The sequence below is a fragment of the Sorangium sp. So ce296 genome, assembly GCF_051529605.1.
Lineage (GTDB): Bacteria > Myxococcota_A > Polyangia > Polyangiales > Polyangiaceae > Sorangium > Sorangium cellulosum_D.
Window position 1 is genome coordinate 11,687,916 of record NZ_CP150325.1, and the last position, 230,686, is coordinate 11,918,601.

General features: G+C 72.2%; 153 protein-coding genes, 1 tRNA gene and 4 pseudogenes (1 of these 158 running past the window's edge). 108 read left to right on the forward strand and 50 right to left on the reverse strand.

The window, feature by feature from the left end; translation table 11 throughout:
* Window positions 1-1,079 carry the 5' portion of a S8 family serine peptidase gene (locus WME98_RS43135; RefSeq protein WP_437947458.1) on the reverse strand. Its footprint begins 886 nt before the window's first position, so only the first 1,079 of its 1,965 coding nucleotides appear in the window; the start codon lies at window positions 1,077-1,079; its stop codon lies beyond the left edge, outside the window.
* 638 nt (window positions 1,080-1,717) lie between these two features.
* Between WME98_RS43135 and WME98_RS43140 the strand changes: the two genes are divergently transcribed.
* The gene (locus WME98_RS43140; protein ID WP_437947459.1) at window positions 1,718-2,407 is read left to right on the forward strand and encodes a hypothetical protein; all 690 of its coding nucleotides are present in this window, start codon (window positions 1,718-1,720) and stop codon (window positions 2,405-2,407) included.
* 76 nt (window positions 2,408-2,483) lie between these two features.
* On the opposite strand, the gene WME98_RS43145 is transcribed toward WME98_RS43140, so the two are convergent.
* Window positions 2,484-3,734: a DNRLRE domain-containing protein gene (locus WME98_RS43145; RefSeq protein WP_437947460.1), complete on the reverse strand. Its 1,251-nt coding sequence runs from the start codon at window positions 3,732-3,734 to the stop codon at window positions 2,484-2,486.
* 631 nt (window positions 3,735-4,365) lie between these two features.
* Here WME98_RS43145 and WME98_RS43150 point away from each other — a divergent pair.
* Entirely contained in the window at window positions 4,366-4,827 is a 462-nt protein-coding gene (locus tag WME98_RS43150; protein ID WP_437941497.1) for a macro domain-containing protein, read from the forward strand.
* A 67-nt stretch (window positions 4,828-4,894) separates the two neighbouring features.
* Here WME98_RS43150 and WME98_RS43155 read toward each other — a convergent pair whose 3' ends face one another.
* The 4 genes from WME98_RS43155 to WME98_RS43170 all read right to left on the reverse strand — a co-directional run bounded on the left by WME98_RS43155 (window position 4,895) and on the right by WME98_RS43170 (window position 9,665).
* Entirely contained in the window at window positions 4,895-5,125 is a 231-nt protein-coding gene (locus WME98_RS43155) for a VF530 family DNA-binding protein (protein WP_020735680.1), read from the reverse strand.
* A 218-nt stretch (window positions 5,126-5,343) separates the two neighbouring features.
* Window positions 5,344-6,882 (reverse strand): TolB family protein, encoded by a 1,539-nt coding sequence (locus tag WME98_RS43160; RefSeq protein WP_437947461.1) that lies wholly within the window; start codon window positions 6,880-6,882, stop codon window positions 5,344-5,346.
* Window positions 6,883-6,996: 114 nt separating this feature from the next.
* Window positions 6,997-8,511, reverse strand: coding sequence for a PLP-dependent aminotransferase family protein (locus tag WME98_RS43165; protein WP_437947462.1), 1,515 nt, complete (start codon window positions 8,509-8,511; stop codon window positions 6,997-6,999).
* A 113-nt stretch (window positions 8,512-8,624) separates the two neighbouring features.
* Window positions 8,625-9,665, reverse strand: a complete 1,041-nt coding sequence (locus tag WME98_RS43170; protein WP_437947463.1) for an MBL fold metallo-hydrolase — start codon at window positions 9,663-9,665, stop codon at window positions 8,625-8,627.
* 218 nt (window positions 9,666-9,883) lie between these two features.
* Between WME98_RS43170 and WME98_RS43175 the strand changes: the two genes are divergently transcribed.
* Window positions 9,884-10,585 (forward strand): TetR/AcrR family transcriptional regulator, encoded by a 702-nt coding sequence (locus tag WME98_RS43175; RefSeq protein ID WP_437947464.1) that lies wholly within the window; start codon window positions 9,884-9,886, stop codon window positions 10,583-10,585.
* Window positions 10,586-10,711: 126 nt separating this feature from the next.
* Window positions 10,712-10,882 carry a hypothetical protein gene (locus tag WME98_RS43180; protein ID WP_437947465.1) on the forward strand — a complete coding sequence of 57 codons (171 nt, stop codon included), beginning with the start codon at window positions 10,712-10,714 and terminating at the stop codon, window positions 10,880-10,882.
* A gap of 164 nt (window positions 10,883-11,046) precedes the next feature.
* On the opposite strand, the gene WME98_RS43185 is transcribed toward WME98_RS43180, so the two are convergent.
* Entirely contained in the window at window positions 11,047-11,868 is an 822-nt protein-coding gene (locus WME98_RS43185; RefSeq protein ID WP_437947466.1) for a metallophosphoesterase, read from the reverse strand.
* Window positions 11,869-12,046: 178 nt separating this feature from the next.
* On the opposite strand from WME98_RS43185, the gene WME98_RS43190 reads away from it, so the two are divergent.
* From WME98_RS43190 to WME98_RS43200, 3 genes are read left to right on the forward strand one after another with little or no spacing between them, the layout of a single operon-like run.
* Window positions 12,047-16,846, forward strand: a complete 4,800-nt coding sequence (locus WME98_RS43190; RefSeq protein WP_437947467.1) for an alpha-2-macroglobulin family protein — start codon at window positions 12,047-12,049, stop codon at window positions 16,844-16,846.
* Window positions 16,843-17,448 (forward strand): hypothetical protein, encoded by a 606-nt coding sequence (locus tag WME98_RS43195; protein ID WP_437947468.1) that lies wholly within the window; start codon window positions 16,843-16,845, stop codon window positions 17,446-17,448. Before WME98_RS43190 ends, WME98_RS43195 begins: the two co-directional genes overlap by 4 nt.
* A gap of 32 nt (window positions 17,449-17,480) precedes the next feature.
* Entirely contained in the window at window positions 17,481-18,026 is a 546-nt protein-coding gene (locus WME98_RS43200; RefSeq protein WP_437947469.1) for a hypothetical protein, read from the forward strand.
* A 188-nt stretch (window positions 18,027-18,214) separates the two neighbouring features.
* On the opposite strand, the gene WME98_RS43205 is transcribed toward WME98_RS43200, so the two are convergent.
* Entirely contained in the window at window positions 18,215-18,967 is a 753-nt protein-coding gene (locus WME98_RS43205; RefSeq protein WP_437947470.1) for a glucose 1-dehydrogenase, read from the reverse strand.
* Between the two features lie 124 nt (window positions 18,968-19,091).
* On the opposite strand from WME98_RS43205, the gene WME98_RS43210 reads away from it, so the two are divergent.
* Entirely contained in the window at window positions 19,092-20,006 is a 915-nt protein-coding gene (locus WME98_RS43210; RefSeq protein WP_061622508.1) for a LysR substrate-binding domain-containing protein, read from the forward strand.
* 169 nt (window positions 20,007-20,175) lie between these two features.
* Window positions 20,176-21,042, forward strand: a complete 867-nt coding sequence (locus WME98_RS43215; RefSeq protein ID WP_437947471.1) for a GNAT family N-acetyltransferase — start codon at window positions 20,176-20,178, stop codon at window positions 21,040-21,042.
* Window positions 21,043-21,073: 31 nt separating this feature from the next.
* Here WME98_RS43215 and WME98_RS43220 read toward each other — a convergent pair whose 3' ends face one another.
* The gene (locus WME98_RS43220) at window positions 21,074-22,471 is read right to left on the reverse strand and encodes a PA14 domain-containing protein (RefSeq protein WP_437947472.1); all 1,398 of its coding nucleotides are present in this window, start codon (window positions 22,469-22,471) and stop codon (window positions 21,074-21,076) included.
* 340 nt (window positions 22,472-22,811) lie between these two features.
* Window positions 22,812-23,150, reverse strand: a complete 339-nt coding sequence (locus WME98_RS43225) for a helix-turn-helix domain-containing protein (protein ID WP_437947473.1) — start codon at window positions 23,148-23,150, stop codon at window positions 22,812-22,814.
* Between the two features lie 27 nt (window positions 23,151-23,177).
* On the opposite strand from WME98_RS43225, the gene WME98_RS43230 reads away from it, so the two are divergent.
* A complete protein-coding gene (locus tag WME98_RS43230) occupies window positions 23,178-23,933 on the forward strand; it encodes an SDR family oxidoreductase (RefSeq protein WP_437947474.1) in 756 nt (251 codons plus the stop codon).
* A 294-nt stretch (window positions 23,934-24,227) separates the two neighbouring features.
* On the forward strand, window positions 24,228-24,590 hold the full coding sequence (locus WME98_RS43235; protein ID WP_437947475.1) for a DUF1330 domain-containing protein: 363 nt from the start codon (window positions 24,228-24,230) through the stop codon (window positions 24,588-24,590).
* A gap of 311 nt (window positions 24,591-24,901) precedes the next feature.
* Here the strand turns inward: WME98_RS43235 and WME98_RS43240 are convergent, their stop codons facing one another.
* Window positions 24,902-25,756 carry a helix-turn-helix transcriptional regulator gene (locus WME98_RS43240; protein ID WP_437947476.1) on the reverse strand — a complete coding sequence of 285 codons (855 nt, stop codon included), beginning with the start codon at window positions 25,754-25,756 and terminating at the stop codon, window positions 24,902-24,904.
* Between the two features lie 161 nt (window positions 25,757-25,917).
* Here WME98_RS43240 and WME98_RS43245 point away from each other — a divergent pair, with 161 nt between their 5' ends.
* The 6 genes from WME98_RS43245 to WME98_RS43270 all read left to right on the forward strand — a co-directional run bounded on the left by WME98_RS43245 (window position 25,918) and on the right by WME98_RS43270 (window position 36,307).
* Window positions 25,918-26,415, forward strand: coding sequence for a hypothetical protein (locus WME98_RS43245; RefSeq protein WP_437947477.1), 498 nt, complete (start codon window positions 25,918-25,920; stop codon window positions 26,413-26,415).
* A 250-nt stretch (window positions 26,416-26,665) separates the two neighbouring features.
* Window positions 26,666-28,891, forward strand: coding sequence for a type VI secretion system Vgr family protein (locus WME98_RS43250; RefSeq protein ID WP_437947478.1), 2,226 nt, complete (start codon window positions 26,666-26,668; stop codon window positions 28,889-28,891).
* Window positions 28,892-28,918: 27 nt separating this feature from the next.
* Window positions 28,919-31,192: a type VI secretion system Vgr family protein gene (locus tag WME98_RS43255; protein WP_437947479.1), complete on the forward strand. Its 2,274-nt coding sequence runs from the start codon at window positions 28,919-28,921 to the stop codon at window positions 31,190-31,192.
* A 16-nt stretch (window positions 31,193-31,208) separates the two neighbouring features.
* Window positions 31,209-33,968: a type VI secretion system Vgr family protein gene (locus tag WME98_RS43260; protein ID WP_437947480.1), complete on the forward strand. Its 2,760-nt coding sequence runs from the start codon at window positions 31,209-31,211 to the stop codon at window positions 33,966-33,968.
* Window positions 33,968-34,549 (forward strand): hypothetical protein, encoded by a 582-nt coding sequence (locus tag WME98_RS43265; RefSeq protein ID WP_437947481.1) that lies wholly within the window; start codon window positions 33,968-33,970, stop codon window positions 34,547-34,549. Before WME98_RS43260 ends, WME98_RS43265 begins: the two co-directional genes overlap by 1 nt.
* Before the next feature lie 444 nt (window positions 34,550-34,993).
* Window positions 34,994-36,307 (forward strand): neprosin family prolyl endopeptidase, encoded by a 1,314-nt coding sequence (locus WME98_RS43270; RefSeq protein WP_437947482.1) that lies wholly within the window; start codon window positions 34,994-34,996, stop codon window positions 36,305-36,307.
* A gap of 987 nt (window positions 36,308-37,294) precedes the next feature.
* On the opposite strand, the gene WME98_RS43275 is transcribed toward WME98_RS43270, so the two are convergent.
* Both WME98_RS43275 and WME98_RS43280 read right to left on the reverse strand, forming a co-directional pair.
* Window positions 37,295-38,743, reverse strand: a complete 1,449-nt coding sequence (locus WME98_RS43275) for a hypothetical protein (protein WP_437947483.1) — start codon at window positions 38,741-38,743, stop codon at window positions 37,295-37,297.
* A gap of 79 nt (window positions 38,744-38,822) precedes the next feature.
* On the reverse strand, window positions 38,823-39,257 hold the full coding sequence (locus WME98_RS43280; RefSeq protein WP_437947484.1) for a hypothetical protein: 435 nt from the start codon (window positions 39,255-39,257) through the stop codon (window positions 38,823-38,825).
* 64 nt (window positions 39,258-39,321) lie between these two features.
* Between WME98_RS43280 and WME98_RS43285 the strand changes: the two genes are divergently transcribed.
* Together WME98_RS43285 and WME98_RS43290 are read left to right on the forward strand one after the other, a co-directional pair.
* Window positions 39,322-41,427, forward strand: a complete 2,106-nt coding sequence (locus WME98_RS43285; RefSeq protein ID WP_437947485.1) for a hypothetical protein — start codon at window positions 39,322-39,324, stop codon at window positions 41,425-41,427.
* Between the two features lie 145 nt (window positions 41,428-41,572).
* Window positions 41,573-42,721 carry a hypothetical protein gene (locus tag WME98_RS43290; RefSeq protein ID WP_437947486.1) on the forward strand — a complete coding sequence of 383 codons (1,149 nt, stop codon included), beginning with the start codon at window positions 41,573-41,575 and terminating at the stop codon, window positions 42,719-42,721.
* 67 nt (window positions 42,722-42,788) lie between these two features.
* Here the strand turns inward: WME98_RS43290 and WME98_RS43295 are convergent, their stop codons facing one another.
* The 5 genes from WME98_RS43295 to WME98_RS43315 form a co-directional block, all read right to left on the reverse strand.
* Complete coding sequence (locus WME98_RS43295; protein WP_437947487.1) at window positions 42,789-43,964, reverse strand: hypothetical protein; 1,176 nt, start codon at window positions 43,962-43,964, stop codon at window positions 42,789-42,791.
* A 56-nt stretch (window positions 43,965-44,020) separates the two neighbouring features.
* On the reverse strand, window positions 44,021-44,701 hold the full coding sequence (locus WME98_RS43300) for an OmpH family outer membrane protein (RefSeq protein WP_437947488.1): 681 nt from the start codon (window positions 44,699-44,701) through the stop codon (window positions 44,021-44,023).
* 90 nt (window positions 44,702-44,791) lie between these two features.
* Window positions 44,792-48,862, reverse strand: coding sequence for a serine/threonine-protein kinase (locus tag WME98_RS43305; RefSeq protein ID WP_437947489.1), 4,071 nt, complete (start codon window positions 48,860-48,862; stop codon window positions 44,792-44,794).
* Window positions 48,863-49,210: 348 nt separating this feature from the next.
* Complete coding sequence (locus WME98_RS43310) at window positions 49,211-50,254, reverse strand: hypothetical protein (protein WP_437947490.1); 1,044 nt, start codon at window positions 50,252-50,254, stop codon at window positions 49,211-49,213.
* A gap of 456 nt (window positions 50,255-50,710) precedes the next feature.
* The gene (locus tag WME98_RS43315) at window positions 50,711-52,018 is read right to left on the reverse strand and encodes a PP2C family protein-serine/threonine phosphatase (RefSeq protein ID WP_437947491.1); all 1,308 of its coding nucleotides are present in this window, start codon (window positions 52,016-52,018) and stop codon (window positions 50,711-50,713) included.
* A 668-nt stretch (window positions 52,019-52,686) separates the two neighbouring features.
* On the opposite strand from WME98_RS43315, the gene WME98_RS43320 reads away from it, so the two are divergent.
* The 3 genes from WME98_RS43320 to mutS all read left to right on the forward strand — a co-directional run bounded on the left by WME98_RS43320 (window position 52,687) and on the right by mutS (window position 60,135).
* On the forward strand, window positions 52,687-54,420 hold the full coding sequence (locus WME98_RS43320) for a hypothetical protein (RefSeq protein ID WP_437947492.1): 1,734 nt from the start codon (window positions 52,687-52,689) through the stop codon (window positions 54,418-54,420).
* Window positions 54,417-57,302 carry a hypothetical protein gene (locus WME98_RS43325; protein ID WP_437947493.1) on the forward strand — a complete coding sequence of 962 codons (2,886 nt, stop codon included), beginning with the start codon at window positions 54,417-54,419 and terminating at the stop codon, window positions 57,300-57,302. Before WME98_RS43320 ends, WME98_RS43325 begins: the two co-directional genes overlap by 4 nt.
* Before the next feature lie 130 nt (window positions 57,303-57,432).
* Window positions 57,433-60,135 carry a DNA mismatch repair protein MutS gene (gene mutS / locus WME98_RS43330; protein ID WP_437947494.1) on the forward strand — a complete coding sequence of 901 codons (2,703 nt, stop codon included), beginning with the start codon at window positions 57,433-57,435 and terminating at the stop codon, window positions 60,133-60,135.
* A 36-nt stretch (window positions 60,136-60,171) separates the two neighbouring features.
* Here mutS and WME98_RS43335 read toward each other — a convergent pair whose 3' ends face one another.
* Window positions 60,172-62,214, reverse strand: coding sequence for an IgGFc-binding protein (locus WME98_RS43335; RefSeq protein WP_437947495.1), 2,043 nt, complete (start codon window positions 62,212-62,214; stop codon window positions 60,172-60,174).
* Window positions 62,214-64,325 (reverse strand): IPT/TIG domain-containing protein, encoded by a 2,112-nt coding sequence (locus tag WME98_RS43340; RefSeq protein ID WP_437947496.1) that lies wholly within the window; start codon window positions 64,323-64,325, stop codon window positions 62,214-62,216. Before WME98_RS43340 ends, WME98_RS43335 begins: the two co-directional genes overlap by 1 nt.
* Window positions 64,326-64,838: 513 nt before the next feature.
* On the opposite strand from WME98_RS43340, the gene rpsB reads away from it, so the two are divergent.
* From rpsB to WME98_RS43370, 6 genes are all read left to right on the forward strand, one after another.
* Window positions 64,839-65,723 carry a 30S ribosomal protein S2 gene (rpsB, locus tag WME98_RS43345; protein WP_020735719.1) on the forward strand — a complete coding sequence of 295 codons (885 nt, stop codon included), beginning with the start codon at window positions 64,839-64,841 and terminating at the stop codon, window positions 65,721-65,723.
* 259 nt (window positions 65,724-65,982) lie between these two features.
* Window positions 65,983-66,933, forward strand: coding sequence for a translation elongation factor Ts (tsf, locus tag WME98_RS43350; RefSeq protein ID WP_437947497.1), 951 nt, complete (start codon window positions 65,983-65,985; stop codon window positions 66,931-66,933).
* Window positions 66,934-66,942: 9 nt separating this feature from the next.
* Entirely contained in the window at window positions 66,943-67,887 is a 945-nt protein-coding gene (locus WME98_RS43355) for a polysaccharide deacetylase family protein (RefSeq protein WP_437947498.1), read from the forward strand.
* A gap of 45 nt (window positions 67,888-67,932) precedes the next feature.
* Window positions 67,933-69,297: a hypothetical protein gene (locus WME98_RS43360; RefSeq protein ID WP_437947499.1), complete on the forward strand. Its 1,365-nt coding sequence runs from the start codon at window positions 67,933-67,935 to the stop codon at window positions 69,295-69,297.
* Window positions 69,294-71,315 (forward strand): tetratricopeptide repeat protein, encoded by a 2,022-nt coding sequence (locus tag WME98_RS43365; protein ID WP_437947500.1) that lies wholly within the window; start codon window positions 69,294-69,296, stop codon window positions 71,313-71,315. The genes WME98_RS43360 and WME98_RS43365 overlap by 4 nt, the downstream gene beginning before the upstream one ends.
* A gap of 476 nt (window positions 71,316-71,791) precedes the next feature.
* Window positions 71,792-72,781, forward strand: a complete 990-nt coding sequence (locus WME98_RS43370) for a hypothetical protein (RefSeq protein ID WP_437947501.1) — start codon at window positions 71,792-71,794, stop codon at window positions 72,779-72,781.
* Window positions 72,782-72,823: 42 nt separating this feature from the next.
* Here WME98_RS43370 and WME98_RS43375 read toward each other — a convergent pair whose 3' ends face one another.
* Window positions 72,824-73,150: a hypothetical protein gene (locus WME98_RS43375; RefSeq protein ID WP_437947502.1), complete on the reverse strand. Its 327-nt coding sequence runs from the start codon at window positions 73,148-73,150 to the stop codon at window positions 72,824-72,826.
* A gap of 60 nt (window positions 73,151-73,210) precedes the next feature.
* Window positions 73,211-73,594, reverse strand: a complete 384-nt coding sequence (gene crcB, locus WME98_RS43380; RefSeq protein WP_437947503.1) for a fluoride efflux transporter CrcB — start codon at window positions 73,592-73,594, stop codon at window positions 73,211-73,213.
* A gap of 87 nt (window positions 73,595-73,681) precedes the next feature.
* On the opposite strand from crcB, the gene WME98_RS43385 reads away from it, so the two are divergent.
* Window positions 73,682-75,256 (forward strand): AAA family ATPase, encoded by a 1,575-nt coding sequence (locus WME98_RS43385; protein WP_437947504.1) that lies wholly within the window; start codon window positions 73,682-73,684, stop codon window positions 75,254-75,256.
* Between the two features lie 55 nt (window positions 75,257-75,311).
* On the opposite strand, the gene WME98_RS43390 is transcribed toward WME98_RS43385, so the two are convergent.
* Window positions 75,312-76,235 carry an ABC transporter ATP-binding protein gene (locus tag WME98_RS43390; RefSeq protein WP_437947505.1) on the reverse strand — a complete coding sequence of 308 codons (924 nt, stop codon included), beginning with the start codon at window positions 76,233-76,235 and terminating at the stop codon, window positions 75,312-75,314.
* Between the two features lie 111 nt (window positions 76,236-76,346).
* On the opposite strand from WME98_RS43390, the gene WME98_RS43395 reads away from it, so the two are divergent.
* Genes WME98_RS43395 through WME98_RS43410 form a run of 4 tightly spaced genes read left to right on the forward strand, consistent with a single transcriptional unit; the run spans window position 76,347 to window position 81,397 of the window.
* Window positions 76,347-76,634 carry a hypothetical protein gene (locus WME98_RS43395; protein ID WP_020735730.1) on the forward strand — a complete coding sequence of 96 codons (288 nt, stop codon included), beginning with the start codon at window positions 76,347-76,349 and terminating at the stop codon, window positions 76,632-76,634.
* Window positions 76,635-76,648: 14 nt separating this feature from the next.
* The gene (locus tag WME98_RS43400) at window positions 76,649-77,482 is read left to right on the forward strand and encodes a CheR family methyltransferase (RefSeq protein WP_437947506.1); all 834 of its coding nucleotides are present in this window, start codon (window positions 76,649-76,651) and stop codon (window positions 77,480-77,482) included.
* A 19-nt stretch (window positions 77,483-77,501) separates the two neighbouring features.
* Window positions 77,502-80,342 carry a [protein-PII] uridylyltransferase gene (gene glnD, locus WME98_RS43405; RefSeq protein ID WP_437947507.1) on the forward strand — a complete coding sequence of 947 codons (2,841 nt, stop codon included), beginning with the start codon at window positions 77,502-77,504 and terminating at the stop codon, window positions 80,340-80,342.
* Window positions 80,339-81,397, forward strand: a complete 1,059-nt coding sequence (locus WME98_RS43410) for a tetratricopeptide repeat protein (RefSeq protein ID WP_437947508.1) — start codon at window positions 80,339-80,341, stop codon at window positions 81,395-81,397. The genes glnD and WME98_RS43410 overlap by 4 nt, the downstream gene beginning before the upstream one ends.
* Before the next feature lie 80 nt (window positions 81,398-81,477).
* Here WME98_RS43410 and WME98_RS43415 read toward each other — a convergent pair whose 3' ends face one another.
* Window positions 81,478-82,386, reverse strand: a complete 909-nt coding sequence (locus WME98_RS43415; protein ID WP_437947509.1) for a ParB/RepB/Spo0J family partition protein — start codon at window positions 82,384-82,386, stop codon at window positions 81,478-81,480.
* Complete coding sequence (locus WME98_RS43420; protein WP_061626657.1) at window positions 82,383-83,309, reverse strand: ParA family protein; 927 nt, start codon at window positions 83,307-83,309, stop codon at window positions 82,383-82,385. Before WME98_RS43420 ends, WME98_RS43415 begins: the two co-directional genes overlap by 4 nt.
* Window positions 83,310-83,902: 593 nt before the next feature.
* Between WME98_RS43420 and WME98_RS43425 the strand changes: the two genes are divergently transcribed.
* From WME98_RS43425 to WME98_RS43470, 10 genes are all read left to right on the forward strand, one after another.
* Complete coding sequence (locus WME98_RS43425) at window positions 83,903-84,067, forward strand: hypothetical protein (protein ID WP_020735736.1); 165 nt, start codon at window positions 83,903-83,905, stop codon at window positions 84,065-84,067.
* A gap of 261 nt (window positions 84,068-84,328) precedes the next feature.
* Window positions 84,329-85,597: a trigger factor gene (gene tig / locus WME98_RS43430; protein WP_437338380.1), complete on the forward strand. Its 1,269-nt coding sequence runs from the start codon at window positions 84,329-84,331 to the stop codon at window positions 85,595-85,597.
* A gap of 326 nt (window positions 85,598-85,923) precedes the next feature.
* Window positions 85,924-86,568, forward strand: a complete 645-nt coding sequence (locus tag WME98_RS43435) for an ATP-dependent Clp protease proteolytic subunit (RefSeq protein ID WP_061626654.1) — start codon at window positions 85,924-85,926, stop codon at window positions 86,566-86,568.
* Between the two features lie 494 nt (window positions 86,569-87,062).
* Window positions 87,063-88,319 (forward strand): ATP-dependent Clp protease ATP-binding subunit ClpX, encoded by a 1,257-nt coding sequence (clpX, locus tag WME98_RS43440; protein WP_020735740.1) that lies wholly within the window; start codon window positions 87,063-87,065, stop codon window positions 88,317-88,319.
* Between the two features lie 233 nt (window positions 88,320-88,552).
* Entirely contained in the window at window positions 88,553-91,045 is a 2,493-nt protein-coding gene (gene lon / locus WME98_RS43445) for an endopeptidase La (protein WP_437338381.1), read from the forward strand.
* 99 nt (window positions 91,046-91,144) lie between these two features.
* Window positions 91,145-92,713, forward strand: coding sequence for a bifunctional phosphoribosylaminoimidazolecarboxamide formyltransferase/IMP cyclohydrolase (gene purH, locus WME98_RS43450; RefSeq protein WP_437947510.1), 1,569 nt, complete (start codon window positions 91,145-91,147; stop codon window positions 92,711-92,713).
* A gap of 182 nt (window positions 92,714-92,895) precedes the next feature.
* Window positions 92,896-94,377, forward strand: a complete 1,482-nt coding sequence (locus WME98_RS43455; protein WP_437947511.1) for a ParA family protein — start codon at window positions 92,896-92,898, stop codon at window positions 94,375-94,377.
* Window positions 94,378-94,558: 181 nt separating this feature from the next.
* A complete protein-coding gene (locus WME98_RS43460; protein ID WP_437338384.1) occupies window positions 94,559-94,903 on the forward strand; it encodes a hypothetical protein in 345 nt (114 codons plus the stop codon).
* 392 nt (window positions 94,904-95,295) lie between these two features.
* A complete protein-coding gene (locus WME98_RS43465; protein ID WP_061624837.1) occupies window positions 95,296-96,000 on the forward strand; it encodes a Bax inhibitor-1/YccA family protein in 705 nt (234 codons plus the stop codon).
* A gap of 255 nt (window positions 96,001-96,255) precedes the next feature.
* Entirely contained in the window at window positions 96,256-97,350 is a 1,095-nt protein-coding gene (locus tag WME98_RS43470; RefSeq protein WP_437947512.1) for a glycoside hydrolase family 5 protein, read from the forward strand.
* Between the two features lie 36 nt (window positions 97,351-97,386).
* On the opposite strand, the gene WME98_RS43475 is transcribed toward WME98_RS43470, so the two are convergent.
* Window positions 97,387-97,893 carry a DUF4112 domain-containing protein gene (locus WME98_RS43475; protein ID WP_437947513.1) on the reverse strand — a complete coding sequence of 169 codons (507 nt, stop codon included), beginning with the start codon at window positions 97,891-97,893 and terminating at the stop codon, window positions 97,387-97,389.
* Between the two features lie 194 nt (window positions 97,894-98,087).
* Here WME98_RS43475 and WME98_RS43480 point away from each other — a divergent pair, with 194 nt between their 5' ends.
* Window positions 98,088-98,516, forward strand: a complete 429-nt coding sequence (locus WME98_RS43480; protein WP_437947514.1) for a DUF4126 domain-containing protein — start codon at window positions 98,088-98,090, stop codon at window positions 98,514-98,516.
* Between the two features lie 77 nt (window positions 98,517-98,593).
* Window positions 98,594-100,195 carry a hypothetical protein gene (locus tag WME98_RS43485; RefSeq protein WP_437947515.1) on the forward strand — a complete coding sequence of 534 codons (1,602 nt, stop codon included), beginning with the start codon at window positions 98,594-98,596 and terminating at the stop codon, window positions 100,193-100,195.
* A gap of 19 nt (window positions 100,196-100,214) precedes the next feature.
* On the opposite strand, the gene WME98_RS43490 is transcribed toward WME98_RS43485, so the two are convergent.
* Both WME98_RS43490 and WME98_RS43495 read right to left on the reverse strand, forming a co-directional pair.
* On the reverse strand, window positions 100,215-100,958 hold the full coding sequence (locus WME98_RS43490; protein WP_437947516.1) for a Uma2 family endonuclease: 744 nt from the start codon (window positions 100,956-100,958) through the stop codon (window positions 100,215-100,217).
* Window positions 100,959-101,038: 80 nt separating this feature from the next.
* A complete protein-coding gene (locus WME98_RS43495) occupies window positions 101,039-102,997 on the reverse strand; it encodes a molybdopterin-dependent oxidoreductase (protein ID WP_437947517.1) in 1,959 nt (652 codons plus the stop codon).
* A gap of 319 nt (window positions 102,998-103,316) precedes the next feature.
* On the opposite strand from WME98_RS43495, the gene WME98_RS43500 reads away from it, so the two are divergent.
* Genes WME98_RS43500 through WME98_RS43535 form a run of 8 tightly spaced genes read left to right on the forward strand, consistent with a single transcriptional unit; the run spans window position 103,317 to window position 114,720 of the window.
* The gene (locus WME98_RS43500; RefSeq protein WP_437947518.1) at window positions 103,317-104,933 is read left to right on the forward strand and encodes a DUF2169 family type VI secretion system accessory protein; all 1,617 of its coding nucleotides are present in this window, start codon (window positions 103,317-103,319) and stop codon (window positions 104,931-104,933) included.
* 37 nt (window positions 104,934-104,970) lie between these two features.
* The gene (locus tag WME98_RS43505) at window positions 104,971-106,407 is read left to right on the forward strand and encodes a type VI secretion system Vgr family protein (protein WP_437947519.1); all 1,437 of its coding nucleotides are present in this window, start codon (window positions 104,971-104,973) and stop codon (window positions 106,405-106,407) included.
* A gap of 21 nt (window positions 106,408-106,428) precedes the next feature.
* A complete protein-coding gene (locus WME98_RS43510; protein ID WP_437947520.1) occupies window positions 106,429-107,094 on the forward strand; it encodes a COMM domain-containing protein in 666 nt (221 codons plus the stop codon).
* Window positions 107,095-107,132: 38 nt separating this feature from the next.
* Entirely contained in the window at window positions 107,133-108,959 is a 1,827-nt protein-coding gene (locus WME98_RS43515; protein ID WP_437947521.1) for a hypothetical protein, read from the forward strand.
* 7 nt (window positions 108,960-108,966) lie between these two features.
* The gene (locus tag WME98_RS43520) at window positions 108,967-111,405 is read left to right on the forward strand and encodes a DUF2169 family type VI secretion system accessory protein (RefSeq protein ID WP_437947522.1); all 2,439 of its coding nucleotides are present in this window, start codon (window positions 108,967-108,969) and stop codon (window positions 111,403-111,405) included.
* On the forward strand, window positions 111,402-113,396 hold the full coding sequence (locus WME98_RS43525) for a pentapeptide repeat-containing protein (protein WP_437947523.1): 1,995 nt from the start codon (window positions 111,402-111,404) through the stop codon (window positions 113,394-113,396). The genes WME98_RS43520 and WME98_RS43525 overlap by 4 nt, the downstream gene beginning before the upstream one ends.
* A 20-nt stretch (window positions 113,397-113,416) precedes the next feature.
* The gene (locus WME98_RS43530) at window positions 113,417-114,292 is read left to right on the forward strand and encodes a DUF3540 domain-containing protein (protein ID WP_437947524.1); all 876 of its coding nucleotides are present in this window, start codon (window positions 113,417-113,419) and stop codon (window positions 114,290-114,292) included.
* Between the two features lie 14 nt (window positions 114,293-114,306).
* Entirely contained in the window at window positions 114,307-114,720 is a 414-nt protein-coding gene (locus WME98_RS43535; protein ID WP_061624628.1) for a PAAR-like domain-containing protein, read from the forward strand.
* A gap of 64 nt (window positions 114,721-114,784) precedes the next feature.
* Here WME98_RS43535 and WME98_RS43540 read toward each other — a convergent pair whose 3' ends face one another.
* From WME98_RS43540 to WME98_RS43550, 3 genes are all read right to left on the reverse strand, one after another.
* Window positions 114,785-115,777, reverse strand: coding sequence for a hypothetical protein (locus WME98_RS43540; protein ID WP_437947525.1), 993 nt, complete (start codon window positions 115,775-115,777; stop codon window positions 114,785-114,787).
* Between the two features lie 199 nt (window positions 115,778-115,976).
* Window positions 115,977-117,029 carry an RluA family pseudouridine synthase gene (locus tag WME98_RS43545; protein ID WP_437947526.1) on the reverse strand — a complete coding sequence of 351 codons (1,053 nt, stop codon included), beginning with the start codon at window positions 117,027-117,029 and terminating at the stop codon, window positions 115,977-115,979.
* Between the two features lie 108 nt (window positions 117,030-117,137).
* Window positions 117,138-118,328 (reverse strand): vWA domain-containing protein, encoded by a 1,191-nt coding sequence (locus WME98_RS43550; RefSeq protein ID WP_437947527.1) that lies wholly within the window; start codon window positions 118,326-118,328, stop codon window positions 117,138-117,140.
* 540 nt (window positions 118,329-118,868) lie between these two features.
* Here WME98_RS43550 and WME98_RS43555 point away from each other — a divergent pair.
* Window positions 118,869-119,759 (forward strand): hypothetical protein, encoded by an 891-nt coding sequence (locus tag WME98_RS43555; RefSeq protein ID WP_437947528.1) that lies wholly within the window; start codon window positions 118,869-118,871, stop codon window positions 119,757-119,759.
* A 313-nt stretch (window positions 119,760-120,072) separates the two neighbouring features.
* Complete coding sequence (locus tag WME98_RS43560) at window positions 120,073-121,191, forward strand: type I restriction-modification system subunit M (protein ID WP_437947529.1); 1,119 nt, start codon at window positions 120,073-120,075, stop codon at window positions 121,189-121,191.
* 208 nt (window positions 121,192-121,399) lie between these two features.
* Here WME98_RS43560 and WME98_RS43565 read toward each other — a convergent pair whose 3' ends face one another.
* A complete protein-coding gene (locus WME98_RS43565) occupies window positions 121,400-122,215 on the reverse strand; it encodes an ExeA family protein (RefSeq protein WP_437945293.1) in 816 nt (271 codons plus the stop codon).
* Window positions 122,212-122,925 (reverse strand): annotated as a pseudogene (locus tag WME98_RS43570) (integrase core domain-containing protein); the annotation flags it as partial. The pseudogene WME98_RS43570 and the gene WME98_RS43565, both read right to left, overlap by 4 nt.
* A 247-nt stretch (window positions 122,926-123,172) precedes the next feature.
* On the opposite strand from WME98_RS43570, the pseudogene istA reads away from it, so the two are divergent.
* Window positions 123,173-124,705, forward strand: a pseudogene (gene istA, locus WME98_RS43575) (IS21 family transposase); the annotation flags it as partial.
* Between the two features lie 19 nt (window positions 124,706-124,724).
* Complete coding sequence (gene istB / locus WME98_RS43580; protein WP_437945317.1) at window positions 124,725-125,477, forward strand: IS21-like element helper ATPase IstB; 753 nt, start codon at window positions 124,725-124,727, stop codon at window positions 125,475-125,477.
* An 83-nt stretch (window positions 125,478-125,560) separates the two neighbouring features.
* On the opposite strand, the pseudogene WME98_RS43585 reads toward istB, so the two are convergent.
* Together WME98_RS43585 and WME98_RS43590 are read right to left on the reverse strand one after the other, a co-directional pair.
* Window positions 125,561-126,215, reverse strand: a pseudogene (locus tag WME98_RS43585) (helix-turn-helix domain-containing protein); the annotation flags it as partial.
* A 119-nt stretch (window positions 126,216-126,334) separates the two neighbouring features.
* Window positions 126,335-126,739 (reverse strand): hypothetical protein, encoded by a 405-nt coding sequence (locus WME98_RS43590; RefSeq protein WP_437954008.1) that lies wholly within the window; start codon window positions 126,737-126,739, stop codon window positions 126,335-126,337.
* A 730-nt stretch (window positions 126,740-127,469) separates the two neighbouring features.
* Between WME98_RS43590 and WME98_RS43595 the strand changes: the two genes are divergently transcribed.
* The 11 genes from WME98_RS43595 to hflX all read left to right on the forward strand — a co-directional run bounded on the left by WME98_RS43595 (window position 127,470) and on the right by hflX (window position 146,105).
* Entirely contained in the window at window positions 127,470-128,756 is a 1,287-nt protein-coding gene (locus tag WME98_RS43595) for an ATP-binding protein (RefSeq protein WP_437947530.1), read from the forward strand.
* Window positions 128,746-131,760, forward strand: a complete 3,015-nt coding sequence (locus WME98_RS43600) for a type I restriction endonuclease subunit R (protein ID WP_437947531.1) — start codon at window positions 128,746-128,748, stop codon at window positions 131,758-131,760. Before WME98_RS43595 ends, WME98_RS43600 begins: the two co-directional genes overlap by 11 nt.
* Before the next feature lie 593 nt (window positions 131,761-132,353).
* Window positions 132,354-133,103, forward strand: a complete 750-nt coding sequence (locus tag WME98_RS43605; RefSeq protein WP_437947532.1) for an RHS repeat domain-containing protein — start codon at window positions 132,354-132,356, stop codon at window positions 133,101-133,103.
* A 67-nt stretch (window positions 133,104-133,170) separates the two neighbouring features.
* The gene (locus WME98_RS43610) at window positions 133,171-136,002 is read left to right on the forward strand and encodes an RHS repeat-associated core domain-containing protein (protein WP_437947533.1); all 2,832 of its coding nucleotides are present in this window, start codon (window positions 133,171-133,173) and stop codon (window positions 136,000-136,002) included.
* Window positions 135,999-137,441 carry a hypothetical protein gene (locus WME98_RS43615; protein WP_437947534.1) on the forward strand — a complete coding sequence of 481 codons (1,443 nt, stop codon included), beginning with the start codon at window positions 135,999-136,001 and terminating at the stop codon, window positions 137,439-137,441. Before WME98_RS43610 ends, WME98_RS43615 begins: the two co-directional genes overlap by 4 nt.
* A gap of 96 nt (window positions 137,442-137,537) precedes the next feature.
* Window positions 137,538-138,992 carry a glycogen synthase GlgA gene (gene glgA / locus WME98_RS43620; protein WP_061624622.1) on the forward strand — a complete coding sequence of 485 codons (1,455 nt, stop codon included), beginning with the start codon at window positions 137,538-137,540 and terminating at the stop codon, window positions 138,990-138,992.
* 257 nt (window positions 138,993-139,249) lie between these two features.
* Window positions 139,250-140,236, forward strand: coding sequence for a hypothetical protein (locus WME98_RS43625; RefSeq protein ID WP_437947535.1), 987 nt, complete (start codon window positions 139,250-139,252; stop codon window positions 140,234-140,236).
* The gene (locus WME98_RS43630; protein WP_437947536.1) at window positions 140,229-140,699 is read left to right on the forward strand and encodes a FixH family protein; all 471 of its coding nucleotides are present in this window, start codon (window positions 140,229-140,231) and stop codon (window positions 140,697-140,699) included. The genes WME98_RS43625 and WME98_RS43630 overlap by 8 nt, the downstream gene beginning before the upstream one ends.
* An 11-nt stretch (window positions 140,700-140,710) precedes the next feature.
* The gene (locus WME98_RS43635) at window positions 140,711-142,159 is read left to right on the forward strand and encodes a WD40/YVTN/BNR-like repeat-containing protein (RefSeq protein ID WP_437947537.1); all 1,449 of its coding nucleotides are present in this window, start codon (window positions 140,711-140,713) and stop codon (window positions 142,157-142,159) included.
* A 265-nt stretch (window positions 142,160-142,424) separates the two neighbouring features.
* Window positions 142,425-144,344: a GAF domain-containing protein gene (locus tag WME98_RS43640; RefSeq protein WP_437947538.1), complete on the forward strand. Its 1,920-nt coding sequence runs from the start codon at window positions 142,425-142,427 to the stop codon at window positions 144,342-144,344.
* 336 nt (window positions 144,345-144,680) lie between these two features.
* Window positions 144,681-146,105 carry a GTPase HflX gene (gene hflX / locus WME98_RS43645; protein ID WP_061624278.1) on the forward strand — a complete coding sequence of 475 codons (1,425 nt, stop codon included), beginning with the start codon at window positions 144,681-144,683 and terminating at the stop codon, window positions 146,103-146,105.
* Between the two features lie 50 nt (window positions 146,106-146,155).
* On the opposite strand, the gene WME98_RS43650 is transcribed toward hflX, so the two are convergent.
* Window positions 146,156-146,332, reverse strand: coding sequence for a hypothetical protein (locus WME98_RS43650; protein ID WP_020735772.1), 177 nt, complete (start codon window positions 146,330-146,332; stop codon window positions 146,156-146,158).
* Between the two features lie 106 nt (window positions 146,333-146,438).
* Between WME98_RS43650 and WME98_RS43655 the strand changes: the two genes are divergently transcribed.
* Complete coding sequence (locus WME98_RS43655) at window positions 146,439-146,870, forward strand: DUF309 domain-containing protein (protein ID WP_437947539.1); 432 nt, start codon at window positions 146,439-146,441, stop codon at window positions 146,868-146,870.
* A 207-nt stretch (window positions 146,871-147,077) separates the two neighbouring features.
* Window positions 147,078-147,470, forward strand: a complete 393-nt coding sequence (locus WME98_RS43660) for a response regulator (RefSeq protein WP_061629655.1) — start codon at window positions 147,078-147,080, stop codon at window positions 147,468-147,470.
* 269 nt (window positions 147,471-147,739) lie between these two features.
* On the opposite strand, the gene WME98_RS43665 is transcribed toward WME98_RS43660, so the two are convergent.
* A complete protein-coding gene (locus WME98_RS43665; RefSeq protein WP_437947540.1) occupies window positions 147,740-148,540 on the reverse strand; it encodes a hypothetical protein in 801 nt (266 codons plus the stop codon).
* Window positions 148,541-149,023: 483 nt separating this feature from the next.
* Here WME98_RS43665 and WME98_RS43670 point away from each other — a divergent pair, with 483 nt between their 5' ends.
* Window positions 149,024-149,464: an acyltransferase gene (locus WME98_RS43670; RefSeq protein ID WP_437338412.1), complete on the forward strand. Its 441-nt coding sequence runs from the start codon at window positions 149,024-149,026 to the stop codon at window positions 149,462-149,464.
* 148 nt (window positions 149,465-149,612) lie between these two features.
* Here WME98_RS43670 and WME98_RS43675 read toward each other — a convergent pair whose 3' ends face one another.
* Both WME98_RS43675 and WME98_RS43680 read right to left on the reverse strand, forming a co-directional pair.
* A complete protein-coding gene (locus WME98_RS43675) occupies window positions 149,613-151,244 on the reverse strand; it encodes a L,D-transpeptidase family protein (protein WP_437947541.1) in 1,632 nt (543 codons plus the stop codon).
* Between the two features lie 543 nt (window positions 151,245-151,787).
* On the reverse strand, window positions 151,788-152,540 hold the full coding sequence (locus WME98_RS43680) for a S1 RNA-binding domain-containing protein (protein ID WP_437947542.1): 753 nt from the start codon (window positions 152,538-152,540) through the stop codon (window positions 151,788-151,790).
* Window positions 152,541-152,918: 378 nt separating this feature from the next.
* Here WME98_RS43680 and WME98_RS43685 point away from each other — a divergent pair.
* Window positions 152,919-152,991 (forward strand) — tRNA-Lys (locus WME98_RS43685).
* Window positions 152,992-153,105: 114 nt separating this feature from the next.
* Here WME98_RS43685 and WME98_RS43690 read toward each other — a convergent pair.
* Entirely contained in the window at window positions 153,106-153,894 is a 789-nt protein-coding gene (locus tag WME98_RS43690) for a tyrosine-type recombinase/integrase (protein WP_437947543.1), read from the reverse strand.
* 9 nt (window positions 153,895-153,903) lie between these two features.
* Here WME98_RS43690 and WME98_RS43695 point away from each other — a divergent pair, with 9 nt between their 5' ends.
* The 6 genes from WME98_RS43695 (at window position 153,904) to WME98_RS43720 (ending at window position 164,901) form a co-directional block, all read left to right on the forward strand.
* Window positions 153,904-155,451, forward strand: coding sequence for a hypothetical protein (locus WME98_RS43695; RefSeq protein ID WP_437947544.1), 1,548 nt, complete (start codon window positions 153,904-153,906; stop codon window positions 155,449-155,451).
* A 445-nt stretch (window positions 155,452-155,896) separates the two neighbouring features.
* Window positions 155,897-156,985, forward strand: a complete 1,089-nt coding sequence (locus WME98_RS43700) for a hypothetical protein (protein ID WP_437947545.1) — start codon at window positions 155,897-155,899, stop codon at window positions 156,983-156,985.
* Window positions 156,986-157,496: 511 nt separating this feature from the next.
* The gene (locus tag WME98_RS43705; protein WP_437947546.1) at window positions 157,497-161,516 is read left to right on the forward strand and encodes an RHS repeat-associated core domain-containing protein; all 4,020 of its coding nucleotides are present in this window, start codon (window positions 157,497-157,499) and stop codon (window positions 161,514-161,516) included.
* Between the two features lie 8 nt (window positions 161,517-161,524).
* On the forward strand, window positions 161,525-163,960 hold the full coding sequence (locus WME98_RS43710) for a hypothetical protein (protein WP_437947547.1): 2,436 nt from the start codon (window positions 161,525-161,527) through the stop codon (window positions 163,958-163,960).
* Between the two features lie 220 nt (window positions 163,961-164,180).
* On the forward strand, window positions 164,181-164,378 hold the full coding sequence (locus WME98_RS43715; protein ID WP_437947548.1) for a hypothetical protein: 198 nt from the start codon (window positions 164,181-164,183) through the stop codon (window positions 164,376-164,378).
* 361 nt (window positions 164,379-164,739) lie between these two features.
* Window positions 164,740-164,901, forward strand: a complete 162-nt coding sequence (locus tag WME98_RS43720; RefSeq protein WP_437947549.1) for a hypothetical protein — start codon at window positions 164,740-164,742, stop codon at window positions 164,899-164,901.
* Between the two features lie 90 nt (window positions 164,902-164,991).
* Here WME98_RS43720 and WME98_RS43725 read toward each other — a convergent pair whose 3' ends face one another.
* Window positions 164,992-165,633: a helix-turn-helix domain-containing protein gene (locus tag WME98_RS43725; protein WP_437947550.1), complete on the reverse strand. Its 642-nt coding sequence runs from the start codon at window positions 165,631-165,633 to the stop codon at window positions 164,992-164,994.
* Window positions 165,634-166,548: 915 nt separating this feature from the next.
* On the opposite strand from WME98_RS43725, the gene WME98_RS43730 reads away from it, so the two are divergent.
* The 7 genes from WME98_RS43730 to WME98_RS43760 all read left to right on the forward strand — a co-directional run bounded on the left by WME98_RS43730 (window position 166,549) and on the right by WME98_RS43760 (window position 181,702).
* Window positions 166,549-169,092 carry a HEAT repeat domain-containing protein gene (locus WME98_RS43730; protein ID WP_437947551.1) on the forward strand — a complete coding sequence of 848 codons (2,544 nt, stop codon included), beginning with the start codon at window positions 166,549-166,551 and terminating at the stop codon, window positions 169,090-169,092.
* Between the two features lie 457 nt (window positions 169,093-169,549).
* Window positions 169,550-170,419 (forward strand): hypothetical protein, encoded by an 870-nt coding sequence (locus WME98_RS43735; RefSeq protein WP_437947552.1) that lies wholly within the window; start codon window positions 169,550-169,552, stop codon window positions 170,417-170,419.
* A gap of 507 nt (window positions 170,420-170,926) precedes the next feature.
* Window positions 170,927-174,601 carry a DISARM system SNF2-like helicase DrmD gene (drmD, locus tag WME98_RS43740; RefSeq protein WP_437947553.1) on the forward strand — a complete coding sequence of 1,225 codons (3,675 nt, stop codon included), beginning with the start codon at window positions 170,927-170,929 and terminating at the stop codon, window positions 174,599-174,601.
* Between the two features lie 97 nt (window positions 174,602-174,698).
* The gene (locus tag WME98_RS43745) at window positions 174,699-176,075 is read left to right on the forward strand and encodes an AAA family ATPase (protein WP_437947554.1); all 1,377 of its coding nucleotides are present in this window, start codon (window positions 174,699-174,701) and stop codon (window positions 176,073-176,075) included.
* Window positions 176,072-176,665 (forward strand): hypothetical protein, encoded by a 594-nt coding sequence (locus tag WME98_RS43750; protein ID WP_437947555.1) that lies wholly within the window; start codon window positions 176,072-176,074, stop codon window positions 176,663-176,665. The genes WME98_RS43745 and WME98_RS43750 overlap by 4 nt, the downstream gene beginning before the upstream one ends.
* Window positions 176,662-177,471, forward strand: coding sequence for a hypothetical protein (locus WME98_RS43755; protein WP_437947556.1), 810 nt, complete (start codon window positions 176,662-176,664; stop codon window positions 177,469-177,471). Before WME98_RS43750 ends, WME98_RS43755 begins: the two co-directional genes overlap by 4 nt.
* Window positions 177,472-177,634: 163 nt before the next feature.
* Window positions 177,635-181,702, forward strand: a complete 4,068-nt coding sequence (locus tag WME98_RS43760) for a DNA methyltransferase (RefSeq protein WP_437947557.1) — start codon at window positions 177,635-177,637, stop codon at window positions 181,700-181,702.
* Window positions 181,703-181,765: 63 nt separating this feature from the next.
* Here WME98_RS43760 and WME98_RS43765 read toward each other — a convergent pair whose 3' ends face one another.
* Window positions 181,766-182,323 (reverse strand): hypothetical protein, encoded by a 558-nt coding sequence (locus WME98_RS43765; protein WP_437947558.1) that lies wholly within the window; start codon window positions 182,321-182,323, stop codon window positions 181,766-181,768.
* Window positions 182,320-183,447: a helix-turn-helix domain-containing protein gene (locus WME98_RS43770; protein ID WP_437947559.1), complete on the reverse strand. Its 1,128-nt coding sequence runs from the start codon at window positions 183,445-183,447 to the stop codon at window positions 182,320-182,322. Before WME98_RS43770 ends, WME98_RS43765 begins: the two co-directional genes overlap by 4 nt.
* A 314-nt stretch (window positions 183,448-183,761) precedes the next feature.
* On the opposite strand from WME98_RS43770, the gene WME98_RS43775 reads away from it, so the two are divergent.
* From WME98_RS43775 to WME98_RS43820, 10 genes are all read left to right on the forward strand, one after another.
* On the forward strand, window positions 183,762-185,762 hold the full coding sequence (locus WME98_RS43775) for a hypothetical protein (protein ID WP_437947560.1): 2,001 nt from the start codon (window positions 183,762-183,764) through the stop codon (window positions 185,760-185,762).
* Window positions 185,763-185,847: 85 nt separating this feature from the next.
* On the forward strand, window positions 185,848-186,837 hold the full coding sequence (locus tag WME98_RS43780; RefSeq protein WP_437947561.1) for a hypothetical protein: 990 nt from the start codon (window positions 185,848-185,850) through the stop codon (window positions 186,835-186,837).
* A 66-nt stretch (window positions 186,838-186,903) separates the two neighbouring features.
* Window positions 186,904-190,383: a DISARM system helicase DrmA gene (gene drmA, locus WME98_RS43785; protein ID WP_437947562.1), complete on the forward strand. Its 3,480-nt coding sequence runs from the start codon at window positions 186,904-186,906 to the stop codon at window positions 190,381-190,383.
* Window positions 190,383-192,248, forward strand: a complete 1,866-nt coding sequence (drmB, locus tag WME98_RS43790) for a DrmB family protein (RefSeq protein WP_437947563.1) — start codon at window positions 190,383-190,385, stop codon at window positions 192,246-192,248. The genes drmA and drmB overlap by 1 nt, the downstream gene beginning before the upstream one ends.
* Window positions 192,245-193,066, forward strand: coding sequence for a DISARM system phospholipase D-like protein DrmC (drmC, locus tag WME98_RS43795; protein WP_437947564.1), 822 nt, complete (start codon window positions 192,245-192,247; stop codon window positions 193,064-193,066). Before drmB ends, drmC begins: the two co-directional genes overlap by 4 nt.
* A 28-nt stretch (window positions 193,067-193,094) precedes the next feature.
* Window positions 193,095-194,321 carry a DUF6361 family protein gene (locus WME98_RS43800; RefSeq protein ID WP_437947565.1) on the forward strand — a complete coding sequence of 409 codons (1,227 nt, stop codon included), beginning with the start codon at window positions 193,095-193,097 and terminating at the stop codon, window positions 194,319-194,321.
* Window positions 194,314-196,233: a phospholipase D family protein gene (locus WME98_RS43805; RefSeq protein WP_437947566.1), complete on the forward strand. Its 1,920-nt coding sequence runs from the start codon at window positions 194,314-194,316 to the stop codon at window positions 196,231-196,233. The genes WME98_RS43800 and WME98_RS43805 overlap by 8 nt, the downstream gene beginning before the upstream one ends.
* Window positions 196,230-199,580: a helicase-related protein gene (locus WME98_RS43810; protein ID WP_437947567.1), complete on the forward strand. Its 3,351-nt coding sequence runs from the start codon at window positions 196,230-196,232 to the stop codon at window positions 199,578-199,580. The genes WME98_RS43805 and WME98_RS43810 overlap by 4 nt, the downstream gene beginning before the upstream one ends.
* Before the next feature lie 1,143 nt (window positions 199,581-200,723).
* Complete coding sequence (locus tag WME98_RS43815) at window positions 200,724-201,497, forward strand: hypothetical protein (protein ID WP_437947568.1); 774 nt, start codon at window positions 200,724-200,726, stop codon at window positions 201,495-201,497.
* Window positions 201,494-202,108 (forward strand): hypothetical protein, encoded by a 615-nt coding sequence (locus tag WME98_RS43820; protein ID WP_437947569.1) that lies wholly within the window; start codon window positions 201,494-201,496, stop codon window positions 202,106-202,108. The genes WME98_RS43815 and WME98_RS43820 overlap by 4 nt, the downstream gene beginning before the upstream one ends.
* A 32-nt stretch (window positions 202,109-202,140) precedes the next feature.
* On the opposite strand, the gene WME98_RS43825 is transcribed toward WME98_RS43820, so the two are convergent.
* The 4 genes from WME98_RS43825 to WME98_RS43840 are packed head-to-tail and all read right to left on the reverse strand — an operon-like array spanning window position 202,141 to window position 209,724.
* Window positions 202,141-203,133 (reverse strand): Wadjet anti-phage system protein JetD domain-containing protein, encoded by a 993-nt coding sequence (locus tag WME98_RS43825; protein ID WP_437954086.1) that lies wholly within the window; start codon window positions 203,131-203,133, stop codon window positions 202,141-202,143.
* Window positions 203,134-203,174: 41 nt separating this feature from the next.
* Window positions 203,175-207,599: a chromosome partition protein MukB gene (gene mukB, locus WME98_RS43830; protein ID WP_437947570.1), complete on the reverse strand. Its 4,425-nt coding sequence runs from the start codon at window positions 207,597-207,599 to the stop codon at window positions 203,175-203,177.
* On the reverse strand, window positions 207,596-208,294 hold the full coding sequence (locus WME98_RS43835; protein ID WP_437947571.1) for a chromosome partition protein MukE: 699 nt from the start codon (window positions 208,292-208,294) through the stop codon (window positions 207,596-207,598). Before WME98_RS43835 ends, mukB begins: the two co-directional genes overlap by 4 nt.
* Window positions 208,291-209,724, reverse strand: coding sequence for a condensin subunit MukF (locus WME98_RS43840; protein ID WP_437947572.1), 1,434 nt, complete (start codon window positions 209,722-209,724; stop codon window positions 208,291-208,293). Before WME98_RS43840 ends, WME98_RS43835 begins: the two co-directional genes overlap by 4 nt.
* A 1,072-nt stretch (window positions 209,725-210,796) precedes the next feature.
* Between WME98_RS43840 and WME98_RS43845 the strand changes: the two genes are divergently transcribed.
* The 7 genes from WME98_RS43845 to WME98_RS43875 all read left to right on the forward strand — a co-directional run bounded on the left by WME98_RS43845 (window position 210,797) and on the right by WME98_RS43875 (window position 218,683).
* The gene (locus WME98_RS43845) at window positions 210,797-212,041 is read left to right on the forward strand and encodes a flavin-dependent oxidoreductase (RefSeq protein WP_437947573.1); all 1,245 of its coding nucleotides are present in this window, start codon (window positions 210,797-210,799) and stop codon (window positions 212,039-212,041) included.
* Window positions 212,038-212,487: a DUF3237 domain-containing protein gene (locus WME98_RS43850; protein WP_437338505.1), complete on the forward strand. Its 450-nt coding sequence runs from the start codon at window positions 212,038-212,040 to the stop codon at window positions 212,485-212,487. Before WME98_RS43845 ends, WME98_RS43850 begins: the two co-directional genes overlap by 4 nt.
* Window positions 212,488-212,902: 415 nt before the next feature.
* Window positions 212,903-213,859, forward strand: a complete 957-nt coding sequence (locus tag WME98_RS43855) for a hypothetical protein (protein ID WP_437947574.1) — start codon at window positions 212,903-212,905, stop codon at window positions 213,857-213,859.
* Window positions 213,860-214,030: 171 nt separating this feature from the next.
* Window positions 214,031-215,008 (forward strand): fumarylacetoacetate hydrolase family protein, encoded by a 978-nt coding sequence (locus WME98_RS43860; protein WP_437947575.1) that lies wholly within the window; start codon window positions 214,031-214,033, stop codon window positions 215,006-215,008.
* Window positions 215,005-216,159, forward strand: a complete 1,155-nt coding sequence (locus tag WME98_RS43865; protein ID WP_437947576.1) for a 4-hydroxyphenylpyruvate dioxygenase family protein — start codon at window positions 215,005-215,007, stop codon at window positions 216,157-216,159. The genes WME98_RS43860 and WME98_RS43865 overlap by 4 nt, the downstream gene beginning before the upstream one ends.
* Window positions 216,159-217,319, forward strand: coding sequence for a homogentisate 1,2-dioxygenase (locus WME98_RS43870; protein WP_437947577.1), 1,161 nt, complete (start codon window positions 216,159-216,161; stop codon window positions 217,317-217,319). The genes WME98_RS43865 and WME98_RS43870 overlap by 1 nt, the downstream gene beginning before the upstream one ends.
* 167 nt (window positions 217,320-217,486) lie before the next feature.
* The gene (locus WME98_RS43875; RefSeq protein ID WP_437947578.1) at window positions 217,487-218,683 is read left to right on the forward strand and encodes a PAS domain-containing protein; all 1,197 of its coding nucleotides are present in this window, start codon (window positions 217,487-217,489) and stop codon (window positions 218,681-218,683) included.
* Between the two features lie 34 nt (window positions 218,684-218,717).
* On the opposite strand, the gene WME98_RS43880 is transcribed toward WME98_RS43875, so the two are convergent.
* Window positions 218,718-220,157 (reverse strand): type VI secretion system Vgr family protein, encoded by a 1,440-nt coding sequence (locus tag WME98_RS43880; RefSeq protein ID WP_061629452.1) that lies wholly within the window; start codon window positions 220,155-220,157, stop codon window positions 218,718-218,720.
* A gap of 107 nt (window positions 220,158-220,264) precedes the next feature.
* Here WME98_RS43880 and WME98_RS43885 point away from each other — a divergent pair, with 107 nt between their 5' ends.
* Genes WME98_RS43885 through WME98_RS43905 form a run of 5 tightly spaced genes read left to right on the forward strand, consistent with a single transcriptional unit; the run spans window position 220,265 to window position 227,462 of the window.
* On the forward strand, window positions 220,265-221,719 hold the full coding sequence (locus WME98_RS43885; RefSeq protein WP_437947579.1) for a hypothetical protein: 1,455 nt from the start codon (window positions 220,265-220,267) through the stop codon (window positions 221,717-221,719).
* Window positions 221,720-221,751: 32 nt separating this feature from the next.
* Entirely contained in the window at window positions 221,752-224,172 is a 2,421-nt protein-coding gene (locus WME98_RS43890; protein WP_437947580.1) for a DUF2169 family type VI secretion system accessory protein, read from the forward strand.
* The gene (locus WME98_RS43895) at window positions 224,169-225,821 is read left to right on the forward strand and encodes a pentapeptide repeat-containing protein (protein WP_437947581.1); all 1,653 of its coding nucleotides are present in this window, start codon (window positions 224,169-224,171) and stop codon (window positions 225,819-225,821) included. Before WME98_RS43890 ends, WME98_RS43895 begins: the two co-directional genes overlap by 4 nt.
* Window positions 225,818-226,375, forward strand: a complete 558-nt coding sequence (locus WME98_RS43900) for a DUF3540 domain-containing protein (RefSeq protein WP_061627032.1) — start codon at window positions 225,818-225,820, stop codon at window positions 226,373-226,375. Before WME98_RS43895 ends, WME98_RS43900 begins: the two co-directional genes overlap by 4 nt.
* 10 nt (window positions 226,376-226,385) lie before the next feature.
* Window positions 226,386-227,462 carry a S41 family peptidase gene (locus WME98_RS43905; protein WP_437947582.1) on the forward strand — a complete coding sequence of 359 codons (1,077 nt, stop codon included), beginning with the start codon at window positions 226,386-226,388 and terminating at the stop codon, window positions 227,460-227,462.
* 546 nt (window positions 227,463-228,008) lie between these two features.
* Here the strand turns inward: WME98_RS43905 and WME98_RS43910 are convergent.
* Both WME98_RS43910 and WME98_RS43915 read right to left on the reverse strand, forming a co-directional pair.
* A complete protein-coding gene (locus WME98_RS43910) occupies window positions 228,009-228,512 on the reverse strand; it encodes a hypothetical protein (protein ID WP_437947583.1) in 504 nt (167 codons plus the stop codon).
* A gap of 17 nt (window positions 228,513-228,529) precedes the next feature.
* A pseudogene (locus WME98_RS43915) lies at window positions 228,530-228,670 on the reverse strand (LysR family transcriptional regulator); the annotation flags it as partial.
* A 486-nt stretch (window positions 228,671-229,156) separates the two neighbouring features.
* Between WME98_RS43915 and WME98_RS43920 the strand changes: the two are divergent.
* A complete protein-coding gene (locus tag WME98_RS43920) occupies window positions 229,157-230,641 on the forward strand; it encodes a DUF6531 domain-containing protein (protein WP_437947584.1) in 1,485 nt (494 codons plus the stop codon).
* The last annotated feature ends 45 nt before the right edge of the window (window positions 230,642-230,686 follow it).

The window sequence follows — 230,686 nt, forward strand, 5'->3', positions numbered from 1 at the left end:
GTGCACGTGGCCGTGGCCGGGCCGCGAGCGTGCACCTCGATGAGCACGATGTCGCCGGCGTCCAGCTGCTCGGCGGCCAGCGCGATCGCGGGGCCGACGCCGTTGTTCAACCAGCTCGCGTAGCCGACGCCCGAGAGCGGCGCGACCCCGGTCACGCCGAAGCCGTTCTCCTGCCCGACCATGACGCCTGCCACGGCGGTGCCGTGATCGGCGTTCCCGGAGCTCGGCGCGGGCGCGTAGAAGAAGGGCGCCGGGAGATCCTCGTGGTCGGGGACCCAGTATTGCTCGACGTCGATGATCCGGACGTTCTCGCCACGGCCGCCCGGGAACGAACGGGCCTCGGCCACCCCCATGCCGTTTGCGTCGCTGCTCACGTAGCCTTGCAGGGACGTGAAATCCGGCGTGTTCGCGTCCAGGGCCACGAGGCCGGCGCCCGCCTCCGGGGCCGCGGTCGCGAGCTCGGGCTTCGGCTGCACATAGGCGATCTCCACGCTCGGGTGGGCGTTCAGCGCCTCCACCAGCTCGACCAGCGCGCTCCGTGGCCCTCCTGACCAGGGGGCGTCGAAGTAGAGCCCGAGATCCGAGAGCTGGATCGCGCTCCGTCGCTCGCCGCTGCTCTTGAGCGACGAGAGCCGCGCCTCCGGCAGCGGGAACAAGGGCTTGAGATCGAGCGAACGCTTCGAGAGCAGCGCGGTGATGCTGTCCAGATCATGCTGCAGCTGCTCGGGATCGAGGCCGCTTGCGGCGCTCGAGAGATCGCCGATACGATCGCTGCTCAGCAGCGAGCCGCGCAGCCGAACGCCTGTCCCTTCGTGGAACTTGATCACGACGCGAACGTCGGAGACGTCGCTCGGAATCCATGAGGACGCCAGCGACTTGTCCTGGAGCCTCCGCAGCGCTCGAGCGGGCGCGCTGGCCGGCTCGATGGCGACCACAGGCGCCGACACCTGGGCGACCGGCTCGGCGTCGCCGCAGCCCAGGGCGATGGCCGAGAGCCCCAGCAGGGCGGCAGGCAAGGCCCGACGCACAGCGACATGACGGAATACGATGTTGGAGAGCTTGGTTTGGTTGACTGGCATAGGAGCATCAAAAACAAGGGTGAACGATATCCTGTTCGAGAACGAACCAGACGACCGCCGTCGCTGTCCTCGGCCGCGCTGCGCCTCGGGCTCGACGGGGCTTCGAGCACCGAAACAGCAGTGTACGGGCGCGCGTTCATCACGGAGACCGGCGCAGCGCCCCGCTGGATGCCGCCGAGGCGCTCACAGCGTTGCGGGCAGATGTGTCATCGCGACCGAGCACCGTCAAGGACCCCAGTTTGCGCTTAATGCTTCTTGACACTGGGCAGACCCCCTCATCGGATGCGCGTTTTTGGTCGTTCGGCGCCCGAGGAGAAACGCGGACACGGACCCCCGATCTCCGTCGACGCTTGCCGGAGCGTTCGAAGCGCGCGCCGCGGCGTACGTGCAACGATCGCGAGCGTCGCGATCGTTGCTGAACCCGTGCTGGAGGTTGGCCGGGTCATGCTCCGGGGCTGCCCCCGCAGGCTGCGCCGATGGACGTCCCAGCATCGAAGGATGGCCGACCCATCATTCCGTGCTGACCACGCCATCATCGACCTCGAACCCTCCAGGACGACTCCATGGCCAGGGTCGACGTTGCGGACGACGCGTTCCCATCATGCCTAGCCGTCGCCCCCGGTGGTAACGTGGGCGACATGGGTCACGCACACCGCTTCCTCGCCGCAGCCCTGATCCCCGCGGCCGCTGCGGTCGCCGCCGCGTGCGGCGCGCCGGTCGAAGGCCCCCAGGGCTCCTCGCAGGCCGCGGGCTCGAGCGGGAGCGGCGCCGGCGGCGTGAGCGCCGGCAGCACAGGGGCCGGTGGCGCGGGCACCGAAGGTACGGGGGCTGCGGGCGCTGGGGTCGGCGGAGCTGGGGTCGGCGGAGCTGGGGTCGGCGGAGCTGGGGCCGGCGGCAGCTGCATCCCCTTCTCCGAACCGCCGGGAGCCGAGTGTTCGCCGAGCCTGCAGTGCAAGAGCACGGCGATGTCGTGCGCGTGCAGCGGCACGGACACGCTCTGCTCCTCGTCCCAGACCGGTCAGCGGAACGACGTGCACCCGCCGAAATCGCCCCCACCCGAGGGAGGCTGCTGCGACACCGAGGGCCTGGTCTGCGGCTACGAGACGTGTGGGCCGATCTGCCGGTGCACGAACGGCGCGTGGTCGTGCCAGGCGCCCGACGTATGCCCGCCGTTCGAGTGCCCGGCCGATCCCTCGCAGCTCGACGGCCAGCGCTGCGAACAGCTCCTCGGGCAGGTCTGCGCTCGATGCTCCCCGCCCTGGAGCTGCACCTGCGAGCTCCAGCCGACGGGGGCTGCCCTGTGGGAGTGCGTCGAGATCCCGTGCTGAGCGGCCGCTCCGGCGGCCGGCACCCGATGTCGTCCCGGGGGCATCCGCTGCGCGATCGCGCCCCGGCGCGGCCCCGCTACTCGGCCGGCGTGAAGCAAACCTCGAGCTTCGGCCGGAGGGCGACGTTCGCATGTTCGCTCGACCGGATGTCGGTCCGGTCGTTCACGTCCTGCAGCGCGACGCCGTAGTCCGGCTGGGATCCATCCACCCAGGCCTGGACGAGGGGCGCCACGCTGGCGCTCACGGAGGCGTCCGCCTCGGCGACCGTGGTGATCACGGCCTCCACGGTCGGGGTGTACCCGGGGAAGTTGCCGGCGTGGACGGTCGACTCCTGCCAGGGGCCGTTCACGCGGTGCACCTCGATGGTGCTGGCGGTCGCCTTCCATGGGTGGGACAGCGTGAGGACCGCGGATTCGATGTTGGATCCCGCCGGGATGAACGACAGATCGAACGCCAGCACGCCCGCCTTCACGTCCGCTGGCAGCGTCGTCGTGACGAGATACGGGTAATCGCCGTATGGCCACGAGATCCCGGGCTGGATATACGTATCCTGCACGCTCCCGTAGGTGCCGCGCTGCACGACGACGCACTGGGGCTCGACCTCGCAGGCGTCGCCGATGCCGTCGCCGTCGACGTCGGCCTGGGAGGGGTTGGGCTGCGCCGGGCAGTTGTCGCACAGGTCCGGGACCCCATCCTCGTCCGTATCGAAGTGGACGGGGACCACGGTGACGTGATCGAGGAACGTCCCAATGCCGTTCGAGAAGCCCACATCGTTGAACTGGAGGCGGGTCGTCGCGCCGGAGGCGATGACGGTGAGGGTATAATAGACCCAGTTTTGGCTGCTGGTCGTGAGGAAGGCGACCACTCCGCCGTCCCATACGACGTCGAGCGCGTGCTCGTCCGGACCGCCCCATTGCGTGGACGCGGCGAAGGCGAACCGAAGCTCGTACACCGCTCCCGGGATGGTCGTGAGATCCTGGTAGATGCCGCTCGACATCGAGGAGTCCAGCTCGATGTTCTGGTAGCCGTGCGCGGGGAGCCCGCCGACCGTGCGGTCGCGGAGCTCGATCTCGCCATAGGCAGGCCGCCAGCCGGGAACCGCGGTCGGCGAGGACGTGATCCACACGCTGCCAATCGGCAGATCCGGTAATTCGAAGCTGCCGTTCGTGACGATGTCGCCGGAGGGCAGCGCCTCGCAGGCGACGAGAGACGCTGCGCCCTCGCCGACGGCTTCATCGTTATCGTCGTGCGGCTCGGCTGCCGCCATGCAGCCGGAGATCATCCAGGCGAACGCGAACACAGAGATCGACGGATGGGCGGTTCTCATGGGAGAGCTCCTCGTTGCGGCGCCGGCATGGCAGAGCCTCGCTGTGCGGCGAGCTGCCGCCGGCTGTGGATTCACGGTCAAAAGCATTGCTTGGAGCTGCCAGCCGCAGCACCGTCTCGTCCTATCATGAAGTGCGCGCACGGAGCATCGTATCCCCAGCAATCAGCACGATGTCGCCGAAGCCCGCCCCGGGGAACCGGGCGACGATGGGTCGCAGCCCTCGGGAGCGATGGTCCGCGCCGGGGCGGCGCTCGGTCCGGTCGCGGCGGGGCTCGGGCCCGGGCCGCCATCTCATTCCCGAGGGTGACGGTGCGGGTAAGCGTCTCGGCGAGCGAGGCGACCACGGCGGCCCGAGGCGACGGATCGACCATCGCGAACGAGCAAGCTCGGGCCGAACGTCGCGCCCGCCGCTCGCGTGGACTCGCCGCCGGAGCCTTGCCGCTCGCTCCAGCGCGCCGCGCGCTGGAGCGAGCACGGCGGGCTCGTACGGGGGGGGGCGCCGGCGCGGACGTACCGGACGGGCCGGATCGGCGCGCTCGAGGTGGCGGGGGCGTAGGCGGCTCCTCGCCTCGTCTTCGCGGGCCCGTCGGCATCTCACGAAGTTGACCGCGGAAGTGCTAGGGTGCGCCGCGTGCCGACGATCTTCACCAAGGGCGACCTCCTCAACACCCCGGATCTTCACGCGTACGCGCACGGCGTGAGCTGCGTGGGCCAGATGGACACGGGGATCTCCGTGGCGTTCAAGAAGCGCTGGCCGGGCCTGCTCCCGGCGTTCGAGCAGCGGAGCGCCGAGCGGAAGCTCCAGCTCGGGGAGGCCTTCGTCTGGAGCGAGGGCGACGACACGGTGTACAGCCTCGCGATCCAGGAGAACGCGACGAAGAGGCCCTCGCTCGCCGCGCTGGAGCGCGCGCTCGCCGCGATGGTCACGCACGCCGCCGGGGCGGGGATCGCGCGGATCGGCGTACCGCGCGTGGGCGCCGGCAAGACCGGCCTCGAATGGCTGCGCGTCAAGAGCATCCTCGTGAAGGTCGCCAACGACAAGCCGGTCACGCTCGTGGTCTACGAGCAGTTCGTGCGCGCCCCGGGCGCCTGACCAGCGCGGGACGGAAGCCGACCTCCTGCGGCCTCCATGTCCAGATCGCGAGCGCCGCGCCCCTCGGTCACGGGCTGGGCTTGGCTTTATCCCGCACGTAGAGCGCCTCCACCTGCTGTCGGGCCCACGGGGTCCGTCGCAGGAATTGCAGGCTCGATTTGATGCTGGGATCGTACTTGAAGCAGCGAATGTCGATCATGCGTCCGAGCTGCTCCCAGCCGTGCTGCGCGACCAGGTGCTCGAGGATCATCTGGAGCGTGACGCCGTGAAGAGGATTGTTGGGCTGAGGCTGAGTCATATCGATGTTCGGGGGGCGACCGCCCCGGAGGGCCAGCGTGAGCCCACCGTGTAGCACGTCGCGCGGCGGGCCGACGCACCCACGCCGCCTGCGCGCCCACGCCGCCCGTGCACGCCGAGGGGCGAGGTGCTGTTCCCGGCGTTTGGCCTGCCCATGGAGCTGCCGGCGTGGGGCGCGAAGATTTTTTTCGAGCGACCGATGATTTCTCCGCGGGCGGGCTACTTGCCGACCTCGGCCGAATAGAGGCCGGCCGTCGTGCCGGGGAGGTCCGTCGTGAAGGCGAGGCGGCGGCCGCCGTGGCTGCTGAAGTAGGTCAGGTTCGCCCCCGGCGCGATGAGCCGAGGCTTTAGGGGCTCGCGCGACAGGTCGACGACCTTCAGGTCGGCCGTCGACCGCGCGAAGTCTTCCGCGTCGAAGTGGGTGTTGTCGTTGAACGACACGAGGCCGCGCACGGCCGGCAGGTAGCTCCAGCCCCCGTCGTCGCTGAACTGCCGCACGCCGCCCTCGCCCGAGGCCAAGAGGGGAGCGGTGCCGGTCGTCAGGTCGACGATGCGGGCGAACAGAACGTGCTTCGAGTCGGCGCTGAAGGGCGGGCCGCCGAGCACGTTCCGCGTCCGCGGGTCGATCGACAGGGGCGGGGCACCGCCGCGCGCGTCGGCGAGCGCCACGTCGGAGAGGCCGGTCGCAGGGTCGCGCTGGGTGAAGAAGGCCACCTTGCTGCCGTCCGGCGACGCCCACGCGTCGGTGATGACCTTCGACCCGGCCAGCACGGTGAGAATGCCCCCGACCTCATCGGCGATCGTCTCGGTCGACCGACAATCGCCCGGCGCGGCGCGGCGCAGCTCGAGGCCGGCCTCCGTTTGCGCGGTGTACACGACGGAGCCGCCTTTGGCGAAGAAGCCGATTCGCGAGCGCACCTCGTCGAGCGCGCTCACCTCGCCGTCGTCGGAGACGACGACGGGGTGCCCCGAGCCCGCCAGCGTCGTGAAGAACGACCCGCCGCCGGCGTCGCCGCTGAAGAAGGGGGGCGTCGCGACGCCGCCGAGCAGGTCGACCCTCTCGCCCCGCTCCCAGCTCGACAAGGTCGCAGAGCTCGCGCCGCCCTCGCAGTGCAGCGCGACCGGGTGCGAGCGGCCGTGGCGGCCGACGAACGCGGCGAAGGGCCGACAATACCCCAGCGGGAAGCCCATCGGCACCGCGCCGAGCAGCGTCGTGCGCTCGCTCATGTCGGTCGAGGCGAGCTCGACGTCGCCGACGCTGCCGTCGGCGTTGCCACGGGTGGGGAAGAGCACCGAACGCCCGTCGGCGCTCGCCGAGGTCGCGAAGGTCCCGATGGGCGAGGCGGCGGACGCCTCGCGCGGGCCGGACGCCGCGCTCCACACGACGAGGGGGCTGACCCCGAAGCCGGGCAAGCTCCGGTCGGGGTTGGTCCAGCAGAACGCGACCTTGCCGACGGTGTAAACGAACGCGGTGTTCCCGGGAGGCACCTGGGCGACGAGCTGCCTCGTCGCGCCCGGCTCGAGCGCGGTCGCGTACACGCGCTCTCCCTCCTGATAAAGGGCGTGATTGTCGCTGGTGACGCCGAGCAAGAGCAGGCGCGCGCCCCGCTGCACAAGCCATTTCGTGTGCGTCGTGAGCGATGCCTGGCCCTCCGATTCCGCTTCCGCCTCCGCGGGGGGCGCGCTCGGCGCGCCGGCCTGGGCGCAGCCGAGCAATGCCGCGCCGATTGTCATGCCAGCGAAGAAAGCTTTGACCATGTCCGGGTCTCCTCTTCGGTCAGACCCTAACTCGCGCAGGCACCCTGCGTTGGGGCCAGATCGTCGATGTCGCGTAGTCCAGTCGACCGCGCGCCACGGGGAGCGAGGCGCGCGTCAGGCGCGATCGCCCGCGGGCCGTGACCGCGCCTTCGGCAACGTCTGCGCGAGCCGCCGCGCCGCGTCCGCGAGCTGGGCCTCGTCGCACGCGGCGAAGCCGAAGCGGGCGAAGTCGAGCGGCCATCGACCGAGCGCGAAATGGCTCGCGGGCTGGAAGGAGACGCCCGCCGCGTGCGCGCGCCGGGCCCACGCGTCGACGTCGACGCCAGGGGCCCGCGCCCAGAGGGCCATGCCCCCGCAGGGAGGGGCGAACTCGAGCCCGGGCAGGTGGCGCGCGAGCGCCTCGCAGAGCGCGTCGCGACGGGCGCGGTAAGCGCGCCGGACCCGCTGCGTGTGCCGATCGATCTCGCCGTCTTCGAGCAGCTCGGCGACCGCGCGCTCGATCGCGTGGTCGCCCTGGTGGTCGACGAAGGCCCGGTAGGCCGCGATCCGCTCGGCGACGTCGGGGGTGGATACGACGAAGCCGAGCCGCAGCCCCGGGGCCAGGATCTTCGACAGGGTGCCCAGGTAGACGACCACCCCGTGGCGGTCGGCGGACGCGAGGGGCAGCACCGGCCGCCCCTCGTAGCGGAACTCGTGGTCGTAATCGTCTTCGAGCACGAGCAGGCGCCGGCGCCGCGCCAGCTCGAGCAGGCGCACGCGCCGCGCCGCGGTCAAGGTGACGGTCGTGGGGAGCTGGTGGTGGGGCGTCGTGTAGACCGCCTTGACCCGCCTGGCCGCGCAGAGCGCCTCGAGCGCGGCGACGTCGAGCCCCTCGCCGTCGAGCGGCACGGGCGCGAGCTCCACGCCCGCGAGCTCGAGCGCGCCGCGGGCGGCAGGGTGGCTGTACGCCTCGATCGCCACGCAGTCGCCCGGCTCGAGCAGCGCGCGCGCCGCGAGGTAGAGGCCTTGCTGGCTGCCGCGCACGATGTTGACCGACGCGACGCTCGCCCGCACGCCCCTCGCCCGGGTCAGCAGCTCGACGACCGCGCGGCGCAGGCGCGGCTCGCCCCGGGGATCGCCGTAGTCCATCAGCGCGCGCGCCCCGGCGCCGAGCAGCGCGCGGCGGTAGGCGCGGCACAGCTCCAGCCTGGGCACGAAGCCGAGCTCGGGCACCCCGCCGAGCAGGAGCAGGCCGGCGCGCGGGGTCGAGGACGGGGCCGGCAAGGGGCGTCGGGGCAGGTCGAACCCGGCCCGATCGGCGAGGGCCCGTCGGCGGAAGGGGGGCAGCTTGGCGGGCAGGTCGCTCGAGACGTAGGTCCCGGTGGCGGGCGCGCTCGTGATCCACCCCTGGCGCGCGAGCTCGAGGAACGCGGCGACCACGGTCTTGCGGTGCACGCCGAGCTGGGTGGCGAGCTTGCGGCTGGAGGGCAGCCGCTCGCCGGGGCGCAGGCGGCCACGCTCGATGTCCTCGACGACGGCCCGCGCGATCTGCAGAAAGAGCGGCCCCTGATCCGCCGCGCCGAGCTGAAGAACGAGTTCTCGGGTCACCGCCACGCCGCCCGTGCCTGCGCCGGAGGGGCGCGGCGCCATGGCGCCCGCCCCCGAGCTCTCGATGCCCCGCCGCCCGGGATCTGTCAACCGAGGCGCGGTTCGCCGCCGGCAGCGCTCGCGCGAAGGGGAGCCGCGCGGGACCGCCTCGTTCGTCAGCGCGCGCCGGCGACGGCGCGCCACCACGGGGTGGGCGCGTCGACGTGATCGGGCTCGAAGGCTGCGCCGATCTGCGGTGTCACGACGCGCGCGCCGCGCTCGGCCGCCAGGGAGAGCAACGTTTCGGCCGGCTCGTTCCAGTCGTGGAGGGCGAGGTTGAAGGTGCCCCAGTGGACCGGAAGGAGCGTGCCGCCGCCGAGCATCTGGAACGCGATCAGCGCGTTCTCGGGGCCGAGGTGGATCGCCCCCCACGCGGGGTGGTACGCGCCGACCTCGAGCATCACCAGGTCGAAGGGGCCGTGCGTACGGCCGATGTCCGCGAATTCGGGGAACAGCCCGGTGTCGCCGGAGAAGAAGACCTTGCGCCGCTCTGCCTCGATGACCCAGGAGGCCCAGAGCGTCTTGTTGCCGCTCGTCGGCCCGCGCCCCGAGAAGTGCTGCGACGGCGTCGCGGTGAAGCGAACGCCGCCCACCTCCGCGCCCTCGTGCCAGTCGAGCTCGGTGATCCGCGCCGGGTCGACGCCGAGCGCCTCGAGGTGCGCGCCCACGCCGAGCGCCGTGACGATGGGGACGCGCGTGCGGGCCAGCGCCTCGACGGTGGGGGCGCACAGGTGATCGAAGTGGTCGTGCGACAGGAGGACGGCGTCGAGCGGCGGCAGCTCGTCGAGCGCCGCCGGCACGGGGTGAAAGCGCATCGGGCCCGCGAACGCGACGGGGGAGGCGCGCTCGGCGAACACCGGATCGGTGAGGACGCGGCGGCCGTCGATCTCGAGCAGCACGGTGCTGTGGCCGAGCCACGTGACCCGCAGGCCGGTCGCGCTCCGCCGCGCCCAGGTCTCGTGAGGCCGCGCGAGGGGCAGGGGCCCGGGCGGCGTGCGCTGGCCGCGACCGAAGAAGTACTCGCCGATCACGGGCAACGCCGAGCCGTTCATGCCGGGGCCGGCGCCCGACGGGTTCTGGAACCGGCCGCCCTTGAACTGCGCGGAGGCGCGCGCTCGCTCGAGTCGGAGCCCCTTGCGACGCTGGGAATCATTCATGAAGGGATGACCTCCTGCCGGGCGTGGCGCCTGGTGAGCCAGAGTCCGACGGCGATGGTGACCAGCGCGGCGCCCACGCCGAGCCACGCAGAAGGAGGGCATCGCGCAGGGCGCCGAAGACCCGTTGACCGCACGAGGCGGACGGCCGAACGGGCGCACAGGACGATGTTTACAACTGGAGCTCAGGTTGTCAAGTTTGACATTGACGATTGAAGCGTTTGCTGGCAACTTCGATCCTCGTGAGCGAAGCGAGCTCCACCGACAGGCCCGCCGACGACGTGCGCCGCCGCAAGCTGATGGACGCGGCGCTGACGGTGTTCCTGCGCTTCGGCTTCCGGAAGACGTCGATGGACGAGGTGGCGCGGGCCGCGAACGTCTCGCGACAGGGCCTCTATCTCCACTTCGCCACGAAGGAGGAGCTCTTTCGCGCGTCGGTGGCGTACTTCCTCGACACGGCGCTCGCCGCCGCCGCGGCCGCCCTCGCCGACGCGGAGCGCCCCCTGGAGGAGCGGCTCGTGGCCGCGTTCGACACGTGGGTGGGCCAGTTCGTGGGCGCGCTCGGGTCCGACGCGGCGGATCTCCACGCCGCCACGAAGGAGCTCGTCGGCCCCACGGTCGACGAACGTGAGGGGCAGTTCGTCGAGGCCGTGGAGGAGGCCCTGCGCGCCTCCGGGCTGGTGGCCGCCTACGCGCCCGCGGGCGTCACCGCGCGGCAGCTCGCGGAGACGTTGTACGCAGCCGCGCGCGGTCTGAAGTACGGCGCCGCGACGCGCGAGACCTTCGTGGAGGGCATGTCCGTCGCCGCGCGGGTGATGTGCTTGCCGCAGCGGGACGACCGAGAGAAGGGGGCGAGGCCAAGAACGTCGAGCGTTCGCGCCGAGGGCGGCCGGCCGCGCAAGGCGCGCGGCACGACACGATGACGTGCGGCGAGGGGCATGGAGGTCCTCCTCGTCGGCGCGACGGGCATGGCAGGGCAGGGGCGATGGCCGCCCCTGCGGCGGGCAGGGCTCCGGCGTCGTGAGCTTTGCGAGAGCCTCCCCGGAGAATTGAAATTCAGGCCCGAGGCTGTCGAGAGCCTCCCCGGAGAATTGAAATTCAGGCCCGAGGCTGTCGAGAGCCTCCCCGGAGAATTGAAATTCAACCCCGAGGCTGTCGAGAGCCTCCCCGGAGAATTGAAATTCAACCCCGAGGCTGTCGAGAGCCCCCCGGAGAATTGAAATTCAACCCCGAGGTTGTCGACACCCTCCCCTCGACGTCGTCGATCCTGCCGGCGGCGTGGTCAGAGCGGCACGTCGCTCCAGCGCTCCAACGCCATCGCGTCGCCCCCGGAAAATGGCCGCGCGCGCAACATCGCCGCGCGCGGGCGCGCCGAGGCGGCCGGTCATCCGGCGATCAACCGGAAGAGGGCGAGCTCCGGCCGGCAGGTGAGCCGCGCGGGCAGGACGCTCGTGCCGACGCCGCGGCTCACGTAGACCGGGCCGCGCTCGGTGGCGTACATCCCCGAGCGAAACCGGCCCGAGCCGGGCGGCACCCACACCGGCACGCCGAGCGCCCGGATCTGCCCGCCGTGGGTGTGCCCCGCGAGGCCGAGGTCGAAGCGCGGCGCGCCGGCAGGCAGCCTGTCGAACAGGCCCGGCGCATGCGTGAGGAACAGCCGCACGGGCGAGGCCGGCGCGCGCGAGAGGGCCGATTCCACATCGTCATGACCGCTGCAGAAGTCGTCCGTCGCGACGACGGCGATCCCGCTCCGGAGCAGCGTCGACTCGTTTCCGAGCAGCCGCGCGCCGGCGCGCGCATAGGCCTCGTGGAGGCGCCGCAGGGGCACGTGCCCCCAGTGCTCCCAGTTGCCCAGGGTGGCGACCACCTCGCGCCCCGGCGCGGCGAGCCTGCGGCAGAGCTCCTCCAGCGCGCCGAGCGCGCCCTCGTCCTCGATGGAGTCGCCGGTCATCACGACGAGGTCCGCGCCGTGCGAGCGCACGGCGGACGCGGCCTTGTCGTGCACGCCGCCGAGCGCGCGCAGGTGCAGGTCGGAGAGGTGCGCGATCCGGAAGCCGTCGAGCGCGCGCGGGAGCCCGGCGACGGGGACGTCGTGCTCGGTGACCTCGAGCCACGACGGCTCGACGGCGAGCCCGTCCACCGCGCACGCGGCCGCAGCACAGCAGCCGGCGCCGAAGAAGGCACGGCGCGTGGGCTTCAGGGACATACAGGGGAGTGTACCATCGCGCCGGAGCCCATCGCCGGACGGCGCGTCGGCCCGATCACGCGCCGCGCCGGCCCCATCGCGCACCGCGCCGGCCATCCCGATCCGCCGTGCAGCGCAGGAACCTGCTCCCTCGGCCTGTGCAGGAACCTGCTCGCCTCGGCCCTGTCGAAAGCCACCGATGCCCAGGCCCCTCCTCCCGCTCGCCGGACTCCTCGTCACCGCCGCCCTCGGCGCCGCCGCGACCTCCGACGCGGCCACGGACCACCGCGACGCGGTCGCCCGCGGACTCGACCTCTTCGTCCACGCGCCCGACCGCGGCGCGCCCGGCGCCGCCCTGCCGGTCCAGGTCCTCGCGCTCGGATTCCCCACCGCGGTCACGCTCCGGCCGCTCGAGGCGGCCACCGTGGAGGCGACCTGGGATCCCGAGCACCTCGGCAAGGTCAGCGCCGTCCCGCCGCCCGTGCGGGTCACCACTGACGCGAAGGGGCGCGCTCACCTCGACGTCCCCATCCCCGACGGGCCCGAGCGCGAGCTCCGGCTGCTGCTCGGCGTGCGCGCCGGCGACCGGCAGCGGACCCGGACCCTCACCGTGCAGCGCCAGGCGCCGCTCCAGGTCGACCTGCACGTCCCCGACGCGCGCGTGGTGCCGGGCGGCGCGACGTCGGCGTGGATCACGGTGCAGAGCGAGGCCTCGGGGCAGCCGGCCCCGCGCGTCCCCGTGGAGGTCAGCCTGCTCGAGGGCGGCGTCGCGCGGCACACGGCCGTGGTCACCACCGACGCGGCCGGCGTCGCCATGGCGCGCGTGCCCGTCCCCTGGATCGACGAGCCCGGATGGCGCTGGGTCCTCCGCGCCCGCGTGCGGGGCGCGGAGGGGGCCTCGTCGAACGCCGCGCAGATCTCCCTCTCGCCGCGCGAGGAGACGCCCGGCGCCCCGCAGATGCTGGCCGAGTGGTCCGAGCAGGACCTGCGCGCCGGCGACCGCGCCGCCTACGTGATCCGGATCCGCGACGGCGCCGGCCAGCCGGTGGTCGGGTTGCCGGTGCGCGTCTGGACCGGGCCGAAGGGCACGAGCCCGCCCGAGGACAGGGCCGCGTGGGAGAAGCTCACCACGCCCGCGCGCACCGACGCGGCCGGCGAGGTCCGCGGCGCGGCCGCGGCGCCCACCACCGTGGTGCAGGGGGTAGGGACCACGCTGCGCCTCGTCGCGCGCGCCTCGCTCGAGGGGCACGAGCTCGAGCGCGAGGCCACCGTCTCCGTGGAGAGCCCCACCTCGGAGGCGGAGCTGCTCCCGGAGGCGGGCGCCATCGTCCCGGGCGCCGCGCAGCGCATGCTCCTGCGCGTCCGCGACGCGCGGCGGAAGCCGGTGCAGGGCACCTTCACCGTCGAGGGCGACCGCCTCCAGGCCACCGTGACCACCGACGCGTACGGCGAGGCCGAGGTGGCCTGGGACGCGCCCGCCGATCTCGGGGCCTTCCGCAACGTCGGGCCGTGCGCCGGCGGCGTCGCGGCGGCGGTGCGCGTGCGGCCCGCGGGCGAGCTCCCGGCGCTCGCGTCGCGGCGCGAGCCGTTCGCGCTGTGCGTCTCCGTCGATCGCGAGGCCACGGCGCTGCTCCGGCCCGAGCGGCTCCTCGCCCGCGCCGGCGACGCGCTCGCGCTCCGCGTGATCGACGCCGGCGGCGCGGACGCCCGCGCTGGCCGGCGGCCGGAGGGCGGCAGGGCGGCGGACGCCGCCGGCTGGAGCGTGATCGTCCAGTCCTCCGCCAGCGCGGCGCGCGCGGCGAGCGCCTGGATCGCCGGGGGCCCGGAGGGCGGCGCGCTCGGCCTGCCCGAGGGCGCGGCCGGCGTGTGGACGCTCAGCGCCGCCGCCCCCCGGCAGGGCGCCGCCGCGCGGCAGGCCGGCGGCGCGGTGCTCGTCGCGCCGCGCGTGCTCCCGCGGCTCGAGGCCCGCATCGCCGGCGGCCGCGCGGCCCCGCGCGGCGCCGTCGACGTCGACCTCGCGCTCACCGACGGGGGCGGCCGCGGGCTGCCCGGGACCGTCGCGGCCGTCGTCGTGGACCTGCACGGCGGGGGCAGCGTCGGCGGCCTCGCGGCGCTCGACACGCGCGCGCGGCTCTGCCAGGGCATGGTCGAGCCCGAGCGCTGCGGCGCCTTCCTGGAGGGCGATCCCGCGCTCGATCCCCTCCGCCGCGCGGAGCTCGGCGCGCGGGCGCGCGCGGCGATCGCGCCGGCGATCGATCCGGCCGGCGCCGCGAAAGCGGCGCTCGACGAGGCGTTCGGGAAGGTGCTCCGCTCGCTCGAGGGGGCGGTCTTCGAGGCCACCAGCGACCCGGAGCGGCTGCGCGACGTGCGCCGCCGCGGGCCGGACGGCGCCTATGCATGGAACCCCGAGCTGATGACCCTGGTCACGGCCGCCATGGATGCGCCGCCCGAGACGCCCGGCGGCGAGCCGCTCTCGCTCGCGGACCTCCTGTCGGTGGACCCGCAGGTCACGTTCGATCACGTCGCTCGCCGCGTCACCCGCCTCAAGCTCTTCCGCATCCTCGCCGCGGCGCGCGCGTTCCGGCGCGAGCGGCTGCTCGACCCCGACGAGCCGGCGCTCCGCGATCCGAACGCGCTGCTCCGCCGCCTGGTGCGCGACGAGCAGCTCGAGGAGTCGCTCCTGCGCGATCCCTGGGGCGGCACCATCCAGTTCACCCCGACGACGGCGCCGCCCGCGCCGTTCCTCACGGTGCGGCGCGGCTTCGCCCTGCACGCGCCCGGGCCCGACGGCCGGATCGGCACGGGCGACGACGTGCGCGATCCGTTCGAGCGCGTGCTCCGCTCGGGCACGCCGTACGCCAGGGCGGTCGGCGAGGATCGCCTTGTCGATGCGAAGTTCGACATGGAGGTCGGCGACGCCACGGTGTCGGCGTGGGAGAGCCTCCTGGAGGAGCTCACGGGCACGTCGCTGGGCGAGGGGAGCGGCCTGGGCGGCCTGGGCCTGTCCGGCGTGGGTTCGGGCTCCGGCGCGGGGTTCGGTCAAGGCCACGGCAGGCTGGGCGGCGCGGCCCGGACCTCGTACGGCGCGCCGCGGGGCGTGTTCTTCTGGTCGCCGCCCCAGCGCACGGACAGGGATGGCCGGCTGCGGATGCGCGTTCCGCTCGGCGACGTCGAGACGACCTACCGGCTCGCCTTCGTGGGCGTGCCGGACGGCGCCACGCCGGCCACGGCCACGCTCGACGTGCCCACCGCGCAGCCGCTCTCGGCGCGCGTGGAGGCGGGCGCCGCGTGGGTCGAGGGCGACGAGGTCGACGTGGAGATCTCGGTCCGGAACCGCTCGCCGAGGCCGCTCCGCGCGACCGTGGCGCTCACGGCGCGCGGCGCGGCCGCCCTCGCGGACGCGCGGAGCCGGGCGGCGGCGGTCGACGTGCCCGCGGGGGGCGCGGCGCCGGTGCGCGCGCGGGTGCGGGCGCTGCGCGCGGGGCGGGCGGAGCTCGCGGTCGCCGTGAAGGCGCAGGGGACGCCGGGCGACGCGCTCGTGCATGCGTGGGACGTGGGCCCGGCGGGCGAGCCCACCGACCTGACCCACGCCCAGGGCGTCGAGGGCGGCGCGACGGCCACGCTGCGCGTGTCGGCGGACGCGCAGCGCTACCGCCTCACCGGCCGCCCCCGGCTCGTCGTCGAGCGCGGCCTCGCGAGCGCGCTCGCCGCGGCGCTCGAGGCCATGGATCCCGATCGGCTCACGTCCGCCGGGGCGATGGCGGACGCGGTGGAGGTCGCGGCGCTCGTGGGCCGCTGGGCCGCGGCGCGCGGGGGCGAGGGCGCGCCGCTCGTCGCGCGCGCGGAGGACATCGGCCGCCGCGCCGTGGGCCGGCTGCTCGCGTACAGGGCCGGCAAGAAGGACGTGGGCTTCTGGCCCCCGGCGCTCCGGGCGCGCACCTTCGCCCCCGCGGCCGTGGTGGAGGAGCTGCCGGAGCTCGACGCGCGCTGCCCGCCCGAGCCGCTCCAGCCCACGGCGGCGCTCGACGCGCTCGAGGTGGAGCCCTCGCCGGCCGGGGGCGCGGTGAACGCGTGCTGGGACGCGCTCGTCACGGGCACGCTGGACGAGGTGATCCGGAGCGGCGATCGCGTGGCGCTCGCCCGGGTCCTGCTCGCGCTCGCGGAGCGGCCGCACCGGGCCGCGCTGGCCGCGAACGTGGCGGACCGGCTGCGCGCCTGGGTGGCGCTGGGCCCGACCGGTGGCATCTCGCTGCCGCCGGAGCAGGCCGAGGACCGGAGCGCGCGCGCGGTCGTCTACGCGGCGCTGCTCCGCGCTGCCGGGCTCGGCCGGAGCGCGGCGCCGCCCGCGAGGCTCCTCGGCTGGGTGGGCGTGCAGCGGGACGTGCGCGGCGGCTACGGCGCGCCGGCCAGCACGCTCGCGGCGGTGCGCGCGCTCCTGGCCCACGGGGGCGAGGGCCGCGAGGTCGCGCGGGTGACGGTGACGTCGGGCGGCGCGCGGCGCGACGTGGAGGTCGGTCCGTCGGGGCGGCTCGTGGTGCCGCTCGACGCGGGCGCGACCGAGGTGGCGCTCGCGGTGGCGGGGCCCGCGGTCGTGGCGCGCCTGGAGCGCCCGGCGCTCCGGCGCTGGAGCCGACCGCCGACCGCGGCGGCGAGCCCCGTGCAGGCGGAGATCTCCTGGCCGAAGCGCCCGCGCGCGGGCGCGACGGGCAAGCTCGGGGTCTCGCTGCGCCACACGCTGGGCCGTCCGATCGAGGTCGACGTGCGCATCCCGCTCCCCCCCGGGGTGTCGCTGGCCGCGCCGCTCGACGGCGTGCGGCAGGTGAACGGCGTGCTCGCGCTGCGGGCCTCCCTGGACGCGAGGCGGCTCTCGACGCTCGTGGAGATCCCGGTGCGCTTCGCGCTCGCCGGGAAGGTGACGGCGCCCGAGGCGCAGGCCCGGGTGGCGCACGAGGAGCTGCCGCGCGCGGTGGTCCCGGCGCGGCCGATCGTGATCGAGTGAGCGCCGGCGAGCTTGCCGCCGTCGCCTCCGGCCATCGTATCCTGGGCGCCGTGCGGCCTCGCCCGACCGCCTCGCCCACCCGCGCTCGCGAGCACCTCGCCATCCTCGCTGGCGCCCTGGCCGCGGGCGCCTGCGGGGCGCTCTTCGATCAGGTCACCGCCACGATCTCTCCGGAGTATTTCCTCGACGGAAAGGGCCTCGCCGCGTCGAGCTTGCCGTTCCGGCTCGCGGTCGCGTGGACGGGGTTCCGCGGAGGTCTGCCGCTCGGCGCCCTCGTCACCGGCGTGGGCCTCCTCCGCGCCGCGCGCAGCGACCGGTTCTCGTGGCGCGCCTGGCTGGCCAGGATCGTGGCGGCGCTCGCCGTGGCGCTCGCGCTCTGCCCGGCCGTCATGGCGGCGCTCGACCCGTTCGGTGTGCGCGAGGCGAGCCTCGGCGCGTGGCCCCCCGGCGCCGCCACACGGTACCTCGTCTGCTGCGGGATCCATGCGGGCGCCTACCTCGGCGTCCTCGTCGGCGTCCTCCTGGACGGCCGGCCCGCCCTCAGCCGATCGCCCCAGCCGCGAGCTGGCGGGTCCTCCGCTGACCCATCGACGGATAGCTAGGCAGACACGGCAACCCCGCAGGAGGTCCTCGCATGCCCTTCCAAATCCCACCGCCCCTGCTCGAACGCCTGCGCGCTCGACGTCTTGAGCAACGTCAGCTGCGGGCAACGCGCAGCGCTGCCGGCGCGCCGCGCGAGCAGACGGGCGGCAACTTCATCGATTCCATTCGACACCTCTTCTCTGGAGCTTCTTCCGTCGAGCAGGTGGCCGGGCGGTACGTCGCGGCCATGAGCTCCTGGCAGGACGAGGTCGAAGACAAGTACGACGCGTTCTTGCTCGACCCCGGCATGGGACCGATGACCTATCTGACCTCCGACGGCCGCGTCCTCGAAGACCTCCGTGGTTGGGACGGCGATGAGCTCGTCGAGGTTGGTGGTTTGAGCGCACACTCCGCGCTGATCGTCGGCGCCCGGAAGACGGGCATCGTCGAGCTTCTCGAGCTGATCCCGCAGCCTCCTCCGGGGTCGTCCGTCTGCTCGAAGTGCAACGGCAAACGCGTCGTTGAACCGGTGCCCGGACTCGGAGCCGAGCTCCCCTGCACCGAGTGCGACGCGCGCGGGTGGATTGATGCCGCCTAACTCCCGAATGAGCCCGCCGAGCCACTCCGTGGCCCCTTGCGGCGCCGCTCCGTGGCTCGCGGGTCCTTCGAACGTCGGCCAGGAGACAGAAGACTGGGCAAGCGGGAGAGTTGCTCGCGAGGTCGAGGCGCCTCCCGTGGGCTGCACGTCGATGCCGTGCGCGCCGGCATGAACCAGGCGCCGAGCGCTCAGACCTGTGCCATGCCGCCGTCGACGAAGAGCTCGCTTCCGTTGGTGAAGCTGCTGTCATCGGAGGCGAGGAAGACGGCGGCCTTGGCCACCTCTTCCGGCAAGCCGAGCCGCCCGAGGGGGGTGCTGGCGACGAGGCTCGCCTTGATCTGCCGCGCCTGCTCCTCGGTCGCGCCGAGCCCGCGCAGCCCTGGCGTGTCGATCGGCCCCGGGCTGAGCACGTTGACGCGGATGCCGCGGTCCTTCAGGTCGAGCGCCCAGGTGCGCGCGAAGCTCCGCACCGCGGCCTTGGTCGCGCTGTAGACGCTGAACGCAGGGGAGCCGGTGGAGGCCGCCGTCGAGCCGTTGAGGATGATCGACGCCCCGTCACGCAGCAGCGGCAGCGCCTTCTGGACCGTGAACAGCACCCCCTTGACGTTGATGGCGAAGGTCTTGTCGAAATGCTCCTCGGTGATCGCGCCGAGCGGGGCGAGCTCGCCGCCGCCGGCGTTGGCGAACAGGACGTCGATGGGGGCGCCTCGCTGCTTCACCACCTCGAAGAGGCGATCGAGATCGGCGAGGCTCGAGACGTCGCTCCGGACGCCCGTGGCCCTCTCGCCGATCTCCCTCACGGCCGCGTCGAGCTCCGCCTGCCGCCGCCCGGTGATGAAGACGCGCGCGCCCTCCGCCGCGAACCGCTTCGCCGTCGCGAGGCCGATCCCCGTGCTGCCGCCTGTGACAATCGCTACCTTCCCCTGGAGTTTGTTGCTCATGGTGTCCGTCCCTCGATCGCGGCGCTCGACGTCGCCGGCCCCCTGGGTTTAAAGCCGAAGCGGGGGGCGGCCAGCCGACGATCGTGGCACGCTGCGTTCCGCTGGCAGAACGCAGAGATCACCGATGCAGGATCTGAACGACTTCTTCTTCTTCGCCGAGGTCGTGGCGAACGGCGGGTTCGCGAAGGCGGGGCGCGCGCTGCGGCAGCCGAAATCGAAGCTCAGCCGGCGGATAGCGCAGCTCGAGGCGCGGCTCGGCGTCCGCCTCATCGAGCGCTCGTCCCGCCGCTTCAGCGTCACCGAGGTGGGCCAGGCGTTCTATGAGCGCTGCCGATCCGTCATGAGCGAGGTGGCGCTGGCGGAGGCCATCGTCGCCGAGGCGCACGGCGAGCCGCAGGGGCTCGTCCGGCTGAGCTGCCCCACGGGCATGATGGAGCTGGTCGGGCCCATCCTGCCCTCTTTCATGGAGCGCTACCCGCGTGTCGCCCTCCAGGTCATCCCCACCAATCGGCGCGTCGACTTGATCGAGGAGCGAATCGACATCGCGCTTCGGGTGCGCACGAGGCTCGACACCGACGCCACGCTCACCCGGAAGACGCTCGCGAAGAGCCGTCGGCTCCTCGTCGCGAGCCCCGCCCTCGCGCGTCGCCTGGGCGGCGCGCCGGACATCGCCGCGCTCGCCTCCGTACCGACCCTCAGCCCGAGCGAGCAGGCCGGCGAAGAGGTGTGGGAGCTCGTCGGGCCCGAAGGGCAAACGCACGTCGTGCATCACGCGCCGCGCCTCTCGTGCGGCGATTTCGCCGCCCTGCGAGCGGCGGCCATCGCGGGGCTGGGCGTGGCGTTGTTGCCCGATCACATCGCCGCGGCGGACTTGAGGGCTGGCAAGCTCGTCCGCGTCTTCCCCGAGTGGTACGTGACCGAGGGCATCGTCCACCTCGTGTTCACCTCGCGCCGCGGCTTGCCGCCCGCGGTCCGGGCGCTGATCGAGCACCTCGCGCGCCACATCCATGACGACGTGATGAAGGAGGGTATCGATTGAGGATGCCGTCGCCCCGAAGGGCTGGCCACGACGCCCACGCGAGCGTGCTCCTCGGCGCGGCCGTGCTGCTCTCGGCGCGCAGGACCGCAGCTCTCCGCGCTCGCTCCAGGGGAGCGGCCGCTCGAGACCGACCCCCTCCGAGGCCGGGGCGCGCTATCCTCGCGCTGTCGTGATCAACCTCCGCACCCTCGCGCCAGGCGACGAGGCCGCCCTCGAGGCGTTCCTCGTCCAGCACGCCGACAGCTCGATGTTCCTGCGCTCCAACGTGCGCGCCGCCGGCCTCGCTGACCGCGGCAGACCTTACGAGGCCACCTACGTGGCCGCGTTCGAGCAGGACCGCATCGTCGCCGTCGCCGCGCATTGCTGGAACGGGCTCGTGCTCGTCCAGGCGCCCGTCCACGCGGAGGCCGTCGCGCGCGCCGCCGTCGAGCGCTCCGGTCGCGCCGAGCGGCTCGGCGTCTCCGGCCCGTACGGGCAGGTCGCCCGCGCCCGCGAGGCGCTCGGCCTGCCCGAGCACGGCGCGGCCCGCGACGCCCGCGAGACGCTGTTCTCCCTGGATCTCTCGGCGCTCCGCGTGCCCGACTCGCTCGCTTCCGGCGGCGTGCTCTGCCGCCGCTCCGAGCCGGCCGACGTCGATCGGCTCGCCCGCTGGCGCGCCGCCTACTCCGTCGAGCTCTTCGGCTGGTCGCCCGGCCCCGCGCTCGACGCGTCGTCGCGCGAGCAGGTCGCGCGCCAGCACGAGGACGGCGACGCTTACGTCCTCGTGGCGGGCGAACGGCCGGTGTCGTGCACGTTCTTCAACGCGCGCCTGCCCGACATCGTGCAGGTCGGCGGTGTGTGGACTCCGCCCGAGCTGCGCGGGCGCGGCTACGCGCGCGCGGCCGTCGCCGGCTCGCTGCTCGCGGCGCGGGACGGCGGCGCGGCGCGCGCGATCCTCTTCACGGGCGCCGAGAACCGCGCGGCCATCGCCGCCTATGCGTCGCTCGGATTCACGCCCGTCGGCGATTACGGGCTCTTCTTGCTCGCCGGCGCCTGAGCGCGCCCATCCCGCCCGGCCCGGCGCGGCGCTACTGGCACGCGCCCTGGTCGATCCAGTCGGCCGGGCACCACGAGGTCGGGTTGCTGGGCGGGCAGGCCGGGTTCGACCACCAGACCTGCTGGGCAGCGACCCACAGGTGGCCGCCGTCGGTCACCCGGGTGCCGGGCGTATAGACCTGCGCCGAGGCCCACGCCGGCACACCGCTGCAGTCCGCGCCCGCCGCGTGCAGCCGGCTCTGCGGGATCACCTCCCGGACCTGGCTCGGGCTCGACCAGAAGAGCCGGATCGTCGCGTCGACGCTGTTCTCGTAATACTCGAGCTTCACGTCGTACGGCTGGCCCGCCACGAGCGAGAGGGTGGCGCTGTCCAGCGTGGAGCTGTGATCCGTCCAGTTGTCGATGAGCAGCGTGCCGTTCACCCAGAGGCGCACGCCATCGTCGGACTCGGTCGAGAGCGTGTACGTCTCCGTGTAGCGCGGCACGAGCTGTCCGGTCCAGCGCGCGGAGAAGCCGTCGGCGGGAACGGACCCTCCGGGCGAGCTGGTGCCCCAGCCGAACGCCACCATCGGGTCGGTGCGGACGAACGGAGTGCCGGTCAGGCTGGTGTTGCTGAAGTACTCGCCGCGGAGGCCGTCGCCGTTGCCGTCGGGCGGGGGCGTGCAGGCCTCCCAGGTGGCCGGCGACGTGGTGAGGCTGCGGTTCTGGTAGGCGTACGGCGTGAACTGATTGAAGGACCAGGTGCTCGCGCCCGACAGCGGCTGCCAGGTGCCCGCGGTCGTCTTCACCTCCTGGCGAAGCATCTTGATGGGCGCGTCGCAGGGGATCTCCGGCGTGACCTGGCCCTCGGACGCCCAGTGCTCGACGTCGTGCGTGTACATCTCGATGTTCCCGGGGTCGTCCTCCGCGAGGAACTGCCAGCCCTTGCCGTCGTTCACGTCGACGTAGAGGCAGATCTGAGAGCCGTTCACGTCGGCCACGCGCTCGGTCGTGCACGACTCGTACTTGAAGGCGACATGCTGCCCGGGCTGAAGCTCGATAAGGTCGCCGCCGAGCCCGCAGGTGCCCCCGATGGGGACGCCGGTCTCGAGGTTGTGCCAGTCGTAGGCGCAGCTCGGGTGATTCCCCGTGACGCCGTTGTCGTCGGCGAAGTAGTAGACGAACCAGCCGGGCGGATAATGATAGATGCCCGATTCGAGGTTGTTGTACCACTGGCCCACGGCGGTCCAGGCCGTGCTCTCGTTCAAGAGCTCGGGGACCTCCCACTCGACGATCCAGCCGCGCGTGTCGCCGACGTTGCCCGTGTAGCTGCTCGTGAGATCGTAGCTCCCCCACCTCTGGGTCGCCACGCCGAGGCTCTCCTCGCCGTCGTCGCCGGCCCAGGCGACGCACCCGGTCGGCCCGAGGGCGCCGAGGAGCAAGAGCGCCATGCCGGCGCGCCATCCGGCGGCGCGCTGACCGCGAGGAGAGGAGGTATCCGTCAACGAAGAGAGGATCTTTGTCATGGATGCCTTTCTTGAGCAGCGCCCTGCCTCCGCGCGATGCGCGAGGTGGGCGCGAGATCGCGGAGACGGACGAGGCCCGGCGCGCGGCGCGAGGGCGCCGCTCTCCGAGGTCCCCCCCCCGCGAGGGCTCAATGGGCGCTGTTTAGGTCGCCCGCCGGAGCGATTCCAATGCGTAGATCGCATCGACCTCATGCATTGAATGCATGCCAGCGCGCGAGCGGCGCTCGACTCCGATCCGGGGCGAGCCGAGCGCCGCGAGGCGCGCTCACACCACGGCGCGCGCGAACTGTCCCGGCGTGATGCCGACGATGCGCTTGAAATGCCGGTTGAGCTGGCTCTGGTCGTAGAGGCCGACGCGCGCGGCGATCTCGGACGGCGGCACGCCCCGCGTGAGGAGCGCCCGGGCGCGACCGATGCGCAGCTGCGTCACGTAGGCATACGGCGTCACGCCGAGCTGGTCGCGAAACGCGCGAATGAGCTGGAACTTGTCGAGCCCCACGTGCAGCGCGATCTCGTCGAGGGAGAGCGCGGTGACGAAGCGCTCGCGGATGAGCTCGAATGCGCGGCGCAGGCGGGCGCTGGCACGACATGGCCTGTCCTTCATCAGGCCCACAGATCCGGAGCGAATCCTATGGGACGGTTGCAAGATAAAGTCGCGCTCATCACGGGTGGAAACATGGGGATCGGCAAGGCCGCGGCGCTCTTGTTCGCCCAGGAGGGCGCCAAGGTGGTCATCGCCGCTCGCCGGGCGGCCGAGGGCGAGAGGACGGCCGCGGAGATCGTCGCCCGAGGGGGAGAAGCCATCTTCGTCCCGACGGACGTGTCGCGCGCGGCCGACTGCGCCGCCATGGTCGCTGCCGCGGTGAAGAGGTACGGGCGGCTCGACGTCGCGTTCAACAATGCAGGCGTGGAGCAGGTCGTCAAGAGCGTGCCCGAGCTCGAGGAAGACGAGTGGGATCGCGTGATCGACATCAACCTGAAGGGCGTCTTCCTGTCGATGAAGTTCCAGATCCCGGAGATGCTCAAGGCCGGCGGGGGCGCGATCGTCAACACGTCCTCCGTCGGAGGCCTCGTGGCGACGCCCGGTCTGTCCGCGTACGTGACGTCGAAGCACGGCGTCATCGGGCTGACCAAGGCCGCGGCCGTCGATCTCGCGGCTCGCAACGTGCGGGTGAACGCGATTTGCCCCGGGGGCACGCACACCGCGATGTTCGACAGGTGGATCGAGGATGAAGCCGTGGAGCAACGCGTCCTCGCGAGCCACCCGATCGGCCGGTTCGCGGACCCGATCGAGCCGGCTCGGGTGGCCCTCTTCCTGGCGAGCGACGAGGCGTCGTTCGTGACCGGGGTCGCGCTGCCCATCGATGGCGGGCTCGTCGCGGCCTGACACGGCCGCCGTGTGGACGGACCGTATCCTGTAGAATGGCTCCCAAGCGAATCGATGTGGTCAACCCCGCCATCGAGTGGAGCACGATGGTCTTCGTGCGGACCCCATCGCGGCTGCCGGTCCGCGGCGTCTCGCCCTGATCGACCGGGGCTGACGTTTCCGCGAGGGCAAGACTGCCCTTCCTCGGCCGCGTCTACAGCGCGCCGCCGCGGCCTGCCAGAGTCCGGGCGTGGGCTCCGCCGCGTCGAGAGCATCGTCATGTTCGCGGACATCCCGAAGGAAAGGCTGAAGTAGATGACCACGATCACCCCCTCCGACCTCGATCGCTTTCTCCGTGAGGACGACGGCAAGCCCGTCGTCATGCTGAACCTCCTCCGCTTCCGCCCCGACGGCGGCCGCGAGCGCTACTTCGAGTACATCGCGCTCGCGCGCCCCGTCCTCGCCCGCCACGGCGGCGAGATCCTCTACGCGGGCGACGGCAAGACGGCGCTCTCTGCCGAGTCCGGCCAGTCCTGGGACTGCGTCGCCCTCGTCCGGTATCCCTCGCGAAGGGCGTTCACGGACATGATCGCCGACCCGGAGTACCACCGCGCCGACCCCGTGCGCCTCGCCGCGCTCAGCGAGGCCGTGCTCCAGCCGACACAACCGTTCGGCTGAAGCGCTCCGCGCTCTCGAAGCGCCTCAGCGCTCCTCGTACTCGCGCTCGGCGTCCGCTTCATCGCCAGAGCAGCCGAGGGCGACCGTCCCGGCGACGCAGAAGGACACCGCGACGGCACTCCGCAACAACAACGAATTCTTCATCGTGAAACTCCTTCGTCCTCAGGTGACATCACAGGACGTCTCGGTGAGCCGTCGATTCCTGCCCTCGCTGAAGCAGGCGCTGGGGCTCCGATGACGTCCTTGGCGCTCAACGAAGCTCGTCGGCGAGCCGCCTGCCTATCGCTCGACCATCGCGAGCGGCGCGCGGCCTATCGGCCGACCACCGCGAGCGGCGCGTGGCCACGGCGGGCGACGCGGGCGAAGGCGCCGGGCGTGATCCCGAAGGCGCGCCGGAAATGGCCGTGCAGCTGGCTCTGATCGCAGAAGCCGAGCGCGCTCGCCACCTCGCTCACCGGCCTGCCCGCCGCCAGCCACGCGTACGCGCGCGCCATGCGCATGCGCAGCACGTAGGTGTACGGCGGGATCCCGTGCTCGGCGCGAAACGCACGGCACAGCTGGAAGCGATCGAGCCCCGCCGCCGCCGCAAGCTCGTCGAGCGAGAGGGCCTCGCCGAGGCGCGCGTGGACGAGCTCGACGACGCGCCCGAGGCGGCCGCGCGGCGCGCTGGCGTGCGGCCGCGCATCGGCGCCGTCGAGCTGGCGCACCAGGGCGTCGAGCGCCTCGGCCACGACGACCTGCCGCGTGAGCGGATCGGGCCGCCCGCGGTACGCACGGTGGAGGGCGAGCAGCGGCCGGCGATCGGGATGGCGCCGCTCGAGCAGCGGCACCCGCAGCGAAAGGCTCGGCCGCAGGCCGCGGCGCTCGGCCTGCTCGCGCACCAGCGCCACGTCGAAGTTCACGATCTGGAAGCGCGCCGGCCCGTCGCGCCGCAGGTCTCTGTGCACGCTCGCCGGCGCGTCGAAGTGCAGGTCGCCCGGCGCGCTGGCCACGCCGCCGCGGCGCGACCAGAACTCCGCGCGCCCGCGGTGGATCAGCGCCACCGCGTACGTCTCCTTGACCGCGCACCACAGCCGCTCGTCGGCGTCGATCAGCAGCGAGCGCACCCCGGGCACGTCGGCATAGGCGCGCAGCTCGGTGCGCACGGGCGCAGCGTCTCTCGGCATCCTCCGAGGGTAAACCGACGCCGGCGGCCGCGCTCGCCGAAGTTTTCGCGCGAGCGCTCGAGGACGACGCTCGCGGTCGCGCGCCAACGTTGGCGCAAGGAAGCCCAAGACGACGCCGCGGTCGCGCCGCATGCTCGCGCTCGATAGCGAGGAGCCCACGCATGAACGAATCGTCCGCCGCCCCCTGCTCGCCGCGCGTCGCCGCCAGCGCCGCGTTCTTGTGCTTCGCCCCCGTCATCGTCAGCTTCGCCGTCGCCCCCGGCGCGCTGTGGCCCGAGTACCCGGGCCTTGCCGTCCACCTCGCGGTCTTCGCGCTGGTCCCGAGCCTGCGCGCGCCGGAGTGGGCGCGGATGGCCGGCTACGGCTGGCTGTTCCTCGACGTGACCACCGGCGTGCTGGCGCTCAACGACGTGCCCCGCGCCGTCGCCGATCCGGTGCGGCTCGGCGCCCACATCTTCGCCGGCATCTGGATCGTGACGGCGTCGCGCGCCGGCTCGCTGCCGGTGAAGCTCGTCGGCGTCCCCGCCGGCGCCTTGCTCTTCGCCTACAGCTTCGTCTCGCCCTTCTTGCCGCCGACGGTGCTGGCGCCGGCGTCGATCTTGATGATGGTCTGGTTCGCGCTCATCGCCTGGCAGAACGGCAGCCAGCGGCGCGCGTGACGCAGCCGCGCGTCAGAGATTGGGGAGATTCGGCGCGGTATGAGTAGGGGATCCAAACGCCTTTGCGACGGCAAGTGCCCACTCGCCCCGACGTTCGGTTGACATCATCGCGTGCTCGGACCGCGCGGCGCGCACGCGAAGGTCTTAGAACCGCACGATCCGCCCCCCACGCCCCTCTCCCCGCGTCGGTCCCGTGCCCCGCCCGGCGCCGGGGCTTGGCGCCGCCCGCCGATCGCCTACCATGGCCCCGATGGCCGACACCTTCGCCACCTTCTCCCTCGAGGGCGACAAGCTCCCCGCGGACACCGCCGTGACCCGCTTCGAGGCCGTCGAGGCCATCTCCACCCCCTACACGGTCGAGGTGCGCTTCGCGACGCTGGACGCCGCCTTCCGGGTCGAGGACTGCCTGCGCAGCCGCCTCTGCCTCCGCGTCACCGACTCCTCCGGCCAGGAGCGCCTGTTCGACGGCATCGTCGACCGCGCCGGCTTCGCGCGCCTCGCCGGCGACTCCCGCCAGTTCGACGTCCGCCTGCGGCCCGCCCTCGCGGCCCTCGCGCACCGCGAGGGGTGCCGCATCTTCCAGGAGAAGACCATCGTCCAGGTGGCGCAGACGATCTTCGAGGAGGCGGGCTTCGGCGACAAGGTCGAGTGGCGGACCGCGAAGGAGTACGAGCCGCGCGAGTTCATCGTCCAGTACCGCGAGTCGCACCTCAACTTCGTCGCACGCCTCCTCGAGGACAACGGCCTCTTCTACTATTTCCGGCACGAGGCCGGCGGGCACACGATGATCATCACCGACGACCCCGCCGCCTTCGCGGTCGAGGAGGGGACGCCGGCGCTCTTCCGCATGGCGCAGGGCGGGCTCCCGGGCAGCCTGCCGCTCAAGAAGCTCGCGCGGACGCGCGCGCTGCGCACGAGCAGCGTCCACCTCCGGGACTACGATTTCGAGAGGCCCGACGTGAAGCCCGAGTCCTCGCTGCCCCGCAAGGAGGCCTTCGTCCTGCCCTATTTCGAGTACCCCGCCGGCTTCACCAAGGGGAGCGTGGGCGCCCGCCGCGCCGACGCCCGCATGCGCGAGCTCGCCGCCGACGCCGACGTGTGCGAGGGCGAGAGCCGCGCGGCCGGGCTCAAGGTGGGCGAGCCGTTCCTCGTCGAGGGCGCCGCGGAGCCGTGCCTGAACGGCGAGTTCGTGGTCACCCACCTCGTCTCGCGCGGCAACCAGACGCTCACCGGCGGAGACACCAACGTCGACGTCGAGAACCACTTCCGCGGCATCCCCAAGGGCGCCCCCTTCGCGGCCGAGCGCCGCGCGCGGCGGCCGCGCATCCGCGGCGTCCAGACCGCGGTCGTCACGGGGTCGAGCACCCAGGAGCAGGCGATCCACGTCGACAAATACGGCCGCATCAAGGTCCGCTTCTTCTGGGACCGGCAAGGCCAGCAGGACCACACCTCGAGCTGCTGGCTGCGCGTCTCGCAGATCGCGATGGGCGGCTCGATGATCCTCCCCCGCGTCGGCTGGGAGGTCTCCGTCGCCTTCCTCGACGGCGACCCGGACCGGCCCGTCGCCCTCGGGCGCACCTACAACGCCGAGAAGACGCCGCCGCAGACGCTCCCCGCCTCGAAGGCGTCCGGCTCGCTGAAGAGCATGTCGTCGCCGGGCGCGGGCGGCCACAACGAGATCGGCATGTCCGACAGCTCCGGCAGCCAGGGCTTCGGCATCCACGCCCAGAAGGACCTCAACGTCACCATCGGCAACGACAAGGTCGAGGAGGTCGCGGTCAACGAGGAGCAGCACATCAGCGTGAACGGCTCCCGGTCGGTCAAGGTCGACGAGTCGATCTCCGTGGCCGGCAATCAATCGCTCGACGTCGGCGCGGTGCTCTCGCACAAGATCTCGGGCAACCAGAGCATCTCGATCGGCGGCAACGACACGACCAACGCGATCAGCAATTACGTCGAGAAGGTCACCGGCAATCGCTCCTACACGGTGAGCGGCAACCAGATCACGATCTCGAACGGCGTCGAGCAGTCGATCACCGGCGACATGAGCCGCAAGGTCGGCGCGCTCCAGCTCTCCGGGAGCCTCGCCTCGATCAACGACAACGTCCTCGGCGGCATGACCGAGACGGTGGGCGCCGTGAAGGCGCAGATCATCAACGGCAGCCACGGAGAGCAGATCACCGCGAACAAGGACCAGACGTCGCTCGCGGCCGAGCTCCACCTCACGAAGGGCTCGCTCTCCCACGTGGCGGCCGGCGTGACCAACCTCGTGGGCGGGCTCCATTACCAGAAGCTGAACGGCGATCTCGTGGTGCAGGCGCCGCTCATCACGCTCCTCGGCGCCGTCGGCGTCTTCAAGGGCGGCGGCAGCGAGCTCAAGCTCGGCGGCGGGCCCATCGTGATCAAGGGGTCCAAGATCGCGGTCAAGGGCGCGCTGGTGGTCAAGATGGGCGCGTCGATGAAGCTCGGATCGTGAGGTCCAAGGGCGCTTGTGAGGTGAAGAGTGGCTGACCATCATGTCCTCGCGATCCCCTCCGTCAGCGTGGAGGGCAAGGTCTACCGGGTGCTGCGCTTCGAGCTCTCCGAGCAGCTCTCGGAGCTCACCCATCTCGAGTGCGAGCTGCTCGACGACGCGGCGGCGCTCCCGAGGCCGAAGGAGGTCCTCGGCAAGCGCGCGGTCTTCACGCTGTCGCGCAGCGACGACACGCAGACCCGCTCCTTCGCGGGGACCATCGTGCTCGCCGAGCTCCTGCCCGACCCGGACGACGTGCCGACCTTGCGGATCCAGGTCGCGCCGGCGCTGTGGAACCTGGCGCAGCGCGCCGACTGCCGGATCTTCCAGGACAAGAGCGCGGTCGACATCGTGAAGGAGGTCCTCGAGGGCGCGGGCGTGCCCGCGGGCCAGCAGGACTGGCGCGTGACCGAGCCGCACCCCGCGCGGGTCTACACGGTCCAGTACCGTGAGCGGGACCTCGATTTCGTCCACCGCCTCCTCGCCGAGGAGGGGATCTACTTCGCGATCCACACGAAGGGCGAGCAGGACGTGGCCGTCTTCAGCGACGCAGAGGCCGGCCTCGAGGACATCGAGGGCGCGACCTCGCTCCCGTTCTTCCAGGACTTCGGCGTCGCGGGCTCGGCGGATCGCGTCGCGCGCCTCTCCCGCGAGGTCTCGGTGCGGAGCGACAAGGTGTTCGTCCGCGATTACAACCCGGAGAAGCCCTCGCTCAAGCTGGAGGCGTCGGCCGAGAGCAGCGACCCCGGGGAGCACGCGCTGGAGATCTACGAGTACCCGGCGCGCACCGCCGACGTGAGCGTGGCGGAGCGGCTCGCCAAGGTGCTGCTCGACGCGGTGCAGGCCGAGCGCGACGTCGTGCGCGGCGAGACCGGCTCGCTCGCGCTGCTCCCGGGCCGGCGCTTCTCGGTGGAGGGCCACCCGTACGATCCGCTCAACCAGGAGTACCTCGTGGTCCGCTCGCGCATCGCCGGGAGCCGGCCGCGGAACTTCGAGCTCTCGGGCCGCGACGCCGCCGTGGAGGGCGCGCGCGACGTCCGGATGGCCTGCGAGTTCTGGGGCGTTCCGACCGGGACCACGCGCTACCGGCCCCCGCGCCGCGCCCGCGAGCAGGTCATCCCGGGCGCGCAGACCGCGATCACGACCGGGCCCTCGGGGCAGGAGATCCACACCGACGCGAGCGGGCAGGTGAAGGTGTCGTTCCACTGGGATCGCTCCGGCAAGAAGGACGACACGTCGAGCCGCTGGATCCGCACGAGCCAGGTGCCGACCGGCGGCTCCATGCTGCTGCCGCGCGTCGGCTGGGAGGTCACGGTGCGCCACGTCGAGGGCGACGCGGATCGGCCCTTCGTGATGGGCCGCATGTACAACGCGCTGACGCCGCCGCCCTACGCGCTGCCGAAGGAGGCCGGGAAGAGCTCGCTCCAGACCGCGACGACGCCGGGCGGGGGCAGCAGCAACGAGCTCCGGACGTCGGACACGAAGGGCGGCGAGGAGATGTTCATCAACGCCTCGAAGGACATGTCCACCGAGGTGAAGAACAACGCCACCGAGTCGATCGGCAACAACCACGCGAAGAAGATCGGCGCGGACCAGACGACCAACGTCACGAACAGCATGACGAGCAGCGTCGGGGCCAACCAGAAGATCTCGGTCGCGGGCAACCAGGCGATGAAGGTCGAGACCTTCCACGTGGACGACATCGGCGGCGATCACTCGCTCTCGATCGGCGGCAACCGCGACATGAAGATCGGCGGGGATCACAAGCGCGACGTCGCCGGCGACAGCGCGCTCAACGTCTCGGGCAACCAGATCGATCTCGTGGTCGGGTCGGTCACCGACCAGACCCTGGCCGGCTTCAACCACGAGGTCGGCGCGGCGCTCGTGGAGCTCGCGCTGGGCCACCGCTCCGTGACGGTCCAGGGCGACCGGAGCGAGACGGCGACCGGCGCGAAGGTGATCGCGGTCAAGGCCGGGCGCGGCGTCCAGGTCGGCGGATCGATGAACGTGAAGGTCGGCGGCGCGATCGTCAACGTTGCCAACGGGGATCGCGTGGAGAGCTCGCTCGGCGCCTACACCGAGCTCGCGGGCGGCGCGCACCTCGTCAAGGCGAACAACGTCGTCTTCGAGGCGACCGGCGCGCTCACGCTGGTGATGGGCGCGTCGATCGTGTCGCTGACGCCCGCGAGCGTCGCGATCCTCGGCGTGTCCGCGAAGCTCGACGGCGACGTCGCCGACACCGCGGCGCTCGTGATCGACAACTGAGGAGCAGGAGGCGAACGTGGCACGCGAGACCATTGCGCACTTCACGATCGACGAGGTCCCCGCCGCCCGGGTGCTCCGCTTCGAGTCGATCCACGAGGCGGGCAGGCCGCTCGTGGTCGACGTGGAGGTGATCCTCCACGTGTTCCAGGAGCTCGACGCGATGATCGGCAAGCCCGCGGCGCTCTCCTTCGGCGCGCCCGGCGAGGCGCCGCGCGTCCTCGCCGGCACGGTGGAGGCCGCGACCTCGATCGGCTCCACCGAGCTCGGCATGGAGGCGATCGGCGCGCGCTACGTCGTGCGCGTCGTGTCCTCCCTCGCGCTCCTCGCGCGCAGCGTCGACTCCCGCATCTTCCAGGACATGAGCGCCAAGGAGATCGTCGCGCAGGTCCTCGAGGCGCACGGGGTCGCCCGGGTCGAGTGGCGGCTCAGCGGCGACTGTCCGAAGCGCGAGTACTGCGTGCAGTACCAGGAGAGCGCGCTCGCGTTCATCTCGCGGCTCATGGAGCACGAGGGCATCTACAGCTTCGTCGAGGTGGACGCCGACGGGGAGCTGCTCGTCTTCGACGACGACAGCGCCATCGCCGCGCCGATCCCGGGCGACCCCGCGCTGCCGTTCCGGCGGCGCACGGGCCTGAGCGCGGCGGACGAGCGCGACGCGATCTACGCGATCCGCGAGCTCGAGCGGGTGCGCTCCGGCAAGTTCGTCCTCCGCGACTTCGACTTCGAGCGGCCGCAGCTCGACCTCACGGCGAGCGCGGCGTCGAGCGAGCACGCCGAGCTCGAGCGATACGACTACCCAGGCGGCTATTTCGAGCCGAGCGAGGGGCAGCGGCTCGCGCAGATCCGGCTCGAGGAGGAGCAGGTCGAGCGGCGCACGATCGAGATCGAGGCGGTCTGCCCGCGGCTCGCGGTCGGCCACACGCTCACGCTCACGGACGCCGGCGAGCTCGACGGCGAGTACTTCCTCTTCGCGGTGACGCACACCTTCGTCCACGACGACGGCGAGGAGCGCGAGGGCGGCGCGTCGCGCTCGAGGGCGCGGGCGCGCCTCGTGCCGGCCGACGTGAAGTACAGGCCGCGGCGCGTCACCCCGATCCCGGTCATCGAGGGGCCGCAGACCGCGACCGTGGTGGCGCCGGCCGGCGCGCAGCCCGAGGCGATCCACACCGACGAGCACGGGCGCTGCAAGGTGAAGTTCCACTGGGATCGCAGCGACGTCGCCGACGACAAGGCCTCGTGCTGGATGCGGGTCGCGCAGCTCCAGACGTCGGGCTCGATGATGCTCCCGCGCATCGGCTGGGAGATGATCGTCGAGTTCCTCGAGGGGAACCCCGATCGTCCGATCGTCACCGGCCGCCTCTACAACGGCGTGTACATGCCGCCGTACGCGCTGCCGGAGGGCAAGACCCGCACGGCGATCCGGACCGCGAGCACGCCGGGCGGCGGCGGCGCCAACGAGGTGCGCTTCGAGGACAAGGCGGGCGCCGAGGAGATCATGGTGCACGCCCAGCACGACATGAAGACGGCCGCCGCGAACAACGCCAAGAAGAACATCGGCAACAACGAGACCACGGTGGTCGGGAACAACGCGTCCCTCGAGGTCGGCGGCAACCAGACGACGAAGATCACGAAGGGCTCGTCGAACACGGTGGGCGCGGATCAGACGATCAGCGTGGGCGGCAACCGCACCCTCGAGGTGAACGCGGTGTCGGCCGTGACGGCGAAGGGCAACGCGACGACCACGGTGGGCGGCAACCAGTTCGAGATGGACGGCAACCCGCTCGAGGCGATGCTGGCGCTCGCGGCGCAGGCGGCGGTGCAGTTCGCGAGCGTGATGGCCAACAACGCGATCTCGGCGATCCAGGGGCAGGTCGACGGCGCGATCAACCAGGTGATGGGGCCGATCAACGCGCTGACGCAGCAGGCGCAGGGGGTCGCGGGCGCGATGCGGGCCGTCGCCGGCGGGGACATGGGCCGCATGCCGGCGATGATCGCGGGCGCGTCGGGCATCCCAGGCGCGAGCCAGCTCGCGGCCTCGATGGGCGGAGGCGGCGGCGGGGGCGGCGGGGGCGGCGGCGCGCCGGGCGGCTCCGGTCCTCCGAACATGCTCGCGTCGATCGCCTCGAACGCGGTGCACAGCAGCCTGGCCGGGCGGGTCTTCGTCCAGCCGGAGGCGCTCGCCTCGGCGCTCGGCATGGACGCGGCCGGCGGCGGCGGCGAGTCGATGGCGAACGCGGCCGGGCCGGAGGGCAACGTCGACGGCGTCGACGCGACCGATCGCGAGAAGGGGCCCGGGCACTCGACCGCGAAGGTGGCGGGCACCCACAAGGAGGACGTGGGCTCGATGAAGATCCTCGGCGCGATCCGGGACATCGACAACAACGTGACCGGCAAGAAGACGATCGACGTCGGCGCCGCGACGGTGCAGGTCGCGTTCGGCAGCTACGCGGAGAGCGTCACCGGCTCGAAGAGCGAGAAGGCGACGGGGCTCGTGGTCCTCAGCAACGCGGGCGAGAGCGAGACGATCACCGGCTCGCGCACGGCGATGGTGGGCGGCGCGGTCGTCGACAAGCTGAAGGGCTCGCACGTGGTGCAGGCGGTGGGGCCCGCGACGTTCATCGGGGCGTTCCACAAGGTGGAGGCGAAGGGCGCCATCGTGTTCAAGTGCGGCGCCAGCGAGGTGGTGATCAATGGCGGCGGCGTCACCATCAGCTCTCCGCTCGTGGCGCTCCTGGCGCCGAAGATCCAGCTGCCGAAGAAGGTCTCGGAGGTGTGATGGCGGCCTCGTTCGACGGGGATCCCGGGCGGTCCGGCGCGCCGGCCGCGGTGGAGGAGCTGGAGCCCGAGGGCGAGCCCGGGGGGGCGTCTGGGGCGCCGCGCGTGACCCTGGACGACGTGCTCGCCGAGCCGGCCGCGGAGGTCGCGGCGCCGCTCCCGGCGCGGGGCGCGCAGCCGCTCGGCGTCGCGATGCGGACCGCGCGCGTGGCCGCGGTCGCGGGGCGGCAGGCGCGGATCGTCGTGCGGGGCGCGGCGGGGCAGGTCGAGGCGCTGGTCGCGCCCGAGGTCGATCCCGACGTGATCGCCGACGCGCACGCCCGCGGCGACGCGGTGCTCGTCGAGCTCTGCGAGGGCGAGCCGCCGCTGATCGTCGGGGCCCTGACGACGCAGCGGCCGAAGGCGCTCCACCTCAAAGCGGGGACCATCACGATCGAAGGCGAGCAGGAGCTGCTCCTCCGCTCCGGCCGGGGCGCGGTCCGCATCCGCGAGGACGGCGACATCGAGGTGGTGGGCAGCCGGATCAGCGCCGCCTCGCGAGGGTTGTTCCGGATCGTGGGGAGGCTGCTCCGGTTGAACTGACGGGATTCGCCGGGGAGAGCTCGCGGCGGAGGGGGCGCCGTCGAGCGCGCGAGGGATTCCTAGCCACTTTGCCGGCGAGCTCCCCAGGCCCGGCGCGGCGGGCCAGCGGCCGCTCTGGGGCGCCGCCGCGATCTACCGTGACATATCACGAATGTTCCGTGACATGTCACGAGCCGAGCGGGCGCTCGACCGAGGGACTGGCGCACTGCGCGCGGTGAAAGCGCTCGATTCCGCTCCGTTTTGTCCCCTGATGGTGAACTAATCCAGTTTCATTGCTTCTGCGCAGCGAGGGACCAACGCGTCCCGATATGGCACGCGCGCTGCACCTTCATCGGGCTGGCAGCCAGCATGGCTTGCTCGATCGTGCCGGGGCTTGGAGGACGCGCGCTGGCCCCTGGACCTGCCGCCCCGGCGGCGACGCGCCCACGATGCAGAGGAGCGAACATGAGAGCCGACTCACGCGTATACCTGCCATTGTTGATTACATCTCTTCTGTCCGGATGCGCAGGGACTGATGATGACGGCTCCGCGCCGCCCGAAGGTATCGGCGTCGCGGATCTCGAGGCATCGAGTCGTTTGCCGGAGCCTGCCGTGCGGCGGGTCGATCCGCCTCAGCTCACGCCGGAGCAGCAACGGCGGCAAGCAGAGGTGGATCAGCTCCTGGCCGAGCGATACCGCGGCTATCGGATCGTCGAGACGACCCAGGCCTACTCGGGCGACATCATCGACTGGGTGGATTCGGACACGATCCCCGGCGCGCGCCTCGCGCCGCCGCCGCCGCCCTGGTCGGAGAAAGACCTCCGCCCTGCGTCCGGCGCCCAGCTCGCGCGCACCGAGCTCGAAGCTTATCCAGAGCTACGCGGACCGAAGGGGACGACGCCGATCCACAGGCCCGATTTCTCGGTGTACGTGATGGGTGAGACCGACGCCCAGTCACTTCAAGACTACATCGAAAATTATCAGGTGAGCGGGCAGCCGGCAGGTCAGAATCGGCTTTACGCCGGGCTCAGCACGACCGCTGCAAACAAGGCGATCGCCGGCGTGATCAACCAGTTCCAGGGCGACGTAGAGACGGGAACTTTGACCCTGATTGAAGCGGCGACCCTATGCCGCGGGTGGAACGAGCCTACCACGCTGGAGATGGTCGGCGCGGTGGTGTCTCGCGACAGGGCCAACTTTGGCAACTCGCAGACGCGCATTCAGGTCGAGTTCTTCACGCATGGCCCCACGACATTCGGCAATAACGTGGGTGGATGGGACACCTTCGTCACCGGCTTCGTGCCCGCGGCGGGCCGCCCGTACGGCCCCAACTCCGTGGTGCTCGCGTCGACGCCGGGGCTGGCAACACAGCAGGAGAGTCGTTTCGATATCTCTCAAGACGCAAGCAGCAACTGGTGGGTCGCGCACAACGGGAACTGGCTCGGATACTATCCAGCCAGCCTGTTCAACCTGCTGAGTATCAGCGCATGTGAAGCGGCTTGGTACGGTGAAGTCTATGATCCGACGCCTACCGATTGGACGTGGACCGACATGGGGAGCGGACAATTCGATACCGCTGGATACGCGTTTGCCTCCTATGTGAGAAATCCCACGTACCTAGACTTGCTTGGAGTCGGCTGGTATCCGGGCGTGCACTTTGCCATGGGACCCGTCGACACTGCATGTTACACCCGCAGTGCATTGACGACGGGCGCTACCCCGTGGGATCGCTTCTTCTATCTTGGAGGTCCTGGTGGTAATGCTGTGGGGTGCAACTAGCTGCGATGGATAAGGCTCCGCGCGCCCGACACCGACGCCCGTTGTTCTGGCACGCTTCCTGCTTGGTCTTCGCGGGCTTGACCGCGTGTGCGGCGGCGCAAGAGAAGCCTGAGCGCCCCGCCGGGCATCCGGTGGGGCGCGCAGACCCGCCCCTGGCGGCCTCCGCGGGGGCCGCGTCGCCCGGCCCTCCGCCGCCCGGGGCTCCGCCCGCCACGCCCGCGGCGGCGGTCGTCGAAGAGGAGCCCCGGCGGCCGCCTCAGGACGTGCCGGAGCGAGCTTGTACGAAGGACGGCGAGTGCGGTGACGGTTTTTGCGATCGGGGTCGCTGCGCCGCGACGTCGGCGTCGAGGCCGGTGTACGGGCGGACGTGCGAGCCGCTCCCCACGCTCAACCCGTGCGGGGCGTATCTCTGCTTGGAGGGCCGTTGCAGGTCGTGCGTATCTGACGCCGAGTGCACGAAGGCGATGGGCGCTCCCACGTGCGACCGCTTCGGAGCCTCGGAAGGGTTCCCGGGCCGCAGCTGCGGCCGGCATGTCCAGGGGCCACCTCCCGACCCGAACCGCAAGCCGCCCGAGCTGGTTCCGGCGCCCTCGACGCCGTGAGCCGCCTTGTCGAAGGGGGGACGACGATCTCCCGTCTCGTTGGCGTTCATGCTCTCCCGCGCCGTACGGCCCGTCTTCACCGTGCTCGCGCCGAGCTCGACGGCTTGCGCCGCCTCCAGGCCGGCGGAACGCACGATCTCGCGATAACGATCGAGGGTGACGAGCGAGATCGTCTGCAGCTCAGCGACGAGGAACGCCCATTTCTCGTCGCGCACTGGAGCGAGCGCGATCTGCCTCGCGAGCGAAGAGAAACTTTAACGCAAAGATGCCGAGTGAAGACGCAGAATGCATAACATTTGTTCTTCTTGCGCCTTTGCGCCTTTGCGCCTTTGCGCCTTTGCGTTGAGCTCTCTCTCGGGATCCCTGGTCGTACTCCTGATGGGTGCTAGCGCTGCGCGCTCTGCTCGATGAGCGCCTGCCACCGCGCCTTGAGCGCCGGATTGGACTGGAAGCGCTCGTGCCACATCGCGTGGAGCGCGGCCCAGCCCTGCGGGCTGAGCCCGTAACGGCTCTGGATCTGCTGCTCGTGTCCCGGGCGCTCTCGCAGGTCGGCGCAGATGTGCGCGTACTCTCCGAGGGTGATCCGCTCCACGCGCCGCATCTCTTGCTCGTCGACCTCGGCCTGCGCCCGCGCGGCGGGCGGGGAGGTCGACGCGCTCGCGGGCGTTCCGGAGGCGGAGCTCGGCTGCTGGAAGGGCAGGGCCCAGCTCCCCGACGAGCGCTGAGGCGGCAGCGGCGCGGTCTCGTCACGGACGGGCTGCGCAGGGGCGGAGCGCGCGAAGGGAAGCGCGCTGTCGGCTGGAGGCGAGGAGGCAGGGCGCGCGAAGGGCAGGGCCTTGTCGGCCGGGGGTGAAGGCGCGGATCGCGAGAAGGGCAGGGCCTTGTCGGCCGGGGGTGAAGGCGCGGATCGCGAGAAGGGCAGGGCCTTGTCGGCCGGGGGTGAAGGCGCGGATCGCGAGAAGGGCAGGGGGGCCTTGTCGGTCGGAGCGATAGGGCCCGTGCGCGCGAAGGGCAGGGCGTTGTCGGCTGGAGGCGGAGGGCTGGGGCGCGAGAAGGGCAGGGCCTTGTCGGTCGGAGCGACAGGGGCCGAGCGAGCGAAGGGCAAGGCCTTGTCGGCCGACAGCGGGCCGACCGCCCCGATGCGCGTGGCATTCAGGCTCGCTGCGGCCGGGGTCGCGGCGCTCTCGGCCGGAGGTGCGCTCGAAGCGTCCCGACGGAAGGGCAGCGCCTCGCGCGGCGCGACCGCCTGCATGCCGAAGAGCGTCACGCCGCCCCTCGGCGCCGTCGGCGGCGGCTCCGAGCTCGCCGTGGGGGTGACCGCAGGCACCGGCGGCGGCATGGCCGGCGGGGGCGGCGACGGCACGGCCGACGCCAGCGCCGGCTCCTCCACGCGGCCAGGCCCCGGCGGCGCGCCGGCGCCCATCCTGGCCCACGGCGAGCGCGCAGCCGCCTCGCCGCCCGCGCCTGCGGCGGACGTCGGCGCCGCCCCGTCCCGGGGCGCGCTCCGCAGCGGGGAGAGGTGCGCCGCAGGCGCCACCGGCACCGGCCCCTCCAGCTTCCGGCGCGCGTCCCGCGCCTTCGCCTCGGCGCGGCCCCTCTGCTCCGCGACGAGCTCCAGGTACCGCTGGCTCGATCGCAGCTGCCCCCGGGCGGCCTGCGCGGCGAGCCTCGACATCCAGCGCTCCCGCGCCGCCTCCCACGCCTCGACCGAGAGCCCCGCCCCGACGAGCACCTCGTCCCGCGGCAAGCCCGCCTCGAGGGCCCCGGCGATGGCGGCGAGCTCCTCGAGCGTGATCGATCGGACCGTCCCCTCGCGCCCCTCGCTCTCCACCATGCCTCCCCGAGCCTACGCCCCTTCGCCGCTCAGCGATGCGCCGGCCGCCCCGGCCGATCTCGCCCCGCGGCCATCCCCGCTACCTCATCGCCCGCTGAAACTGCGCCATGAGCTCGTCGTCCTCCAGCATCGCCGCGGTCCATCGCTGCTGCGCGCTCAGGTAGTCCTCCAGCGTCAGGTCCAGCCGGCTCAGCACCGTCGCCATGTCGGTGCCCCGCTTCATCGCGCGCGCCGCCTCGAGGAACCGCTCGAACGACAGCTCGCCCTTCGCGCGGCCGCGCTGGACCCGGGCGAACGTCTCGGCGAAGGCGGCGACGAGCGGCGGCACGCCCACCTCATCGCCGTCGTCCTCGTCCGCCTCGGAGAGCCGCGCCTGCCACGCGTCGTCGAGCGCCTCCCACCCCGCCTCGTCGAGCCCGTGCTCCGCGAGGAGCGCCGCGCGGTCTTCGCCCGGGTCCGCGAGCCGGGCGGCCAGCGTCGCGTAGACCTCGACGTCCTCCGCAGGATCCTTCATCGCGCGGCCAGGCTACCTCAGCGCGCGGCTTGGGGCCTCCTCCGCGTGGGTGTATCCATGGCGGGTGTCCTTCTCGTACCTGCCCTTCGTCGCGCCCGGCGGTCAGGAGGGGCAGCCCTCCGCTCCCGGCAGCCTGGACCTGCTCGCCCACGACGCGCTCGAGAGCGCGCACGCCGCGCTCCGCCGCGCGGCGCTGTCGCTCGAGCACGACGTCGAGCCGGTCACCGACCTGACCGGGCCCGCGCGCGCCCTGGAACGCGCCCTCGGCGCGATCTACGACGCCTTCGACGGCCGCGCCGATCGCGTCGCGGCCGTGCGCGCCGCCGCGGCGGCGGTCGACGGCGCTGCTGCGGCCGTCGGCGAGGCGGCGGGGCTCGAGGCGGGCCTCGCGGCGGTGGGCGAGCTGCTGCGGAGCGCGCGCGCCTGGCTCGAGCGCGCCGAGGCGCGGCTCGCCGCCGTGCCCCCGGCGCCGCCGCTCGACCCGCCGCCGATCCGGGCGAGCCGCGATCGGCCGCGGCTGCACGCGGTCCCGCGCGCGTCGCTCGCGCCGAGGATCAAGGTCCCGGAGCCGCCCCCGGCCGAGCTCGTCGCCAAGCCGCCGCCGCCGATCGCGCGGCCGAAGACGTTCGAGGAGCTCAAGGCGGCCGTCGAGGCGCTGAAGCAGCGGGCGCCCGCGCCCGGCGCGCTCCCCGCCGCGGCGGAGGCGCGGCCGCTCGCGGCGCGGCGCGACGACGATTCGCCCGCGCGCCCGCCGCCGCCGGGCTTCGCGCGCGACATCGGCGCCGCGATCGACGATCTCGCCTTCCTCCGCGCCCGCACCCGCGAGTGCTTCGAGGAGGTCGCGATGGTCGGCATGCAGCGGGCGCCGCTGCTCGGCGACCCGTTCCGCGGGGCGCTGGTCCTCGAGCGGCGCATGCTGGCGGCCATCGACGTGATCGCGGCGATCGGGGCGCCGGCGCTCGAGCACGTGCCGCGGCTCGTGGCCGAGGCCCCGGTGAAGGACCCGAGCCTGGCCTTCGCGAGCGCGATGGTGCTCGGCTGCTTCGCGGGCCGCGACGCGCTCGCCGCGGCCGAGCTCGCGCTGCTCCGGAGCGACCGGGACAAGGCGTTCATCGAGGGGCTCGGCGCCGCCCTGAAGCTCGCACCGCACGAGCTCCTGCCGCTCGCGCTCCGCGGCCTGCTCCGCGAGCCCGAGCCGCTGGTCCGCGCGATGGCGATCGACGTCCTCGCGTACCGCGGCCTCGCGACCGAGGACGAGCTCGTCGCCGCGGCCTCGGACGAGGCGGCCCCGGTCGCCGCGCGGGCGCTCTACCACCTCGGCTGCGGGGCGAGCCAGCGCTTGCCCGAGCTGATCCAGCGGGCCCTCGCGGCCGAGGACCCGGCGCTCCGCGAGGCCGCCTGGACGGCCATGGCGCTCTCGGACCACCCGCACGCCTCGATCGCGCTGCGCGGCGCGATCGAGGCGCCGGAGGGCGGCGACGCGGCGGCGCTCCTGCTCGCGATCGCGGGCGACGAGGCGGACGCGCGGCACCTCGTCGCCCGCGCCTTCGAGGCGCCGCGCGAGGGACTGCTCGCGGCCGTGGGCTGGACGGGCGCGGCCTCGGCGGTGCCGCCGCTCATCGATCTGCTCGACCGCGACGGCGACAAGGCGGTGAAGCTCGCCGCGGCCTTCGCGCTGGAGCGGATCACCGGCGCCGGGATGTGGGAAGAGGTCGCGGTGGAGGACGAGGAGATCGTGGTCGCCGATCCGCCCGACCCCGACGTGGGCGAGCCCCGCGAGCTCAAGCTCGCGCAGCTGGTGAGCGACCCCCGCGATCTGCCGCCGGCGCCGGCGCCCGAGCTGGTGGAGCTGCCCACGGTGGACGCCGCGCGCTGGCGTGCGTTCTGGATGGAGCGCTGCCAGGGCTGGGATCTCGGCGCGCGGTACCGGCGCGGGCGACCGTACTCGCCGGAGGTCGTGCTCGACGAGCTCGACGCGGGCCGGGTGACCCCGGCGGAGCGGCGGCACCTCCAGCGCGAGCTCATCGTCCGCACCGGGGCCTTCGTGCGCTTCGATCCGCACGATTTCGTGGTGGCGCAGGAGGAGGCCATCGCGGCGTGGCGGCCGATCGCCGCGCGCGCCTCGGGCGCGCCGGGGCGCTGGACGCGGCCGCGCCGGCGCGCGGGGTGAGCGAGGCGAGGGGGCGGGCGGCGTCGCGGAGCGCCTCGTTCGTCGCGCGGGCCACGGCAGCAGGAGGAACTCCAGCGCCGAGCCGTCGCGCCGCGCAGGCGGCGCGGTCTGCCGGCCTTGCCGCGCCGCGCGCCATGGAGGGACCATGGCCCGAGCGGGGCCCTGCGCCCGCGAGGGGATCATGGACCAGGGCGGACTTCGCAAGACCGGCAGGCGGATCCTCGCGGCCGCGGCGCTCGGCGCCGCGCTGGTCGCGGCGCCTCCGGCGAGGGCCCAGACGAAGGAGGAGCTCGCGGCGGCGCGGGTGCTCTTCCAGGAGGGCGTCGCGCTCAGCGCGGCGAACAACTGCGCCGCGGCGCTCGCGAGGTTCCAGGCGGTCGCGAGCGTGCGGCGCACGCCGCAGGTGCTGTTCAACATCGCCGAGTGCGAGGCGCGGCTCGGCAAGCTCGTCTCGGCGCTCGGCAACTACCGCATGGCCGCGGCCGCGGCCGCGGGCGATCCGAGGGCGAACGACGTCACCGCGAACGTCGGCGCGCGGATCGAGGATCTCGAGGCGCGCGTCCCGAGGCTCGCGATCCGGCGCGGCGCGGGGGCGCTCACCGCGACGATCCTGCTCGACGGCACCGCGCTCGGCGCCGCGGAGATGAGCGGCGACATCCCCGTCGACCCCGGGCCGCACGTGGTCGCCGCCCGGATCGGCGGCCGCGAGGTGGTGCGGGAGACGGTCACGCTCGAGGAGGGGCACGCGAAGACCGTGGAGATCACGATCGCCGAGCCGCCGGCGGCCGCCGCGCCCACCGCGGGCGCGCCGCCGCCGGGAGCGCCGGCGGCGACGGCGGCGACGGCGAACGGAGCGCCGGCGGCGGGGCAGCCGTCGAAGGTGCCGGGCCTCGTGGCGCTCGGCGCCGGGATCGCGCTCGGCGCCGCGGGCGGCGTCTTCCTCGGCCTCCGCGCCGGCACGCTGAGCGATCTCGACGCGCTGTGCGGCGGCGACAGGAGCTGCCCTCCCTCGGCCAGGCCCACCGCCGACCGAGGCCGGCTTTACACAGGCGTCGCCGAGGCGGCGATCGGGCTCGGCGTCGCCTCCGTCGCCGCGGGCATCGTCCTGCTCGCGACGAGCAGCGGCGGCGCCGCCGAGCCGGCCGCGGGCGCCGCCGCCGAGCCGGACTCGAGCGCCGCCGCTGCCCGGTCCGCGGCGCGGCGGAGCGCCGGCGGGCGCCTGCGCCGCGCGGAGGTCCTGCCGCGGGCGCCCGGCGCCGACCTCGCGGGCCTCAGCGTCGCCGGCAGGTTCTGAGGCCGCCGGGGCCGCTCCGGCCGGGTCGCCTCGGCGCCCGCGGGCCGGTCGGCGCCCTCCGGGCCCCTCAGCCCTGGCTCTGGCAGCAGAACGTCCTCGGGGCGGCGCCCCGCGCCGTCCCCGTCGCAGCGCCGCCGCTCGGCGCGCACGCGCCCCCGGTGGGCGTCGCCGACGTCACCTTGCGCCCGACGATCGTGGGGTTTCCCTCGACGTTCTCGCACCCGCCAGCGAGGACCTCGACCACCGGCGTCTCGCACGTGTCCTCCGCGTTGTCGGCGTAGAGGGCGATCGTCGTCCGGCACGTGCCGTTCGACGGATCGCCGCACGAGCAGTCGTCCTTGCAGGCGCGGTCGTCCTCGATCTCGGTGAAGAACACGTGCTTCTCGGTGTACGCGCCCGGCGGGCAGGCGTTGTCGCCGTCCTTCGCGATGCAGAGCCCGCCCTCGAACGGCGCGCCCGGCCTGGGCACGCAGACCCGGCCGACGTTGCAGCCCTGGCCAGCCGGCGGCGCGGGGCACGCGCGCCCGAGCCCCGTCCATCGGGGAGGCGGCGCGTCGATCTGCACGGGGTTCGGCGTGCAGCTCCCCCCGGTCGCGCCGAGCGGCTCCGCGGAGACCGACACGACGCACGGGTGCGCCTCGGCGCTCGCATCGCACAGGTCTTCCGCCGGCTCGCAGGCCGCCCCGCCGCCGAAGACGCCGTCGGGCCCGGCGCACTGATCCGGCATCCAGCCGGGGATGGGCTCCAGGTTCCAGGCGCAAACCCAGGGCGAATCGCACGGCGCGTCGCTCACGCTGATCGCGATGTTCTCCAGCGCCGCGCACCGCTGCCCCTGCACGGGGCCGCACGAGCACGTGCAGCTCGCCGGCGGCGCGAACAGGCCGCGGTTGCCGATGAACGGCTCCCCCGCGGCGAACGCGTCGGGACAGCCCGGGTCCCTCGAGGGCTCCCCGTCGAACAGCGCGAAGTAGCCGCTCCAGCCCTCCGGCACGGCCGTCGTGCACACGAAGTCGCCGCACGCAGGGTCCGCGCAGTCGACAAGCCCGTCGCCGTCGTCGTCGGCGCCGTTCGAGCAGTCCTCCGCGCCGGCCCCACCGCCCGTGCCGGCGCTCCCCGAGGGCTCCGGCTCATCGAAGGTGTAGTCGGGGTACAGGCACGCCGTGGGTGCGGCGAGGGCACCCGCGGCGCCGAGCCCGATCCAGGCCGCGAGGCGCGCTCCCCGGCCGACGAGAGAAGAGCTCACCGGATCACCTCCCCGACGGAGCGGCGCGCGCCGCTCCAAGGGCCGACGCGGCTCGGTTACTTCTTGGCCGGCGCGGCCGGCTTCGCCGGGGCCGCGGGCGCCGCGCCCTTGGCCGGCGGCGCGCCCTTCGCGGGCGCCGCGTCGCCGACCTGCCCGCTGTTGTACATCTGGATGGCGCGATCGGTGAGCTCGAGATCGGCGCGGTAATAGGGCGCGGCCGACTTGTCGAGGATGAGGTCGTACCCCTCCTGCGCGGCGAGGCGGCGGAGCAGGCCGAGGACCTTCTGCAGGATCGGCGTGGTCAGCTCGCTCTCCTTGCGCTGCATCTCGCGCTGGTAGTCGACCATCGTCGACTGGAGCTCGGCGGCCTGGCGCTGCCACGTCTCGAACCGGCGCTGGAGCGCGTCCTTCGGCGTCTTGCCCGCCTGGGCCTCCTTGTCGAGCTTGTCGCGCTCGTCGGCGAGCGCGCGCTGCTTCGTGTCGAGCTCGACCTGGCGGCTGTCGAACAGCTTCTTGAGCGTCGCCTGGACGCGGAGCCCTTCCTCCGTCTCCAGCATGGCGCGGCGCACGTCGACGACGGCGATCTTCGACTGCGCCGACGCGGGCGCGGACGACAGGAGCGCCGCCCCGCCCAGCGCCACAGCGGCGAGCAGCGGCAGGAGGCGCGCCGCGGGGCGCCGGCCCGCGGCTCGGCGGGCAGGGGGCGCAGCACACCGGCTCGCGTCGGCCGAACGCACGGAGCTGGAGAGCGTGGAACAGCGCGCGGAGGGCCGCTCAGGAGCGTTGTCTTGCATCGGGCATGGCCTTAGCTACCTGGCCACCCAACGTCAAGAACGTGGCGCGCCCTTCTCGCGCGCCGGAGCCGCCGCGCCGTCGCCGTGCGCCTCCTTGCCCTGCGCCGGCCCCGCGCCGCGCTGCCCCGCGGGGTCGCCGCCCGGCGCGTCGGCGCGATCCTTCCGCGAGACGGCGCTGGCGGTCTTCGTCGCGCCCTTGCCCCGCGACGGCGCTGCAGCGGCGCGATGGACGGACGCGTCCGCCGCGTGCGCCGCCGAGGCCGCGGGCAGCGAGCGGCCGAGGCGCTCGCGGGCGAGGGCGATGAGCCGCCCGACGTCGTCGCTCCCGCGCAGGAACGCCTCGCGGTGGCGGGGATCGCGGAGGGCGTCGACGCGCGCGCGGAGGGCGGTGAACGCGGCGTCGAGCGCCGCGTGCGCCTCGCGCTCCTCCCCGGCCGCGAGGAGGGCCTCCACGAGCGTGAGGCGGATCGCGTCGTTCCACTCCTCGATCGGCCCGCCCTCCAGGTGGCGCGCGGCCTCCCGCGCGGCGTCGACCGCGGCCCGGAGCTCGCGCCGCGCCAGCTGGACGCGGGCGAGCGCGAAGCTCGCCATCGCCTGCAGCGCGGTCGCGTGGCGCGCGGTCTCCTCGCAGAGCCAGCGCGCGATCGAGTGGGCGGTGCCGTAGTCGCCGGGCGCGCCGCGCCAGACGAGGAAGATCGCCTCGTACAGCCGGCCGGCGATCCTGAGGCGCGCGACGTGGCACTCGTCGGCGATGCGGCCCGCCTGGCGCTCGTGCGCGATGCCCTCCTCGATGTTGCCGAGCCGCGCGTACGACATGCCGAGGTTGTGGAGCGCGAAGCCCTCGAGCGCCCGGAGCTTCCGGCTCCGCGCGCCGTGCAGCGCGCGCTCGAGCAGCGCCTGCGCCTCCTCGAACAGGCCGAGCTGGTTCAGCACCGACCCGGTGTTCAGGCGCGCCTTGGCCGCGATGACGGCGTCGCCCTCGGCGTCGGCGTCCGCGACGAGCGACGCGCCCGCGGAGGCCGCGGCGGACAGGTCGCCGACGTGCATCAGCGCGGCGAGGTGCGCCTCCCGGGTGTGGAGGAGCGCGGCCGTCGAGCCGCTCGCGAGCGCGACCTCGACCGCCGCCTCCGCGGCGCCGAGCGCCTCGGCGGGCCGGCTCAGGTCCACGAGGGCGCGCACGCGCGACGCGAGCAGCGTCGCGCGGATCTGCGGCGAGAGCGCCGCCGCGAACTGCGGCGAGAGCGCGGAGGCGGCGCGCGCGTCCGCCTCGGCGCTCTGGCCGGCCGCGATCATGCACCGCACCGCGAGCAGCTGCGCCTCGCCCCACAGGTCCGAGCCGGGCAGCGCGAGGCGCGCGGCCTCCTCCGCCGCGTCGAGCCCCTCGGGGGCGCGGCCCAGGAGCTCGCACACCTCGCCCCGGTGGACGAGGAGCGTCGCGCGCGTCGTCCCCTCGGCCCCGCAGGCGAGCCCGCGCGTCGCGAGATCGAGCGCCGCGTCGAGCTCCTCGCCGCTCGCCACCGCGGCCCGCGCCGCCCGGGCGTAGAGCAGCGCGGCCCGCGTCTTCTCGCCGCCGGCCTCGGCGTGGCGCGCGACGAGCCCCGGGTCGACGTCGCCCGCGGACTCGAGCCACGCGGCCGCGGCGCGGTGGAGCGCGGCGCGGTCCTCCTCGAGGATCGAGGCGTACGCCGCGTCGCGCACGAGCGACTGTCGAAACGTCCATTGCGCGTGCCCGGCGACGCGCGGCTCGAGCTGGCGCGCGATGATCTCGCCCGCCTCGAGCTCGGCGAGCTCCGCGCCCACGGCGCGCTCGAGCAGCGCCTCGACGCCCGCCGTCCAGAAGACCGGGCCGAAGACGGACGCGGCGCGCAGCACCTCGCGCACCCCGCTCGACATGCGATCGACGCGGTGCTGCACGAGCGCCTGTACGCTGAGCGGCACGTCGTCGCGCCCCTCGGCCGCGTGCCGGATGAGCTCCTCCAGGAAGAGCGCGTAGCCGCCGGCGCGCTGCACGATGGCGCCGCGCGTGGCCGGGTCGGCCTGGGGGAGGGCGGTCGCCACGAGGCGATCGGCGGCCTGCGGCGACAGCGGGGAGAGCGCGACGCGGGTCACGTTGCGCTCCTGCCACAGCGAGGGGAACCGGCTCGCGAGCTCGGGGCGCGCGAAGCCGAAGACCCCGAAGCGGAGGTCGGCGCAGCCGAGCAGCCAGTCGACGAGCTCGACGGTGGTGCTGTCGGCCCAGTGCATGTCCTCGATGACCAGGATCTGCGGCGTGCTCTCGGACTTCGAGCGGAAGAACGCCTCGATCGCCATCCGCGTGCGCGACTCCATGAGCTGCGGGCTCTCGCGGGCGGCGCGCAGCGGCTCGTTGCCGTCGTTGGGGAAGGGCACGCCGGCGAGCTCCCCGATGAAGCCCGCGAGGAACCGCAGCGGGCGGGCCAGCCGCACCGCCACGTGGGCGTTCACCTTCTGCACCTGCTCGTCGAGGCGCTCGCCGTCGTGGATGCCCATGAGCGCGCGCAGGGCGCGGCCGAGGCCGGAGAGCCCCGACCCCTGGCTCATCGGATCGCCGCGGCAGAGCAGGATGACCGGCGCGTGCGGCGCCATGTCGAGGCGCTGGATCAGCTCGGCGCGGACGCGGCTCTTGCCGATGCCGGCCGGGCCGGTCACGAGCGCGGCGCGCGGGACCGCGTCCTCGGCGATGTCGCTGTAGATGCCCTGGAGCCGCGCGATCTCGTGCTCGCGCCCGATGGTCGGCGTGGGGGGCCCGAGGAGCTTGCGCGCGTCGAAGCCGGCCGCGTCCTCGTGGAGGAGCACGCCGCCGCGCGCGTCCTCCTGCACCACGAACCGCCCCTCGAGCGCCGCGGTCGCGTACCCGTCGATGCGGACTTCGCCGGGCACCGCGGACTCCAGCTGCTGCGCCGCGCGCTCGAGCGCCTCGCCGGCGAGGTTCGCGCGGCCGCGGACCGCGTGCCCGACCGCGACCGAGACCCGCGCGCCCGGCGTCGACCTGGCGACGGTCAGCGCCGCCCGCGCGGCGCGCATCGCCTCGTCCCCGCGCGAGCGCTCCACCCCGAGCACCGCGACCATCTTCCCGCTGAGGAGCGGCTCGAGCCGCGCGTCGTCGCCGAGGACCTCGCGGAGCGCGGCGTCCACCTCGGGGCGAAGCGGGCCGGCGCCGAGCTCGAAGAGCACGCACGCGACCACGCGCCGCTCGCTCGTCGCGAGGCGCACCTGCGGCCGCTCGTCGCTCGGCCCGGCGGGGCTCGCCGGGCCCGACCGGACCTCCGGCGCCGCCGCGCGGCGGATCGCCGACGCGGACCTGTCGGTCGCGGGGGGGTCGTTGTTGAGCTCCCCGACGCGCGCGAGCGCGCGCGCCAGCTCGCCGCCGTTCTCGTACCGCAGCTCGCGATCGCGGGCGATGGCGCGCGTGATCACCTCGTCGAGCGCCTCCGGCACGTCGAAGCGGATCTGCTGCGCGCGCGGCGGGTCCTCGAGCACGAGGCGGCCGAGCAGGGCGATCGCGTGCTCGGTCTCGAACACGTTCCTGCCGGTGACCAGGCGGAACAGCACGGAGCCGAGCGAGTAGACGTCGGCCCGCGCGTCCACGGGCTCGCCGCGCGCCTGCTCGGGCGCCATGAAGTGCGGGGTGCCGATGATCGTGCCGCGCTCGGTGGGGCAGTCGTCCGGGGTCGCGAGCTTGACGACGCCGAAGTCGATCAGCTTGATCGCGGTGCCCTTGCCGCGGACGAGGAAGATGTTGGAGAGCTTGAGGTCGCGGTGGACGACGCCGCGCGCGTGGATGGCCGCCATGGCGGCCGCGCTGCGCCGGACGACCTCCACCGAGTCGCGCAGGCCGAGCGGCGCGCGGCGCTGGCGCTGCCCGAGGTCCTCGCCGTCGAGCCACTCCATCGCGAAGAAGAGGCGCCCGTCGAGCCAGGTGCCGTGCGCGATGTACTGGACGATGTTCGGGTGCCGCAGATCGGCGAGGATCGCGATCTCGCGCGCGAAGCGGGCGCGCTCCTGGGGCGACGCGGCGGCGCGCAGGACCTTGATCGCGACCGGGGCGCCGGTGGTTTGATCGGTGCCCTTGAAAATATCGCCCATGCCGCCGCTTCGGCTGCGGGCTTCGATCATGAAGCGGTCGGTCGGATCGGTGAACTCCGGGAGCACCGTCAGGAAAGGCTACGCGAATTTCGCGGCTTCGTGCCAGAGAGAAGGCGTTCTGCGCCGCGGGGCGCGCGCCGGCGGGCGACCTGGGCCGGCGCGCGCCCCGCCCCGCCGCGCGCCGCGCGGCGCCCGAGCGCGCGCGTCGACGACCGGGCCGGTGGTCGAAAATTCCAGCCACAATCCGTGCCGCCGCGCCGTCCTCACCGTCATGAGCCCTGCCGGAAGCCTCCCGCGCTCCTTTTCGTGCGCCGGAGCCGCCGCGCGCGCTCGCGCCGACCGGCGCGCTCAGAACGCCGCGATCACCCCGGCGCCCACGGACGCGCTCAGATGAGGAGCCCTCAGGACATCGATGGGGGGGGGGGCCTTCTGAAGCCTCACGGCCGTGAGGAGCTCGAGGTGGGTCGAGAGCGAGAGCCGGTCGTTCAGCGCGAGCTCGACCCCGGTGCGGAGCCCCAGCGCCACGAACACAAGGAGCAGCCCGCTCTGGCCGCCGGGCTGCCCGGCGAGCGTCAGCACGCCGAGCTCCACGACGGTGCAGGTGGCGAGCAGGTCGTTCGTGTGGAGGCAGGGGACGAGCGCGGTCGTCACGAGCATGCGGGTGTGCACCGGCTGCCCGTCCGAGCGCCGGCCGGCGCTCGAGGCGCCCAGGCTCCATCCCCCCTCGCTCGGGCCTGCGCTCAGCGGGAGGAACGCATCCTGGACCTCGAGACCGACGGAGAGGCGGTCCGACCAGCGCGCCTCGCAGAACCAGGAGACGCCGCCGACCAGCTGATCGGTCAGCCCGATCTGGGCGAACATGCCGGTGCCGCCCCGGATCGCGCTCCGGCGCCCGGCGGGCTCGGTCGCGGGGAGCGGGCGCGCCGGCGGCGCGCGCGGCCGCGGCGGGGCCGGAGGCGGCGCGAGCTCGGGGGGAGGCGGCGCCGTCGCGGGGACCTGCTCGTCGCGCCAGAACGGCGTCAGCGTGAACGCGATCGAGAGCGCGACGTAGCTCGTGAGCAGCGCGCAGGCGGCGTCGCCGCTCGGAACGTTGAAATCGCGCGGGGCGGACTCCCTGCCATCTTCGTCCCGGTACGTGAGGGTGGCGACCAGCGCCGCGCCGCGAGGCGCGATCGCCACGTCGACCGCCTCGGGCGCGTCGTCGCGGAAGGGATCGTAACCCGTGCGCCGCCGGACCTGCTCGCGCAGCGCGCCCTCTCCCGGGCACGACGCCGCCCGCGGATCCTCGCTGTAATGCATCCGCAGCGTGCGGCGCGCCGGCTCCGCGGCCGGCGCGGGCGCGCTGAGCAGGAGAGTGGCGAAAACAATCTTGCAGAGAGAGAAGCGTGGCATTCCGGTTCGATGGCTCCGCTGATGGGCTGTTGGCGGCGGCCATTGAGAGCTCTCGAGGCATAGCGCGTCAAGAGCTCATGACGCTTCTTTGGCGCGCAATCTCGAGCCCGGCGAGTCCCACGCAGCGTGATAATCGAGGAGGATGATGCGTAATGGGCTCGTTGGCGTGATTTGCGAGCGGCCGAGATCCGAATCTGTGACGATTCTGGCCAGCGTACGTATGTGGCTATCGTGCGGTCCATCGAGCGAACGTGGCCGTATTCATGGCAATCGAGGCACGCTGTCCGTAACAGCGGCCAAACGGCGCGCGACGAGCGCGCGCGCGCTCTCCGCCGACAGCGCGGGCCGTTCGGCCGGCGCTGCGCGGGGTCGATGTCGATGGGAGGGGGAGAAGACGAGGGAGGGGGAGAGGACGAGGGAGGGGAAGACGAGAGAGGGGGAGAGGCCGCCGGGCGATCAGCCCGCGCCGGCGCCGGCGCCGGCGCCCGCGCCGGCCCGCGAGGCGAGCCGCGCGAGATCCTTGGGGTCGCTGACCCGGACGAGGATGACGGTGATGTTGTCGCGGCCGCCGCCCGCGTTCGCCTTCTCGATGAGCGCCTGCGATGCCTTCTCGGGATCGGGCTCGGCGAGGAGGATGTCGCGGATGGCCTCGTGCGTCGTCATCTTCGACAGGCCGTCGGAGCAGAGGAGGTAGACGTCGCCGGGGTGCGGGCGAGCGATGATCAGATCGACCTTGACCGCGGGGGAGATCCCGATCGCCCGGCTCAGGTGGTTGGCCATCGGCCCGGTGATCCCCGCGGCGCCCATCGTGTGATCGGTGGTGAGCTGCGTCAGCTCGTTGTCGCGGAGGCGATAACAGCGGCTGTCGCCCACGTGGCCGATGTAGAGGCGCTGCTTGTTGGGCGAGAACCGGGCGCTGACGAGGGTCGTGCCCATGCCGGTGAGGCTCCGCTCGGCGTGGGCGCGCTCGTAGATGGCCTGGTTCGCCCGCTGGATCGCCACGGCGAGCTCGCTGCCGCGGCGGGGGACGTCGGGGTAGGGGCTCTCGGCGTCGTTGTCCAAGAACGACGGGTCCTTGAACGCCCGCGCGATCGTGTCGACCGCGAGGCGGCTGGCGACGTCGCCGCCCGCGTGGCCGCCCATGCCGTCCGCCACGGCGAACAGGTAGTGCTCGTCAAGGCAGAGGTAGCAGTCCTCATTCTTCTTGCGCTTTTGGCCGGGATCCGTCTGGCCGACGGCGCTGATGAGCAGGAGCGGCGACGAGCTCGTCGGCTCGTCCACGGCCGCCTCGTCGTCGTAGATGATCGGGACGGCGGAGGGTTCCTCGCGCTCGTGCTCCTCGTCGTCATCGTCGTCGTCGTCGTCGTCGCCGCCGTACGACGGCGCGCTCGGGCGCTTGATCGTGCTCTGCAGCACCTCCGGCGGCGCCAGCGTGATCAGCGTCAGGTCGTCGTCGTCGTCGTCGAAGGCGTCATCGTCGTCGTCGCGGCGCGCCGGCCCGTTCGCACGTTTCCAGTCGGCGCCCGAGACGCGCTCCGCGCGGCCGTGTCCACCCGTGGTCTTCGCGTGAGAGCTCTCGCCCGCGGGCACGCCTTCCTGCGGGCCTGCTGCGCCGGTTGAGCCTTCGAGATCTGCCTCCCCCTCATCGAGGGCCTCGGCTCCTGGGCCACCGTGCGACGGCGTCGTCGCCGCGCGCGGCCGTGCCCGGTCGCCGTTGTTCGAACGAAAATACCAATAGATCAGCCCGAGAAGGGCGATTCCCATGACAAGGGCGGCTGCGAGATCGGCCATGTCCCGGCGACCAACGTAGCAAAGGCGCGCCGCGTCTCCGAGATCAACATGCAGGGGGACGGACGACGGCGATCGATCTTGCCCCGGCCTCGGCAGCGGAGCCCGCGCCGGAAGGGCGCACCTTGGGTACCAATCGGCGCAGGAGGGCGACGTTGCGTCCTGTCGCCGGGCGCGCTCTGGCGGGCGGGCGCCACAGCACACCTCGCGGGCGGCGGCGCCTCCACGCTGTGTGCGCTCGCCGGCGCCGGCCGCGGGGCGTGCTGCGTCGCGGCACGCCCCGCGGCCACCGGAGGAGCGAGCGCCTCGGTCCTTGTTCGCCGAGACGCCCGCGGAGGCCGCGGCGAGGCCGCGCGGCGCACGGCCCGCCTCGCCCGCGCCCTGGGAAGACGAGAGGGGCGCCGCGGCGCTCCTACGGAGAGGGCCCAGCGCTCGAGGGCGCGCCGTGATCGCGCGGGGAGGGCCCGCTCGTTACGGAACGGGCCCGCGCGCGGGACGTCGCGCTGCCGCTCGGCGCCGCGCGCTCTCGGGGGCCGGCTTCGCGCGCCGACGCTCGCGCCGGCGTGCGCCGCGCGCGTCCGCCGCAAACGAACTCGTGGAGCGGGTTGCCAGTGCTCGTGCCGCTGACTAGTCTCCGCGCCCGCATGAAGCTCGGCCGCGCACTTCTCCAGACACCTCGCATCGTCGGCGTGGGCCTCGCGGCCTCGATCTTGGGCGGGCTCGGGGGTGCCGGCTGCTTCGTCGACAGCGAGGGGCTCCCGCCGCCGGGCAAAGGGCTCTATTTCCCGACCGGCCTGGCGGCGTCCCCGGGCGGCCGGGTCCTCTACGTGGCGAACTCGGACTTCGATCTCCAGTACAACGGCGGCACGGTCCAGGCGCTGGATCTCCAGCGGCTGCGCAAGCGGGCGCTCGCGCTCCAGGCGTCGCTCGCGCCGGCCGAAGCGGGCGACGGCGTCACCGTGAGCGCGGCGTGCGGGGCCGTGGGCCTCGGCGCCAACCCTGCGCCGCTGCTCTACCCGGGGCCGTGCGCGCCGCTCGATCTCTCCTCCCTCCAGGGCGACGAGGAGGTCGTGCGGAGCTCGGCCGTCATCGGCGCGTTCGCGTCGAACATCCTCCTCGTGCACCGGCCGCTCCTCGGCGACGCCGCCGGCGGCGACGCGGACGCGCCCAAGGCGCGGCTGTTCGTGCCCGTCCGCGGCGACCCGTCGGTGACCTTCTTCGACGTCGCCGACGATCGGCTCGACGCCCCCGACGCGCAGCGCTGCAGCGGGGACGCCTGCTTTCAGCTGGACTGCGGCGCGGCCGAGGCGGGGGGGCGCTGCGGCCGAGACCACCGCATCGGCGAGGATCCGGGCCAGGAGCTCCTCCGGCGCAAGCTGCCGCTCGAGCCGTTCGGCATCGCCGCCGGCCCGGACGGGACGAGCGTCGTCGTCTCGCACCAGACGGAGGACACCGCGAGCGTCATCGTGAACCCGTGGGATAGGGGGAAGAGGCCGCAGCTGGCCGCGGTCCTCACGGATCTCGCCCTCGGCCCCACGGAGCTCGCGGCCGTGCCGCGCCCGCGCCTCATCACCCAGCTGAAGGCGGCCGACCAGGAGATCGACTACCAGCCCGCGTTCGCGCTCACGTACATCGCGTCGCCGCAGCTCGACCTCATCCGCTACCGGGAAGCGTCCGAGGGCGCGGCGGCGCTCCTCTCCCAGTCGAACGCCACCCAGATCACCGCGCTCGCGAACGGCACCGACTCCCGCGGCGTCGCGATCGACGCGCACGAGCGGCAGGCGTGCGAGGCGGGCTGCGGGGACGCCGACTACGCGTGCCTCGCGCGGTGCACGGAGATCCCGCTCGAGTTGTACGTGGCGCACCGCTTCCCGAACTCGCTGCTCATCGGGAAGGTGATCACGACCCTGGTCGAGAACGCGTCGGCCGATCCCGAGAGGCCCGAGGAGCGGTGGGCATCGGCGTACGAGAGGGTCGAGATCGGCGACGCCGCGCCGCTCGCCGCCTACCCGTCGCGGGTCGAGGTGGGCGAGGTGATCGGGGCGGACAACCAGCGCCACCGGCGGGTCTTCGCGGCCGCGTTCGACGCGGGGCGCGTCTTCTCCTACGACCCGGAAGCGCGCAAGGTCGACGCCGTCATCACCACCGGGCGCGGGCCGCAGGCGCTCGCGTTCGACACGGGCTACGCCTGCGGCGACGAGAAGGAGCGCTGCGACTGCGCGCCGGGCAGCGACGGCTGCGAACCCTATTCCCTCATGTACATCGCGCATTTTACCGACTCGTACCTCGGCGTCGTCGACCTCGACCTGCGCAAGACCATGCCCCCATCGATGATCCTCACGGTGGGCACGCCGGTCCCGCCCCGGGAGTCCCAATGAAGCTGCGCGCCGCGGTCATCGCCCCTGCCTCCGTCCTGGCGCTCGCCGGGTGCGCCGAGGACCCCGAGCCCGTCGCCGTCGAGGCGCTGTCCCAGTCCGGCCAGAGCGCCTTCGTCTGCCTCGCCGTCGACCGGCCGGATCCGAACGCGCCGGGCGTGGTGCGCTCGCTGCCGATCACCGACTGCGGCGACCGCACGGCCAAGTCGCCCAGTGACTTCGGCGTCGACGCGGCCAGCGGGGGCAAGGCCACGCTGCCGCACCTCTACGCCCTCGTGACGCAGACGCTGCGCGGCGAGATCGCGGTCATCGACCTGACCACCGAGAGCGCGCCGATCCTCGATCAGGACACGGGCACGCCCGGCGCGAGCTTCCTCCCGGTCGGCGCCCAGCCCGTCGACATCATCGCGACGCCGGGCGGCACCGCGTCGTTCGTCGCCGTCGCCGAGCCGGGGCGCTCCGGCATCTTCGCGCTCCCGTCGGCGAAGGTGGTGCCGCGCACCGGCTGTCCGGTCCCGTCGCTCACCTCGTGGCCTGCGTGCTCGCTCCCTTCGCCGCCAGGCGAGGTGCTGCTCGCCTCCGATCCGCCGGCTCCCGACGGCAAGCTGCGGGCCTCGTGCTCGGGCGCCTACGACGTCGAGCCGGCGAGCCCCGAGGAGGTCGAGGCGGCCGCCGACGCCTGCGGCGGCGGGGGCGGCGACCTGAGCCAGGAGGGGCTCGGCCGGCAGAAGCTCCTCGTGAGCATGCCCGAGCTCGGCGGCTTCGCCGTGATCGACGCGCAGACGCTCCTCCAGGACGAGCGGTACCAGGAGGGCGGATTCGCGCCGTGTGAGGTGGAGCGGTGGGTCCCCCTCGACGTCTCGCTGCCCCTCTCGCCGCCCGCCCCGGCGCCCGACGAGGCGCCGGACGGCCCCGCCGCGTGCGTCCAGCCGGAGACCCCGGCGACCCCCGCGCAGGCGATCGCGTCGCCCCGGCCCGCGGGGCTCGCGCTCGCGGGCGACCGGCTGTTCATCGGCGATCTCGACGCGCCGGTGATCCACGTCGTCCACCTCCCGACGCCCTGCGCGCCGGCCGAGCTGCCCCCGCTCCTGCCCGCGTCGACGCTCGACCCCGCGCGCGTCGTCACGACGAGCCGCATCGCGGTGAGCCAGGCGCTGCCGCCCGACTTCCGCCGCTACCTCTACGCGGTCGACGCGGGCGACGGCAGCGTCATGGTCTTCGACGTGAGCGACGGCGCGTCCAGCCGGTCGCCGCTCGCGCGCCCCCATCCGGAGTGGAACCCGTTCCAGCCCCCCGACCGCATCCGGCTGACCGCGCCGGTCCGCGATCTCGCGATCATCCATCGCGACGCCCCCGCCATCCTCCCCGCGACCGGCGTGGCGCCGGAGGGCCTCCGGTGCGATCCCGATCCGGGCCTCAAGCAGTGCGACATCAACGTCGCCTCGTGCGACCTCGAGACGCTGTACCGCACGTCGCCGGGCCGCGACGCCGGCGCCGGCCCGCTCAAGCTCCGCGGCTCGTTCGCCTACCTCGCGCTCACGAACGGCCAGGTCGCGGTCGTCGACGTCGACGACCTCGACGCGGCCTGCCGCGGGCCCGAGCAGCAGAGCGCCCGCGCGGGCTGCGCCGGGGCGCCTGCCGGCGGCGATCCGCTCAAGACGAGCGGCGAGGTCTCCTGCAACGTCGTCCTCCCGCACGCGCTCCGCTCGGAGGCCTACGTCGCGACGGACGACGCCGCCGGCGTCCTCGAGCCCGGCGTGCAAAGCCTGCCGATCCTCTACGATCGCCTCGGCACGGTCGTGCAGCTCTCCGCGGAGAGCCCGAAGATGCGCGCCACGCTCCCGCCCGAGCCGGAGGCGCCGCCGCTCGCGCTCGCGGTGGGCGCCCAGCGCGAGGCGATCGCGTCGGCCGACGCCGGCGAGAGCGCGCTCGACGAGCAGGGGCTCGTGCTGAGGTCCGGCGAGCCGCAGCACGCCCTGGCGATGAACCTCGAGGACCCCCGCGTGCACCTCGTCAACGAGGCGTGGACCGTCACCTTCGAGGGGACGCTCCCCGGCTTCACGCGGACCTTCGTCCACTTCGACGAGGGCGCCGTGAGGAGCGGCGACGCCCGCTTCTGCCGCCGCGGCGTGCAGAGCCGGGCCAGCGTCAGGGAGCAGCTGCTCGCCGCCGGCGCCCCCGAGGGCGAGGCCGACGCGCAGGCCGCCGAGCTCGCCGACTTCGTGCAGATCACGTCCGAGCTCCCCGGCGAGGACGCCGGCTACTGGGACGAGGTCGATCCGGCCGTGTGCTCGTTCGAGAGCTGCAACGCGAAGTACGGCAGCGTCATCACGTCGCGCCCGGGGCTCCGCGTCGCCGAGGCCTACGAGGACCACCTCGCGCTCGAGTCGCGCGATCCCGCCGTCGACGAGGTCGCGTTCGCGGCGTGCTGCTTCCCCGGCGAGGTGCAGCTCGACGTCCGCCCGGCGCGCCAGTGGGTGGTCCGGAGCAACGCGACCGGCTTCCTGCACCACGTGATCGCGGATCCCGAGACGGGCAGGTGCCGCAACTCGTGCGACGCGCGCCTCGCGCGGCTCAACGGGCGCGTCGCGCACACGCTCGTCGACGGGCGGGTGACCGACGGCGCGCCGGGCGCGTTCGTCAACCCGATGTTCCGCTTCGCCATCACGGGCGGCGTGCCCGAGCAGGACATGCAGTTCCGCTTCACCACCCAGGGCGCGTTCAACCCCCTCTTCATCGACCTCGTCAGGAATAAGGTGGAGCTCCAGCCCCAGGCCATCCGGCCCGTCCCGGCGACCGGGGAGATCGCCGTCACCGACGGCTCGTTCGAGGGCCTGATCCTGCTCGGCGGAAACGGCGCCGAGGTCGTGCGCCAGTTCCACTGAGCCGGTCGCCGAGCCCGCGCGCCATTCCGGTTTCTCCGCCGAGTTTTCCACGAAAACCGCGGGATAAGCGCGCTGCAAACGCGCGAGTCCCGCGTAGACCTCACCGGGCGTCGCGGTTAAAACCCCGGCGATGCAACTGTCCGAGCAGCCCGCGGCCAGGAAGAAGCTCACGCCGGTGATGCGCCAGTACGAGGACGCGAAGGCGCTCCACCCGGACGCGATCCTCTTCTTCCGGATGGGCGACTTCTACGAGATGTTCAACGACGACGCGGTCCTCGTGTCGCGCGCGCTGAACCTGACGCTCACGAGCCGCAACAAGGGGGAGCCCGAGGAGGTCCCCATGGCCGGCGTCCCGCACCACGCGGCGCACGGGTACATCGCGCGGCTCCTCGCGCTCGGCCACAAGGTGGCGATCTGCGAGCAGTGCGGGGACCCGTCGAAGATCAAGGGGCTCGTGCCGCGGCAGGTGGTGCGCGTCGTCACGCCGGGGCTCGTGACCGACACCGAGCAGCTCGACGCGCGCGCCAACCACTACCTCGCGGCTGTCGACGGCGGCGGCGCGCGGCGGGGCGAGGCCGGCGAGGCCGGCGCGGCGAGCGGGCCGTACGGCCTCTCGCTGCTCGATCTCTCGACGGGCGAGCTCTCGGCCACCTCGGTCCCGGACGCCGCGACGCTCCTCGCGGAGCTCTCCCGGGCGGATCCGCGCGAGGCGCTGATCGCCCGGGATCTGCCGGACATCCGCGCGGCCGCGACCTCGCTCTCCTGCCGCGCGGCGCTGCGCGACGACGACGAGCTCGACAGCGCCGACGTCGCGTCGATCCTCGACGACGCCGCGATCGAGCCGATCTCGGCCGCGGCGCTGGCCGAGCACCCGCTCCCGGCGGTGCGCGCGGCGGCGCGGGCGCTGCGCTTCGCGCGTCGCTGCAGCCCCGGCGCGCGCATCCCGGTGCGGCGCATCGCCCCGCACGACACCTCGGGCACGCTGCGCATCGACGAGACGGCCCAGGCGCACCTGGAGCTCGCGCGGGCCGCCGACGGCGGCCGCCGCGGCACGCTGCTCGACGTCGTCGACTGCTCGGTCACCCCGGGCGGCGCCCGGCTCCTGCGCCGCCGCCTGCTCACGCCGCTCGCCGACGTCGCGGCCATCCGCCGCCGCCTCGACGAGGTCGAGCTCTTCGTCGCGAACCCGCGCGCCCGCGGCGAGCTGCGCGAGGCGCTCGGCGGCGTCGGCGACCTCGAGCGCCTCAGCGTCCGCGCGCTCCTCGGCGAGGCCACGCCGCGCGACCTCGGCTGCCTGCGCGACGGCCTCGCGGCGGCCCCGGCGGCGGTCGCCGCGGTCCGGTCGATCCCCGATCTCGGCGACGGCGGCGCGGCGCCGTTGCTCGCCGAGGCGGCGGCCGTGGACGTCGCCGCCGACGTCTGCGCCGAGCTCACCGCCGCGCTGATCGAGCGGCCGCCGCCGAACGCGCGCGAGGGCGGCATCTTCCGCGAGGGCTACGACAAGGAGCTCGACGAGGCGCGCGCCGTCGAGAAGAACGCGACCGAGCTCATCCTCGCGCTCGAGGCGAAGCTGCGCTCGCAGACGGGCGCGCCGTCGCTCCGGGTCAAGTACACGCGCGTCTTCGGCTGGTACATCGAGGTGACGCGCGCGCACGTCGCCAAGGTCCCGGACAGCTTCCGCCGCAAGCAGACCGTCGCGACCGGCGAGCGCTACACGAGCGACGAGCTCGACGAGCTCGCCGACAAGATCGAGCACGCCGGGGCGCGCGCGCTGGAGCGCGAGGCTTCGCTCTTCGATCGGCTGCGGGGCCTCGTGGCGAAGAGCGAGGGCCGCCTCCGCGCCCTCGCGCGCAGGCTCGCGGCGTGGGACGTGGCCGCCGCCCTCGCCGACGTCGCTCACCGCAACGACTACGTGCGGCCGCACGTCACGGCCGGCGAGGCGATCGCGATCCGCGACGGCCGCCACCCCGTGGTCGAGCGCTACGCGGCCGCGGGGCACTTCGTGCCGAACGACACCCGCCTCGATCTCTCGGGCGAGCGGCTCTGGCTGATCACGGGCCCCAACATGGCCGGCAAGTCGACGCTCATGCGCCAGGTCGCGCTGATCGTGGTGCTCGCGCAGATGGGCAGCTACGTGCCGGCGCGCGAGGCCGAGATCGGCCTCGTCGACCGGATCCTCTCGCGCGTGGGCGCGAGCGACAACGTCGCGCGGGGCGAGAGCACGTTCATGGTCGAGATGCGGGAGACGGCCGAGATCCTCCGCGACGCCACGCGGCGCTCGCTGGTGATCCTCGACGAGATCGGCCGCGGCACCAGCACCTACGACGGCCTCGCGATCGCCTGGGCGGTGGCCGAGCACCTGTTCGATGCCATCGGCTGCCGCGCCCTGTTCGCGACGCACTACCACGAGCTGACCGAGCTCTCGGCGCGCGCGCCGGGCATCGCGAACTACTCGGTCGCCGCGCGCGAGCACGGCGACGACGTGATCTTCCTGCACAAGCTCGAGCCTGGCCCCGCGAGCCGCAGCTACGGCGTGGCGGTCGCGCGGCTCGCGGGCGTGCCCGAGGGCGTGCTCGCGCGCGCCCGCGCGATCCTCGCGACCCTGGAGTCGGGCGCCGCGCTGCCGGGCGGCAAGCACGCCTCGCTCCGCGGCCGCACGCGCGGCGGCGCCGCGCAGCTCGACCTGTTCGTCCCGGCGCAGGCCGCCGTGACGCCGGAGCAGGCGGCCGTCCTCGAGACCCTCCGCTCCGTGGACGTCGATCGGCTCGCGCCGCTCGACGCGCTCCGCCTCGTGGCGAAGCTGAAGGGGCTGCTCGGCGGCGCCGGCAAATGACCGCCGCGCCAGGTCGGCCCGCGGCGGCGCCGCGCGTCAGTCCGGCGCCGCGATCTCCCGGAGCTCGGTGCCGCCCGCGTACGCGTAGCTCACGAACGAGTCGAACCCCGTGACGAGCAGCCCCACGGGCGCGGAGGCCGCGATCCGGTGCACGCCGTCGCGCTGCCGCCCGGGCCGGACGTTGTCCGGCGCCGGCAGCGTCGGATCGATCGACGCGAAGCTCAGCTGGCAGCGGTAGACGACGAACGGCGGCGTGCGGCCCCCGCGCTGCTCGTCGGTGAGCCCGTCCGCGGGCGCGATCTCGCACTCCTCCGGACCGAGCGCGACGCCGTCGAGCCGCACGACGGCGGACGGCGGCGCGATCACGGAGATGAAGTCGAACGCGTATTTGTCCGGCGTCAGGAACACGTAGTCCTGCCGGAACTGCTCGATCGGCGGCAGGATCACGAGGCTCGGGTCTCCGCCCGGCAGCCCCTGCCGCACCCCGGTCGCGTTCTGGCTGGCCATGATCTGCGACACGATGACCGGCTCGGAGCTGTCGATCACGAAGTCGCCCCACGCCATCACCTCGTGGAACTGGCCCTGCGACGACAGCGTGATCCGGTCGTCCGGCGGCGGCAGCGTCGTCGTGATCGCGGCGCCCTTGCTGCTCACGGCCATGATCCTGACGAACTCCGGCTCGGGCACGACCTCGATCTGCGCGCCTGCCTGCTTCACCGTCTGCGACCGGTTCGGCGTGTGCGGCACGGCGAAGCGCTTGCCGGTCGCGCGGATCGGGTCGAGCTGGTCCTCCAGGTGATCGGCGCAGCAGCGCCGATCCGCGAGCTTCGGGAAGTGGGGCGCGTCCGAGGCCTCGCCGCCGGTGAAGACCGCGATCGGCTGGTCGGCCTTGATGACCGAGCCGGTGAAGTCCTCGTTGAACCCGCCGGTCTCCAGGTTGAGCACGTCGAACGCGCCGAGCTTGACCTCGATCGACCCGCCCGCCGGCGTCTCCGGGACCGGCCCGCCGCCGACGATCTTCGCCGTCGTCTTCACCTGCACCGTGGTGTCCTCGCGCGTCCCGACGATGGTCAAGAACGCCCGCAGATCGGTCGGGTTCAGCGGATCGAAGTTCGTGTCCGGATCGTCCGTGCTCGCGATGGTCTGCGGCCACCCGGCGACCACGTACGCCGTCGACAGCGCGCCCGGGCTGTACGTCAGCGCCTCGCGCGGCTTCAGGAGCGAGGCGTCGTTGGAGAACACGTTGACGTTCTCCAGCGGGTTGAACTGGTAGGCGACGACGGGAAATTTCGAGGTGATCTTGTACGCGTGCCGCGTGAGCGCCGTGTGCGTGCCCGCGTTGTACTCACCCTCCGGGCTGCCATCGACCTCGCGCGGCCCGAGCTTGAACACCTGGAGATAGAGCGGCGCGATCAGCGCGCTCGCGATCTCCACGGGGGCGGGCGGATCGCCCGGCGCGCCGTCGTCCTGGAAGATGTGGACCTCGTTGGGCACGTCCGGCTGCGGGTTCGAGATCACCACCGCGAACTGCTGCGCCGCCGCGTTGCTGGTCGCGTCGATCAGCGCGTTGTCCAGATCGACCGCCCAGTACTCGCACCCCACGTTGCTCCGCTCGACCTCGGCGGCCGCGCAGAGGTGGAGGCAGCCGCCGCCGCGGCACGCCTCGCCGGCGTCCGGATCGCACGTCTCGAGCACGCCGCCGAAGCTGCCGTCCGGCGCGCACGTCACGACGTCCTGCCCTCGGCACGACGTCACGCCGGGCACGCACGCCCTGCACCCGAGGTCGATCGACGCGCACACGAGCCCCTGCGCGGCGCAGTCCTCGAGCGTCACCCACGCCGGCCCGGCCGCGGTCTCCTCGCAGCGCGAGAGCTCCGCGCCGCACCGCATCTCGCCGGCCGTGCACGGCGGGGGCGGCGGCGGATCGTCCGGGACCTCGCCCCACCGGAGGCCGCTGTCGAAGCAGCTCGGCGCGAGCGCGAGCGCCGCGGCGGCGAGGAGGGCGGCGGCCGCCGCGCGCCGCGGGCGGGCGCGGCGGCGTGACCTGCGTGATCGCGTCGGGGGGGGCGGCTCGCTCATCACAGGTGTGCGCTGAAGCTGTCGAGGGAGTACGCCGACATCCCTTGCGGCGTGAGCTGCCGGTAGACGAGCTTGCCGTAATCGAAGCCGTCGATCCGCGCCCCGTACACGCCGATGGTGACCGGCCCCGGCGGCAGCGCGCCGTGATCGAGCCCGAGCTGCCGGATGTCGGGCAGCTCGACGGCGTGCGATCCGGCGGGCACGGCCACCGTCCACCGGATGAGGCCGCTGCCGCTCGCGATGTCGTAGACGCTGAGGTCGACGGGCGCGCCTGCGGCGAACGACGTCGCGAGGTGCGCGCCGTCCCAGGCGCCGTTCTGCGCCGGCGTCTCCAGGGTCGGAACGCCCACGAAATCGCCGATGCGCACCGGCGCGCTCGTGGTGGTCGAGAGCGCGCGGCCGACGACGGACAGCGGCGCGAGCCCGGCCTGGCCGGTGACGGCGCGCGCCGACGAGTGATAGCTCGCGCCGAGCAGATCGCGGTTGAGCGGCGGGACGCCCACGAACGACAGCCGCCCGTCGAACGGGATCAGCGGGCTCTGGGAGCCGGCGGGCAGCGTGGCGAACCCGTCGTTGCCGATCATCAAGGACACGTTCGCCTTGATCCGATCCGGCCCCTTCGGCCCCTTCGCGGGCGCGGTGACCTCCATCGTGAGGGCGTGATCGAGCGGCTGATCGATCCGCACGAACACGTCCGTCGTCACCCGGTTCGGCAGCAGCGGGATCCCGCGGACGATCCCCATCGCGTACGCGGTGAAGCGGGGCGGGGTCGTCGATCGATCCTCGACGCCCGCGAGCGCGTAGATCGAGCGGTTGCCGGGCGCGAGGTACATCGTGAACCCGTGCCCGAGCTCTCCCGGCGTGTCCGGGGTGATCGCCTGGTACTCGGGCGGCAGCTGGAAGGTCGCGAGCGGGTCGGCCCCCGTCGTGAACACGTACGCCGCCTTGCGCTCGGTCTCGCGCTGCGGGCTCGGGATGTTGCCCCACGCGGCGGCCCCGGGGTCCAGCGCCGTGTCCCAGACGAGCTCGCCGTCGAGCACGGCCGCGCTGCCCACCTTGCCGCCGACGGGCGGGGGCGGATCGCCGGAGGCGCCGCAGGCGGGCGTGAGCACCGGGTCGAGGTACACGGTCACCGTGTCGACCGGCACGGAGGCGAACGAGATCGGGCTGTGGCACGTCGCGGCGACGGTGACGGTCCGCGGGGCGTCGAGCGAGGCGTCCTCGAACACGGCGACGCCGGACGCGTCGGCCTCGCCGAGCAGCGCGGACGAGAGGCTGCTGCCCACGACCACGCGCGCGCCCGGGATCGGGTCGCCGGTGAAGTTGTTGTAGACGAGGACCTTGAGCCGACCGGCGAGGGGGCCGCCGCTGAGCCCGCCCTTGTAGCCGTTCTGGCTGTCCTCGTAGGTGTAGCCGTCGAGCACGAGGATCGTCTCGTCGCCGGTCGTCACCGAGATCGTCTTCGCGCCGGGCGTGCCCTGGGGCACGGTGCAGGCGAGCCGGGTCGGCCCGAGGACGGCGAGCGACGTGCAGGGCTTCTGACCGATCCTGGCGACGGTCGTCGCGTCCCAGCGCGTGCCTTGCCCGATGAGCTCGATCGCCGTGCCGCCCGAGATGGGCCCGCTCGACGGCGACGCATAGAGCGCGTCGTAGACGTAGCCGCCCGGCAGCGATCGTCGGGTCGAGGCGTCGTCGCCGTTCTGCGCCGCGAGCTCCACCGGCCCGGCCGCGCCCGGCGGCGCCACCACCTGGACCCGGCTGGGATCGATGGGCACGATCGCGGACGGATCGACCTCGACGTCGCCGAACCAGACGCGGACCTTGGAGCTGAAGCCGTTTCCGTGGAGCAGGACGCGCTGGCCCCCGTTGAACGGGCCGTGCGTCGGGTCCGCGCCGAGCAGGGCGTGCGGATCCGCGTCCGGGAGCCCGGTGCTGGCCGACGAGGACGTGGTCTGCGGATCCACCCCGAAGTCGCCGCCGCCGCCCCCGTCGCCGTCGGTCTGCCGGCGGATGCCGCTCGGGGCCGTGGCGATGCAGGCGGAGACGACCGCGAGGCCTGCGCAGATCGGGGCGAAGCGTGCAGGAAGGAAGCGTCGTGACGCGGTTCGCACGCGCCGAGTGTACGCCATCGTGGATGCCGGGACACGGCGCACCGCGGCCCGCGGCGCAGCGTTTTCGTGCCGCGCGCGGTCTCGCCCGCGCAGCACGGCCGCGTCGGAATCATGCGGGGCGGGGCGAGGCGACGCGCGGGCGCGCTCGCCGAACGCCGCGAGCGTGCTCGCCGAACGTCGCGGCGCGCTCGCTCTGATAACCCCGACAACTCCGACGGCTCGATAACCCCGCGCAACCTTGCATAAATACTTGAAAATATCGGCCCCGTGCTCACGGCCGCCTCCGCTTGACAAGCGCGGCGCATCGGGGTAGCAAACCGCCCCCTTCTCACGGTCTCGTGACGAGGGGGACAGCGGCGGTCGAATCCTCGCCGTCGCTGCGACGAAATCCACACGCTCTCCTGGCACCCACGGCATTCCGCGGCCCGGTGCCCCATCGGCTCGGACGCTCCTGTCCGCGCGTGGGGTTGGCGGCGGGAGGGGGAGCGGCGGACCAACCGAAAGGACACAGCCGTGACCGATACGAGCATCTCCGCATCCGCCCCGGCGGCCGACACCATGCAGGCCGTTGCCCCCCAGCCGGGGGATTTCCCGCTCCCGCTCCGCTCGCTGCTCGACGCGGGCGTGCACTTCGGCCACCAGACCAAGCGCTGGAACCCGAAGATGCGGCCGTTCATCTACGGCGCGCGCAACGGCATCCACATCATCGATCTCGACCAGACGACGCGGCTCTTCAAGCGCGCGTACGACTTCCTGACCGACGCCGTCGGCCGCGGCGGCCACGTGCTGTTCGTCGGCACGAAGCGCCAGGCGCAGGACATCGTGCAGGAGGAGGCCCGCCGGTCGGGCATGTACTTCGTCACAAACCGCTGGCTCGGCGGCACGCTGACGAACTTCCGGACGATCAAGCAGGGCCTCGATCGCCTCCGCACCCTCGAGCGCATGAAGGAGGACGGCACCTACGAGCAGCTGCTCAAGAAGGAGGTCGTCCGCCTCGAGAAGGAGCGCGAGCGGCTCGAGAAGTACCTCGGCGGCCTCAAGGGCATGGGCGGCCTGCCGGCGGCGATCTTCGTGATCGATCCGCACCAGGAGTCGATCGCGATCAGCGAGGCGCGCAAGCTGAACGTCCCGGTCGTGGCCATCACGGACACGAACTGCGACCCGGATCTCGTCGACTTCGTGATCCCTGGCAACGACGACGCCATCCGCTCGATCCGGCTGATCACGGCGCGCGTCGCGGACGCGTGCGTCGAGGGCGCGCAGCGCCGTAAGGATCACGGCGAGGGCGCGCACGGCTCGCAGCCCCCGGCCGGCGGCCGCGGCCAGCGCGACGAGATCAACGTCTACCAGGGCGGCCGCGGCGGCCGCGGCGGTCCGCGCCAGCAGCAGGCGTCGTAGCGCGGCGCGAGCCGCATCGGAGAGCGGCCCGGCGCTCGGGCGGCGGGGTGACCAACGTCGCCTCCCGCCCGGAGCGGTGGGGACCGCGGGAGCGCGGAGGGCGCGGGGACAGAAATGAAAATTTCACGCCTCTGCGCCCTCTGTGCCTCTTCGGTCCGGCGGCTCGTCGCGCGGGCCCTCGTGGTTACCAGTCTGAAGTGCGATGAAGAGGGGCCGCTCGGCGCGGCCTCTTCCTATCTAGGTTGAAGGAGAAAGAGCCATGGCCGGCATCAATGCGCAGGCGATCAAGGAGCTTCGTGAGCGTACCCAGGCGGGGATGAGCGACTGCAAGAGCGCCCTCACGGAGGCCGAGGGCGACATGGAGAAGGCGGTCGAGATCATCCTGAAGAAGGGTCTCGCGAAGAGCGCCAAGCGGGCCGGTGCGTCCGCCACCGAGGGCGAGGTTCGCGCGGTGGTCGCGGCCGATCGGCGGAGCGCGACGATGGTCGAGGTCAACATCCAGACCGACTTCGCCGCCCGCAACGACGCGTTCCGGCAGTTCGTCGGCGACGTGCTCGCCGCGGCCGAGAAGGCGGCGGACGGCGCGGACGTCGCGCAGCTCTCGATCGGCGGCAAGCCGGTCGCCGACGTCGCGACGGAGCTGACGGCGCGCATCGGCGAGAAGATCGCGGTGCGGCGGTGGGATCGGGTGTCGGTCCCCGAGGGCAAGCACGGCGTCGCGCACGCCTACGTGCACCTCGGCGGCAAGATCGGCGTGCTCGTGGCGGTCGAGACCGCGAGCCAGGCGGTGGCGGAGCACCCCGAGGTCCAGAAGTTCGTCGAGGACACGGCGATGCAGGCGGCCGCGATGAGCCCGCTGGTCCTCCGTCGCGAGGAGGTCTCGGAGGAGCTGAAGGCGAAGCAGAAGGAGATCTTCGAGGCGCAGCTCCGCGAGGATCCGAAGCCGAAGCCGGAGGCGGCGTGGCCGAAGATCATCGAGGGCAAGTTCAACAAGTGGTTCTCGGAGGTCGCGCTGATCGAGCAGGAGTCGGTCGAGGCGGCGTCGCGCGGCGTGTCGGGCCAGACGATCGACAAGCTGCGCGAGGCGGCGGCGAAGGCGGCCGGCGGCGAGGTCAAGCTCACGCGCTTCGTGCGGTACGAGCGCGGCGAGGGCATCGCCAAGAAAGAGGACGACTTCGCCGCCGAGGTGGCGAAGATGGCCGCGAGCTGACGCGGTCCGATGGGGGGGCGCCTCGCCGCTGTCTCGATCGATCTCGACGAGGTCCCGAACTACTTCGCCATTCACGGGCTCGCCGTCCCGGAGCGTTCCGGGGCGGCGGTCTCGCCGAGCGCCGTCTATGACACGGCGCTGCCGCGCATCGCGGCCTTCGCCGCGTCCCACGGCATCCCGGTCACGCTGTTCGCGATCGGCCGCGATCTCGCGCGCCCCGCGAGCGCGGCGGCCTTGCGCGCGCTGAGCGACGCGGGCCACGCGGTCGAGAACCACTCGTACACGCATCGGTACGACCTCTCGCGGCTCCCGCGCCCCGCGATCGCGGCCGACGTCCTCTTGGGCGCCGAGGCGATCGCGGAGGCGGTCGGCCGGCGGCCCACGGGCTTCCGCGCGCCGGGGTACACGGTGAGCGACGCGCTGTTCGACGCGCTCGACGCGGTCGGGGTCGCGTTCGACTCCTCGGTGTTCCCGTGCCCGCCCTATTACGCGGCGAAGGCGCTCGCGATGGGGGTGCAGCGCGCGGGGGGGAGGGGATCGGCGGCGATCCTGGACACCCCGCGGGTGCTCGCGGCGCCGCGGCGGCCGTACCGGCCCGGGCGGCCGTGGTACCGGCACGGCGGGCGGCGCTTCGTCGAGCTGCCGATCCAGGTGACGCCGGGGGTGCGGCTGCCGGTGATCGGGACGAGCGTGGGGCTCGCGGGCGCCACGGGGGCGAGGCTCTTGGCGCGCGCCTGCGCCGGGGAGGCGCTCGTCAACCTGGAGCTGCACGGGATGGACTTCCTCGACCGGGGGGACGGCCTCGAGGCGCTCGCGGCGTACCAGCCGGAGCTCCGGGGGCCGCTCGGCAGGCGGATGGAGGCGCTGGGGGCGTTCGTCGAGGAGACCGCGCGGGGTGGAGCGAGGTTCGTGCGGCTGGACGAGGCGGCCGAGGAGCGCGGGCTCGTGGAGTGACCCGGGGGGGCGGCGTCGGCCGGCGGCGCGAATTCCCTGACGTGCATGGTGCCGTCGGGTACCTTCCCGGCGATGGAGTTCGAGCGCCTCCAGGAGCTCTACAACCGCTGCAACCCCGACGAGCCGCTGTCGCCGGGGGATGAGCGCAACGTGGACATCGACGTCCGCGGCGTCCGCGGGGCGCACTGGACGAACAAGCTCGCGCGCCAGATCGAGCTCTCCAGGACGCCGGTCTGCCAGCTCTTCACCGGCCTCCGCGGCACGGGGAAGAGCACCGAGATCCAGCGGCTCGAGGCGAGGCTCTCCGATCCGAAGCGGCGCAACCTCCTCACGGTCCTGATCGACGCCGACGATGTCCTGGATCTCACGGTCGAGATCGACATCTCGGACGTGCTCGCGCTCGTGCTGCTCCACGCCGAGCGTGCCGTCCTGGCGGCGGAGGGCGGCGACGCGACGAGCGCATTGACGGACGGCCCTCACCGGCGGCTCTGGGCGTGGCTCTCGCGGACCGACGTGGAGATCGGAAAGCTCACCGCGGGCGTGGAGGCGGGGGCGAAGGCGGGCGTCGAGCTCAACCTCAAGACCAACCCGACCGTCCGCCACCGGGTCCGCGAGATCGTCGCCAGGCACCTGTCCACCTTCGTCCGGTTCGTGCACGACGAGGTCCGGGAGCTCGACTGGCGGGCGCGCAAGCTCGGGCGTTCCGGCATCGCGATCCTCTTCGACTCGCTCGAGAAGCTGCGGGGCACGAGCCTCACCTGGAAGCCGGTGCTCGAGAGCGCCGAGCGCATCTTCTCGACCGGCGCGCCGTACCTCCAGCTGCCGGTGCACGTGCTCTACACGGTCCCGCCGGCGCTCGCGCGCCGCATGGTGGAGCCGCCCGTGGCGTTCCTGCCCATGATCAAGGTGCGGGATATCGAGGGCAGGCTTCACCCCGAGGGGGTCGAGGTCATCACCGAGCTCGTGAAGCGGCGCATCGACGACGACGCGCTCCGGGAGATCTTCGGCGAATCGGCGCTCCGCGACCGGCTCCGCGCCATCGCGCTGTGGTCGGGCGGCTACCCGCGGGAGATCGTCCGGCTGCTCCAGACGCTGCTCGAGCTCGAGACGTTCCCCGTCGACAGGGAGACGCTCGAGCGGGAGCTGCGCCGCGCGGGGAACGGCTACCGGAGCATCGTCTACGACAGCGGCGCGATCCCGTGGCTCGCCACGGTGAACCGCACGAAGCAGCTCATCACCAGCAACGAACAGGAGCGCGAGGCCGCCGACCACCTGCTCCAGAACAACGTGATCCTGCGTTACCTCAACGACGACGAGTGGGTCGACCTCCACCCGTCGGTGGCCGGGATGCAGGAGCTCGCGGGGCCCTTCCCCGACGCGAAGGACGCCGCGGCGGAGAAGGGCGCATGACCGGCGCCGCGGGCGGGGAGCGCTCGCGGCTGATCCGGGCGCTCGCGCTCTCGCGGCGGTTCCACCTCTACGTCGCACGCTGCGCGAGCCCCCGGGCGGCGGCCGGGCTGATCGCGCAGCTCTTCTTCGAGCTCCCGCGGCTCGGGCGTGACGAGATGGAATTCGTTCTCCTGGAGCCGTACAGCGGGCGAGCAGAGGACACTCCGCTCACTGACGGCGAGCTCTCGGACCGCATCTTGCTCCCGCTCCTCGACCCGCCGGAGGAGCTTTGCGGTGCGATCCACATCATCGACGCGTCACACGCGGCGAATGTGGACACGGCAGCGTGGGCACGCTTCTTCTCGCTGTGGAACGAGAAGCGCAACCTCATGCGCCCGCCCCGCGGCGAGGTCGTGGTGATGCTGCCGGCCGCGCTCGCGCCCGTGTTCGCGGCCGCAGCGCCGGATGTATGGTCGATCCGGAGCGGTGAGTACGTCATCGATGAGGACGCGAGCGCGCGCGGATCGCTCTTGGAGCTCCTCGATCTGGATGTTCTCTATAGGGGATCGAGGTCTGTTGTGTCCTCTGGCCGCACGGCCGGCTTCCCCGTGGCGAGGGTATCAGCGATCGGTGGGACGCTCCTTTACGAGGGGCTGCGTCTGCTTTTCGCCGCCTCGCCACTCGCGCTCTTCGGCGGCGATCTCGTTGTTCGGCCCTGGGTCGAAGATCTCCTCTCGGCGGCCGCGTCGCCCGAGCTCATCCCTCGGACGTCCTACGGTCAGAGCGCGTCGGAAGGAGCCGAGCCGTCGGTCGTCGCGCAACGCAAGCTGCGCCTCGCCGAGTCCGCGCTCGCCGAGCGACGATTCAACGCCGCCGAGGAGCTCTTCTCGGAGCTGCTCGAGAGCGACGATGGCCACGACGCGGAGCAGACGGTCCGCGCGCTTTCGGCGCTTTGCATCTCGCTTGCCGCGCAAGGTCGAGCTGCCGAGGCCGTCGACCACGGGGCCCGCGCGCTGCTGCTGATTGGCTTCGAACGCCGCGGAGATGCAATCGACGCACGCTTGTCACCTGATGTGCGAGCTCGTGCGCTGCGGGCCAACGCGCTCGTGCAGTGGTGCCTTGGGCACCTCGCGGACGCCGAACGACTCGATCGAGCGATTTTGGCCGTGAGCTCGCCATCGGTCGAGCGGGATCGATCGCTCGTTCTTCGGCTCGCGGAGCGGGGCCAGGTGACGGCGGCCAGGGCGGAGCTCTCCGAGCTGCTCCGTCCTAGATCCCTCCCGAGTTCTGCAAGGAAGCGCGTCCAAGGGACCGACCTTGATCCCGTCGCCCTGATTTTGGCCACGGATCTCGATCTCCTCGCTGGCGATCTCGATGCGGCGCTCCGCCGTCTCGAACAGGCTTCGGCCGAGCCGCGCGAGTCTTGGCCGGAGGCGCACGAGAGCCTCGCCGACCGCTGCGGCGCTGCCCTGGCGCTCGTCGAGATCGCTCGCGGGAACTACGAGCGTGCGTCGAGGCTTCTCGCGCGTCCGAGGGATGCACCGATGCTCCCGTCCCGACAGATCGAGCCGGAAGCCGGCTCACGCGCAGATGCCTTCTATGCATGTATTTCCGGCATCCTCGCCGCGGTGTTGGGCGATCGTGGAGGCGCCTCGGCGTGGTTCGAGCGCGCGCTCGTTTCTATCGCCGAATGGGGGCGCTCCGGCCTGGACCTTCGATCGCGCATGCGCGCGGGCGTGGCCGTCGAGCTTCTCTGGACCATGTTCCAACCGGAAGGCGATCGAGCCCTCGCGACGGCGCGCTCCCTCATCGGCCAAGCGGAACGTCTCCTCGGCGATACCGCAGAGGATCATGTGAGCCGCGTGCTCGCGGCAGCGGCACACCTCGAGTTCGCTCAGCGCCTCCTGAGTGTCGACGGCGGGAACGCCCGAGCCGCCGCGCAGCGAGCCGTGGCGCTCGCCCAACCCCTCGGTAACCTCGACGTCCCCGTTTGGGACGAATTGGTGCTGCTCCTCCACACTGCAGAGCGCTCTCTCTGAGTTTCACCATGGGCCGCGGCCCGCGGACCGACTGTCGCCGCTCGGGAGGTCAGGAGACGACGCTTGCTCGACGCGGTGCGTTGTGTGCGCGTTTCAACGCGTCGCGCGCGCGCTCCCGGGCTTTTTGGTGCGCGGTACGAGAGGGCTTCCTCGCGACACCTCCGCGCTGTGCGCGCGTTCGAGCCGCCTGTGCGCGCATCGTGCCGCGCCGCGCGCGCGCCTCAGCCCGCGGTGCGCTTGTTTGACCGGGCTTGCGCGCCGCTGTCCGCCGGTCTTGCGCGCGCCGCCCGCCGTCGTGGCGACGTCCACCCGGCGTCGTGTTCGCGCTGCGCCCGCCGCGCGCGCCCCTCGCCGTCCGCCTTGCGCGTCCCTGCCGGCGCGGTGCACCCCGCCGGACCGGATCGCCGCGACGCGATCTTGCCCCGTGGAGGTGCCCGCTTCCCCTTCGTTGACGCTCCCCCGTAGCCTTTCCTCCCATGGCCACTTCCAAGACCAAAAAGCCCGCGCCGGCGACCTCGCCGGCCGAGGCACCCATCGTTTCACCCACCACCGTCACCCTCGACGCGCTCGCGCGCGAGCTCGGCCCCGCCGACGGCGCGTTCGCCGCGCGGACGTACGCCGGCATCCCCGAGGAGGACCTCGTCGCGGAGGGCACGCGCATCGATTCGCAGAGCCTCATCGATGACGCCCCGCATTTCGTCGCCTCCGCGCGGCGGATCCTGGGCTCGCTCTCCGGATCGCAGCGCGCCAAGGTGCGCATGCCCGACGCGCTCTTGCCGCTGCTCGTCGCCGAGGCGGGCCGGCTCCAGGCGATGAAGCGGGCGCACGACGCCGAGGCGACCGAGGCGGCCGGCGCGCGGGCTGCGCTCGAGGTGCAGGGGCGGAGCGCGATGCGCGATGGCATCGGCGAGCGCGACCTCTGCTACGACGGCCTGCGCAACGCGCTCGGCGCGCGCCGCATGGCGCGGGTCGACGCCGTGGTGGGGCGCGCGGATTCCCCGGAGAGCCTCGCCAAGGGCCTGGAGGCGCTCGCGAGCTTTATCGAGGAGACCCGGCGGGCCGATCCGGCGCAGGACGCGCAGCTCCTCGAGGACTACGGGGTCGGCGCCGACTGCGCGGCCTCGCTCAGGGCCACGGCGCAGCGGGTGCGCGGGGTTGCGAGCGTCCAGGTCGCCGCCGGGCGCCGGGTGACGCAGCGGGCGCTCGATCTGCAGGACGGGCGGGTCGCGATCGTGATCGAGAAGATCCTCCGCGCCTTCAGGGCGGCGCGCCGGGTCGATGGAACCATCCTCGTTCCCGAGCTGAACAAGGCCGCCTGGATGTTCGAGGCCCGCTCCGGCAGCGCCGGCAAGAAGGCCCCGCCTCCGGGACAGAAGCCCCCGCCCGCCGGAAGCGGAGCGCAGGGCGACGCGCCCCCGGTGCCGGTGACCGAAGAGACGACGCCGATCCTCGGCGCCGACGGCTGATCCTCGCTCTCAGGACCAGGAGCGCCGTGCGCCGCGCCCAGCTCAGCTGGGCTCGTCGAGCACCTCGGCCAGCGAAGCGGCGGCGGCAGCCCGCTCGAGCCAGCGCTCCAGGACCTCCGGATCCTTCTGGGCCATGACGCGCTCGCGCACGGCGTCCGGCACGTCGATGCCGCGGACTCGGAGCACGGTGAGCACGCTGCGCGCCGTCGCCTCGACGCGGCCCTCGTCGCGGCCCTCGTCGCGGCCCTCGTCGCGACCCTCGTCGCGACCCAGCGCGATGTACTTCCTGGCGAAATCGCTCTGGTACTCGTAGCCTTTCATCATTGCCTCCAGCTCCCGGCGAGCCGCCTCGTTGAGGGAGATGACCACGAGATCGTAGTAGAACCTGGCGCCCGGCCAAGCCGCAGGCGACCGCCTGCCACCACCGCCCTAGCTCGCCACGAGCCGCCTCGCGACGATCATCCCGAGGACGCCGGCGAGCAGGCAGCCGACCAGCGTGATCGCGATGTTGACGAGCCCCGCCGCCAACGACTTGTAGTGGATGAGTCGGATCGTCTCGTTGTTGAAGCTCGAATACGTCGTGAAGCCGCCCATGACGCCGGTGCTCAGGCCGAGCCGGAGCGTCGGCGACAGGAGCTCCGTCGTCGCGGCGACCTCGCCGATCGCGCCGAGCAAGAACGACCCGAGCACGTTGACGGCGAGCGTCCCGTACGGGAAGCCGGCGCCGAAGCGCCCCTCGCACCACATCGACAGCGCGTAACGGGCCAGCGTTCCCGCCGCGCCGCCGAGCCCGATCCAGAACCACCGCTCCATTCGCGTCACTTTATCGCGCCCGTCGCGCCCGTCGTATCGGCGGGTGCTCCCTTGCTTCTTCCCGGCCGCTGGCCCAAGGCTCGGCGGGTGAAGCGCCGCTTCAACACGACCGGCCCCTGTCGCCCCGATCTGCACTACATGATCCCGGCCGAAAGCCGGCTGCCCGAGGTCCCCGGCCTCGTCGAGCAGATGGGCTACTTCGTCGTCCACGCCCCCCGGCAGACCGGCAAGACCACCGCCCTCCGCGCCGTCGCCGAGCGGCTCACCGCCTCGGGCCGCCACGCCGCCGTCCTCTTCTCCTGCGAGGAGGGCAGCGCCGCGGGCGACGACTACGGCTCCGCCCAGCGCGCCGTCCTGCGCGAGCTCGCGCGCGCGGCCCAGATCGCGCTGCCGCCCGAGCTCCAGCCGCCGCCGTTCTCGCTCGAGGGCGACGAGGGCCTCCTCTCCGCGGCGCTCACCGCCTGGGCGCGCGCCTGCCCGCGCCCGCTCGTCCTCATCTTCGACGAGATCGACTCCCTGCGCGGCCAGGGCCTCCTCAGCATCCTGCGCCAGCTCCGCGCCGGCTTCCCCAGCCGTCCCGATCACTTTGCCGCCTCGGTCATCCTCTGCTGCCTGCGCGACGTGCGCGATTACAAGGTCGCGAGCGGCGGCGATCCCGAGCGCCTCGGCACCGCCAGCCCGTTCAACATCAAGCTCGAGTCCTTACGGCTCGGAGACTTCTCCGAGGAAGAGCTCCGCGCGCTCTATGCCCAGCACACCGAGGACACCGGCCAGGTCTTCCTCGATGCGGCGCTCGCCCGGGCCTTCGAGCTCACCGCCGGCCAGCCCTGGCTGGTCAACGCGCTCGGCCGCGAGATCGTCGAGAAGCTGGCCGTTCCGCCCAGCGAGGCCATCACGCGGGCGCACGTCGAGCAGGCCAAGGAGCGCCTCATCCTGGAGCGCACCACCCATCTCGACTCGCTCGTCAGCAAGCTCGCCGAGCCGCGCGTCCGCCGCGTGCTCGAGCCCATGCTGGCGGGAACGTACGAGGGCGGCGGCGACACCTACGACGACGACGCCTCCTACGTCCGCGATCTCGGCCTCGTGGCCCAGGGCAAGCCGCTGCGCGTGGCGAACCCCATCTACCGCGAGGTGATCGCCCGCGTCCTCTCGTCATCGGCCGAGGAGCGGATCGACGCCCCGCCCGAGCGCTTCCTGCTGCCCGACGGCCGCCTCGCCTTCCGGCGCCTGCTTCACGCGTTCGCCGCGTTCTGGCACGAGCACGGCGAGGTGCTCGCCTCCGGGATGCCGTACCCCGAGGTCGCCCCCCAGCTCGTCCTCATGGCCTTCCTGCAGCGCGCGGTGAATGGCGGCGGCTTCATCGATCGCGAGTACGGCGTCGGCCGGGGGCGCATCGATCTGCTCGTCCGCTTCCCCTACCGCAAGCCCGACGGCTCCCGGGCCGTCCAGCGGCGCGCGCTCGAGCTCAAGGTGTGGCGCAAGGGCCAGAAGGACCCGCTCCGCGAGGGCCTCGCCCAGCTCGACGAGTACCTTTCGCGCCTGCGGCGGAGGCGCGGGACGCTCGTCATCTTCGACGCCCGCGGCCGGCTCGCCCGGAGCGCACCCCGGTTCTCCGAAGCGACGACGCCCCGCGGCCGCCGCGCCGCCGTGCTTCGCCTGTAGTAGCCGCGCCGCGGTGCTCCGCCTGGAGCGGCGCCCCCGCGCCGCGATCCGCCCTCTACTCCGCCGCCTTCCGGAACTCGATCACCTGCCCGCCGTCGTCGTTCGTGCTGTCCGCGAGCGCCGGCCGGTTCACCCGCGACACCTTCTCCGGCGCCACCCCCGCCGCCGCGATGAACTGGCGCGCCTGCTCGTTGTCGCCCGACGCCAGCTCGTCCGGCGTCCCCGACGCGACCACCCGCCCCTGGATCACGAGGAACGCCTGGTGCGCGATGCGGAACGTGCTCGCCATGTCGTGCGAGATCACCACGCTCGTCACCTTGAAGCGCGCCCGCGTCTCCTCGATCAGATCGTCGACCATCCGGCTCGTCAGCGGATCGAGCCCGCTCGTCGGCTCGTCGTAGATGAGGATCTCGGGCTCGAGCATCAGCGCGCGCGCCAGGCCCACGCGCTTGCGCTGCCCGCCGGACAGCTCCGACGGCATCCGGTCCTCCTTGTTCTCCAGGCCGAGCGAGTTCAGCATCCCCACGACCTTGTCGCGGATGTCCCGCTTCGACATGTGCTTCCGGTGCTCGCGCAGCGGGAACGCCACGTTGTCGAAGATCGTGAGCGAGTCGAGCAGCGCCGCGTACTGGAACACCATCCCGAACCGCTGGCGCATCCGGTTCATCTCGTAGTCGCCGAGCGCGCCCATATCGACGCCGTCGACCCAGATGTGCCCGGTGGTCGGCCGCTCCAGGCCGATGAGCAGCCGGAGCAGCGTGGTCTTGCCCGCGCCGGACCCGCCGATGATCACCGCGGTCTCGGTCCGCCTGAGGTGCATGGTGATGCCGTGCAGCACCTTCGTCGGCCCGAACGACTTCTTGATGTCGTCGACGAAGAGGTGGTCCCCAGGCTCCCACCCCGGCGGCATCGCGCCCCCCGGCTGCGCCCCGGAGGCGGCCCCGTCCTGAGGGGGCTGGCTGGGAGGCCTTCTCCACATCGGCGCACTACGGTACCACGGACGAGGTCCCGTACGACCCCGATCGCCGTTCAATCCAGTAAGGGACAGCACGCGCTTGACGCGGCCGGGCGCGGGGCGGAAACGTTGCTCATGACCGACGACATCCTCAAAGCAGCCCTCGACACGGCCGAGGCCAAGACGGACAAGGACGGCTGGGCCGAGCTCCCGGAAGGGCGCGTGCTCACGCTCTACGCCGCCCACGAGGGCGTGTCGCTCCCGGTGACCAAGATCGACGCGGTCCTCAGCGTGGGCGGGCTCCTCAAGGCGCGCAGCACCAAGGGCGAGACCTTCGTGCTCGCGCTGAAGGACGTGTTCGCCATCGCCCTCGACGGCGGCGGCAAGGGAGCCCAGGCCAGGAAGGCCGGCTTCCTCGGCTGACCGCGGCGCCCCCGATGGCCAGATCGCCGAGAGCGGGAGGAGGTCCTGCGGCGCGCTCCGCCGAGCGGGCCGTCGACCTCGCGCTCGCCGAGCTCGAGCGCAGGTTCGGCCTGGGCCGCAGCCTCGCCGCCCCGGGGTGGGTCCGCGAGCGGGTCCTCGCCGTGCTGAGCGGCGTGGCCGCGCGGCACGGCGTGTCCCCGTTCGCGGCCGCCGAGCGCCTGCACGAGGACAGGAAGGCGGTCGAGGACATCGTCAGCGCGCTCCGCGTCGGCGAGACGCGGTTCTACCGCGATCCGATCATCTGGGAGGCCATCGCCACCGCGGTGCTGCCGAAGATCCCGCCCGACGTCCCGATCGCCGGCCTCTCGGCCGGCTGCAGCACCGGCGAGGAGGCCTATACCCTCGGGATGGTCCTCGCCAGCGCCGGCCGCCGCTTCAGCGTGCTCGGGGTCGACCGCGCCGCCCCGGCCATCGACGCGGCGCGCGAGGCCGTCTACTCGGCCGAGGCCGCCGACCAGCTCCCGCCGGCCCTGCTTCAGCGCTATTGTGAGCAGAAGGGCGGCGCGCTCCACGTCTCCCAGAAGCTCCGTGAGGTCGTCTCCTTCGAGGTCTGCGATCTGGTCCACGCCGTGCCGAGCGGCGGCTTCCAGATCATCTTCTTCAAGAACGTCCTCCTGTACCTCGCAGAGCCCGCGGGCGACGCGGTGGCCCGCCGCCTCGCCGCCGAGCTCGGCCCCGGCGGGCTCCTCTTCTCCGCCGCGAGCGAGGCGCCGCGCCTCTGCGGCGCCGGCCTCACCCCCGTCCGGGTGAACGCCCACGTCACCGCCTTCCGCGCCCCGGGCGCCTGAGAAAGCGAAAGCCCTCCGCATGAGCGTCGATCTCTCCCCCACGTCCAGGCCCAGCGGGCTCGCCGAGCTCCGCGCCGCCTACGCGCGCGAGCGCGCCGGGCTCGACCGCGCCGTGCCGAGCGGCTCCACGCCGGCCGCGGATCCCTCCGCGCTCGGGGTCGCCCTCGGCCGGCGCCACGCGCGCCTGCTCGACGATCTCCTGACGCGCCTCTTCCACCTCTTGCGCGAGTCCGGCGCCCCGAGCCGCGCCGCGTGGGACGCGGTCGCGATCGCCGGGGTCGGCGGCTACGGCCGCGGCGCCGTCGCGCTGCGGAGCGACCTCGACGTGCGCATCCTCGCCCGCGACGCCCAGCGCGCCAGCGCCATCGCGGACGCGCTGCTCTACCCGCTCTGGGACATGGGGGTCACCGTGGGGCACCAGGTCGTCACCATCGACGACCTCGTCGAGGGCGCGCGCGAGGACCTGCCCACCGCGACGAGCCTGCTCGACTGGCGGCACGTCGTCGGCGACGCGTCGCTCTCCGAGTCGCTGTGGCAGCGCGCCGCCGCGGGCCTCTTCGCGCACTCGGAGCTGCCCCGCTTCATCGAGCGGCTCGGCAAGGAGATCGCGCAGCGCCACGAGCGCTTCGGCGGCTCGGTCTACCTCCTGGAGCCGGACGTGAAGAACGGCGCCGGCGGGCTGCGCGACCTCGACGTCGCCCGCTGGGCGGCGAAGGCGCGCTACGGCGTCGGCGAGTTCGCCGCGCTGGTCCGCTTCGGCGCGCTCGTCGCCCGCGAGGCGGAGGAGATCCAGGGCGCCGCCGAGATGCTCTGGCGCATCCGCAACCTCCTCCACGCCCACTCCGGCCGGCGGACCGACCGGCTGACGTTCGACGAGCAGGAGCTCGTCGCCGGCGTGCTCGGCTACAACGAGGCGGCCGAGGCCGCCCGGAAGGCCGCGCCGCCGCCCGACGAGCCCTCGGTGTCGCCCGAGGCGATCGAGCGGATGATGAGCGATTACTACCGGAGCGCCCGGACCATCTCGCGCGCCCTCGACATGATCGTCTCGCGCGCCACGCCGACGCTCACGCGGCGCCGCCGCCGCGACGAGGACCTCGGCGGCGGCATCCGCCTGTTCGACGGCTGCATCACGATGAGCGATCCGGATCTGCTCCGGACCGACCCGCCGATCGCGCTGCGGCTGGTCGCCGCGGCCGTCGAGCGCGGCGTCCCGCTCTTGCCCTACGCGCGCGGGGCGATCGTCCGCGCCGCCGGCGACGCGGCGTTCTGCGCGGCGCTCCGCGAGAGCCCCGAGGCCGCCGCGTTGTTCCGGACCCTCGTGGCCACGTGCAAGGAGACGGCGCTCCAGAGCGGCTCGGTCGTCCGCGAGCTGCACGACCTCGGCCTCCTGCTCGCGATGATCCCCGAGTTCTCGCCGGTCGTCGGGCGCGTCCACCACGACGTCTACCACGTGTACACGGTCGACGTGCACTCGGTCGCCGCGGTCGATCGGCTGGCGGCGCTCGTGCGCGGCGAGCTCGCGGGCGAGTTCGGGCTCGCGTGCCGGCTCGCCGCCGAGGCGACGCGGCCGACGATGCTGTTCTTCGCCACGCTCCTGCACGACGTGGGCAAGGCGATCGGGGGCAAGGACCACAGCCGGCGCGGCGCCGAGATGGCGCGCGAGATCCTGGAGCGGCTCGGCTTCCCGCCGGAGGACATCGACGAGGCGTGCCACCTCGTGCTGAAGCACCTCGTGATGTACCTCATCGCGACCCGGCGCGACCTCGACGACCCGGCGACCATCTCGGAGTTCTGCCAGGAGGTGCACGGCCGCGAGGGGCTGCGCGATCTCTACCTGCTCACGGTCGCCGACATCTCGACCACGAGCCCCACGTCGATGACGTCGTGGAAGGCGCGGATGCTCGACGAGCTCTACCTCTCGGCGGACGCGGCCCTGCGCGGCGCGCGCGGGGAGAGCGGGCCGCTCGGGATCGACGATCAGCGCATGGCGCGCGCGATCAGCGGCACGGTGGGCGCCCTCGAGGACCTCCCGGCCGCGGACGAGGCGGAGCGGCGCGCGCAGCGCGATTTCCTGGCGCGCTACCTCGCGTCGATGCCCGAGCGCTACCTCCTCGCGAACAGCCCCGCCGCCATCGCGGCGCACGCCGAGCTCGCCCGGCAGCAGGAGTCGAGCGGCAACAGCGTCTCGGTCGCGCTGGTGCCGTCGCGCCACCCGGAGGCCGCGGAGGTGTGCGTGGTCGCGCCCGATCGCCCCGGCCTGCTGGCGGCGATCACGGCGGCGCTCGCGTCCTCGCGCCTCGAGGTGCACGCCGCGCAGATCCACTCGCGCGCGTGCGACGACGACGGCGTCGCGCTCCGCGCGAGGACCGGGTCGTCGCCGCCCGCGGGCGTGCGCCTGCAGGCGGTCGACCTGTTCTGGGTGCGCGACCGCGGCGAGGGGGTAGGGGGGGTGGCCCGCGCCATCCCGAAGCTCGTGGCCGACATCCAGGCGGTGCTCTCGGGCCAGATCTCCGGCGCGGACGTCGCCAAGAAGCGCCGCGGCGGCGGCCTGCGCGAGCGCCCGACGCCGAAGGTCAAGACGCAGATCTCCATCGACGATCGCGCGTCGCACCACACGGTGATCGAGGTCCTCGCGCGCGATCGCCCGGGCCTCTTGTTCGCGATCTCGGACGCGCTCTACCAGCTCGGCCTGTCGATCTCGGTCGCCAAGATCAACACGGAGGGGACGCGCGTGGCCGACGTGTTCTATGTGAGCGAGGCGGACGGGACGAAGATCGCGAACGGCAAGCGGATGCAAGAGGTCGAGGAGCGGCTGCACGCGGTGCTCCAGGGCCTGGACGGCGAAGGGAGTGTCGGATGAACAAGGGGTGGTTTTCACGCGCGGCGCGGGCGGCGGCCGCCGCGCGCCGGGGCGTGGCGGTGGTGGCGGTCGCGGCGTGCGCCGTCTCGTGTGGTGGAGCGCAGGAGGCCCCGCGCGAGCAGCTCGGGGATCCGCTGCTCGCCGATCCGCCGGACGGCAGCGACGCGGCGACCTCGAAGGGGACGTCGACGAGCGCGCTCGATCGGGGCGTGGCCTACATCAAGAACGAGCGGTACGAGGAGGCGAAGCCGCACCTCCTCCGGGCGATCGAGCACGAGCCGGGCAACGCCGAGGCGCACTACTACCTCGGGCTCGCGCACGAGAAGACGAACGACCGCGCCGGCGCCGAGGCGTCGTACAAGAAGGCGCTCGAGCGCGATCCCAAGCTGGAGGCCGCGGCGCTGAACCTGGCGGCGCTCTACCTGGACGAGCCCGCGCGGCCGGACGAGGCGATCGCGGTGCTCACGAAGGCGATCGAGCAGGCGCCGGGCCGCGCCGCGCTCCACCAGAACCTGGGCTACGCGTACGGCCTGAAGCGCGACGTCGCGAACGCCAGCAAGCACTACGAGGCGGCGCTCAAGGCCGAGGACTCGGCCGCGACGCGCTTCGCCTACGGCGCGATGCTGTTCGAGGCCAAGGAGCTCGACCGGGCCGCGGCGGAGCTGAAGAAGGCGCTCGCCGCCACCGGCGACGACGTGGCGACGATCGCGACCATCGGGCGGATGCTCGGGCCGGCGAAGGCGTACGCCGACTGCGTGGCGGCCTTCGACCGCGCCATCAAGCTGAAGCCGGAGGCGGAGTTCCACGTGCGCCGCGGGACGTGCCGCCACGAGCTCGGCGACGAGCCGGGGGCGCGCGCGGACTACCAGGCCGCGATCAAGGTGGACCCGAAGTTCGCGGCCGCGCACTACTACCTCGGCCTGTCGTTCCTGGCCGAGCGCAGGCCGCAGAGCGCGCTCGCGGCGCTCACCGAGGCAGGCAAGCACGGCGGCGACACCGAGATCGGCAAGCGCGCCCGCGCCAAGGTGAAGGAGCTCAGCGCCCGGATCAAGTAGCGCGGTCGCGGCGCGAGCCCGCCCGCCGGGGGCGATCCCGCTCGCCGGCCGGGGGCGAGCGCGCGCCCGCCCGCGGCGGCTCACGCGCCGAGCAGCGCGATGATCCTGTCGAGCTCGTCGAGCGAGCCGTACGTGATGCCGAGCTCGCCGCGGCCGCCCTCGTCGCGCACCTCGACGCGGGTCCCGAGCCGCCGCATGAGGCGCGCCTCCAGGTCCTTGATCGCGGGCGACTTCCCCGAGCGCTTCTTCTCGCCGGGATCCTCGCCGTCCCCGGCGGCGCGGCTCTCCTTCTCCTTCGCCGCCTTGATCAGCGCCTCGACCTTGCGGACGGGGAGCTTGCCGTGGACGGTCCGCTCGGCGACGTCGGCCATCACCTTGTCGCTCGGCGCCCCGAGCAGCGCGCGCGCGTGGCCCTCGCTGAGCTCGCGCGAGATCACCATGGTGCGGATGCGCGGCGGCAGCCGGAGGAGCCGGAGCGAGTTGACGATCGTCGTGCGGTCCTTGCCGACGCGCTCCGCGAGCGTCTGGTGCGTGTAGCTGTGCTCGCGCAGGAGCCGGTCGAACGCCTCGGCGATCTCGATCGGGTTGAGGTCGGCCCGCTGCACGTTCTCGACGAGGGCCAGCTCGAACGCCTCCTTGGGGGAGACGTCCTTGACGACGACGAGCACCTCCCGGAGCCCCGCGCGCTGCGCCGCGCGCCACCGCCGCTCGCCGGCGATGAGCTCGAAGCTGTCGTTCCCGGCCTGCGTCCTGCGGACGATGAGCGGCTCGATGAGCCCGTGCTCGCGGATGCTCCCGGTGAGCTCCTCCAGCTCGGCCTCGTCGAAGTGCTGCCGCGGCTGCCCCTTCTGCGGCACGATCTTCTCGATCGCGCACACGAACACGCTGCGCCCTTCGGCCGCCGTCGCTGTCGCCGGCGGCGCCGCCGGGAGCAGGGCGTCGAGCCCCCGTCCGAGCGCGCGCCGCGCCCCTTTCTGATCGGCATTCATGATCTCGGTCGTGCGTCCCTCGCGCGCGCTCCGGTGGTGGTCGTGGCCTCGGCCTGCGGCTCCCCCTCCGCGTCCCCGCGCTGCCGCTTCTTCGGATCGGCCGCGGCGGCGGGCGGGCCGTCCAGGATCTCGCGCGCGAGGCTCAGGTAGCCCTGCGCCCCCTTCGACTGCGCGTCGTAGAGCAGCGCCGGCTTGCCGTGCGACGGCGCCTCGCTGAGCTTCACGTTGCGCGGGATGATCGCGTCGAACACGCGGAAGTGCGCCTTCACCTCGTCGGCCACCTGGTGGGTGAGCGAGTTGCGCCCGTCGAACATCGTGAGGACGACGCCCTCGACCGTGAGCTCCGGGTTGAAGGCGTTGCGCACCCGGTCGATCGTCGCCATGAGGTGCGTCAGCCCCTCGAGCGCGTAGTACTCGCACTGGAGCGGCACGAGCACCCGGTGCGCCGCCGTGAGCGCGTTCAGCGTGAGCAGCCCGAGCGACGGCGGGCAGTCGAGGACGACGAACGCGTACCCGTCGAGGTGCGGGCGCAGCGCCTGGCGCAGCCGCGTCGCGCGGTCGTCCGCGTCGACCAGCTCGAGCTCTGCCGCCACGAGATCCTGCGTCGCGGGCACCACGTCGAGGAGCGGCACCTCGGTCGCGACGGTCGCCTCCTTCAGCGCCGCCCGCCCGATCAGCACGTCGTAGAGCGACAGCTCGAAGCTCCCCCGCCGCACGCCGACGCCGCTCGACGCGTTCCCCTGCGGATCGCAGTCGACGAGCAGGGTCCGGCACTCCGCCGCGGCGAAGCTCGCGGCCAGGTTGACCGAGGTCGTGGTCTTGCCGACGCCCCCCTTCTGGTTGGCGACGGCGAGGACGACAGGCGAAGGCTTGGAGGCGGAGCCGGTCTTGCCGGGCGCGCCCCCCTGGTTGGGCGGTGGCATCGTGCTGTGTCGCGTCCGACCCGGCTGCTTACACGACCCCCATCGGCACGTCGAGAGATGCACGCGTCCCCGCCGCTCATCCGCGCGCGATTCACGACCGATTGACGACCGATTGACGACCGGCTCACGCGCGGTTCACGCGCGGATCACGCCCGTTTACGCCCGGTTCACCGTTCGCTCGCCGGATTGTTGGCCTGAACGGCGGGGGCGTCTACAGTGACCCACATGTCGCTTGATGTGGGTGTAGGTAAACGAACGACGGGGCCGCTGGCCCGCGGGCGAGCCTCGAGGCGGAGCCGCTGCTTCGGCCTCAACGGGGCGCTGTTGCCCTGCGGCGACGCCGGCCCGGTCGATCGGGTCCTCGCCCGCGCGTTCTGGTGCGACGGGCGCGAGCCTGCATTGCTCGCGCCTGCGCAGGTCCTCGTGCTTTCGCCTTCGCTTCAACGCAGGTCGACGCTCGGTTCGCGCCGCCGTCCGCCCTCGACGCGCGTCGAGGGCCGGCGCTGACCGCCCAGGATCTCACGGACGTGGTGCCCAGCTTCGCCGAGCAGACCGACGCCCCGACGTCGCCTCGGCACATGTGAGGAGGACAGATGCCGCTTCCCAGGTCGTATCAGAACTTTGCAGAGTTCGAGCGGGAGATTCTCCGCCCGAACCGCGTGGGCTTCTCGCTCGAGGACATCGTCGAGGAGGAGTCGTCGTTCGACGCCGAGCTCGACTTCGAGAAGGACCCCTTCGACGTCTCGGACGACGACTGAGCGCGGCCGCGCGGCGCGGGCCAGCCTCGCAGGCCCCGCGCTCGCGCCGGTGCGGACGCCGCTGCGCACGAGCGCCGCAGCGGCGTCCGCACCGGCGCGAGCCTCTCGCTCCGCATCAGCTTGCACGATCCCTCCCGGGATCCCCGAGCCCCGGCGGCCGCCTCTCCGCCGGGGCTCCTTTTTTTTAAAGCAGCGTCCTTTCGGCCGTCTTGACCCCCCCGGCGGCGCGTGGCACGAGTGCCGCCCTTCGAAAAAAACGCCATGCAAGTCAACGTCGAAAAGCTTTCTCCCGTGCTGATGGAGTTTCAGGTGGAGGTCCCCGCGGACCGCGTCCGGAGCGAGGTCGACAAGGCCTATACGGCGCTCCAGCGGACGGCCCGGGTCCGGGGCTACCGGCCTGGCAAGGCGCCGCGCCAGGTGCTCGCGCACCTCTACGGCGGCCGCATCCACGCCGATGTCGCCCAGCGGCTCGTCGACGCCACGCTGAACCAGGCGCTCGCCGACAAGCAGGTGCAGCCCCTGTCCCAGCCGGCGATCGCGCCCGCCGAGCTCCGCCCGGACGACGCGTTCTCCTACAAGGCCCGCTTCGAGGTCCGGCCCGACATCGCCGAGGTGAAGTGGGAGGGCTTCGAGGTGAAGCGCCCCTCGACGACGCCGTCGGAGGAGATGATCGACGCCGAGATCACCGCCCTCCGGCGCGAGCACTCGACGCTGCAGGCGCCGGAGCCGGAGCGCCCCGCCGCCAAGGGGGACATGGCGACGATCTCCTTCACCCTGGAGGTCGCCGGCGCCCTGCGCGACACGAAGGAGCAGGAGATCGAGACCGAGCTCGGCAGCGGCCAGGTCTTCAAGGAGATCGAGGACGCGCTCCTCGGCATGACGCCCGGCCAGGCGAAGGACGTCCCGGTCACGTTCTCCGAGCAGCACTCGAACGCGGATCTGCGGGGCAAGCAGGCGGTCTTCCACATCACGCTGAAGGACCTGCGGGAGCGCATCTTCCCGGAGGTCGACGACGAGTTCGCGAAGGACTGCGGCGAGGAGAGCCTCCCCGCGCTCCGCGAGTCGCTCCGCAAGAAGCTCGAGAAGGAGCTGACGCAGCGGGCGAGCGACGCGGTCGCCGAGCAGCTCGTCGTCGAGCTCTGCAAGGCGAACCCGATCCCGGTCCCGCCGTCGCTCGTCGACCAGCAGGCGCAGCTCGCCGAGCGCGAGCTGCTCGCGACGGCGCGCCGGCAGGGTCAGCGCGTCGATCCGACGCCGGAGTTCCGCGCCCGCGTCCGGCTCGACGCCGAGATGAAGGTGCGCGCGGGGCTGGTCATGGCCGAGATCGCGAAGGCGAAGGAGGTCAAGATCACCGAGGCCGACCTCGAGAAGGGCTACCAGGAGCTGGCCGAGCAGACCGGCAAGAACGTGGCGAAGATCAAGGCGGAGTACCGCGAGCCGCAGAAGCGCGAGCTCTTCGCCGGGATGATCCTCGAGGACAAGATCCTCGACATCATCGAGGCCGCCGCGAAGGTCACCGACGCGGGCTAGCCGCGGCGCCGCGCCGCCGGCTCGGCGCCGGCGGCGCGGTTCGTCCGGGTCGCGCCGCGCCCGCGCACAGGGCGCGCGCGGCGCCCTCATCGCGCCGCACCCCGTAGGTCGAGCGCGCGCTGAGCGAAATGCTGAGCGAAAATCGAGCGCACGTCGAGCGAACGGCGCGCCAGCGCCGGGCGCGGGCGGCGCGAGTTCCGTGCGTGACCGCAGCGGGCGGCCGCCATTTTCCGGTAACCTCGGGCGCGTTCGGTCTTGCGATCGGACGCAGTCTGGCCCAGGAGTAGAACCCCTGCCGCGCGGCAGGAAACCCCCCGGAGCACCGGATGACCCGACGAGTCGAAACCCGCACCCAAGCCATCGAGTTTCTCGAACGCGAGAAGGCCTACATCCTCCCGACGGTCACGGAGGTGACCCACCGCGGCGAGCGGGAGTGGAACATCTTCAGCCGCCTCCTCAAGGACCGCATCGTCTTCATCGGCACGGAGATCGACGACTTCGTCGCGAACGCCGTGATCGCGCAGTTCCTCTTCCTTGAGAGCGAGGATCCCGAGAAGGAGATCCAGGTCTACATCAACAGCCCGGGCGGCGTGGTGACGTCGGGCCTCGCGATGTACGACACGATGCAGTACGTGCGTTGCCCGGTGTCGACGATGTGCATCGGCCAGGCCGCGTCGATGGGCGCCGTGCTGCTCAGCGCGGGCCGCAAGGGCCGGCGCTTCGCGCTGCCGCACGCGAGGATGATGATCCACCAGCCGCTCGGCGGCGCGCGCGGCCAGGCGACGGACATCGAGATCCAGGCGCGCGAGATCAAGAAGATCAAGGAGACGCTGATCGACATCCTCGTCGACGCCACCGGCAAGAACCGGGACGAGCTCGCGAAGGACATCGAGCGCGACTTCTACCTGAGCGCGACGCAGGCCAAGGAGTACGGCCTGATCGACGAGGTCTTCCCGAAGCGGAACAAGTAGGTGCCCGCGCCCCCTCGTCCGGCGGGCGTGCTCTGGCGGAGGGCCGGCGCGGAGCCGCGTCGGGCCGCGGCGTCGCGCCGCGCGCGGCGGTGTCGCGCGTCGCCGCCACGTCGCGCCGGGCGCGGCGCGCGTGCGCGCGGCGGGGCGAGCGGCGGCGAGCGCGCCGCGCTGGTCGAGCGCGACGTGCTGGTCGAGCGCGCCGCGCTGCGCTCGCTCGAGCCGCTGCTTTTCCCGAGGCGCGCAGCCTCATCGGCGGCGCGCGTCGCGGCGCCATCGGGCGATTCCCTGACTTCGGCCACAGGCTGGAGACCACCCCCGTTAGCTTGCGACGGTACGGGCACCGGACTAGAATCCGAGCGCGGCGTTTGGCTGCGCATCGCTGAAAATCCAGGGGACGGTGGAAGCCGTCCCCATCCCGAGCGGAAGGGGCCGCCGCGGCGTGACCCCACCGCTCATCGAAGCGGAAGCGTTGGCAGACCGCACTGAGGGTCGAAGTGGAGCGAAGGCGGGACGATCACTCGAATGGCAATTTAAGCTGCTCTTTCTGCGGCAAGTCGCAGAAAGAGGTGAAGAAGCTCATCGCGGGCCCCACGGTGTACATCTGTGATGAGTGCATCGGGCTCTGCAATGACATCATCGCGGAGGAGGTCGAGAAGGACGAGCCGTACGCCGGGTCGACCCCGGTCCCCAAGCCCGCCGACATCAAGGCGACGTTGGATGAGTACGTCGTCGGCCAGAACCGCGCCAAGAAGATCCTCGCCGTAGCGGTGCACAACCACTACAAGCGCATCGACAGCCGGGTCTCCTCGGACGACGTGGAGCTGTCCAAGTCGAACATCCTCCTGCTCGGCCCGACGGGCTCCGGCAAGACGCTCCTCGCGCAGACGCTCGCCAAGATCATCAACGTCCCCTTCGCGATCGCGGACGCGACGACGCTGACCGAGGCCGGCTACGTCGGCGAGGACGTCGAGAACATCATCGTCCAGCTCCTCCAGAACGCGGATCACGACGTCGAGCGCGCGCAGCGCGGCATCGTCTACATCGACGAGATCGACAAGATCAGCCGGAAGAGCGACAACCCGAGCATCACGCGCGACGTCTCCGGCGAGGGCGTGCAGCAGGCGCTGCTCAAGATCATCGAGGGGACGATCGCCAACGTCCCCCCGAAGGGCGGCCGCAAGCACCCGCAGCAGGATTTCCTGCAGGTCGACACGACCAACATCCTGTTCATCTGCGGCGGCGCGTTCGTCGGCCTGGATCAGATCATCCAGCGGCGCATCGGCCAGAACACGCTCGGCTTCGGCGCCGACATCAAGGCGAAGAAGGACTTCAAGCTGGGCGATCTGCTCAGCGTCGTCCAGCCGGAGGACCTCCTCAAGTTCGGGCTCATCCCCGAGTTCATCGGCCGCCTGCCGATCCTCGCGACCCTGCACGAACTCAACGAGGAGGCGCTCATCGACATCCTCACGAAGCCGAAGAACAGCCTGGTCAAGCAGTACCAGAAGCTCTTCGAGATGGACGGGGTGAAGCTCAAGTTCACCCGGGGCGCGCTCGTGGCGGTGGCCCGTCAGGCCCTGGAGAGGAACAGCGGCGCCCGCGGCCTGCGCGCGATCCTCGAGTCGGCGATGCTCGACATCATGTACGACGTCCCGTCCCGAACGGGGATCAAGGAGGTCGTCGTCAGCGAGGACGTGATCGTCAAGCACGAGCCGCCGCTCATCGTGTACACGAAGGAGGCGGAGCTCGCGTAGCGCTCGCCCCAGGGGGGCCGCCGTCCAGGGCGCGCGGCGCAGGCCCGCGCGGCGCTGGACGGCGCGCGTCCGGCGCGCCCTTGTCGGGCGCGCCTCCTCCGAGGATGCCGGCGCCGCGCGCGTCCCCCGTGGGGCGCGCGCCGCTCCGGCGCAAGTACAGCAGTCAAGCAAGCCACGTGTGACAACCGAGGCGGGGCTGCCCCGGCCTCCCGATACTCCCGGAAAGACGGCGGATGTTCTTCAAGAACGACAGTGATCGCGGCAAGAACGCACCCGAGCGGGGCATCGTCCCGTTGCTCCCTCTGCGCGACATCATCGTCTTTCCACACATGGTCTCGCAGCTGTTCGTCGGGCGCGAGCGCAGCATCGCCGCCCTCGACGAGGCGATGAACCGCGGTAAGGAGATCTTCCTCGCCGCGCAGCGGAACGCGAAGACGAACGACCCGACGCCGGACGACATCTTCGGCGTCGGCTCGGTCGGCGCCATCATGCAGCTGCTCCGGCTGCCCGACGGGACGGTCAAGGTCCTCATCGAGGGCAAGCGCCGAGCGCGCATCCGCCGTTACGTCCAGAGCGATGCGTACTTCCTGATCGAGTACGACGAGATCGTCGAGAGCTCCGTCGCGAGCGTCGAGGTCGAGGCGCTGATGCGCTCGGTCCAGTCGACGTTCGAGATGTACGTCAAGCTCAACAAGAAGATCCAGCCCGAGGTCCTGATGGCGGTGCAGGCCATCGACGAGGCCTCGCGGCTCGCCGACACCATCATCGCCAACCTGCCGACCATCAAGCTGACGGACCGTCAGGCGCTGCTCGAGATGGAGGAGCCGCAGAAGCGGCTCGAGCGTCTCATCGAGCTGATGCAGGCCGAGATCGAGATTCTCCAGGTGGAGAAGAAGATCCGGAGTCGCGTCAAGAAGCAGATGGAGAAGACGCAGAAGGAGTACTACCTCAACGAGCAGATGCAGGCCATCCAGAAGGAGCTGGGCGGCGGCGAGCGCGACGAGTTCAAGAACGAGATCCAGGAGATCGAGGAGGCCCTCAAGACCAAGCGGATGAGCAAGGAGGCCGCCGCCAAGGTCAAGAAGGAGCTCAAGAAGCTGAAGATGATGCACCCCACGAGCGCCGAGGCGACCGTGGTGCGCAACTACATCGATTGGATCCTGGAGCTCCCCTGGTACGACAAGAGCGAGGAGCGGTATGACCTCGTCGAGGCCGAGAAGATCCTCGACGAGGATCATTACGGCCTGAAGAAGATCAAGGAGCGGATCCTCGAGTACCTCGCGGTCCAGGCGCTGACGAAGAAGCTGAAGGGCCCGGTGCTCTGCTTCGTCGGTCCGCCCGGCGTCGGCAAGACGAGCCTGGCGAAGTCGATCGCGCGCGCGACCGGGCGCAAGTTCGTGCGGCTGTCGCTCGGCGGCGTCCGCGACGAGGCGGAGATCCGCGGCCACCGGCGGACGTACATCGGCGCGCTGCCCGGCAAGCTGATCCAGTCGCTCAAGAAGGTCGGGACGAACAACCCCGTGTTCCTGCTCGACGAGGTCGACAAGATGTCGACCGACTTCCGCGGGGATCCGGCGGCGGCGCTGCTCGAGGTGCTCGATCCGGAGCAGAACCACACCTTCAACGACCATTACCTGGATCTCGATTACGACCTCTCCGACGTGATGTTCATCACGACGGCGAACACGCTGTCGGGCATCCCGGTGCCGCTCCAGGACCGCATGGAGGTCATCCAGCTCTCGGGCTACACGGAGTTCGAGAAGCTGAACATCGCGGTGAAGTACCTCGTGCCCCGGCAGCGGAAGGAGTGCGGCCTCGAGGACGTGTCGCTCGACTTCACGGAGGGGGCGCTCCGGACGATCATCCACCACTACACGAAGGAGAGCGGCGTGCGCTCGCTGGAGCGCGAGATCGCGAGCGTGTGCCGCAAGGTGGCCCGGAAGGTCGTGTCCGACGGCAAGGACAAGCCGATCGAGGTCGTCGCGAAGAGCATCCCGAAGTACCTCGGCGTCCCCAAGTACCGGCTCGGCCGGCGCGAGGAGCGGGACGAGGTCGGCCTCGTGAACGGCCTGGCGGTGACCAACGTCGGCGGCGACCTGCTCCCGGCCGAGGCGACCGTGGTGCCGGGCAAGGGCAAGCTCGTCATCACCGGGCTGCTCGAGAAGGGGATGGAGGAGAGCGGGCACGCGGCGATGAGCTACGTGCGCTCGCGCCTCGACCGCCTCGGGCTCGAGGCGGACGTCTATCAGAAGGTCGACGTTCACATTCACTTCCCCGATTTCGTCCGGAAGGACGGGCCCAGCGCGGGCGTGACCATGGTGACCGCGCTCGTGAGCGCGCTGATGAAGGTGCCGGTCCGGCGGGATCTCGCGATGACGGGCGAGATCACCCTGCGCGGCCGGGTGATGCCGATCGGCGGGCTCAAGGAGAAGCTGCTCGCGGCCCACCGCGGCGGCATCTCGACCGTGATTCTGCCGAAGGAGAACCGGAAGGATCTCCGGGACGTGCCCCGGCGCGTGCTGAAGGCGCTGCGGCTCGTGCTCGTGGAGCACGTGGACGACGTGCTCCGCGAGGCGCTGATCCTGCCCGACGCCTACGCGGTCTTCGGGCCGCCCAAGGGCGTCCTGGAGTACCGGGACGGCGAGCTCGTGACCGAGGAGGCGCCGGTCAAGGCGCCGCCGGCCGCGGCCGGCGAGCCGACGCCGGCCGCCCCGCCGGGCGCCTGAGCGGGACCGCGCGAGCGCGACGCGTGAGCGCGGCGCGCCGCGCACAGCGGTGACGGATCGGCTGGCGGCGGGGGCCGAGACGCACTAGCTGGCGTCGCGATGATTCGACGCGCATTGATCTCGGTTTCGGACAAGACGGGGCTGCTCCCGCTGGCCCGGCGGCTCGCGGAAAAGGGCGTGGAGATCCTCTCGACCGGGGGGACGCAGCGGGCGCTCCAGGACGCCAACGTGCCGGTCGTCGGCGTGGAGGCCTATACCGGCTCGCCCGAGGTGATGGATGGCCGGGTGAAGACGCTGCATCCCCGGGTGCACGGCGGCATCCTGATGCGCGGCGCGATCGACGAGGACGACCTCGCGCGGCTCGGGGGCCAGCCGATCGATCTCGTGGTGTGCAACCTCTACCCGTTCGAGGCGACGGTCCGGCGGCCGGGGGTCACGCACCCCGAGATCATCGAGAACATCGACATCGGCGGGCCGTCGATGGTGCGCAGCGCGGCCAAGAACCACGCGCGCGTGGCGGTGGTGGTCGATCCGGCCGACTACGACGCCGTGCTCGCCGAGATCGACGGCGCGGGTGAGGTGTCGAGCGCGACGCGCCGCCGGCTGGCCACGAAGGCGTTCGCCCACACGGCGGCCTACGACGGGATGGTGGCCGGCTACCTCTCGTCGCTGCCGGAGGAGGGCGAGCCGAACGCCGCCGAGCGCGAGCCGTACCCGCGCTTCCTGACGCTCGCCCTCGAGCGGGCCTATCCGCTCCGGTACGGCGAGAACCCGCACCAGTCGGGCGCCTTCTACCGCGAGCGCGGGGCGGCCGCGGGGTCGCTCGCCCTCGCGGAGTCGCTGGGCGCGGGCGGCAAGGAGCTCTCGTTCAACAACCTCGTCGACGTGGACGCGGCATTCGAGGCGGTGCGCGAGTTCACCCAGCCCGCGGCGGTCGTCGTGAAGCACACGAACCCGTGCGGCGTCGCCGTCGCGGGCGACCTCGCGACCGCCTACCGGACGGCGCGCGAGGCCGACTCGGTGAGCGCCTTCGGCGGGATCGTCGCGCTGAACCGCGAGGTCGACCGCGCGGCCGCGGAGGTGCTCGTCGAGACGTTCCTGGAGTGCGTGATCGCGCCCGCCTACGCCCCCGAGGCGCTGGAGGTGCTCCGGACCAAGAAGAACCTCCGGGTGCTCGCGACCGGCGCGCTCCTGCCCGCGGATCACCGGGAGCTCACGTTCAAGCGCGTCGGCGGGGGCCTCGTGGTCCAGGAGCGGGACGCGACCGCGGGCGGCGAGGTGCGCGGCGGCAAGGTCGTGACGAAGCGGGCGCCCACGGCGCAGGAGATCGAGGCGCTCGACCTCGGCTGGCGCGTCTGCAAGCACGTGAAATCGAACGCGATTGTGCTCACGGTGCCCGGCAGCACGGTCGGGGTCGGGGCCGGGCAGATGTCGCGGGTCGAGAGCGTGCGCATCGCCTGCAGCAAGGCGGGAGAGCGGGCCCGCGGGAGCGTCCTCGCGTCCGACGCCTACTTCCCGTTCCCGGACGGCCTGGCGCTCGCCGCCGAGCACGGGATCACGGCGGTCGCGCAGCCTGGAGGCAGCGTGAGGGACCCGGAGGTCATCGCCGCGGCGGACGCGGCGGGGGTCGCGATGGTGTTCACCGGGGTCCGGCACTTCCGTCACTGAGCCTGCCGCCCCGGTCCCGCCCCGACTGGCCCTCGTCCCGGGCCCCTCCCGGGATGCGCTCCCACCCTTGTGCTGGAAGGGGGAGCCGTGCTCGCAGAAAAGTTGACCTTTGTGCCTTGACTGTGATGATGGTCAAGGCTGCGCCTGGGCAAAGCGCTGTGCGCGGCGCGAAGGAGCGAGCTGTGGGCGGAATCAGCGAGACGTGCAGCGTGTGCGGGACCGGATTCGAGGTCCAGTTCCGGTACCAGATGGAGGAGAAGGACGGCGGCTTCTCCTTCTTCTGCTCGCAAAAGTGCCTGGAGAAGAGCCAGCTCGGCGGGGACGGCGGCGCCTCGCTCGCCACGTGCGACGCGTGCGCCAAGCGCTTTTCCCCGCAGCTCGTGTCTCAGGTGCTCTATGTCGCCGGGCGCCGGAACTACGCGTGCTCGCTGGAGTGCCGGGCGCAGCTGGTCCGCGAGGCCAAGGGGGTGCGGCTCGGCGACATCGCGGCGGCGGCCTCGGCGGCCGCCGCGCCGCCGGCCGAGGGGCTGCCGGCGACCGGTCGCGATGCGCCGCTCGCCGGGGGCGCGGCCGGCGCTGCCGGGGAGACGGGCGAGCCGGCGTTGCCTGAGCCGGCGTTGCCCGAGCCGGCGTTGCCCGAGCCGGCGCCGCGCGCGCTGGGCGGGGCGGTGGTGCCGGCCGCGCCGCCGGCCGTGTCGGCCGCTCCGCCGACGGCGTCGGTCGGGGAGCCCAGGGGGCAAGGGGCCGTCGCGGTCTCGCTGTCGCCCGCGATGGGCGCGAAGCGGCCGCCGCAGCGGCCGGCCGGGGTGCCGCGGTATCTGGCCGTGTTCAACCACAAGGGCGGCACGGGCAAGACGACGACGGCCGTGAGCGTCGCGGCCGGGCTCGCGGCGCGCGACAAGCGGGTGCTCCTCGTCGACACCGACGCGCAGGGGAACGTCTCGGTCTCGCTCGGCGCGAGCGCCGAGCGCTCGCTCTATCACGTGCTCGTGATGGGGCTCCGGATCGCGGACGCGACGAGGACGGTGCGGCCGAACCTGGATCTCTTGCCCTCCAACGAGACGCTGGCCGCGGCGGAGCTCTACCTGGCGGGCCGCCAGAACCGGGATCGCGTGCTCTCGGATCGCCTGTCCGCAGCGGCGGCCGAGTACGACTACGTGGTGCTCGACTGCTCGCCGAGCCTGTCGCTGATGAACCAGAACGCGCTGGTGTTCGCCGACAGCGTGCTCGTCCCGGTCGCGTGCGATTACCTGTCGCTCGTCGGCGTCCGGCAGGTGATCAAGACGGTGAAGAACGTGAACGCCCTGCTGCACCACCCGGTGCAGATCTGGGGCGTTCTGCCGACCTTCTTCGATGGCCGCGCGAAGATCGCGCGCGAGGCGGTCGGCACGATGAAGCAGCACTTCGGGGAGCGCTGCCTCGCGCCGATCCGGCAGGCGATCAAGGTCAAGGAGGCGCCCGCGCAGGGGCAGACGATCTTCGAGTACGCGCCGGGGACCCCGGCGGCCGACGATTACCTGGCGGTGGTCGATCGCATCATCGAGAGCCGCGAGCGCGGCGTGACGGGCTCGGAGGCAGGGGCGGCGCGCGACGCGGGGTCGTGGAGCATCGATCGGGCGGACGCGGCAGCAGAGCGGCCGGGCGCTGCGGCGGCCGGCGCATGAAGGGATCCGGGGCCGCACGGTCCCGATGAGGGGAGGGACCCGCGACCGCGGGGTTCCGCTGAAGGGAGGGACCCACAACCGCGGGGTCCCGCTGAAGGGAGGGACCCGCAACCGCGGGGTCCCGCTGGATGAAGGGCCCGCACTCGCGGCGCCCCGACCGGGCAGGGAGCTGGAGGAAGCAATGAAGAGCGAAGGCGATCTCGGGGGCGCCGCGCGGGCGCTGCTCGATCGCGACGAGGTGGAAGGGGTTCTGTCCGGGGCGTTCTATACACCCACGGATGCGCCGCGTTCGCGCGCGAAGGGGCGGGCGACCGGCGCTGCGGCCGAGCCGGGGGCTGCGCCGCCGCCCGAGCGACCGCAGCACTACAAGGTCATCTGCATCTCGATGTACACCGAGGATCTCGAGAGGCTGGACGAGATGGTCAGCGCCCTCAAGGCGCGCGGCATGACGAAGGCCAACCGGAGCGCGCTGATCCGACATGCGCTCTCCCAGGTGGACCTCGACAAAATCCCCAAGGGGATTTAAGCGATCCTTCAGGGGACCTCGACGAGGCGAAGACATCGAGGCCAGCTTTTCCTCATCGCGCCGCGGCGCCGGACGGCCGTGCCGGCGTCCTGCGGCACCGGTGGGGCAAAATGGGGCGGCCGGCTTTTCCTCATCGCGCCGCGGCGCCGGATGAGCCGTACCGGTGCCCTGCGGTACCGGTGGGGCAAAATGGGGCGGTCCCGGCCTGCCTCGGGGCGAGCGGCGGAGCGCTGGCTCTGGCGCCGTTGCTCACGGCGTCGCGGCTTTGCGCGTCTGCAGCGGGCCGCCGTGTCGCGCGCGTGTTGCGTGCGGGCCGGGCATGCCCCGTGCTAGCTTCGAAAGCCGAAGCCGAAAGCCTAGCGCCGAACGTCGAGGCTTACCAGAGAGGGAACATGGACCAGAACTACGTAGGATACGGGAGCCGTTCGTCGGTGATCCGTGCCGGCGCGGACTCGCGCGAGCGCTTCCTCGTGCGAACGTACAATCACCTGTTCGGGGCGATCGTGCTCTTCGCCGGGATCGAGGTCGCGCTGTTCAAGACCGGCGCCGCCTCGGTCATCGCCAGGGCGATGATGGGCACGAGCTGGCTGGTGGTGCTCGGAGCGTTCATGCTCGTGAGCTGGCTCGCCAGCCGCGCGGCGCACACCGCGATGTCGAAGCCGGTGCAGTACGCGGCGCTGGTCGGCTACGTGGTCGCCCAGGCGATCATCTTCGTGCCGCTCCTCTACATCGCGGACATGGTCGCGCCCGGCGCGATCCAGAGCGCCGCGATGGTCACGATGGTCGGCTTCGCCGGGCTCACCGCGATCGCGTTCGTGACCCGCAAGGACTTCTCGTTCCTCGGGGCGCTCCTGCGCTGGGGCGGCATCTGCGCGCTCGTCCTCATCGGCGCCTCGCTGCTGTTCGGCTTCCAGCTCGGCACGTTCTTCAGCGTCGCCATGGTCGCGTTCGCCGGCGCCGCCATCCTCTACGACACGTCGAACGTCCTGCACCATTTCCCGGAGGACCGGCACGTCGGCGCCGCGCTCGAGCTCTTCGCGTCCGTCGCCATGCTGTTCTGGTACGTGCTCCGCCTCTTCATCTCCTCCCGCGATTGAGCGGGTGCACGCGCTGCGGATACGGGCCCACCTCGGCGTTTTCGGTGCTCGGCGTACTCAGAGTACGCCTGCGCGCCGAAAACGCCGATCTGGGCCCGTCTCCTGTGCGCGTGCACCCCGCTCGGCCAGCGTCGTGCCGAGCGGAGAAGACGGGGGGCGCGGGGACGGGGCGATCGCGCTCGTGGTGGATCCATCGGAGTGGGAAGGCTTGCAGTCCTGGGGGCGCCGGGGTCTTATCGGGGCCGAGGTGGGCCTGTGAGGAGAGCGGTCGCGTGGGCGCTGGTGGCAGGGATCGGGGCTGCTCTGGGAGGGTGCCGGGGGGAGGGGGCTGAGAAGAAGCAAGGCGCGGGGAATGCGGAGCTCCTCGAGAGGCCGCTCTCGCTGCGTGGGATCAGCCTCGCTGGCGCCGAGTTCGGCGTGGACGCCTTCGGGAAGGGGAACCTGCCAGGGACGCCAGGGGTCCACTACAACTACCCCGATCCCGCGTTCTCCAAGGGCTACACGTCCGCGGACTACTTCATCGCCAAGGGAATGAACACCTTCCGGGTGCCGTTCCGCTGGGAACGCCTGCAGCCCGCGCGCAATCAGCCGCTCAACGCGGCGGAGCTGAACCGGCTCACGACCACCGTCAACACCCTGACCGCCAAGGGCGCTTACGTGGTGCTCGACGTGCACAACTACGCTCGCTACGGGACGGGCGTCGTGGGCGCGGAGATCCCCATCGCGGACTTCGCGGAGTTCTGGGGGAGGCTGGCCGTCGAGTTCAAGGGCAACGCGAAGGTCGTGTTCGCCCTCATGAACGAGCCGCACGACATGCCGACCGAGACGTGGATCGAGGCGGCCAACGCCGCGATCGTCTCCATCCGCGCCGCCGGGGCGACGAACCTCATCCTCGTCCCCGGCAACGGGTGGTCAGGCGCGCACAGCTTCAACGCGACATTCTACGGGACCTCGAACGCCGAGGCGCTCCTCAAGATCGCCGACCCGAAAGGGTACGTCGCGTTCGAGGTCCACCAGCACCTCGACGAGGACTCCTCGGGAAAGTCGCCCACCTGCGTCAGCGAGACCGTCGGGGTCGAGCGCCTGCAGGTGTTCACGGAATGGCTCAGGAAGCACCGCAAGAAGGGATTCCTCGGCGAGTTCAGCGGCGGCTCCAGCGCGGTATGCCTGAAGGCCATCGCCAACGTCGCGATCTACCTGGAGCAGAACAAGGACGTCTACGTGGGCTGGACCTACTGGGCGGCCGGGCCCTCCTGGAAGAGCTACTTCACGTCCCTCGAGCCGAGAGACGGCGCGGACACTCCGCAGATGATCTCGCTGCAGGCCCACCTGTCGGTGTCGACCCGGTAGCGCGGTCGCGCCGCCGCCGCGGGCGCGGCCCGCGCCTCACGCGCCGAGGAGACCCTGGAGAGCTCGCACCAGCGAGAACAGCAGCAGGCCCGTCAGCGCGAGGACGCCCCCGACCGCGACCGCCAGCCCCGCGTAGAAGCCCAGATCCGAGGGCCGCGCGCCGCCCTGGACGCGCGCGGCGAGGTGCGACCGCAGGAGGTCGAGGTTGCGCGCGTTCGCCTTGTACGTCGCGTCGAACAGGTCACCCAGGACGGGAATCGTGCCGATCAGCGTCTCGAGGCCCACGTTGAGCATCATCCGCAGCACCGTCGAGGCGGGGAGACGGTAACGCGTCGCCGCGAGCACGATGTAGATCGAAAGGCCGAAGCCGACGAGATCCCCGACCCCCGGGATCAGCCCGATCACCGCGTCGTAGCCGACCCGGTAGCCGACGCCGGGGATGCGGATCGCGTTGTCCAGGAAGTGGCTGAGCGCGTTCAGGCGTCTCAGCCGCTCGTCCTCGAGATCGACGGTCTTCAGCGTGGCGAGGGGTGTCACAGGCATGGCGGACCGGTCTCCGAGCTCGGGGTAGCTCTCCCTCGCAATGTACGTCGAGCGCCCCACGCCAACCAGGGCATATGCGTTGCTTCTGCGGTACCTCCATGGAGACGACAACGGTCGTGGGAGGCGCCCGGCGGTCGCGCACCTCGGAGATTCTTCTCCTGGGGCAGGCCGCGGGGCTCGGGCTGGTGACGGGAATGCGTTCCATGCTGGGCGTGAGGATCCTCGCGGCCAGCGCGCGGCGCGGCGCGTTCGACGGCCAGCGCGGGAGCTTCTGGCGGGCGATCCGCTCGCCGGCGGCGCAGCGCGCGCTGAGCGTCCTCGCGGGCGGCGAGCTGCTGTTCGACAAGCTGCCCTCGGCGCCGAGCCGGCTCGCCCCGGGTCCGCTCGGCGCGCGCCTCGCGATCGGGGCGGTCCTGGGCGCCGCCGTCGGCACGCAGAGCCCCGAGAAGAACATGCGCGTCGCCGGCGCCGTGATCGGGGCGGCGGCCGCCGCGATCGGCGCGCTCGTCGGGAACCGCGCCCGCACATGGCTCGGCCGCGGGACGCGCATCCCCGGCCCGCTCGCCGCCGTCGCCGAGGACGCGATCGCCTTCGGCCTGGGCGCGCTGGCGGCGCGCCGCTAGTGCCGATCCCGGAGCGCGCACGTCGCGTCCTGCCACAGCGGGGCGCCGCTGCCGTTGCCGTCGCGGCGCCGCGATCCATGCTGGCGCCCGCCATGCCGCCGAGCCCGCGCGCCCGCGTCCGCCGCTCCGGAGCGCGCGGGGCGCTGCTCGGCGTCGCCGGCGCGCTCCTCGGGGCGCTCGGCGCCTCCGCGGCGCACGCGCAGGGGCGGTACGAGTCCGCGCTCCTCGGCGGGCGGTCGGCGCTCCTCGGGGGCACCGGGGTCGTGCTGGGGGTCGACGGCGCCGCGCCCTTCCTGAACCCGGCCACCATCATCCGGATCGAGGACCGCAACATCGCGTTCTCGTCGGCGTTCTTCCGCTACGCGCACCGCACGCTGGAGGCGTGGCACCAGCCAGGTCCGGTCGACGCCGCGCTGTACGGCGATCTCCGGCTCGATCGCGCGACGGTGACCGATCAGGGCCTGGACTCCCTCCCGGACGCGACGTGTTACTTCTTCGACTGGAAGCGCGGGGCGCGCGACGCGGAGCCGCGGCGGGCGCGGGTCGGCCGCCAGACCTTCGCCGCCTGCCTCGCGAAGACCGAGGAGAACGAGTTCGGGTTCGACGCGCTCCGGTTCTCGGGGGAGTCCGCCTCGCGCCGCGTGAACCAGGCGCAGACGTTCCGCTACGCGTGGGGCCGCTTCAGCGCCGGCCCTTCGTGGAGCTACCGCGCCACCGAGCGCCTCGCCGTGGGCGTCTCGCTCTCGGCCGTGCGCACCCGCTACACGAGCGCGCTCGACGTCGCCAGCCTCGTGGAGGACACCGGCACGGGCTCGGCGAGCAGCGTGACGTACCAGGCCGCCCTCTCCGGCGACTCCTGGGACGGGCTCGCGCACCTCGGGGTGACGTACCGGCTGAGCCCGGTGTTCTCCGCCGGGATCAGCGTGCGGACGCCCAGCGTGCACCTCTTCGACGCGCTGGACGCGAGCTATCACGACACGCGCGCCACCGGGACGGCGGCGGTCCGCACCTGGGCCGGGGAAGGGGAGTTCGTGGCCCCGTCGCCGGCGCGCCTGGCAGTGGGCGCGAGCGCGGAGTGGAGCAGGCTGCGCCTGGAGCTCGACGGCTTCTTCTACCTGGGCCAGCGAGAGTTCGTGCGGGCCTCCGTCGATCGGGAGGAGATCGCGGTCGACGGGGGCGCGGTGACGAGCCGGAGGCGGAGCCGGCTCGACATCGTCGAGGGGGCGGCGCCCATCGTCAACGTGGGGCTCGGCGCCGAGGTGTTCCTCACGCGCGACCTCAGCCTGCTGGGCGGCGCAGTCACCGATTTCAACGCGCTGTCGGGCCTGCGGGGCCCCATGTCCGCCGAGTCGAAGCTCTTCCTCGAACGGATGAGCGGCGTGCACGCGTCGCTCGGCCTGGTGTCTTACACGCGGTTCGGCGATCTCGTGTTCGGCGCGCGCTTCGACTACGCGGCGGGGCAGATGGCGGCCGTCAACGCGTTCGCGTCGCCCGTGCGGCTCGATCCGATCGACTGCCGGGAGATCGGCGCGACCCTGGTCCTCGCCGGGCGGATCAGCCTGCGCACGGTCGAGGACGTGGCGCGCGAGATCGGGGACGCCGTGGAGGGCTCGGCCGCGCCGCCGCCCGAGCGCGCCACGCCGCGAGAGCCGATGCGGGCGCCCGCGCAGGAGGACTGAGCGGCGGCGCGCCGCGCGGTCAGGAGCCGCTCTCGTCCGGCTCGACGCCCAGCGCCCGCAGCTGCGCCGCGAGCCGCTCGGCGCGCGCCCGCTCGCGCTCGGCGCGCTCTGCCCCCGTGGGCACCACGCTGCCGTCGGCCGTGTGCCAGCGCAGCCAGCGGTCGTGCCGGCCCTCGTAGACGCCTTCCCACGGGCAGAGCCCCAGCCCGGCAGCCTCGAACCAGGCCCGCTCCATCGGCGCGTACGTGTGCCCGCGCATCTCGAAGGCGCGCAGCGCTGGCCCCCCGAGGTGGCCGGCCGGGTCCCAGACGACGTAGTAAGCGACGCGCATCCACGCGTACCGGCGCCGCTTCAGGCCGAGCTCGTCGCCCTCCCGGTTCGAGACGATCTCGATGACCACGTCGGGCGGCTTGCCGAACTCCCAGAGAAAATAAGACCGGTGCTCCTTCTGCCACCACGCCTCGTGCAGCGCGACGTCCAGGCTGAGCAACACGTCCGGCACGAGCGGCGGCTCCTTCGTCGTGGCGAAGAGCCCGACGTTGGCCGCTGCGAGGAAGCTCCGCCGCTCGCCCTCCTGCGCCGGCGGCGGACCGGACCACGAGCTGTAGAGCGCCTCGGTGAGGAGCCGCTGCTGTTTCTCGGAAGGGAAGTTGTCCAAGGCGTCGTCCTCGGTGACGAGCGCCGACACGTCCGGCCCGACCACCTCGTCCGCGGTCGCGGTGGAGCTCGCCGGCATCGGGGGCATCGCCACCATCGAGGACATCCCAACAACCTTCCTGAACCGGAGCGGTGGTGTCAAGCCGGGGAGCCGTCGCGCCCGCGGACGACGGCGGACGGGGCCGCCTACGGCACGGGCTCGGGCCGATCCGCCGGCGCGATCGGCTCGATGCGCACCCGCTCCTCGTAGAGCGCGCCGCCCTCGCCGATGTCCGTGGTGCGGGCGCGGATCAGCGCGTTGGCGCAGCGGCCGTCGTGGAGGTGGCCGCCCTTCGGGATGAGCGCCACGTCGCGGCGCTGCGCGGGATCGTGGCGCAGCCGCACCGTCATCGCCCCGACGCGCGACACGATCCGGCAGACGGCGCCGTCGGCCACGCCGCCCGCCGCGTCGGGGTGGACCGTCACGACGGCCGGGCCCTGCGCGGGCCTCGCCCACTGCGACGACTGGGACTTGTCGGTGGAGAGCGCCATGAGCGAGAGCGGCAGCTCGCGCGCGTCGGGATCCTCGCGCTCCTCCGGCGCCTCGGTGATGAGGTTGACCCGCCCGCTCGCGGTGGGGAACTTGCGGTCCTCGAACAGCACCTTCGGCGCCAGCGGGTTGCGCACCGGCCCGCGCTCCAGCGCCTCGAGGGTGACGCCGAGCGGCGCGAGCTTCGGCTCCGCGACCCGCCGCTTCCAGTCGCGGGCGCTGCCGTCGAGCGCGTCGCCGAGGCCCACGCGCCGCGCGAGCGCCTGCATGATCTCGAGATCGCTCTTCACCCCGTCCGGGGGCGGGACCACGGGCGTGGCGACGCCGAGGTAGTGGTGGCCATAGGCGCCGAGCACGTCGTCGGCCTCGAGGAGCGTCCGCGTGGGCAGCACGAGGTGGGCGAGCCGCGCCGTGTCCGTGAGGAAGGAGTCGGCGACCACGACGAGCTCGCGCGTCGCGAGCGCCTCCGCGACGGCGCGCGAGTCGGGCAGCATCGCGACCGGGTTGCCGGCGGTCACCCAGACGGCGCGGATCGGCGGGTCGCTCATCCCGAGCACCTCCTGCCCGAACAGCGGCTCGCAGACCGTGCGGGGCGGGGGGCGGTCGCCCTGGAACGACGAGAGATCGAACGCGCCGCGCCGCTTGAAATAGAACGAGACGCCGCCGCCGGGGACGCCGAGGTTCCCGCTCACGGCCGCGAGCGCGTCGAGGGCGCGCACGATCGCCCCGCCCGAGGTGCGCCGGCCCATGCCCCAGCCCACGAGGATCGCCGTCGGCCGGTCGGCGAGGCGTCGCGCGAGGTCCAGGGCGGCGCGCTCGGGCACGTCGGCCTCGCCGCACCACGCGGCGACCGAGCGGCGCCGCGCGAGCGCGCGGAGCTCGTCGAGGTGATCGCAGTACTCCGCGGCGCGCGGATCGAGCCACCCCTCGTCGAAGAGCACGCGGGCGACGGCCATGGCGAGCGCGAAGTCGCCGCCCGGGCGCGGCTGGTAGAACGCCGCGCACAGCGACGCGGTCTTGTGGTGCACCGGATCGATGAGCACGAGCTCCGCGCCGCGCGCCTTGGCCTCGCGCAGCACCGGCAGGGTGTGCGGGCTCGACGTGAAGACGTTCTTGCCCCAGAGGAGGATGTGCCGGGCGTTCTTCAGGTCGGCGAGGTCGTGGCTGTCCTCCTCGCCGAAATCGGCGAGCTGCGCGGCGTCGCCCGCGCCGGAGCAGATGTCGCCGCGCTTCACCGTGACCGGCCCGAAGCGCGCGAAGAAGGCGTCGGCGATCCCGGTGAGGATCCCGAGCGAGCCGCCGCTCCGGTAGTGGAAGATCGCGGCCGGGCCCGACGCGCGGCGGATCTCGAGCAGCCGCTCGGCCGCGGTGTCGAGCGCCTCGTCCCAGGAGACCGGCACGAGCTCGCCGCCCTTGCGGAGCAGCGGCGTGGTCAAGCGCTCGGGCGAGTACTGCGTCTCCAGGAAGCGCGACGTGCGGTAGCAGAGAAAGCCCCGCGTGATCGGGTGGTCCGGGTCGCCGCCGAGGCGCACGACGCGGCCGTCCTCCACGGTGGCCACGATGCTGCAAGCGTCGGGGCAGTCGCGGTTGCAGACGGTCTTGCGGAGCTCCTGCACGGCGGCAGTCTAGATCAGGCGCGCGCGGCCGTACACCCGAGCGGCGCCGCGTCGCCCAGCGCGGCGAGGGGGCCCTGCGCGCCGGCACGGACGTCGATCGCGCGCCGCCAGCGGTGTCGGTCGGACATGGGTGCTCTCTCGCCGAGAGCGATGTCCGACAGAGAGCGATGTCCAACACCGATGGATGGATTGGACCCCTCACCGGATTCGGAGCCTGCCGTCGTCGCCGGCCCCTCCCGTCGTCACCCGCGCTGCGAGGCCGAGGAACGTCGTCGGCGAGCGGCCGGGCGGACGTCGCGACGGCGTGTCGGCGTCGTCGGTGGCAGGCTTGACCCTCGCGATGCGCCGGTGGTTTCATGGTGCGGTGAAGCCGGAGGCCTCGCTCACTCCCAGCGCGATCGCGGCGCCTCCAGGCGTGGCCGTGGCGGGGGTCGCGTGGCGCGCGCGGGGGCGGCTCAACCTCACGGTGATCGCCAAGGCGACCTTCGCCTTCGTCGACGGCGCAAAGATGATCCCCGTCGAGCCGCAGGGGATCATCCACGCCGATATCCACCATCACAACAACCCGGGCCGCAGCGTCCGGCTGACGAGCGACCTCGCGCCCTACCTCGCGCGCGTCGACGTGTTCTTCACGGGCCACGCGCACGCGCCGCCGGGCCTGCCTGCGGGGCCCTTCTCGGTGCGCCTCGCGCTCTTCGCCGGCGAGCGCCCGATCCTCGACAAGGCGCTCTCGATCGAGCCCGGCGGCGCGGACAGGGCGATCCCTCTCGCCTACGAGCGCGCGTTCGGGGGGATCGGCATGGCCGACAACCCGTTCGGCACCCGTTCCCCGACCGTCCTGGACCCCGCGCGGCGCGACCGCCCGGCGGGCTTCGCGCCGCTCGGGAGCGTGTGGCCGTCGCGCACGCGGCTGCTCGGGCGCACGAGCCGCAAGGCGCTCGAGGCGCCCATCCTCGAGATCCCCGACGACTTCGACTGGAGCTACTTCCAGGCGGCACCCCCCGATCAGCGCGTCGAAGCCCTGTGCGGCGACGAGTGGCTCGCGCTCCAGGGGCTCCACCCGACGCTCCCGGTGCTGCGGACGCGCCTCCCCGGGGCGCGCGCCCTCGCGCGCGTCCAGGGCCTCTCCGCGTTCGGCGTCAGGGAGGGGCAGCCGCTCGAGCTCGTGCTCGACACGCTGCACGTCGACGGCGACCGGCAGGCGTGCTCGCTGCTCTGGCGCCGCAGCTTCCCGCTCGCGGGCGAAGCCGCGCTCGCGGCGGTGCGTGTCGTCGTCGGCGTCGAGCTGCCGGGCGCCCCGCCCGCGTCGCTGGCTCCCGCCGAGATGGCGATGGTCGCCCCGCGCGCGGGCGCGACGCCCGAACAGGCCGGGGCGACGGTCGAGCTGCCCGGCGAGGACGGCGAGGCGCGCGAACCGCGCGGCCCCGCCCGGCGCCTCGAGGCTCCCGCCGCGCAGGAGAGCCGAGCCCCCGCCGCGTCGGCGGCCCCGCTCCCGTTCCGGCCGGGGGCCGCGCCGTCGCTCGCGGCGGCGCCCAGCCCGCAGGCGCCTCGCCCGCCGCAGCGGCGTTCCGTCGCGGATACCCATTCGCTCTCCTCCGGCGAACAGGAGCACGCCGTCGCCGAGAGCCTCCTCCCGTTTCGACGCACCGGGCTTTCTCCCGCGCCACCGGCCGCAGCTCCCACGAACGCAGCCGCAGCTCCTGCGCCGCCTGCCGCCGCTGCGGCTCCGTCGCCCGCGGCGGGCGCTCTCGTGCCGCCGCCCGCCGCGGCTCCCGCGGCTCCCGCGGCGCCCGCCGCCGCTCCCGCGCCGCGATCGCCCTGGGGGGGCGCCGCGAGCGACCGCGCGATCGAGCCCGCGCCGCCTCGCAAGGCCCCGAAGCCGCAGAAGCTCGACATCCAGCAGGTCATCTACGGGTCCAGCAAGGGGCGCCGGTAGGCGGTCCTTCTCCACGCTCAAGGGAGCCAGCCGAGCCATGGAAATCCTCGTCGAAACTGCCGGCGCCCCGTGGGCGGGCGTGCGGGTCCGCGCGCTCTCGGGGCGCGAGGAGATCTCTCGGGTCTTCTCGTTCGACCTCGACGTGGTGTGCGATCCGCAGCGGGACCTGCCCGAAGACGCCGTGCCCGGGGCCCCGATCAGCGTCGTCGTCCTCATCGAGGGCGAGGAGATCCGCCGGATCCACGGCATCCTCGGCCAGATCCTCGATCGCCTGGACCCGGAAGCCGAGCGCCGCGCCTACCGCCTCCGCGTCGTCCCGCGTGCGTTCAAGCTGACGCTCGTCGAGACGCAGGAGATCTACGTGGATGCGAGCGTGCCGGACGTGATCCGGCGCAAGCTCGAGCGGCACGGCCTCGGTGCGGGCGACGTCGAGCTCCGCCTCCTCAAGGCGTACCCGCTGCGCGAGCTCATCGTGCAGTACAAGGAGAGCGACCTCGCCTTCATCAGCCGCCTCGCCGAGCACCTCGGGATCTGTTTTTACTTCGAGCACCGGGGCGACCGCGACGTCCTCGTCTTCACCGACCACCCGGGGGGCTTCCGCCCCGTGGAGGGCGCCGCGGAGGTGCAGTTCCGGCCGCGCGGCGAGGCGTCCGACGTCTTCGCCATCGAGGTGACCCGCAAGCTCGTCCCCTCGGCGTACGTGGTGCACGACTACAACTACCGCAAGCCGCTGCTCGATCTCGCCGCGTATCACACGCTCGAGGGGGCGTCGGGCGGGGGAATCGTCGAGTACGGCAGCCACGTCAAGACGGCCGAGGAGGCGAAGGAGCTCGCCCAGATCCGCGCCGAGGAGCGCCTCTCGGGGCAGCGCGTCTACGAGGGCAAGAGCGCGCGGCCGGAGCTCAGCGCCGGGCACCGCACCGTCCTGCGGGAGCACCCGCGGTTCGAGGCGCCCGAGGGCCTGCTCCTCGTCGGGGTCGAGCACACCGCGACGCTGCCCGCCTTCGACGAGGCGGGCGTGGCGGCGTCGTACGCGAACACCTTCACGGCGGTGCCCGCGAGCATCCACTACCGCCCCCCGCGGCGGACGCCGAGGCCGCGCATCCACGGGTTCGTCACCGGCGTCGTGCAGCCCGGCCCCGAGGGCGAGGCCGGCGGCGTCGCGCGCCTCGACGGCGACGGCCGCTACACCGTGCAGTTCCATTTCGACACGGCGCTCCCGGGGGAGCAGAAGAGCTCGCACCCGGTGCGGATGGCGCAGCCCTTCGCCGGGCCGAACCACAACATGCATTTCCCGCTGCGGCCCGGCGCCGAGGTGCTCCTCGTCTTCGCCGACGGCGATCCGGATCGGCCGATCATCGTCGGCGCGGTCCCGAACGCGGCGGCGCCGTCGGCCGTCAACGCCGCGACCGCCGATCGCCACCGCATCACGACGGCCGCCGGGGCGACGATCGAGATCCGCGACCGACGCTGACACGAGATGGAGGATCCCCGCATGAACCGAGCCCCCGCCCCCCCCGAGGCGCGCCTCCGCTGCCTCGACGGCCAGCCCGCGCCGGCCGACGTCGTCCGCGACTGGAGGCGGCTCCTCGACCTGCCTGACAAGGCCCGTCAGGGCCTCTGGGAGATCCTCGCGCCGAGCCTCGCCGGCGCCGTCGACGCGGCGATGGAGAAGCGCGCGGAGGCGTTCTGCCGGCTCTACGACCTCTCGGCGCCGGATCTGCAAGCGAGCCTGCGCGTGTGCCGCTTCGTGCTCTCGCGCGCCAGCAGCCTCGATCTGGCCGCGACCGACGTCGCCGAGGACGTCGCGGCGCTCTCGGGCGACGACGCGCGCGGCGTCGTCGTGCTCTCGTGGTACGAGGCGGCGAAGGCCGTCATCCGGCGGGGTATCCTCGAGGAGTCGATCTTCGATCACGGCAAGGTGCTGGTCGGGCTCGACTGGCGGGTCGACCGCATCGCCGGCTCGGACCGGGGCGTGCACCTCGACGCGCCGCTCGCGGTGCTGACGCTGCGCCTGCGCGACGGGGGCCGCGACGAGCGCACGACGATCTACGTGGCGCCGCCGGCGCTCGGGCAGATCAAGGAGGCGTGCGACCGGATCGAGCGGATGATCGCCGGCGCGCCGCGGCCGCCCTCCGGCGCGCCGAAGGCGCAGGGATAGGCGCCGCGAGGACCGGAGGACCCCCCGAGGAGCAGGCCATGAGCATCTCGATCAACGACGGCGCCAGCTACACCAACTCGACGTCGGTCACGCTCACCCTCACCGCGCCCGCGGGCGCGACGCAGATGCGGTTCAGCAGCGACGGCGCGACCTTCGGCGCGTGGGCGGCGTTCTCGGCCTCCACGAGCTACGCCCTGCCGTCGGGCGACGGCGAGAAGACGGTCTCGGTGCAGTTCGGCGACGGCGGGTCCGCCGTGCTCGGCTCCGCGTCGGCCTCGATCACGCTGGACACCGCGGCCCCGACGGCGGCCTCGATCGCGATCAACGGCGGGGCCGCGGACACGGCGACACAGCAGGTCGCCCTCACGCTCGACGCGACGGACGGGACCTCCCCCGTCGCGAAGGTGCGGCTCAAGAACGAGAGTGGCGAGTGGGGAGCCTGGCAAGCCGCGACCGCCAGCGTGTCGTGGACGCTCTCGGACGGCTACGGCCAGAAGACGGTGAGCGCCCAGTTCCAGGACAGCGCAGGGAACGAGTCGAGCGTGGTGAGCGCGTCGATCGAGTACGTGAAATTCAGCGTCACCGGGACCTGGCTCATCCTCAAGACCCCCGACTACGACGACGCCACGGGCACGCAGACGAGCTATTTCCGCATCGGCGCGTCGGACTCGACCACCGAGAACGCCCTGCTCGACTCGTTCACGCACGCCGACCCCGCGGACAGCACGAAGACGAAGCCGGGCGTGCAGAACGCCGACGACCTCCGCGCCGGAGACCCGGCCAAGACGTACCCGGGCTGGTTCGAGTACACCGACGGCGACCGGACGCTCGTGGTCCGCGGCAACAACCGGGAGAGCATCCAGCTGGACGAGACGGTCCTCATCGGCGGGAACAAGACCGACACGGTCGGCGGCAAGTACCGCCTCAACCTCGGCGCCGGCACGCTCGAGGTGTACAACGCCGATCCCGTCTATCGGGTCGAGTTCTTCGAGCAGGACGTGTACGCGGCCGGGAAGAAGACCTGGCGCAAGCGCGAGATGGGCCACAACTCCAGCGACAGCTACACCTTCGGCGACACCGAGAGCTTCTACGGCGGCTACAAGTTCGACGCGATGTTCGGCATGACGAACACGGTGTTCCTCGGCGGCAAGATCGATCTCAGCCTGGCGCTGGCGCTGACCGCGAGCGTGGGCATGACCGTCGAGTTCGGCGCGGGCCTCAAGTACTCGAACGTCGCGGGCAAGGACATCAGCACGGCGGGCGATCACGAGCTCAAGGCGCGCGACGAGATCCACCTGCGCATCAAGGCCGATCACGAGGGTGTCGGCGGGAGCCGGAACGCGGTGCTCGCCGGGATCGCGGCCGCGACCGCCGTCCCGGTGGCGGTCCTCTCGGGGTGCACCGCCGCGGGGACCGTCGACAGCAGCGGCGTGGCCGCCGTCCCCGCCGGGTGCCTCGGGGGCGCGGCGGCCGCGTTCGCCGTCGGCCTCGTCGCCTCGGTGGTCGTCGCGCTGAAGGACAAGGCCGGGGACCCGAAGTCGCAGACCGAGATCAAGATGGACAAGAAGGGGATCCTCATCGGGCAGAACGACGCGGCGGGAACGAGGCAGAGCGCGATTTACGTGGGGGAGGACGATGGTGGGCCAGGAGGGGTGCTCCTCGCGAACTCCAAGGACTCCTTTGTAGGGCTCGATCCAGACGCGGACATCGTCGTCAACGCGGGGAAGGATATCTATCTCCAGACCGAGGACGGACGCGCGATCCTGAAGCTGATGACCGGCGGCAACGTCCGGCTCAAGAGCTCGAGCGCCAACTTCGATGGACAGATCACCCTGGGCGCCAACAACGCGCTGACCATCCAGTAGGCCGCGCGTGGAGATCCTCAACGACACCGGTCTCAAGCTCGGCTGGCTCGTGGGCCGGGTGCGACCGCCTGCGACCAGCCTGACGGTGATCGTCAAGGGCACCTTCACGCTGGCCCCGAACGCCCCGGCCGCGCTCGCCGCGCCGGGCGATCGGCTCCTGCTCGAGGGCGATCGCCACCTCGACGGCGACCCCGGGAAGAGCCTCGTCTACGCCTCCGATTTCGCCTACTTCAAGCCGCGCGCCGACGTCCTCCTGGTCGGCACCTGCCGCACGCCCCGCGGCGAGGCGCAGCCGGTCTCGTACGCCGCGCTGGAGGTCGGCCGCCTCCGCAAGCGGATCGCGGTGATCGGCGACCGGATCTGGGACGGCGAGGTCGCCACCGAGCCGCGGCCGTTCCGCGCGATGCCGCTCCGGTACGAGCTGAGCTTCGGCGGCGACGGCTTCGCGAAGAACCCGCTCGGGCGCGGCCGCGGCAAGGTCAAGACCGCCGCCGGCGTCGAGCGCTGGCCGCTGCCCAACCTGGAGCTGCCCGGCAGCCTGATCGACTCGCCGCGGCAGACCCCGGACCCCGCGGGCTTCGGCCCGATCGAGCGGACGTGGGCGCAGCGCACCGCCGGCGTCGGCACCTACGACGATCGCTGGCTGATCGAGCGCTGGCCCGGCCTCCCCGAGGACTTCGACTGGGGCTATTTCAACGCCGCCCCGCACGATCAGCAGATCGCGGGCTATCTGCGCGGCGACGAGGCGATCGCGCTCGAGAACCTGCACCCCGAGCTCCCGCGCTACGAATCGCGGCTGCCCGGCCTGCGCGCGCGCTGCTTCGTGGAGGCCGCGGCGCGCGGCAGGGCCGAGATCCGCGAGGTGCCGCTCCACCTCGACACGCTCTGGATCGACATGGACGCGGGCCGGCTCGCCCTCGTCTGGCGCGGCCTCACCCCGATCGCGTCGCGCGCTCACGACGAGCTCCGCCGGGTCCTGCTGGTCGCCGAGCCGCTCGCGGAGCCGCCGCTCCCGGCCTCTCGCTACCGCGATCCCGCGTGGTGGCGGCGCCCGGAGGCGCCCGAGGTCGCCGCGAAGCCGCGCGCTTCCGGCGCGCCCGGCGCGCCCGACGGCGAGCCGGGCAAGCCCGGCGACATCGACCCCGACATCATCGCCGGGCTCGAGCAGGCGCGCGCGATGCTCGAGAAATCCGGGGTCCCGCGCGACGTGATCGAGCGGCTGCGCGGCGTCACCTCGCCCGACGCGTTCCTCGCGATCGTGATCGGAGAGCTGCGGCACGATCCGGAGGCCGCGGCGCGGCTCGAGCGCGACTCGCGCGAGCAGACGCGGCGGCTGCTCGTCGAGCACGGCCACGATCCCGCGCTGCTCGACGAGCCGGCGCGGCCCGAGGACCGGCCCGCCGCCGCGGCGGCGCTCACGCGCGAGGAGGTCGCGGCGCGCGCGAAGGGCGGGCGCAGCTTCGCCGGCGCGAGGCTCGCGGGCCTCGATCTGTCGGAGCTCGACCTGCGCGGGCTCGTCTTCACGCGCGCGGATCTCACGGGCGCGCGCCTCCGAGAGGCTCGCCTCGACGGCGCCGATCTGACGGGCGCCCGCCTCGAGCGGGCCGATCTCACGCGCGCCTCGCTCGCGCGCGCCGTCGCCGTCCAGGCCGAGCTCTTCGGCGCCGACCTCACGGGCGCGGACCTCTCCGCGGCCAACCTCTCGGAGGCCGGCCTCCGCGGCGCGGCGCTCCCGGGCGCCAGGCTCGACGAGGCCGATCTCACGGGCGCCACGCTCGCGCAGGCGAACCTCGAGCGCGCGTCGCTGCGCGAGGCCGAGCTCGGCGGCGCCAACCTCGCGGAGGTCCGGGCGCGCGGGGCGAACGCCCGAGGGGCCCGCCTCCGCGGCGCGAGGCTCACCGCCGCCGACCTGCGCGGCGCCTCGCTCGACGCGGCCGATCTCACGGGCTGCGCGCTGGACGGCGCGCAGCTCGGCGGCGCGTCGCTGCGCGAGGCCTCGCTCTACGGCGCCTCGGGCGAGCGCGTCTCCATGGCGGAGGCCGATCTCACGGGCGCGCGCGCCGTCGACGGCGCGTCGTTCCGGCGCGTCGATCTCCGCGCGGCGAGGGCCGACGGGTCCAGCTGGACCGGCGCGTCGCTCCGCGAGGCCGATCTGCGCGGCGCGACGCTGATCCGCGCCGATCTCTCGGGCGCCGACCTGTCGGGCGCGAACCTGCACCGCGCCGTCCTCAAGAACGCCAACCTGAGCAAGGCGAAGCTCGACGCGGCGCTGCTCACCGCGGTCAACCTGTTCCAGGCCACGCTCGAGCAGGCCAACCTGACCCGCGCCGACCTCCGCGGCTCGAACCTCTACGGGTGCGAGCTGCTCGACGCGGTCCTTGCCGAGGCGCGGCTCGAGGGCGCGAACCTGAAGGCGACGAAGCTCGCCGGGCGGAGCGCGGGATGACCGCGGTCGCCCCCGGCAAGGACGTGGCGGCCCTGCTCGACCGCCTCCGCGCGAGCCCGGCGCCGGGTCCTCCGGTGTTGCCGGAGATCGATCTCGCCGGCGCCGACCTGCGCGGCGCGCCCCTCGAGAAGGTGGCGCTCCACCGCGTCCGCCTCGCCGGCGCGGATCTCTCGGGGGCGCGGCTCGCGGGGGCGATGTTCATCTCGTGCGATCTCCACGGCGCGAAGCTCGCGGGCGCCGATCTCGCGGGCGCGGTGTTCAGCTCGCTCGACGTCGCGGTGGATCGCGAGGCCGTCGTGGAGGTCCCGCTCGACGCCGCCGGGCTCGCGCGCGAGCAGGTCGACGCGCTCGCCGGCGCGGGCGTGCGCGGCTTGCAGCGCCGGCTCCTCGACCTCGGGGGCGCCGATCTCACGGGCGCGCGGCTCCAGGGGGCCGTGCTCGAGGGGGTCGATCTCGCCGGGGCGCGGCTCGCCGGCGCCGATCTCACCGGCGCGATCCTCGAGCGCTGCACCCTCACCGCGGCGTCGCTCGAGGGAGCGCGGCTCGACCGGGCCTCCGTCAGCGACGGCAAGCTCGCCGGCGCGGATCTCTCCGGCGCGCACCTCGCGGAGGCCGCGCTCTCGGGCTGCGACCTCTCCGCGGCGCGCCTCGACCGCGCGACCCTCCGCGCCGTCCGGATCGAGCGCTGCGACCTCGGCGGCGCGTCGTTCCGCGGAGCGCACCTCGACGGCGCCGCCCTCGTCGAGGTCACGCCCGCGGCGCCGCCGCTCGCGGGCGCGCGGGTCGACCGCCTCCGGCTCGACGGCGCGTCGCTCTCCGCGCTCGGCGCGCTCGCGGGCGATCACGGCGGCGGCCGGCTCGCGCGCTGCGACCTCCGCGGCATGGATCTCACCGGCGGCAGCTTCGCCCGGGCCGAGCTCGCGGGGAGCGACCTCGCGGGCGCGAAGCTCGCGGGCGTCGATTTCACCGGCGCCGACCTCCGCGGCTGCGAGCTCGGCGGCGCCGACCTCCGGCGGGCGCGGCTCGCCAAGGCCTCGCTGTCGGCGGCGAAGCTCTCGCGCGCCAGGCTCGACGGCGCGATCCTGGACGGGGCCGACCTCACCGGCGCGATCCTCGCCGGCGCCGAGCTGCGCGGGATCTCGGCGGAGGGCGTCGATCTCACGAGGGCTGACCTGACCGACGCCGTCCTCGACCGGACGGCGCTCACCGACGGCACGCTCACCGGCGCGAAGCTCTCGCGCGCGAGCCTCCAGGGCGCGGTGCTCGACGGGTGCGACGCGAGCGGCGCCGTCCTCGAGGGCGCGATTCTCGCCGGGGCCCGCCTGCTGACGAGCAGGCTCGCGGGCGCGAAGCTCGCGGGCGCCGATCTCCGGCGGGCGAGGCTCACGGGCGTCGATCTCTCGGGCGCCGATCTCTCGAAGGTCAAGCTCGAGGCCAACGCCTTCGTGCGCTGCCGCCTCGCGGGCGCCGACCTCCGCGGCGCCGACCTGTCGGGCGCCGATCTCACCGACGCCGATCTCTCCGGCGCCGATCTCACGGGCGCGCGGCTGCACGGCGCCACGCTGATCCGCGCGGACGCGAGCGGCGCTGCGCTCCACCGCGCGGCGATGAGCCGCGCCGACGCCGGGGCCGCGAACTTCAGCGGGAGCAAGCTGCAGCAGGCCGACCTGCGCGAGGCGAACCTCCGCAGGGCGTACCTCGAGGGGGCGGCGCTCGGGGGCGCGAACCTCTCCGGGGCCGACCTGCGCGAGGCCATCCTGGTGCGCGTCGACGCCCCGCGCGCGCTCTTCTGCAGGGCCCGGCTGGGCTACGCCGATCTCTCGCACGCGCGGCTCGCGGACGCGGACTTCGCGCAGGCCGACGTGGCGGGCGCCAACCTGCACCGGATCGACGATCCCGGCGCGCTCTGGGCGCTCGCCAACCGCGAGCAGGCCCGGGGCACCGATCCGGAGCTGGCCGCTGCCGAGGACTGGCAGCCGCCCAGCGCGTAGTCACCCGAAGCGGAGAGACGATGTCGAAGCCTGCCTTGTCCAGCGTGAGCCCGAAGGAAGCGACCGCGAGCTACGTGCGGCGCGCCGCCGTGGTCGAGGTCGCGAGCGAGCGGCGATGCGTCGTGCGCGTCGAGCACGAGGGCCGCGCCCTCGAGCTGAGCGCGGTGGTGGCAATGTCCCCGCTGCCCCGGCTCGAGGCGGGTCATCCTGTGCTGGTGACCGGAGAGGACCTCGAGCGCTGCTACGTCGTCGGCGTGCTCGGCGACGAGGCGGTCCCTGCCTCGGAGCGGCGGCTCACCACGCGGTCCGGCGCCTCGGCGGCCGTGTCCGCCGACGGCGAGCGCGAGCGCATCGAGGTGCGCGACCCGGGCGGGCGCCTGGTCTTCGAGTATCGCCCCGATCTCGGCCGCGGCCTGCTCTCCGTGCCCGCGGGCGATCTCGCGCTCGCCGCGCCGCAGGGGAACATCGATCTCGTCGCCGGGGGCGCGATCCGGTGCCGCGGCGCGGGCGGGGTGACGCTCGAGGCCGGCGACGGGGAGGCGGGCGCGCGGCCGTCGCTCGCGCTGGGGCAGACCGAGGCGCGGCTCGGCGCCCGTGCGCTGAAGCTCGTCGGCGAGCGGGCCGAGGTGCTCTTCGCGGAGGCGAGCTATCGAGGCGTCCAGCTCTCGGCGGCGGTCGAGCAGGTGAAGGTGGTGGCGGACCGGATGGAGACGCTCGCGGCCCACGTCTTCGAGCGGCTCAAGCGCTCCTTCCGCCGCGTCGAGGACCTCGACGAGCTCCTGGCCGGGCGCGTGCGCGCGCGCGTCTCCGGGGCCTATTCGGTCAAGGGGGGTCACGCCTCGATCGAGGCCGAGGACGACGTGAAGATCGACGGCAAGCGCATCCACCTCGGATGAGCGGAGGAGGGCCGATGTTTCCCATCGCGACGAGGCAGGGAGGGACGTGCGAGGCCTTCCCGGACACGTGCAAGACCCCGGCGCCGCCGGCCCCGCCCGTGCCGGTGCCCTACCCGAACACCGCGCAGCTCGTGCAGGCCAACCCGGGGACCTGCGCGAAGAAGGTGAAGGTGTTGAACCAGCCGGTGATCACCAAGCAGACGGTGATCCCGATGAGCGCCGGCGACGAGGCCGGAGCGGCGGGCGGCGTGGTCTCCGGCACGATCAAGGGCCCCGTGCAGTTCAAGCAGGGGTCGGCGAAGGTCAAGGTGGAGGGGCAGCCGGTCGTCTTCCAGACGTGCATGACCGCGCACAACGGCACGAACGCCAACATGCCCGCGGGCGTGCACTCGTCTCCATCGCAGACCAAGGTGTCTGTCGCGATGTAGGCCGTGGCCACCGCGCGCGACGACCGCCCTCCCCGGGCGGCCTAGGGTGGGGTGGGGGAGGTGTTCAGTCCGCGGCGAGACGCTCGGGGGCGTAGTCGCGCGAGTCGTCGCCGGAGACCTCCTGGGCGATCGCGCGGAGCTGCTCGTAGCGCTCGCGCAGCAGCGACCACAGCCGATCGCGGATGTCGCGCGAGTCGAGGCGCTCCGGCGCGCGGGTGTTGCTGAGCAGCCACTTCGCGGTGCCGTTGATCCGGGTCACCTCCTCCCGGGTGAGGGAGATCCGGCCTTGCACGTGGTTCCACCGGTCCAGGATGAGGTTGGTGATGGTGGCCGCCGCGCTCGCGGGATCGCCGGCGACGAGCGCGCGGCGGACGATGCCGTAGGTCTCCGGGACGATGCCGCGCGGGAAGCAGGCCTCGGCCGCCGCGAGCGTCGGGCGCAGCGCCTCGTAGAGCTGGTCGAGCCGCTCCGTCACCTCGGCCGGCGGCGCGCTCTCGGGCTGCATCCGCGCCACCGCGTAGTCGAGCGCCATCGCGAGCTCCGGCAAGCTGCGGATCGCGTCGAAGCGAGACTTCGGCAGCCGGCGCCGGTGGCGCGCCGGATCGCGCGTCACGGACTGCACGGCGCGCCGGACGATCGCGAGCACCCCGCCCGCGTCCCCGCGGAAGGCCTGCACGTTCGCCGCGGGGAGGTCGCTGGCCGGCATCGCGTACCGCTCGTAGCGCTCCCGATCCAGGCTCTCGTCGCCCCGGGAGCGCGGCTCGACGGAGAGCGGCCCGACGCTGGCGGACGAGGCCGGCTCCATCCGCTCCGAGCCCGGCTGCTCCGAGCTCGCCTGCTCCGCGCCCGCCTGCTGCGGCCGGTCCGTCTCGGGGCGCTCGCCCTCCGCGCGGGGGCGCTCCTCCGGAGCGGGCGCTCCAGCGGTTTGCCGTGTCTCTTCCGGACCGGTCTCGACCGGACCGGACGTCGTGCTCTGGGCGGTGCTCTCGGCCTCGAGCGGTGTGGACCGAAGCGCTGGATCCCGCAGCGCCTCGAGGTCGTCTCGCGCACGCGTCATCCGGGCCATCGTACGTAAGTCGGCGCGACGGCACAAGATCCGCGGCCGCTCGCTCGCCGCGATCGTCGTCGTCGTCCAGCACCCCGCGCGCGGGCCCTGCGCGGCGGCGCCGACCTCGCACGGAGGGCGCCGACCTCGCACGCGGGGCGTCGCCCGCCTCGGGAGGCGGCCCTCGTCGGCGGGCGCCGATCGGCGCCGATCAAGCGTCGAGCGCGTCCCAGAAGGTGCGCAGATCGTCCGAGAGCGGCGCCTCGATGCGCACGCGTTCGCCTGTCGCCGGGTGCGTGAGCTCCAGGAGCGCGGCGTGGAGGGCGTGGCGGTCGAGCTCGAGCGCGCGGCGGTCGTCGTCGGTGAGCTCGCCGTCGGCGCCGCGCGCGAACAGCCCCTCGTCCGGCCCGTAGAGCTTGTCGCCCACGAGCGTCAGGCCGCTCGACGCGAGGTGGACCCGGATCTGGTGCTGCCGGCCGGTCTCGAGGGTGCACTGGATCATCGAGTAGCGCCGGCCGGTGAGCGGGTCGGCGCGGCGGCCCAGCACCTCGCAGGCGGTGGCCGACGCAAGGCCGCGGCCCGGCGGCGCGATGCGCATCTTCACTTTGTAGCGGCTCCCGGTGTCGAGCTCGAGCGGCAGCTCGACGCGGAAGTCGTCGCGCTCGGGCCAGCCCCAGGCGATCGCCACGTAGCGCTTGAGGACGCCGGTGCGCTCCTCGAACTGCGCCTTCACCGTCCGATCGGCCTCGGGAGTCCGGCAGAGGAGGAGCACGCCGCTCGTCTCGCGATCGAGCCGGTGCGCCAGGAACAGCCGCTCTCCGGGGCGCGCGGCCTCCATCATTTTGATGACGGTGCTCTTGTGGTAGCGCGCCGTGGGGTGCACGGGCAGGCTCGGCGGCTTGTTCACCGCGAGCAGCGCGTCGTCCTCGTGGAGCACCGGGATCGCCGTGTCGGGCGCTTGCTCGTCCCACGGCGCGCGCCAGAGGAGGATGCACTGCTCCGGCCGCACGCGATCGCTGCCGCGCAGGCGCCGCGCCTCGGGCGAGTAGGCGCCGCGGGCGACGATCTCGGCGGCGCGCGTGCGGCTCGTCCGCTTGAGCTGCGACTGCACGAACCGGTCGAGCCGCATGCCCGCCGACTCGGGCGGCACGCGGAGCACGGTGACGACCGACCCTTCCGGCACCTCCTCCGGCCGCACCACCTGGGTGCCGCGGCCGAAGGGGCCGCTCGTCCCGGCGAGCTCCCGCGCGCTGATCCTGGTCATGGGTCGAGGTTGGCGTACGGCTTTAGCAAAAGCGCCGCCCGCGTGCGCGGAAAAGGCGCCGCCGGCGCGCGCGGCGCGCGCGGCGTCGAGCGCGCGGCGGCGCGTCGCTCACCGCGGGTCGATGATCTCGCAGGGGAAGTTGAACGAGATGCCCTGCGTCGCGGCCTTGAGCTTCTCGCAGGCGTCGCCGACGAGGACGAGCTGGGTGGGGCTCTCCATGGTCCAGCCGTTCTGCGCGTCGTAGGGCACGGGCATGCCGTCGATGAGCACCTGGCCCTCCGACGCGTGATCGAGATCGACCGCGATCGAGCCCTGGAGGTCGAACGTGCAGCTCTTGGCGCCGGAGATGGCCGCGTTGAGCTCGTTTTCCAGGGCGTCCGCGTTGGTGGGATCCGGCGTGTAGTACATCGCGGTGCCGCCCACGTCGGCGTAGGTGCCGGCGCCGGTGAAGCAGGACTGGGTCGTGTTCTGCGGCCGCCGGACCGGCTGGCCGGCGCCGGCGTTCGCGAGGTCCTGGAGGTGCTCGGCGAAGTCGCCGTCGCCGAGGCCGAAGACGAACGTCCCGATGCCTTGCTCGTACGCCGACTGCACCGCGCCTACGACGTCGTCGCGCGCGCAGACGGAGGGCCCGTCGTCGCAGCGATCGGGCTCGCCGTCGGTGACGAAGAGGATGTACTTGGGGCCGGGCTCTCCGAACGCGAGGAGATCGGGGATGATCGTCTCGTTGAACGTCATGCCGGTCGGCGTCTCGAGCTTCTGGCCCGGCCGCATGGAGGCCAACTCGTACGCGGCCGCGATGTCGGCGTGGCTGTTGAGGGCGATGGCGTCGGTCCCGGCGAGCAGCGGGCACTGATCCGGGGCGATCCCGGTGAACGTGAGGAACCCGAAGCGCACCTTCGCCTGCAGGCTCTCGACCACGTTGAGCACGGCGGTCTTCAGCGGGTCCCAGAAGCCGCTGTCGTACATGCTGCCGGAGCGATCGACGACGATCATGACGGTCGGCGTCTGCGGCTCGAAGGCGATGTCGAGCTGCTGGCAGCTGCCGCCGGCGCCGCCGTTCCCGCTGGTTGCGAGCAGGCCGCCGCCGCTGCCGACGAAGATCGGCTCCTCGCCGCCGCCGCCCGTTGAGCCGCCGCCGCTGGTGGTCGCGCCGCCGCCGCTGCCGCTGATGCCGCTCGAGGCGCCGGAGCCTTGGGATGAGGAATCGCCGTCGTTGGTGCCGCTACAGCTCAAGGCGATGCCGGCGGCGACGAGGGCGAGGGACCAAGAGAGCCTGGGGAAGATAAGTGTGCTGCTCACGAGGTAAAGATACACAGGCCGGGACGGCGTGTCTGCGCCGCGCACGACCCCGGCGGCGGATGCGGCACAGGTGGAAAGATGCTCCGCGCGGAGAACGCAGCGCCGCCCGTGCGGCGACACCCGGGCGGCGGCCAGCGCGCAGCGCTGCTTTCATGGCTGCGTCTCGGAGCGGGCGATTGCCCAGGAGCGCGTCCGCAGGGGCACCTGGGAGTAGCGCAACATGCAGGAGGGTCTGCGCGGGTCGAGTTTAAAGTAAAAAATCATACAGAAGTGTCTGCGAAACTGCACCTGGAAGTAAGCCATCATTCAGAAATGTGTACGGGAGGTACTCCCGGATGCAGTTCGGCTTACAAATTTGTGTGCGGCGGCGGTCCGATGCGTGCCGGCGCAGGGGCGGGTGGGTGCGGAGCGTGTCCGGCCGCCGCGGCGGGAGTGTGCCGAGCGTGTACGGCAGCTGCGGCAGGTGGGTGCGAAGCGCCGAGTGTCCGATTCGTGCCGGGAATCTGGTGCCATGAGCGACCCTGGTTAGCTTCGGCGACCATGGCGAAACCTACCAACCGACCTGAAAAGGCCCCGTCGGCGCGTGCCGCGGGAGAGGAACGGGTCCTGAGCTACCAGGCCCTCTACGAGCACTACCAGCCCATCGGCGCGGAGCTCCGCGCCGATGAGGTGCAGGTCTGTCGCGCGGATCCGCGCCTCGTGCTCGTGAACGCGAAGCGCGGCGTCGCGGCGGTGCTCGGCACGAAGGAGCAGGTGCAGGCCGTGCGCGAGCACCTGCCGAAGATCCCGGTGAAGCAAGTGCAGGAGCTGCCGGACATGGCCCGTGCGCTGCTCTTCGCCTCGCGCGAGGCGCTGCCGCGGGTCGCGAGCCCGAAGGAGATCGAGAAGGCGCTCCTGGAGATCAGCGGGCCGCGCGAGGAACTGCTCACCCAGGCGGAGCTCTTCGCCCGGCGGGGGCTCCTCGACCGGGAGCGGGTCGCGCAGATCCGGGCCGGCTCCGGCAAGTACGACACGGCCCGGGACGGGATGGAGCTCGCGGCGCTGTTCACCGCGCGCGCGGAGGCGCTGAAGGGGCTGCACCCGTTCACGCGGGAGGAGATCGAGAAGCTCGGGCGAACGAGCGAGTGGCTGCTCGAGAACCTGACCCCGACGGGCGCGCGGGCGGAGGCGAAGAAGCGGGAGAAGGGGCCGGCGGAGGACGCGCGAGACCGGCTATGGACGCTGATCGTGCAGCGGTACGCGCATGTCCGGAGGATCGGGTACTACTTCCACGGGGACGACTTCGAGCAGATCACGCCGCGGCTCCTGTCGCGGGCGCACGTGGCGCAGGCGGGCGCGGAGCCGGAGGAGGCGCTCGACGAGGAGGCGGAGGCGGGCGAGGGCGGGGGCGGGGGCGGCTCTGCCGATGCGGGGGGCGAGGGGGTGGGGTGACGTCCTGATTCGGAGCCGATCGAGGGCGAGGGAGAGGAGGGCGGCGACGGCGTGACGCCCTGCCAGGAGCCACGGCATCGTTCCACGCCGGCGCCGTGGGAGGCTCGGCCGAGTCTCCCGGGGCGCCGGGTGGCCGAGCACCTGCTCCCTGGCCCGCGTCTTGGCTGCGGCTGGGTTCTTCCGGTAGAAGCGCACACGGCAGGACCATGATGGGCTCCTGCACCGAGGCGCTACTGATGATCAGCTCGCACGCCCCACGGTCCACCGCGACATCGCGGACTTCGCGTACACTCGCCCCGGAGGGAGCGACGCCGTGACCGTTGCCACGAACGTCACCGTCCGACAGGTCCTCGATCGGCTCACACGGGACGAGCTCATCGCCGCAGTTGACCTCTACGGGATCGAAGTCGCGGACCGCCGCGCCAAGGCCGCGCTCGCCGACGCGCTGGCCCGTTCTCCGCAAGTCGACCTTGGCGACGCCCTGGGCCGTCTCTCGCGCGACCGACTCAAGCAGCTCTGCCGCGACCTTTCGCTCGACGACTCCGGACGTGAGAAGGCGGCCCTCGTCGGCCGACTCCTGCCCCGGCAGGCGAAGGCCAACGGCCAGGCCGGACAGATGCTCTTGCCGCTCTCCGGCGGGTCTCATGTCGCCGCCGCTTCCGCCTCGACGATGACAACCAGCACCCCGACACCGCCGCCGCCCTCGCCCCGCAGCTTCGCGAGCTTCCGCGAGATCACCGACTTCCTCTGGCAGAACGCGGAGCGGCTTCGCGGGGCGTACAAGCCGAACGAGTACGACAAGGTCATCCTGCCCCTGCTCGTCATCCGCCGGCTCGACTGCGTCTTGGAGCCGACGAAGCAGAAGGTGCTGGCGCGCCTCGCCGACCTCACAGCCCGCGGCATGAAGCCGAGCGACCCCGCCGTCGACAAGGCGCTGCGCAAGGTTTCGGGCGTGCCGTTCTACAACGTCCACAAGCTCGACTTCGTGAGGCTCAAGGGCGACCCGAGCCATATTGCCCAGAACCTGCGCGCGTACCTCAAGGGCTTCTCGGCCAACGCGCGCGACATCGTCGAGCAGTTCAAGTTCGACGAGCAGATCAACCGTCTCGACGAAGCCAACCTGCTGTACCAGGTCGTCGAGCTGTTCGCTGGCGTGGACGTACATCCCGACGCGGTGCCGAACCACGTGATGGGAAGCATCTTCGAGGAGTTGATCCGGAAGTTCAATGAGAAGAAGAACGAGGAGGCGGGTGATCACTACACGCCGCGCGAGATCATCAGGCTGATGGTCGACCTGCTCTTCGTGGAGGACGATGACGCCCTCCGCAGACCGGGGATCGTCCGCAGTCTGTTCGATCCGGCGTGCGGCACCGGCGGCATGCTCTCGGTCGCCGAGGAGTACCTGCGCGAGCTGAACCCGGACGCGTGTTGACGCTCAGGCTGGCTGATGGCTCGCCGAGCAGGCCCCTTGATGGCCATCGCGGGCGTGCTCCGTTGCGGTCAAGGAGGGCGATGGCCATCGCTCCGGCGTGCGCCGCGGGCTGCCTCGCGATGGCCATCACCGCGTGTCCGCCGACGTTGGCGCCGAAGAGGCGCTCCTGCGCCGGCGCCGAGGGCGTTCCCGCCGCCTCGGTCCAGCGTCAGCTGCCGTCCGTCCCCAGGTCGCCGACGATGTGGGACATCACCTCGCGCTCGACGAGCTTCTTCTTGCGCCGCGCCGCCTCGCGCAGCGCGGCGGTGGCCATGCGGTCGATCTCGCGCAGGCTCGATCCGGCCGCCTCGTGCAGCAGGAGGAGGGCGTCGGCGGTGAAGACCTCGCGGTCGGCGCCGGCGCGGCTCATCCGTAGCCGCACGTACTGGCCGGTATCGTCGGGGACCATTGGACCAATCGACAGACGCCGCTCGATCCGCGAGTACAGCGAGCGATTCTTGCGCAGCTCGAGCCGATCTTGGAGGTCAGGGAGCCCTACCAGGATCAGCGACAGCAGTGCACGACTGTCCCATTCGTAGTTGAGCAGGATGTGGAGATGATCAAGCGTGTCCTGGTGGAGCAGATGCGCTTCGTCCAGCAGAAAGACCGGGTGAATACGCTCGCGGCCGAGTGTCTCGACATGCGCGCTGACGGCGTAGAAGACGGCCGCCGCGGTTGCAGCGGGGTTGAGGCCGAGCGCATGGCAGAGCTGACGATAGAAGTCGCGACGGCCCAGTGTGGCATTGTGGCAGTAGGTCAACCGGAAGCCTGCCTGCGGCAACCGATGACGCACGGCCCGCAGCACACACGTCTTGCCGGCGCCGGGCTCGCCGACCAGCAGCACCTGGGCGTGCTCGTGCACGGCCTCGCACACCTCCTCGACGAGCTGCTCCTTGGAGGGCGGCAGCCACAGCTCGCCGTCCTGGATCTCCTTGGAGAAGGGCGCAGCCGAGAGGGTGAAGAAGCGGACGTATGATTCGCTCACGCTGCACCTCCGGCCTCGCCGGTGTCCTCGCCTCCGCCCGCCCGGCGGCCGAGCGTCCGCGCGGGGTTGAAGTCCACCGGGCGCGTCGGCTTATCCGCCGCTGGGCCGCCGCACGGAGGCCGCTTGCGCCGCGCGTTGCGCTGCGGGTCGACCGGATGCAGCATGAGGCGCTTGCCCTCGTGCTCGACCCACGGCGGCTCGTCCGGCGCGATGAAGCACCGGGCGACAGAGACGATCTGGCCAGCGAGGTAGCCCTGGTCGAGCTGCCAGGCGATGCCGTCGACTGAGACGATGTTGTCGCCCGAGACGCGGCGCCGGGTACGCTCGGTGAGCGCGCTGCGTAGCGCCTTCTCATCGACGGCGCTGTCTCCGGCGGGGCGGGCTGCGTAGAGCTGCGCCGGGGTCTTGCCGAGCAGGCCCGCGTGTGGCGCCGGGTGGTAGCGCCTGTCGAGGAAGGCGCGGAGCGTCGTGTTGATGTCGACGAGCGAGGCCACGGCACCGAGGTAGTTGAGGCACCCTTCGCGCAGCGTGCGCCAGAAGCGCTCCATCTTGCCGCGCGCCTCGGGGTCGTAGGGCTTTGCGTGCAGGAGCGTGATGCCGAGCCGCGCGCACGCGGTCTTGAGGATGTCGCCGCGGTAGGTCGAGCCGTTGTCGAGATAGAGCGCGTCGGGCTTGCCGTGACGGCGCAGGGCGTCGACGGTCATGCCGAGTGCGTATTCCGGGCCGACGTGACGGCCGATTCCGAGCGCACGTGACGGCTCGTTCCGACGGGACGTGACCGGGCGTTCCGGGCCACCCGACGGGGTGTTCCGACACACCTGACGGCTCGTTCCGACGCACGTGACGGGCCGTTCCGAGGGACGTGACGGACCGTTCCGACGGGGGTGACGGCCCACAGGCGGCGCTCGCGGTCGCAGCCTCATCGCGTACATGGGCGCGATGTCGGAGCGGCTATCGATGCGGAAGGTTCGAGAGATTCTGAGGCTCAAGTTCGAGTGCAAGCGCAGCCGAGCGGAGATCGCTGCAGCGGCCTGCGTCGGCGAGAGCACGGTGAGCGGCTACCTGGCGCGCGCGGAGAAGGCGGGGCTGACGTGGGAGGTCGCCCGAGAGATGACCGAGGCCGAGATCGAGTCGCGGCTGTTCCGCGACGTCGGCCGCAACGAGCCGCCCGCGCGCGTGCCGATCGACTTCTCCTGGGTGCACCGCGAGCTGTCGAAGCCGTGCGTCACGCTGCAGACGCTCTGGCTCGAGTACCGCGAAGCGAGCGCGGCACAGGCTCCGCTGAGGCCCTACGAGTACAGCCGGTTCTGCGACCTGTACGCAGGCTGGAAGAAGAAGCTCGGCGTCGTGATGCGTCAGGTTCACCGCGCCGGCGAGAAGGTCTTCATCGACTACTCGGGAAGGAAGCCGCACATCGTCGACCAGACGACCGGCGAGGTGACCGAGGTTGAGCTGTTCGTCGCGGTGCTCGGCGCCAGCAACTACACGTACGCCGAGGCAACGCGCTCGCAGAAGCTCGCCGACTTCGTCGGCTCGACGGTTCGGATGCTCGAGTACTTCGGTGGCGTGCCCGAGGTGATCGTCCCCGACCAGCTCCGCAGCGCGGTCTCCGGGCCGGATCGGTACGAGCCGGACATCAACCCGACCTACCTCGAGATGGCGCACCACTACGGCGTGACGGTGATCCCGGCTCGGCCTCGAAAGCCGCGCGACAAGGCCAAGGTCGAGGGCGGCGTGCTCATCGCGCAGCGCTGGATCCTCGCCTCGCTGCGACACCGGACCTTCTTCAGCCTTGCCGAGCTCAACGACGCGATCGCGTCGCTGCTCGAGCGGCTGAATGCGCGGCCGTTCCAGCGGCTCGACGGCTGCCGGCGGACAGCGTTCGAGACCATCGACAAGCCCGTGCTGCGGCCACTGCCGGCGCGGCCGTACGAGCTCGCCGACTGGAAGCACGCCAAGGTCAACATCGACTACTGCGTCTGCTACGACGACCGGCTCTACAGCGCGCCGTACACGCTGGTCGGTGCGCGCGTCGAGATCCGAGCGACGGCGGCCGTCGTGGAGCTGTTCCACGACGGCGTGCGCGTCGCATCGCACGCGCGCAGCTACGGGCGGAAGGGCACGGCGGTGATCGTGGACGAGCATCGCCCCAGGGCCCATCGCGACTACGGCAAGTGGCCGCCGGAGCGCGTGGTGGCGTGGGCCGAGACGATCGGTCCGAACGTCGGCGAGCTCGCGCGCGCGGTCATGCGCCACCGCACCCACCCGGAGACGGGCTACCGGACGTGCCTGGGCGTGATCCGGCTCGCGGACAAGTACGGTCGCGAGCGCGTCGACGCTGCGTGCGCGCGTGCGCTTCGCATCGGCAGCCCCACCGCGAAGAGCGTGACCGCGATCCTGAGGAATGGTCTCGACCGCGCGCCGCTGGTCGAGCCGCCGCCCCGGGGGGCCCTGGCGCACGAGAACATCCGCGGTGCTGAGTACTTCGACAAGGAGGAGAGGAGTGATCTTGGAAGAGACGATTCAGAAGCTGGTCGAGATGAAGCTGAACGCGATGGCGGCGATGCTGAGAGAGAGGGAGGCTGCGCCGTCGGCGGAGCCGCTCTCCACTGAGGAGATGATCGGGTTGCTCGTCGACCGCGAGTGGACAGCCCGTGAAAACAAGCGGCTCCATCGCCTGCTGAAGGATGCGCGGGTGCCGGGGGGCGCGTGCATGGAGGACTTCTCCTGCGAGGCAGGGCGCGGCGTAGACAGGTCCTTCGCTCGGTCGCTGGGCTCCTGCCAGTGGGTCCGAGCGAAGCAGAACGTGATCGTGCTGGGAGCGACCGGAGCCGGGAAGAGCTTTCTCGGCGGCGCGCTGGCGCAGGCAGCCTGCAGGCAGGGCTTCCGCGCCCTCGTCATCCGCACCCCGCGCCTGCTCCAGCAGCTCGCGGTCGCGCGTGCCGACGGGACCTACGCCAACGCCCTCGCGCGCATGGCCAAGGTCGCCGTGCTGGTCCTCGACGACTTCCTGCTCGCGCCCATGACCGATGTCGAGAGGCGCGATCTACTCGAGGTCCTCGAGGACAGATACGACACGTCGTCGACCGTGATCACCTCGCAGATCCCGGTGAAAAGTTGGCACCAAGCCATCGGAGAGGCGAGTATCGCCGACGCGATCTGCGACCGCGTTGTCCACAACGCGCACCTGGTGACGCTCCGCGGCGGGTCGATGCGGAAGAAGAAGGCGGTGGCTCCCGAGGTGACCGAGACGAAGACCTGACCGCGCTCGTCGCTACGCTCCGGTCCACGTCACGCCGGACTGGGCCGTCGCGTCGCCCCGGAACGAGCCGTCACGTCCGTCGGAATACGCACCGAGCATGTCGACCTCTTTCTCGGTGGTGTGCGCCTCGAGCGCGACGACGTAGCGAGAGGCGTCGTCGAGCAGCCCGTGGATGCGGATCGGCATCGCTTTGCCGCCGACGGTGCAGCCGGTCACGTGACAGACGTCACCGTGCCAGAGCGCGCCAGGGCGCTCGGCTTGCCAGCGCAGCCGCGTCTTCGGCTCGCCCTCGGCGCGCGCAGCGCGGCGGCGAAGTCCGTGCGCCGCGTACAGGCGCCGTACGGTGGGCTCGGAGACCTTGCCCGCTTCGAGGCGTCCGTCATCGACGAGCGTCTTGAGGATGAGCGGCACCGAGGCGTAGGGATGCTCGCGCCGGATATCGAGCAGCAACGCACGCAGCTCTTCAGGCAGCCGCTGCGCGAAGCCTCGATCGCTGCGTGGCTGCGGACGCAGGCCGTCGAGGCCAGCTGCGCGATAGGCGTACAGCCAGCGCTGGAGCGTGGGCACCGAGTAGGTGCGCGTGCTGTGCGCGCCCGGCGGGCGAAACCGCTGCTCGCTGAGCGTGCGCAGCTCGGCGGCGAGCTGGCCGTGGGTGAGCACGCGGTGCATCAGAGGGCCGATGACCGTGGCGCGATAGATCGCCACGGTCTCGGCGTGGTCGGCGGGGCCGAGAGCCATTCGAACAGGTCCTTTCTGCGCCTTGCTGGCGCGCGGTCCTTGTCCGGGATCGGCGGCGTTTTCGGCAGGGATCCTCTCAGGTGGGCTGTACGATTGGGACTCTGAAAGGGCAGAGGCCCTCACGCCGCGTGCGCGGCGCCGAGGAAGGCGCGGTGCTCGATCGGCAGCGCCCGGGTCGTTGGGGCAGCGCTCGCCGCGAGCGCTGCCGCGGCGCTGGCCGCGCTCTGACGAAGGGATGCGGGTGGGCCTGGGCCGGGGGCTTCCGCAAAGAGACGTCGCTGCGCGACATCGCGCGCCCACCGGCGCAGCGTGGCCCAGCCGGTGACGGCGCTGTCGCCGAGGATCCTCGCCGGGCCCACGCGCCGCCGGACCTCGGCTGCCGTCGCGAGCGCGAGGCCCCAGAGCGCGAGGGCGAAGCCTATCGCGGCGGCGCTGTACGTGCGCCGACCGAGCACACCGCGAGGAACGACGAGGAGCACGGCGCCGCAACGGAGGCAGCGGTAGCGGCGGGCGGTGACCGGCATCACCTCGGGCGGTTGGTCCGGGCTGGCAGGGCCCCAGACCTGCCGCTCGCGCCTGCCGTGACCTTGGAGCTGGATGGCGCCTCCGAGCGGACAACTCGCGACGCCGCAGGCGGGGCAGCGAGCAGGGCGCGCTTCGACGACCGAGGGGGGTTGCTGCTGCCAGCGCTTGATGTCGATGGCGCTCTGGATAACACTGCGACCGCTTCGATTCCTGGGCACAAGAACCGGAGCACGACGAGGAGGCTGTCGGCCAAGATCAGGTCTCCTCGTCGCCTATTTTGTGGCCGGCACCGCGCCGCTGCTCCGCTCCGCTGGTGGACCTACCCCGTCGTGAGGCGGGCGTGGGAGCAACGATGGGTGGTAATTTTCGAGCGGTGGCCGGAATGGATGCAGTCACGTGCCGGTAGCTCCTTCCGATGAGAATTCGGGGCAGCTGGCCGGAATGTAGGTACCGCGGCTTCAGGGGTGTCGTCCTCCCTCGTTGCGTACGCGGAGCGAGCGCCCTCCATGATGGCCATCTTCGCTGCGTAGAGCTCCTCACCATCACGCAGCATGCTCGATGTGAGGGGCTGGAGCATCATCGAGACCGGGCGGCAATAACGGGGAGTACCTCCTTAAGCGCAAGCTCGCGGATCGCCGGGGCCGCGACGTAGCGCTACGCCGAGGGGCCGAGCTGCTTTTCGCAATCGACGGCCCCGACCATCCGAACGCAGGCGTGCGGGTCTTCCGAGTGGTCGGTACCGAGCGCCGCCTCGGCGCAGAGCACAACGTCGAGGAGCGCCCGCGGATCGAGGGGAACCTCGGCCAGGTGCTTCCGGTGGTCTTTGCAGCGGTCGACGGACTCGTCCGGCGGCCTTCGCGCCTCGTCGGCAACCGCTTCCGCGCGGTACCGGAATATCCGGATTTTTCCTGGAAAGAGGCGATCCTCAACGCCGTTGCGCACCGGGACTACACCACGGAGGGACGCACCACGGAGGTCTGGTTCTTCGACGACCGGCTCGAGGTGACCAATCCGGGCGGGCTCGTTCCCGACATCGCCCTCGAGGATCTGCTCAGCCTGCGTCGCGTCCACGTGAGCAGGAACCCACGCACGGTGCGCGCGCTTGTCGACCTCGGCTTCATGCGTGATCAGGGCGAGGGGATCCCGCGCATGTTCGCGGAGTTGGAGGGGCTGTTCTTGCCAGCGCCCGTGCTGGACCCATCGTCGCGGGAGTTCCGGATCACGCTCCGCAACACGCCGACGCTGACGGCAGAGGATCGGACCTTCGTCGCCTCGCTCGGCGACGAGGAGCTGACAGACCTGGACTTCCGAGCGCTACTCGAAGCGCACCGGCACGGCCGGATCGACGACGCTCGTATGCGGCAGATCTCCGGCCTTGATACGCTGGGCGCGAGCCAGCTCCTGCGGCGCCTACGGGACCGGGAGCTCCTGACCTTGCATCCCGCCGGCTCAGCCAGCTTCTACGAACTCGCTCCCACGGTGCGCGGCCGTTTCTCCAGCGATGCTCGTTTCTCCGCCGGGCACCTTGCCGAGGAACAGTTGGAACGGTTCGCTGAGCAGCTAGGCGATCCAGGAAAGCTGCCCGACGACGGCGCGGATAGGGGGGAACTCGCATCGGATGGGGGGGAGCCGGCGCCGAATAGGGGGGAGCTGACCGAGGAAGGCGCTTCCGATAGGGTGGAGCTAGCGTCCGACAGCGGAAATTTCGGAGACGTGCCGCCGTCCGTGCGCGAGCTTCTGGCCTCGCTTGGTCCGCGGCCGAGAAGGGATCGCCTTAGGCAGGCGATCCTCCGCCTAGCCGAGCTCCGCGCCTGGAAGCCGTCGGAGCTCGCCGCCGTGCTGGGGCTCGCCGATGCCGCGAAACTCGTCGAGCGGCACCTCTCGCCGATGGTCAGCGAGGGGCTCCTCGAGCGGGCTCACCCCGAGAACCTGCGGCATCCCGATCAAGCGTACCGCGCCCGCAGAGGCGGTCCGGCGGCTTCCAGAGACAAGGAGGACGACGACGATGCCGGGTAAGCACAACGAAAAGGCCCTCGAAGATGCCATCGAGGCGAGCCTCCTCGGCCTGGGCGGTTGGGTGAAGGGCGACCCGAAGACCTTCGACCGCGAGCGCGCGTTTCAACGGTCTGACTTCTTCGCCTTCGTCGAAGCCACGCAGCCCGAGCTCTGGGCCGACCTGAAGCAGCAGCACGGCGCCGGACTCGAAGACGCCGTCCTCGACACCTTGGTGAAGTCGCTCGAGTCCCGCGGCACCCTCGACGTGCTCCGCCACGGGCTCAAGTTCTTCGGCAAAAAGATCGACTGCGCTGCCTTCCGGCCAGCCCATGGTCTCAACCCGGAGATCCTCGCGAAGTACGCCAAGAACCGGCTCGTCGTGACGAGGCAGGTTCGCTTCATCGCCGACGCAGATGCAAAGGACTGCGTCGACCTGCTCCTCTCGCTCAACGGCCTGCCGATCGCGACCGTCGAGCTGAAGAACCACCTCACAGGGCAGAGCGTCCAGCATGCCATCCAGCAGTACCGGGCGCGGGACCCGCGGCACCGGCTCTTCCAGTTCAAGAAGCGCGCGCTCGTGCACTTCGCGGTCGATCCGGACCTCGTCTACACGACGACGCAGCTCATCGGCGTGGACACGCGGTTCCTTCCGTTCAACCGAGGCCATCATGACGGCGCCGGCAACCCCGATCACCCGGGCGGTCATCGCACGGCGTACCTCTGGCAGGAGGTCTGGCAGCGGGACTCGTTCCTGGACATCGTGGGCAGGTTCCTCCACGTGCTCAAGAAGGAGGAGAAAGCCGCCGATGGGAAGAAGGTCGAGCGCGAGGTCGTCGTCTTCCCGCGCTACCACCAGCTCGACGCCGTCCGGAAGCTCGAAGCCGCGGCGCGTAAGGACGGCGCGGGCAAGAGCTACCTGATCCAGCATTCGGCTGGCTCGGGCAAGTCCAACTCCATCGCCTGGCTCGCCCACCGGCTGGCGAGCTTGCACGACGACAAGGACCAGAAGGTCTTCGATTCGGTCGTCGTCATCACCGACCGGCGCGTCCTCGACCAGCAGCTCCAGGACAACATCTACCAGTTCGAGCACAAGCAGGGCGTGGTCGAGAAGATCAACGAGGACTCCGAGCAGCTCGCGAAGGCCCTTGCGTCCGGTACGCCGATCATCGTCACGACCCTCCAGAAGTTCCCCTTCGTCACCGGGAAGATCGCGAAGCTGCCGCGGAGGAAGTACGCGATCATCGTCGACGAGGCGCACAGCTCTCAGAGCGGCGAGGGCGCGCAGAAGATGAAGGAGATCCTGTCCGCCGGGTCGCTCCAAGAGGCCGAGCGGCAGGAGGCGGAGGGGGACCAGGAGGACGAGGAAGACCGCCTGCTCAAGGTCATGATGTCGCGCGGCCGGCAGAAGAACCTGTCCTTCTTCGCTTTCACGACGACGCCGAAGGCGAAGACGCTCGAGGTCTTCGGTCTGCGCGACGCGGAGGGCAATCCGAGGCCGTTCCACCTCTACTCGATGCGCCAGGCGATTGAGGAGGGCTTCATCCTCGACGTCCTGAAGAGCTACACGACGTACAAGGCGTACTACCGGCTGGTGAAGGCCACCGAGGACGATCCGCGCGTGCCGAAGAAGGAAGCGACGCGTCAGCTCGCACGCTTCATGAGCCTCCACCCGCACAACGTCGCCCAGAAGACCGAGGTGATGGTCGAGCACTTCCGGGCGAAGGTGCGCCACAAAATCGGCGGCAAGGCGAAGGCCATGCTCGTGACGAGCTCGCGCCTCCACGCCCTGCGGTACAAGCAGGCATTCGACAAATATATCAAGGAGAAGGGCTATACGGACGTCGGCGTCCTCGTCGCGTTTTCGGGGAAGGTGGAGGACCCGGACACAGGCTTCAGGTTCACCGAGCCCGAGATGAACGTCGGCAAGGACGGGAAGCGCATCTCCGAGGCCGGGCTGCCGGCCGCCTTCGAGACCGACCACTTCCAGATCCTTCTCGCCGCGAACAAGTACCAGACCGGCTTCGACCAGCCGCTGCTCCACACGATGTACGTCGACAAGCGGCTCGCGGGCGTGCAGGCGGTCCAGACGCTCTCCCGCTTGAACCGCACCTGCAGGGGCAAGGAGGACACCTTCGTCCTCGACTTCGTGAACGAGGTCGAGGAGATTCAGCGGAGCTTCCAGCCTTACTACGAGCAGACCACGGTCTCCGAGACGGCCGACCCGCAGCAGCTCTACGATCTCGCGCACAAGCTGGAGGCGGCGCAGGTTTTCTGGGAGTCGGAGAAGGAAGCGTTCTGCAAGGTCTTCTTCGCGCCGCGCGACAAGCAGACGACCCACGACCACGCGGAGATGTACAGGCACCTAAGCCCCGGCGTGGATCGTTTCAAGGCGCTCGACGATGGGAAGCAGGACGAGTTCCGGAACGCCCTCGGCGCGTTCGTCCGGCTGTACGCCTTCCTTTCGCAGATCATGCCGTTCCAGGATCCGGATCTCGAGAAGCTCTACACTTTCTGCCGCTACTTCGAGATGAAGCTGCCGCATGACGCGAAGAGATCGCCACTCAAACTCGATGGCGAGGTCGCGCTGAAGTACTACCGGCTCGACAAGATCAGCGAGGGAGCCATCCAGCTCCGGGTCGCCGAGCGCGTGGGGCTCCGGAGCCCCGTCGAGGTGGGGACACGGAAGGCGGACGAAGACGAGGCGAAGCTCTCGGAGATCATCGAGGTGCTCAACGAGCGCTTCGGGACCGAGTTCACCAAGGCCGACGAGCTCCTCTTCGACCAGTTCATCGAGGTCGCGAAGGCGGACGCCGAGGTCGTGCGGCGGGCCATGGTGAACCCGCTCGACAACTTCGCTCTGGCGATGGGGCAGAAGATCGAAGATTTGATGATCGACCGAATGGACCAGAACCAGGACATCGTCACCCGGTATCTGAACGACCAAGAGTTCCGGGAGACAGTGTTCCCGCTCTTGGTGAAGAAACTTTACGAAGCCGTCCGAGCCGACGCCGGCGCGGGGCGCTGAACGGACGCGCGGCAGACGCGACCGGGCGCGAAATCACGCACGTGGGCAGGCGCCGAGCGTGCCTCGGCGGCCAGGCGCAGCCTCACGGTCGCCCGCTGGCCTGCCAGCCCACGGCCTCTTGAAGCCCGGGCTGAAAGCACCGCCCCAGTTGCCTGCCCCGGGGTGCGGAAGGCGTCGCGAACGAGTCGAGGGCGCCGCCTGGCGCTCCATCACCATAATGGCCTTTCCAGTTCCTTGACAGCGGCCCCAAGCTTGTGCTGGGCTTCCCACGGACGTCCACCGCTAACAGACGCATTTCAGGGCAAGCCGGAGAGGCGTGTTCTCCATGCCCGGGACAGATCATGGCACGGACAGCTCCCATTCCGAACATACCTGCCATCCCGGGGATGAACCCGGGCATTTTCATTCTTGGCGGTGGTGGAGGAGGCGGCGGCGCGGGTGGGCGCGGCGGTCGCGGGAGCGGAAACGGACAGGGAGCCGGCGGTAACAACGGCGGCAGCAGCGCCGAGGGGGATGGGCGCAGCGCTTGCGGCATGAGCGGAGCTGACGGGGGCCGCTGCCCGAATCATCATGGCGGCAGCCGGAGCGGGGCGATGACGCAGGGCGATCCCGTCGATGTCGTCACAGGGCGGGTGTTCACCGTGCCAGTCGTGGACGTCCATCTGCTGGGACCGCTGCCGCTCGCGATCGAGCGCTCGTACTCGAGCGCCGCCCGCGAGATCGACGTGGGACTCGGATTCGGCACCACCCATTCCCTCGCCTGGGAAATCGAAGAGCGCCGTCGGACGATGATCGTGTGGACCGGCGAGGGTACGTCCTTCGAGCTCTCCCGTATTCCGGAAGGCGAGGCGCTCCTCGGCCCGGAAGGCTGGCTGCTGCACCGTGTAGGCGACGACATCGCGCTCGATTTGCCTGGTGGGACACGCTACCGCTTCGTCCCGGTAGCCAGCGAAGGGGCGCTCCGCAGGCTCCGCCTCGGGTCGATCGAGAGCCCGCAGGGGGCCCGGATCACGTTGCGCTACGAGGGCCGTGTGCTGAGCGTGATAGTCGACAGTGCAGGACGGGAGATTCGCGCCCGCACCGGCGCACCGGGGCGAATCGAGGCATTTGAGGTGCGCACCTCTCCGTCACAAGGGCGGTGGATCACCTTGGTCGCTTATCGGTACGATGACCAGGGGCGTCTCGTGGCGGCCGTCGATGCCGACAACAACATCAGCCGCTACAGCTACGACGATAAGAACCTGCTCACATCGTGCGAGTATCCGAACGGGCTAACCTTCTTCTTCCGCTATGACACTTCATGTCGATGCGTGGACGTGGGGGGAGTACCCGGGACGCCCTGATCCGAGCCTCGCGGACGACGTGCCCTCCAAGCTTGCGGATGGCACGCCGGCGCGTGGCGTCCATCACGTGAAGATCGAATATTTCCCTGACGGCGGCTCACAGGCGGCGGACTCCCTCACGAGCTTCCGTTACGATGGCAACGAGTACGGCAAGGTGCAGCGGGCCGTCATGGGGAGCGCGGTCTTCACGCGCAGTTACGACGCGAACGGCCACCTCGTGGAGTTCACGGACGCTCTCGGCGCGACGACTCGGTGGAAGCGTGACCCCCGCGGACGCATCCTCGAGGAGATCGATCCGCTCGGGGCGATCACTCTCATCGAGCGCAACATCGATGGAACGATTCGCCGTGTGGTGGATCCCGAGGGTGCGGAGACGAGCGTCGAGCGCACGGCCGACGGGTTTTTCGTGCGGGATCCCCTCGGCGCCGTGTTCCAGGTCCGGTACGACGACCGCGGCTTGCTGGAAGAAACGGTCGCCCCTGACGGCTCGCGCACCACCTTCCGGTACGATGCGGCCGGAAATCTGATCGAGCGGCGGAGCTCCGCGGGCGCCGTGACCAGGTACGATTGGGATGGCCTCGGCAGATGCATTGGTGTGCTGGATCCGAGTGGAGCCTATACGTCCTTCCGGTACTCGACAGCGGGCCGGCTCCTCTCGGTGAAGGAGGCCGATGGAAGCAGCACATCCTACGACTACGACGCGAACGGCAACGTGAGCGGCGTAAGCGACGCGCGCGGCAGGACGACCCTCGTTTACGGCGGTCTTGATCGGCTTTGCGAGGTGATCCTGCCGAACGGTGCTCGCATCGCTTTCCGCTATGATCGCGAGGGTCGCTTGGTCCTTGTACGCAATGCTCTGGGCGAGGAGCACTGCCTGGTACGGCGCCTGGATGGCTGTGTGACGTCGGAGCGGACGTTCGACGGACGCGTCGTGCGCCGCGGTTATGATGCGATGGCTCGGCTCGCGTGGGTGGAGCAGGGGCCCGGGGAGCGAATCGATTTCGAGCGCGACGCGCGCGGTAGGCTGGTGAAGCGGGTACACTCGGATGGTCTGGAGGAGACGTTCGAGCACGACGCCCGCGGCGACGTCGTGGCGGCGACGCGCGGAGGGGCACGCATCACGTTCAAGCGGAATGCGCTCGGCTGGATCGTGGGCGAGCGTCAAGAACTGCATGGCAGGTGTATCGATGTCGCGACGGAGTACGATCTCATGGGCCGCGTTCTCTGCCGCAGCACCTCCCTGGGTCATGTCGCAAAATTCTTGCGCGACCCTGCGTCGGGGACGACGCGCGTGGGGCTCGATGGAACCGAAGCAACGATCCGCCATGACGTGCTCGGGCGGGAGATAGCCCGCCTCCTGCCCGGAGGCGGCCTAATCGAGAGGGCCTTCGACGCCGTGGGGCGAGCCGTCGCCGCGCGGGTCATTCGCGGCGGGGTCGCCGCATTGCCCGGCGTGCCCCAGTGGGTTGGTCCAATGCCGTCAGGCGTCACCGCCGACATTCGCTGGGTGTATTCTCCCACGGCGGAGGTGGAGCGGGTCTGGAGGAGCGGTCATGATACCCTGTACGATTATGACAGCCTGGGCCGCCTCGTTCGCGTTACGCGTTCCCAGGCGCCGGCAGAGGAGTTCTCTTATGACGCCGGCGGCGCGCTGCTCGAGGTCGGTCTCGGCACACCGAGGCGGACGTACGGCCCGGGCGGGGCGCTGGATCTTCGCGGCGACACCGCATATCTTCGGGATCGATGCGGGCGCGTCGTCGAAGCTCGGAGGAGTCTGTCGGACGGAAAGGTGGACATTACCCGCTATCGATGGTCAGCGGACGGCTTGTTGAACGCCGTCGAGCTCCCCGATGGCGCGGTGGTCCACTACGAATACGACCCCTTCGCGCGGCGACTGCAGAAGCGCGTGACGTCCTCGGCTCACGTGGAGGCCCCTCGCGTGATCTCCGAGACCCGGTTTGTGTGGGATGCCACCACGCTTGTTCACGAGATTCATCGGCGAGCCGCGGCCAACGGCGATCCCGTGATCGAGGAGCGCACGTATTGCTTCGAAGAGAAGCGGTCCGTCCCGTGGGCGCACCACGAGGCCGTCGTGCGCGGCGGAGAACGCCAGGATCGCGGCTGGTTCTACTATGTGACCGACGATACCGGCGCGCCCGAGCTGCTGGTGGATCCTAACGGAGGAGTCGCCGCCACGCTCGGCAGGACTTCCTGGGGCAGGGGAGAGCATACCCCCGGGGCCCGTGCCTCGACGCCCTTCCGCTTTCGGGGCCAGTACGCCGATGAGGAGACGGGCCTGTCGTACAATCGCTATCGGTATTACGATCCCGAAACGGGCAGATACCTGAGCCCGGACCCGGTGGGCCTCCTCGGCGGCCTCGACCCCTTCGGGTACGCCGACGGATGTCCGACCTCGGCCGTGGACCCCGATGGTCTCATGTACTCCGTCATTCGCGACCGGAGTGGCCGCCCGGTGACGGACGGCGAGAACCTTGGCGCGGGCGGCGGCGTCACCGACATGGATCCGGCGTTGCGCAACCGCGGGTTCCGCGACTCCTGCGCGGAGACCACGGCGCTCAATAACCTTACTCGACAGGTCCGGGCCGGCAACCCCCGAATGAACGACGAGCAGGTGAGGGCGGAGGTGCGGCGCCGGTTCACGGAGGAGGGATACACGATGGAGACGTACGAAGGAAATCGCGAGGATTTCCAGAATCGCTCCCGGCGCGCGAACGAGGCGGCGCGCGTCGACCCGTGTCAGTATTGCGCCGGCATGATCGAGAACCTCGGTATCGCCGGCGGCGTCGTCGGAGCGACCAACGACCCGCGGACCGGCCGGTGGGACGGCCGCACGACCTATCGCGCGCAGCGCCGGAGCGGCCGGGGCAGGCGGCGATGACGGCTCGACCCGCGCTCGCGGACCTCGACGCCGATACCATCGAGCGCGGCCTCTCCGCCGCGGTAGAGGCGCTGGAAGCGCGGACCGATCGGGGTTCGCTCGTCGACTGGGTATGGTGGACGCTCGCGGACGCCCATGAGGGCTCGCGTGCTCGTGGCGAGCTCTCCGCCGAGGACGCAGCCGGGAAGGCGTACGCATGGTTGGCGGAGGCCGCGGCTGCGCTCGTCCGGGTCATGGCGCCCCCCTCTCGCGGGCCGGTCCTCGCGCTGGCGCTCCACGCCGTGATGCACGCGCCCGACGAGATGCTACGCCCCGGCACCCTCCTGGAGCTCGTGCGATCGGAGCTCCCGGGCGGAGAGGTCGCGGCGCGACGCGCAGCGCACATTGCTTCGATGCGGCATGGCAAGAGCGCGGTGGACAGCCTGGTCCTGGCGTCCGCGCTCCTGCCGCTGGACGAGGCGAGCGCCTGGTTCGATGAGGCGCTCACGCAAGCCGCGGCCTTGCGGCCCGACGAACTCGCGCGCACCGCTTCAGGCGCGATGGATGGGCTCGGGTCGGAGCGAGCGAAGATGCTCTACGACAAGATCCAGTCGCGAGGCGGCGCGCCGCGCGAGTGGCTCGTCGCTCTGGCCCCGCAGCTCCCCGACGAAGCGCGCGCGGGCGCGATCGACCAGGCTCGCGCGTGGGCGACAGAGGGGACGGTGATGCTGGACGGCAAGGTGCGCACGGCCCTGCTCGCGTGCGTCGACGCCGCGCAGTGTCTGGCCTCGCTCGACGAGGCCGGCGCGGACGACGCCGTCGCGCTCGTCGAGCGTCTGGCTACGCTGGGTTTGCGCGACGAGGGCCTCTCGGCGTTCGACCGGCGGTTCTCGGAACCTCTGCGCCGCATGGAGGCTCGGCTCGCGGCGTACCGGACGGGGACCCCGAGCCCTCGCGCCATCGACCACGTCCGAGGCGCCACCTCGGGGCTCGATGCCGCGCGCTGGGCCGAGCTCATCAAGCGACATGCGCCGGTCCTCGTCGCCTTCTTCGAGGAAGCGGAGCTCGTCGCCAGGCTGGCGCGGCTGGAAGATGCCATGGGCATCGAGGCGCGCGCGGCGCTCGCGCCCTTCGTGGGAGCGCCGCTCCGGCGCCGTCTCCTGCGGGAGGCCGTGTCGCTCCAGCGCGATGCCGGCGACACGGACACGCTCGCCGCCCTCGCGCGCTGCGCCCGCTGGCTCGAAATCGAGGAGGCGATCGCGCTGAGCGTCCTCGAGCTCCCGGTCGGGAGCCTCGAGGAGCTGCTCCGGGAGCACGGTTCGCTCTGGTGGACGGCGCCGCTCCTCCACAGGGCGGTAGGCGACGAAGGACTGGTGGAGGTCGCGCGGGTGATCGCGGAAGCGCTGCTCGGGTGCACGCCGCCGGCGCACGGCGCAGCCGGTTTCGGCCCGTCCGCCTGACGGCCTCGGGAAGCCCTGAACCCCTCCCGAACGCCGCCCCCGGTGTGCGGAAGCCGCCCCGTGCGCCCCCCGGTTCGTGCTACACACGGCGCCCGCATGGACATCCTCTTCGCTGCTTCCGAGATCGCGCCCATCGTCAAGGTCGGCGGGCTGGCTGACGTCGTGTCGTCGCTCTCGAAGGCGCTCCGGCTGCTCGGCCACAAGGTGACGATCGCGCTGCCCCGCTACCAGGCCCTCGATTCGAGCGGGCTGATGATGGCGCGCCGCCTCACCCCGATGCCGCTCGAGGTCGACCCGAAGGTGTCGCCAGGCGGGCCGATCCAGGTGACGCTCTTCGACGGGCGGCTCAGCACGGGCGTGGAGCTCATCGTCCTCGACGTGCCCGGCTTCCACGATCGGCCCGGCATCTACGGCGAGGAAGGGCGCGACTACGAGGACAACGCGCGCCGGTTCTCCCTGTTCTCCCGCGCCGTCGTCGAGCTCGTCCGCCAGCGCGCCAGGTCCGGCGCGCCGTTCGACATCGTCCACACCCACGACTGGCCCACCGCCATGGTGGCGTACCTGCTCCGCCACCAGCAGTCCGTGCCCGGCCGGACCGTGCTCACCCTCCACAACGTCGCCCACCAGGGCCTCTTCCCCAAGGACACGCTCGGGGCCCTCGGCCTCGACGAGGACCACTTCCGGCCGGACCGGCTCGAGTTCTACGGCCAGCTCAACTTCCTGAAGGGCGGCATCCTCGCCGCAGACGCGCTCACCACCGTCTCCACCACCTACGCGAACGAGATCCTCACGCCCAAGCAAGGCGAGCGGCTCGACGGCGTGCTCCGCACCCGGACGAACCAGCTGACCGGCATCGTCAACGGCATCGACTACGCCGTCTGGAACCCGATGACCGACCCGGCCATCATCGCGCGCTACGACGCCGAGGACGTGAGCAACAAGGGCCGCTGCAAGAGCGCGCTCCTCCAGGAGATCGGGCTCGAGATCCGGCCGGATCGGCCGCTGCTCGTGTCCATCGGCAGGGTGGTCGCGCAGAAGGGCAGCGACCTGCTCGCGAGCGCCCTGCCGAAGATCCTGAAGGGCGACGTCAGCGTCGTCGTGGCCGGCGAGGGCGACCCCGAGCTCATGGAGAAGCTCACCGCCGCCGCCGCCAAGGCGCCCGAGCGCGCGAAGTTCCTCGGCGGCGTGAGCGAGGCCGTCGTCCACCGGCTCATGGCCGCGGCCGACCTCGTGGTCGTGCCGTCGCGCTTCGAGCCGTGCGGCCTCGTGCAGCTCTACGCGCAGCGCTACGGCGCCGCCCCGGTGGCGTGCCGGACCGGTGGCCTCGTCGACACGATCGTCGACCTCGACGCGGCCCTGGAGACCGGCACGGGGTTCCTGTTCGACAAGCCGACCGCCACGTCGCTCGTCGGCGGCGTGCAGCGGGCCCTCGCGGCCCTGACGTCGCCCCGCTGGCCCGCGGTCCAGCGCCGCATCATGCGCCTCGACCTCGGCTGGGACCGGCCCGCGCGCCGCTACGTCCAGGTCTACCGGCAGGCGCTCGCCCGCTGATCCTGCCGCGCCGGAGCGGAGCGCCCGCGCCGGACGGCGGAGCGCCCGCGCCGGGGCGGAGCGCCCGCGCGGGACAGCGGAGCGCCCGCGCGGGACAGCGGAGCGCCCGCGCGGGACAGCGGAGCGTCCGCGGCAGCGCGAGACGCGCGGCGCCGGAGGGTGCGCCGGAAAGGGGCGGCCCGAGCGCGCTGCGGCGCCCCCCGCGCGACAACATGACGCATTGTCGCCGGCCATCCGCGTCGCCTATAGCAGCGGCCGTGCTGCCCAGAGCCGTCGCCGGCGTCGCGCTCCTCCTCTCGCTCGCATTGTCTCCGGGCACCGCGCGCGCGTCGGCCTGCTGCGGGACCGGGCACGGGATCGCCCAGTGGCTCGCGCCCTCGGAGCGCGCCGCGGCGAGCTTCTCGCTCCGGTTCACGGAGCAGCTCGGGAGCTGGTCGCCGGCGCGGGACTTCACCACGCAGGGCGAGGGCGTCTACCACCGCGAGCTGCGGGCGGACGTCGGGTGGACGGTGCGCGCCGGAGAGCGCCTCCAGCTCGGCATCTCCGTCCCGCTGCTGCGCACGTGGGCCGGGGCCGGCCCCGGCGACACGGCCGCGGGCGGCGGCGTCGGGGACATCAGCGCCTCGGGCCGGGTCGCGCTCGTCGACGGCGTCATGTCCCCGTGGCTCCCGTCCGCCGCGTTCACGCTCGGCGTGACGCTCCCGACCGGGCACGGCCAGAACGACGCGATCGAGCCCGTCGGCGTCAGCGCGACCGGCGTGGGCACGGGCGGCGCCGGCGCGATCGGCCTCGGCGCGGCCAGCGCGGACACGACCGGCCTCGGCGTGGCCGAGTTCCGGCCGGGGATCCTCCTCGAGAAGTCGTGGGGCTCGTTCCAGGCGCTGTTCTCCTTCTCGACCAGCGTCCGCACGAGCTACTACGCCGCGAGAGATCGCGAGGTGCAAGCCGCGCCGCGCATGCAGTTCCTCGCCGCGGCGGGGCCCGTGTGGGCCTCCGGCACCTCGCTCAGCGTGGGCGGCGTCTACGAGCGCGAGGGATACGCGCGCCAGGCCGGCCGCCCGGGCAAGGGCGGCGCGCACGAGCGGACCGCGCTGCTCGCCGTGCTGGCCCACGACGTCAGCGCGCGCTGGACCGCCGTCGGCAACCTCCAGGTGGACGTGCCGATCGCGGGGATCGGCCGCAGCGAGGGCGCCTTCGCCGCCCTGTCCGCAGGCCTCCGTTACGTGTGGGGGAGACATGATTGAACCGCGCGATCGGCCGTCGACGAGATCACCCAGGGAGCGCCGCGGGGCGCGGGCACGCCGCGCGGCGCTCGCGGCGGTCGCGGCGCTCGCCCTCCTCGCGCTCCAGGGCTGCGGCGCCGAGGGGTGGGAGCCGGATCCCGGGAGACGGCTGGGCTCCGGCCTGAACGAGCGCATCGAGTTCTCGGTGGCGTCGACCGGGCCGCTCGCGGTCGGCGCCAACACCTTCCACGTGCGGCTCACCTGGCTCGACTCGAGGAAGCCGGTGCAGCGGATCAAGCTCCGCGTCTACTCGACGATGCTCGGCATGCGGCACGAGTCCGTGCACGACGCCGTGGAGATCGAGCCGGGCCTGTACGAGGTGGCCAACGTCCCGTTCTCGATGACCGGCACCTACGACATGCAGTTCCGCGCCCTGGCCGCGTCCCTCATCGACGAGGCGGAATTCTCGTTCGAGGTGTACTAAGTTTCCGCCCCGTGCACAGCTCTGCAGAGGAGACGCCTCGACCGCGAAGGGGAACGAGCGCGCCGCGGCGCCGCCGGCTCGCGCTGTCGGCCGCGGCGCTGGTCGCGGCGCTGGGGCTCGCCGCGCCGGCCTCGGCGAACGGCCGCTTCCCGGCCGCGGGCCTCATCGCGAGCCACCCGAGCGATCCGTCGCGCCTCCTGGTGCGCGCGACCTACGGCCTGCTCTCCACGAGCGACGGCGGCGAGGAGTGGCGCTGGATCTGCGAGCCGGTCGTCGGCTTCGGCGGGAACGAGGACCCGATGGTCGCCTTCCTCGCCGACGGGACGATCATCGCCGGCGTCTTCGAGGGGCTCAGCGCGTCGAAGAACGGCGGGTGCGACTGGTCGTTCGCCGCGGGCGAGCTCTCGGACAGTTACGTCATCGACCTCTCCGCCGATCGCGAGGACCCCTCGCGGGCCGTGCTCGTCATCAGCTCGGGGCTCGGGGCTGGGCGGTTTTTGACCCAGCTCTGGGAGACGAGCGACAACGCGGACAGCTGGACCAAGTCGAGCGCCGATCTGCCCGAGGACTTCCTCGCGCAGACGGTCGACGCGGCCCCCTCGAACCGCGACCGCGTCTACCTGAGCGGCCGCTTCGGCGGGCCGGACTACGCCGGGGCCCTGGAGCGGACCGACGACCGCGGCGCGACCTGGGAGCGCTTCGACATCCCGGGGAGCGACGACAAGCGCCTGCCGTACATCGGCGCGATCGATCCCGCCGACCCCGACACGATCTACGTGCGCCTCGACGGCGATCCCAGCGACGCGCTGCTCGTCTCGCGCGACGGCGGGCAGACCTTCGCGACGGTGTTCGAGAGCCAGGGCGACCTCCTCGGCTTCGCGCTGTCGCCGGACGGGGCGACCGTGCTCGTGAGCGGCCCGCAGGACGGGATCTGGCGCGCGGCCGCGAGCTCGCTCGAGTTCACGCAGGTGTCGGGCGTCGGCGCGCGGTGCATGACCTGGACCGACGCGGCGCTCTTCGCCTGCGGCGACGAGTTCGTCGACGGCTTCACCGTCGGCCGCTCGCTCGACGAGGGAAAGAGCTTCGAGCCCCTCCTGCACCTCGACGGGCTCTGCGGCCCGATCGAGTGCGCGCCGGAGAGCGGCGCGGCCTCGACCTGCACGGATCTCTGGGGCGCGACCGAGCTCACCATCGACTCCCGTCAGTGCGGTGGCGCCGGCAGCGGGAGCGGCGCCGGCGCCGGCAGCGGAGGTTCCTCCGCGGGGCCCGCGGAGGAGGCGGGCGGGTGCGGGTGCAAGCTCGGCGCGCCGGGCGCGGCGAGCGCCGACGCCGCCGCGCCGCCCGGCGGCCGGCGTGCGATCGCGCTCGCGCTCTCGGCCGCCGGCGCGCTCGCGCTGGCGCGGCGTTCGCGGACTCGAGCGCGCGCGAGCGCACGCGGGCCCGCGAGGCGCGCGGGCTGAAGCAGGGCGGCGCGACGGCGGGCGAGCGAGGCCGTGCCCGCGCGAACGACCGCGCGCGGCTTCATCAACCGCTTATGGAAGGGCGCGGCGAGCGTCGGCCCGAGCGCCGATCGAAGCGACCGGGCGCAGCGCTCGCTCCCGGCGCCGCGCCGTCCGTGCGGGAGCGGGGCGGGCGGCGCTGAAGGCCGCGTCCGGTTCGTTTCTCGATCTACGCCCTCGCGGGCTGGCGTAGACTGAGAGGGCCTAGGCTCCGGCCAGCGCGTGAATGGCTCCCAGAGACCTTCCCAAGTCGCCGCTCGCCGCCTTCCTCCGCACCCACGGCGCAGGGATCCTGGAGGCGTGGGAGCGCGCCGAGCGGCGCCGCGCGCCGGGCGAGCAGTCCCCGGGCTACCTCGCGCTGCGCGAGGAGCTGCCCACCGTCTTCGAGCGCGTCGCCGAGCGCCTCGACGCGGCCGTGTCGTCGGCGGTCGTGCCGCAGAGCGACGACGCGCGCGACTCGTGGACCGGCGTCGAGTCGCTGTCGACCGAGTTCCCCGAGCCGCTGCTCGGCTTCCGCGTGCTCGACCGGCTCCGCGACGGGTTCGATTTGGAGGACGTGACGGCCCAGTACTCGGTGCTGCGCCGCTGCGTGCTCCGGCTCCTCGAGCGGACCGGCACGCAGGCGTCGTGGCTCGAGATGACCGTCCTGCACGAGGCGCTCGATCAGGTGATCATCGATCCGGCCACGCGGAGCGCCGCCGGCCGCGAGCGCGCGCTCGGGGCGCTCGATCGCGTCTCGGCCGAGGGCATGGGCAGCGTGCACATCGACCGGCTGCTGCGGCGGCTGCTCGAGGTGCTGCTCGAGTCGGCGCGCTCGGTCGACTGGGCGGTGATGCTGCTGATCGAGGGCGAGGTGCTGCGGATCCGCGCGGCCATGGGCGTCGACGAGGCGCTCTGGGGCCTGCGCGCTTACCGGCTGGCCGAGGGGTTCGTCGGCCGCGTGGTGCGCGAGCGCCGCCCGGTGGCGCTGCGCTCGGCGGCGCCGGATCCGCTGGCCACCGACGCCGGGGGCGGCGCGGCCGGGCCCGAGTCGGGCGCGCAGAGCGAGCGCCCGAGCGACGCGCTGCACGCGCTCTACGGCGTGCCGATGCTGTCGGAGGGGCGCCTCGTCGGGGTCGCGGTCGTGAGCTCGCGCCGCGTGTCCGAGTTCTCGGAGGGGGACCGGCTGCTCTTCCGGAAGGCGGCCGAGCGCGCGGCCGCGCTCGCGACCCAGGCGCAGCTGCGCGAGCAGCTCGCGGCGGAGCGCGGCCGGTTCGAGACGGCGATCCAGCGGCTGCCGGTCGGCGTGGCCGTCGCGGAGGGGACGGGGGGCACGATCGCGCTGAGCAACCGGCGCTTCGCGGAGATCGTCCGCGGCCCCGAGGAGACCCCGAGCAACGCCCCGCTGCGGACGCTGCTCAGCGAGGCGGACGACGACCAGCGCGCGCGCTGGCTGCTCTTCCGGGCGCTGCACGGCGGCGAGACGGTCGCCCGCGAGGAGATCGAGTTCGTCCGCGGCGACGGGGAGCGCCGCCTCGGGAGCTTCAGCGCGACGCCGGTGCGCGACGCCGACGGGCGGATCACCGCGGCCGTGATGATCGTCGACGACGTGACCGAGGCCCGGAAGGCCGAGCGCGGCCGCGAGCTCCTGGTCGCGGCGAGCGCGGCGCTGGCGGAGTCGGCCGATCACGACGCGGCGGTCGAGCATCTGGTGCGGCTCGGCAGCGAGCGCTTCGCGGACCTGTGCGCGCTCGACCACGACGACGGCGGCCTCCCGCGGCTCGTCGCGTCGGCGCGGCTACCGGAGGCGCGGGCGCTCGTGCCGCGGCTCCTCAAGCACCCGCCGCTGCTGCTCAGCGAGGCCGGCCCGATGGCCGAGGCGGCGGCCCGCCGCGAGGCCACGCTGATCCCGCTGGTCACCGATCCGTGGCTGCAGCGGATCGCCCGCGGGCCGGAGCACCTGGCGGCGCTGCGGGAGCTCGGCGCCCGCTCGGCGATCCTCGTGCCGCTCGCGGCGCGCGGCCGGAGGCTCGGCCTCCTGAGCCTGTGGGCGGTGGAGCGCGAGCTCCGGCAGGACGACGCGGGCGTCGCGACGGAGCTCGGGCGCCTCGCGTCGATGGCCATCGAGGCCGCGCGGCTGCACCGCGAGGCGGCCCGAGGGCGGTGAGGCGGAGCGAGCGCGGCGGGCGGGGGTGACCGGCGGGCGGGGGTGAGGGCGTGCGGGCGGCGAAGTCATGCGGAGCGGCACGAGCACGCGCACGCGCACGCGCACGCGGAGGCCAGACGCAGACGGGAGACGGGAGACGGGAGACGGGAGACGGGAGACGGGGCGGCCGGGCGGAGGGGTAGAAGGGCGTCAGGGGGGGCCTGCGCGGCGTCGTGGCAGGGCCGGGGGGAGCGCGGGGAACGCCGCAGGGAGGTCCTGGGCGCGCGCCGGAGAGCGCGCGGCGGCTTGCGTCGCGGGCGAGGATGAGGCGAAGCTCCCGCCCTCAAACACCACCGTATGACCACGACTCAACAGGAACGTCCTCTCGCGGTGCTCGTCGGGGTTCAGCTCCCCGGCGTCGACGATGTCGAGCACGCCGCGGATCTGGCCGAGCTGGGCCGCCTCGTTCACACGCTCGGCTTCGACGTGATCGCGACCGTGTCGCAGCGGCGCAGCGCGCTCGCGGCGGCCGCGGTGCTCGGCGAAGGCAAGCTCAAGGAGCTCGCGGAGCTCACGGGCGGCAGCGGCGTCGTGCCGTCGGGCGCGCCGGAGCGGAAGAACAAGGCGCGCGCGCGCCGGGCCGCCGAGAGCGGCGAAGGCGACGACGACGGCGAGCTCGGCGAGGACGAGGTCGACGACGCGGATGAGGACGGCGGCGGCGCGGCGCCGGACGCGGGCGGGCGGGAGGCGCGCCGGGCGACGGTCGTGGCGGTCGATCACGACATCTCGCCGAGCCAGGCGCGCAACCTGGAGCGCGCGACGGGTGCGCAGGTGCTCGATCGGGCGGGCGTGATCATCGAGATCTTCCACCGCCACGCGCGGAGCCGCGAGGCGAAGCTCGAGGTGGAGATCGCGCGGCTCAACTACGTGGCGCCGCGGCTCCGCGAGACGGGCGGCGGCGGGGACCGGCAGCGCGGCGGCATCGGCGGCAAGGGCGCCGGCGAGAGCGCGCTCGAGCTCGATCGGCGCAAGATCCGCGACCGCATCGCCGAGCTGAAGCAGGAGCTCTCCGGGGTCCAGCGCGAGCAGTCGACGCGCCGCGCGCTCCGGCAGGGGCAGCGCCGCGTGGCGCTCGTCGGCTACACGAACGCCGGCAAGTCCTCGCTGATGCGGGCGCTGACGGGCAGCGAGGTGCTCGTGGCGGACAAGCTCTTCGCGACGCTCGACACGACGGTGCGCGCGCTCCACCCGGAGGTGCGCCCGCGGATCCTCGTCTCGGACACGGTCGGCTTCATCAAGAAGCTGCCGCACGATCTCGTGGCGAGCTTCCGGTCGACGCTGGACGAGGCGCTCGAGGCGTCGCTCCTGCTCTACGTGGCCGACGCGTCGGACCCGACGTTCCGCGATCAGCTCGGGGTGACGCGCAGCGTGCTCTCGGAGATCGGCGCGAGCGAGGTGCCGAGCCGGCTCCTGCTCAACAAGGTGGACCGGCTCTCCGAGGAGGAGCGCGAGGCGCTGCGCCTCGAGTTCCCCGAGGCGACGCTGCTCTCGGCGAAGATCCCGGGCGACGTGGCGGCGCTGCGCGAGGCGATCATCGGCTTCTTCGAGCAGTCGATGGTGGAGGCGGAGCTGCTCCTGCCGTACGCGAAGCAGAGCCTCATCGGGGAGATCTACGAGAACGCGCGCGTGCTCTCGGAGGAGTACGACGACGCCGGCGGCCGGCTCGCGGTGCGGGCGCACCCGGCGGCGCTCGACCGGCTGCGCAGCCTGCTCGCGCGCTGAGCGCGGCCGATCGCGGCGGCGGCGGCGGCGCGGCGGCGGCGCGGGCCGCGTCAGCGCTGCGCGCGGCGAGGCGCGGCGGCGGCGCGCGCAGCGTCAGCCCGGCGAGGTGCGGCGGCGGCGCGCGCTGCTTCGGCGCGGCGCCGGCGGCGGCGGCGCAGGAACAGGCCGATCGCGAACGCCACGAGGTGGAGCCCAGCGATCACCGCGACGAGGATCCACCGCTGCACGCGCCGAGCGTAGCACCGGAAGGGCGGAGCGCGGGGGCGCCGGCCCGCGTGCTATCGTCGACGGCCTCCGCCGGCCTCTCCGCGCCTCCTCTCGCCGGTCCGCGCCATGAACCCGTCCGACGCCGAGCTCGAAGCGATCGTGCAGCGGGGGCTCTTCGCCTACCGCGCCGGGTTGTTCTACGAGGCGCACGAGCTGTGGGAGGACGGGTGGCGCGTCGAGCCGGACCCGGTGCGGAAGGCGTTCCTCCAGGGGCTCATCCTCGTCGCCGCCGCCCTGCACAAGCTCACGCGGATGCGGAGCCCGTCGGGGGCGGTGCGCCTGCTCGACAAGGCGCACGCGCGGCTCGCGGGCGTGCCGGAGGGCATGGGCGGGCTCGCGGTGGGGCTCCTGTCCGGCGACGTCGCCCGCGCGGCGCGCGCGATCGAGCAGCTCGCGCGCGAGGGGAGGACGGACCTCGACGCGTCGCTCGTGCCCAGGATGGAGATCGCGGGGGAGCGCGCGGCGTCCTCGCTGGCCGGCGCGCGTCCGCGGCCGTGAGCTTCTGCCCCGAACGGGCGCCGCGATCGAGATTGCGCTTGTCACGTGCGACGTGGGACGCCGGCGTGACATCGTTTGCCTGGGTGGAGATCGCACGGGGGGCGCCTGTGCGGGGGGAAACTCGTGGCAGACGGAACCTGTCAAACCGGGGCGGAGAGGCCGGCGAGCGCCGAGCATGGATCCAAGCTGCAGACCGAAAGGAGCCGCGTGACACGGCGCAAGCAGATCCTGATCGTGGACGACGACCAGGAGATCCGGGAAATGCTCGAGATCACCCTGATGGAGGAGGGGTACGACGTCCTCTCGGCGAGCGACGGCGAGGCCGCGCTGGCGCTGCTCGAGCGCAACAGGCCGAACCTCATCCTGCTCGACATGCGCATGCCGGTTATGGACGGCTGGGGTTTCGCGCGGGCGTACGCGTCGTCCCCCGGTCCGCGCGCGCCGATCCTGGTCATGACGGCGGCGGTGGACGCCGGCACCTGGGCCCGCGAGGTCGGCGCGTGCGCGTCGGTCGCGAAGCCGTTCGACCTGAACCGCCTGCTCGACTCGATCGCGGTGCACGCCGGCTCGGCGTGCGGCCCGAGCCCGGCCTCGGCCTGAACGGCGCAGCTGATCGGGCCGGGCCGGGCGGGATCCCGGCCTGAGGTGATCGGCGGCGGCGGTGGGGGCGGCGGTGGAGGAGAGGCCGCGGGGCGGCGGTGGAGGAGAGGCCGCGGGGCGGCGGTGGAGGAGGGGCCGCGGGGCGGCGGTGGAGGAGAGGCCGCGGGGCGGCGGTGGAGGGGATCGCTGGGCGGTGGGAGGGGGCCGCCGCTGAGCGACCGATCGGCGTCGTTCAGCGGCGGCCCGCGGGTCGTTTCCGCTGCGGCGGATCAGCCGCCGGTCGCGCGGCGCATGGCGCACATGAGGTCGCCGCCGCAAGGGTCGGCGGGGGCGCGGCGGTCGGTCGAGCTCGGGGCCGCGGGGCCGGCGTTGTCGCGCGGCGGGGCGGCTGCGCCGGTGGACCGAGCGCGGCCCTCGGACGCGCGCTGCGAGGCGACGGCGGCGCCGGGCGCGTCGGTCGAGGCGGGCGCGCGCTCTGCAGCCGCGTCCGGCGCGGCGGCGGTCGCCTCGACCGCCGTCGAGGCGACGGCGGTCAGCTCGATGCGCGGGAGCCGCGCCTCGATCGCGCGCGCCGCGGCCGCGAGCCCAGCCGTTGCGGCAGGGCCGGGGGCGGTGTCCGGGGTCGAGATGCCCGCGGTGAGGGCCGCAACCGCGGCGGCGGCCGCGAGCAGGGCGGCGGCCGAGCGAACGCGCCACGCGCGCCTCGGCGCGTCGGGCGACGGCGCCGCTGGCGTGCGGGCGGACGCGGGGCCGCGCGCGGACGCGGGGCCGCGCGTGGACGCGGGACCGCGCATCGACGCGGGCGGCTCGCCGAACGGGAAGATAGGTAAGACGTCGAGGACCTTGGGCGGAGCGCCTGCCGCGCCGGCGCTCAGCACGGTGAGGTCGATCTGCCCCGAGGGCACGTCGCGGTCGTCGTCCGCGGCCCGCGCCGCGGGCGAGGTCGCGTCGGCGGTGTCGTCACCGGCCGCCGGCGCGTCGATCGAGAACGTGACCGAGGTGTCGTCTGCGGGGCTGTTGACAACGGATGGGTGTTCGTTCTTCCACTCCTTGTGCTGCATGCTCTTCATGGTTGCTTCTGCTTCAGCCGTATCGGTCGAACGCTGGAGTCGTGACGCTCAGGCGGCCGGTCGGCGTGTCCTTTCGTGATTTGGACATGCGCACGAGCGCGCGCTTGGGCCAGGGGCGCGCGCGGGATCGCCTCGCGCGGCGGCCGTCGCGCGTCGCTGCGCTCGGTTCCGCCCTGCGCGCGCGCCGTCGTGCGTCGCGACACGCGCGCCGTCATGCGTCGTGCGCGTCGTGCGCGTCGCGCGCGTCGCGGCGGCGGAGGCGCCTGCAGACGAGGTCGGGGCGCACCTGAGGCGCGGCCGTCGACGGCGTTCGCGATCTTGCGACCGGGCTCGCGACGCCCATACTTCGACCGCTCGGATCGCCGAGGGCGTGCAGTCGGCGGGTATCATGACCGCGTGCGCTCGGGGAAGTTGGTTGCGATCGGGGCGTTCCTCGTCGAACAGAAGTTCCCACGCAAACGCGAATCGGATACTTGAGGTGAGATGAAATCTACACGGCTCTTCACGGTTCTGGGGGCGCTGACGTTCCCCCTTGCGGTGGCTCTGGTCAGCAACGGGTGCAAGAAGGAGGAGGAGGAGCCGCCGCCGGTGCCCTCGGCGCCGGCCGCGGTGACGCCGGCCCCGACGCCGACGCCCACCACGCAGATCGTGCCCGAAGAGGACGCCGGGGCGGACGCGGACGCCGACACGGCGGACGCGGACGCCGGCAAGAAGCCGGTCGCCACGGGCGATCCGAGCGGGATCCGGAAGTGCTGCGCGGCGCTGCGCCAGAACGCGAAGTCGGCGCCGCCCGAGCAGCAGGGCGGCTACCTCGCGGCGGCCTCGGCCTGCGACGGCCTGGCGAACTCGCCGCAGGGCCGGCAGGCGCTCTCGACCCTGCGCGGCCTCCTGCTCGGCGCGCAGATGCCGGCGAGCTGCCAGTAGTATCCGGGACGGGAGAGCCAGCGCGTGCGCCGGGCGAGCTGGCGGCGCGCGGCCCTTCGCCGGAGGCCTCCGGCGCGCTGGGCTGCGTGAAGCCAGCTCAGCCGTGCACGCAGCTCAGCCGTGCACGCAGCTCAGCCGTGCACGCAGCTCAGCCGTGCACGTAGACCAGCGTGCCGCCGCCCTCGATGTTGACGGCTCCGTGCCACTCGGGCGGGACGGCGGGCTCGGTCCACTCGAAGAGCCAGGCCGCGTCGGCGGGCGCCAGGTTGATGCAGCCGTGGCTGCGCGCCTTGCCGAACTCGTCGTGCCAGTAGGCGCCGTGCAGCGCGTACCCCTCGTGGAAGTACTGGGTGTACGGCACGTCGCGCAGATCGAACGCCTCGGCCGCCTCGTCGTCGCCGTCCATGGTGGTCGAGACGTGCTTCGCGTGGATGTAGAACGAGCCGCGGACGGTGGCGTCGGTCTCCTCGGGGTCGGCCATGCCGCTGCGGCCGCTGGAGATGAGCGCCGCGAACACGGGTCGGGTGCCCTCGTAGGCGACGAGCATCTGGCGGCGGATCGAGACGTCGATCCACTTCTTGCCGTCGCGCGCGAACCCCTGCGGGTCCTTGCGCAGCTCGGCGATGACGAGGTGGCCGCCGGCGAGCCATGAGCCCTCCGTGGTCTCGACGAGCCCCTTGGCGCCGCCGCGCGTGCGGCCGGTGAGCACCCAGCCCGAGCGGAACGGCGCAGCGCCCGCGTCGACGAGCGCGCGCCCCGAGGCGGACACGCGCTGCCGGCTCGCCCCGTGGACGCGGACGAACGCCGGCGCGCCCTTCAGGCTGGGATCGACGCGCGGGTCGGTGCCAGGCGGCGCGGGCGGGAGCTCGTCGGCCGGGCGCTCGGCGATGGAGAAGCTCGCCGAGTCGGTCTGCGGGGCGGCCGGGGAGGAAGGGGCGCTGGCGATCGGGGAGGCGCTTCCGGCGGGGGGCGGCGCGGCGGGCGGGGGCGGCGCGCCGGGCGGAGGCGCGGCGTCCGAGGCGCTCGCGGGAGCGTCGGCGACGTCGGCGTCGAGGTCCTTGATGATCACGCCGCGCAGCGCGCTGAGGCGCGCGGGGCGCGTGCGATCGAGCGGGATGAGGTCGAGCTCGGTCGTGAGGCCGAAGCGGCGGTTGGTCCACTCGAAGGTGGTGATCAGGCCGAACGCCGAGCTCTCCTTGGCGCGGCCCGTGTGCACGGAGTAGTGGAGCTTCTCCTCGGCGCCGTAGGGCTTGGGGAGATCCCGGCCGGCGAGCAGGAAGTCGGGCACGGGGTCGAGCGGCAACGTCGAGGGCGCACCGGCGGTGCGGGCGAGGTGGACGCTGAGCGTGGAGCCCTCGACGCGGCGCTGGTCCTCGAGGGTCGGGAGCCGGAAGTAGAGGTGCGGCGGGGGCGAGCCCGACATGACGTAGTGGTACGGCACGGGCGCGCCGCGGCGCGGGCCGCGCACGGCGGCGGCGACCACCTGGTGCTCGAGCGCGAGCGAGGCGCCCTTGCCGACGCAGACGTAGCCGCGCGGCGCGATCCGGTACCAGCCGCCGGCGCAGCCGTCGGTGCCCGCGGGGACCTCGGCCCGATCGACGACCGCGCCGGCGCGCAGGTAGCCGAGCTTCGTCGAGCGCTCGTCGGGGGCGACGTAGATCCAGGTGCGCATCGCGATGCTGGCGATCTTCGCGCCCTGGCCCGGGAGGGTGGCCTCCTTCGCGGCGGGGGAGGAGGCGACCGCCGACGTGAGGGACGCAGGAGACACTGCGCCGGGCACGGGGGAGCCAGGGGAAGCAGGGGAACCCGGAGAGGAAGCCTGGCCCGCGAGCGCAGGGGAGAGCGGGCGAAGCGAGGGCGAGAGCGCGGCCGCCGAGGGCGCTGCGGGGTCGACCGCGGAGGGGCCCGGAGCGGCGGAGGCAGCGGGGAGGGCGAGCGGGGCCGTCGCTTCAGGGGAGCCGGCGCGGTGATCGTCGGTCGCCCTGCCGGGAGGATCCTGGGCCGGAGAGCAGGCCGCGGCCAGCAAGGCGAGGGCGGAGGCACGAGCACGAGCGAGGGGAAGCATCGGCGGCGCGAAGGCGAAGGCAGGGCGAGCTGGGCCGCGGGTGCGAGCGTGGGCTCGGGCGCGGGCGCGAGACCAGGGGGCGAGGAGAAGCGAACGCAGGGGTTGCAAGGGGCTGAGCGGGCGAGGTGTACGCTCAACCGAGGGGGAGATGCAATGTCCTGCCGGTGGGGCGGGTGGGGAGGGCGAGCGGGACGGCCCGGAAGGGCGGGGAGACGGCGCGGGAAGGCGGGGCGGGAGAGGAGAGGGGAAAGCGGCGCGCTAGCGCTTGACCTTCTTTGCGAGCAGGTCGCCCAGGGTGCCGAAATTGCGCGGGGTCGGCTGCTTGGCGCCCTTGTCGCCGGCGTCGCCGGAGCGCTCGGCCTTGGCGTACGACTCGAACTGGCCGCGCTCCTCGTCGGCGCGGAGAGCGGAGATCGACAGGCGGATCTTGCCGGACTCGTCCACGTTGAGGATCTTCGCCTCGACGTCCTGACCCACGGTGAAGTGCTTCTTCAGGTCGGCCGCGCGCGGGGTCGCCGTCTCGGCCGTCGGGACGAGCCCACGGCCCGAGCGGCCCGAGGTGCCGGCGATCTGCACGAAGATGCCGTACCGCTCGATGCCCGTCACCTTGCCCTTGACCCGCGCTCCCTCGACGAGCAACGGCGCGCCGCCCGCGGCAGGCGAGGCGACGGAGATCGACGATGCGCCGTCGTCGCTCGCGCGCACGACGACCGGCGTGAGGCGCACCTGGCCGGTGCCCGAATCGACGCCGGAGACCACCGCGGAGACGCGCGAGCCGACCGCCACGCGGAGCTTGCCCTCGCCATCGATGAGGGCCGCCCGCTCGAACATGCCCTCCTGCTTGCCGCCGAGATCCGCGAAGACCGCCTCGCGAGCGATCGCGACGACGGTCACCTCGACGGTCTCACCCGTGTGGTACTGGCGGCGACGCTGCTTGCCAGCTCCCTCCGATTGCTCGAAGAGCGAAGCGAACGATTCCTTGGAGGCGGCGGAAGGGCGTGACGGCGACATGGCGCGACCTCATAGCGCGAGGCGAGGGCGTGAGGAAGGCGGCGGTGAGGGGGAAGCGAAGGGAGGGCAGCGGGGAGGGGGAGCGAGGGAGGGGGAGCGAGGGAGGGGGAGCGAGGGACGGGACGGAGAGCCGGGGGTGGGGAGACCGGGGAGAGGGGTAGGTGGGGCGGACGGGGGAACTAGGTGGGCGCCGGGCGGGCGGGCGCAGGGCGCGGCGGACGACGGCCGGGCGCAAGGGGACGCGGCGTGGCGTGGCGGCGGGAAGGGGGCGGCGGCGAGCTGGAAGGGGCGACGGGCCGAAGGATGGGCAAGGAGGCGGACGGAAAGAGAAGGTGGAATCTGCCAGGGGCTTCTGCTAGGTTCGCCGGCCGCTGAATCGGGTCGATAGCTCAGTCGGTAGAGCTGCGGACTTTTAATCCGTAGGTCCAGGGTTCGAGTCCCTGTCGACCCACTGAATGATTCCGAGGGGTTAGAGCGGAAAGCTCACGCGGAATCGAGGGGAAGGTGGGCAGCGGCGCTGCCCACCCGGGCGTCTGGCGGACGGCGCCCTTGATGGCCGTCTCGCTCAGGTGGGCGTAGCGGTGCGTCGAGGCGACGACGTGTGGCCGAGGTGCTCGCGGACCTCCTCGAGCGTCCAGCGACGGCCCCACCAGCCGGCGACGAGCGAGCTGGCGCAGCTGTGGCGGAGGTCGTGCCAGCGGACCGGACGGGTGACGCCCGAGGTGGCGGTCGAAGAGGTCGATCTTCTGCTTCCGGCGGCCGGTGCCGGTCGGGAGGGTGACCATCTCGCTGCGGATGAGCGGGGTCTTGCCCTTGGAGACGCGGCCGCCCCGGGCGCCGGGGAAGACGAGGGCCTCGGGGTTGTGGGGGCGTACGTGGGGAGGAGCGCGAGCCAGCGGCGGCAGATGTCGACGGCGTCGGCGGAGAGGTAGACGCGGCGGATCTTGCCGTTCTTGGGGGGCTGGTTCTTCGCGCCGAAGCGGACCACGACGTGCGGGGCGTCGGCAGTGAGGCGGAGGTCGGCGAGCTCGAGGTTGAACTGCTCGCCTCGAGGGAGGCCGGTGAGGAGGGCGAAGAGGATGATCAGGCGGTCGGCCTCGGGGATGGCGTCGCTGGTGCGAATGCCGTGCTGCTCGTCCGGCTCCAGGTAGGTCCAGGGCTCGACGGTGGCGTCGCGGGCGCGGCGCTTGGTGGCTTTCTGGACGCGCTTCTTGAGGGCCGCCACGGGATTCGTGGTGATGTGCTGGGGCATCGCGTCGTCGAGCATTGGTCGGAGCAGCCCGATGACCTGCTTGACCGTGGCGGGGGAGATCGGTTTGGCGCGCGGTAGGGTGTTGCGGTCAGCTTCTTCCAAAAGGTATCGGTGGTCTCGGTGCGCACGGGGCTGCCTATCAACTTCGACCCATTCCGATTGGACTCACCTTTTTCTCACCCGGCTTGCGCACCAGCAACTGGCCGCCTCCCATCCGATCACGCGAGTCTCGGGACGGACCTTGCGGTAGGGTGCGCAGGCATGGCAAAGCCGAATCCCCGCGTCTCGAAGGATCCTCAGCTCCGTCCCAACGCCCGAAACACGCGCGGTATCCTGGGGGACGTGATACGCCGCAAGGTCGTCGACCTCGGTCTGATGCGCGCCTTGCTGCGGGCGGCCGACCCCCCCGACGAGCGCGTGGAGCCGCAGCCCCCGACGCCCACGTTACCTGTACCCGGTGATGACGTCCCGCTCTCGATCGAGGAGGTGGCGGCGGCCTTTCGCGGCCGCTCCGTGACGAGCTTGCCATGGATCCGACAGGCCGCGGCCGCGCTGGATGCTTGGCACATGCCAATGGCAGCAGAGGAGATCGAGACCCTCCTCGCTGGGTTCACGGGCCATCGAGAGAAGCTCGGCCCGCGCAACGGACCAGGGAGGAGCGATCTGTTCGTCACGGGGGACGACGGGCGGCTCACGCTGAACCCTGTCGCGCCGGGCCTCATCGCGACGCGGCGGGCGATCCGCGGGCTGCCGCAGCCGGTGCTCGTGCAGCCGGCGCAACGCACGGCACGGGAGCAGGGGAGCGTGGTCCGCCGCGTGGAGCTCGACCCGGAGGCGCAACGCGACGCCCAGATCGCGCGGTCGTCCCGCCGCGCCGTGCTTCGCGCGGTACCTTCCGCGGAAGATCCGCAGGCCGTGGCCTTGCTCGACGTGGGCCAGCGATCGATCCGGGCCTTCATCGGTCGCGACATCGCCGAGCTCGCCGGCCTGCTGGAGCGATTCGATGTGATCGCGGGGCTCGACATCCGCGACACGCTACGCTCGCTGGGGTTCGATGCGGGCCCCTGCCGGGTTGTGGATCTCAATCCGCCACAGAAATCGAGACGCCTGAACCGCGCGGGCCGCACGCTGCAGATCACGCCGGAGCTCCTCATCGCGGGGACCACCCACATCCGCCGTCCTTTCGGCGATCCAGAGAAGGTGGCGCGCTATCTGTCCGAAGTGGACCACCCGAGGCTTGCGCGCCGGATCGAGAGCGATGTCAAGGCGCTTCATGCCTTCTACCAGTACGGCGTCCTCCATGGCTCCGTTCGCCTTCGCTGGGGCTTCGTCGACGACGCCCTGGCGACCGACTGGGCCCTGCCCGGCGACGCGAGCCTCCACCAGCAGCTGAAGCGCGCTCGCGAGAAGGACGAGATCGTCGACCTGGTGGTCGGAGCAGCACCGGGGTGGGCCGATCCGTGGTGGAGAGCGCAGCGCGTCCGCGTCGTTGACATCAGCTTCCGGGAGGTCGTCTTGACGAGGGACGAGGCCGGGCTCGCCCTCCCGATCCTACGGGATGAGATCCAGGCGATTCGCCTGGCGCCAGAGGAGACCGAGCCGTGGAGCTGGCACGGGAGGCGGATGTGGGATCGCTGGAGTGTGATCCAAGAGCGATGATGATCCCTCGTGTCCCAGCGGTCTGCTAGCGCACCGCGTCCACGTCGTCGACGTCAGCTTTCTTGAGGTCGTCGCGCGCTGAGCGCGGTGACTCTGAAGCGCTGGCGCGGTTAACCGCTTCCACCTGCTCTCGTCGCGAGTTTGTACACCTGCGCGGCCCAGACCAGGGCCGCGTGCGCAGCACGGGCGGCGGTGTCCTTGGCGCCCATCGCATCCAGGATTGTAACCACTCGCTTTTGCCCCTCTTCGTCGACCTCAGCCCAGCGGATCAGCGCTTCCTCGAGCGGTGGGATGCGACAGATCGGCGCACGGGCTTCGGTGGATTCAGGAACGTTCTGGTGCCCAGGAGCCGCCTCGTCCAAGACCAGTCGAGGCTGCCCGCGAGGAGCACGCCGGCGGGGCCGCGCTTGCCGCCGCTGCGGCCGCGCTCGACGGGCAGGCACGGGTGACGGCTGCGCGCGAGGCGGCGGCGCGGCTCGGTCGCGAGCGGACCAAGGAGAGCCGGCTCGCGCGCGTGTCCCTGGCGGCGCTGCTGCCCGAGACCGAGGCGCTCGACCTCGGTTGCCACGCGTTCGCCCAGGTCCAGGTCGACGCGAGGAGCGACGAGCTGCCGCGGCTCTCGGAAGCTGCCGCGCGATTGTCTCCCTCGGTGGTGCGCGGGCTCTGGGCATGGTCCGAGGCGCTGCCCCCCTCGGAGCGGCACCTGGTCCTCGCGCGCCTTGCTGCGGGTCTGCCCGCGGCGGAGCGGGAAGCGGGCGCGTCGGAGGCGCTGGGGCTCGCGCTGTCGCTGCTGTCGGATGACGCGCTGTCGCCGGACGCGTGCTGGAGCATCTGCGCGCTCGCGCCGCACGCACCTGCCGGCGCCGCGTCCGCGCTGATCCAGGCGTGCGCGGCTGCGGCCAGCTTCCGGCGCCCGGTGGTGACGGCCGTGGCCGCGCGCCTCTGCAATCTGGGCCGCGTGGAGGATGCGCTCGCGCTCGTGGCGACGCTGCCCGACGCGTCGTACCGGATTGAGGTACGGTCCGCGCTGCTCGCGCACCTCCCCGCCGCGGTCCGCGAGGCCGCCTGGGCCGAGCTGTCCGGCGATCTGCGGGCGGGCGACGGCGCGCGAACGCTCCTCGAGCGGAACGCCGCTGCGTGGACCCGGGCTCTCGGGGCGGACGCGGTCCTCGACCTGTCACGCGAGATCGGCGCCACGTGGCCAGCCCTGGTCGCGATCGCCGGGGCCTCGCCGGACCACGCGCCGGCGATCACGCGCGAGCTGGTCGAGCGCGCCCTGGAGCTGCCGAGCGACGAGGACGAGCCGCTCTTCGCGCTGGTCCCGCTGGCCGCCTCGATGACCGAGCCGCACGCGCGTCGGCTCTGCCGCCGCCTCCTGAACGACCTCGACTGGAAGCGGCACCCCGATCTTCTCGATGACTGGACGAAGGACGACCTCGGGCACCTGGCGCCATTGTTCGCCCGCGTCGCTGGACCGCGGGGCGTCGCCGAGGTGGCCCGGGAGATCGCCGACGTCGCGCGGTGGCTGCCGTGAGCGGCCGCGGAGAGACGGCCGGCACGACGCCCGGAGCTCTCCCGGAGCTCCCTGGTCCAGGTGGTCCCCGCAGAGCCCGGGCACCGCGAGCCTCTGAAACAGGTGGGGTGCGGTCACGGTGCTCGTCGGGGAGCGGCTCAGGATGGACCGGAACTCGGGGGCGTGGAACGCCCTCCTGAAGGCCTCCACGAATTCCCAGACGGCGTAGTTGAGGAACACGTTGCTCCCGCCTTCGAAACGCAGCTAGGCGCCGGATCTCGAATCTCCTTGCCGGCGCCGCTTTCCCCGAAGATGTCCGGAAAAGGCGAGATATATCAATGAGATATCCGCGAGTCGAAGGGGCCGCCTTCGCTTCACAGCTTGCGGGGAAGAACCCAAACAATGGAACAATCAGGGTTGAGCCGAAGCAGGCGTGGCGATTCGCCTTGACGTCCTCTCATTGTTTGTCTCTCCTTTCCTCAAAGACATGGCGCGTACGGCCCCGGTCCCGAATATCCCCGCGATTCCCGGCATGAACCCAGGCGTATTCGTCATGGGTGGAGGCGGGGGTAGCGCCGGCGGCAGAGGCAATGGCGGCAAGGGAAACGGCAAGGATCAAGGCGCCGACGGCTCCAACGGGGGCAACGGCGCCAATGGAGGCGGCAAGTCGGCGTGCGGGGGCACGGGCGGCGACGGCTCCGGCTGTCCGAACCACCACGGCTCGAAGAAGAGCGGGAAGGTCTCGAAGGGCGACCCCGTCGATGTGGCTACAGGCCGCGTGTTCACCGATCCGGTCGTCGACCTCGAGCTACTCGGTCCGCTCGGCTTGCAGTTCGTGCGCCGCTACAGCACCAGCGCGCAGGAACGCGACGTCGGCCTCGGCTTCGGCTGGACGCATTCGTTCGCGTGGGCCGTCGAGCTGCGGCGTCGGACCACCGTGCTGTGGACCGACACGGGTGCAGAGCTCGCGTTCGACGCCATCGCCGAGGGGGACGCGGGGCTCGGCCCCGACGGCTGGGTCCTGACGCGCGACGCCAACGGCTTCGTCCTCGATGACGGCGCGGGCACGTTCTACGTGTTTTCCGAGCGCGCCGACTCGACTTATCGGCTCTCCGCTGTGCGCGACGCCCATGGCAACACGACGCGGCTCGGCTACCGTGAGGGGCGGATCGAATCCCTTGTCGATGCCGCTGGCCGTGTAGTGCGCGTGCGGCGCACGACGGACGGCCGGATCGCCGCGCTCGAGATCAAGAACGCGCCCGAGCAAGGCAGGTGGGTGACGCTGCGGAGCTACGAGTACAACGAGATAGGCGATCTCGTCGCAGTGGCGGACGCGGAGGGTTGCACCACCCGCTATACCTACGAAGATCACCGGTTGACGTCGCGCACCGATCCCGAAGGCCTCACCTTCCAATTCCGGTACGACGCGCAGGGCCGCTGCGTTGAGACCTGGGGCGTTCACGCCGATGCGGGTCGCCTCGGCCTCGCCGAGGGCGTGCCCGATACGCTTGCGGATGGCACGAGGGCCCGAGGGATCTACCATTGCAAGCTCCTCTACGGCGATGACGGCTACTCGGAGGTCGTGGATTCGGTCACCGTGCACCGCTATGTCGCTAACGAGTTCGGGAAGCTCGACAAGGCCGTATCCGGCGGGGCTGTCTACAGCCGCACCTATGACGAGAACGGCAATCTCATCTCGTTCACCGACCCCCTGGGCGCGACCACGACCTGGGTTCGTGACGGCCGCGGCCGCACGCTTCGCGTGACGGATCCGCTGGGCCGGTCCACCCTCATCGAGCGCGAGCCGGACGGGCATATTCGCCGCGTCACCAACCCGGCTGGCGGCGTGACGGAAGTCACACGCACCGCGAACGTCCTGTACTGGACTGACCCGATTGGCGCGTCATTCGAAGTCCGCATCGACACGCGCGGGCTCATCAGCGAGACGGTAGCGCCGAACGGCGCGCGTACGCGCTTCGAACACGACGCGCACGGCAACGTCGTCCGGAAGATCAACGCCATCGGCGCCGTCACCGAATATACTTACGACTATTGGGGACGCTGCCTGTCTGTGCGCGACGCGCTCGGTCACGTCGAGTCGTACGCCTACAACAACCGTAGCGAACGCGTCGCCGTGCGCCACGCCGACGGGGGCGTGACCCGCTACACCCACGATCGCACGGGGGACGTCGTGCGCGTCGACCACCCGGATGGCACGGCGACGCGCTTCGAGATCGGAGGGCTGCACAAGGTCTGCTCGATTCACCGCCCGAACGGCGAGGTGAACCGCCTCGCCTACGATCGCGAGGGGCGCCTCGTACGGGCCGAGAACGCGCGGGGAGACGTTTACCTCATGCGCTACGACGCCGCGGGTCGCATGGTGTACGAGCGGACGTTCACCGGGCTGGAGAAGCACTATCAGTACGACATGGCTGGTCAGCTCCTCATCGAGCGGACCAGCGCGCGTGAGACAACGGAGTTCGTCTATGACGCGGCCGGCCAGCTCGTGCAGCGCATCCTGCCGGACGGCACCACGGAATCGTTCGATTACGATCCGTGCGGCAATCTCATTGCCGCCCTCACGCCCACTGGGGAGCTCACGTACAAGCGCAACGCCGTGGGGTGGGTGCTGGAGGAACGGCAGCTTGCCTCGGGAGAGGCGTTCGTCGTACGGCGAACCTACGATCTCATGGGAAACGTCACGCAACGCACGACGTCGCTCGGCCACACAGCTCTCTTCGAGCGAGACGCCTGCGGCCGGGCGACGCAGGTCGTGCTGGACGGGCGTGTCCCGGTTGGGGTCGCGCACGATGCGCTCGGGCGCGAGATCGCCCGCGTGTTGCCCGACGGCGGGCGGATCCAGGTCGTCTACGACGCGTTGGGCCGCATGGTCCAGCGCTGGGTCGGTAACCCCGCGGTCGCAGCCAGCGCGGGCGCGGGTCGGCCCGACTGGGTCGGCGCTCGTCCGGCGGGTACGACGGTATACCAGGCGTATCGCTACGGGCCTTGCTCAGAGCTCGTCGAGGCGTGGGACGCCGCGCTCGGCCGGAGGCTGTTCGAGCACGACCCCGCGGGGCAGATCCTGGGCGTCCGCGGCGAGCGCGGCCAGAGCGAGCGCTTCGCTTACGACGCCGCGGGCAACCTCCACGGGCGGGACGGCGAGCAGCGCGCTTATGGCACTGGGAACCGCCTGCTGCAGAAGGGCGACACCACGTATTCCTGGGACGAGGCGGGCAGGCTCACGAGCGCGCGAGACGCGGAGGGCCGGCTCACCCGCTACACCTGGAACGGCCTCGGGTTGCTCGCTGCGGTCGAGAAGCCCGACGGACGGGGGGTCGAGCTCAGCTACGATCCGTTCGCGCGACGCATCGGGAAGCGCACGTTCGAGCGCGCCCCCGACGGGCAGCGGCGCGAGGTGTCGAGCGTACGCTTCGTGTGGGACGGCGGCGTGCTCGTCCACGAGATCAAGCGCTTGGCGCAGGGATCCGGCGATCCCGTCGTGGAGGAGCGTACCTATTGCTTCGAGGAGGTCCGGTACGCCCCCTGGGCTCACCGCGATGCGCGCATGGCGGGCGGGCGCCGCGAGGAGAGCCCGTGGTTCCACTACCTCAACGACGACGTGGGCGCGCCCGAACGCCTGGTCGGCCCAGCGGGCGAGGTGGTGTGCGAGCTCGACCGATCCGCGTTCAGCGCGAAGGTGAAGGAAGGCGGGCGGACCACGACGCCGCTCCGCTTCCCGGGCCAGTACGAGGACGAGGAGACAGGGCTCGTTTACAACCGCTACCGCTACTTCGATCCCGCGCTCGGCCGGTACCTGAGCGCGGACCCGGCCGGCCTGAACGGCGGCTTCAACGGATTCGACTACGCCGGCAACGCGCCGACGCGCTTCGTCGATCCGAGCGGCCTGATGCCGTTCTCGACCGTTCGGAACACGGCAGGGAACAACCCTCAGGGTAAGGATTTCACCGATCCGAAGAACCGCCGCGGGGTGCCGGGCGATATCGAGGGCAGGAGCCAGGGAGAGCGCGGCGGGGCGAAGGCAGAGGCCCAGCGCGAGCGGTTCGGCAAGGACCCCGCGATCACCGAGGCCGTCAAGAACGCGCAGAAGGCACGCGATCCGCATCGAGCCCCGACGGGGGACACAACATGCGCGGAGGTGGACGCGCTGCACAAGATGGCGCGGCAGATCCGCAACGAAGGGGACGCACAGCGAACGGCGCAGGGGAAGCCTAAGATGACCAATGAGGAGGTGCGCGCCGAGCTTCAGAAGCGCTTCAGGAATGGCGCGACAATCGAGACCACGAACGAGGCTGGCGAGGCCATGGCGCCCTGCCCCATGTGCGCGCAGATCTTCCGGGAGCTCGGCCTCCACCCGGCCAACATCGGGGACGATGCAAAGGGCGGCGTGGTCGGCCCGAACGACGAGACGGAAACCAAGGTGAACAAGATGGGCCGGTGGGATGGGAACATCACGCAAAGCAGCGAGCCAACGCGCTCTCGACGACGGAACATCCGGACGACGCGCTCCACAACCCCTCCGTTCACCACCTGACGCGTGCGATGACGACATCCCCGCCCCGGATCCCCGCCCCTGCTCCCATCGAGCGCGCCTGCGGTTACGCCTGGTACGAGGCGTCGCGCACCACGCTCGACCCCCCAGAGCAAGCCGCGCTCGCCGCGCTCGGCCGGTGGATCGAGGAGCCAAACCGGCCCTATGCGATCCTACACGGCCCGCGCCCGAGCCGGCGCGCAGTCGTAGCCGCCCACCTGGTCCGTGCACAGCGGGAAGGCACCGCGTACGCCGCGAGACTCGTGCCGATCGCGCCTGATCTCAGGCTCGAGCGCGACCTGGTCGCGTTGCTCACCTCGCGGCTGCTCGCCGGTTACGGTGGCGGGTCTCCTCGGTGGCTTCGCATGCGTATCGCGGAAGAGCACCTGCGCGTGGGGCCGACCGAGGGCGAACCATCGCAGCTGCTCGCAATCACCGACGTCGAGGAAGCGGAGCCGCTCGTCTCCTGGCCAGCGCTGTTCTCCGCCGTGGGTCCCCGCGTCAAGGTGCTCGCTACCGTCGAGGGCGACGAGGCCGCGGCTCGCGCGTGGATCCCGCGCCTCGGCTTCGATCCGGCGCGCACGCGGATCCATCCGCTGCCGTCACGGCCCTGGTCCGCGCCAGGCGATCCCGCAGAGCTCCTCGCGACCGCCGGCGCAGCGCCGGCCCGGCTCCTCGGCCTGCTCTCGGTCGCCTACGGCCGGCTGCGCGAGGACGAGCTCACGACCGCCCTTGAGGGCCCCATCGAGACCGCCCTCGCCGGGATCGAGCCGCTCGTCGCGGTCGTCGAGGGCACGTACGCGTTCCGCTCGAACGCGGCCCGTCGCGAGGTGGAGGAGCGCCTCGACCGCGGCACGCGGGAAACATCGATCCGCCGGCTTCTGTCGCTCCCGCCGGACGGCTATCCCTGCGCCTACGCGCGCGCCCACCTGGAGCAGGCCGCTGCGCCGTTCCAGGCATTCGCCGCGCTAGTTACCGAGGAGCACCTCGCCCGCTGGATGGCTCGGCCCGAGGGCTATCTCGGCTTCGTCGCCGACCTCGAGCGCGTGCGCCGTCGCGCCGTCGAGGCGCTCGCGTCGGGCCGTGAGGCCACGTCGCTCGCGATGCGCGCGGCCCTGGTCGAGGCGAGCATGAACTGGTGCGCCCGCCGCGAGGATCACGATGCGCCTGTGGGCGTCGAGCCCATGACTCGGGAGACGCCGCTCGCGGATCAGCGGCAGCAGGCCAAGGCGCTCACCGCGCTCGGCGCGGCGATGGCGGCCGGCCCGGCGCGCGCCGAGGTGCTCGCGTGGGCCGCGGACGCCGCACGGCGCATCCCGGACGTCGAGTTCCGCGGGGATGTCCTCCTGAGCCTCGGCGAAGTCGTCGGGGGCGAGGCGGGGTACGCGTTCGCGCGTGAAGCGCTCGCCGCGTTCCGGACCGCGGAGAATGCGGAGGATCGAGCGCATCAGATGCTCGTCGCGACGAGGGGGTTGCCTCCGGATGAAGGGATCGCGGTCGCGCGCGAGGCGCTCGCCAACCTCCGCGACGGCGACGGAGATCCTGGTGATGTCGACTGCTTCTCCAAACACTTCCCGCGCGCGGTCGCCGAGGCTCTCTGGCCCGACGCGGAGGCGCTGCCTGGGCCCGCGCGGGCGCGGGTGCTCGCCGCGCTCGCGGGGGTCCTCGGCGATCCCGACCGCGTGCGCGCCGCATTCGCTGCGGTGGAGCAGCACATCGAGCCGTACGGCCTGCAGTGGCACTGGACGCTCACGCAGCTCGTGCCGCTCCTCGACGCCCCGGAAGCCCGCCGCGCCGCGGCGCTGGCTCCCCAGTTCGGCGAGCACGCCGCCGAGCTCTTCGAGGGGCTGATCCCGCGCCTCCGTGCGCTGGGCGATCCCGCCGAGGACCTGCTAGAGGCGCTGCCGGAAGCATCGCGCGTGCGGGCGCTGGCCCGGAGCCTCCCCTTCGCCGCGGAGCCGGCGCGCCTGCGGGCGCGGATCGACGAGGCCATCCGGAAGGCCGAGCCGCGCGAGCGCTCCGGCTTCCTGTTCGACGTGGGCCCCTGGTTCGCGGCGACGGGCGACAGCGACCCGCTGCTCGCCGCGGTCGGGCCGCTCAGTGAAGATGGCCTCCAGAGCGCCCTCGGCTTCCTGGCGCACCACGACCCCGCGCACGCGCCCGAGTTCACGCGCCGGGCCCTACGGCTAGCCCTGCGCCTCGGCGCCGACGAGCCGGACCGCCTGCTCGACCTGGTCCCGCTGGCGCGCCATTTCCCGCCCGACGGGGCCGCCGCGGCGCTCGGCATCCTGCTCGACGCGCTCGCCGGCGAGTACCGAAGTGCCGCGCTCGCGGGCGACCGCGTCAGCCTCGTGCGGCTCGTGCCGCTCCTCGCGACGCTCGCGGGCGACGAGGGCCTGGCCGGGGCGGCGCGCGAGGTGGTGGAGGTCGCGGCGTGGTTCCCGTGAGCGCCGCTTGAGACCATGCCTTGTAAGGCGTCGTGATCCGTCGCCGCGGCGTCTCAGAATTCCGAGGAAAGCCCCGATGGCGCCGCTTCAGCTCCCGTCCTTCGTCCCTGGGCGACTCACAGCATCGAGAGAGGGCGCCCACGCCGTAGCGGTCCGTTCGGCCTCCGCGTCGCTCCGGAGGACGAGGCCGCTCTTCGCGCTGGTCCCGCTGGCGGCCTCGATGACCGAGCCGCACGCGCGTCGGCTCTGCCAGCGCCTCCTTCGGTACCTCGACTGGAAGCGGCGGCCCGAGCTCCTCGACGACTGGACGAAGGACGACCTCGGGCACCTCGCGCCCTTGTTCGCTCGCGTCGCTGGACCGCGGGGCGTCGCCGAGGTGGCCCGGGAGATCGTCGACGTCGCGCGGTGGCTGCCCTGAGCGTCCGCGGAGAGACTTCGCGTGCCGAGCGCTTCCCCTGGCCCTGAGCCTCGGCACTGCCGAACCACCGCACTATCAGACGTTTGCTACCGTTCGCTCACACACTGGCGTGAGCCCTAAAAGCTTTACGAGCACCTGTCTTGAGATCCGCCGGCCGGGGAACGCGTGTTCTTACGGGCTTGACCCGGGGGGCACGCTGCGTGGGCGTGACTTGCGGGGCTGCAGGCCGCGGGCGCTACCTGGAGGTGCTGCGCTCAGCGCGATCGGCCCGGGGCCACCGAGGTCTTCGGACGCGCCTGGAACCTGTGGCCCGGGGTGCCCGCCTAACATCCAGCTCTTCCTCGAAAAAGAGGGCTCGATCATGAATCGCTCGATCGGGGACGCCACGTTCCCGCTCAACACGGGCGCCACCACGCGTCGGATCTCGGGGAGCATCACGCCGGGGACCTACTTTTTCAGGGTCTTGTCCCGGTTGGGGCGCGGAACCTGCGCGGAGCGCGCGACGCTCCACGTGCGCTGGTGAAGCACGCACACGCGTCTCGAGCTCATCCGGAAGACGGGCGTGACGGCCCTCGAGGGTCACCGGCGCCAGAGCTCTCCGCAGCGGTATCTTCTAGTCCGCGAGCGCGGCGTCGGCGGTCCGTTCCATCTCGGCAGGGCTTGCGGGCCTCGCAGCCCTCACGCGCTTGAAGGGACGGATCTCGCCTGGCGAAACGAGGCTGTACTCGAAGCCCCTCGCTGTCTCGGCTCTCGCCACGCGGCCGCGAGCCATGAGCGCGCGAAGCGCGACGTAGACGCTCCCGTTCGGCAGCCCGCTGCGTGTGGCGATCTCCGTTGCCGTCCCGCGCACGAGGGATCGAACGGTTTCGAGCACCACAGCCTCCCGTTCGCTCGTGGAGGCTCCGGTCGCGGCCAGCACGCCAGCCGTGGTACGGTCCGCGCCGGATGCTGGTGCTACGATCCTCTTCGTGGCCGGTGCCGCCGTCGTCGAGGCGCTCGGCGCTCCCGAGCGCGTGCCGTGCTTCCTGCTCCTCACCGGCCCAGCCACGCTCTTCGGGGTGGGCGCGGGCGCCTTCCGGCGCTTCGGACGGCGCTCCGAGGAGGCGTTCGCCGCTGGCCGTCCCGGATCGGTCAGCATCGCCGTTACAGCCCGGCGCGCCGTGGCGCGGTGCTCTTCCTGGACCCGTCGGACCAGGCGCAGGATATCCTTCACGAAGCGGTCCACCCGCTCCTCGATCGCCTTCGATGCGTTCATGGCCGGCGCCGTAGTAGCACGCACGCTGCGACCGTCGAGAGCCTGCACGCAAGCTGGCGGGTGTGGGTCGCCGGTGGCGTCGACTACGTATCCGAGGATCTGGCTCCCGAAGGCGATCCTCGCACGCGCGCCCAGCGCCCGCGGGGGGACGGGCGCGGTCGCGCAGGCGTGGAGCGAGATCCGCGGAAGGACGCGCGACGACGACGCACGGCAGGCAAGCCCGCCGAGCCCTGGGGGCGCGCGCGGAGCCCGACTCCGGCGGGCGGTGCGGCCCCCACGGCGCTGCTGAGCCTCGCTGTCGGCGCCGCTCAAAGCTGCGTGCCCAGGCCCTACGGGCAAGGTGGTGTGCTGGTCGGCGACGGGGGAGATCGCGTCGTCTCTCGATGACGTGTTCATCGATATCGCAGCACATGGCCATGCTTGCGGCCTCACGGCCGATCGCCGGGCCGCATCGTTCAGAGCGAGCGTGGCTCCGGCGAGATCACCGAGCTCAATCATGACCCCGTCGGGCGGCTCGTCGAGCGGGTCTACGCAGACGGCACGGTAGATCGGTTCGAGGACGACCCGGCGGGCCGCCTGCTCCGTGCAGAATCCTCCGCGTCCGAGACGGTGTTCAGGTACGATGGCCGCGGACGGCGGCAGAGAGCGTCCACGAGGCAGGTCCGTCGCCGCAGCTGGACACGCTGGTGCCGGGCATCGGGCGAGCACGCGGAGGGCGGCTGGATTCACTACATCAACGACCCCGTCGGGCATCCTCAACGGTAGCCAGATGCTGCCCAACCTGGGGGTACAGAGCCATCAGGTGCCGCCCGTGAGCGGCCAGAGCTTCAGCCAGCCGGACCGGGGCTGGGCGAGCCAGCACCAGGGGCCGGCGTCCACGTTGGCTTTCGCTGACCGGCTGCACGGAGGAATGCCATGTCCGATGCGATGATCGCCGTCTGGGAGACCTCGGGCTGGTCCGACGCGGGGGTCGGCGTGGCGGCCATCCACGCGCTCAGGGACGACTGGGCGTCTCAGGAGCGGCTGCGGGAGCTCGCGCTCGCCGGGGAGCCGGTCGTGATCCGCGAAGCGGCCCTCCTCGCTGTGGCGCTCGCGCCGAGCTGCCTGCCGGTGGTGCGCCAAGGCGTGATCGCGACGCAACGCGAGGTGCGCGCCGCCTCGGTCGCCGGCTTGCACGGCGATCCTCTGGCCCGACCGATGGCGGCGCACCTCCTGGCCAGCGATCCGTCGGGCGGCGTGCGCGCGGCGGCGGCGACGTTGCTCGCCGGCGATCCTAGGTACACGCCCGCCCTGCGCCGGGCGCTCGAGGCGCCGCTGCCGAGCCCTGAGGTGGATCCGGAGGCGTCTCAGCTTGAGGGCGCGCTGGTGCGTGCGCTGGTCAGAGAGCCGGCGGTTATCGAGCAGGTGAAGGGCCGACTCGCCGGGCTGGCGAGTGATGTCCGAGATTTCGTGCTCGAGGACCTCTGGGCACGTCCGGAGCAACGCTCCTATGTGCGCGCCCTGCTCGCGCACGAGGCGGCCCTGGTTCGCGCTTCGGCCGCGCGGGCGCTGCGTCGCGATCCGGAGTCGGCGAGCGCGCTGCTTGACCTGGCGGCCGGGGATCCCTCGCCGCTCGTCCGGGCGGCAGCGATGTCGGTGCTCGGCTTCGATGCGGTGGCGCGGCAGGTGAGGGCAGGGCGGCTCGCGGATGCGAGCGAGCACGCGTCCGTGCGCGTGGCGATCGTGGAGACCATGCGCGCCGGCGAGGAGGAGATGATCCGAGCGCTGCTGTCCGATCCGAGCCCGACGCTCCGCGGGGTCGCCGCGTCGGCTCTGCGAGACGACGCGGCGTCCGTCGCGGCGCGTCGGGCCCTGGTCGAGGACGCCGAGCCGTTCGTGCGGGCGCGCGCCGTGAGCAGCCTCGCGCACCAGGATGCGCTGTTCGACAGCGTCATGCCTTGCCTGGAAGATCCAGATCCCCACGTCCGCCGGGCCGCCATTGAGGTCCTCGGCCGATATCCGCCGGCGATTCCGCTGCTCCGGCGGTACATCGACGCGCCATCCCCGGTCGGAACCGCGGCGATGCAGGCGCTGCGCGACGATCCGGGGTCGCTCCCGCTGCTGCGTGCGCGCCTCCGTCCGGCCCAGCGCGTGGAGCGGCGGCGCAGGCTGCGTGACCTGGCCCGGGATCCCTCCTCGGTCGCGGGGGTGCGCGCGCTGCTCGACGACCCCGATGTGCTCGTCCGTGCCGATGCGGCCAGCGCGCTCGGCGACGCCGGGGATGAGGCCATCGTGCGCCGGCTCGACGATCCAGACCCTTGGTGGCGTGAGGTCGCGACGAGGGCCGTCGCCGGGGTGGTAGAAGCGCGGGAAGCGCTCCTGCGACGGCTCGATGACGGCGACGGCGCCGTGCGCGCCGCGGCGGCGGAGGCGCTTTCGGGGGACGAGGTGGCGGCGCCGCGCGTCCGGGAGCTCCTCCACGAGCCCGCCGCCGCGGTTCGCGCCGCGGCGATCACGGCGCTCGCGCGGGACACGGGCTCCGTGGAGCGGATCGCCGCGATGCTGGACGAGCCATCGGACATGGACGGCGATCCGGCGCAACTCGCGGCGGCGCGGGCGATCGCGGGCCGGCCGGAGCAGGCGAGCCAGCTGCGCGCCATCGTGGAGCGAGGCGACTACGCCGCCGAGGTGACCCGGGTCGCGCTGGAGTCGCTGGCACCCGCCGACGCTCCAGCGGAGCCCCTCCTCGGGATGCTGGACGATGTGCAGGAGCTCGATGCGCTGAGGATCCCGGCCGCGAGGCTCCTCTGGGCCCAGGGGCAGCACCGCGGCGCGGTCATCGCGCGGATGGACGATCCCAGCCCCGCGCTCCGCGCCGCGGTGCTGGAGCTCCTTGGGGATGACGCGAGCGCCGTCGACCTCGCCCGGGCGCGGCTGCGCGACAGCGACGCGCGCGTGCGCGCCGCCGCTGCTGCCGCGCTGCGCCGCCGCGCGCCCACGGATCGGGGTGTCGCGCTCGTCGAGCTCGTGGAGGAGATGGGGCTCGCGACGGGGGGCAGGCTTCACGACGCTCCGATTCCAGCGCGATCGCGATCGGAGCTATGTCTGGATGGCGACCCACGAAAGGACGATGTGCTCGCGTGGCTCTGCGCGCGGCTTGCGAGCGACGAGCGAGGCGGGATCATCGCAGCCAGCGCGGAGGTGGCGCGCTCGGAGGTGCCGTGGGGGGACCAGGACGTGTACCTGGTGCGGCTGCCGTTCGATCAGGAGGAGGCCCCGGTCGCGGCCGGCCTGATCCCGATGCACAACCTGATCGAGACCTCTGCGATGGCGCGCCAGCTGACCGCAGAGAGGTCGTCGTCGATCTGGCTCGTGTGTGCGGACGTCGCGTTCTCGGCTCTGGCGCCGCCGGAGCTCGACCCGGGCGCGGTGGCGTGGGGGCCCACGTATTTCGGCGTGCGGATTGGGCGCTCGCGCTAGTACCGCGTCGCCCCGGGCGCGATCGTGGTCGTGGAGGTCGAGCCGAGCTGCCTGGCCCCGGGGAGAGGGATGCTCTGTGCGAGGTGGGGCTCCGCGCGAGCTCGGTCGCGACGCGTTCGCCGAGGGGCCGGCGGACGCGAGGAGCGACGAACTGCCGCGGCTCTCGGAGGGCACCGCGCGATTGTCCCCCTCGGTGGTCCCTGATCGCGATCGCCGGGGCCGTCGTTAGCCGCCGACGGTAGCGTTGCGGAACAGCGCAATCTATTGCGGCACATAACAGGTCGTTGCGCTCACCCCGTCGTCGTCTTCAGACGCTGCGCCGAGATAGGGACGCACCTCGCGCCGGCACGTCGGTTGCCGTGCCGCCACGCCGCAACGAAACGACGGCGTGTCGCCACGGCAACAGGCCGGATTCCATCAGATAGCACAGGAGGTTTACCCCGTGAGTGAATCACCGATGTTTTCGACCATCGTCCTGCCCCCGGATCTCGTCGCGGACGACGTGATCGGTCTCCGAGATCAGATGAGCGCGCGGGTCGCGGCGGTGCTTCGGCCCAAGGGCGGTAAGCGCAAGGAGGCCGACGCGCCGCTGCCCAGGGGGCTCGAGCCCCTCGCGGCGCTGCCGCCGCACATCGACAGGCCGTGGAAGCGCTTCGACGCGGCCGCGACGGAGCTTCAGGGGTTCCGCGGCCAGCGAGCGAGCGCGCAGGCCGACCAGCGCCATGCGGCGCCGAGCGAGGCCGAGCGGAGCGCGGCGAACACCGACAGCGACGACCGATGGCGCGCGTTCGAGCAGTGGAACGCGGGAGCGGCCGGGCTCTCGGAGGATCGGGAGGCGCCGTCGCCGTTCGAGGCGCGCTGGCTCTATGCGCAGCTCTTCCCGGCGCCCGAGGGGCTTCGCTTCATCACGCGCCGGCCCCGGATCCAGTGGGCCGCGATGGTCCAGCGGATGAAGACGCTGGAGGAGGAGCGCGCGCAGGCGGTGATCGAGGGGTTCGGCGGGACCCGGCACTACCGGCAGCTCGTCGCCGCCCACGCGCGCTTCGGCGAGGCCTACGGCTTCACGACCGTGGTCCTCGCCAAGGAGGGCGGGCCGACCGACGGCAGGCCGCAGTGGAGCGCCGCCCGGGATGCGCTGCGGAGCCTGATCCAGAAGATCGAGAGCCACGCGGACCCGGAGATCCCGGGGAGCGAGGCGCTCGCCGCGTTCCTGCTGGCGCCCTACGTCGAGATGGTCGACGACCTCGGCAGATCCCGCCGGAAAGCCCCCGCCAAGAAGCCCGAAGCCGTCCCGGCGCCCCTGCCGGACGCGGGCGGGATGCCGTGAACCCCTCCGGGTGAGGTGGCGCGTCCACGCGGGAGATGGGTGGCACCCGTCTCCCGGTGGACGTGGCTCCAAGAAAAGATGGGTGGCACCCATCTCCGCGGTGGACGTGGCTCCAAGAAAAGATGGGTGGCACCCGTCTCCCGGTGGACGTGGCTCCAAGAAAAGATGGGTGGCACCCATCTCCGCGGTGGAGAGGCCACCGTCCGAGCGCGCGATCCTGGCCAGCGCTTCTCGTCGGCGTTCCGGCGTCGGCATCCGAGGAGCTCGACGTGCTCGTGCGCGTCGGTCCGCTCGGCGACTCGAGCCCCATCGCGCGCCGTAACCGTCAGCACGAACTGCTGCCGCTTTGCTCTTTCCCGGTCCAGGCCGAGGGTAAGCGCCCGGAGCAGGTCGTGCGAAGGGCGGGCGCATCCCGGGGACACCGTCAGCAGAACAATCTTCACCGTGTCGTTGTCGGGGCGTACCTTGCCATGCGCCCCCCCGCTCTACGCGGCGCGTGGAACCCCCATGTCGATGTCTGCCTCCTTGTCCCCCGCTTCCCCGCCCTCCGTTCGCACGCTCCTCGAATCGCTGCCCTCGCGCGGGCGCTTGATCGAGCTCGCGCGCTACTTCGGCGTCTTCGTGCCCCAGCGCGGCACGAAGGCCGAGCTGGCCGTCGCGCTGGCGCGCTCCGAGCAGGTCCGCATGCGTTCCGTGATCGAATGGATGGGCCGCGACGAGCTGCGCGCTGCCTGCCAGGCACACGGCTTGGATGCCTCCAGCCGCGCGCGCCAGGAGCTCGCAGAGCGGCTCCTCCAGGCCATCGGCGACCGCAAGACCGCCCCGCCGACGGGCCTCTTCGGAGCCCACGTCACCCCGCGCCTCACGCCTGTGAAAGGGGACATCGCGCTCGTCCGGCAGCGCCAGTACCTCGTCGAGGACGTCGTCACGCCCGAAGCCCCGAACGAGGCCACCCGCGTCGACCTGGTCTGCCTCGACGACGACGCGCAGGGCGTTCGTCTCTCGGTGCTCTGGGAGATCGAGCTCGGCGCGAAGGTCCTCCAGCCCGAGGCCGAGGGGCTCGGCGCGGTCGCCTCGCTCGACCCCCCACGCCGGTTCGCCGCCTACTTCCACGCCCTCAAGTGGAGCAGCGTCACGGCCACGCGCGCCGACCTCTTCCAGGCGCCGTTCCGGGCCGGCATCAAGCTCCTCGACCACCAGCTCACGCCCCTCAAGAAGGCCCTCGAGCTGCCGCGCGCGAACCTGTTCATCGCCGACGACGTGGGCCTCGGCAAGACCATCGAGGCCGGGCTCGTGATGCAGGAGCTGGAGCTCCGGCAGCGCGTGGACTTCGTCCTCGTCGTCTGCCCCGCTTCCCTCTGCCTCCAGTGGCGCGGCGAGATGGAGAAGCGCTTCGGCCAGCGCTTCGAGATCATGGGGCGCGAGCTCGTCGCCCGCCGGCGCCGCGAGCGCGGCTTCGGCGTCAACACCTGGAGCACGCACAACCGGTTCATCGTCTCCTACCAGACGCTCCGTCGCCCCGAGTACCGCGAGCCGCTCCTCGCCCACCTCGGCGCGCGCATGAAGAAGAGCCTGCTCGTCCTCGACGAGGCCCACACCGCGGCGCCCGCATCGGCGAGCCTCTACGCGGTCGACTCCCACGTCACGACCATGATCCGCGACGAGCTCGGCCCGCGGTTCGAGAACCGCCTCTTCCTGTCGGCGACGCCGCACAACGGCCACTCGAACAGCTTCAGCGCCCTCATGGCCATGCTCGACCCCCAGCGCTTCACGCGGGGGGTCCCCATCCAGGCGGGATCGCGGGCGCTCTCCGCCGTGATGGTCCGCAGGCTCAAGCGCGACCTCCAGGCGCTCGGCAAGAGCGATTTCCCCGTCCGGAGCGTCGTCCGGATCGCGCTCGAGCGCGAGGGCGACGTCTTCCGGGCGCGGTACTTCGAGGCCGAGGCCGGCCAGCGGGAGAAGCTCGCCGCCGAGGTCGACCTCGGCCCGGTCGGCACGCCCGAGCTCGAGCTCTCGCGCCTCCTGGCCGAGTACACCGAGACGATGAAGCCGAAGCGCGGCCGCGGGCAGCTCGTCTTCATCAACCTCCAGAAGCGGCTCCTCTCGAGCATCGAGGCGTTCCACCGGACGCTCCACGCCCACGCCGCGCGCGTCGACGAGGCGGCGGCGAGCGCCGAGCCCCGCGCCTCGGCGCGGCGCGCCGCCACGGAGGACGCCCAGCTCGAGCTGGAAGGGGCGGCGAGCGCCGAGCCCGCGCCCGCGTCCCCGCTCGGCCGCAGGCGGCCCGAGGACGACGACGACGCGTACGGCGTCGACGACGAGCAGCGCGACGCGGAGGACGCGGCCGAGGTCGCCTCGGCGTCGACCGCGCTCCCGTCCCCCGAGGGGCGTGCCCGCCAGCTGCTTCAGCGCATGCTCGACCTCTCCCGCCAGCATCGCCACCGGCCCGACGCCAAGGTGGTGGCGCTCCTGCGCTGGCTCCGCGCGGAGCTCTGCCCGGGGGTCGGGGGGCCGGGCGGGGGCAAGCGCGCGAGCGGCGCGTGGGGCGACCGCCGGGTGATCGTCTTCACCGAGTACGGCGACACCATGCGCTACCTCCAGAAGACCCTCGCCGCCGCCGTGGAGGACACCGACCGCGGCGACGAGCGTATCGCCATCTTCCACGGCGGCATGGGCGACGAGGCGCGGGAGGAGCTGCAGCGGGCGTTCAACGGCGATCCGGCGGAGCACCCCGTGCGCGTCCTCATCGCCACCGACGCCGCGCGCGAGGGCCTGAACCTCCAGAACCACTGCGCCGATCTCTTCCACTTCGACGTGCCGTGGAACCCGGCCCGCATGGAGCAGCGCAACGGCCGCATCGACCGCACGCTCCAGCCCGCGAGCAAGGTCCGCTGCCACTACTTCGTCTACCCGGAGCGCGTCGAGGACGCCGTGCTCGAGAAGCTCGTGGGCAAGGTCGAGACGATCCAGACCGAGCTCGGGAGCCTGGGCGAGGTCGTCATGGAGCGCATCGAGCGGGCCCTCAGCCGGGGAATCGACCAGCTCACCGCGGCCGCCCTCGACGAGGCCGGGCAGCTCCCCGAGCAGGCCGAGACGACCCGGCGCGAGCTCGAGAGCCAGCGCGAAGGCCAGGCCGCCCTGAAGCGGGAGATCGACGAGGCCCGGCGCATCCTCGGCCGATCCCGCAAGGTGATGGACTTCCGGGAGGAGCTCCTGCGCGACGCCATCGACGTCGGCCTGGAGCTCGCCGGGGCCGCGCCCCTCGCGCAGGTCGCCGAGAAGGTGGAGGGGCAGCAGGCGTTCGAGCTGCCGCCCCTGCCGGCGAGCTGGGACCGCACCCTCGACAGCCTGCGCCGCCCTCGCCGCAGGGACGAGCCGGAGTGGGCGTGGCGCAAGCTCGCCCCGCATCCCGTCGTCTTCAAGGCGCTCGACCGCATGGGCGAGGACCGCGTCCACCTGCACCTCGAGCACCCGTTCGTGCAGCGCATCCTGGCGCGCTTCCTGGCCCAGGGCTTCGGCGCCCAGGATCTCTCGCGCGTGACGGTCGTGCCCGACGACCGCTCGGGCGAGCCGCGGGCGATCGCCTTCGGCCGCCTCTCGCTCTTCGGGCCCGGGGCCGCGCGCCTGCACGACGAGCTCATCGCCGTCGCCGCGCCCTTCCGCGAGAGCGGCGACGGCGACCACCTGAAGCCCACGGGCACCGACGAGGACCGCCAGGCCGTCGCCCACCTCGAGGAGCTGCTCACGCGCGTCGGCGGCCTCCCGGCCGTCCCGGAGCCCCTCCGCCAGCGCCTGGCGAGGACGGCCGCCGCCGATTTCGGCGCGCTCTGGCGGCACGTGCAGGACGAGGCCGACAGCCGGGCGCACGAGGCCGCGCAGCTCCTCTCGGCCCGCGGCGCCAAGGAAGCCGAGGATCTGCGGCAGATCTTGAGGGCCCAGCGCGTCGAGATCGAGGGGCAGCTCAACGTCCAGCTCTCGCTCTTCGGCGAGCTCGAGGGCGACATGATGAGGCCGCAGCGGGAGCAGCTCGAGAGCGAGCGACAGGACATGAGGAAGCGCCTCGCCCGCATCGAGGACGAGATCCGGGACGAGCCGGCGGAGCTCGAGGCGCTCTACCACGTGAGCCTGAAGCGGCTCGCGCCGGTCGGGCTCGTGTACCTCTGGCCGACGACGAGCCTCTAGCGGTGTCGTCCGGACCCCCGCCGGTCCGGTCGCGGCCCGCCCTCGCCGTGGCTTGGCGGGTCGCAGGCTCGTGGCCTAAGATGCCCTCGACCCGACGATGCGGCTCCAGTGGTTCCAGGTCCAGGGCTACAAGAACCTCCGCGCTCCGGTGCGCCTCGCCGACCTCGGCCGGCTCAATTTGCTGCACGGCGATAACAACGTCGGCAAGTCGAACCTGCTGGAGAGCATCGGGCTCTTCTTCGTGGCGATCCAGGCGCTGCGAGAGCAGGCGCAGGGCGGCCCGCGCCTCAAGGAGCGCTACGCGCGCCACGCGCCGCCGCCCGCGGCCGCGCCGGACGAGCGGCCGCCGCGCGAGGCTGTGCGCGGGTACGAGCACTTCGCCCAGCAAGGCTACCCGCCGGCCGAGATCTTCAATTTGAAGGACGCGGGGCCGATCGTCCTCGAAGCGGAGCTCCAGCTCGATCGCGAGAAGGACGATCCGTCCTGGCTCGGTGAGCCGATCGTGACCTGCGTTCGCCTCGAGCGCGGCGACGAGGAGGTGACCGTCCGGATCACCGAGCTCCGGCGTACCGCGGACGGCGTGGATCTCGCGGCCGGAGCGGGGGACCAGGCGGCGACGGACGCCGCGTTAACCCTGGTGCTGGAGCGGCTCGGGCAGCGCGTGCGCCGAAAGGAGGTCGTGCCGCGCTTCGCGCTGGTGCGCGCCGATCGCACCCTCACGCGCGAGGCGTCGGAAGGCGCCTCGCCGCTCGCGACGCGCGAGCCGCTCCCCCGCGCGCTCGGCAAGGTGCTGCACGACGCCGAGAGCGCGACCGGCGCACCCCGCGAGCGCTTCAAGCGTTTCGTGGCGGCGCTCGGCCGCTTCCGGGATCTGGTCGGCCCCGGGCAATGGCGCATGCGCTTCGACACCGACGCCGATCGCGCGGAGCTGGTCCTGGATACCGGATCGGAGCTCTTGCCCTTGCGCTTGATGGGCTCTGGCATCCAGCAGATCGCGGTCCTCTGTGCGCGTCTCGTGATGACGGGAGCGGACATCATCGGGATCGAGGAGCCGGAGCTGAACCTGCGCTGGTCGGCGCAGCGTGCGCTGCGCGACGTGCTCGACGAGCTCGCCGCCGATCCGGAAGCCCCGTCACAGCTCCTCATCACGAGCCACTCCGGGCAGTTCGAGAAGCAGCCCCCCTTCTACCTGCTCACGCGCTCGGAGGACGGGCCGCGGATCCACAAGGTGTCTGCCGAGGAGGCCTGGGAGTTCACCCAGCCTGCGGCGCCGTCGCCGCCCTCGAACGCGCGCGCGCCGCGCGGATACCTGACGATGGAAGGGGTGGTGCAGGTCCCGCCCGAGGTCCAGCAGCAGCTCGGCCTCTCGCACGGCGGCGGCGTGGTCTTCGTGCGCGAGAAAGACGGGCACTATCGCATGTTGACGAACGACCAGTATGTCGACCTGTTCGAGGGACGGGAGCCGCAGCAGTGACGGCCGACGAGCTCGCGGCGCGCCTGCGCGAGGGCGCCGTCACGCTGGCGTTCGACACCAACGCGGTGTACCGCGACCGGCGGCTCAACGCGCTTTGCGACCGCATCGCGTGGCACAACCTCCGCCTGGCCGACGAGGGCCGCGCGCCGGTCCGCCTCGTGATCTCGGCCGTCGCCTACACCGAGAAGCTGTTCGACCTCAAGCAGCGATGGCGAGCGACCTTCAACCTCGATGTCATCCTCGACGGGCTTCGCTCGAAGGGGATCGAGGTGCAGCCGTTCGACGCCCGGCACGCGCTGGAGACGGCGGCGCGGCTAGGCGAGCGGTACCCGAGCGACGCGGCCTGGCAGCGCGCCAAGCGCGACCGCTGCCTCCAGTGCCTGGGGCTGCCCCCGAGCGCCGTGCAGACACCCGGCACCGGCCGGACCTGCGGCGCCACGGTCGACTGGCACATCGGCGGTCATGCCCGGGCCGAGGGTTGCATGCTCGTGACCGACGACACCGATCCGGAGCTGGGCGGGCTCCTCGATCGGGTCGGGCTGGACACGCTGGACGCCGCGCTCCGCCGGCTGTCGGACGAGCCTGCATGAAGGCGACCCCCTTGCCTAGGCCGCGCCCGTGCATCGTCACGGCGCTGGAGCTGCTCGGGGTCGACGACCCCGAGATGCCCGAGGGGCGGGCGCGCCAGGTTGTCTCGATCGTCGAGCGCCACCTCGGCGACTCCGAGCTCGCCAGGATATACGGAAGCCACCTGTCCCTCGCGGCCCGTCGCGTGCTCCACATCGCGCCGATCAAGCCAGCGGGGATGCTCCCTTTCTGGCAGGCGCTCAACATCGTCCACCTCCAGTCGGCCCTCGTGCCGCTCGGCGTGCTCGTGTGCGGCGCGATCGCGCTCGGCGATGCCGTCGCGCACGGCGGCCTCGTCCTCGGCCGCGGTGTCGCGGAAGCAGAGCGACTGCGCGACGAGGTCGCGCACGTCCCCCGGGTCATCGTCGATCCCCGCCTGCTCCGCGAGACCGAGGAGAACGCAGATCTGCGTGCCTCGCACCACTCCGTGATGGAGGAGCTCGGTTACATCCGCAAGCTTCTCCGGGCGGACGCGGATGGCCTCTTGTTCGTCGATTATCTCTGGGCGATCAGGTCGGAGATGGACGAGCCGTCCCTGTACCTCGACTTCTTCAAGGACCATCGCCGGCTCGTGACGCGCAAGCTCGACGCAGCGACGGTCCTCGACGGCGCTTCGCGCGCCTGGATCTGGATGTGGAGCTACCACAACGTGGTCTTCAGGGAGCTGAAGCGCAGCTGGCGCCTGGATGACCAGGAGCTCTCGGAGCTCCGCATCCCGGCGACGAGCCCCCTCGTCTACAGCTTTCCCCCGTCTGCCAAGGCCCCCTGAGCGCCACCTCTGGCCTCGATGTGGCCATAGGTCATCTCGATGCCGGGCCAGAGCTGAGGCCGCTCCCCGGCACGCGGGCCCTCGGGACGTGCTTCCCCGGGTCGTCCGAGGGGCGTACCTTCCCGTCCGCCCACGCGCGGATGCGTCGGGTCCGGGAACGAGAATGAGCGACGCCGACAAGCGATTCCACGAGCAATGGATCGGCATGGCGCAGCCCTCGGAGGGGCTCGTCGTGTCGGTGCCGGTGCTGGTCGATGCCCAGTGCGCGGAGAAGCTCCCGCGGGAGGCGCACCTGGCCTTCCTCGACTGCCTCGAGGAGGACCCGGAGAGGCGGCTGCGCGTCCCGGACCTGGCGCGGCTCTTCGCGACCGTGCTCGACCTCGACGCCGGGCGCTTCGACGCGGGCGAGGCGCTCCCGCAGGAGCTCTCGCTCTACGTCGTCGAGGGCAAGCAGCTCCTCCGGCCGACGCGCGCGCTCCGGTGGAACAGGCCCCGGGAGGAGGCGGCCGCCGCCGCGGACAGCACGCCCGCGGCGCAGGCGGGGCGGCCGTACGCGATGCTCGTGTGGGAGGTGCCGCCCGAGGTCGAGCAGCTCGACAAGCCCGAGCAGGTCACCGGCGCGTGGGAGTACCCGGCGCAGGCGAAGTTCGAGCGGCTGCTGCGGGAGTGCCGCGTCCCGATCGGGCTCCTCTCGAACGGCCACGAGCTCCGGCTCGTGTACGCGCCGCACGGCGAGTCGAGCGGGTGGATCGCGTTCCGCGCGGCCGATATGGCGTCCGTGAGCGGGCGGCCGATCTTCGACGCCTTCGTGATGCTGCTCTCGCGGCAGCGGTGGTTCGGCGTGGCGGCCGAGCGGTCGCTCCCGGCGATCCTGGCCGAGAGCCGCAAGCGCAACGCCGACGTCACCACCGAGCTCTCGCGCCAGGTGTTCGAGGCGCTGGAGGTGCTGCTCGCCGGGTTCGCCGCGGCCGAGGAGCGAGACGGCACGGGCGCCCTCCGCGACGCGCTGGAGCGGGAGGACGACCACCTCTACGCGGGCCTGCTCACGGTGCTGCTGCGGCTCGTGTTCCTGCTCTACTGCGAGGACCGGGGGCTCTTGCCGACCGAGCACCCGCTGTTCGCGCGGAACTACAGCCTCCTCGGGCTGTTCGACGCGCTCCAGGCCGACTTCGGGAAGCACCCCGACACGATGCACCGGCGCTTCGGGGCGTACCCGCGGCTCGTGGGGCTGTTCCGGGCGGTCTTCCTCGGCGTGTCGCACGGGGAGCTGGTGATCCCGGCGCGGCGCGGGCAGCTCTTCGAGCCGAACGCGTATCCGTTCCTCGAGGGGTGGGGGCCGGAGGGGAGCGCGCCCATCACGCAGGCGGAGGCGCGCGCGGCCGTGAAGCTGCCCAGCGTCGACGACCTCACCGTGTACTCGGTGCTGGAGCGGCTGCTTTACCTCGGCGGCCAGCGGCTCTCGTACAAGGCGCTCGACGTGGAGCAGATCGGCAGCGTGTACGAGGCGCTGATGGGCTTCGGGGTGAAGCGCATCGAGCGCGGCGCGGTGCGGATCCGGCTCGGGAGCAAGAAGGGCGCGGCGCGGGTCTGGGTGGAGGCCGACGCGCTGCTCGCGGTGCCGGCGAACCAGCGGGAGCGGTGGCTCCAGGACGAGCTCGGGTTCGACAAGAACGTGGCGGCGAAGATCGCCGAGGCGGCGAAGGGGGCGAAGAGGACCGAGGAGGCGCTCGGGGCGATGGAGCCGTTGAGCGGGCGGACCCCGGAGCGGGCGGGCGCGGGGACGCTGGTGATCCAGCCGGGGCCCGAGCGGCGGCGGACGAGCAGCCACTACACGCCGCGCACGCTCACCGAGCCGATCGTGGAGCGGACGCTGGAGCCGCTGATCAAGGCGATGGGGGAGGCGCCGGGCTCGGAGACGCTGCTGAACCTGGTCGTCTGCGACCCGGCGGTGGGGTCGGGGGCGTTCCTGGTGGCGGCGTGCCGGTACCTGGCCGACCGCGTGGTGGCGGCGTGGACGCGGGAGGGGCGGCTGGAGGTGATCGCCAGCGCGCACGAGGACGTCGTGAACCACGCGCGGCGGCTGGTGGCGCAACGGTGCCTGTACGGCGTGGACAAGAACACGTACGCGGTGCAGCTCGCGCGGCTGTCGCTGTGGCTCGTGACCATGGCGCGGAACGAGCCGTTCACGTTCGTGGACCACGCGATCCGGCACGGGGACTCGCTGGTTGGGCTGGGGTTCGAGCAGATCCGGGCGTTCCACTGGAAGCCGCAGGCGCAGGTGGAGCTGTCGGCGGGGCTGTTGAGCGAGGCGCTGGACGAGGCGATCGGGATCCGGAAGAGGATCCTGGAGCTGGCCGGGGAGGGGACGTACGCGGCGCAGCGGGAGAAGGAGCGGCTGCTGCTCGACGCGGAGGACGCGCTCGATCGGGTGCGGCTTGTCGCGGATCTCGTGGTGGGGGCGTTCTTCGGGCAGAAGAACGACAAGGACCGGGAGAGGGAGCGGGCGCGGCGGCTGGACCGGGTGACGGCGTGGCTCGCGGCGGACAAGCGGGGGGAGGGGGAGAAGGCGGGGGAGATCCTGGCGGAGCTGCGGGGGATGCAGGAGGAGATCCGGCGGGAGCAGGTGCCGTTCCACTGGATGATCGAGTTTCCGGAGGTGTTTGCGCCGGGGAGAGCGGATCCGTTGGATGGAAACCAGGCCACAGGGAAGGCTTGGGTAGATGCCTTCGTGGGAAATCCGCCGTTCTTAGGACAAAAATACATTGCAGCATCATTGGGAGAACCGTACCGCGACTGGTTGTTTGCTGTGACTCCGGGTACCGTTGGCCGGTGCGACCTGGCCGCGCACTTCGTACGCCTTGCAGACCGTCTAATTGGCAGAAATGGAACCTTCGGTTATGTGGCGACTAGCACTATTTCGCAGGGTGATACATGGGAGAGCGGATTGAAATGGATCGCTCAAGAAGGGCGCGTGGTGTACGACGTCCAGACCTCGCTAAGGTGGCCCGGGGATGCTGCGGTGACCATAATGGCGTTCAATGTTGTCTCTTCGGCGCTTCTACGCCATTGTGCGCCAAAAATTGATGGCCGTGCTGTTGGCTTCATCAACTCACGCTTGATGCCAGAAAGAGCGGCTGTGGAGCCTGCTGCTTTGGCTGCAAATGCAGGAATAAACTTCAATGGCATCAACACGGGTGGTAGCGGCTTCCTCCTCGGTGAGCGGGAAGCTCAAGATCTTATCTCGCGCGGAAATAACTCGGACTGTTTGTCGATGTTTCTAGGGGGGGAGGACATAAATTCCAATCCCGCGGCGCGTTCGACGCGTTGGGTTATTGATTTTGGGGACAGGTCGCTTGACGCGGCGGAGAAGTACCCTGAGTTGCTCGAGATCGTTAGAGCTAAAGTTAAGCCTTTCCGGGACAGGGCTCCCGATAACCAGCACGGAAAGCGCCTAAAAGCCGCCTGGTGGTTATTCCGTGAGCGGCAGCCTGCACTGCGTCGAACGCTGCTGGATCTTTCGATGTGTCTGGTCTGCGCGGTCTACACAAAGCATCTGGGATTTGCGTTTGTTTCAACCAAGCAGGTTGTATTTAATAACAAGCTCAGCGTGTTTGCGACTGATGGCTTTGCGTGTTTTGCTGTGTTGCAGTCCCGATGCCACGAGTCGTGGGCGCGCCTGCTGTCTCCTACGATGGGCGCGGCAGATACGCTCTCGTATGCGCCATCCAAGTGTTTTCTAACATTCCCCTTTCCTCAGCGTGATCCTCGGTCAAGAATCCTGCTGGTTGAGATCATTGGCGAGAAGCTCTACGAAACCCGCGCCCGCTTCATGGTCGACACCGACCAGGGCCTCACCAAGACCTACAACGCCCTGAAGGACCCCGACAACGACGACCCCCACATCCTCGAACTGCGCGCCCTCCACGAGGAGATGGACCGCGCCGTCCTCGCCGCCTACGGCTGGAGCGACGTCGCCGTTCCCCCGTACTGCCCGAAGACCGACGAGGAGCGCGCCGCCGTGCAGGCCTTTGAGGACGAGGTGATCGACCGCCTCTTCGTTCTCAACGCCGAGCGCGCCGCGCAGGAGAAGCAAGCCGCCGCAGCCGTCGCTCCCGCCGCGAAACCCTCGCGAGGCCGCGCCAAGAAGCCCGCTGACGAGGCCCCCCCGAAGCCGGCCCGCAAGGGGCGCAAGCGGGAAAACGGTGACGGCCAGGGGAAGCTCGACCTGTAGCCAGCGTCCCCAGGGGCTGACACCCTCCCCGGGCCCGGAAGACGGCTTGCGGCTCCACGGCCTCTACGGCGGGAGCGAGGCGGTCCACCCCGCCCACCAGAGCGGAGGATCGAGGTCACGGGACGCCGCAACCGCCCTGGCGAGCGTCGCGGAGAGCGCACCTCGCTCGACCAGCACCCGCAAGAAGGCGTGTAGCCCCAGGATCCGGCCGACCTCGCCAGGGAGCTCACGATACAGCCTGGGCTTGCCCTGGACGGCCCGGACGTCCTCCGTCACGAAGACCAGATCCAGGCGCCGCGATGCGACGGCGATCGAGGCAACCTCTCCTCGATCCACGAACGCCATGAGCGTGGTCCGCGTCGCGTCCTCCTCCGAGCCGGCGAGCACCTCGATGAGCTCGATCGAGCTTCCGCGCAGCTCTCGGTCGGCCTCCTTCATCAGGTTCGTCTCGGGATCGGTCGGCTTCCTCGGAAGCGTGAGCTCTTCGAGCACGTCGTCCACGATGGCCATCGGCACGCTGTTCGCCGCAGCCACGAGCGCCTTCAGGCCACCCGCGCGCTGGAACGGAATCACCACGTTGGCGTCGAGGAGGTACTGCACCATGGGAACGCTCTGGCTCACACCTTCGCGGGCAAGTCATCCCAGGCCGTCAGCAGCAGCAACTCCCGCGCGCGCCCGGCGGAGATCAGATCGCGGTCGAGCGCTTCGAGCACACGTCGCGTGAGAGCGTCTTGCCTGGCCGGGCGCGGCGGAGGGGTAGCCGCCGCACCACCGCGACCCGTGCGCTTGGCCTGTTCAATCACGGCCTCTTGCAGGAAGTGGACGATATACTCGCGATTGACCAGGTGGTTCACCGTGATCTCGATGGGCGTATGGAACACCTCCCGGACCCGAGCCACCAGATCGAGCGCCTGGGACACGCCCATTTCGTACCGGGGTGGCCCCAGGAGCTGCCGCAGCCCTTCCGCGGGCATGAGGAGCTCGGCGGCGAACGCCCGCGCTCGCTTCTCGGCATGCCGTACGCCCCTGTTCTCGTCGTCCTCCCGATCGATGACGAGGTGGATCTCTCCCCGCGGAGGATCGAACAGGATGTGCCCGAGCTCGTGCGCGAGATCGACCCGGGCCGTCCATGCGTTCGAGCGGCGCCTGCTCGCCGTGTTCAGGATGGCGGCGGCAACGCCGGTCTGCGGCTCCTTCAACGAAAGCGCATCGATCCCAATGCTCGACAGCGCCTCGGACCGCACCAGAACGTCGAACTCCTCTTCGAGCAACTCGGCCATGTCTCCGAGAGGGCCAGTCTCGTCTCCCAGCACGCTGCGTACCTTGCGGGCGAGGCGGTAGCCATCCTTGAAAACCTCCGGGGTCGGCTCCTCCGGCTCGAACCGCTCGCGAAGGCTGGGAGGTCTCCCGAGGAGGGTGTTGACCTTCCGGAGCGCAAGCGCGCGCTCGAACGCTTCCACGACCTTGGGGCGATCCTCGACGTCGCGGAAGTCCGCAAAGGCGCCCTGCCGGAAGAACAGGGCGGCCGTCGGTGAGCGCTCGATCCTGCCTTGCCGCAGGGCGCCCGCATCGACGCCGAGGACGTACGCGACACGGTCCAGCGCCGCTGCGGTGATGTTTCCCTGCCCCTCCTCGAAGGCCTCCAGCGTCGCAAGCGGCACGCGTGCGAGCTCTGCGAGCTCCTCATGCGAGAAACCCACCTCCGACCGGCGGGTTCGTACGAGCTTTCCGATCGCCTGACTCATGTCGAGAACGTGTGCCCGAAAGGCGTGGAAGGGTACCTGGTTGAGGCTGTGGGAAACTGTACGGATTCCTGGAATCCGTGCAACAAACTTGATCCGGTCGGGTGGCCGCTCCGGTAGGTCATCGACCGCCTCTTCGTCCTCGACGCCAACGCCGAGCGCGCGCCCCGAAGCCGCCCCGCAAGGACCGCGAGCGGGAAGACGCTGGCAAGGGAAAGCTCGACTTCCAGGAAAGCGGATGTCGTCCGGCGCCCAAGGCAGACTCGCCGGCCGGCGCCAGCTTGGCCCGCGCGAACTGCCATGGTAACAGCCGGCACATGGCCGTCCTCCTCGAGGAAGCGATCCAGCAGCTTCGGGAGCGCATCGACGCCGGCGCGCCGAGGATCGCGATCCAGGCGCCGCCGGGCTTCGGCAAGACGGCGGTCCTCCGGGGGCTCGCCGCCTCGCTCGCCGGGAACCGGCGCGTCGCGCGGATCGTACTGCCCGAGGGCGACGACGCGGCGCTGGTGGCGCTCGTCGAGGTGGCCGCGCAGCTCGACGGTGGGACGCCGGCGCTGCTGGACCGCGTGGTGCCCCGGCACGAGCCCGCCCGGGTTGCGTGGGCCGACAGGATCGCTGCCGTGCGGGAGGCGCTGTCCCGTGCAGGGGACGACCTCCTGCTCCTCGTCGATGGGCCTCGCTTCCAGACCGCCCCCGGCGCCGAGAGCGAGCTCTTCGCCCGGCGCGCCGTCGAGCTGACCGAGACGCTCCTCGCCGCACGCGCCGGCACACTCGTGCTCGCAGGCTCGTGGATCCCCGAGGGGATCGCCGAGGACGCGGGCTTCCGGCTCCCGCTCGTTCGAGACCCGCTCATGGCGCAAGCGCACGACGCGTCCGACCCGCTGGGCCGCAGCCTTCCGCACGTGCCTCCGCCGGTCGTGGAGCAGGTGCTCCGGGCGCTCGATGCGGCAAGCATCGATGTGGAGCGCATCCCCGCCCATGACCTCCGGCTCGATCGCCTCGTCCCGAGGCTCGGACGCGCGCTCTCGGAGAGCCCGGAGGGGCGGCGGGTCATCGCACGTCTCGCAGCCCTCCGCGTCCCCTTCTCGGACAGCCTGCTCGAGCGCGCCGGCTTCATGGCGCTTTCTCCCCGGACGAGGAGGGTCGTCGAGCCGCTCGTGGAAGTGCTCGACGATGGATCGAGGCTGATGCCCGAAGCGCTGGCGCGACAGACCCGTGCGCTGCTCCTCGCCGGCCACCCGGATTGGAGGCTGGACGGGCCCCAGAGCGATGCTCACCACCTCGCCGCCGCGTACCACCGCGAGCGCTTCCAGGCAGCGCGCGAGCGTGGGGACGTCGGCGCCGCCGTCCGAGAGGAGCTCGAGGAGATCTACCAGCTCACGGAGGCAGGCGACGCCGCGGCGCTGCTCTCCCGCTCCCTCCAGTTCGTCGAGCAGTACGATGCGCTCGGCAAGAGCCTCAGCCAGAAGGCGCTCCGCGCGCCGCGCGAGCAGGAGGAGAAGCTCCGCCGCGACGCGGTGCGGGCGTACGAGCGGGCCGTCGAGCACGATGAGCGGGACGCGTACGCCCACCATTACATCGCATACAACCTCGATATGATGGGGACCGAGCCCGAGCGCGTCGAGCGCGAGTACGTCAAGGCGCGAGACCTCGCTCCGGGACATCCGTGGTACCACGGCCGTTACGTCTGCTTTCTCGTGACGAGGGTCTGGATGAAGGAGGCGCGGGCTGCCTGGGAGCAAGCGCTGAACGACCTCGCCGCGACCGGGCCGTTGCAGGCCCAGGTGGTCGAAGCGCTCCACGGGCAGGTCGCGCGGCTGCTGCTATCGCGCGGCAGGCTCGATTTCGCTGCCGAGGTGCTTGAGGACGTGCCCCGGGAGCTGCGGGCTTCCTGGTGGCAAGCGCTCGATCAGCTTTGCGTCTGCCTGGAAGAGGACCGCGACGAGCGGCTCGTCTTCCCACCGACCTTGCCGCTCGCCATGCGCTGGAAGGGACCGCACCTCGCCGATGAGCGCGAGGTCCATGCGTGGAAGCCGGGGCGCGTGTTCGGGCGGGACGAGCAGGTCGTCCTCCTGCTCGTGGCGGACCACCCGGACACGGTCTCGACCCTCTGCCTCTCGAAGGGCGACTTGGGCGAGGTGTGGAACGCATCTCCGAGCCAGCTGCGCGTGGGCACCTTCGTCGAGCTGATAGAGTACGCGGACGGCACGAGGGCGATGGAGATCTGGGATCGCCTGTCGTCGTCATTCGAGGCCGTGCCCGGCCTCCCGAAGCTCTTTCCTTCTCCCGACCGGTACGTCCGCCGTGCCTTTGCCTGATCTCGCCCCCGATCATCTGGTCGTGCTCGCATTCGGCCCCGGGAGGGGAGAGCTCGTCCTGGTCCGCGTGCCGCCGGATGCATGGATGGTGGTGGACGGCTGCAGTGCCGCTACGACCGACTATGCGGCGGCTGTGCTATCGCATTACCACGCTCGCCCGCGCATCGTGATTCTCACGCATCCGCACGACGACCACAGCGGCGGCCTGGTCAGCGTGATCGAGGCTGCGACGCCGCACGATCGCAAGGAAACATGGCCTCGCATCGGCATGCTGGTGCCGCCGGAGAGCGACGTCGGCCGCTCGGCAGGCTTCATCGGCTGCGTCACGGCGGAGGCCATCGCCGCGATCGAGTCACGCTGGAGCGAGTCACCTGCCTGCCGCTGGGACATGAACATTGGCGACCTGGAACCTCTGGGCGGGGCCATGCTGCGTGTGCTCTCCCCGCGTGCGGACGTGCGTGCCGAAGCGCTCAGGCGGTGGCAGATGGGGCAGCGATTCAACGCGAACGTCATCTCCACGGCGCTGCTCCTCACGTGGCGAGGACGGCGCCTCCTGCTCGGCTCGGATCTGGTCGAGCGACCTGCGAGCGGCTGGAGCCATGCCCTCGTGGTGGATCCGCAGCTCGGTGACGACGACCTTCTCAAGGTGCCTCATCACGGTTCGGATGAGGCATTGCTCGACGACATCCTGCGACCTGGCGCCCGCGTGCCCGATCCCCTCCGGCTCTTCACGCCGTACAGCCCGAAGCGGCTGCCGAGCTTCGCCGCCGGGAAGGGCGCCCATCGCGTCGTATCCCACGGCGGCACGAGCTACCTCACCGGCTTGCCGCGGCGGCACGCCATGCAATCCGGGCGCGCCGAGGCGCGTACCCTCACCGCGCTCAGAGCACACGACACGATCACCTTCGATGCGACGACGACCGGCTTCCCGGACTGCTACGTGCTCGTCTCGGTACCGCCCGACGGCGGACCTCCCACGGTCGAGCAGGGTCCGGGGAGCCTCCGCGTCGTGCCGGACGCCAGCGGGGCCGCGCCGAGGACGGCGTGGGATCACCTCGTCAGCGACGAGCTCTGACCAGTCGCGCGCCGCTGGACGCGGGGCCGCACCCCTCTGTTACGCTGGCGAGCGCGCATGCCCGACGTGACCGCCCCCCGAGACCACCTCGTCCGCGCCCTCCATGCCGATCTCGTCGGTCCCTACCAGCTCGACGAGGAGGCGATCGTCGAGCAGGAGATCCTCGATCTCCCGCCCTCCCGCCACTACCTCACAGGCTTCCTCGCCCCCGAGGACGAACGCTCACCCGACGACGAGACCGCGGACGACAGCCTCGGTGCCGGGCCCGACGAGCCCGAGGAGGAGAACCAGGGCGGCGGCGAGGAGCCCGAGGACAAGCGCCCGAACCTCTGGCCCGCATCCCTCGGCATGAGCGTGCTCGTCCCGAGAGAGACACGCGCGGTCAAGGCCACCGTCCGCTTCGCCGAGTACTTCCCCGAGACCGTGAAGCCCGAGGGGCGCGGGCGGGGGAGGCGCGTCTGGAAGCGAAAGCCCCGACAGACGATCGCCGCCGAGGTGCCGCTCGATGCGCAGATCCTGGCGAAGGGGATCCGCCTGCAGAACACCGTGGGCATCGTCCTTTACGGCCAGATCAAGGCCGTCGAGCACGCGCGGGGCATCCCAGAAGGGACGCATGCGCTCGCGCTCTTCGTCGTGAACCAGCGCGGGCAGGGCGAGAGGGGCCGGCGCGACGAGCAGATGATCTTCCAGGTCGAGATGGAGATCGAGTGCGCGGAGGGCATCGTCCCGCGGCCGAACTTCTCCGATGAGGAGAGCGACCAGTGGGATCAGAAGGTCGCAGACCTCCAGTTCCGCGAGCGCGTCGAGTATGCCGTCGGTCACGGGGTCGCCGTGGAGGTGCCTCCGGGGCAGAGCGCGATCGACGACGGGGGCTCGCCCGGCACGCCGGGCTCTGCGCCCAGACCCCCGGTGACCCGCGTGAGGACGACATGGTTGCCCGACTACGAGGTGCGGCGGGTCGTCGCCCACGAGGAAGAGGGCGTGAACGTCGCCATGGACGAGCTCGCCGAGCTCGATACCCCCGAGAAGGTGCGCGAGCGGCTCGAGCTCCTGCCCGCGGCGTACGGCGCCTGGATCGAACGGCAGCGAGGTACACGCGTCGACGGCGATCGGCGCGCCGAGACCCGCGACGAGCTCATGCACAAGGCCGAGGACGCCCGGCGGCGCATCGCCGAGGGCATCGACCTCCTGGCGAGCAACGAGCAGATCCGCCAGGCGTTCTGCATGGCCAACAAGGCCATGGCCGAGGCCGCGAGGCACCGGAGCCCCTCCCGCTACCAGGGCGGCAAGCGCCCCGAGTGGCGCCTCTTCCAGCTCGCGTTCCTGCTGATGAACCTGCACGGCGTGGCCGACGGCGAGCACGCCGACCGCGAGCGCGTCGAGCTGATCTTCTTCCCGACGGGCGGCGGCAAGACCGAGGCGTACCTCGGCGTGATCGCCTTCTGCCTGCTCCTCCGCCGCCTGCGGCGGGCGAAGCTGCCCGACGGGGGGCTCGGCGTTACCGTGCTCCTCCGGTACACCCTGCGCCTGCTCACGCTCGACCAGCTCGGCCGCGCGGCGACGCTCATCTGCGCGCTGGAGTCCCAGCGCCGGAAGAAGCCCGCGGTGCTCGGCGACGCGCGCTTCTCGGTCGGCCTCTGGGTCGGGCGCAGCGCGACGGCCAACACCATGGAGGTGGCGTCCAAGCTCGTCACCGGCTTCAAGCTCGGCCTGAACGGCAACCCGTGCCCGCTGCCCACCTGCCCGTGGTGCGGCAAGGAGCTCGGCCCGAGCAGCCTCTCGCTCGAGCCGTCGAAGACCGCGCCCGACGAGGTGCGGGTCGGCTGCACCAGCGAGACCTGCGAGTTCTCGTGCTCCAACAACACCGACGGCATCCCCGTCGTCTTCGTCGACGAGCAGGTCTACCGCGAGCTGCCGAGCTTCCTCATCGCCACGGTGGACAAGTTCGCGATGATGCCCTGGCGCGGCGAGGCCGGGATGCTGTTCGGCAAGGTGGTCGCGCGCGACGGCCGCCGCTTCTACGGCCCGATGGACGGGAAGCCGCCGCGCACGGCGAAGAGCCTCCCCGGCGGCCTCGCGCCGCCCGAGCTCATCGTGCAGGACGAGCTGCACCTCATCTCGGGCCCCCTGGGCACGATGGTCGGGCTGTACGAGACCGCGGTCGACGCCCTCTGCTCGCGCGTCACGAAGGGGACGGCGAACGCGGAGCCCCGACCGACGTCGAAGGGAACGGCGAACGCGGAGCCCCGATCCACGCCGACGGTGGGCGTGGTGCGGCCCAAGGTGCTGGCGGCGACGGCGACGGTCCGCAGGGCGGACACGCAGATCCAGGCCCTGTTCGGCCGTCCGGCGAGCAAGGTGAGCGTGTTCCCGCCGCCCGGCATCGACGATTCGGAGACGTACTTCGCGACCGTCGATCGGGCGAGCCCCGGCCGGCGGTACGTGGGCGTCGCGGCGCAGGGGCGCAGCATGAAGGCGATCCTCCTGCGCGTGTACCGGACGCTGCTCGCCGGGGCGATGAAGGCCTACGACCCGTCGCTGCCGCCCGACCAGACGGCGGACGCGTACATGACGCTCGCCGGCTACTTCAACAGCCTCCGGGAGCTCGGTGGCATGCGGCGGCTGGTCGACGACGAGGTGCTCGGCCGCACCAAGCAGGCGGAAGATGCGCGTCCCCTGAACGCGACGGGCAAGCACCTCTGGTTCGTCAACCGCAATCTCAGGTCCGAGCCGGTCGAGCTCACGAGCCGCGAGCACACCGACGCGGTGAAGCGCACCAAGGACCGGCTCAACAAGCCCTGGCGCGATCCGGAGGCGATCGACGTGCTGCTCGCGAGCAACATGATCTCCGTCGGCGTCGACATCGACCGGCTGGGTGTCATGGTGGTCGCGGGGCAGCCGAAGACGACGGCCGAGTACATCCAGGCGTCGAGCCGCGTGGGCCGCCAGGAGAGGTGGCCGGGGCTCGTGGTCACCGTGTACAACCTCCACAAGCCGCGGGACCGCTCCCACTACGAGCACTTCACCGCCTACCACGAGAGCTTCTACCGCTTCGTCGAGGCCACGAGCGTGACGCCGTTCTCCGGTCCCGCGCTCGACCGAGGGCTCGTGGGGACGCTCGTCGCCATGATCCGCTTCGCCTCGCACGACCTGGCCCCGCCGAAGGGCGTCATGGGGCTGCCGGCGAACCGATATCTGGCGAACGACGTCGTTGATCGGATCGCCGCGCGCGCGAGCAGCCAGCCCGAGATGCACCAGGACGGGCAAGCGAAGCTCGTGGAAGAGCTCCGCATGCGCGGTCATAACCTGCTCGACACGTGGACCGATCTCGTGCGATCGACCCCCGAGGAGCCGAAGCAGCGCCGGTATTCGAAGTTCGACCGCGAGAAGGTCGGCGGCAAGCCGCTGCTCCACACGCCGCTTGACGAGGAGCGGCCGATCCCCGACTCGCCCGACGGGCGCTTCGCGGCGCCCACCTCGCTGCGGGACGTCGAGTCCACCGCTCACCTCTGGCTCGTCGGACGCCGGCTGGGGAGGCAAGGCTGATGGCAACGCCGAAGAAGACCGCGAAGGGCGGGCACAAGCCGCCCGAGGGCAAGATCCGGCTCAGTCAGGTCGTGATGACGTTCGGCCCGGGCGCGATGGTCGACCTGCTCGACCACGCCGTGCTCATCGGCGGCACCGATTTCTGGCGCTACGACAAGTACAAGGACCAGGGGTTCATCGACGAGCCCCGCCTGCGCGACGCGATCGTCGCCAAGGTCGGCGCGAAGCTCGGTGTCGAGCTCAGCATCAACCGGGCGTTCCGCTTGCCCCCCGCCGGCGACGACGACGCGCCGTCGCAGTACAACGGCATCCAGGTCGCCGAGTTCCCGTCGTGGTTCGTCTGCCAGCACTGCCGCGCGCTCGGGCCGTCGAAGAACCTCGAGCGGGAGAAGGGGCGCTACGTTCATCACTGCACCAATACGCAGAAGGGGGTCTGCGTCCCCGTGCGGTTCGTGGCGACCTGCAAGCGAGGGCACCTCGACGAGTTCCCCTGGACCTGGTTCGTGCATCCGTCCCAGGAGACGCGGTGCGACGCGCCGGACCTCTACCTCAAGGAGGACGCGTCCGGCGACTTCGCCAACATCCGCGTGTGCTGCGGCGTCTGCGGCGCGGAGAGGAGGCTGTCGGAGGCGCGCGAGCCTAAGATCCTGCCCCAGTGCCGGGGGGAACGGCCGTGGCTCGGGTCCGAGGGGCGCGAGGAGAAGGGGTGCCAGGAGAAGCTCAACCTGCTCGTCCGCACGGCGAGCAGCGGATACTTCGCGCAGTGGATGAGCGCGCTGTCGATCCCCGACAAGGCGCGCGAGGTGATGAACAAGGTCAAGCAGTCCGACGTGTGGAGCGTCATCCAGGAGACCACGCGCGACGAGCTGCCGGTGCTGCGCAAGGTCGTGGCCGGGGTGCGCAACGCGCTACGCGACTACGATGATGATCAGGTGTGGACCGCCATCGAGACGGTCCGCAAGGGCAAGCCGCCGGCGCGGGAGGGGCTCCGAACCGCGGAGTACAAGGTCTTCCTCGAGGCGAAGGACGAGGTCGACGGCCAGCTCCCGCCGCGCGACGATGACTTCTTCGCCTGCCGCCTTCCACCGAAGCGCTCTCCGTTGCCGCCGAAGGTGAGCCGGATCGTGCTGGCCAAGAAGGTGCGGCAAGTGCGCGCCCAGATCGGCCTGACGCGCCTCTCGGCGACACCGCTGAATCTCCAGGGCGAGACCGAGGACCCGAGCAACCTCCAGCCGCTCGGGCTCACGCCGACGTGGCTGCCCTCGGCAGAGATATTCGGCGAGGGCGTGCTGATCTGCCTCGACGAGGCGGCCGTGCAGAAATGGGAGCGCAGCGAGGTGGTGATCCGGCGGGAGGAGGAGCTCGCCGAGGGGTACGAGCAAGAGTTCAAGGGCAGCAGCCGAGGGCCTGGGTTCGTGGGGGCCAGGTTCTACCTGCTGCACTCGCTCTCGCACCTCCTGATATCCTCGATATCGCTCCAGTGTGGCTACTCGGCGAGCGCGCTGTCCGAGCGCATCTACTGTGCGCCGGCGAACGACGACCTGCCCATGGCGGCGATCTTCATCATGACCGGCACGAGCGGCGCCGAGGGGACGCTCGGGGGGCTCGTCGAGCAGGGGCGCTTCATGGAGCGGCACCTGCGCCGTGCGTGGGACATGGCCTCGCTGTGCTCCAGCGACCCCGTGTGCGCGCACCACTCGCCCAGGGATCAATCCGGGCGCCACCTCGAGGGCGCCGCCTGCCACGGGTGCCTGTACGTCGCAGAGCCGGCGTGCGAGCGGTTCAACCGCTACCTGGACCGAGCGCTCGTCGCGCCGGCGATGGGGCACGACCCCGAGCTCGCCTTCTTCTCGGTCCGGCCGTGAAGGGAGCGGGGCTATCCGCCGTCACGGAGCAGGATCTGCTCGGCCTCGTCGCCGCGCTCGACCGAGGGGACGGGCGCGCGCCGATCAACGAGACGAGCCTGCGGGCCAACGGCTTTGGACACCTCGTCGAGCCGCTGCGGCCTTATCTTCGGCTCGGTCGGGACGGCGTTCGCGCGCTTGTCGACGTCGCGCTCGCCGAGCGGCGGCATCGCAAGGCCCCCCAGCTTACCCTGGTCTGGACAGGTGACGACCCCGGAATCAGCCATTCTCGACATACGCGGATCCTGCTGCCCGAGCTCTTCGCGCGGGCGCGAGACCACGTGCTCATCGCTGGATATTCCATCGATCATGGCGCCGAGCTGTTCGCGTCGCTGTATCAGGGCATGGTGGACCACGGGGTGACGGTCGATCTCTTCGTCGATGTGGACCAGCTCGCCAAGAGGCTGCGACAGGCGGCGAGGAGCGCAGGGCAGAGCTGGGCCCTGGTGTCGGCGCCGCTCGAGGCCGCGACGGGGAGCGTGGCGCGGGGGCAGGCCGTGGTGGCGCTGTTCTACCGGCTGATGTGGCCGTTCGGCGACCCGAGGCCGGTCGTCTATTTCGACCCGCGGACGGCGGACAGGCAGAGCGAGGTCAGCCTGCACGCCAAGTGCGTGGTCATCGACCATGAGTACGCGCTCATCACGTCGGCGAACTTCACCGACCGCGGGCAGACGCGGAACATCGAGGCCGGCGTGGCGATCGAGGACCGGGCGTTCGCGGCGTCGCTCGAGCGGCAGTGGCTGAACCTGGTGGATGCGGGGCTGGTCGTGAGGGCGTGACGCGCGCCCGACCGGAAAGGAGCTCGGTTTGGTTTCGACGTTCACATGGCTGGCTCATTCGGATCGGGAGCGGCAGCGGGTCCTCGAGGCGATCGAGCGCTTCAAGGAGAGCGACACGCGCGACGAGCTCGGGCTCGGCGGCATCCGCGACGCCTTCGCGGATCTGTTCTTTCCTGGCACCAGCGTCATCCAGACGCGGGCCCGGTACTTCCTGTTCGTGCCCTGGATCTACCTCAAGCTCGAGGAGCGCAAGACGCCCTCGCACGAGATCGAGGCCAAGGCGCGCAGGGCCGAGACGAAGCTCATCCAGGTGCTGAAGGCGTCGGAAGACCCGCTCGGCACGATCGGCGGCCTCGCCGGCGAGACGTTGAAGCGGCTCCCGAGCAACGTTTACTGGCTGGGCCTCGCGGCGTGGGGCATACGCACCTTCGAGGGATCGCAGGACGACTACCACCGCTCGCTCGATCGCTTTTACGCCGCCCGCGACAGCGCCGGGCGTGACGACGACGGCGAGAGCCTCGACGGGCGTGTGCGCCGCAACTGGCACGCCAACATCCCGATTCCACCCAACCGCTTCCTAGACGAAGCCGGGTTCGCCCTGCGGCGCGAGGAGGCGCGTTACCTCGTCGATCGGATCCTGCTCTCCGCGCCGCGGTCGCTGCTGGCCTTCCTGGCGCGCCGCGGCCGCCCCGCCGACGTCGACTTCCCGTGGATGCACCCCCAGCTCGGGGAGCTCGCCGGCGAGGTGCAGGAGGCGCTGACGCACGCGCGGCTGCTCGCCGAGACGATGCAGGGCGCGGCGTGGCTCTACAATGTGATGCTCGCGGAGGAGCGCGCGAAGTCGACGGGGAACGGCGACGCGGTGGAGAGGTTCCGGGGCGAGCTCGCTGGCTGGTCGGAAGAGATGCGCGGACGGCGCGGGGCGATCGCCGCCTGGGACCGCTCCGCCTTCTGGAGCCTCGTCCGCCAGCACGCGCGTGTGACACGGACGACAGAGGCGTTCGTCGAGGGCTGGCTCAGGCTCACCCCCTGGGACAAGCCGGACGGCGGGGCGGACGACAAGGCGGCGCGCGCTCTGGTGTGGCAGCGGGAGCAGCAGCTCAAGGGCGGCCGGGCGCGGCTCACCAACCCCCGCGCGCTGGAGCTCTGGGGGGGCGAGTCGGGCACGGCGCGCCTCAACTACCGGTGGCCCTCGGCGAGCCGGCTGCTGGCCGACATCTACGCGGCCCTGGGTCGGGGAGGGGACGATGCTTGAGCCGGGGGATCGCCGGGTGCTCCTCGAGGCGCTGCGGCCGCCGGACGGCTACGTCGTCGACCGGGCCCTCGCCACGACCTACTCGCTCGACCTGATCGCGTTGCTGGTTGCGCCGCTGTCCTTCTCGCTCTTCGACCGGATCGCTCGCCGCGAGGATCCAGCGGCGGATGAGGCCGAGCCGCTGGGGGCGACGGCGCTGCTCCAGGCCGTGCGCGCTCACGCCGAGAAGCTCGTTGTGTTCTGCCAGTCGGGCTGCATCGCGCCGCCGGCGCAGTACCGCCAGCTCCTCGCCTATCTGGAAGGGGCCGTCGTCCAGGTGCGAGCGCGAAGCGAGCAGGGGGTGTTCCACCCCAAGGTGTGGGTGCAGCGCTTCACCTCCGCCGACGGCCCCGTGCGGTATCGGGTCCTGGTCAATTCCCGCAACCTCACCTTCGACCGGTCGTGGGATACGATGCTCTCGCTGGAGGGCGAGCTCAAGGACCGCACCAACGCGATCGCCCGGAATCATCCGCTCGGGGACTTCCTTGCGGCGCTGCCTGGCCTCGCCGTGCGCCCCGCCTCCGGGCGGGTGGTCACGGACACCGCGCTCCTCGCCGACGAGGTGCGCCGCGTCGCCTTCACGGAGCCGGAGGACTTCGAGGATCTCAGGTTCTGGCCCCTCGGCCACGACGACAAGGTGCGGTGGCCTTTCGATACGCGGATCGATCGGATGCTGGTGGTCTCGCCGTTCGTCGCCGCAGAGACGCTCGAGCGGCTGACCGCGACCGGGAGCGGGCACGTGCTCGTTTCACGCACCGAGGAGCTCGCCCGTATATCAGCCGGAGCGCTGGAGCACTTCGACGCGGTCCACGTCCTCAATGAAGGAGCAGAGGGCGAGCGCGAGGACGGCGACACCGGGGGCGACGGTGACGCCGGGGAGACGATCACCGCGGATACGGCCGGGCGCGGGCTCCACGCCAAGCTCTACATCGCCGATGCGGGGCGGAGCGCGCACGTCTGGACCGGATCCGCCAACGCGACGCGGGCGGCGTTCCACGAGAACGTCGAGCTCCTCGTCCAGCTCACGGGCAAGAAGGGCAAGGTCGGCATCGACGCCGCGCTCGGCGACGCCGGCGGGTCGGCCGCCCTGCGGGCGCTGCTCGTGGCGTTCACGCCGTCCGGGGAGGCCGTGCCAGACGACCCCGTCGACGCGGCGCTCGACCGCCGGCTGCGCGCCCTGCGCCTCGCGCTGGGGGGCGCTCCTTGGCAGGCGAAGGTCGAGCGCGAGCCCGCGCCGGATGACGGCAGCGAGCGCTATCGCGTCCACCTCCGCGCGGAGGGCGCGCGCCTCGACCTCGGGCAGGGCACCGAGGTGCGCTGCTGGCCGATCGCGCTCCCGCCGGATCACGCGACGGGCCTCTCGCTGTCCGGTGCCGGCGCGTCGGTCACATTCTCCCGGTGCTCGTTCCAGGCATTGACGAGCTTCTTCGCCTTCCGCGTCGTGGTTCACGAGGGCGCGCGGACTGCGCAGATCGTCTTCGTAGTCAACGTCCCGCTCGACGGGGCGCCGGACCACCGGCACGCGCGCATCCTTCACGCGATGCTCGATGATCCAACCAAGGTGATGCGATTTCTCCGGATGCTCTTGGCGCTCGATCCGGTGGAGGGCATCGAGGCGCTGCTCGACGCCGAGGGGACCGTGGAGGGACCTGCATCCCGCTGGCCCGGCGGCGGCTCGGGGACGCCGCTGCTCGAGGCCCTTCTCCGGGCGCTCGACCAGGAGCCGGAGCGGCTGCGTGAGTTCGAGCGGGCCGTGCGGGAGCTCGGGAGCACGCCGGACGGCGCGGCCGTGCTGCCGCCCGATCTCGAGCGTATCTGGCAGCCCATCCGCGCCGCCTGGGAGGCGCAGCGCTCCAGAGGAGGCCGGTCGTGAACAGAGACACGGAGGCGCGCGTCGCGGACGCGGTGCTGGCGGGGCTCAAGGACTTTCAGCGGCGGACGGTCGACTGGGTGTTCGAACGGCTCTACGGGCGGGAGGGCGGGAGCTGCCGCTTCCTCGTGGCGGACGAGGTCGGTCTAGGCAAGACGCTGGTCGCGCGTGGCGTCATCGCGCGCGCGATCGATCACCTGCGCGCGACGGTGCCGCGCATCGACGTGCTGTACATCTGCTCGAACGGCGACATCGCAAGGCAGAACATCCAGCGGCTGAAGCTCGACGGAGATGGTCATGTGGCCCTCGCGTCGCGCCTGACCATGCTTCCCATCGAGGTGAGCAAGCTCAAGAGCACGAGCACCGGGGTCAATTTCATCTCGTTCACGCCAGCGACGTCCTTCGACGTGCGCGACGGGCTGGGCCAGGCGCAGGAGCGGGTGCTGCTCTACTGGATGCTCCGCAAGGCTTGGGATCTCGGCGCAGGCAAGCCGATGATCCACGTCTTCCGTGGTCACGTCGGCGTTGACCGGTTCTGCGAGCGGCTCGACAGCTTCGACCGATCCTTGATCGACGTCACCGCTCAGGATGCGTTCGAGAAGGCGCTCTCGAAGCACATGGCGCAGGAGAGGGCGAACGGAGAGCCCGACTTGCGCGCGCAGCTCGACGCGCTGTGCCGGGCCTATTCCTCGTCGAACCGGGTGATCGACACGGAGACCGGCCGCGCCCGCGCCCGCTTCGTCGGCGCGCTCCGTTCGGTGCTGGCGGCGAGCTGCGTCGAGGCGCTCGAGCCCGATATCGTGATCCTCGACGAGTTTCAGCGCTTCAGCCACCTGCTCGACGACGATGACGACGAGGCGAGCGTGCTCGCGCGGGCCGTGTTCGAGTACCCGAAGGTCCGGGTGCTGCTCCTGTCGGCGACTCCCTACAAGATGTACACGCTGAGCGACGATGCGGGCGAGGACGACCACTACCGCGATTTCGTGCGCACCATTCGCTTTCTCGAGGGGACGACGGACGACGCCCGGACGATCGAGGCCGACATGGAGGCGTACCACTCCGCCCTGCTCGGGCTGACGCAGGCCGAGGGGCCGGAGCGCCTCCGCGCGGCTACCGGGCGGCTCGAGGAGCGGCTCCGCAGGGTGATGGTCCGGACCGAGCGGCTCGCCTCGACGCCGGACCGGAACGGGATGCTCGTCGAGGTGCCCGGGGAGCCGCCGGAGCTCCGTTCGACCGATGTGCTCGACTACCTCGCCGTGCAGGCCGTATCGCGGGTGGTCGGGCAGCAGGACGCCATCGAGTACTGGAAGAGCGCGCCTTATGTGCTCAGCTTCTTGGACGAGGGGTACAAGCTCAAGACCGAGCTGCGCAAGGCGCTCGACGCGGGCGACCAGAGGATGTCTGTCGCCCGCGCCTTGTCCGTATCTCCCACGGCCACGTTGCCCTGGGACAACGTCCACGATTACAAGGAAGTCGAGCCGGGCAACCCACGGATGCGGGCGCTGGTAAACGACTTCCTGGGCACCGGCGCGCACCGCCTGCTCTGGATCCCGCCTGCGATGCCGTACTACGCGCTCGGCGGACCGTTCGCGGACGCGGGGGTGGCGCGGCTGACCAAGCGGCTCGTATTCTCGTCATGGCGAGTAGTCCCCCGAGCGATCGCCGCGATACTGAGCTATGAGGTCGAGCGACGGGTGTTCAGCGAGGATCCGGCCGCGGCGTACACGACGGAGTACAGGTCGGGCCGGCGCGGGTCGCTGCGCTTCGGGGCCGATGCAGACGGTCGCCTGACCGGCATGGCCGTGCTCGCGCTCCTCTATCCGAGCCTCTACCTCGCGGAAGCGTGCGATCCCGCGAAGCTCGCCGTCGAGCTTGCCCGGGACCGATCGAGCGACGGCGCGCCTTTCAGCCTGAGCACGATCCCCGCAACCGACATCCTGGAACTGGCGAAGGAGCAGATCCAGTTCGCCGTGGAGAAGCACTTGCCGCGCACGCGGACGGACGGTGCTGTCGACGAGCGCTGGTACTGGGCGGCCCCGCTGCTCCTCGACCGCAAGCTCCGGGAGGCGACCACATTGGCCTGGTTCCAGCAAGAGGACCTGGCTGCGGAATGGTCCGGCGTGGAGGACGCGGATGCGCCCGTCGAGGGCGAGGAGCGCACCGGACGGGGCCGCTGGGCGGACCATGTCGAGGAGGCGCGGGCTGTCGCGCTCGGCGGCGTTGCCGCGGCGACGTCGGCGGAAGGGCAGAAGGCGCTGGGGCGCATGCCCGACGACCTCGTCGATGTCCTGGCGCATCTCGCCATCGGCGGGCCTGCGGTGACCATGTTCCGGGCGATGCTCCATGTCGTGGGCGGAGAATCAACCCTCGACAACGCAGCGCGCACGGCCCTGCGCAATGGCGCGGGGACCACCGCGTGGGCGTTCCGCGCGCTGTTCAATCAGCCCGAGGTGGTGGCGCTCCTGCGCAGCATGCGGCGCGGCGAGGACGCGACGCCGTACTGGCGGCAGGTCCTGGATTACTGCGTGAACGGGTGTCTCCAGGCGGTGCTCGACGAGTACGTGCACGTGCTTCGCGACCACCTTGGCCTGCTCGCCGGGACGATCGGCGAGCGCGTTCACGAGGTCGCGGACGAGATCGTGGAAGCGATCGAGCTCCGGACGTCGCGCGTCGCCATCGACGACCTTGCGCGGAGCGAGGCCGGCCGCACGGTGAAGCGCGTGAGCCGCAACCTGCGGACGCACTTCGCGCTCCGGTACGGGGATGAGCGGTCGGAGGACGGCTCCCTGGTGACGCGCGCGGATCACGTACGCAAAGCATTCAACTCGCCGTTCTGGCCGTTCGTGCTGGCGACGACCTCTGTCGGCCAGGAAGGTCTCGACTTCCATACGTACTGTCACTCGGTCGTCCACTGGAACGTACCGTCGAACCCGGTCGACTTCGAGCAGCGTGAGGGACGCGTCCACCGCTACAAGAACCACGCGGTGCGCAAGAACATCGCTGAGGCGCACGGGGAGGCGGCGCTCCATGACGGCGAGCGCGATCGCTGGGAGGCGATGTTCGCCCGCGCCCTGCAGCGACGTCCTGCGGATGCGACCGACATCGTGCCGTACTGGATCTTCCTTGGAGGCGCCGCGCGCATTGAACGGCATGTCCCCGCGCTGCCGCTCAGCCACGATCGAGAGCGCATCCAGCGGCTGCGAAGCTCCCTCGCCGTCTATCGTATGGTCTTCGGCCAGCCGCGGCAGGAGGATCTTGTCGCCTACCTGATCGAGCGGGTACCCCGGTCGGAGCTGGACAAGCTGATGGCGGAGCTGCGCATCGACCTGAGTCCGGATGGCAGTGCGTGAGCTTGAGCGCTGGACTGTCGAGAACGCTCCGGCCGATAGAGATGAAGTAGCAGCACCGCGGCGCGGTCATCGCGCGGATGGACGATCCCAGCCCCGCACTCCGCGCCTCGGTGCTGGAGCTCCTCGGCGAGGACGCGAGCGCCGTCGACCTCGCCCGGGCGCGGGCGCGGCTGCGCGACAGCGACGCGCGTGTGCGCGCCGCCGCTGCTGCTGCTGCCGCGCTGCGCCGCCGCGCGCCCAGGATCGGGGTGTTGCGCTCGTCGATCTCGTGGAGCAGATGGGGCTCGCGACGGGGGGCAGACTTCACGACGTTCCAATTCCATCGCGATCGGAGCTATGTCTGGATGGCGATCCACGAAAGGACGTTGTGCTCGCGTGGCTCTGCGCGCGGCTCGCGAGCGACGAGCGCGGCGGGATCATCGCGGCCAGCGCGGAGGTGGCGCGCTCGGAGGTGCCTTGGGGGGATAAGGACGTGTACCTGGTGCGGCTGCCGTTCGATCAGGAGGAGGCAGGAGGAGGCCCCGGTCGCGGCCGGCGTGATCCCGATGCACAACCTGATCGAGACCTCTGCGATGGCGCACCAGCTCACGGCATCCCGCCGGAAAGCCCCCGCCAGAAAGCCGGAAGCCGTCTCGGCGCCCCCGTTCGGGGCGGGCGGGATGCCGTGAACCCGTCCCGGTGAGCTGGCTCGTCCACCCGGGAGATGGGTGGCACCCGTCTCCCGGTGGACGTGCCTCCAGCAAAAGATGGGTGGCACCCATCTCCGCGGTGGACGTGCCTCCAGCAAAAGATGGGTGGCACCCGTCTCCGGGTGGACGTGCCTCCAGCAAAAGATGGGTGGCACCCATCTCCGCGATGGAGGGGCCACCCTCCGGCCGAGCGATCCCCTGGGCGTCCCGCCTCCCTGGGCGCCATAATGTAAGAAATCTCACTTTACGCCGCCGGCGACGCTCCCATCGGGAGACCTCATCGACGGCGGCACGCGGCGGAGCGTCGCCGCGTCGTCGAAGCCGAGGTCCGCAGGCACGCCCGAGGAGCGCCTGCTCGGCGACGACCACGAGCCACGTGCGACGACACGGCGTAGGTGGCGAGCACGCCGTCACGGATGACAGCCGGCGCAGCGAGACTGTAGCCTCGTCGTGCATGCTGAAGGCGCTCCTGCACGGAAAGCTCCGCCGCATGGCGGTCGGCGTCGACGAGGAAAGCGACGGAGACACGCTGCTGGAGGAGCGCAGCACCCAGGGGACGGCGACGGACGGGCTGACGGAGCTCGAGGACCCGCTCACGTCGATGGTGTTCGAGCGGCTGGAGTACCTGCCGGCCGAACTCGCGTGGGCCATCCTGCGTGGCGCGAGCAAGCCCTTGGGCGATGGTCTGCCGATGCCCGCGATCCCTCCCGTGGGGGTGCCCTCGTGGTCGTTCTGGCCCAGCCTTCGGCCAGGGGATGGAGGGCGGAACAAGGTGCGGGTCGAGCCCGACGTGCTCGTCTCGTGGGGCGACACGCTGCTCCTGATCGAGGCCAAGCATCGGGGATTCCAGGACCCGGCACAGTGGGTGGAGCAGATCCGCGCGGCGCGGGCGGTGCCCGCGCACTCGAAGAAGCAGCTATGGCTCATCGCGGTCGGAGGCATCGTGACGCAGGAGGGGCAGGGCAACCTCGCCCGTGTCCGGCGCGAGGTCGCGAGCGATGTCGCCGGGGTGCTCACGATCCGGTGGGAAGATCTGCGCGAAATGCTCTATCCGATCGAGGCGTCGACGCGCGGATCGCCGCAATCGGCGATCCTGCGCGACATGGCTGCGGCGCTCGAGGCGTGGGGGTACCGTAGGAAAACCTGGTTCTCGTCGTTGCCAGCGGTCGCAGAACGACTCGCAGGCGAGGGCTCGGTGTCCACAATCCAGGGGTGGAGGATCCGGTGAACGAGAAGAATGTCGACTTGGCTGGGGCGCTCGCCGATGTGCGTCGCGCGTACAGGCTCCTGCATGCCTACCATCGGCGGCTGTGCGATTTGCTGCAACTGACAGACGAATTCCTGGCCGAGCGGGGCTTCGAGTTCGACCGATGGGCTCCCATCAACGTCGCGAGGCTCCCCCAGTCAACGAAGCCTTTCTTCCGGCCTGAACACTGGGCATGGGACCTGACGCCGGCCTACCAGGTCGAGTGCGTCTGGCAGGGATCGAGCAACGGAACCCACTGCAAGATCCACATCCATGCCATCGCCGATACGGGATACGATGACTCCTGCGACGGCGAACCTGACGCTACCAGCTTCAAGTCCGCCGAGACGGCGGCCTCCGAGCTCAGGATCGGCTTGCACCGCACACGCGCTACTAAGCCCGATTGGAGCTCCGCCTGGAGCCAGCTCTCGCGCATGGCCAACAGGAAGAATGGGGCCGAGCACAAGGTGAGGGTCGGCGGAGATGAATACGCGTACCGCTACTTCGATCTGAATTTGGCCGCGCTCGGGGACGAAGGTGCCATCAAGGAGAAGCTGCTCCTTTCGCTCGACAGGTGGCGGCTGGGCGCGTGAGCCATCGCTCACGCCTCCACCGCATGCCCGCTCTACCGCAGGTACCCTTCGAGCGCCTCCGCGAGCCGCGGATCCAGGACGATCACCTCCTGCTCCAGCCATAACCCCCGCGCATACAGCTCCCGCACCAGGGCGGGCTCCCCCGCGACATCGAGATCCTCGGGCCACTCCCCCCGCAGCGCGCGCTCCTCCAGGTACTCCGCCCATAGCTCGGGGATCGCCCACCGGAGGTCCGGGCGCAGCGCGCGCAGGTGCCGCGCGATACGGACGCCGTTCGGATCCAGATCGCCGAAGTGGACCACCGGCACCTCGTGCCTCGGGTCCAGCTCGTCCAGAAAGGCCCGCACGGTCGCTGTGTCCCAGCCCGGCACCAGCGCCACCAGCCAGCCCTGCGGCGGTGTCAGGTCCACGTAAGCGCCCACGTTCTCCACGAGAAGGATCGCCGCCGGCCGCTCGCCGTGGAGCCGCGTCCCGTCGCGCAGCGCGCGCTCGGTCACCACGAGCTCCCCGAGCAGCCGGACGACGACCTCCACGTCGAGCTCTGCCTCACCGTCACCGCGGCGCACGGCGAGCCCGGCGTGCGGCCTCAGCCGGACCAGCCCATCCCGGGTCACCTCGACGCCCCCGAGCGCCTCGCGACGGGCCTCCGTGAGCCCCGCCTTCGAGCGGGCCGCCACCGCCGCCGTCGCGGTGCGCTGGTTCAGCCGCGGCGGCAGCGCCCGCGGGAGCCTCTCGGCGCGCTCCCGATCCTTGAGCCGATGCCAGCCGCGCTCGTCCACCGGGAGCCCCGCGGCCCGCAGCTCCTCCAGCGCCTCGGCCCAGCCGGGCCACACGCGGTCGAGCAGCGACCGCACCTCCTCGCGCTGCGTCTCCACGAGCGCCACCTCGTCCCGCCGGCCGGTGCGCCGCGTCCACGGCAGCCCGGCCAGGTGCGACCACACCGCGCCCTGGGAGGACCGGCGGCGCAGCTTGCCCGTGGCCCAGAGCTCGAGCAGCGCGAGCCGCGCCAGCTCCTCTCCCCACATCACTCGCCCCGCATCACTCGCCCCACATCACTCGCCCCACATCAGCCATGCAGCTCCCGCGCGACGCGGCGACCGGTGACCAGCACCTCCTCGCGCCCGCGCTCGTCCACCCGGCGCACCAGCCGGTACGTCGTGTTCCCCTCGGCGCGCGCCACCTCGGGCGCCGCGATCAACAGCTGCAGCTCCAGGCTCCGGCAGAGGTCGAACAGCACGTCGAGGCTGTCCTGGGAGAGCCGCGTCGCCTCGTCGAGGAAGAGCAGGCGCAGCGTCCCCAGAGAGCGCTTGCCGCGCAGCAGGTTCGCGTCGCGCTCCCAGGCCGCCAGCACGACCATCATGATCGCCGCCCCGACCCCGATGGCCTCCCCCGTCGACAGCTGGCTCGGGTTCGCCAGCTCCCAGGTCGCGCTCGCCTGGCGGCGCACCTCGATCCGCAGATCCATGTACTCGCGGTAGTCCAGCAGCCGCTGCCCGCCCGTGCGCCCGCCCGCGTGACGCCGGAACAGCTCCTCGAGCGCCTCCTCGATGGGCATCGACGTCTTGAACAGCAGATCCTGCGCCGGATCCTCCTTGAGCGCCTGGAGCACCTGGTCCATCCGCGCCACGCGCTGCACCCGGACCTGGACCCCGTGGATGTTGCCGAAGCGGACCTGATCGAGGTCCTCGGTCATGCGACGGAGGTTGTGCTGCGCCTTGCGGATCTGCGTCTCGATGTTCCGGGCGACGTCGGAGGACTCGCCGCGCAGATCGCCCTCCTGCCGCGCGAGCCGGTCCTGCAGGCGCGCGAGGTGCTCGCACAGGCGGGCGAGCGCCTCGATGGGGTCGTCGACCTCCGCGATCTGCGGCGGGATCCGGCGGAGCAACCAGTCGCGGACCCGCTGCCACGCCTCGAGGTACGCCTCGCCGGACGTCAGCTCGGCGCTGCCGATGCGGCCCTTGATCTCGGCCGCCACGACGGCGCCGTCCTGGGCGCGACCCAGGCGCTCCAGGAGGAGCGCGCCGTGCTCGCGCGCCCGCGGCCAGAGGTTGGGGCTTCCAGCGCCGGCGAGCTCGGCCGAGAAGCGCGCGGAGAGCGCGGACGCCAGCGCGCCCTGCGCCTCCGCCAGCCCGCGCAGGCGCTCCCAGCGCTCCTGGGCCGGCCGGAACAGGCGCTCCTCGTCCTCCGCGTGGCGGCGGGCCTCCTGCTCCCTCCCGCGCGCGCCGTCCAGCCGCACCTCCCGGCGGACCACCTCCTCCGAGAGCTCGCGCTCCTGCACGCTCAGCGCCGCCCGGCGCTCCTCCAGGGCGGCGAGCTCCCGCTCCGCCCGCTCGAGCGCCGCCGCGCTCGGATCCTCGACGCCGGTCCCGGCCAGCTCCTCGCGATGGCGCGCGAGCGCCTCGTCCAGGCTGCCCACCGCGCCGTCCGCGGCCTGGAGCGCCTGGTGCGCCGCGCGCTCCGCCGCCTCGGCCCGGTCGAGGCGCTCCTCCGCCCGATCCAGGGCCTGCTTCGCGCGATCGAGCTGCTCGGACAGCGCCGGCGTGAGCCCCCGCCTCCGCCGGAGCGCCGCCTCCGCGTCGGTCCACGCGAGCGCGGCGCGGTTCTCCTCCACGCGACGCAGCGCCAGCAGGGCGCGGCCGGCTTCGTCGCGCGCGCGCTCGGCCTCGGCCTTCCGCGCGCCCATCCGCGCGAGATCGTCGTCCGAGGGAGGCGCCGCGCGGAGCACCTCGATCCGCCCCTCCACGATCCGCCGGTCGGGCGCCGTGCGCGCGAGCTCCGCCTCGGCGCGCTGCGCCTCGGCGAGCCGCGCGGCGAGCGCCGCGGCCTCTGCATCGAAATCTCGGGCTTCGAGGAGCCACGCCTCGGGGAGCAGCCGCGTGAGCGCCGCGGTCCGCCGCGCGAACCCCTGCGCGCGCGCCCGCGCCGCGCTCGCCGCCTCGCCGTGCGCCCGCGCCGCCTCGGCCGCGCGCTCCCCGGCCTCGCGCGCCGCACCGAGCTCCGGCCGGGGGTCGTCGCGCTCCAGGATCGCCGCGTCCGGGAGCAGCCGCGCGACCTCGTCGAGCGCGCGATCCAGCCCTCGCTCCTCCGCGCGCAGCGCCTCGACCCGCTCCGCGCGCTCGCGCTCCTCCTCCTTGAGCTCGCGGACGCGGCGCGATCGGGCCCTGCGCCCGAGCGTCGGCCGCTCGGGCAGGCGCGTCAGGCGGACGCCCTCGGCGCTCCGCACGAGCGCGTCGCGCCCGAGCAGCTCGCCGGGCGGCCGGCCCTCCTCGTCGAGCGCGAGCGGCGCGTCTCCTCCGAGGAGCCACACGGTCGCGGGGCGTTCGGTCGCCTGCGCGAGGACCTCGGCGGCGCCGCGCGCGTCATCGACGAGGATCGCCTCGTGCAGCGGGCCGAGCAGGGCCTCCACCGCGGCGGCGTCCTCGAGGGCGACCTCCTCGAAGCGCCCCGCCAGGAGCTCGCCCCCCACGAGATCCCGCGCCCTCAAGAGCGCCCGGCTGACCTGCCCTCCGGCCTGCTCCAGCCGGAGCGCCTCGTCCTGGAGCGCCCGGCGCCGCGCCTCGGCCTCCTCTCCGCCCCGGCGGACCTCATCGCGTCGCGTCTGGAGGGCGGCGCGCAGGGTCTCCAGATCGTCCCGTGAGCTGATCCCCTGGCCAGCGCGCGCCGAGAGCGCGTCCGCCGCGGTGCGGACCTCCCGCCAGCGGATCGCCAGCGCCTCCAGATCGCGGGCGCGCGCTCGCGCCGCCTCGCGCGCGGCCTCGGCGTCGCGCGCGGCCTCGGCCTCGTCGCGGCTCCGCTCCTCGGCGTCGCGGAGCTCGTCCTCGGCGTCGCGGTGGGCCGCGGCGACGTCGGCCGCGGTCGACAGCGGCCGGTCGGGCGCCGAGAGCGCGTCCGCCTGCGCACGCGCGGCGCGCTGCCGCCGCGCGTGCGCCCGCGCCTCGTCGAGGCGGGGCGCGAGCCGGGGCCGCTCCTCCACGAGCCGGAGCAGGCGCCGGGACTCCTCGATCGCCTGCGACGCGCGCTCGTAGGCGCCGGCGGCCGGGACCTCCGCGCCGACCACCCGCCCGAGCGCGCCCGCGACCTCGGCGAACTCGCGCCGGCGCCGCGCCGCGGTCCCGAGCTCGCGATCGAGCCGCACGATCTCCTCGTCCAGCGCCTCCTGCCGCGCCTCGCAGCGCGCGATCACCTCGCCGGCGGTCTCGGGGCGGACGTCCTCGCCGGGCAGCCGCCGCGCCGCCTCCTCCAGGGACGCCACCGCGATGCGGTGCGCGGCGGCTCGCCGGGCCAGCTCCTCGATGCCTCTCTGCAGGTCCGAGAGCCCCCGGGCGGCGCGCTCGCGGTCCTCGCGCGCCTCGTCCCGGCGCAGCCGCGCCTCGCCCAGCGCGCCCTCCGCGCGCTCCCACGCCGCGCGCGCCGCGCCCTGCCGCGCGGCAGCCTCCTCGCGCCGCGCGGTCCGCTCGCGGATGCGCTCGTCGATCTCGCGGGCCCGCCGGGTCCGCTCGACGACGCCCCGGGCCGTGACCCCCGCCGCCTCGACCGCCGCGTGCTCGCTCCGGACCACGTCCCTGCGCGCGCGCCCGTCGTCCACCTCGATCTCGAGCCCGCCGCGCTCGGACTCGGCCGCCGCGAGCGCCCGCCGCGCCTCGTCGAGGCGCTTCGCGCGCTCCTCGGCGGCCTCCTTGGTCGCGTGCACGGCGGCGGCGAGCATCCTCTGCCCGGCGTCGTACACCTCGCGGATCTCCCCCTCGGTCCGCCGCGCCGCCTCGACCTCCTGCCGCGTCCTGCGGCAGGCGTCGAGGTTCTGGCGCATCCGCACGAGGGTGTCCGCGAGGCCCGTCTCCTCGCGCAGCAGGAAGCCGCGCAGCTCCGAGGTGAGCGCCCGCGAGATGCCTCCGGTCATGCTCGTGCGGAGCAGCTCGTTGAGCTTCCCGCGCTCCTCCTCGGTCGCGAGCCGCAGCGGCGTGACGCCGCGATCGAACAGGGCCGCGAAGTACTCCCTGGCCGAGGTGAAGGTGGTGAGCCGCGCGCCGGCGCGCGCGACGATCTCGCGGAGCCGGCCGAGATCGGGGACCATGTCGAGCTCGCCTCGGTCGAGCAGGACGTCCTCCAGCGCGGCGCCGGCGGCGAGATCCGTGACGATCAGCGGCGTCGGCTCGACGGTCGGCTCGGCGCGGCGCTCGAGGTGCACGCCGGCGAGCAGCCGCTCGCCGCGCGGGAGGCGGAGATCGAGGAAGGCGTACGAGGGGCGCCCGGGGTCGCCGAGGCGGCCCCAGATCCCCTTGTCGCCGCCCGTCGCGCCGTGCTCGCCCAGGTTGGTGAAGCGGAGCCGGCTCATGTCGGGCAGCAGCACGACGTACGCGGCGATCATCACCGTCGTCTTGCCGGCGCCGTTCGTCCCCTCGAGGGCGGTGACGTTGGGATCGAGATCGTACGTCCTGCAGAACACCCCTCGCCAGTTCACGAGGGCGAGCGCGGCGGCCTGGACACGTTTCACGGCTCCTCCTCCTCTTCGTCCATCCCCGCCGGCGGCGCGTCCCCGAGCGCCACCTTCCCCTCGGCCACGAGGCGCCCGAGCGCCTCGGCGCGGTCGCCGAGCCCGCGCACGGGCTCCGCGAAGCGCAGCACGGGCGCTCGCACCCGCAGGCGCTCGGCGCGGGCCGCGGGCGCCGCCCCGCGGCCGCCTTCCTCCTGGAGGTCGACGAAGCCGAGCGCGGCGAGCGCGCGCAGCGCCTTGTCGATCTCGAGGCGCACGGTCTCCTCGGCGATCCGCTCGTCGTAGCGCTTCCGCCTCGGGTTGAGCGCGACGACGAGCCGCTGGCGGCCGATCAGGCCCTCGAGCCGCGCCACGAGCTGCGCGCGCGGCACGGCGCCGCCGGACTGCACGGTCGCCGGATCGAGGTACAGGAGCGCGAGCGTCTGGCCGACGAGCATCTCGCCGGCCGTGAGGTGCCGCCGGCCGAGCCGGTCGCCCGAGGGCAGGAGGTAGAAGTAGCCTTCGGTCGCGTGCGTGAGCTCGCAGCCGTATCGGCGGTAGAAGGGCTCGAGCAGCTCCTGAGCATCGACGAGGAAGCTGTACCGATCGCCGTCGTCGCGATCCACGTGCCGCCCGGCGCGGAGGGCGAGGTCGACCTCCGGAAAGAGCGGATCGAGGACCACCTCTTCGAGGCGCGAGAACGACGCCGACGTCATGGAGCCTCCTCGGACGTGCGCCCTGGCCTGGCCGGCGGAGGGACGCGCGACGGCGATGTCCCCACCTGCGCCGGCGAAGGGAGCCGCGACGGCGGTGTCCCGGCGTGCGCCGGCGAAGGGAGCCGCGACGGCAACGCATCGTGCGCGGCCGCCATGAGGCTCCATTCCTCGACGCTCAGCGCCCCCGGCACCTCGACCCAGGGCGGATCGAGCGCGCTTCGGGGGCGCGCCTCCGCGGCGAGCTGCGCCGCGATCCGGCCGACGGCGACGAACCGATGTTCCTCGGAGACCCCGGGCAGCACGGCGGTGAGCACCTCCGAGAGGGTCGCCGCTCCCGCGGCGAGGGCCGCGCGGACGCGGAGCTCCTGATCGGTCATCCTGGGGTCCGGCGGCTGCTCCTCGAGCGGCGTGCGCCACGCCCCGCGAGGCTGCACGACGGGCGGCCGAGCGACCCGCGCCTCCAGCGGCCGGAGCAGCCGGATTGAGGGGGCGCGCGCGGCGATGAGCGCGAAGGGGCGATCCGGCCAGGCGACGAGCTGGTCGCGCAGCCGCTGGCTCAGCGCCCGATCCGGATCCAGCCGGACGACGTCCCGCAGGAAGCGCTGGACGTACTGGTAGTACTCCGACCAGGCGCGCTGCCGGTCTCGGCCCCAGGCGCTCACGCGATCCACGTGCTCGGCGGCGCGCTGGGCCGCCTCGGCGGCCTCGGGCGTGCCCCGGTCGGCCGCGAGCTGCTCGATTTCCTGGAGACGCGCCTGGATGTGCCCCGTGTCTCGCAGCAGGACCTCGTTCAGCTCGCGCAGGGTGGCGGCCGTCGCCTCGAGCAGCTCCTCGCACGTCTCCACGGCGCGGAACCAGTCGCTTTGCAGGAGGGCCCCGATCCTCTCGCGGATCTCCTCCTGCTGCAGGTCGAGCCCGCGCTGGCGGCGCTCGATGCCGGCGACGAGATCGCGCACGGTGATCTGCAGCGGCGCCACCACGTCGGCGTGCCATGCCTCGGCCGTCCCTGCGCTCCGCGCCGCGCCGAGCACCTGGACGAGCTGGGCCGTGAGGACGCCCGTGAGCAGGGTGAGGCTCTCGCGCGTGAGCGCCTCATCGTCGAAGAAGAAGTCGACGACCGCGGCAGCGAGGCGCGTCAGCGTGTACTCGCCCGCGCGCACGAGGCCGGCCCCGTCCACCCGCGCCAGGAGCCGCTGCTCGCGCAGGCGCTGGATGGCGTGGGTGGCGCGCTTGCGAGGGTTCTCGGCGCCCGGGTCGGTGATCTCGCAGATCTGCTCGAAGACGTCGACCAGCAGGTCCTCCTCGAAGGACGCGAGCGCCGCCCTCTCGGCGCGCGCGCGCAGGGCCACGAGGTAACAGAGGTCCGCGGTGTCGAGCTTCAGGGCCGCGCGGGAGCGCTGGAGCGAGGCGATCAGGCGGTTCGGGTCCATGGTGATCGCTGTGGGGTGCGCTGTCGCGGCCGGCGAGGGCCAGGTCCTGAGCCGGGCGAGCGCGCGAGCTGCAGCGTTTCGATGCGGGGTTGTGGCCTCGGCAGCCAGGCGGCGCCGAGGCTCGAGCGCCGACGTCCAGGGCTCTCGGCAGGCAGGCTATTACCACGATTCTACGTGGATGTACGTGGCCGAACCGTGAATGGTGGACGCCTGTTGATGCGAGAAATTGGGAGGCGTTCCCGGAATGCTGCGGGTACGCGGGTCGTCCCCACCGGCGCTTGTTCGAGCGCTTGCTCGGCTCGAAGGCGATCGGTTCTCCAGGCCTTCCCGAGGCGCTCGTCGGTACCATAGGTGAGCAGCCCACCTGCGCGCGCATCATGATGCATTGCGGGAAGCGGATTGATTTTCTCGCGTGACCCTCCTGATTCGCGCCCGGCCGCGAACCGTCGCGCCTGCGGCTCGGGCACCGCGTCGTGCCTCACGGCATCAAGGAGAGCGCCCACGCCGCCTCGGCCCGCTCGGCCTCCGCGTCGTTCAGGTTGCCGGCGAGGTGCGCCAGGAGATCCTGCGCGCGCTGAGCGTGGATTCAGCCAGGCTTCGCCCTTCGACATCCGGTACACGAGGGCGCTCCATCATCGCGCCGCCGCTCGACTCCAGATCGAAGGTGCTCCCTGGCGTGAAGCTCACGGAGTCGAGCTGCCGCGGAGCCCGCCGTCGCCCGCCCGGCGGTCGAGCCCTTCGTCCCGGATCGAGGCATAGGCGAGTATGCCTATGCCTCGATCCAGCGGGCTCGGGTACGCTCGTTGCAGTCGCCTGCATCTCCACGAACGCAGAGAGAACAGCAGGTCCGCAACAACACAAGCATGACAGTTATGTTCAATAACCGCACCTCTTAGGCTGCGTCCACCCTCAACCATCCCTGGGATGCCCGACAGCCGCGCAGCGGCGGCCGGCGGCGTCCAGCTGCCGGTGATTGAGGCCATGGTGGCGCCGATCCGCGCCCGCCCGCGCGCCGGGCCGCTCGGATCGGCGCGATTGTTACGGTCTATAACGACAGGCGGCGCCAAGCCGCATGTCTGCGGAGGATTTCATGCAGGTGATCGTCGTGGGCGCCGGGATCGGCGGCCTGGCCGCGGCTCTTTCGCTCCACGCCTCGGGCCACGAGGTGACGGTGTTCGAGGCCGCGCCCACCCTCCTGCCGCTCGGGGTCGGCATCAACCTCCTGCCCCACGCCGGCGAGGTGCTGGACGAGCTGGGCCTTGTCCAGGCCCTCCTGGCCCAGGGGGTCGCGACCCGGGAGCTTGTCTATTACAACCGCTTCGGCCAGCGCATCTGGGGCGAGCCGCGCGGCCGCTTCGCGGGCCACGCCGCGCCGCAGATCTCCCTGCACCGCGGCGCCCTGCAGGGCGTGCTGTTCGACGCCGCCGTCGAGCGGCTGGGCGCCGACCGGGTGATCTGCGACCGGCGCCTCACGGACCACGAGGAGGACGGAGGCCGCATCGCGGCGCGCTTCCTCGACCGCGAGGGCGTGGCCCGGAAGGTCGCCGCCGATCTCCTGATCTGCGCCGACGGCATCCACTCGGCGGCGCGCGCCCGCCTCTATCCGGACGAGGGGCCGCCGGTCTATGGCGGCCGCATCCTGTGGCGGGCGACCACGCTCGCCGCGCCCTTCCTCACCGGCGCCAGCATGATCATGGCCGGGCATCAGGACCAGAAGTTCGTCGCCTATCCCATCTCCCCGCCGGGGCCGGACGGCCGCCAGAGGATCAACTGGATCGCCGAGCTCGCCGTCGCCGAGAGCCTGCGACGGGAGGACTGGAATCGGCGCGGCGACCCCGCCGACTTCCTGCCCAGGTTCGAATCCTGGCGCTTCGACTGGCTGGATGTGCCCGCCCTGATCCGGGAGGCCGAGGCGATCTACGAGTTCCCGCTGGTCGACCGCGACCCGCTGCCGCGCTGGAGCCATGGGCGCATGACGCTGCTGGGCGACGCCGCCCATCCCATGTATCCGATCGGCTCCAACGGGGCGAGCCAGGCCATCCTCGACGCCCGCGCCCTGGTCCGCGCGCTCGCCGCCCACGCCGATCCGGTGGAGGCGCTGGCCGCCTACGAGGCCGAGCGCCTGCCCGCCACCGCCGCCATCGTGGCGGCCAATCGCGGCAACGGCCCGGAGCAGTGCATGCAGATCGCCCAGGACCGCGCGCCGAACGGCTTCGACCGGATCGAGGACGTCTTCGCCCCCGGCGAGCTGGAGGCGATCGCCGCCCGCTACAAGGTGCTGACCGGCCTGAAGCGCGCCTCGGAGCCCGCCGCGTGAGCCCGCCCCTCGTCCCCCTGATGACGCTCGAGGTGGCGGTGGACACGCCGGTCACCGTCGATCCGGGCCCGCCCGGGAGGCGCTTCATTCCCATCGTCGGCGGTACGGTGGCCGGCGGCCTCGAGGGGCGGGTGCTGCCGGGCGGCGGCGACTGGCAGACGATCTGGGATGACGGGCGGACCGACATCTCGGCCCACTACATCCTCGACATCGCCGGCCATGGAACGGTGGAGATCCTCTCCGAAGGCGTCCGCGCCAGGCCCCCGGAAGTGCAGGCGGCGCTCGGGCGCGGCGAGGCCGTGGACCCCGGGCTCACCTATTTCCGCACCTCCATCCGCATGCGCACCTCGGCGCCAGGGCTTCAGCGGCTGAACGCCGTGCTGGCCCTGGCCGTGGGCGAGCGGCTGGCCGACCGGGTGCGGCTCACGGTTCACGAGATCGGCTAGGGCGCGGTCGCGGCCGAGACCACACCACGGAGAACGCATGAGCACACTGACGAGATCGTCGATACGCCGGGGCGAGCTTGGCGCAGGTATCTTGGCCGTCATCCTCAGCATCACTTCCTTCAATCGCTCGGCACGGGCACAGGCGCAGCCCGAAGCGCCGCCGGCGCCCACCGGCGAAGACCCGCCGATCGCGGCTCCCGCGACCGAGCCCGCGAGCCCCCCTGAGGACGCGAGCGCGCCGCGAGCGCCGTCCGCCGAAGCCCACGCCGGCGCGCCAGCACCGCAGGGCGCTGCCGGGCCCAGCCCAGCTCCGCCGGCGCCACCGGCGGAGAAGGAGCCATGGAAGCTGCCGCTCAGCGTCGCGGCCTGGGCCCGCGTCGGAGGCCGCCTACAGAACCCCGGCGCGCGCGAGAAGATGGACCGGCTGCTCGGGGACGGAGAGCTGGATCTGTCGTTTTCGGGCGAGATCAACCGGTTCATCGGGGTGCAGGGCGCGATCGTCGCCCAGTTCGGGCCGACCCCGACCGGGGGCAACATCGCGGGCAGCGCGACCCTCCGTGACGCCATCGCCAAGGTCAAGTTTCACGATCTGCTGAACGTCTGGATCGGTCGAATGATCGTGCCTTCGGATCGCTCCGCCTTCTCCGGGCCGTGGTCGATGGGGCCGTGGAACTATCCCGGGTTCTTCGAGCCCTACGCGCCGCCGATCGGGCCGAGGCAGGGGCCTCTCGGACGCAACGACGGGGTGACCGCCTGGGGCAAGATCGCGGGCGGCCTGTTCAAGTATTACGTGGGCGCGTTCAACCTGCATGACTCCTCGGTGAGCCCGCTCTACACGGCGAGGCTCAACCTGAGCTTGCTCGACCCGGAGCCAGCCTATTACCAGAAGTCTACGTACCTCGGAGAGAAGGACATCCTCGCGCTCGGCGTCGCGGGCGAAGTGCAGAGGGAAGGTTCCGTCGAATCGTTGCCGCCCCCTGCGGCGGGTACGCCCCCAGGCACCCCGCGCACGGACACCTATGCCGAGCTCAACGCCGACCTCCTGTTCGAAAAGAACCTCCCTGCGGCGGGTACGATCACGCTCGAAGGCGCATTTTACAAGTACTTTGGCGAATTCGAGAGGTTCGACTTTTCCTATTTCGCGCTCGCGAGCTACCTCACGGCGAGCGACGTCGGCGTCGGGAAGCTGCAGCCTCTCGTCCGACTGCAACAAGCGAAGCCGAAGAACGCCGACCCCTACCTGCTCATCGATGCCCAGATGGGCTACATCATCGAAGGGCACGCTGCGCGCGTCGCGCTCGGCTATCAAAGGAGCGATCTGTCCGGGGCGAAGGGGAATGCCCTGTTCCTCGGCGTCCAACTGCAAAAGTGATCCCCTGAACGATGGGAGCGCCGCGGCCGCGATCCGCTTGCCGCCCGCGCAGCGGGGCGAGGCGCCTGGACGCGCGCGAGCGCGGCGCGCATAGGTGAGGTTGCCTATGCCGCGCGCCAGAAGGATCGGATACGAAGTCATCGCAGTCGCCTCCGAGGAGCTCGCCCCCGCATGAAGCTCGCCTCTCTCCGCGGCCCCGGCCGCGACGGCACGCTCGTCGTCGTCCGCCGCGACGGCCTCGCCTACGCGCCGGCCGGCGCCGCCTATCCCACGCTCCAGGCCGCGCTCGACGACTGGGAGCGCGCCGAGCCGGCGCTGCGCCGCATCGCCGACCACATCGAGCGCGGCGGCGCGGCCGTGGCCCCGCTCGCCGTGGAAGCGCTCGCCGCGCCCTTGCCCCGCGCGTACGAGTGGGTCGACGGGTCGGCGTACATCCACCACATCGAGCTCGTGCGCAAAGCGCGCGGCGCCGAGCCTCCGGAGACCCTCACGACCGATCCGCTCGTGTACCAGGGCGGCTCCGGCGTGCTCCTCGGGCCGACCGACGACATCGTCCTGCGCGACGAGGCCTGGGGCCTCGATTTCGAGGCCGAGGTCTGCGCCGTCCTCGGCGACACCCCGCAGGGCGCGCGCCGCGACGAGGCCCACCGGCACATCCGCCTGTTCCTCTTGGCCAACGACGTGACGCTGCGCAACCTCGTGCCCGCCGAGCTCGCCAAGGGCTTCGGGTTCTTCTGCTCGAAGCCGGCGACGGCGTTCTCCCCGTTCGCGATCACGCCGGACGAGCTCGGCGACGCGCTCCGCGACGGGCGCGTCCACCTGCGGCTGCGCTCCACGTACAACGGCGCGCTCGTCGGCGACCCCGAGGCCGGCCCGGAGATGCACTTCTCGTTCTTCGACCTCATCGAGCACATCGCCAGGACCCGCAGCTTCACGGCCGGGACCCTGCTCGGCAGCGGCACCGTCTCGAACCGGGATCCGGCGCGCGGCGTGTCGTGCCTTGCGGAGAAGCGCATGCTCGAGATCCTCGCGCACGGGGCGGCGAGGACGCCCTTCATGAAGCCAGGAGACACGATCATGATCGAGATGCTGAATCGCTCGGGAGAGAGCCTGTTCGGGCGCATCGCGCAGCGGGTGGTGGCCGGATGAGCGCCAAGGTGGAGTCGATCGGCGTCAAGCGGGTAGAGGCCCTGCACTACTACGTGCGCGACCTGGAGCGGAGCCGCAGGTTCTACACGGAGAAGCTCGACTTCCAGGAGATCGCCGCGAGCTCGCCGGAGCTGAGCGCGGCGGCGGCGCAGCAGTCGCTCGTGTTCCAGGCCGGCGAGTGCGTCATCGTCTGCTCGCAGCCGATCGGCGAGGGCGGGCGGGCGTGGCGCTACCTGCGCAAGCACCCCGACGGGGTGGGCACGATCATCTTCGAGGTGGAGGATATCGACCGCGCCTTCCGGCTGCTCGACCGCCGCGGGGGCACGCCGATCGACGAGATCCACCGGGCGACGGACGCGGGCGGCTCGTTCGCGTCGTTCTCGATCACGAGCCCGTTCGGCGACACCACCTTCCGCTTCGTGGAGCGGCGCGGCTACCGGGCGCTGTTCCCCGGCTGCGTGGCCTACGACGCGCCCCGCGGCGGCGAGAACCGGTTCGGGATCGCCCGGTTCGATCACATCACGTCGAACTTCCAGACGATGGCGCCCGCCCTGCTCTGGATGGAGCACGTGCTCGGGCTCGAGCCGTTCTGGAAGATCGAGTTTCACACGAACGACGTCGGGACGGGCGCCGCTCACGGCTCGGGCCTGCGCTCCGCCGTGATGTGGGACCCTGCCTCGGGCGTGAAGTTCGCCAACAACGAGCCTTACCGGCCCTACTTCAAGAGCTCGCAGATCAACGTCTTCAACGAGGAGCACCGCGGCGACGGGGTGCAGCACGTGGCGCTCGACGTGGACGACCTCCTCACGGCCGTGCGCGGGATGCGCGGCCGAGGGGTGGAGTTCATGCCGACCCCGGCCGCCTACTACGACCTCATGCCCGAGCGCCTGCAGCGGCTCGGCGTCGGGCAGATCGACGAGGACGTGGCGGCGCTGCGGGAGCTCGAGGTGCTCGTCGACGGCGACGGCGCGCGATCCTATCTCCTCCAGATCTTCCTCAAGGAGTCGTCGGGCACGCACCGCGACCCCGACGCGGGGCCGTTCTTCTTCGAGCTCATCCAGCGAAAGGGGGATCGCGGCTTCGGCGCCGGCAACTTCCGGGCGCTGTTCGAGAGCATCGAGCGGCAACAGAGCGCGCAAGGGAGCGGCTGATGCTCGACCGCATCGCCGTCGGGACGGTCCCCCGCAAGCACCACATCGCCCTCCGGAGCGAGGCGGGGGAGCTCCGCTACGAGGAGTGCCTGACGCGGGCGGGCTTCGACGGCCCCTATACGATCGCCTACCACGAGCGGCGGCCGCACGAGCACCGGCTCGCGCGGGCCGAGCACGGCTTCGCGCTGCCGGTCGCCGCGCCGCCGCGTCCGCTCGCGAAGCGGCACTACAGGACGCACGATCTGCCGCGGCGGGCCGGGCCCGCGATCGACTGCCGCGTGCCGCTCCTCTTCAACGACGACGTGGTGATCGGGGTGGCCCAGCCGGACGCCGCCGATCCGGTGTACTTCGCGAACGCCGACGCCGACGAGCTGTTCTTCATCTTCCGCGGGAGCGGGCTCCTGCGCACGATGCTCGGCGATCTCCGCTTCGAGCAGGACGACTACGTCGTCGTCCCGAAGGGGCTCTTCTACCGCTTCCTCCCCGACGAAGCGCCCCAGCGATGGCTCGCGATCGAGGCCGCGGATATCCACCTCCCGCGCCAGTGGCGCAACGAGGTCGGCCAGCTGCGGATGGACGCGCCCTACGCCCACCGCGATTTCCGGCGACCCACGTTCGTCGGCCCGCTCGACGAGGGCATTCGCTCCCTGGTCGTGAAGCGCGGCGGCGCGTTCCACGGCTTCGCCTGCGAGCGCTCGCCGCTCGACGTCGTCGGCTGGGACGGGACGGTGTACCCGTTCGCGTTCCCGATCCAGAGCTTCCAGGCGCGCGTCGGGCTCGTCCACCTGCCGCCGGACTGGCACGGCACGTTCGCGGCGCGGGGCGCCCTCATCTGCAGCTTCGTGCCGCGCCCCGTCGACTTCCACCCGGAGGCGATCCCCTGTCCCTATCCCCACTCGTCCGTCGACTGCGATGAATTCCTGTTCTACTGCCGCGGCGACTTCACCTCGCGCCGCGGCGTCGGCCCGGGCAGCATCTCGCACCACCCGGCCGGCGTCCCGCACGGGCCGCACCCCGGCGCGTACGAGGCGAGCCTCGGGAGCCGCGCGACGAGCGAGCTCGCGGTCATGCTCGATACGACCCGCCCGCTCGCGGCCACCCCGGCCGCGCTCGAGGTCGAGGACCCGGGCTACCAGGACAGCTTCATCGCGGGCCGATGATGCGGTCCGGATGTCGAGCGCCATCGTCGTAGGGCGCAGCAGATGTGACCCGAGGTGTGCTGTCGCCGCGTCATCGAGGTCTACCTTGCAGACGCGGAGCAAGAACCGTTCGGCGCGTCGACGAACCCTCTCGACGGGTGATGAACGCTCAAGTTAAAATTCCATGCATGCAGGCTTCCGTCGGATCGCAGGGAGACGTCGACGTCGTGAAGCTTGCGAGCAAGCGCGCGCGGCTCCTCGAGCGGGCGCCGCTGGCCATCGTCGAGTACGGCTGCGATCTCACGATCGAGGACTGGAACCAGGCGGCCGAGCGATTGCTCGGCTACACGCGGGAGGAGGCGGTCGGCCGGCGTGTGGATGAGTTGTTGCCCGTGCGCGGTGATCCCAGCGCATGGCGGCGGCTCCTCGGAGAGGACGGGGCGGTGCCCCGCGTGTGGTCCCACGCCCGGAAGGGCGGGGACCTGGCCGTCTTCGAGTGGAGTCACGAGCGCCTCCTCGACGAGCGGGGGGAGGTGAGCGGCATCGGGGTCTTCGGTCAATGCGTGACGGAGCGGGCCGAGCAACTCCGCGTTCTCAAGGAGAAGGAGCACATCCTTCACACGGTCACGCAGACCCTGCCGGTCGTCGTCTGGGCCGTCGATCGCGACGGGGTGTTCACGTTCCACGAGGGCAAGGCGGCCACGTCCGCGGGGCTCGATCAGGGACAGTTCGTCGGCAAGAGCGTGTTCGAGCTTTTTGCGGATCATCCACAGAATGCCATGTTGCGGCGGGCGCTCGCGGGCGAGGCCGGCCATTCGACGCTCTCGACGTACGGGGTGTCGTGGGAGAACTGGCAGATCCCGGTCCGTGACGCGCGCGGCGAGATCTACGGGGTCCTCGGCTTGACGCTCGACGTCACCGACGCGAAGAAAACGGAGGAGGAGCTCCGGAACAGGCTGGAGCTCATCGAGCGCCAGCAGCAGGTCATCCGCGAGCTGTCGACGCCCATCATCCAGGTCTGGGACGGCGTGCTGACCTTGCCCATGATCGGCATTCTGGACAGCGCGAGGACCGCAGAGGTGATGGACTCCCTGCTCGAGGCGATCGTGCGTACGAGCGCGCGTTACGCCATCCTCGACCTCACCGGCGTCGAGATGGTGGACACGAAGACCGCGGCCTACCTGATCCAGCTCGTCGGCGCCATCCGGCTCCTGGGCGCGGAGGGCATCATCACGGGCATCCGGTCGAACGTCGCACAGACCGTCGTGGCGCTCGGGCTCGATCTGACCGGCACGACCACCTTGGGGAACCTCCGGGCGGCGCTCCAGCACTGCATCCGGCAGATGAGCAAGGAGCACGCAGCGGGCGCGCCGCAGCGGCGATGATGTCGCTCCAGGGCGGGGCGCGCGCGGCGCGCGGTCAGGCGTCGCGCAGCTCGATGAGGATGCCGGACTCGGACTTCAGCTTGTTGATCATCGCGTTCGCCGAGGTCACCGGCGAGGGGGTGTCGGGGCGGTAGGTGGCGCCGACGATGACGGGGCGGTCGGGATCGCCGTCCACGAAGCCCACGAGGACCTCGGTCCCGGGCTTGAGCGGGAAGCGCATCCCGTAGCTCGTGCCCGCGTGGGGCTGCAGCATCCGGACCCAGCGCGATTGCTTCTGGGCGTGATCGGCGGTGTCGAAGAGGAAGCGCACGGTGTAGCGGCCCCATTCGTCGATCTGGGAGGTGCGCTGCACGCCGTGCTCGATGCCGTGCTCCACGACGGCGTTGAGCAGGCCGTGGATGCGGGGGCGGGGGGTCAGGCGCGGGGGGCGGTAGGTGTGCTCGGCCGGGATGGCGCGGAACGTGTTCCGGTAATAGTGCTCGCCGGTGCTGCCGCCGTGGGTGAGCACCGACCACTTACCCTCGTGCTCCACCTCGACGAGCAGGAGATCCATCGGGCGCGGGCCCTCGAGAGGCACCCGGCGGCCCGCGGTGAACCCGGGGAGATCGCTCACGCCGGTGTAGACCTTGCGCTCCACCTGGCGCTCCTCGGCGCGGATCCGGGCGAGCAGCGCGCCCTCCTCGGGCGTCTTGAAATGGCCGCCGTACTCGACCACCCCGCCGGCCGCGCCCCGGGGCAGCTCGTGGAGCGACCGGAGGTCCACGTTGGGGGTGCGGTAGTTGTAGTCCTGCACGGCGTAGAGGGAGGGGATGGTCCGGGTCTTCAGGTCGAGGCGGTAGACGTCGGCGTGCTCGCCCCGGGGGCGGAGCAGCGCGGGCTCGAGGGCGGGGAACGCCTGCTGGTGATCGCTGAAGACGATGCGATCGACGCCGCCGTCGTGCTCGAAGAAGAAGCTCACGCCGAGGTGCTCGGCCAGGCGGGAGATGAAGGCGAGATCGCTCTCGCGGTACTGTGCGACCAGCTCCCGCGCGGCGTAGCGCTCGGCGAGGCGCAGATCGAAGTCCTGGTCGGAGAGGCCCACCAGACGGAGCTTCTGCTCGATGATCTCGGGCACGCTCATCTCCAGGAAGACCTCCTGGGTCTCCACCAGCGATAGCCACTCGAGGCGGGGCACCACCTTGAGATCGTACAAGGGGGCCTCGTGCGAGGCGTCGAGGCTCTCGTCCATCTCCCAGACGAGCCCGTGCACGCGGCGGATCTCCGCGCCCTCGCGCTCGAAGACGATCGAGACCGGCGCGCCCACCACCTGGTCCGCGTCGAGGCCCTCCGGGTCGAGGCAGGCCACGCGGAGGTCGAAGGAGAACGGCCGGGAGATGACCTCCCGGCCGCGCAGGGCGTACACCTGGATCCCCTCGCAGTCGAACCTCGGGGACTCGATCCGCGCGTCGACGTGGCGATACCGCTCGGTGGTCATGGTGCATCGACGACAGCGGAGCGCCGCCACGGCGTCAAGGGAGGCGCTCTCTCCGCTGGACGCTCGGCGCAGCGCCGGCTTACGCTGCGCGGCGCACAGGAGGGCGCATGGGCAACAGCAAGGCGGGCGGCGAGGACGACGTCACCTCCAGGGGGAAATACCTGCTGATCTCGGTCCCCGACTTCGCCGAGGACCCGATCAACCCCGGGCGCATGATGACGTCCTACCTGCGGATCGGCGCGGCCAGCACGACCTGGTGGAACGATCCGGGGGGCAGCCTCGCGGCCGTGGTGAACCTGGCCGGGCCCGCGGGCGGCCGGGGGGCGCCGCCGGGCAGCCCGCTGCTCGACAACTACGACGCGAGCGACGGCTCGACCAGCAACTACACCACGGCCCATCCGAAGCAGGTCAGCATCGGCGCGTGGTCGTCGGACGCCTCGGGCGCTGCGGGGAGCGGGGGCGCGGGCGGCGGCGCCGACGTGCTCGCGCTGCAGGAGCAGCAGCACCGGGAGCTGGTGAGCGGGCGGCAGATGCGGCCGACGTTCGTGGACGACCAGCGGCTGCGGGAGGGGTGCCCGTCACCGCACCAGCTCTCCGAGGACGCGCGCATCAACGAGAGCTCGTACCTGCACAGCCGCGGGGGATGGCGCGATCACTCGGACGGGAACCGGATCACCACCACCTACGGGGACAAGGTGGAGGTGATCCGGGGCAACTACAAGCTGATGGTGATGGGGCGGCAGGACGACCCGAGCAAGGCCGCGGGGCTCGACGTCTCGGGGCAGCATATCCAGGACTACGCCTATACCTGGGCCGCGTTCCACCGGGTGGAGTGGGCGCAGGACCCGTACAGCGGGGTCTGGCACCAGCAGAGCTCCACCGACGGCGCGGTGGTGACCGAGAACTTCGGCGGCGATGTCTACGAGCACAAGTGGGGGGAGCACCACCACAGCACCGTCGGGCAGGAGAGCCCGGTCGAGAAGGACGAGAACGGGCGGCCGCGGGGCAACCCGCACATCATCGAGAAGACCTGGGCGAAGCGGATCGAGTCGTACACCGGCTCCTCGGCGTACCGGATCCCGTCGATCGAGGAGGAGACCTGGGCGGACCGCATCTCGTCGCTGACGGACGCGGCGAGCACGAGCGAGACGACGCGGGTGAGCGGGGCGATCACGTCGGAGACCACGGCGGGGTCGATCACGGAGACGACCATGGCGGGGGCGGTCGCCGAGATGACGCTGGTGGGCGCCAAGGGGGGGCTGACGCTGGCCGGCGCGCTGGCGGATCTCACGGTGGCCCCGAACAAGACGGACATCTTCGTGGGCGCGACGCACATCGACCTGGAGCTGATGCTGCTCAAGCTGAGCGTGGTGCTCGGGCAGCGGGTCGAGATCGCCTGGCCCAAGGGCTACCGCATGGGGCCGGAGGACGAGAAATTCACGATGCGGGACGTCGCGACCGGGCTCGATATGGCGCGCTTCGCCGCAAAATACGCGGTCGCCTCGCCGCTCATCCGCCTCGGCATCGGCGGGGAGGCGATGGCCGAGTGGGTGTTCCGGTGACGGCGGGCGCGTAGCCGGCAGGCGAGGCAGACATGCTGGTCCAGAACCTCACGCCGTTCCTGTGCGGCATCAAGCGGGTGTTCCGGAGCCCGCCGCGGCCGGAGATGAGCATCGTGGTGCGGGGGAGCTTCGTCCTCCGGCCGGGCGAGGCGCTCGCGCCGATCGAGGACCCGGCCGAGCAAGCGTCGCTCACGGCCGAGGTCTTTCACGAGGACGACGAGGAGCGGCGCGGGGAGTGCCTGTACGGCGGGGACTTCGCCGACTTCAAGCGCAACGCGGAGGTGTTGCTCAAGGCGAGCTGCCACGCGCCGGGCAAGAGGGCGGTGGCGGAGTGCACGGTGCTCTTCGGGGTCGGGGCGTGGTCGAAGGCGCTCCGGGTGATCGGGCGCCGCGTCTGGACCGAGCGGATGCTAGGCCCGGCGATCTCGGAGCCGGCGCCGTTCGTGAGCATGCCGATCACCTGGGCCAACGCGTTCGGCGGGCCGGAGTACCCGATGAACCCGGTGGGGAAGGGATACCGGACGCCGGAGCTGCCCACCGTCGAGCTGCCGGGGCAGCCGATCCGGTCGCGCGCGGACACGCCCGCGCCCGCGGGCTTCGGGCCGATCAACCCGGGCTGGCCGCAGCGGGTCGGCAAGGTCGGGAAGGCGTACGGCAGGCGCTACCTGACCGAGCGCGCGCCCTGGTACGCCGACGATTTCGACGTGAGCTACTTCCACGCGGCGCCCGAGGATCAGCAGCTCCGGGGGTACCTGCGCGGCGACGAGGAGCTGACCTTCCAGAACCTGCACCCGGAGCACGCGACGCTGAAGGCGCGGCTGCCGGGGCTCGCGGTGCGCGCGTTCGTGCGCGGCCGGGAGGGCGAATTCCGCGAGGTGCCGATGGCGCTCGACACGCTCTACGCGGATCTCGACGTGGGGCGGGTGGCGCTGACGTGGCGCGGGCTGTCGCCGGTGCGCGAGGACGATCTGTCGGACGTGGCGGGGGTGCTCGTCGCCGCCGAGGCGCTCGGGGGAGAGCGCAGGGCGGAGGCGGGCTACCGCGCGAGGCTGGACGCGTTCCTGGAGGATCCGGCGGGCATCCGCGCGGCTGCGCCGCCGGGGTTCCTGGAGGCGGCGGAGCGGCAGCGGCGGCGCGACGCGGGGGAGCAGGTGCCGCCGATGCCGGGGAGCGAGGGGCTCGATCCGATCTCGCGGGTGATCCAGGACCGCCTCGGCGGGGTCGCGGCGGGAGAGCAGCAGAAGATCCGCGAGGCGATCGAGCTGGCGCTCGGCGGCGCGCGTAAGCAGGCCGAGCTGGAGGCCGCCGTGGCCGCGGCGTCCGCCCCCGCGCCGCCCGCGCCGGTGAACCTCAAGCCGGGCGCCGCGCCCGCGGTGGGGCTGCGGCGCGTGATGCGGCAGGTCCTGGCGCAGGCCGCGGAGGCGAGGCGCTCGCTGGCGGGGCGGGAGATCGCGGCGGAGCAGCGGGAGCGGCTCGCGGCGATGGAGCAGATGCCGCACGATCCGCGGTGGCAGGAGCTCGATCCCGACTACACGCCGCCCGTCGAGCCCCTCTCCACGGGCGAGCCCGGGCCGGGCAGCGATCTGCGGGAGCGCGATCTCACCGGGCGGGATCTGCGGGGCGCCGATCTGCGCGGCGCGGATCTGCGGGAGGCGATCCTCACGCGCGCCGATCTGCGCGGCGCGGACCTCCGGGGGGCGAAGCTGCGCGCGGCGATCCTCTTCCAGGCGGATCTCTCGGGCGCCGATCTCTCGGGCGCGGATCTCACGCGCGCCAACGCGGCCGAGGCGCGCGCGGAGGGGGCGCGCTTCGAGGAGGCGATCCTCGATCAGATCTTCCTCGAGGGCGGGAAGCTCCGGGGGGCCACGCTGCTCCGGGCGCGGGGCGAGTACGCGGCGCTCCGCCGGGCCGATCTGAGCGACGCGGCCCTCGGGGGCGCGGCGCTGGCGCGCGCGGACCTCTCGGAGAGCACGCTCGATCGGGCGGACCTCGCGGGCGCGACGCTCGCGCGGACGTCGCTCGAGGGCTGCAGCGGGGCGCAGGTGAACCTCGTCGGCGCCGATCTCGGCGGGGCCAACCTGGCGGGGGCGGCGCTCGCGGGCGCGCGGCTCGAGGACGCCCGCGCCGACAGGTCGAACTGGACCGGGGCGACGCTCGACGGCGCCGATCTCGGGTTCGCGACGTTGCGCGGGGCGCTGCTCACGCGCGCGTCCCTCGCGGGGGCGCGCCTGTTCGGCGCCGATCTGCGGCACGCGCGGCTCGACCGCGCGAACCTCGAGCGGGCGGACCTCACGCGGGCGAACCTCTTCGAGGCGGACCTCGGCAAGGCGCGGATCGGCGGGGCGCGCTTCGCGGGCGCCAGCCTGTACGGCGCGGCGCTGCTCGGGGCGACCGGCGCGGGCGCGGACTTCACGGGGGCGAACCTGAAGCGCTCGACGCGGGCGGAGACATGAGGGCCGAGGAGCTCCTCTCGGCGGTGCGCGCCGGCCGATCGCTCGCGGGGGCGACGATCGCCGAGCTGGATCTCGCCGGGCTCGATCTGCGCGGCGCGCGGCTCGGCGGTGCGCGCCTGCTCGCGCTGCGGATGGCGGGGGCCCGGCTGGAGGGGGCCGACCTCGCGGGCGCGCAGATCGCGCGGGTGGATCTCGAGGGCGCGGGTCTCGAGGGCGCGGACCTGAGCGGCGCGCTGATCGTGCGCGCCTCCGCCGCCGGCGCGCGGCTCGGGGGGGCGCGGCTCGGGGGGGCGCGGCTCCTGCGCGTGGATCTGCGCGGGGCCGCGCTGGGCGGCGCGGATCTGGGCGGCGCGGCGCTGGACGAGGTGATCCTGGCGGGCGCGGATCTGCGCGGGGCGACCGTGGCGCGCGCGGTGCTCCGCCGCGCCGATCTCTCGGGCGCGGCGCTCGACGGGGCGCGGGTCGAGCAGGCGGCGCTGACCGGGGTCGATCTGCGGGGGGCCGACCTCCTCGGCTCGGCGTGGGAGGGGGTGGTGCTCTCCGAGGTGGATCTGAGGGGCGCGCGGCTGCCGCGGGAGCTGCGGCACGTGTTCCTGGATCGGTGCCGGCTCGCGGACGAGGGGGCCACGGTCGACCTGGAGGGCGCCGATCTGCGCGGGGCCTCGCTCGGCGGCGCGGATCTGCGGGGCGCGCGGCTAAGGGGCGCGCGGCTCGGCGCGGCCAACCTGATGGAGTGCGATCTGCGGGGCGCCGATCTGACGGGCGCGGATCTGCGGGGCGCGCTGCTCGATCGGGCCCGGCTCGAGGGGGTGGATCTGCGGGGGCAGGATCTGCGGCTGACGTCGCTGCGGGAGGCGAACCTCGCGGGCGCGGATCTCGGGGGGGCGAGCCTGAGCATGACCTCGCTGGAGGACGCGGCGCTCGCGGGGACGAAGCTCGAGCGCGCGCACCTCTGGGGCGCGCGGGTGCGCGGGGCGTCGCTGGAGGAGGCGCTGATCGACGGCGCGGTGTTCCGCGGGGTCGACTTCGAGGGGATGGATCTGCGGCGGCTGCGCCTCCGCGGGCTGACGCTCGCGGGGTCGTCGTTCCGGGGCGCGATCCTGGAGGGGATGGATCTCGAGGGCTGCGATCTGAGCGGCTGCGATCTCACCGACGCCGACGCGCGCGGCGCGGTGCTCCGGGGCGCGACGCTGCGGTACGCGACGGCGACGCGGGCCCGCCTCGACGTGGCGGATCTGCGCGAGGTGATGGCGAAGGGCGCGTTCTTCGGCGAGGCCTCGCTGGAGGGCGCGAAGCTCGGCGGGGCGACGCTGCGCTTCGCGACGCTGGCGCAGGCGCGGCTCCAGCACGCGGACCTGACGGGCGCCGATCTGCGCGAGGCGGTGCTCGTCGAGGCGGCCGCGGCGGGGGCGCTCTTCACGCGCGCGCGGCTCGGGTACGCGGACCTCTCGCGCGTCGATCTGCGCGGCGCGGAGGTCTCGTTGGCCGATCTGTCGGGCGCCAACCTGCACGCCGCCCGCGATCAGGGCGTCGCCTGGTCGGCGGCGGACCTCCGCGGCGCGCGCCGCACCGATCCCGACCGCCTCGAGGCCGAGGCGTGGCGGCCCCCCGAACGACCCCAGCCGAGAGCCCGAGGAGAGCGCCGATGAGCAACGTGGTGGTCCCCCTGCGTGAACCCAGCCCGGAGCCCGCGCCGCGGCCGCTCCTCGGCCCCGCCACCGTGATCCGCGTCGGCCCGGCCGACGTCGAGGTGCGCCTGCGGAGCGGCGCGCCGGCGCGGGCGCGGCTGGCGCTCGCGTTCACCTACGAGCCGGCGGAGGACGACGTGGTGCTGGTGATCGGCGACGAGGCGCAGGGCCATTACGTGATCGGCGTGCTGCAGGGCCGGGGCCGCGCGTCGCTGGAGCTGCCGGGCGACGTGGAGGTGCGCGCCGTGGGCGGGGTGCTGCGGCTCGCCGGCGACAACGGCGTGGAGATCGCCGCGCCCGACGTCGGGATCGAGGCGCGCAGCCTGCGCGTGCTCGCCGGGGCGGTGGTGCAGCGCTTCGCCTCGCTGCGGCAGCGGGTGAGCGAGCTGCTGCACGTGCACGCGGGGCAGAGCCACACGGTGGTGGACGGCGCCGCGCACACGCAGGCGAAGAGCGCCGCGATCCTCACGGAGGAGAAGATGACGCTCAACGGCAAGGCGATCCACCTGGGCTAGGAGGACGGCGATGCTCCCCGCAGCCCACCGCGGCGCCGGCCAGAACGTGTCCTTCCCCGACGTGTGCCTCACGCCGCCCGCGCCCGGCGTGCCCGTGCCGTACACGAACCTCGGGATGCACGCGATGGCGGCGCCCTTCTCGCCCACGGTGATGGTCGCCGGCCTGCCGGCGCTGAACCTGAGCGCGAAGATCCCGATCACCACCGGCGACGAGGCGGGCGCGCTGCACCCGACCATCAAGGGCCAGGGCACCTTCGTGGCCGGCTCCCCGACGGTCATGGTGGACGGGCTGCCCGCCATCAACCTGACCGCGCCCGCGACGGGGAACGCGATGAACGCGCCGAAGGGAGAGCACCTCATCCCCAACGCGGTGAGCGTGTTCTACAACCTCGCGAGCGCAGCGCCGGGGGCCGGCCAGGCCGCGGGGGAGGCGATGCGCGAGGTCGCCGAGGCGCTCGTCGACGCGCCGCCGCCGGCCGCGGCGCTGCTGCCGGGCGGGGTGGGGCTCGTGCGCGTGGCGGTGATGGCCCCCGACGCGCCGGCGCGGGTGTTCGCGGGGATCCGCCGGCTCGAGGAGGCGGAGGGGGGCCTGCGCGCGCTGATCCTGGATCTGCGCGGCTGCCCCGGCGGGGAGCTCGACGCGGCGCTGCGGCTCGCGGAGGATTTCCTGCCGCGCGGCGCGGAGCTCGGCGCGATGATCGACGCCGACGGCGACGCGATGGTGCGCCGGTCGCGCCGCGATCCGGCGTTCGAGCTCCCCGTGGTGGCGCTGGTCGACGGGGGTACGGCGTCGGCCGCCGAGGTGCTCGCCGGATCGCTGCAGGCGCACGGGCGCGCGCTGCTGGTCGGGGCGCGGACGCACGGGAAGGGCAGCGTGCAGAGCGTGGTGCAGACGCCGGAGGGGCTCTGCTACGCGACGGTGGGGCGCTGGCTGCTGCCGGGCGGGGTCGAGCTCGAGGGCCGCGGGCTCACGCCGGACGTCGCGGCGGAGGGCGAGGGCGATCCGGAGGTCGACGCGGCGCTGCGCGCGGCCTGGGAGGCCGCGCGGAGGAACACCGATTCGCGAGATTGCGTGCGCGTTCGGTGATCCGCGTGCCGTCTTGGAGACTCTGCGCTGCGTAGAGACCGTCGCCGGACGTGGGGACGTGACGAGAGCAGGCGCGTCCGGCGCGACCGGGTGGCGCGCAGCGCGTTGCGGTGCAGCGCGGGTCCGGGGGCCGCGCGAGCGCGCTGGATCGCGCGGCGGCGGGGTCCAGAGGCCGCGCGAGCGCAGTGGATTGCGTCGAGGAGGGGTCCGGACCCCCCTTCTGGCACAAGATCGGGCGTTTCCGAGCGGAAAATGGCGCAGAATTGCTCAATTTCGAGCGTGATTTGGCACAGATTTGCCCCGGAGGACGGTCCCGAGAGCGTTTCGGAGGGGTCCGGACCCCGGTGTGTCGCAATGCATTGCGGTTGTGCCGGTGCCGGACCCCCCTCGCTTGGCACAGGATCCGGCCGATCTGGCGCACTCCCGGCGGTGGGCCGCTGAGACGCCTCCGGCTGGAGGTCCGGCTGCCCTAGGTACGTGGGAGCATCGGAACGGGCAGTGGACGCGGATCCATTGAGCGCTGAGGACCCTATGGCAACAAGGAATCTAGAAGAAATCGATCCTTCGCTTCTCTCCTGGATCCAGCGCCATGCCAAGTTCAACCGCTCGTGGGACGAGCTCCTGCTGCGCGGGCTCCTCGACGGGCGCGGCGTGCCTTGCTCCGACGTCCTCGTCGCCTGGGAGCGCGATCTCCACGCGCTCGGCGAGGGGAATCGAATGGCGTCCCCTTATCTGCTCGAGCTGTCCGACACAGGCTTTGGAACCGTGGCGGCGGGCGCCGCTCAGGCGACGCTCCCCGGAGACGGCCGGAACGTCGTGATCATAGGCCGCTTCGTGTGGGGCGGCGCGCTCGGGATGGACGAGCGCGGGAGATTGTACAGCAGCGATGGGGATGCGTGGATTGCTCTCGCCGAGCACCCGGCAGTTTACCTTGCGAGGCTCGCGCTTACCGGGGTGGTTGAGGAAGAACAGCGACTGCACCTCGTGCTCCCGGGGCGCGAGCAGGCAGGCCTGCTGGCGGAGAGACTCGGCGTGGTGGAGATCCTTCATGGGCAGCGTGGCCGTGCCTACGCCCCGAGCTCCGCGATCGACCGGCAGACGCGGCGGAGCCGGTCGCGCAGCCACCGGTGCGCGGGGTCGGCGTCGAAGCGGGGGTGCCACGCCTGCGCGATGGTGATGCCCGGCGTGGGCACGGGCAGCGGGAAGGTGACGAGATCGAACCGCGGGGCTTACGACGGCGTAAGCCGACCGCACTTCGGTCGCAGCCGTCGTCAGGTGCTGAATCATTCCGAGTGGTTAGCCGCCCAGTCAAGCGGGGCTCGGTGAGGGGTCGCGCGCCAAGAGCACGCATCGCGCCGAACGGCAGAGATGGCCCTCCGGATGTCTGGTGGTGTATATTCGCCGGGATCGCACGGCGAAGGCCGCACGAGACCCGGGAGACAACCATGGCTCGCACTGCGCCTGTACCGAACATCCCCGCCATCCCTGGAATGAACCCGGGCGTCTTCATCATGGGCGGGGGCGGGGCCGGCGGAGGAGGCGGCGGCGCTGGCGGTAACGGCTCTGGAGGTAAGCAGGGCGGCAATGGAGCCCACGGCGGCAAGGAAGCCAGCGGCGGCGGGAAGTCCGCGTGTGGCAGCGCAGGCGGCGACGGAGCAGGCTGCCCGAACCACCATGGCGGCAAGAAATCTGGAATGGCTGCGAAGGGCGACCCGGTCGACGTGGTGACGGGCCGGGTGTTCACGATCCCCGCCGTTGACCTCGAGCTTCCGGGACCGCTGCCGCTCTCGTTCGTGCGGTCGTACACCACCGCGGCGGTCGAGCGCGACGTCGGGCTGGGGTTCGGGTGGAGCCACTCGCTGGCATGGGAGATCGAGGTGCGTCGGCGCATCATTCGGGTCTGGACCGACGATGGGCCGGTCGATTTCGACGCGATACCGGTGGGCGCCGGCGCGGCGGGCCCTCACGGCTGGGTGCTTGCGCGGGAGGAGCGCGGCTTCGTGCTCGATACCGGCAACGACCGCTGGTACGTGTTCGCCGAAGCGGCGGGGAAGCGGTACCGGCTCACCGCAATCAAGGACCGCTACAACAACGAGATCGGGCTCTCGTACCGCGAGGGCGTGCTCGCCGAGATCACCGACAGCGTCGGCCGGACCGTCCGGGTCCGGCGGGCGCCCGACGGGCGCATCGGCGCCTTCGAGATCAAGAACGCGCAGGAGCGCGGTGTCTGGGTGGCTTTCGCGCGGTACAACTACGACGAAGCCGGGGATCTCACGTCCGCGACCGACGCTGACGGATACACGACGCGCTACACGTACCAGGAACATCACCTCACCTCCCATACGAGCCCCACTGGGCTCACGTTCTCCTTCCGCTACGACGATCGACGCCGCTGCGTCGAGACGTGGGGCTCTTACGATGATGGGCGCGACCGCAGCTTGGCGGAGGACGTGCCGACGCACCTCGCCGACGGAAGGACCGTCGCCAGAGGTATCTACCACTGCAAGCTGGAGTTCGGAGAGGACGGATACTGCGAGGTCGCGGACTCCATCACGGTTCATCGCTACTTCGGGAACCGCTTCGGCAAGGTCGACAAGGCCGTGAGCGCCGGGGCCGTGTTCAGCCGTACGTACGACGAGCACGGGCACCTCCGGACGTTCGTCGATCCGCTTGGCGCCATGACCATCTGGCAGCGAGACAGACTCGGCCGGGAGCTCTCTGTCACCGACCCGCTCGGTCGAATGACGGTCATCGAGCGCGATCCGGACGGGCACGTCCGCCGAGCAATCGATCCAGCAGGCGGCGTCACCGAGATCTGGCGGACGCCCGACGGGCTCATCTGGACCGACCCCCTCGGGGCGGTGTTCCAGGTGCGCCAGGACGCGCGAGGGCGACTGGTCGAGACGGTGGCGCCGAACGGCGCCGCACGACGTACCTCTATGACGATCTCGGGAACATGGTCGAGAAGACCGACGCGCTCGGGGGCAAGATGCAGCTTGCCTACGATTACTGGGGCCGGTGCCGCTCGATCCGCGATCCGAGCGGCGCGGTGGTGTCGTACAGCTATGACAATCGCGGCAACCTCACCGGCGTCTACCGGCCTGGCGGCGCAACGACCCGCTACGAATACGACGGCATGGGCGACTGCACCGCGGTCCTCCAGCCGAACCAGCAGCTGACCCGGTTCGTGCGAGGCGGCTTCCATAAGCTCTGCGAGGTGCACA

Bases quoted from the DNA above. Each gene is read 5' to 3' on its own strand.
- WME98_RS43140 (WP_437947459.1), top strand. From the start codon at position 1,718: ATGGGTCACGCACACCGCTTCCTCGCCGCAGCCCTGATCCCCGCGGCC.
- WME98_RS43145 (WP_437947460.1), bottom strand. From the start codon at position 3,734: ATGAGAACCGCCCATCCGTCGATCTCTGTGTTCGCGTTCGCCTGGATG.
- WME98_RS43155 (WP_020735680.1), bottom strand. From the start codon at position 5,125: ATGACTCAGCCTCAGCCCAACAATCCTCTTCACGGCGTCACGCTCCAG.
- WME98_RS43160 (WP_437947461.1), bottom strand. From the start codon at position 6,882: ATGGTCAAAGCTTTCTTCGCTGGCATGACAATCGGCGCGGCATTGCTC.
- WME98_RS43165 (WP_437947462.1), bottom strand. From the start codon at position 8,511: ATGGCGCCGCGCCCCTCCGGCGCAGGCACGGGCGGCGTGGCGGTGACC.
- WME98_RS43170 (WP_437947463.1), bottom strand. From the start codon at position 9,665: ATGAATGATTCCCAGCGTCGCAAGGGGCTCCGACTCGAGCGAGCGCGC.
- WME98_RS43185 (WP_437947466.1), bottom strand. From the start codon at position 11,868: ATGTCCCTGAAGCCCACGCGCCGTGCCTTCTTCGGCGCCGGCTGCTGT.
- WME98_RS43190 (WP_437947467.1), top strand. From the start codon at position 12,047: ATGCCCAGGCCCCTCCTCCCGCTCGCCGGACTCCTCGTCACCGCCGCC.
- WME98_RS43200 (WP_437947469.1), top strand. From the start codon at position 17,481: ATGCCCTTCCAAATCCCACCGCCCCTGCTCGAACGCCTGCGCGCTCGA.
- WME98_RS43205 (WP_437947470.1), bottom strand. From the start codon at position 18,967: ATGAGCAACAAACTCCAGGGGAAGGTAGCGATTGTCACAGGCGGCAGC.
- WME98_RS43210 (WP_061622508.1), top strand. From the start codon at position 19,092: ATGCAGGATCTGAACGACTTCTTCTTCTTCGCCGAGGTCGTGGCGAAC.
- WME98_RS43220 (WP_437947472.1), bottom strand. From the start codon at position 22,471: ATGGCGCTCTTGCTCCTCGGCGCCCTCGGGCCGACCGGGTGCGTCGCC.
- WME98_RS43225 (WP_437947473.1), bottom strand. From the start codon at position 23,150: ATGAAGGACAGGCCATGTCGTGCCAGCGCCCGCCTGCGCCGCGCATTC.
- WME98_RS43230 (WP_437947474.1), top strand. From the start codon at position 23,178: ATGGGACGGTTGCAAGATAAAGTCGCGCTCATCACGGGTGGAAACATG.
- WME98_RS43235 (WP_437947475.1), top strand. From the start codon at position 24,228: ATGACCACGATCACCCCCTCCGACCTCGATCGCTTTCTCCGTGAGGAC.
- WME98_RS43240 (WP_437947476.1), bottom strand. From the start codon at position 25,756: ATGCCGAGAGACGCTGCGCCCGTGCGCACCGAGCTGCGCGCCTATGCC.
- WME98_RS43245 (WP_437947477.1), top strand. From the start codon at position 25,918: ATGAACGAATCGTCCGCCGCCCCCTGCTCGCCGCGCGTCGCCGCCAGC.
- WME98_RS43250 (WP_437947478.1), top strand. From the start codon at position 26,666: ATGGCCGACACCTTCGCCACCTTCTCCCTCGAGGGCGACAAGCTCCCC.
- WME98_RS43265 (WP_437947481.1), top strand. From the start codon at position 33,968: ATGGCGGCCTCGTTCGACGGGGATCCCGGGCGGTCCGGCGCGCCGGCC.
- WME98_RS43270 (WP_437947482.1), top strand. From the start codon at position 34,994: ATGAGAGCCGACTCACGCGTATACCTGCCATTGTTGATTACATCTCTT.
- WME98_RS43275 (WP_437947483.1), bottom strand. From the start codon at position 38,743: ATGGTGGAGAGCGAGGGGCGCGAGGGGACGGTCCGATCGATCACGCTC.
- WME98_RS43280 (WP_437947484.1), bottom strand. From the start codon at position 39,257: ATGAAGGATCCTGCGGAGGACGTCGAGGTCTACGCGACGCTGGCCGCC.
- WME98_RS43290 (WP_437947486.1), top strand. From the start codon at position 41,573: ATGGCCCGAGCGGGGCCCTGCGCCCGCGAGGGGATCATGGACCAGGGC.
- WME98_RS43305 (WP_437947489.1), bottom strand. From the start codon at position 48,862: ATGGGCGATATTTTCAAGGGCACCGATCAAACCACCGGCGCCCCGGTC.
- WME98_RS43310 (WP_437947490.1), bottom strand. From the start codon at position 50,254: ATGCCACGCTTCTCTCTCTGCAAGATTGTTTTCGCCACTCTCCTGCTC.
- WME98_RS43315 (WP_437947491.1), bottom strand. From the start codon at position 52,018: ATGGGAATCGCCCTTCTCGGGCTGATCTATTGGTATTTTCGTTCGAAC.
- WME98_RS43320 (WP_437947492.1), top strand. From the start codon at position 52,687: ATGAAGCTCGGCCGCGCACTTCTCCAGACACCTCGCATCGTCGGCGTG.
- WME98_RS43325 (WP_437947493.1), top strand. From the start codon at position 54,417: ATGAAGCTGCGCGCCGCGGTCATCGCCCCTGCCTCCGTCCTGGCGCTC.
- mutS (WP_437947494.1), top strand. From the start codon at position 57,433: ATGCAACTGTCCGAGCAGCCCGCGGCCAGGAAGAAGCTCACGCCGGTG.
- WME98_RS43335 (WP_437947495.1), bottom strand. From the start codon at position 62,214: ATGAGCGAGCCGCCCCCCCCGACGCGATCACGCAGGTCACGCCGCCGC.
- tsf (WP_437947497.1), top strand. From the start codon at position 65,983: ATGGCCGGCATCAATGCGCAGGCGATCAAGGAGCTTCGTGAGCGTACC.
- WME98_RS43355 (WP_437947498.1), top strand. From the start codon at position 66,943: ATGGGGGGGCGCCTCGCCGCTGTCTCGATCGATCTCGACGAGGTCCCG.
- WME98_RS43360 (WP_437947499.1), top strand. From the start codon at position 67,933: ATGGTGCCGTCGGGTACCTTCCCGGCGATGGAGTTCGAGCGCCTCCAG.
- WME98_RS43365 (WP_437947500.1), top strand. From the start codon at position 69,294: ATGACCGGCGCCGCGGGCGGGGAGCGCTCGCGGCTGATCCGGGCGCTC.
- WME98_RS43370 (WP_437947501.1), top strand. From the start codon at position 71,792: ATGGCCACTTCCAAGACCAAAAAGCCCGCGCCGGCGACCTCGCCGGCC.
- crcB (WP_437947503.1), bottom strand. From the start codon at position 73,594: ATGGAGCGGTGGTTCTGGATCGGGCTCGGCGGCGCGGCGGGAACGCTG.
- WME98_RS43390 (WP_437947505.1), bottom strand. From the start codon at position 76,235: ATGTGGAGAAGGCCTCCCAGCCAGCCCCCTCAGGACGGGGCCGCCTCC.
- WME98_RS43395 (WP_020735730.1), top strand. From the start codon at position 76,347: ATGACCGACGACATCCTCAAAGCAGCCCTCGACACGGCCGAGGCCAAG.
- WME98_RS43400 (WP_437947506.1), top strand. From the start codon at position 76,649: ATGGCCAGATCGCCGAGAGCGGGAGGAGGTCCTGCGGCGCGCTCCGCC.
- glnD (WP_437947507.1), top strand. From the start codon at position 77,502: ATGAGCGTCGATCTCTCCCCCACGTCCAGGCCCAGCGGGCTCGCCGAG.
- WME98_RS43410 (WP_437947508.1), top strand. From the start codon at position 80,339: ATGAACAAGGGGTGGTTTTCACGCGCGGCGCGGGCGGCGGCCGCCGCG.
- WME98_RS43415 (WP_437947509.1), bottom strand. From the start codon at position 82,386: ATGAATGCCGATCAGAAAGGGGCGCGGCGCGCGCTCGGACGGGGGCTC.
- WME98_RS43420 (WP_061626657.1), bottom strand. From the start codon at position 83,309: ATGCCACCGCCCAACCAGGGGGGCGCGCCCGGCAAGACCGGCTCCGCC.
- WME98_RS43425 (WP_020735736.1), top strand. From the start codon at position 83,903: ATGCCGCTTCCCAGGTCGTATCAGAACTTTGCAGAGTTCGAGCGGGAG.
- tig (WP_437338380.1), top strand. From the start codon at position 84,329: ATGCAAGTCAACGTCGAAAAGCTTTCTCCCGTGCTGATGGAGTTTCAG.
- WME98_RS43435 (WP_061626654.1), top strand. From the start codon at position 85,924: ATGACCCGACGAGTCGAAACCCGCACCCAAGCCATCGAGTTTCTCGAA.
- lon (WP_437338381.1), top strand. From the start codon at position 88,553: ATGTTCTTCAAGAACGACAGTGATCGCGGCAAGAACGCACCCGAGCGG.
- purH (WP_437947510.1), top strand. From the start codon at position 91,145: ATGATTCGACGCGCATTGATCTCGGTTTCGGACAAGACGGGGCTGCTC.
- WME98_RS43460 (WP_437338384.1), top strand. From the start codon at position 94,559: ATGAAGAGCGAAGGCGATCTCGGGGGCGCCGCGCGGGCGCTGCTCGAT.
- WME98_RS43465 (WP_061624837.1), top strand. From the start codon at position 95,296: ATGGACCAGAACTACGTAGGATACGGGAGCCGTTCGTCGGTGATCCGT.
- WME98_RS43475 (WP_437947513.1), bottom strand. From the start codon at position 97,893: ATGCCTGTGACACCCCTCGCCACGCTGAAGACCGTCGATCTCGAGGAC.
- WME98_RS43480 (WP_437947514.1), top strand. From the start codon at position 98,088: ATGCGTTCCATGCTGGGCGTGAGGATCCTCGCGGCCAGCGCGCGGCGC.
- WME98_RS43485 (WP_437947515.1), top strand. From the start codon at position 98,594: ATGCTGGCGCCCGCCATGCCGCCGAGCCCGCGCGCCCGCGTCCGCCGC.
- WME98_RS43490 (WP_437947516.1), bottom strand. From the start codon at position 100,958: ATGTCCTCGATGGTGGCGATGCCCCCGATGCCGGCGAGCTCCACCGCG.
- WME98_RS43505 (WP_437947519.1), top strand. From the start codon at position 104,971: ATGGAAATCCTCGTCGAAACTGCCGGCGCCCCGTGGGCGGGCGTGCGG.
- WME98_RS43510 (WP_437947520.1), top strand. From the start codon at position 106,429: ATGAACCGAGCCCCCGCCCCCCCCGAGGCGCGCCTCCGCTGCCTCGAC.
- WME98_RS43515 (WP_437947521.1), top strand. From the start codon at position 107,133: ATGAGCATCTCGATCAACGACGGCGCCAGCTACACCAACTCGACGTCG.
- WME98_RS43525 (WP_437947523.1), top strand. From the start codon at position 111,402: ATGACCGCGGTCGCCCCCGGCAAGGACGTGGCGGCCCTGCTCGACCGC.
- WME98_RS43530 (WP_437947524.1), top strand. From the start codon at position 113,417: ATGTCGAAGCCTGCCTTGTCCAGCGTGAGCCCGAAGGAAGCGACCGCG.
- WME98_RS43535 (WP_061624628.1), top strand. From the start codon at position 114,307: ATGTTTCCCATCGCGACGAGGCAGGGAGGGACGTGCGAGGCCTTCCCG.
- WME98_RS43540 (WP_437947525.1), bottom strand. From the start codon at position 115,777: ATGACGCGTGCGCGAGACGACCTCGAGGCGCTGCGGGATCCAGCGCTT.
- WME98_RS43545 (WP_437947526.1), bottom strand. From the start codon at position 117,029: ATGACCAGGATCAGCGCGCGGGAGCTCGCCGGGACGAGCGGCCCCTTC.
- WME98_RS43555 (WP_437947528.1), top strand. From the start codon at position 118,869: ATGGCGAAACCTACCAACCGACCTGAAAAGGCCCCGTCGGCGCGTGCC.
- WME98_RS43590 (WP_437954008.1), bottom strand. From the start codon at position 126,739: ATGCCGGTCACCGCCCGCCGCTACCGCTGCCTCCGTTGCGGCGCCGTG.
- WME98_RS43600 (WP_437947531.1), top strand. From the start codon at position 128,746: ATGCCGGGTAAGCACAACGAAAAGGCCCTCGAAGATGCCATCGAGGCG.
- WME98_RS43605 (WP_437947532.1), top strand. From the start codon at position 132,354: ATGACGCAGGGCGATCCCGTCGATGTCGTCACAGGGCGGGTGTTCACC.
- WME98_RS43615 (WP_437947534.1), top strand. From the start codon at position 135,999: ATGACGGCTCGACCCGCGCTCGCGGACCTCGACGCCGATACCATCGAG.
- glgA (WP_061624622.1), top strand. From the start codon at position 137,538: ATGGACATCCTCTTCGCTGCTTCCGAGATCGCGCCCATCGTCAAGGTC.
- WME98_RS43630 (WP_437947536.1), top strand. From the start codon at position 140,229: ATGATTGAACCGCGCGATCGGCCGTCGACGAGATCACCCAGGGAGCGC.
- WME98_RS43640 (WP_437947538.1), top strand. From the start codon at position 142,425: ATGGCTCCCAGAGACCTTCCCAAGTCGCCGCTCGCCGCCTTCCTCCGC.
- hflX (WP_061624278.1), top strand. From the start codon at position 144,681: ATGACCACGACTCAACAGGAACGTCCTCTCGCGGTGCTCGTCGGGGTT.
- WME98_RS43655 (WP_437947539.1), top strand. From the start codon at position 146,439: ATGAACCCGTCCGACGCCGAGCTCGAAGCGATCGTGCAGCGGGGGCTC.
- WME98_RS43665 (WP_437947540.1), bottom strand. From the start codon at position 148,540: ATGAAGAGCATGCAGCACAAGGAGTGGAAGAACGAACACCCATCCGTT.
- WME98_RS43670 (WP_437338412.1), top strand. From the start codon at position 149,024: ATGAAATCTACACGGCTCTTCACGGTTCTGGGGGCGCTGACGTTCCCC.
- WME98_RS43680 (WP_437947542.1), bottom strand. From the start codon at position 152,540: ATGTCGCCGTCACGCCCTTCCGCCGCCTCCAAGGAATCGTTCGCTTCG.
- WME98_RS43705 (WP_437947546.1), top strand. From the start codon at position 157,497: ATGAACCCAGGCGTATTCGTCATGGGTGGAGGCGGGGGTAGCGCCGGC.
- WME98_RS43710 (WP_437947547.1), top strand. From the start codon at position 161,525: ATGACGACATCCCCGCCCCGGATCCCCGCCCCTGCTCCCATCGAGCGC.
- WME98_RS43715 (WP_437947548.1), top strand. From the start codon at position 164,181: ATGACCGAGCCGCACGCGCGTCGGCTCTGCCAGCGCCTCCTTCGGTAC.
- WME98_RS43720 (WP_437947549.1), top strand. From the start codon at position 164,740: ATGAATCGCTCGATCGGGGACGCCACGTTCCCGCTCAACACGGGCGCC.
- WME98_RS43725 (WP_437947550.1), bottom strand. From the start codon at position 165,633: ATGAACGCATCGAAGGCGATCGAGGAGCGGGTGGACCGCTTCGTGAAG.
- WME98_RS43730 (WP_437947551.1), top strand. From the start codon at position 166,549: ATGTCCGATGCGATGATCGCCGTCTGGGAGACCTCGGGCTGGTCCGAC.
- WME98_RS43735 (WP_437947552.1), top strand. From the start codon at position 169,550: ATGTTTTCGACCATCGTCCTGCCCCCGGATCTCGTCGCGGACGACGTG.
- drmD (WP_437947553.1), top strand. From the start codon at position 170,927: ATGTCGATGTCTGCCTCCTTGTCCCCCGCTTCCCCGCCCTCCGTTCGC.
- WME98_RS43745 (WP_437947554.1), top strand. From the start codon at position 174,699: ATGCGGCTCCAGTGGTTCCAGGTCCAGGGCTACAAGAACCTCCGCGCT.
- WME98_RS43755 (WP_437947556.1), top strand. From the start codon at position 176,662: ATGAAGGCGACCCCCTTGCCTAGGCCGCGCCCGTGCATCGTCACGGCG.
- WME98_RS43760 (WP_437947557.1), top strand. From the start codon at position 177,635: ATGAGCGACGCCGACAAGCGATTCCACGAGCAATGGATCGGCATGGCG.
- WME98_RS43770 (WP_437947559.1), bottom strand. From the start codon at position 183,447: ATGAGTCAGGCGATCGGAAAGCTCGTACGAACCCGCCGGTCGGAGGTG.
- WME98_RS43775 (WP_437947560.1), top strand. From the start codon at position 183,762: ATGGCCGTCCTCCTCGAGGAAGCGATCCAGCAGCTTCGGGAGCGCATC.
- WME98_RS43780 (WP_437947561.1), top strand. From the start codon at position 185,848: ATGGTGGTGGACGGCTGCAGTGCCGCTACGACCGACTATGCGGCGGCT.
- drmB (WP_437947563.1), top strand. From the start codon at position 190,383: ATGGCAACGCCGAAGAAGACCGCGAAGGGCGGGCACAAGCCGCCCGAG.
- WME98_RS43805 (WP_437947566.1), top strand. From the start codon at position 194,314: ATGCTTGAGCCGGGGGATCGCCGGGTGCTCCTCGAGGCGCTGCGGCCG.
- WME98_RS43815 (WP_437947568.1), top strand. From the start codon at position 200,724: ATGCTGAAGGCGCTCCTGCACGGAAAGCTCCGCCGCATGGCGGTCGGC.
- WME98_RS43825 (WP_437954086.1), bottom strand. From the start codon at position 203,133: ATGTGGGGAGAGGAGCTGGCGCGGCTCGCGCTGCTCGAGCTCTGGGCC.
- WME98_RS43835 (WP_437947571.1), bottom strand. From the start codon at position 208,294: ATGACGTCGGCGTCGTTCTCGCGCCTCGAAGAGGTGGTCCTCGATCCG.
- WME98_RS43840 (WP_437947572.1), bottom strand. From the start codon at position 209,724: ATGGACCCGAACCGCCTGATCGCCTCGCTCCAGCGCTCCCGCGCGGCC.
- WME98_RS43845 (WP_437947573.1), top strand. From the start codon at position 210,797: ATGTCTGCGGAGGATTTCATGCAGGTGATCGTCGTGGGCGCCGGGATC.
- WME98_RS43855 (WP_437947574.1), top strand. From the start codon at position 212,903: ATGGACCGGCTGCTCGGGGACGGAGAGCTGGATCTGTCGTTTTCGGGC.
- WME98_RS43860 (WP_437947575.1), top strand. From the start codon at position 214,031: ATGAAGCTCGCCTCTCTCCGCGGCCCCGGCCGCGACGGCACGCTCGTC.
- WME98_RS43865 (WP_437947576.1), top strand. From the start codon at position 215,005: ATGAGCGCCAAGGTGGAGTCGATCGGCGTCAAGCGGGTAGAGGCCCTG.
- WME98_RS43870 (WP_437947577.1), top strand. From the start codon at position 216,159: ATGCTCGACCGCATCGCCGTCGGGACGGTCCCCCGCAAGCACCACATC.
- WME98_RS43875 (WP_437947578.1), top strand. From the start codon at position 217,487: ATGCAGGCTTCCGTCGGATCGCAGGGAGACGTCGACGTCGTGAAGCTT.
- WME98_RS43880 (WP_061629452.1), bottom strand. From the start codon at position 220,157: ATGACCACCGAGCGGTATCGCCACGTCGACGCGCGGATCGAGTCCCCG.
- WME98_RS43885 (WP_437947579.1), top strand. From the start codon at position 220,265: ATGGGCAACAGCAAGGCGGGCGGCGAGGACGACGTCACCTCCAGGGGG.
- WME98_RS43890 (WP_437947580.1), top strand. From the start codon at position 221,752: ATGCTGGTCCAGAACCTCACGCCGTTCCTGTGCGGCATCAAGCGGGTG.
- WME98_RS43895 (WP_437947581.1), top strand. From the start codon at position 224,169: ATGAGGGCCGAGGAGCTCCTCTCGGCGGTGCGCGCCGGCCGATCGCTC.
- WME98_RS43900 (WP_061627032.1), top strand. From the start codon at position 225,818: ATGAGCAACGTGGTGGTCCCCCTGCGTGAACCCAGCCCGGAGCCCGCG.
- WME98_RS43905 (WP_437947582.1), top strand. From the start codon at position 226,386: ATGCTCCCCGCAGCCCACCGCGGCGCCGGCCAGAACGTGTCCTTCCCC.
- WME98_RS43910 (WP_437947583.1), bottom strand. From the start codon at position 228,512: ATGAAGGATCTCCACCACGCCGAGTCTCTCCGCCAGCAGGCCTGCCTG.
- WME98_RS43920 (WP_437947584.1), top strand. From the start codon at position 229,157: ATGGCTGCGAAGGGCGACCCGGTCGACGTGGTGACGGGCCGGGTGTTC.